Origin of the sequence: Streptomyces agglomeratus (assembly GCF_001746415.1) — a bacterium.
GTDB classification, from domain to species: domain Bacteria; phylum Actinomycetota; class Actinomycetes; order Streptomycetales; family Streptomycetaceae; genus Streptomyces; species Streptomyces agglomeratus.
In genome coordinates this window covers 6,490,776-6,721,461 of sequence record NZ_MEHJ01000001.1, presented here as the reverse complement: position 1 = coordinate 6,721,461, position 230,686 = coordinate 6,490,776, and the positions used below count along the sequence as shown (strand labels likewise).

Sequence of the window (230,686 nt, the reverse complement as noted above, 5' to 3'; positions counted from 1 at the left end):
GTGGAACAGGCGCCCGCCCTCGTCCGACAGCGTGACATCGAACCTGATCCGCTCCGGTGCCGCCGTCAGCACCTCGTCGAGGAACAACGGCCGGGCGCCGGGCGGCAGATGGTCGTAGTTGCGCGGTGTGCACTGCACGGTCGGCCCCAGCTCCACGACGTCGACGCAGCCCGGTTCGGGCCGCTGGTTCACCAGTACGTGCGGCACTCCGTCGAAGCGGGTGACCAGGAACGCGACGAGGCCGGTCCCGTGCGCGGCGATCATCGGCTGGGACCACGCGCCGACCTCCCGGCCGGCGGCCTCCACCCGTACCCCGATCACGTCGAAGAACCGGCCGCTCTCGTGGGCGATGCCGGACGGGCCGCGCTGCCAGCCCTTGAGCTCGGTGAGCGGCAGCCGCTCGGTGCGTACGTCGATCCGGCTGCGGGCGGCGGTGATCCAGCTCAGCAGGTCCTCGGTCGTGGAGGGGCCGGAGCCGCGCCGGTGCGACGAAGGCCGTACGCGCGGCTCCCCCTCGAACGGCATGCAGGCCAGCACGCTGCGCGCGTCCATGCTGACCAGGTCGTCGATCCTCAGCAGCCGGCGTATCTCGGCGAGGGTCAGCCAGGTGAAGCCGTCCGCGGCCTCGACGTCCTCGCGGACCTCCACGATCATGTTGCGGTTGCGCTTGCGCAGGAACCACGACGCCTGTTCGGACTGGCGTACGTCGGCGATCACCCGGTGCGCGGCCGTGTTCTGGAAATACTCGAGATACGGAACGGGCTTTCCCCGGTGGACGCCACTGAAATTACTGCGCGTGGCCTGTACGGTGGGGGAAAGCTGAAGCCCATTGATGTTCCCCGGCTCGGCCTTGGCCTGCATAAGGCACCGCACTACACCACCGAAGCGTTTCACCAGAATTCCGAGAATTCCTGTTTCCGGCTGATTTATTATGGGCTGGTCCCAGCTTTGGACAGCCCCCTCGGAAAGGTGCGTACGCAGCCCCTCGATGGAGAAGAACCGGCCGCTCCGGTGCGTCAGCGCGGCGGCGCCCGGGGCGCAGTCCCAGGAGTCCAGCGCGGTCAGCGGGACACGCTCCACCCGCGTGTAGATGTTCTGCCGAGCGGCCTCGAACCACCGGTGAAAAGCCGCCGGAGCGTACGGCGTATCGGCGAGAAATTCCTTCATCAGCAACTCTCGGACTAGGTGGGGACCGACGCGTCACTATCAGCAGAGACTGATTTTCGCGCAGGCCGCCACCTTTTGGCGTCTCCCAGATTGCTCACACTGTCCGCTGCCCGGTTCATCAATTGGGGAAGCGGGAAGGCCCCTCATCGGATCGCGGGAAGCCGTCGCCGAAGACGCGCGGTGGCCGCGCTCCGGCCGGGGGTCAGGCCGGCTGACCGATCAGGTGGTGGCAGTGACTGTCGTACACCCACTGCTCCCACTCCTCGGGCGTCCAGCCCCGTTCGGACACCAGCAGGTGGTACAGCTCCGGGCCGAGCAGGACGTACGAGATATCGACGGCCCGCTCCACGGCGAGCCCGTCCGGCAGGGCGTGCTTGCCCGCCAGCGACTCGACGAAGCGGCGCTGCACGATCAGCCGCTGGCGCTTGTTCGCCTCCCACAGCTCGGCGCCGTCGCCGCTCGTCGTCGCGGCGTTGCGCAGCACTTCGAGCAGCGGGCCGACGCGCTCGAAGACCAGACGGGTCAGGCGTACCTGGAGCCGCAGCTGCTCGCGGGGATTCTCCGCCGCGAGCGCCTCGACCACCTGGGGGCGTTCCAGCGTCGGTACCGGGTCCTCGTCGCCCGCGATGTGGACGTCGATCAGTTCCTTGAGGATCCGCTGCTTGCTGCCGAACGAGAAGTAGATCGTCTGCACCGCCACGCCGGCCTCGCGGGCGATGGACTCGATGGTCGTCGCACCGTAACCGTGTTCGACGAACAGCCTCATCGCGGTATCGAGCATCCGGTTGCGCGTCTGCTGCGCCTTCAGCCGGCGGGCGGGGGGCTTGTTCACCATCTGGTCCACTTCCTACTCACTGCGACACGCGTCCGAAACGCCGCTGGGCGGCGCGTCCGGAGATCCGCCGTGTCGGCGCCCTTCCCGCTCCAGCAGGCCAGGCAAGTATGACTGCCGTGCCGGGCCGCCGGGCACGGGGCCACGCTGGCCGGGCACCGTGACGGCGGTGACCACGATTCCCCGCTCGACCAGCCACCGGCCAGACAGCTCACGCGGGGCCGGTCCGCCGTCCCGCGTCGACGCGTCCGGCACGGGCGCGACGTGCGCCGTGAACTCCTGACGGTCGGGGAACCAGTCCACCCGCACCTGACCGAACCGCAACGGGAGCCCGGTGAGCGGGTACCACGCCTTGTACACGCTCTCCTTGGCGCTGAAGAGAAGCCTGCCCCAGTGCACCTCCGGTTCCCGGAGGGCCAGTTGAGCGATGCGGGCCTCCTCGGCCGGCCGGGCGACAGCGCCCAGGACTCCCTCCGGAAGAGGGTGATGGGGTTCGGCGTCGATGCCGACCGAAGCCATCCGGGAGAGGTGGACGACGGCCGCCGCCCGGTACCCGGCGCAGTGCGTGATGCTGCCGCGGACGGCCTCGGGCCACAGCGGCGCGCCCTTCGTGCCCCACAGCAGCGGCCGTGCGGGCAGGCCGAGACCGGCCAGCGCCCGGCGGGCGCAATACCTGCCGGTGGCGAACTCGCGCTGCCTGCTCCGCACGGCACGGGCGACCAGGGCCCGCTCCGCCGGAAACAGCCCGGCCCCGTCCACGTCCCCGAAGACCTCGGCCGTCGCGACGGGTTCCGGGAGTACGCGTTCGATCACGGGCCCTCACTCCCCCCGCACTCCGACGGTCCCGGTGATCTCCAGAACGCCGTCCGGCCGCCATCGCCCCAGTCTGCCGGAACGAAGTGGCGCGCCGCCTCCGTGGACCGGTGATCCCCACCGCGGGGCGGGGATGCTGTCGAAGGGCAGCGCCGGCCCGGTCGCGCAGACCTCCCCGGCCAGGCCGGTCGGCACCAGGCGGCCGTCCGGCCCGAGGATCCGTACGTGGGCTCGTGGTACGGGTCTGCCCACCGCGATGCCCGTGCCCCCGGTCCGGTGTCCCGGCGGCAGCTCCCGCGTCGCCCAGGGCACGGCTCCGCCCGCCGGGGCGAACTCGGCCCACAGCCGTGTCGTCGGCAGTACCTCGAAGTGCAGGTCGGCCAGGTCGTCCGGGCACGGGCCGCCGAGGAGCACGACCACCCGTGGCCTGGCGGGGCGTGGTGCCTGCCGTGCGGCCTCCAGGACCAGCCGGTACTCGCGCGGGCCGAACACGGCCACGGCCGAACCGAACGCACCCGCGGTGTCGGCGCCGCCCCCGGCGGGCGGTACGCGGACCGCTCCGCCGCAACGGAACGCCCACCACATGGCCGACAAGGAAGGTGCGCCGAGCGGCAGTTGGGAGGTCCGCACGGTGGACGTGACCCTGCCCACGTGATGGACCCGGGCCGCCAGCGCGAGCCCCCACGCCCGGTGGTCGACCAGTTGACCGCCGCCGACGGGGCCGTCCCCGTGGTCGACGAGCAGGTACGCGGCCCCCGTCGGCTCGGAGCGGGGCAGCGCGCGGTCCACCCGCAGCGCGCCGATCTTGCTCCATGCCTCCTCGGCGTCCAGGACCAGGCAGGCGGCCCTGCCCGCCCACACCGGCTGGGTGGAACGGCTGCACAGGGCGGTGCGCGCCCCGCTGATCCGGGCGACACGCTCCACCAGGGCGGCGTCGGTTCCGGGGGCGACCGGCACGCAGACTCCGCCGGCCTTCAGTACGGCGAGCTGTGCCAGCAGTGCCTGGGCGTGGCTCTCGCAGTGGACGATCACCGGGTCGCCGAGCTGTACCCCGCCCCGGACCAGAGCGGTCGCCAACTGCACCGCCCTGGCCTCCGCCTTGCCGTAGGTGAGGAGGTGCGGGCCCTCCTGGAGAGCGATGGCGGCCGGTTTGCGCAGAGCGGCCCGCGAGAACATCCCGTCGAGCGTGGACGTCTCCTCCACGACCGGCGGGGGACGTTCGTGCCCCGCCGCACGCGTACGGGCCCGGCCGTCGACGAGGACCTGATCAGTGAGTACCACGGCTCCCCTTGTCCTGATGAATGACAGCGAGGCGCACAGGTACGGCCTGCCTCGGTGATCGGCTGACGAACCCGGATGTTCGGCGGTCCCCCGGCGCTACGGCGTAGCCGGTACGAGGGCCACCGCCCTCACCTCACGCCCCGGGTGCGGAGGGGGTACGACGGGCCGCCGCGACCTCGGCGCGGGCCGGTGAGCGGCGTGCGGCGAGCAGCGACCGGACCACGGTGTCCGGACGGACCACCGACGCCGGCGGGGCCAGCAGGTGCTGGACGTTGAGCATGACGCGGTGTGCGGGCACCGACACATGGCTGGCCATCATGACCTGGCGCACGTACCGGTTCATGAAGTCGGTGGTGCGTCCCTTGGCCCCGGTGGTCTCGGGATACATGAAGTCGCTGCTGGTCGACATCTGCCACGGTGTGGCGATGACCTTCGACGCCGCCCGGTAGTACCGGCGGGCCATGGCCGCCGTGGCCGCGCCGTGCCGGTCCAGGGACCGGGCCAGCTCCACGGCCTCCAGGGTGGCGACCGTCATGCCCTGGCCGTACAGCGGGTTGAAGCTGCATATCGCGTCACCCAGGGCGACGTATCCCTCGGGCACCCGCGAGAGCCGTTCGAACCAGCGCCGGCGGGCGGCCGGGTACAGGAAGCGGTGGGCGTCGTCGTCGCTGACCGGCTTGGCCCGGGCCAGCAGATCGGACACGTACGGGCTGGGCAGGGCGTCGGCGAAGGCGGTGAAACCCTCCGGGTCCACCGGCGCGTGGGCGCGGTGCCATCCGCCGAGTGTGACCATCCAGCGGTTGCCCTCCACGGCGAACACCGCCGCGGCCCGCTTGTCGTGGGGCGGTACCGCCGACATCAGGTAGAGCAGGGCGCCCTCGTGCAGTTCCCCGGGCTCACGGTGCAGGACACGGGTGGTGTATCCGACGTCGATCTTCACGGTGGTGGTCTTCGGCGCCGGGCAGTCGAGCGCCTCCAGCCAGCGGTCGGTCCGTCCGCCGCTGCGCCCCGTGGCGTCGACGACGAGCGAGGCGCCGAGCCTGCGGCCGTCGTCCAGGTCGACTCCGAGGACCCGGCCCGGTACGCCGGCGAGCCCGCTGACGGCGGTCCGGTCATGGATCCGGACGTTGGGCAGTGCCCCCACCCGGCGCCGGATCGTCTGCTCCAGGAAGGCGCGGGTGAGACTGATGCCCAGCTGCCCGCTGGCGAACCGGGTGCGCAGCGCGCCCATCTGATGGAACAGCAGGTCGTATCCGGGGTCGAAGGGCACCGCGCCGCCCGCGATCAGCTCGTCGGTGAGGCCGGGGAAGAGCTTCTCCAGCTTCATCCGGCCGCTGATGAGCAGTGCGTGCGCGTGCGGGCTCTGGGGCACCCCCTTCCGGTCCTCGGCGCCCTCGGGCAGGACGTCCCTGTCGATCACGGTCACGGAGTCGAACTTCGGGGAGAGAGTGCGCGCTGCGACCAGTCCCCCGATCGAGCCTCCGATGATCACTGCGTGTCCACCGATGACGCCCACGTGCCCTCCTCAGGAAAACAGCAATTCCGGCGCGGCCCGCACCGTTGTGCCATTCTTGGGGCACCGCTCCCAAGGTGTCTTCTCCCGGGTTGCTCAACCGTGAGGGACAGCCGTCAGGACTGAAAGAGTTCCGGAAGTGCGGCGCCGATCGTGGCCCGCTCGACGTCGAACAGCTTTGTCTGCAACGGGGATTTGAGGACCAGGTCGACGAGGATCACCGAACCCGGTGCGACATAGAACGGCCCGGCGCTCCCGACCACAATGGACCGCTTTCCGGTGCCCGCGCTGCGCGAAACCGCCTGTACGTACCAGGGTCCTTCGGGAACGTAATCGATGCCCCAGATCCGGCTGCCGTGCTCCAGCCGCCTGCACCGCGACGGCCGGTCGTAACGGCCCACCGGTGGAATGGCCGCCACGAATACCGGCTCGCCGTCCTGTCCGTCGTTCCGGAAAATTCGCCCCTGGAACGATCCGTAGGCGAAGGCCGCGTCGTCCGTCGTACCGGCGGTGAAATCTATGGCCGTCTGACCGAGCTCAACGAGCCGCCGGAATCGCCCCGGCGACACACCGACGCTCTTCGTGAATCGCGTCGTGAAACTTCCGAGGCTGGAATACCCGACCTGAACCGAGATGTCGGCGATGCGGTCGGAGGTGTAAAGCAGCTTCCGTTTCGCGACCTCCTGCCTTACCGCGGCCAGGAAACGGGCGGGTGGCAAACCGGTTTCCTGCCGGAAAATCCTTGCCATGTGGAAGGGGCTCAGCCTCGCCATGTCCGCCAGCGTGCAGAGCGACAGGTCCTCGCTGTAGCGACCACGTATTCCTTCGATTACACACTCGATCTCAGGCCGCATCAGAACTCCCCCATGAGTGCCGCTGTCCAGCAGGACCGGCCCCTGTGGTTCGAGGCGGGCCCTGGCCCCTTGACTCGTGAACGTAGTGTCAGTCTAGAGTCTCACATGAGAGAGCAACTCTAGAGAGGGACCTTGGTATGAGCGTTGTCCGGATCACCCGCTTCAAGACCGACCCCGCCAACGACGAGGAGATGCTCGCCCGGCGCACCACGCTGATCGCCGCAGTCCGGGCCTCGTTCCCCGGGCTCACCGAAGCGCGGCTCGGCCGGCTCGAGGACAAGTCGTGGGTCGACCACTGGTACTGGGACTCGGCCGAGAGCATGCAGAAGGCGCTGGCAGGAGCCCCGACGATGGCCGAGGCAGGCGCGGCGTTCTCGGTCACGACCGACGTGACGGCCGAGACGGCCGAGATCGTCGACGTGGTGTAACCACCGGCCCACCCGAGCATCCCTTCACCTCTTCTGCCCGCACAGGCGACCCCGTTCCGGGGCCCCTGTCGCGGGCAGAATTTTTTTCACCCGGACATCGGCGCGAGCGGCGTCCGCACCGCCCGAGCCCTCCGAGCCGACCGCCCGCGGACCGGAGGAGTGCGATCCGGACAAGCGGACGCCGCCACCCCGCTTCAGCCGCGGCCGGCGGCACGGCCCGCCGCCACCGCGCAGCCCGGCAATGAGGACATTACGCAGAATCAACAAGAATTAACGTCCGACGAATGGTGACCGGAAGGCTCCGAATCACCACCAAATGCATCGGCCGACGACTTCTTCCGGAACCGCAAGGACGAAGAAGACAGACGCTTGTTCGATCTGTGACTATCTCCTGGGTACGGCATCCGCCGCCGCACGCCGCCTCCGCTCCGAAGACACAGCACGACATCACACGGGATGGCAGTCCAATCGCCTTCGTCCGTGAGCACGGTCGCGTGTCTACGCGCGACACATCACGTCGTACGGATTGTTCTATCAGCGATTGAGTTCACTGGGGGAGCACAATGGAACACGCGATTCAGTGTGCCGTGGAAACGATACGAGAGAGATATTCCGAACCGCTGACGCTCGACGAGCTGGCCGAGGCCGCGATGGTGAGCAAGTTTCACTTCCTGCGGACGTTCCGCCGTATCACCGGGGTTACCCCCGGCCGTTTTCTGAGCGCCATAAGGCTTCACGAGGCGAAACGCCTTCTCGTATCGACCTCGCTCAATGTGAGCGACATCGGCGCGCAGGTCGGCTACAGCAGCACGGGAAGTTTCACCCGCCGTTTCAGTGAGTCCGTGGGGTGCTCGCCGACTCAGTACCGGCACACACGTCACGGCACCCGCCGTCCGGCCGACCGGGCCATCGGACTCGTCGGACACGGCACGCAGCCGGCCGGTCAGGGCTCGATATCGGGCGTGGTGCGGTCCCCCGGCGGAACGGATTCCGGCATTTACATCGGGGTGTTCGAGAGCCCCATTCTGGAGCGGTCCCCCGCCGCCCGTGCGATTACCGCGCATTCGGGCCAGTTCCGTATGACAGGCATTCCGAACGGGACCTGGTACGTGCACGCCGTGGCGCACACCCCTCTCCCGGGCACCACCCCGGCCTCGACCCCGCAGCCCGTGCTCTCCGGGACGACGGGCCCGGTCACCGTCGGCCCCGGGGCCTGCCCGGCCGTCCGGATCACCCTGCGACCGCTCGGCTGGGCCAACCCGCCGATCCTGTTCGCGCTCCCGGTCGAGTGGTCCGCCGCCGCGTCCTGACAGGCGGGGTTCCGACACACGAGAGCTGTCCCGGTCCGCGGACCGGGACAGCTCTCGTCATGCGGCTGTCACACCTTGCCGTCGATGTGTTTGCGTACGAACGTGTAGGCTCGGTCGCCGATCTGACGGCCCATGTCCCAGGACGCCTCGATCGCCGGCATGAAGTGCACGCCGCCCCAGTACCGGGTCAGACCGCAGTCGCGCGCCCAGTCGGTCCAGTTGTCCCAGCTGAGCACCATGTCCTGGGCGGGCGTGACCCCCGGCTCCACCAGGGACGAACCCTTGCGCGCGGGGATGCGGACCTTGAGCTCGTCGCTGCCCAGCATGCGCCGCACCACCTGCGCCTGCGCCGAGCACAGGGAGGTCGAGCCGGACGGGTACTCCGGGTGGTCCACCACGGCCAGGTAGCTCTGCCACTGGTCGGCCGGGATCTTGACGGTCCCCTTGCCCGGTCCGCCCCAGGCGGTCACCGGCCGGTCCCCGTACACGTGGCGGACGGCGGTGAACGGCCGGACGGAGTCGTAGACGTGCTTGTTGTACCAGGCGGCGATCGAGGCGTCGAACGTGGCGGTGTCGGCCGCCATGTGGAGGTGGATCCATCCGTCGAGGTCCAGCCCGGCGCTCTCCGCGACCGAGCCAATGGCGGCGCCGAGACTGGTGAACTTGTCGTCGAACATCTCCGCTTTCATCTTCTGCTCGTCGGTCAGGCCCGCCGACGTCGCCAGGATGCCGTCCGCCTGGCGCTTGTACGCCTTGCGGTCGTGGTGGTCGCTGGCCGCCGGCGCGGGGAGGCGGAACTCGCTCGGATCGGCGTACGAGTACGGCCGGACCAGCCGCAGTTGCGGTGTGACGAAATGCTGGACCTGGAAGACACCATTTCCCTTCGTCACGACGTTGGGCTGCCAGCGCGAGGGATTCTTTACCCGGTAGGCCGTATTCACCGGCTCGTACCCGGTGTAGTCGGCGAACGGCTGGAGGTTGTACGTGCGGCCGCCGTGGTCGCCCAGCTGGTTCATTCCGTCGTGCATGCGGCTCTTGATGACACCCTTTGCCGCGAGATTGCCGATCCCGACCGGGGTATCGGTGTTCTCCTGATTGTCGTCCGGGTCCATGTCGACCGAGAGCATTACCTCCCGCCAGACCGTCCGGAATTGCGGGAGAAGAGCGCTGTACATGCGGTACGAGGCGTAAAGCAGCGCGATGTTCTTGTTCTTGTTGGTCTTCGCTTCGCCCGCCGGGCGCCGGCCGAGGTTCGAGTGCACCCCGACCGCGGTCGGGTGGTACGGCGCGATCGCGTCGAACCAGGCGTGCGCCACCAGGTTCGCGAATCGGATGATGAGCGAGGCGTCGCTCGGCGCGATCGTCGACCTGATCGGGTCCCCGGAGACCGGCCCGAACACGTCCAGGGCCGCGTTGCCCTTGTCGAAGTCGAAGTGGTGCCGGACGCCCCGCGCCGCCTGCGCCTTCGGCGCCGCGGGACCCAGCCAGTCGGCCGCGACGAGCCCGGCTCCCCCGGCGACGCCGAAAAGTATGGAGCGGCGTGCGACGCCGTCGCCCTGTCTGCGCGCATTCCGGTGCTCGGTCATGCCAGTCCCCCTGATGTGAGTGGCCGGCGATTTCGCCGGCGCGGCAACCATCACAGAAGGAGTCAGGCGTGTCCTCTCCTGAATTGCTCGACATGAGACGGGGCAATCCGGCATTTTTCGCACGTCGAGTCACGGCCGGAGCGACCGTCCGCACCGAACCGGCATCTGACCAGATGCTGACACTAGAGTCGTCATACAGTATGGTCGGCCTCGCCGGGCGGACGACCGTGCCCGCTGCTTGCCGGCGCGTGGTCAGGCTTGGGAAGCGGCTCCCCCCGCCTGAGGGGGCGGCTGCACGACGCCGACGAGATGGACGTAGACCACGGACGAGTTGACCCCGTCCAGCGCCAGCGTCTCGTTCACGGTGTCGTCGTAGAACCCGCCCAGCCCGACCGAGGATTTACCCAGCCACGTCGCGACGAGCGCCAGGTTCTGCGCGAGGTGACCGCTCTCCTGCAAGACCAGCCGATAGGAGCGCAGGCCGTAGTGGAGACGCTGAAAGGTCAGGTCCGCCACCGTGAAGATCCACAGCGGGCAGTCGTCGACGTGCAGATTCCCGCCGGCCTTGGGCGGGAACACCACCCGCGGGTCCGTGGCGGGCGCCATCCGCATCAGTTCGGCGCAGATGTCCCGGGCACTCAGCTGGTCGAGCGCGTGCCCCGCCGGGTCGTAGAGGTAGGTGCCCCGCGCCAGTCCGGCGACGTCGTGGCAGTAGAGCAGCGTCCGCAGCGGGTAGCGGGTGCCGCCGCTGGGGTACGGCCGGACCGGGTACGAGACGTCCGCTCCCGGCATGGTCTTCTCCGCGGTCACACCCGCGGAGAAGTACAGCAGGGTGCTCAGTTCGTCGAGCGTGACCGGGCCGCCGTAGTACCCGTAGGCGCTGCGCCGGGCGAGCAGGACCTCCTCGAACCGGGGCGCGTCCGGCCCCGGGGCCTGCGGCCTCGCCAGCTCGACGCGTGCCAGCACGGGCGGCAGCTCCTGCCGTCCCTCGCAGGTCGCGCCGGGCATGTCGGGGCGCTGGTCCATGAGCCGGGCCCCGAAGTACTTGCCGTACTCGTGCGTGCGCCGGTCCGCGGCCGCCGGGGAGTCCGCGAAGAAGGGATCACGGCGGCCCTCGGAGACCAGGTCCATCGACACCAGCCAGGCCACGTACGCCTGGTCGTGCGCGTCGAGTCCCAGCTGTTGGTGCATCAGCCGGGTCAGGGCCCGGAAGACGGTCCGCGGGGACGCGTCGAGCCGCCCGGCCTCGTGCCGCGCCGTCAGCGCCGCCCAGGTCTCGCACTGCCGGCGGTACCAGTCGCCGACCGTGGTGCCGGGTGCGGAGATCTCCGCACGCGTACGGTCGTGCCGGTGCTGCCACTCCGCCTCGTTGCGGAAGTGGTCCTCCTCCGCGCGGCCGCGCGCGTCGGCCACGTCCGCCTCCCCCGCCAGGGAGGAAGCGTGGCCGCGCAGCCACTGGACGGCGCCACCCCAGTCCGCCCCGGTGGCCGACGCCGACGCCAGCGTCAGGGCGGCGGCCGCGCGCAGGCGTTTCTCGCGCGACGGCGTCGCCCGTATCGTCTCGATCGCGAGGCGGCCGCCCGCCGCGAACTGCTCGGCGCAGACCGCGAATCCCTCGGCGCCGCCGAACCGGTCCGTGTCCGGGGCGCAGGGTGTTTCCGCCACCGCCTCTTCCAGCGCAGCGCCGTCAGGGCCACCGGAGGCGATCGCCTCGCGCAGGGCCGTCACGCTCCCGTCGTCGCCGAGGACATGGACGCGCAGCCGCGCCCCGTCCGGACCGGTCCGCTCCCAGTACCAGCTCTCGACGGCGCCGCCGGCCGTGGCCGCGGCCGCCCAGGGGCCCACCACGGTGAGCAGCAGTCGCTCCGCCCGGTCCGCGTCCCTTTCGAGCGGCACCTCCAGGGACCTCCAGACGGACTTCCCGTCTCCGGTGCCTTCGGTGCCTCCGGTCCTGAACATCGTCGTCATTCCGCCATCCGTCCTCGGTCCGCAGATACGCGCACGGAATTACTCGGCCTTGCGCAGGAATTGCCGACCATAGCCGCGGGATCGCGGGACCCACAAGACTTCCCGGTGACGGGTAAGAACAGCAATTTGGGATATTCTCGCGGGCCTTGTGCCATGTGAAACTGACCGATAAAGCACGTGAGAGCGGCCTCCCCCGAGAAAGAGACCGCCGACGAACCGTGAGCATCGGGAAAAGCCGGCGAAGCCCCGGACGGTACACCCGGATCCGACGGCTGTCCGTACGCGCGCACACGCACGGTGGCGACGAGCAACGTGGCAGAGGAAGCCTCCCGGTCCTCATCGGATCAGGGACACCAGCGCTGGGAGACTCAAACGTGAAGTCGATAAAAGTTCTCATCGCGGGCGGGGGGATAGGCGGACTGGCTCTCGCCGTCGCCCTGCGCGAGCGTGGCATCAGCGCCGAGGTGTTCGAGCGCGCGAAGAGTTTCGGCAACACCGGCTCGGGCGTGGAGCTGACGCCCAATGGCGTCAAGTCCGTCGACCGCATCAGCCCCCGGCTCGGGTCGGCAGTACGGGCCGCCGGCTGGTCCAGCGATCTTCATGCCGACGACATGCCCATCATGTCCTGGGACGGAAAGCTGCTGAAGAGCCGCGAGGTCGGCAACTTCCCGGCGAAGTGGGGAGCGCCGATGATCGGCATCCTCCGGGCCGAACTGCACCGGCTGCTCGTCGAAGCGGTGCACCGGCCGGGCCCGACCCCGGTGACGGTCCATCACCAGGCCGCCGTGGTGGCGGCTTCGACCAGTGGTGACACGGCGAGTGTCCGGCTGGCAGACGGCCGTACCGTGACCGGCGACCTGGTGGTCGGGGCCGACGGGGTGCGCTCCACGCTCCGGTCCGTGGTCACCGGCGATGTGCAGCCGCGCTACCTCGGCTTCACCTCCGTACGCGGCATATCGAAGAGACCGGCGCAGCACGGTGACGGCTTCGTTTTCGTCGGCCCGGGCGGGCACTTCTTCGCCGAGGCGTGCGACGAGTCGCGTCTCTTCTGGACGGCCACCATCAACGCTCCGGAGCACAGCTGGCCCGCGAAGCCGGCCGAGCAGGCCAGGGCCGACCTGCTGGAGCTGTGGGGCGGATGGTCGGCCCCGCTGTCCGAGACCGTCGCCTCCTGCGACCTGGAGGACCTGGTCGTCACCGACGTCCACGACTGCCCTCCGCTGAAGCGCTGGCACACCGGCAGGCTCGTGCTGCTGGGCGACGCCGCGCACCCGATCGGCCCGGTGCTGGGCCAGGGCGCCAACATGGCGCTCGAGGACGTCGCCAGCCTGGCCTGTCTGCTGGCCGAGAACGACGTACCCGCCGCGCTGCGGATGTACGGGCGGGTCCGGTCGCAGCGCGCCAACAAGATCGTCCAGCATTCCCGGCTGCTGGCCCGGCTGGGCCACACCACCAACCCCCTCGTGGGCATGGTCCGCGACGCCCTGATCAAGTCCATGAAGCGTCGTGAGGACACCTACCGGGACAAGGAACTCTTCAGCTACAGCCCTTGAGGGCCGGCTGAGACAGCGTGCCACCGACAGCCCCTTCCCACCGCAGAGGAAAACGATGACCAACCTCGCTGACTACGTCTTCCACAACGTGCCCGCCCAGCTGAGCCCCCTGGAGGAATTCCTCGACCCCTTCACCCGCGCCGAACTGGACGAGATCGCACCGGGCGCGGGCGCGCGCTACCTCGACCTGGGCGCCGGCGGCGGTTCGGTCACGAGGATGCTGTCCGAGCTGGCGGGCGAGACCGGCCAGGTCACCGCGATCGACCAGGACACGCACATGGTCGCTCCCGGTCCGAACATCGACATCCACACCCAGGACCTGAGCACCGGCGAACCGCTGGCGGCCGAGGGCCCGTTCGACCTCGTCCACGCCCGGCTGCTCACCCATCACCTGGAGAACCGGGTGGAGTTCGTGCACCGGCTGGCCGGCTCGCTGCGGCCGGGCGGCTGGCTGCTGCTGGGCGAGTTCGTCCGTTCGGCCCCGAAGGTGGTGTCGGCGCCGAGCGAGGAGCACGCGGCGGTCTTCCGGCGCGTACTGGACGGTCTGTACGACGTGATGACGGCCAAGCACACGCACGGCAGCTGGGGGCACGAGGTCCACCGGACGATGCTCGACGCCGGACTGACGTCGGTGCGCACCCGCTGGCACTTCGAGAGCTGGACCGGTGGCGGCCACGGCTGCCGGCTGTTCGAGAACAACGTCAGCCAGAAGCGCGAGGTCATGATCGAGGCCGGCATAGCCGCCGCCGACATCGACTTCTTCCTGAAGGACCTCATGCACAACCCCGACATGGTGGTGCGCAGCCATGAGTTCGTCTCCATCCGCGGCCGGCGTGACTGAAGGAGGTTCCGCCATGAGCAGCGGCAGCCGCCACATCGCGTTCTTCAACGTTCCGGCGCCCGGCCATCTGGCGCCGACGCTCGCCGTCGTGGAGGAACTGGTCCGCCGGGGTCATCGCGTCAGCTACCCGGCCACGGAAGCCTTCGCGAAGGACGTCGCGTCGGCCGGGGCGACCGTGATCCCGTACGAGTCGACCATCGACATGCAGCGGGACTTCCCGCCGGGAACGGACAACTGGCTGGCCAAGGTCCTCCTCGGCGGCGTCCGCGAGGGCATCGCCACCTCGTCGCTGTTCGACGCGCACTTCACGGAGGACCGTCCGGACGTCATCGTCTACGACGGGTTCGTACGCTGGATCGGTGAGCTGTTCGCGGCGAAGTGGGACCTCCCCGCGGTGCGGCTCTTCCCGGTGGGCTGTGTCAGCCAGCACGTCACACCGGCCGCCATCGGCGATGCCGCGTACGCCGAACTCCAGGAGGAGATGCGGCGGTACGCGGCGATGCACGGGGTCGATCCCGAGACCGCCTTCCACCAGCTGAAGGGCGATCCCGGGGCGCTCAAGCTCGTCTTCTATCCGCGCAGATTCGGTTACGTCGACGCGGAGACCGACGACAGGTTCGTCTTCGTCGGCCCCTGCTTCCGGGCGGAGGACTTCCAGGGCGAGTGGGAGCCGCCGGCGAGCGGTGACCCGGTGGCGCTGGTCTCCCTGGGGACCAGCTTCAACCAGCAGCCGGAGTTCTTCCGGATGTGCATCGAGGCGTTCGACGGCCTGCCGTGGCACGTGGTGATCGCGCTGGGCCCCGGGACCGATCCGGCCGAACTGGGACCGCTGCCGCCCAATGTCGAGACGCACGGCTGGATTCCGCTCCAGGCCGTGCTCCGGCACGCCCGTCTCACCGTCTGCTCCGGTGGGACCGGGACCGTGATGCACGCCCTGCACGCCGGCACACCGCTGGTGGTGGTGCCGCAACTGGCCGCGGCCGAGGGCCTCGCGCGCCAGCTGGCGGACTTCGGAGTGGCGCGCGTGATCGGCCGGGAGGAGGCATCGGCGAGCGGGATCCGGAGCGCGGTGCTGGACATCGAGGCCGACGAGGTCGCGTGGGCCGCGACGCGGGACATGCGGGAGCACATTCACGAGTCCGGCGGGGCGGTCAGGGCGGCCGACGAGATCCTGGCCCACCTCGAGCGGAGTGACCCGCCGGCGCGCTGACGGTGTACCGGCGGCCGGGCTGCCCCCCGGCCGGCGACGGCTCCTGACTCCGGCAGCCCCGGAGTCAGGAGCCGTCGTAGTCGTTGCCCGAGAGCTGCTGGGCGAAGTTGATCAGTTCGGTCTCGAAGAGGGCGCCGCTGTCCGTCACCGCCCACGCCATGTGGCCGAAGATCTCCATCGCGATGATGCCGTAGAGCCTCGCCCAGGCAGCGAGGAACGCGAAGATCACCGGGAGTTCGAGCCCCTCCTGGCCGCTGAGGTACTCCCGCAGGCCGGGCGCCAGCCGGTCCTCTATGAGTTCCACCGGGGGCGTCCTGAGGGCCCCGCGCCGGTCGAGTTCAGCGATCTCTCCGAGGAACGACACCCCCACGCACGCGGGCGCGTAGTCGGGTTCGTCCTGGTCCGGGCCGCCCTCGACGCCCGGTGGCGGCGGGCCGAGCATCAGCCCGAACTCCGCGCGGTGCTCCAGTCCCCAGGCCCGGAAGGCGCGTGCCATCGCCAGCAGGCGCGGCAGCGGGTCGGCGCCGGGCAGGCTGTCGCGCGCCGCCGTGGTCACCTCGCCCAGCTCCTGGAACAGGTCGCTGCGTACGCCTGCCACCAGCGCGTCCAGGCTTGGGAAGTAGCGGTAGAGCGCCGAGGGCGTCATCCCCATCTCCCGCGAGATCGCCCGCAGGGAGACGGCCGACGGGCCGCCCTTCACCAGCAGCTGTCGAGCCACGTCCTTGATCTCCGCCACGGCGGACGCACGCCGCTTCTCACGCCAGTTCGATGACATCCGCTTGCCCACTTCATCGGGTCCAACCTGCGGTCAGCATTTCACGAGAACACGCTTGACAACAGAGTACATCGCCCGCAAAGTTAACGGTGTTCTCGTTTCGGTGTGTTGTTCACTCGATGAAGGTGCAGATGTGAGTACGCAAACCAAGGCGTTAGCCGGTACGGACAGTCCGGGACCGGCCACAGCGACGCCCGCTATCGAGATCAGCGGGCTGACGAAGAAGTACGGCTCGTCGGACGTCGCGTCCGTCGACAACGTGTCCCTCTCCGTTCCCCCCGGCGCGGTCTTCGGCTTCCTCGGCCCCAACGGGGCCGGCAAGACGACGACGATCAAGATCCTCGCCGGGCTGCTGGCGGCCACCTCCGGCCGGACACTCCTCAACGGGTACGACGTGACCCGCCAGCGCTCCGCCGCGATGCAGCAGTTCGGCGCGGTGCTGGAGGGCTCCCGCAACGTCTACTGGACCCTCTCCGCCTGGCAGAACCTGCTGTACTTCGGGCGCCTCAAAGGGATGCGCGGCGCCGACGCGCGCGCCCGCGCCGAGGAGCTGCTGACCGGCCTGGGCCTGTGGGAGCGCCGCGACGAGAGCGTGGGCGGCTATTCCCGGGGCATGCAGCAGAAGGTCGCGGTGGCCGCCGCCCTCATCGCCGACCCGCCCATCGTGCTGCTGGACGAGCCGACGATCGGGCTGGACGTCGAGGCGACCCGCACCGTCATGGACTGGATCCGCACGCTGTCCCGCGACCGCGGCAAGACGGTGCTCCTGACCACCCACCAGATGAACGTCGTCGAGGAACTCTGCGACCGGGTGGCCGTGATCCGCGAGGGCCGCGTCATCGCCGACCTGCCGACCGAGCAGCTCCTCTCGCAGTTCCGGGAGCGGGACAAGTACGAGGTCCGCATCGAGGGCGAGCTGCCGGAGCTGACGATGCCGTCCGGCTTCACCGCCTCCTCGGTCGAGGGAGCGACGATCATCTCGGGGCGGGTGGCAGACCCGCAGGAGATCTACGCGCTCGTCGACCGGCTGCGCGAGCAGCGGGCCGTGGTCCAGTCACTGGCCCAGGTCCAGCCGGATCTCGAAGACGTCTTCATGGGTCTCATCAAGGGGCCGGCCCATGACTAGCCTGGCGTCCCCGGACACCGCGCGGGCGCCCGGCCGGCCGGCCTGGGCCGACTGGCGGCTGACACCGGCCACCGGGCTGCGCGTGATGAGCGCCGAGGTCCGCAAGGGCCTGCTCTCGCAGCTCGCCCACCCGATCGGTCACATCATCACGCTGGTCATCAGCACGATGCTGTACCTCGGCATGCAGTACGTGATGGGCCAGGGCTCGCTCCGCCGGGACCTGCTCCCGGAAACCCTGGTCGCCATCAGCGGCTACTGGTTCCTCCAGTACGCCAGCCTCGTCATGGTGGCGGACCTCGTCGAGGAGAAGCGCGGCGGCACCTACTCCCAGAGCCACATGTCACCCGCGCCGCCATGGGTGATCATGCTGGGACGGCTGGTCACCGCGTCGGTGATGGGCCTGCTGGTGGCCCTGGTCGCCACGCTGGTGCCGATGCTCGTGGCCGATGTGACGATCCCGCTGCGGCCCGAGGCGCTGCTGCCCTACGCGCTGGTGATCATCAACGTCCTGGCGTTCACGTTCGTACTCGCGGCCATCGCCGTCAGCTCGCCCATGGTCGGCGCCCTGCACTCCCTGTTCACCTCGCTGGTCATCCTGCTGAACGGCTCGATGATGCCGCTCGGCCTCTACCCGGACTGGCTGGCGGTGGTGGCGCGCTTCCTGCCGACCACTCTGGGCGTGGAGGCGACCACCAAGGTGCTCTTCGAGGGGCAGTCGCTCGGGGACATCTGGTCCGACGGAACGCTGCCGTGGCTGATCGCCTACACCTTCGCGCTCGTCCTCTTCGGGGGATGGCTCTTCGCCCGCAACCAACGCAGAGCCGTACGCGACGGCCGGCTCGGCCAGTACTGAAATGAGTGGGGACCGACCATGACGACGCTCACTCCGACAGCCGGCCGCACCACCGGCCCGGCAAGCACCGCGGACCGCCCGCGCGCCGCCACCTATTTCAACGGCTTCAGCAACGAGGTGCACAAGGGCCTGCTGAGCCTGGTGGCGGGGTGGCGCGAGGTCCTGGTACAGATGATCACTTTCCCGCTGTTCTACCTGCTGCTCGTCCTGTTCATGGGACGCGGACAGCTGCGGGACGACCTCCTCCTGCCGGGGCTCCTCGGCATGGTGCCGCTCACCTTCATCCACGAACAGGTGAACCGGGCCTTCTGGAGCTACCTCGGTGACATGCAGTCAGGCGTGCTGGAGCAGACGTACCTCACGCCGCTGCCGTCCTGGACGCTGGTTCTCGGCCGTCAGGTCGCCGCCATCGTCTCGGCGCTGCCGAGCGCGCTGTCCGTCCTCCTCGTGGGAGTCATCACCATCGAGGCCAGGGGCGGGGACATGCCCTGGGACGTGCAGACCCTGGTGCCGCTGGCGTCCATCGTCATCGGAACCTGCGGCCTCGCGCTGATCCTGTGCGGACTGACCCTGGTGTTCAAACGCATCGAGATCATCACCCAGTTGTCGGTGGCCGTGTGGTTCATCGCGGGCGGCACGTTCGTCCCGCTCGACAACATGCCGGACTGGACGGCCTTCATCAGCCGGCTCGTCGTCCCGATCTCGCCGAGCATCGAGGCGATGCGCGACATCCTGGTGGGCGGTCACTCCCTGACCGGCCTTCAGAGCGGCTGGGGACTGTGGTGGGTGCTCCTCCAGCCCGTCCTGATCGTCGCGGTCGGCGTGTTCCTCTTCGCCCGCCTGGAGCGGGTCGCCAAGCGCCGGGGAACCCTCGGCCGCTACTGACGGCCCGCCCGCAGACCCTCCGGGCCGTCGCGACGGCCGCGTCAGACCCCCGTCCGGGACGCCTCGCCGGTCACCCCCGTACCGGCCAGCCACCGGATGACGCGCTCGCCGACGGCCCGGAGTCCGCCGCCTGCCACGATCGAGTAGTGGTCCCCCTCAAGGATCTCGACCTCGATCCCCGGGCACACCGCCCGCCAGGCGGCGCCCGGCCCCTGGAGGGACCCCTGCTGCTTCCCCGCGACAAACAGCAGCGCCGGAACCTCACAGGGGCCGGGCCGGTAAGCACCCAGGAGCCGCAGGTTGTGCGCGTGCGCGCCCGACAGCCGCTCGAAGCCCGCCTCATCGATCTCCGAGGGGAGCAGCCCGTGCCCGACCGCAGCCGCCCTCGCGGTCCGCGTCAGCTCCTCGGGTCCCGCCTCCCGGACCGCGGCCACCAGACCGGCGGGCGGACGCCCGCCGGCCAGGTCGCCGAGGAATTCGAGGTGGGCCTCGGCCGCCGTGGCCGGCGTACGCCCTTCGGCGACCAGACTGTCGATCATGAAGACGCGGCACGCGTGGCCGTCGGCGGTCAGCTGCCGGGCCGCCTCGTAGGCCAGTACCCCGCCCATCGACCAGCCGCCGAGCAGATACGGTCCTTCGGGCGCCAGTTCCCGCAGCTCCCGGCAGTACGAGGCCGCCATCGCCTCCAGGTCCCCTTCGCCCGCCGCGTCGGCGCCCCCGACGAGCAGCCGGCTCTGGAAGGCGCGTACCGGACCGGGCCAGGTACGGGCGAGTTCGAGGTAGCTGGTGACCGAGCCGCCCACGGGGTGGAAGAGGAACAGCCCGGGTTCCGCCCCGCTGCCCGCGCCCTCCGCGAGCGTGACCGCGCACGCCGTCGGCCGGCTGCCGTCGCGGACGGCCGCCGCGAAGGCCCGCAGGGTCGGCGATTCGAAGATCAGGCCGAACTGCACGTCCGCGCCGAGTTCCGCCCGGACCCGGTTGACGAGCCGCAGCGCGAGCAGCGAGTTGCCGCCCAGGGCGAAGAAGTCGCTGTCGGGGCCGACCGAGGGGACTCCCAGCAGCTCGGCCCAGAGCTCACCGAGCCGGCGCGCCACCTTGTCGTCCGGCCCGTCCGGCCCGTCCGCGCCGCCGCCCGCGCCCTCGTCGCCCGGCGCCGCGCCGGCCGCTGCCGCCGCCGTCATGCCGGCCAGGTCGACCTTGCCGTTCGCGGTCAGCCGCAGCCGTTCGACGATCCCTATCTGCCCGGGGACCATGTACGACGGCAGCCGCTCCCGCAGGTGCCGGGTGATCTGCGCCCCGGTGACGCGGGCCCCGTCGCGCGGGACCACCACGGACACGAGCCGTTGCAGGCCGTTCGGCGCGTCCGCCGCGGACACCGCGCACTCGGCCACGGCCGGGTGGCTGCGTACCGCGGCCTCCACCTCGCCGGGCTCGACCCGGAACCCCTGGATCTTGACCTGGCGGTCCTCCCGGCCCAGGAACTCGATGGTGCCGTCCGGCCAGTAGCGGCCCAGGTCGCCCGTCCAGTAAAGGCGTTCGCCGGTCTTCGGATGCGGGACGAACCGTTCGGCCGTGCGCTCGGGGTCGTTCATGTATCCCTGGGCGACCCCGGCCCCGCCGATGTGGATACGGCCGGTGGCCCAGGGCGGCCTGACCTCCATGCGGTGGTCGAGCACGCGCATCGTCTGCCCGCTCAGCGGAGTGCCGTACGGAATACTGCGCCAGTCGGGATCGACCCGGCCGATCTCGTAACTGTTCGACCAGATCGACGCCTCGGTGGCGCCGCCGAGCGCGAGCACCCGTACCTCCGGCCACAGGCACCGCATGCGGTCGGGCAGCGAGGTGGGTATCCAGTCGCCGCTCAGCAGGAACGCGCGCAGCGGCGCCGCGGGTCCTCGCGGCCGGTCGGCGACGACCTCGACGAGCATCTCGGCGAGCGCGGGTACGGAGTTCCACACGGTCACGCCGTGCGCGAGCGCCGCCGCGGCCCAGCCCTCGGGGTCGGGGTGCCCGGCCGCCTCGGGGAGCACGAGGGCGGCCCCGGCCGACAAGGTGCCGAAGACGTCCCAGACCGACAGGTCGAAGCTGAGCGACGAGATCCCGAACACCCGGTCGTCCGGCGCGAGTCGCAGCCGCCGGTTGATGTCCGTGATCGTGTTGAGGGCCGCCCCGTGGCCGATCATGACGCCCTTGGGTTCCCCGGTCGAGCCCGAGGTGTGGATGATGTACGCCAGTTCCCCGGAGTCGCTCACCGGCGGCTCCAGGCCCGGTGCGCCCGGTTCCGCCAGGTCCACGCACAGCGCCGGGAGCGAGTGGTCCGCGCCGGGTCGGGGCATCCGGTGGGACTGGCACAGGAGCACCCGCGCCGAACAGGCGTCGAGCAGCCGGACGAGGCGCTCGGACGGCAGGGTCACGGCCATGGGGCAGTAGGCGGCGCCGGCCCGCAGCACCCCCAGTACGGCCGCCACCTGTTCCCAGCCCTTGTCCATGACGACGGGCACGACGTCGCCCCGGCCGACACCCCGCTCGCGCAGCCACCCGGCCACGGACCGCGAGAGCGCCTCCAGTTCCCCGTACGTCAGGGTGCGGCCGGCCGTGACCACCGCGGGCAGGTCCGGCCGTTCGGCCGCCACGCGCAGGAACGCGTCCTCCAGCCGTCCCGACGGGAGGGGCCCGGCGCTCGTGTTGAGCGCCTCCACGCGCTGCCGGTGGGCCGCCGTCGGCGGCTCGGGCGCGACCTCCGCGCCGCCCGGCGCGGCGAGCGATTCCAGCATGTGCCGGTACGCCTCGAACATCGCGTCCGGGAGACCGGCCGGGAAGGCTTCGTCGACGATGTCCCACACGCACTCGACACCCCCGCCGGGGGCGTCCTTGACCTGCTGGTCGATCAGGACCTGAGGGGTGCGCAGCGCGGACGTGACCGTACGGCAGACGCCCCGTCCTGCGGCCGGCTGCTCCCCCGGTCCGAGCATGCTGTTGAAGACGTAGGGCAGAGCGGCGCGCGAGGTCCAGCCCCGGCGGGCCGCGAGTTCGCGGGTGACCCGCACCGCGCTGACGTCGGAGTGCTCCAGGTCCTTCCAGAGCCGCCGCTGCAACCGGACCGCCCGTACGAAGAAGTCCTCGTCGTCGCACAGGTCCACCTCCAGCGGCAGGGTGGCGCTGAACTGCCCGACCACGCCCTGCGCTTCGGGGTGTTTCACCACCCAGTTCTGGTGCAGGACGTTGAGGCAGAAGTGCGGGGCCGCCGCCCAGGCGCCGAGCACCTCCGCGTACACGTGCAGCAGCCCGGTCGTCGGCAGGACGCGGTGCTTGCGGAAGTTGGCGCGCAGCCGCTGCCACTGCTCCCGGCTCAGCAGGCAGGAGCGCCGGGTCAGCCGGGCGGAGCGGATGCCGCCGGCCGGCCCGGCGAGCGGCAGCCGGGGGGCGTCGGGCAGCGAGTCGAGCCGCGACTCCCAGTACTGCCAGTGCTTGCGGTAGTCGTCGGTGTCCTCGTCGCGGGCGCGCGCCAGCAGGCATGCACGGAAGGTGCCGGGCACCGGAGGCAGTTCGGCTCCGGGGTCGCGGTAGAGCTGCCACCACTCGTCCTGGAGCCTGCGGGTGCTCGTCGAGTCGAGCAGCAGCAAGCTCATGGCGAAGTGCACCCGGGTGCGGTGCGGCCGCAGGCGCTGCGCGGTGATCTCGAACAGCGGCCAGCCGGTGGGCGCCGGGCCCTCGTCCCTCATCCGCTCCCGGGTCCGGCGGATCTCCGCCTCCCGGCGCTCCGCCGGCAGCCCGGTCAGGTCGGTCGTGCGCAGCCGGAACGTGGTGACCTCGCCGGGTCCGAGCACCCGCTGGCCGCCCTCCTCGGTCATCACGGTCCGCAGGTGTTCGTGCCGCGCGATCAGCAGGTCAACGGCCCGCCGCGCCGCAGCGGGGTCGAAGTCCACCATGTCGATCTCGGTGTAGAGGTTCGGCCGGAAGCCGCCGAGTTCCATGAGAGGGCTCGACCCGACCATGTAGGCCGCCTGGAGATCGGTCAGGGGGAACTCGGTGCCGGAGATCGTGGGGGTGTCGTGCGCGGTCACTGCTGCCTCCCGGTGAGTGCGGCGCCCAGCGCCGGCAGTTCGGCGGCCAGGGCCGTCAGGACCTGCTCGCGGGCTTCCTCGTGCAGATAGAAGTGACCGCCGTCGTACATCCGCACCTCGCAGCCGGCGGTCGAGTGCTCGCGCCAGGCGGCCAGTTCGCCGGGCGTCGCCAGGCTGTCGCGCGAGCCGCCGAGTACGAGGACGGGGCAGCCCAGCGGGGTGCCGGGGCTCCAGCGGTAGGTCTCGGAGACCGCGAAGTCCGCGCGCATCATGGGCAGCAGCGCCGACAGTACGGCGGGGCTGTCGAGCAGCTCGGCGGGCGTGCCGTTCAACTCGCGGAGGTGGGCGACGAGTTCGCCGGTCGGCGCGTCGTGGACCTCGCGTTGCCGCGAGGCGAGGTGCGGGGCCCGGCGGCCGGAGACGAGCAGCCGCTCCGGTTCCCGCAGCCCTCTGTCGCGCAGTGTGCGGCACACCTCGTAGCCGACGAGCGCGCCCATGCTGTGGCCGAACCACACGTGCGGCCGGTCCAGCAGCGGCTCCACGGCGTCCACCAGCGCCTCGACGAGCGTGTCGAGCCTGCGGTACGGGGTCTCCCGGAACCGGTTCTCCCGGCCGGGCAGCCGGACGGACACCACGTCGACGGCGGGGGCCAGCCGCTGGGCCCAGGCCCGGTAGAGAGCCGCGCCGCCGCCCGTGTGCGGGAGGCAGAACAGGCGCAGCGGCGCGTCCTCGGCGGATGCCCACCGTACGCACCAGCCGGAGGGCGCGGTACGCAGCGCCGAGCTGCGGCCGGCCGCCGCTACCGCGTCCACGACGCCGCCCTCTCCCCGAGCATGACGCAGGTGAGGTTGGTCGGCGCGCTCGCGATCTCCGGCATCACCGAGGCGTCCACGACGCGCAGCCCGGTCACCCCGTGTACGCCGAAGCGCTCGTCCACCACTGCCGTACGGTCCGAGGCGGGCCCCATCCGGGCGGTCCCCGCGGGATGCCAGGACGGGCAGACGAACCGTGGGACGGCGCCGCGCAGCATGGCGTCGTCCTCCATCATCCGGTCGGTCCACAGGAACACGCGCTCCACCAGGTCCGCGAAGTGGCTGCCCCGGACCACCGACCACAGCATCCGGGCGCCGGCCATCAGCCGTTCGACGTCCCGGGGGTCCGACGCCAGCCCGAGTTCGATCACGGGATCGGTGTCCGGGGCGGCGTCCCGCAGGGTGACCGAGCCGCGCGAGCGGGGCGTCAGCAGCGAGGCGTGCAGCGAGAACGCGGTGCGGCCCCGCAGGACGCCGCGCATCACGGGCACGTCGAGGTCCGAGACGTTGTTCACCAGGGTGAGGTTGAGATCCGGGGCGCCGCCGGTGCTCGACACCCGCGCCAGTACCTGGTGCATCGGTTCCCCGGGCAGGCAGCCGCCCGGGGCCGGGAGTGCCCAGAGGGCGACGATCGGGTGTTCCATGAGGTTGCGGCCCACGCCCGGCAGGTCGGCGACCGGGCGGATGCCCCACCGGAGCAGGGAGTCCGCCGGGCCGATGCCGGAGCGCAGCAGGACGGCGGGGGTTCCGACGGCTCCCGCCGACAGTGTCACGCGGTCGGCGCCGAAGCGTACGAGGCGCCCGTCGCGCACCGCCTCCACGCCCACGGCCCGGCCGTCCGCCACGAGGACGCGCGAGGCCCGGCAGGAGCCGGTGACCGTCAGGCCCGGCCGGTGCCGGGCGGGGACGAGGTAGGTCTCGGCCGTGGACATCCGCCGCCCGCCGGCCTCGTTGCGCGGGATGGGTCCCGCCCCGGTGGCGCAGCCGGGGGCGTTGAGGTCGGCCGCGGCCGGTACGCCCAGGTCGTGGCAGGCGCGCAGGAAGCCGGCGGACAGGGGGCCGAACGCGTCCTCGGACTGCCGCCGTACGGGCACGGGCCCGTCGGCGCCATGCTCGGGCCCCTTGAAGTCGGCGTCGGCTTCGAGCCGGACGAAGTGCGGCAGCACGTTCTCCCACGACCAGGCGGGGTTGCCGGCCGCGGCCCAGCCGTCGAAGTCGGCCGGCAGCCCGCGCAGCGCCAGGGCGCCGTTGACCGCGGACGATCCGCCCATCGCCCGGCCCACGGCGTAGGGGTAACGGCGGCCGTCCGCCGACTCCTTGTCGACGTACGCCGAGTAGTCCCAGTTCGCCCCGGACAGTACGGGCCGGTCGGGCGAACCGGGGCCCGTGCCGGGTCCGTCCGGCCCGGCCTCCAGCAGGAGCACCCGGCGTCCGGGGTCCTCGGACAGCCGGCCCGCCAGAGCGGCGCCCGCCGAGCCCGCTCCGACGATCACCTCGTCCCAGTGGCCCTCGTCGGCTCCCACGCGCTGTGCCCCTTCCCGGGAAGTCGTCCGCGACATGCCGTCATGACTCCGCTCGGCCGCTGAGCCCCTTGGCGAGCTCGGCGATCGTGGGGAGGTCGAAGAGCATCTCCAGGTCTTCCTCCGCGTCCTGTTCCAGCCCGACCTCCTGGCGGATCATGGTGAGGATCCGTACCGCGTGCAGCGAATCGCCGCCCAGCTCGAAGAAGTTGTCGTCGACTCCGAAGTCGTCGCGGCCCAGCACCTCGGTCCACATCCGCATCAGCCGGCTCTCCATCCCGTCGCGCGGCGCGACCTGCTCGGCCGGGGCCAGATCGGCCCAGGGGACGGGCAGGGCACCGCGGTCGACCTTGCCGTTGGCGCTGAGCGGCACCTTGTCGATGAACAGGAAGTGGTGCGGAATCATGTAGTCCGGCAGGAGTTCGCCGATGGCCGAGCGGACGGCCGCGGCACGGTCCTGCTCCGCCTGCGGGTGCCCGGAGCCCACTTCGGCCACGAGATGGGCCACGAGCTGGCGCCGGCCGGTCGCAGGGTTGGTCTCCACCCCCGCCAGGCCGTCGCCGACGCCCGGCACCGAGCGCAGGGCCGCCTCGATCTCGCCGAGTTCGATGCGGTATCCGTTGAGCTTGACCTGGAAGTCCGCGCGCCCCAGGAAGTCGATGTCGCCGCCCGGCAGGTAGCGGCCGAGGTCTCCGGTCCGGTACAGCCGCTCGCCGGTCCGCGGATGCACGACGAAGCGCTCCGCGGTCAGTTCCGGAGCCGCCCAGTAGCCCCGGGCCACTCCGGCGCCGCCGATGAAGATCTCCCCCGTGGTCCACACCGGGCACGGGTCGAGGTTCGCGTCGTAGACGTGCAGGGTCTGGTTGGCGAGGGGCTTGCCGTACGGTATGCGCGTCCACTCGGGGGGTACGTCGCCGATGGGGTGGTGCACGGACCAGATGGACGCCTCCGTCGCCCCTCCCAGGCCGACGAGTCGGGCCCGGGGGTGCCGGGCGCGGACGGCCGCCGGCAGTGACACCGGGATCCAGTCGCCGCTGAGCAGTACCAGCCGCACGCTCGACGCGCGGCCGTCCTCGCCTTCCGCCGGCGCGGTCGCGTCGGTCCACGCCTGCATCAGGGCCGGTACGGAGTTCCAGACCGTCACGCCGTGCCGCCGTACCAGTTCGTCCCAGTGCGAGGGGTCGTGGCCGTGGCCGCGCGACGGCATGACCACCGCCGCTCCCGCCGCGAGGGCGCCGAAGACGTCGTACACGGAGAGGTCGAAGCTCAGGGCCGACAGGGCGAGTATCCGGTCGGCGGGGCCCACGCCGAAGCGCTCGTTCATGTCCTGGACGGTGTTGGCCGCGGCGCCGTGGTCGATCATCACGCCCTTGGGCAGGCCGGTCGAGCCGGAGGTGAAGATGACGTAGGCCAGGTCGTCCGGCCGTACGGAGACCTCCACCGGCCCGGTGCCGGCCGCGGTCACTTCGGAGTCCGCCGGGGTGACCAGGTGCGGGCCGGCCGGCCAGTCGAGTGTGTCGCGCAGGGCCGCCGACGTCACCACGATCCGCGTCCCGCCCCGCTCCAGCAGCTGGTGCCGCCGGGCGGTCGGCCAGTCGGGGCCGATCGGCAGGTAGGCCGCCCCGGACAGGGCGATGCCGAGTACGGCGACGACCTGGTCCACTCCCTTGTCGAGTACGACGCCGACCAACGTGTCGCGGGCGGCGCCCAGTTCGACCAGCCGGTGGGCCAGCCGGCGCGCGCCGTCGAGGATCTCGCGGTAGCTGTGCTCGCCGGACTCGTCGATCACCGCGACCGCGTCCGGACACCCGAGGGCACGGGACTCGACCAGTTCGCCGAGCGTACGGACCGGGATCTCCGTGCCGGTGTCGTTGGCGGCGCGGCGCTCCGCCAGCTGCCACGGCGGCAGCGCGGCGCTCACCGCCGGCTCCGTCCACGCCACCGGGTCCACCGCGAGCCGGTCCAGCGCGCCGCGGTACGCGTCGAACATGTCGTCCAGCATCCCGGCCGGGAACAGGGCCTCCACGGCGTCCCAGTTGAACAGCAGGTCACCCCGCTCCTCGGTGACCTGGTGGTCCAGCCACACCTGGGGGGTCTGGGTGATGCCGTACATCTCGTCGCCGAAGAACCGGATGCCCTCGGACGGGTCCTCGGCGCCCGTCCCCAGTACCAGCGCGCTGGTGAAGACCACCGGCATGGCCGCTCCCGGGCCGCCGCCCTCGCGCCGGGACCGCTCGCGCAGCACCCGGACCCCGCTGAACTCGGGGTGCTCCAGGTCCCGCATGAGCTGCTGCTGGAGCGTGCGCACCCGGCCGGCGAACGGCTCATCCGGCTGCGCCGGCACCGCGAGGAGGGTCACGGACGTGAAGTCGCCGATGAGTTCGCCCATGCGCGGATGGGACTGCGGGCGGTTGAACAGGGTCAGGTCGAGCGTGAAGTCCGGCGCGCTCGACCAGGTGCGCAGTACGTCCGCGTAGGCCGTCATCAGGACGGCCGAAGGCGTCACCCCGTGCTGCCGGGCGAACTCCTTGACGGCCGTCCAGTGTTCGCGCCGCAGCCGTCCGCCGCGGTGGCTGAACTCGGGGCGGCCGATCAGGCCGGGCTGCACCGCGAGCGGCAGGGCCGGGGCCGGCGGCAGCTGCGGAAGCCGGTCGAGCCAGTACTTCTCGGCGGCGCGGTAGCGGACGCTCTCCTGGGCGGCCTCCTCGGCCAGTACGTGATCGCGGTACGAGAGGTCCAGCGGCTCGGGCGCCCAGCCGGGGTCCTCGTAGAACCGGCGCCAGTCCTGGAAGAGCAGGTACATGCTGTACCCGTCGAGGATCAGCGTGTCGAGGCTGATGTGCAGGCGCAGCCGCGTGTCGTCCAGCCGGGAGGCACGGATGTCGAACAGCGGCCAGCGGTCCGCCGGGAGCACCTGGTGGTCCATCTCGGCCCGGCTGCGCAGGATCTCCTGCTCCTGCTTGTCCGGGTCCAGTCCGCGCAGGTCCGCGACGGCGATCTCGTACGGCGGTACCTCGGCCAGGATGCGCTGCTGTCCGTCCGGCCGTACGACAGCGCGCAGCATGTCGTGGCGGGCGATGACGGCCCGCAGGCTGCTCTCCAGCCGGCCGGGGTCGAGTCCCTCACGTTCGAGCTCGAAGTAGATGTGGGTGGACACGCCGCCCAGCTCGACGGCGGAACCGCGGCCGACCCAGTAGGCGTGCTGGATGTCGGTCAGCGGGAACGGCTCGTGCCGGTCCTCGGGACGGGGCACGACGGCCGCCGGCGGCGCGGCGTCCACCGCCACGTCCTGGAGCATCGCGACCAGGGCGTCACGCCGCTCCCGCAGCGTGTCGCGCAGCTGTGCGGTCAGTGCCCCGGCGGGAGCCACCACGTCCAGCCGGCCGTCGGTCAGCCGCAGCTTGATGCCGCGCCGGTGCAGTTCGCCGAGCAGGTCCTGAATCAACTGGATCGTCCTCCTGCGTTTCCCGCGTCCGCGGTCACCGGTTCCGCCGGTCGCGGGACGGTTGGCTGTCCAGGGCGTCGGCGACGATAGCCAGCGACGCGCCGGTGAGCAGTGTGTGGTGGGTACCGGGGACGCTCACGCTGTCCACGGCGCCGGTGGTCAGCGACGACCAGCCCCAGTCGGGGGCCGTCGCGTACGGGTGGTCGGCGAACTCGCTGAGGTGCCCGTCCTGAGCGCGCAGCACGGTGATGTCGGCGGCGACGGCCGCCGCGGCGTACCGGTCGCAGCCCGCCACCACGGCGCGGAACACCGCGAAGGTGTCCGCGAGTTCCTCCCGGTCGAGACCGGTGTCGGCCAGGCCCCGCTCCCGCAGGGCGTCCAGGGCGCGGCCGAGCCGGACGGCCGCCGGCGGTCCCGCGGGGCCGGGCAACCGGTCCGCGCCGGGCAGTCCGGGACGGAAACCGATGTCGAGGTCCTCCAGGAACCAGAGCAGCAGCTGCGTCTCGTCGGCCTCGCGCCGGGGGGCGAGGGGCGCGGGCGAGTCGACCACCACCAGCCGCTCGACCTTCTCCCCGCGTTCCTCCAGCAGGCGGGTCATCTCGACGGCGACGACCGCGCCCGAGGACCAGCCGCCGAGCCGGTACGGGCCCTGCGGCCGCTCCTCCAGCAGCGCGCGGACGTAGAGGGCCGCCAGCTCCGGCACGCTGTCCACCGGCTCTTGGCCGGTGGCCGGCCCGGGGGCCTGGAACGCCAGGAACGGCCTCTCCCGCGTCTCCGCGAGCCCGCGGTAGCACAGCACGTTGCCGCCGGCCGGGTGGACGAAGAACCACGGGTCCCCGTCCCCACCGTCCGGCCGCAGCCGGACCAGGGGGCTCCAGTCGCTTTCCCGCGTGTCGAGCCACTCGGCCAGCCCGGCGACCGTACGCCGCTCCAGCAGCGTGCCCAGCGGCACCCGGTGCCCCAGCCGGCGGACGATCTGCCCGATCACCCGCAACGCGGTGAAGGACTGCCCGCCCAGATCGAAGAAGTCGTCGTGCACCCCGATCCGGCCGGTCGCCAGGACCGACTGCCAGATCTCCACCAGCGCGCGCTCGGTGGCGGTCCTGGGTTCGACGGGCCGGTGCGCGGACACCACGTCGGCCGGGGCCAGGGCCTCCAGCGCCTTGCGGTCCAGCTTTCCGTTGGAGGTCAGCGGCATCCGGTCGAGCACCGTGAGCCGGCTGGGCACCATGTAACCCGCGAGCCGCTCACCGAGAGCGGCGAGCACCGCCGAGGGCACCGGCTCGGCCGCTCCCTCCCGGGCGGTCACGAAGGCGGCGAGCTGTTTGCCCGAGTCCGTGGGGCGCGCCACCACGGCGGCCTGCCCGATCTCCGGGAGGTCCAGCAGCGCGTGCTCGACCTCGCCGGGTTCGACGCGGAAGCCCTGGATCTTGACCTGGAAGTCGAGCCTGCCGAGGAACTCGATGTCCCCGCCGGGGAGATAGCGTCCGAGGTCACCGGTCCGGTAGAGCCGCTCGCCGGTGCGCGGATGGCGTACGAACGCCGCCGCCGTCTTCCCGGGGTCTCCCAGATACCCGTCGGCGAGGCCGGCGCCGCCGACGCAGAGCTGCCCGGTGACCCACTCGGGAACGTCCCGGCCGAGCTCGTCGAGGATGTGCCAGCTCTGATGGGCGAGTGGTTTCCCGTACGGAATGCTGGTCCACGCGGGGTCGGGGTCGTCGACGGGGAAGCAGATGGACCAGATCGACGCCTCGGTGGCGCCGCCGAGGCTGATCACCCGGGCGCCGGGCGCGACCGCCCGGATCCGCTCCGGCAGGCCGACGGGTATCCAGTCACCGCTGAGCAGCACCGTGCGCAGGGCGGGGAAGCGCAGTCCGGACCCCTCGGCCTCCTCGACGAAGAGCTGCATCAGCGCAGGCACGGAGTTCCAGACCGTGACCCCCCGTTCCAGGACCGTCCGGGTCCAGGAGGCGGGGTCGGGCCGGCCCGGTTCCGGGAGGACCAGCGTGGCGCCGGCTTCCAGGGCGCCGAAGATGTCGTACACGGACAGGTCGAAGCAGAGCGAGGAGATGCCGAACAGCACGTCGTCCGAGGAGACGTCGAAGCGGCGGTTGATCTCGCTGATCGTGTTGAGCGGTCCCCGGTGGTTCAGCATCGCGCCCTTGGGGCGGCCGGTGGACCCCGAGGTGTAGATGACGTACGCGAGGTCGTCGGGCGCGCGGGACGCTCGCGGGGTTCCCGCCGGCGCGTCGCCGGCCGCGGGCGCGCCGGCTTCCGGTCCGTCGACGGCCACCACGGGCAGGTCCGTCAGGGAGGCGAGGGTGTCCCGCAGCGGTGGGGTGGTGAGTACCGCCGTGGCCCCGGTGTCCTGGAGCACGTAACGCAGCCGGTCCGCCGGCCAGTCGGGGTCCACCGGCACGTAGGCGGCGCCGCCCGTCAGCGCCGCGAGCACGGAAGCGATCTGCTCCCACCCCTGCGGCGCCGCGACGGCCACCAGGTCGCCCGGCCCGACGCCGGACTCCGCCAGCGTCCCGGCGAGGCGCCCGGCCACAGCGGCGAGTTCCGCGTAGGTGAGGGTGCGGTCCGCGGCGATCACGGCGGGGTGCGCGGGCTGCCGGGCGGCCCGCACGGGGAGGGGGTCGTGCAGCAGCCCGGCGGGCGCGGCGCCGGAGGACGCGTTGAGCCGGGCGCGCAGCTCCCGCTGCGCCTCGGGCAGCGGTTCGAACGCCCGCTGCTCCCATGCCTCGTCGCTCTCGGCGAGCCGCGCGACGATCGTGCGGTAACCGTCGAGCATGGCGTCGATGAGGCCCGGCGGGAACATGTCCTCGATGACGTCCCAGATGACCCAGAGACTGCCGTCCCGCAGATCCCAGAACTCGCAGTCGATCAGTGTCTGCGGGGTCTCCAGCAGGCTGTGCACCGGTCGCTCGGCCGCTCCGACGAACAGCGCGCTGCCCACGGCGTACGGGCAGACCGCCTTGCCCGGTGTACGCCGGTGCTGGTTGAGCGCCTGGAGCACCTTGACGCCGCTCCAGTAGACGTGTTCCACGTCGGACAGGACCTGCTTCTGGAGGCGGCGTACGCGGTCCTCGAACCCCTCCTCGTGCCGCCAGTCGACCTCCAGCGGGTAGAGCGAGGCGAAGTTGCCGAACACCTCGCTCATCTGCGGGTGCAGCGGAAGCCGGTGCGTGATCATGTTGTTCAGGAGGAAGTGCCGGGAGCCGCTCCAGAAGGAGAGCACCTCCGCGTGAACACCGCACAGGACGTTGGTCGTTGTGAGGTTGCGGGCGGCCGCCTTCTGCTTCAGGGACTCCCAGACCTCGGGTGCGAAGAGCATCTCCCGGCGCTCCAGCTTCGACCGCCGGCGCGGATCGGCGCCGCTCGCCAGCGGGATCTCCGGCGCCTCGGGCCATCCGGCGATCCGGTCGGTCCAGTACTTCATGGAGGCGCGGCCGAGGGGCGACTCCTCCAGCTCGGCCAGGGCTCGCACGCAGTCCCGGTAGCTGATCTCCAGTTCGGGCCCGGTTTCCCCGGGACGCTCGTAGCGGCGCAGGACCGCGCTGATGAACCGCAGGGTCGCCGGGGCGTCGCTGAAGAGGTTGTTGTTGTTGTAGTGGAGCTTGGCGCTGCCGCCGGGCAGGAGGGACAGCCGCATGTCCACCCAGGGCCAGCGGTCGTGCACGGGTTCCTGGCGTTTCATCGCCTCCCGGACCCGCTCCACATGGGCGTCCGCCCCGGCCGCCGGGAGATGGCGGACGTCGAACACCTCGATCCGCGCGGGCGCCGGGTCACGGACCGTCTGGAGCCGCAGGTCCTCGCGGACCACGACCAGGTTCCGCCGCTGGTACTCCAGCTCCTGGTTGAGCGCCTTCTCCAGTCGCCCGGGGTCGGCCCCGGGGAGGTCGTACTCCATGTACTGGTGCGGCCGTACGTAGTACTCGAAGCCCTCCCGGCCGCCCATGATGAACGACATCTGGAGGTCCGACGGCGCGAACGGTTCGTACAGGTTCGCGTCGTCGGGCGTGATCACCGGCAGTTCGGTCTCCGCCTCCCGGCGTGTCCGCGTGCCGTCGAGCCAGGCGACGAGTTCCGGCTTGTGCCGGCCGATCCGCTCCCGGAGACCGGCGGAGAGCCCTCCCTTGGGGGCGATCACCTCGATCCGGTCCGCTGTCACCAGCCTGAGCTTGATTCCCGCCTGCGCCAGTTCATCGAGCAGGTCCGGGACCGTACGGGGTCCGCTTTCGCTCACAGCGGTGTCTCCTTGTCCGCCAGTTGACGAGTCGCACAGAGGGGCCCGGGGCCGGGCCGAAGAGGTGGCGCCGGGACGGTCACAGGGTGAGCACTTCGGTCTCGGCTCCGTCGGCCGACACGTCGTCGTCGGTCGCCAGGACGCTCATGGTCCGCAGCTGGGCGCAGATCGACTCGGCGATCTCCAGCGCCGTACCGCCTCCGAAGAGGAAGTCCGCGGACACGTCGGCCGAGAAGTCGGCGCGCAGCCGGTTGCGCAGCCGGATCGTCGTCAGCGAGTCGAACCCGAGCTCGTTGAGGTGCTTGTGCCGGAAGGTGGGCCGCATGGCGTCCCGCTCCTTCGCGGACATCCCGAGCAGCACCGCCACCACGGCCAGCAGCTGCTCGAGCGCCGCCTCCGCGGCCTCCTGGGGCCGGGTCAGTACGAGTGCGGACAGGTCGGGCAGGCCGGGGCCGGCCGGCTCCGTGGTCTCACCGGCCGGGGAGGAGCCGAGCGGTGTGACGTCGGCGAGCAGCGTGTACGGGCGGCTGCGTGTGTGCGCGGCCGTGTACCGGCGCCAGTCGACGGCTGCCAGGGCGACATGCGGGGGACAGTCCGCCGACAGGCGGCCGAGCGCCTCCAGCGCCCCGGCCGCCGGCATGCCGTGGATGCCCGACGCGGAGAACCGCTCCAGGAGGCCGCCGTCGGCCGCCATGCCGGTCCCCGCCCAGGCGCCCCAGCCCACGCTCAGCGCGGGCAGGCCGTGGGCCCTGCGGTGAACGGCGAGCGAGTCCAGGAAGGCGTTGGCCATCAGGTACCCGGACTGGCCGTTCAGGCCGATCAGCGCTCCCAGGGCCGAGTACAGAACGAAGAAGTCGAGACCGAGGTCCGCCGTGCGGTGGTGGAGGTTCCACGCTCCCCTGACCTTCGGGTCCATCACCCGGCTGAGCAGCGGCCAGTCGGCCTGCTCCAGCACGGCGTCGGCGACCACACCGGCCGCGTGCACCACGCCGCGCAGCGGCGGCAGTTCGCGCCGCGCGTACTCCAGTACCTCGCCGACGGCGGCCGCGTCGGCCACGTCGGCCCGGCGCAGCTCGACGCGCACGCCTCGGGCGCGCAGCGCCGCCACCTCGGGCGGCTCCCCGGCGGGCAGCGTGCGGCCCACCAGCAGGAGGCATCCGGCTCCCCGGCCGGCCAGCCAGGAAGCGGTGGCCAGCCCGAGACCGCCCAGGCCGCCGGTGACGAGATAGGTGGCGTCGGCGCGTACGGGAACCTGTTCCGGCCCGGCGTCCCGCGGCGGCTCCCCGCCCGGCTCCTGGTCGTGCAGCCGGGCCTCGTACCAGTGGCCGCCCCGCAGCGCGAGGTGACCGGAGCCGTCGAGATCCGCCACCTGGCCGAGGACCTCCGCCGCCGTGGGGGCGGGCGCGGCGGGGTCGAGGTCGACCTGCACGCAGGTCAGGTCCGGGTACTCGGCCACGACCGACGTGGTGAGAGCGGTGAGTACGGACTGGGCCGGGTCCGGCGCCGCGCCGTCGCCGTCCGGCGTCGTCGCTCCCCTGGAACAGACGACGATCTCGGGGCGTTCGGCCGCGAAGGCGCGCAGGAAGCCCGCGAGCAGCGCGCTGGTGCGACGGGCGAGCCGGTACGTGTTCTCGACGACCTGGTCGCCGTACGCTCCCGCGCCGCCGGGGGGCGGCGTGTGCGCGGCGCCGCCGGGCTCGGCGGGCTCGACCTCGCCGGGTTCGGTGTGGTGAGCGTCGCCGAGTTCCGGGTGGAGGATGAGGCCGCCGACGGGCCGGCCCGTCTCGCGCACCGCTTCCAGCACCCGCTGGATGTCTTCGGGCGAGTCGGCGTCCAGGTGGAGCGTGCCGGGTCCCTTCGGTGTGACGGCGGACCCGGTGACCACGGCCACGGCGGAGGCGCCGAGCGCGGTCAGCCGGTCGCGCCAGGCTTCGGCCACGCCGGCTCCGGGCGCGCACACCACCCAGGTGCCCGGCCTGACGCCCGCCGCGGTCCCGCCCTGCGGCCGGTCGGCACGGGGCTGCCAGGTGAGCGCGTACCGGCGGGGCGGCAGGCTCGCGACCTCGGCGAGGGCGGAGCGGGGAACCGCGCGAAAGCGCAGCCCCTCGACGGTGGCCAGGACTTCGCCGGTCTCCGAGGACACCTCCAGGTCCAGCACCACGTCGCCGGAGGCCGTCTCCTCGCGCCGGTGCGCGTGGCACCGGACCCGGGCCGGCAAGGGACCGTAGACGTCCATCCGGTCGACGGCCGCGGGCACCCGCAGGGTCTCGTCGTCGGCCGTGAACGCGACGAGCATCTGGAAGCAGGCGTCGAGCACCACCGGGTGCAGCAGGTAGGCGTCCTCGTCCTGGGCGGCCTCTTCGGCCACGATCAGCGCGACCGCCCGGTCGCCGCCGCGCCGTACCTCGCGCAGGGCCCTGAAGGCCGGGCCGTAGTCGAGGCCGATCCGCTGGAAGTACGCGTACAGATCGGTGGTCGCGAGCTCCGTCATGGCCTCGGTGGCGTCCGCCGCGCCCGTCGCGGGCGGGCGCCGCCGGCCGCCCGGTCCGGCGGAGGCCACGGTGGCGTGCTCGGTCCAGAGGTCGTCGGCCCCGGCGGGCTCACCGTGGTCGGGCCGCCGGCTGAGGCAGCGCACGCGGTGGGTGCCGGTGGCCGCCTCGACCACCGCCTGCACGGTGAACGGCGGTCCGTCGTCCGTGAACGGCATGAACGCGTTGAAGGTCAGGCCCTCCAGGGTCCAGGCGGCGGGCTCCGGCCGCGTCGTCGCGCGTACGGCGGCCAGCGCCCACTCGATCATCGCGGTGCCGGGCAGCACCGGCCGTCCGGCCACCCGGTGTTCGCGGACGAACCAGGGGTGACCGGCCGAGAGTTCGTGGGCGAACCAGCGGTTCGGGGTGCCGGCGAGTTCGATGCCGCCGCCGAGCAGCGGGTGGTCCGCGGAGCCACGGCGAGGACCGGCGGGCCCGGCGGCGGCTTCCATGTCGCCGAGCCAGTGGCGGCGGCCCTGGAAGGCGTACGTGGGCAGGTCCACCTGACGCGTCGCGCCGGAGTGGCCGAAGTCGGGGCGCGCGACCGTGGTGTTCGCCGCGTGCGCTTCGCACAGGGCCAGCGCGAGGGTGCGTGCCTCGGGCCGGTCCCGGCGGAGTACGGCGGCCAGAGTGCGCTCGTGGCCGGGAGCGGCGACCGCCGCGCAGTCCTGGACGAGGCCGGTGAGCGTCGCGTCGGGGCCGAGTTCGAGGAAGGTGGTGACGCCCTCGGCGAGCAGGTGCTCCACACCGTCCATGAACCGTACGGTGCGACGGAGTTGACCGGTCCAGTAGTCGGGGGAACGCAGCTCGTCGTCGACCGCCGGCCGGCCCGTCAGGTTCGATACGACGGGGACCCGGGGCGCGCTATAGGTGACGGTCCGGGCCACGGCGTGGAAGTCGTCCAGTACGCCGTCCATCAGGGCGGAGTGGAAGGCGTGGCTCACCCGGAGCCGCGTGGTGCGGCGACCGCAGTCCTCCCAGTAGGCGGCGACCTTGCCGATGGTCGCGTCCTCGCCCGATATGACGACGGAGCGCGGGGAGTTGACTGCGGCTATGGCCACGCTGTCGTCGAAGTCGGCGACGCACAGACGCATCTCCTTCTCGCTCGCCTCGACCGCGATCATGCCGCCGCTTTCCGGTGCGGCCTGCATCAGCCGGGCCCGCGCGGCGACGAGGGCGCAGGCGTCGGCCAGGGTCATGACGCCGGCGGCGTGCGCCGCGCTTATCTCGCCGACGGAGTGTCCGATCAGGAAGTCGGGTGCGGGTCCGCGGGACGTGACGAGCCGGTAGAGGGCGGTCTCCAGGGCCAAGAGAGCGGGTTGCGCGTATCCGGTCCGGCGGAGCAGTTCCCCGTCCGCGGATTCCGGCGCGGCGAACATCAGCTCACGCAGCGGGCGGTCGAGGTGCGGGTCGAGATGGCCGCAGACCTCGTCGAGGGCTTCGGCGAAGACGGGGTAGGCGTCGTACAGCTCCCGGCCCATGCCGGGCCGCTGGGCGCCCTGACCGGAGAACAGGAACGCCGTCTTGCCCCGGCCTCCGTTGCCCTGGACGAGATTCGCAGCCTCTTCGCTCCGGGCCAGCGCTTCGAGTCCGGTGAGGAGTTCCGAACGGTCCTCACCCACCACAACCGCCCGGTGATCGAACGTCGACCGCGTCGACGCCAGCGACCAGCCCACCTCCGCCGCCGTCAACTCAGGACGCTCCTCCAAGAACACCCGAAGATTCGCCGCCTGAGCCCGCAACGCCACACCGGAAACCGCCGACAGCCCCCACGAAACCGGCAACCCGGCATCCGAAGCAGAAAGTCCAACAGCACCCGAAGCGACCGCACCACCCGAAACCGAGACCCGGGAAACACCCACCGAACCCACATCAGCCGCCGAACCCGGACCCCCCTCCAAAATCACATGCGCATTCGTCCCACTAATCCCGAACGCCGACACACCCGCACGCCGAGGCCCACCCGAACCCGGCCAATCCACCACCCCACCCGGAACCTCAACACACCCCGAACCCCAATCCACATGCTCAGACAAAACCCCCGCATACAACGAACCCGGCACCACCCCCGCCCGCATCGCCATCACCATCTTGATCACACCAGCCAAACCAGCAGCCGCCTGCGTATGACCAATATTCGACTTCAACGACCCCAACAACAAAGGCCGCCCACCCACACGCTCCCGCCCATACGTCGCCAACAACGCACCAGCCTCAATCGGATCCCCCAACGCCGTCCCCGTCCCATGCGCCTCCACCACATCCACACCCGACGCCGACACCCCCGCATCCGCCAACGCCCCCAAAATCACCCGCTCCTGCGCCACCCCACTCGGCGCAGTCAACCCATTACTCGCCCCATCCTGATTCACCGCAGAACCAGCAACCACCGCCAACACCGGATGACCCAAACTCACCGCATCACTCAACCGCTCCAACACCAACGACGCAGCACCCTCACCCCACACCGTCCCATCAGCACCCGCCGCAAACGGCTTGCACCGACCATCCGCCGCCAACCCCCGCTGACGACTGAACTCCACAAACATCCCCGGATGCGGCATCACCGTCGCACCCGCCGCCAACGCCAAATCACACTCACCCCGACGCAACGACACACACGCCTGATGCAACGCCACCAACGACGACGAACACGCCGTATCAATCGTCAACGCCGGCCCCACCAAACCCAACACATACGCCACACGACCCGACGCCACACTCGGCGTATTCCCCGTCAACAAAAAACCCTGAACCCCACCAGGAGCCGCATCCAACGACGGCCCATACCCATTATGAATAACCCCCGCAAAAACCCCCGTCCGACTCCCCCGCAACGACAACGGATCAATACGAGCCCGCTCCACCGCCTCCCACGACGTCTCCAACAACAAACGCTGCTGCGGATCCATCGCCACCGCCTCACGCGGCGAAATACCAAAAAACCCCGCATCAAACTCAGCAACACCCCGAACAAACCCACCACGCCGCACATACGACGTCCCCACATGATCCGGATCCGGATGAAACAAACCACCCACATCCCAACCACGATCAACAGGAAACCCCGAAACCGCATCCACCCCATCAACCACCAACCGCCACAACCCCTCCGGAGAAACCACACCCCCCGGAAAACGACACCCCATACCCACCACAGCCACCGGCTCATGGGCACGTTCTTCAATGGCGTGGAGGCGCTGCTCAGTCTCGTGGAGTTCGACCGTCACGCGCTTGAGGTATTCGGCGAGCTTCGCTTCGTTCGTCATGATTGACCCTTTGGTTATCCGAACCTGCCCGAGGCTTTCGGCCGAGTCGGTTGTCGATGAGTTCGAAGATCTCGTCGGGCGTCGCCGACAGAATTTCCCGCGTAAGGTCCCCGCTGGGCCGTTCGACCTTCCGCAACAGGGCCTGGAGCCTTCCGGCGACCGCATCGCGGGTGTTCTCGTCCGCCGGATCGAGCGAGCCCAGGGCGGCTTCGAGCAGGTCGAGCCGGGCCAGGGCCGAGGGGTTGTCGTCGGGAGCGGCGCCGGTGGCGAGCAGCTCCTGCAGATGAGCCGCGAGCGCTGCGGCTGTCGGGTGGTTGAAGACCACGGTCGCCGCCAGTCGCAGGCCCGTGGCCGCGCTGAGTCTGTTGCGCAGTTCGACGGCGGTCAGGGAGTCGAAGCCCAGCTCCTTGAAGGCCCGGCCGGCTTCGATGGTTCCGGGGGCGCCGCCGAGGACCGTGGCCGCGTGGCCGGTGACCAGTTCGAGGAGCAGGGCCCTCTGCTCGGGCTCGGCCAGGGCGGACAGGCGCCGTTCCCACGAGTCGCCGCCGGGCTCGGCGGCGCCGGCCGTACGCCGGGACGGGGAGCGGACCAGTCCGCGCAGCACCGCGGGAAGCGGAGCGGTGCGGGCCAGCTCGCGCAGGCGCGTGGTGGTGATGCGGGCCGGTGTCAGGACCGGCTGTCCGGAGGCGAGGGCGGCGTCGAAGAGAGCGAGCGCCTCCTCGGTGGGCAGGGCGTCGACGCCGGTACGGGCCATCCGTGCCACGTCGGCCTGCGAGAGGTGCCCCGTCATCCCGCTGGACTCGGCCCAGTACCCCCAGGCGAGGCTGGTGGCGGGCTGTCCGTGCGCGTGCCGGTGCGCGGCCAGGCCGTCGAGGAACGCGTTGGCAGCCGCGTAGTTCGCCTGCCCCGGCGTGCCGATGACGCCGGTGACCGAGGAGTACAGGACGAAGGCCGCCAGGTCCAGGTGGGCGGTGAGCCGGTGCAGGTTCCACGCGGCGTCGGCCTTGGGCCGCAGCACCGCGTGGAGCTGCTCCGGGGTGAGCGCCTCCAGCGTGGCGTCGTCGAGGACGCCGGCGGCGTGCACGACCGCGGTGAGCGGGTGGCCGGCGGGGACCGACTCCAGCGTCGCGCGCAGAGCCTCCGGGTCGGCCGCGTCACAGGCGGCGACGGTCAGCTCGGTGCCCGTCGCGGCGCATTCGGCGCGAAGCTGCTCGACACCGTCGGCGGCCGGGCCGCGGCGGCTGGTCAGCAGCAGATGGCGTACGCCGTGCGTGGCTGCCAGGTGCCGGGCGACGAGCCGGCCGAGGGTACCGGTGCCGCCGGTGATGAGGACGGTTCCCTCGGGGTCGAGGGGCCGGGCGGGCGCCTGCGGTCCGGGGATCTTCCGGGTCAGGCGTGGTACGTACAGCCGTCCCTCGCGCACCGCCAGTTGCGGTTCCCCCGCGGCCAGAGCGGCGGGCAGTGCCCGCAGCGCCGGGAGCGAGTCGTCGATGTCGACCAGGGTCAGGCGGTCCGGGTGTTCGGCCTGGGCGCTGCGGACGAGGCCCCAGACGGCGGCGCCGGACAGCTCGGTCACGTCCTCGCCCGTCCGGGCGGCGACGGCGCCGCGCGTGAGTACGACGAGCCGCGAGTCGGCGGCGTACTCGCCCGGGAGCCAGCCGCGCAGCAGGTCGAGGACCCCGGCGGTCGCCCGGTGGGCACGCTCGGCCGGGCCGTCCGGCGGGGGTGAGCCGGGTGCGGCCACGGACGCGGTGGGCGGGGCGGCCGGGGCGGTGCCGACGGCCAGTACGACGTCCGGCGCGGGGGCGCCGAGGGCGCGGGCCGCTTGCAGCGCCGCCGGGTCGGGGTAACTCCGTACGGCCACACCGGCGTTCGCCAGCTCGCGCACGAGGGCAGTGTCGTCCCCGAGCAGAGCCCACTTCCCGGGCGCGTTACCGGTGGGCCGGGGCAGCTCCGGCCAGGCGAGGTGGAAGAGCCGGCCGTCGGCCGTGCCTCGCGGGCGCCGTGTCCTGTCGTCGGCGACCGGCGCCGGGGTGAGGGTGTCGGCGACGGCGACCGGCCGCCCCGCCGGGTCGGCCAGCGTCAGCCGGTACCGGCCGGCGTCCGCCGGAGACAGGTGTACGCGTACCGCGGTGGCTCCCGTGGCGCAGAGACGCAGCCCGGTCCAGGACACCGCCTGCCGTACGACGGTGGTGTCGCTCCCGTCGCCCGGGTCGACGGCGAGCGCGCACACGGCTGCGTCCAGCAGCGCGGGGTGGATGCCGAAGCCGTCGGCCTCGGCGTGCTGTTCGTCCGCGAGCGACACCTCCGCGTACAGCTGCGAGCCGAGCCGCCACAGCGCCTGAAGCCCTTCGAACGCCGCCCCGTAGCCGTCCGTGCGCTCCTGCGTCTCCTCGCGCGCACGGGTGAGGTCGACCGGGACCGCTCCCGGCGGGGGCCAGGCGCCGTCGAGTGCGTACGCGTCCTCGTCGGCGCCGTCCGGAGCGCCGACGGGCCGGACGGTGGCGGTGGCGTGCCGCGTCCAGTCGCCGTCGTCGCCCTCGGGGCGGGAGTGCACAAGGATTTCGTGATCTCCGGAGGCGCCCACCGGCCGTACGGTGACCTGAAGTTGACAGGGGTGCCCGGCCGACAGGGTGAGCGGTGCGTCCAGCGTCAGGTGCTCCACCCAGGGGCACCCGGCATGCTCGCCGGCGTGCAGCACGAGCTCGGTGAACACGGAACCGGGCACGGTCACGGTCACGTCGTCGAGGCCCGCCCCGCCGGCCGGCCAGGGCAGGGCGTCCGGGGTCAGCCGGCCGGTGAACACCGTCTCTCCGCTGCCGGCCAGCTGGACCGCCGCGCCCAGCAGCGCGTGTTCGGCCGGCAGCAGACCGGCCGAGGTCACGTCGCCCGTCCGGGCCGGGGTGTCGAGCCAGTACCGCTCGCCCTGGAAGGCGTACGTGGGCAGCTCGACCGTCCGTACGTCCCCGAGCGTCGGCACGGCTGTCCAGTCGGCGGCCGGGCCATGGGTGTGCACCTGGGCGGCCGAGGTGAGGAAGCGCCTCCAGCCGCCTTCGTCACGGCGCAGGGTGCCCGTCACCAGCGCCTGCGCGGCGGCGCCGCCGCCGGTGGAGTCCGCGGTGTCCTGGACCGCCATCGTCAGTACGGGGTGCGGGCTGACTTCGACGAAGGTCAGGTGGCCGTCCGCGAGCAGGGTCCGGGTCGCCCGCTCGAACTCCACGGTCTGCCGCAGGTTGCGGTACCAGTACTCGGCGTCGAGCTTCCCGGTGACGACCGACGGCTCACCGGTCACCGTCGAGTAGAAGGGCAGCTCCGGGCTCCGCGGCGTGATGTCCGAGAGGAGCTCGACGATCCGGTCGTGGAGCACTTCGACGTGCGGGGAGTGAGAGGCGTAGTCGACGGCGATCCGGCGGGCCTGGATCCCCTCGTCCGCACACGCGCTCAGCAGCTCCTCCAGAGTGGCGGTGTCCGCCGAGACGGTGGTCGAGGAGGGGCCGTTGACGGTGGCGATGTGGATGCGACCGCCCCAGCGGGCCAGCCGGGGTGCGAGTTCCCGGGACGACAGGGGGATGGAGGCCATTCCGCCGTTGCCGGCCATCGCCGTGATGGCCCGGGAGCGGAGGGCGACCACACGGGCCGCGTCCTCCAGGCTGAGCGCGCCCGCCACATGAGCGGCGGCGATCTCGCCCTGCGAATGCCCGACGACCGCGTCCGGTTCGATGCCGAGGGAACGCCACACGGCCGTCAGTGACACCATCACCGCGAACAGCGCCGGCTGGACCACGTCGACGCGCTCCAGTGTGGGCGCCCCCGGCACACCGCGCAGTACGTCGAGCAGCGACCAGTCGACGTACGGGGCGAGCGCGTCCGCGCACTCGCGCACGGAGGCCGCGAACACCTCGGACGAGTCGAGGAGTTCTCCCGCCATGCCGGCCCACTGCGAGCCCTGGCCGGGGAAGACGAAGACGGTGCCGCCCGTGGCCGTCGCGGCACCGGAGACGACGTGGGCGGAAGGCTCTCCGGCAGCCAACGCTTCGAGTCCGGTGAGGAGTTCCGTACGGTCCTCACCCACCACCACAGCGCGGTGATCGAACGTCGACCGCGTCGACGCCAGCGACCACCCCACCTCCGCCGCCGTCAACTCAGGACGCTCCTCCAAGAACACCCGAAGATTCGCCGCCTGAGCCCGCAACGCCACACCAGAAACCGCCGACAGCCCCCACGAAACCGGCAACCCCGCACCCGAAACACCCACACCAGCACCAGCACCAGCACCAGCACCAGCCACCACCGGAGCACCCGAATCAGGAACCCCAACAGCACCCGAAGCGACCGCACCACCCGAAACCGAGACCCGGGAAACACCTACCGAACCCACATCAGCCGCCGAACCCGGACCCCCCTCCAAAATCACATGCGCATTCGTCCCACTAATCCCGAACGCCGACACACCCGCACGCCGAGGCCCACCCGAACCCGGCCAATCCACCACCCCACCCGGAACCTCAACACACCCCGAACCCCAATCCACATGCTCAGACAAAACCCCCGCATACAACGAACCCGGCACCACCCCCGCCCGCATCGCCATCACCATCTTGATCACACCAGCCAAACCAGCAGCCGCCTGCGTATGACCAATATTCGACTTCAACGACCCCAACAACAAAGGCCGCCCACCCACACGCTCCCGCCCATACGTCGCCAACAACGCACCAGCCTCAATCGGATCCCCCAACGCCGTCCCCGTCCCATGCGCCTCCACCACATCCACACCCGACGCCGACACCCCCGCATCCGCCAACGCCCCCAAAATCACCCGCTCCTGCGCCACCCCACTCGGCGCAGTCAACCCATTACTCGCCCCATCCTGATTCACCGCAGAACCAGCAACCACCGCCAACACCGGATGACCCAAACTCACCGCATCACTCAACCGCTCCAACACCAACGACGCAGCACCCTCACCCCACACCGTCCCATCAGCACCCGCCGCAAACGGCTTGCACCGACCATCCGCCGCCAACCCCCGCTGACGACTGAACTCCACAAACATCCCCGGATGCGGCATCACCGTCGCACCCGCCGCCAACGCCAAATCACACTCACCCCGACCAACGACACACACGCCTGATGCAACGCCACCAACGACGACGAACACGCCGTATCAATCGTCAACGCCGGCCCCACCAAACCCAACACATACGCCACACGACCCGACGCCACACTCGGCGTATTCCCCGTCAACAAAAAACCCTGAACCCCACCAGGAGCCGCATCCAACGACGGCCCATACCCATTATGAATAACCCCCGCAAAAACCCCCGTCCGACTCCCCCGCAACGACAACGGATCAATACGAGCCCGCTCCACCGCCTCCCACGACGTCTCCAACAACAAACGCTGCTGCGGATCCATCGCCACCGCCTCACGCGGCGAAATACCAAAAAACCCCGCATCAAACTCAGCAACACCCCGAACAAACCCACCACGCCGCACATACGACGTCCCCACATGATCCGGATCCGGATGAAACAAACCACCCACATCCCAACCACGATCAACAGGAAACCCCGAAACCGCATCCACCCCATCAACCACCAACCGCCACAACCCCTCCGGAGAAACCACACCCCCCGGAAAACGACACCCCATACCCACCACAGCCACCGGCTCCTCGGACTGTCCGGGGCCCGCGGGACGTCGCGACGCGGCCTCCGGTCCGGTGGTGCCCGACAGCAGCGACCACAGGTGCTCAACGACGGCGGCGGGGGTCGGGTGGTCGAAGGTGAGAGTCGCCGGCAGCCGTACGTTCAGCTCGGTCCCGAGCCGGTCCCGGAGCTCCACGGCGCCGAGCGAGTCGAGTCCCATCTCCTTGAAACTGCGCGTTGCCACGACGGTGTCGCCCGGCCCGTGTCCCAGTACGAGCGTCACCGCGTCCTGTACGGCCCGCATCAGCCGGCGGCGGTCCGGAGCCTCCCGCACGCGCGACGGCGGCGGCACATCCGCCGACGGAAGGGACGGCGTCGGTGAAATGGCCCCGGTCGCCACCGGGGAGGGCTCCGGTTCCGCCGCCTCCGGCCGCCCGTCCGGCCGGACCGTTTCCGGTACGGCGACGTCGAGCCAGTGGCGCCGGCGCCGGAACGCGTAGGTGGGCAGCGGGACCCGCCGGGCGCCCGGGAACACCGCCGGCCAGTCCACCTCGGCGCCCTGTGCGTGCGCGGTCCCCAGGGCGGCGACGGCGGACGCGGCCTCCGGCCTGCCGCGGCGCAGGGCGGGGACGACGGCCGTGCCCGGTACGCCGGAGACGACGTCGCGCGCCAGCGGCGCCAGCACCGCGTCCGGTCCCAGTTCGACGTAAGTGGTGCAGCCCAGCTCCCGGAGCGTCAGCAGCCCGTCGTGGAAGCGCACGGCCTCGCGTATCTGGCGGACCCAGTAGTCCGGGCTGTCGATCCCCTCGGCCACGCGGCCGGTCACGTTGGAGATCACCGGTATCGCGGGCGCGTGGAAGGTCAGACCGGTGGCGACCGCGCGGAACTCCTCCAGGACCGGGTCCATCCGGGCGGAGTGGAACGCGTGGCTCACCTTGAGCCGACGGGTCTTGCGGCCGCGTGCCTCCCATACGGCCGCGACGGCGACGACAGCGTCCTCGTCGCCGGAGACGACGGTCGAATCGGGGCCGTTGACGGCGGCGATCGACGCGCGTACTCCGTCCAGCAGGGGCGCGACCTCGTCGGCCGTGGCCTGCACCGCCACCATCGCGCCGCCGCCGGGCAGCCGCTCCATCAGCGCCCCGCGCGCGGCGACCAGAGCGCAGGCGTCGGGCAGCGACAGCACCCCGGCGGCGTGCGCGGCGGCGAGTTCACCGATGGAGTGGCCGATGAGATGGCCGGGGACCGTGCCCCAGTGCCCGAACAGCCTGAAGAGCGCGACGGAGAGGGCGAAGACCGCCGGCTGGGTGTACGCGGTCCGGTCGAGCAGAGCGGCCTCGGCACTGTCCGGAGCGGCCCACATCACGTCCCGCAGCGGCCTGTCGAGCAGGACGTCGAAGTGGGCGCAGATCTCGTCCAGGGCGTCCGCGAAGGCCGGGAACGCCTCGTACAGCTCACGCCCCGCGCCGGGGCGTTGCGCCCCCTGTCCGGGGAACAGGAACGCGGTGTCGGCGCCGGCGCCCGCCACCCCGGCGACGCCCCGCACCGTCCGGACCGGCGGCCGGTCCGCGGCGAGTGCGTCCAGGTCTTCGAGGAACTCGGCGCGCGTGCCGGCGACCACGACCGCCCGGTGCTCGTGTCGCGCCCGGGTGGTGGCGAGCGAGAAGCCGATGTCGGCCGCGTCCAGGCCGGGGCGGTCCGCCACGAACTCCCGCAGCCGTCCGGCCTGCCTGGCGACGTCCTGCGCCTCGCGGCCGGAGAGTACCCAGGGCAGCGGGCCGCGGGGCCGGACAGCCGGGTCCTCGCGGCGGGCCTGCGGCGCTTCCCCCAGTACGACATGGGAGTTGGTCCCGCCCATGCCGAAGGAACTGACCCCGGCGTACAGCGGCCGGTCGTGGCGCGGCCACGGGGACAGGGTGCGCACGACACCGAGCCGCAGGGTGTCCAGGGGGATACGCGGATGCGGGGTCTCGAAGTTCAGGCTGGCGGGCACCTGGCGGCGCTCGATGCTCATCGCCGCCTTCAGCAGGCCGACGATGCCCGCCGCGCCCTCGAGGTGTCCGACGTTGGTCTTGGCGGAGCCGACGAGCAGCGGCCGGCCGGCCGGTCTGGTACGGCCGAAGGCGGCGCCCAGGGCGGCCGCCTCGACCGGGTCGCCGGCCCTGGTGCCGGTGCCGTGCAGCTCGACGTACTGCACGGCGTCCGGGTCGACACCGGCCTTCTCGCAAGCCCGCCGCAGTACGTCCTCCTGGCCCGCGGGGCTCGGGACGGTCAGGCCGTCGGTCGCGCCGTCGTTGTTGACCGCGCTGCCCCGGACGACGCAGTGCACCCGGTCGCCGTCGGCCAGCGCGCGGGACAGCGGCTTGAGCAGGACCGCCCCGCCGCCTTCACCGCGCACGTAACCGTTCGCCCGGGCGTCGAAGGTGTAGCAGCGTCCGTCGGGCGAGAGCGCGCCGAACTTCTCGACGCTCGCGGTGCCGTCGGGATCGAGGACGAGATGCACCCCCGCCGCGACCGCCAGTGTCGACTCGCCCCTGCGCAGGCTTTCGCAGGCCAGGTGTACGGCGACGAGGGAGGACGACTGCCCGGTGTCGACGGACATGCTGGGGCCGCGCAGTCCGAGGGCGTACGACACCCGGTTCGAGAGGAGACCGCGCTGGGTCCCGGTGAGGGTGTGCCGGGTGAGCGGTCCCGCGCCGCGGCGGCCCGCCAGTTTCGCGAAGTCGTCGGCCATGGCGCCCACGAAGACGCCGGTACCGCTGCCTTCGAGGGCGGCGGGCGGGATTCCCGCTTCCTCGATGCACTCCCAGGCGAGTTCCAGCATCAACCGCTGTTGCGGATCCATGGCTGCGGCTTCCTTCGGGGAAATCCCGAAGAAACCCGCGTCGAATCGGTCGACGTGATCGAGGTATCCGCCGCGGGGCGTCGCGGCGGCACGTCCGCCGGGCAGCTCTTCGCGTGTCGACAACTCAGGCAGGACCCGGCCGGCGGGCATTTCCGATATGGCACTTGATCCGTCACTGAGCAGCTTCCAGAAAGCCTCGGGATCTTTCGCACCGGGAAGTCGGCAGGACCATCCGACAATGGCGATCGCATCGTCCGGAGCGCCTGTTCCTTTACCTTCCCGACCCGTTACGGGCGTGCCCGAATGGTCCGTGAACTCCGCCCGCTCACCTGTGGCACCGCGCATCACACGTACCCCCCGATTTACTGACCGAACCGCGCTGGAAACTCTCCCAGAGGCCGTGCACGCACGCACCTCCGATATTGCTCTCTGCTCGCTGCTATGCGCGGAGTTTCGTCAGTATTTCGATACTGTCTCCGCCTGCGCCCGCTCGGCGTGATCTGTCGCGGGGCGGGACAAGCGGGTTTCGCATACGGGATCAAAGCCCGATGACAGTTCTCCGGCCGCGAGTAATCGGGCGAGGGCGGCGGTCCGGTGCGCGGAGGACTCCTGCTCGGCGCACTCGGCCGCGTATATCTTCAGCAGGCTGTGGAAGCGGTACGTGTCCTCGCCGGCCTCTTCCAGCAGGTGGCTGTCGGCGAGCACGCCCAGCAGCCGCTCCGCGCGAGCGCGACCGCTCCCCATGAGCGCGGCACTGACGGGCGCGGTGATCACGTCACCGTGGTAGAGCCCGAGGAGCCGGAACAGCCGCGCCGCGTCCGCCGGCAGCGCGTGGCAGGAGACGGCGAACGCGGCCCGCAGGCTCGCCGCCACGTCGTCCTCGACGGCGAGCCGGTCGAGCCGGCCGTTCTCGGCGGCGTGCTGCTGGACGAGATCGGCCAGTGTCAGCCGGGGGTGGCCGGCCAGCCCCTCGGCGGCGATCCGCAGGGCCAGTGGCAGGTGGCTGCACATGTCGGCGAGCCGGTAGGCGGCCTCCCGTTGCCCCTCCAGCCGGTCCTTGCCGATCAGGTAGCCGAGCAGCCGCACCGATTCCCCGGGTGCCAGCGGCTTGAGCGAGATGCGGTACGCACCGTCCCTGACCACGAGGCCGCGCTGCCGGCGCCGGCTGGTGACGAGTACGCACGCCGGTCCGCCCGGGATGAGCGGTCGTACCTGCTCGGCGTTGACTGCGTCGTCCAGTACGACCAGTACCCGCTTGCCGTGCAACAGGCTGCGGTACAGCGCGCTGCGTCCGGCGAGATCGTCGGGGAGGCGTGACTCCGCCACGCCCAGACCGCTCAGCAGCTGCGCCAGGGCGTCCAGGGAGCTCAGCGGCTGGTGCCGGGAGCTGGCTCCGTACAGGTCCACGTAGAGCTGGCCGTCGGGGAAACGGTCGTACAGCTGACGCGCGGCGTGCAGCGCGAGTGTCGACTTGCCGACCCCCGAAGCCCCTTCGATCACCACCAGCGTCGGCCGCATCTCGGGCCGTACGCCCGCCTGGACGGTGAGCGTTTCGAGCTCCGCCAGCTCCTCCGAGCGGCCGACGAAACCCCGAGCGCTGTACGGCAGTTGCGCGGGACGCGGTGGGGCCTGCGGCGTGCCGGAGACCAGCGCGGCGGCTTGACGTCCCTTGTCCATGCCCGGAATGCGGGAGACGAGGTCCGGGTGACCGGCGAGGATCTGCGCGTGCAGGGACTGGAGTTCGAGACCCGGTTCGAGTCCCAGCTCGTCGTTGAACAACCGCCGGGTCTCGCGGTAGACGGCCAGGGCGTGTGCCCGGCGTCCGCAGCGGTACAGCGTCAGCATCAGGAACCAGCGCAGCCGCTCGCGCAGCGGTTCCCTGGTCACCAGGTTCGACAGCGTGGCCACGACCTCTGCGTGCCGGCCCACCAGCAGCATGTCGGCGGCCCACTCCTCGACCGCGGTCAGCCGCAGTTCGGCGAGCCGGGTACGTTCCATCTCGGCGAACGGGCCGGGTACGTTCGCGTACGCGTCCCCGCGCCACAGTCCCAGAGCGGCGTCGAATTCCCGCAGCGCTTCCCAGGGCCGGTCCTCGGCATGCAGCCGCCGCGCCTCCGCGTGGTGCCACTCGAACAGCGCGGCGTCCACTTCCTCCGGATTCAGACAGAGCGCGTAGCCCCCGCCCGAGGAGGTGAGCACACCGCCCGACTCCCGCCTCCCCCGCCCGGGTTCGAGCACCCGGCGCAGCCCGGCGACGTAGGTGTGCACGCCGTTGGCCGCGGTCTGCGGCACGGCGCTGCCCCACACCGCGTCCACGATCTCCTCGACACCGACGATCTCGTTGACCCGGCTCGCGAGCACTCCGATCACCGCGCGCTGTTTCGGTGGTCCGAGCAGCACTTCCTCGCCGTGGCACCAGGCCCTGACAGAACCCAACAGTTCCAAGCGCATGTTCCCCCCGCCTCTGACGCGGCCGACCACGTCCGGATGAGCGCTCCCGCTCTTCGGACTACCTGGTCAAGAGCCGGCACGACTGTGCCAAGCCTCTGCTTCCGGCGACACTTCGAGCTGTTCGAAGCCGAAGCGCCGAAAGGGCGGCGACGCCCAAGGATCCTCCAACTTCGAACAAAATATGCGTTTCTTCGGACAACCGTCATCGCTGAGGTTGCTCAAGGACTTGCACGCGAACGAACACGACACGACGCGCATGAGCGGCATCGTATGTCTCACCGTGAGCGACCGTGAGGTCACTGAGATCATCGTGTGCGCAGTACAGATTGAAGGAACTCGCCGGGCTGTGCAAGGAGTTGCGGAAGTGACGGCCGTCCGGGCCCGCGGGACCGTCGGCGGAATGCGCCGTACCGCTCATTGCCCGGTCACCCTGCGGGATGTCGGCCCGGGATCCGGCGCACCTCACAACAGGACGTAGTGGGCTCTACCCCTGCCGGGGGAGCCTCCGAAGCCGTTCCAGGACTTCACGGTCCGTATCCGTGGCCGCGTCCGCGCCCGCGTCGCGCCCGGCCGGTCCGGCCGCCGCGCGCAAGGTCCGCGCGGCGCGAGGGCGGCCGGCCCTCGCGCCGCGGGGCCCCTGCCGGCGGCGGGGCCGGCCGTCAGCCGATCAGTCGCACCATGGTGTCGAGGCTGCGCAGTGTCTCCGGAACCGGTGCGGTCGGCAGGGTGAAGAGCACTCTGTCGGCTCCCGACTCCATGATCGCGTCGAGCGCCTCGGGTTCGGCCGGCACCTGGTACATCGTCACGGGCAGGTACCCGCGTCCCCGTTCGGCCGCGCGCCGCCTGAAGTCGGTGACCTGGTCGGCCAGCTTTCCCTCACCCGTGACCATCGTCGGCAGCCAGATCATCCCCCAGTCGTCGCCGAACTCGAGGACCCGTTCGACGGCCGCCGGGTGGTTGCCGCCCACCATGACCGGCGGGTGCGGGGCCTGCACGGGCTTCGGCCACGAGAACACCGGGTCGAAGTCGACGAAGTCACCGTGGAACTCCGCCTTCTCCTCGGTCCAGAGCGCCTTCATGGCCAGCACCCGCTCCCGCAGCAGAGCCATCCGGGTCTTCGGGTCGGTCCCGTGGTTGCGAATCTCCTCACGGTTCCATCCGGCGCCCACGCCGACGACCGTCCGGCCACCCGACACCCGGTCCAGCGAGGCGATCTCCTTGGCCAGCACGATCGGATCGCGCTGGGTGACCTGGAAAACCCCCGCGCCCAGGAGCAGCCGCTCGGTCACCACCGCCGCCGCGGTGAGGACCACCATCGGGTCCAGGGTGCGGTACATGTCCCGCGCCAGATCCCCGCCGCCGGGCCACGGTGTCTCCCGCTTCACCGGAATGTGCGTGTGCTCGCCCACGAAGAGCGATTCGAACCCACGCTCCTCCAGCGCGCGGCCGAGTTCCACAGGACCGATTCCCTCGTCGGTCACGACGGTCGACACACCGAATTTCACGCGTACTCCCCACGCTGGAATCGCCGCACGGCCCGGCCGCTCAGGCCGCGGTGTTTTCGGGATCCGGCTCGGAGGCGCGGACAATCGGCACGGTGTCGGACACGCCTTCGGCCCGGAACACCTTCTCGTCGCGGATTACCCAGAAGTGCACGAAGCGCACGCGGAATTCCTTTCCGGTCGCCTTGAACCGACCGCTCCACCAACCGAGAGCGGTGACCCAGTCGCCGGAGGGCAGCAACTCCTCGAAGTCGAAATGCGCCTGATCGAGGTGGCCGAGCGCACCGGCGAAGTAGGCGGCGGCTCCGTCGAGTCCCTTGTACTCCCCTTCCGACCACGGCAGGGACTTCGGGGCGACGATCTCGACTTCCGGGTCGCAGGTCCCGAGGACCATGTCGATGTCAAAGCTCGAAAGGCCCTTGTAGAGCCTCTGTACGGTTTCGACGGGCTGTTCCGGCATCATTCCTCCGTATGTCCTCGGTGATCACCTGTACAGCCAGCTCGGCGCATGGCTTTCGGCCCGGTCCGGGCCGCAGGCGTACAACGCGTGCAGGTATGTGGGGTCCGCTCCGGTACGGGAAGACTCCCGGCCGCTCACGGCACCGGCACGTCCGCGCGCTGCCGGGGCGCCTGGTTCCGCGTGGGTGAGCGACGGGCGGCGCGCAGCGAGCGGGCGATGACCGCGGGCCGCATGACAGCGGACGGCGGGGCCAGCATCTGCTGCACCTCCAGCATGACGCGGTGGACCTCCACCGACGTGTGGCTGGCCAGGGCGATCTGGCCGACGTACCAGTTCATGACGTCCGTACCGGGCGCCTTGGGGCCGACCGTCTCCGGGAAGATGAAGTCACCGGCCGTCGCCATCCGCCACGGCATGTCGAGCAGCTTGCCCATCACCCGGAAGTACTTGCGGGTCATCTCGGCCGACGCGTCACCGAACCGGTCGAGACACCGTCCGAGCTCGACCGCCTCCAGGATGGCCATGGTCATGCCCTGGCCGTACAGCGGGTTGAAGCTGCACACCGCGTCGCCCAGCGCGACGTATCCGGCCGGCGGCCGCCGCAGCCGCTCGAAGTAGCGCCGGCGCGCCGTGGGGTACGTGTACCTCAGCGCGTTGCCCTCGTCCACCGGCTCGGACCGGGCCAGCAGGTCGGCCATGTGCGACGCGGGCAGATCGGCGGCGAACCGGGCGAACCCGGCCGGATCGACAGGGGCGTAGGCGCGGTGCCAGCCGCCCAGGGTGACCAGCCAGCGGTCGCCTTCGACAGCGAAGGCCGCGGCGGCCCGCTTGTCGTCCGAGGAGATCGAGGCCATCAGATACAGCAGCCCGCCCATCTCCGTCACCTGGTCGCCGGGCCGGCGGTGCAGCAGCCGGCTGGTGTATCCGACATCGATCTTGACCGTGTCGACCGGCGGAGTCGGGCAGTTCAGCTGTTGCAGCCACCGGTCCGAGCGGTCGCCGCCGCGTCCCGTCGCGTCGACGACCAGGTCGGCCGTGATCACCTCGCCACCGTCCAGCTCCACGCCGGTGATCCGGTCCTGGGAGCCGACGAGGCCGGCGACCGTCGCGCGGTCCCTCAGTTCGGTGTTGGGCAGCGCGCTCACTCGGCGCCGCAGGGAGAACTCCAGGAAGGCACGGGTCAGACTGACGCCGAGCATTCCGGTGGAGTACGGAATGCGGAAGGCGCCCATCTGGTGGAACAGGAGATCGCTCCCCGGATCCCAGGGAACGGCGCCGCCCGCGGTCAACTCGGCGGTGAGCCCGGGAAACACCTTCTCCAGCGCCAGGCGGCCACCGATGAGAAGGGCGTGCCCGTGGCGGGCCTGCGGCACACCCCGCCGGTTTCGCGCGTCGGACGGCAGTTCGTCCCGGTCGAGGACGGTCACTCTCTCGAATCTCCCGGCCAGCGCGCCGGCAGCGGTGAGGCCGCCTATGGAGCCGCCGATGACGACCGCATGCCTTCCGACCACGCTAAATCCGCCCCCTTCGCGAGCCGTGCTCGACCCGCTGTGCTGGATGATCCGCCTTGTCTCCACGTGAGTCTGCGCGGCAGCGCCCGGCGGTGTCGTCTCCGCAGTTGCTCAATCGCCGCGGGGACGGGAACGCGAGAAGCCGGAAGCGCGGGAAGCCGGGAACGGGAGGGAGAGGGGGCAGGAACGGGAGGGGCCCGAAGCGCGAGGGGCCCGAAGTGCGAGGGGCCCGAAGAAATCGCCCGGATGCTGAACGGCGCGGTCCGGTCCCGCGTACAACATCACGTAGTCAGTCGTCGAAGAGGAGTGCCGCATGACGGGATCTCAGGAGACAGGGCGGCTGTTCGGCCGCCGTACGGTCGTCACCGCGGTGGGCGCCGCCGGGATCGCCGCCGCGCTGACGGCGTGCGGTGGCTCGGAGAGCGACAGCCCGTCCGGCGCCGCCGCCGAGAAGCCCGCGGACGGCGGGGCGGGCGGCAGCGGTGGTGGCGGGGGCGACGCGGGCGCCGTACTCGCCAAGACCAGCGACATCCCCGAGGGTGGCGGCAAGGTCTTCGCCGACCAGGGCCTGGTGGTCACGCAGCCCACGGCGGGACAATTCAAGGCGTTCTCGTCGAAGTGCACCCATCAGGGCTGCGCGGTGAAGGACGTGGCGAACGGGATGATCAACTGCCCCTGCCACGGGAGCATGTTCGACGCGACGGACGGCAGTGTGAAGGGCGGCCCGGCGAAAGCGCCGCTCCCCGCCGCCGCCATCAAGGTCGAGGGTGACTCGATCACCCTCGCCTGATCCGCCGGGGGCGCTTCCAGCAGGCGAGAACGTCGTCGGTCGTGGTGATGGTGGCGACGAGAGCGAGCGTGTTGCGGATCATCGCGGGGGTGTAGTCGGAAGGCACCCCCGCGATGGCGTCCGAGGCGACGACCACCGTGAAGCCGAGGTTCACGGCGTCGAAGACGGCGTTGGGAATCGCGACATTGGCGGAGACGCCCGTGACGAGCACGGTGCGGCAGCCGAGGTTGCGCATTAGGGCGCCTGCGTCCGTACCGGAGAGCGGCGAGAGGCCGTGCAGCCGTCGTACGACGAGGTCGTCATCCGTCACTTCGATCGGTTCCGCGACGCGCACGGCGGTCGTTCCCGAGAGCTGCTGTACGGGCAGCCGTGCGGCGGCGCGGAACAGTCGTGCGTTGGTACTGGCCCCGCGCCCGTCGGGCCGCCGTTCCGCCACCGCGTGCATCACCTGTACCCCGGCCTCGTGGGCCGCGGCGACCAGACGTGCGACGCGCAGCAGGGCTCCCGAGGTCCGTGCCTCGCGGGCGAGTTCGGGAAGCGCGCTGTCCGCACCGACGACGCCCTCCTGGCACTCCACCGTGAGCAGAACAGTGGTCGCCGGATCGAGCTGCTCCACGAGCTGTTCGTACGACGGCAAGGCTCCTCCTCCGGTCGGGGCGCGCGAGGCTAACGACCATTGCGTGATGAGGGAAGAGCCCCCATGCTTTCTGACACCTGGTCAGAAACCTTGAAGGGGACGCCGATGACCGCCTCCACCCAGCGCAGAGGCCGCCGCATCATGATGACGGACGCCGAGCGGGACGCTTTCCTCGACGAACAGCGCACCTGCCGGGTGGCGACCGTCTCCGCGGACGGCAGCCCGCACGTCGGCGCCCTGTGGTTCGTCTGGGACGGGGGCTCACTGTGGCTGTACTCGATCACACGCAGCCGCCGCTGGGCACAGCTGCGCAAGGACCGCCGGCTCGCCGTCGTCGTCGACGACGGAGTGGAGTACGGCGAACTGCGCGGCATCGAACTGTCCGGCACCGCTGTCTTCACCGGTGAGGCGCCGCGCACCGGCGAGCCGTGCCCCGAACTCGACGTGCCGGAGCGTCTCTTCGCCCGCAAGTACTTCGGCATGGCGCGGATGCCGCACGACGGGCGGCACGCCTGGCTGCGGCTGACGCCGGACGCGGTGACGTCCTGGGACTTCCGCAAGCTCGGCAGCTCCTGATCCGCGCGCGGAGCCGGCATCTCCGCTCGCCGAGGGCCGAGCGGCGACTCGGGGACCCGGCCCGGCGGGCCGGTCCCATGGCCGGCGCCCCGTGGCCGGTGCCAAGCGGGCCCGTGCCAAGCGGCCGGTGCGCGGCCCTGTTCGCGGCCCTGTTCCGCGGCCCGTCCGGGTTCAGCCGGCGACGATCGCCCCCGCCGCGCACAGCGCGTCGACCGCTGCGCGGATGGACGGCCGCCGGTCCGCGTCGGCGCGCCAGACGGCGTACACATGCCGCCGCATGGCGTGCCGCACCGGTACGACGCGCACGCGGTCCGGCACCGGACCGCGCCCCAGCCGTGGCGCCACGCACACCCCGAGCCCCTCGGCGATCAGCGCGAGCTGTGTGGCGTGCTCCTCGGCGACATGCGCGATCCGGGGCTCGACTCCCTTGCCGCGCAGAGTGAACATCAGCCACTCGTGGCAGAACTCGCCCTCGGCCCAGGTGACCCAGTCGTCGTCCGCGAACTCTTCCAGATCCACGGCGGTGCGACCGGCGAGCGGATGGTCGATGTGCATCGCGACATCGGCCGGGTCGTGGAGAAGCTCCTGCTTCGCGAGCCCTTCGGGCATGGAGAGGGGCTTGTTGTACCAGTCGAGCACGACCGCGAGATCGAAGTCGCCCCGCACGACCGCGCGTACCGAGTCGTCCGGTTCCATCTCCCGCATCTGCACCCGCAGTTGCGGATGTTCCTCGCGGAGTGCCGCCAGGGCGGTCGGCAGCAGACCTCGGGCGGCGGTCGGGAACGCGGCCACGGACAGGTCGCCGACGACGCGGCCGCGCTGCGCCTCGATGTCCGACTGCGCGCGCTCGACCTGGGAAAGGATGCGCGCGGCATGGTCGGCGAGCAGCCGCCCGGCGTCGGTGAGGCGGACGCCGCGACCGTTCTTGGCGAGCAGCGGCTGACCGACTTCGCGCTCCAGCTTCGCCATCTGCTGGGAGACCGCGGAGGTCGTCACGTGCAGGCCCTCGGCCGCGCCGCTGACGGAACCGTGCCGGGCGAGGGCATCGAGCGTGCGCAGGCGCTCCAGATTCAACATGTAAGCGATACTAAGCGATGAGATCCACAAAATCTCGCTTGTGCTACGAGGTGTGGCCGGGTGAGGGTACAGACCATGAGCATCGCCTCCGCACGCCGCACCGAGCCGCCCGCCATTCCTGCCACACCGCTGTCCGCCACCCCGTCCGCCGCCGCCGTCACCACCTCCGGTGACGGCACCGGTGGCGGCACCAGTGACGGCACCCGTGAGGGCCTCCCCACGCCGGCCCGGCGCGCGACTCTGGACTGGCGCATCCGTTTCGGCGTGCTCGCGCTCATCTGGGGCTTCAGCTTCCTGCTCATCAAGGTCGGCACGGAGGCGTACGCACCCTTCCAGGTCACGCTCGGGCGGCTCCTCTTCGGAACGGCCGTGCTCGCCGCGGCGATGGCGGTGAAGCGGGAGGCTCTGCCGCGCGGCGCCCGGACCTGGGGCCACCTCACCGTCGCCGCGTTCTTCCTCAACGCGCTGCCGTTCTCGCTCTTCGCCTATTCCGAGCTGACGATCCCCTCGACGCTCGCCGGCATCTGCAACGCCACGTCGCCGCTGTGGGGCATGGCGCTCTCGTTGGTGGCGTTCTCCGAGGACCGCCCGACCCGCCGCCGCGTCGCGGGACTCGGCATCGGCTTCATCGGCGTACTGACGGTACTGGGAGCCTGGCAGGGCTTTTCCGGCCTCGACTTCGGCGGCACGGCCATGGCACTGCTGGCCTCGCTCAGCTACCCGGTGGGCTGGATCTACCTCCGCCGTACGCTCGGGGGCAGCGGCAACTCCGCCCTCTCCATGACAGGCGCGCAGCTCCTGCTCGGCACGGCGCAACTCGCCGTGGTGACCCCCCTGTTCACGACGGTGCCGACCTCGTTCCCGGTCGTGCCGCTGCTGGCTGTGGTGGCCCTGGGCGCCCTGGGCACCGGCTTCGCGATGCTGCTCCAGTACGGCCTGGTGGCCGAGATCGGTCCGACGACCGCCCAGATGGTCACGTACTTCATCCCGGTGATCGCCACCGTCGCGGGCGTCACCCTGCTCGGCGAAGACCTCAGCTGGAACACCCCCGTCGGCGCCCTGATCGTCCTGGCGGGCGCGGCCCTGACCCAGAGCCGAGCCCGCACCAGGACCGGCATCACCGCGAGGCGCACCTGACCGACCCGCACGGCACCCCGGACCGATCCGCGGCTTCCGCGCTCGCCCTGCCCCGGCTCCCGCGCCACGGGGAGCGACGACTCCCCGGTCGTGCAGCCGTTCCCGGCCCCCGCCTCGAAGCCCTCACTCCGAGGCGGCACTTCACCGTCGGGCGGCGCCGACCCGACGTCGGGTCGGCGCGGCCCGACCTGCCGACGCCATCCGTGGCCGCCCCCGCACCACGCCCCTCGCCCGCACCTCCACCACCCGCATCCCGCTCCCCGCACCCCGACGACCGGCGCCCGAGCCCCGGGTACGCCTCCCGCATGCACCGCGCGCCCCTCCACCGCGCCGCCTGACGCGTGCCGTGACTCAGCCGTAGCGCCGGTCCGCCCGCGCAGGCCCGGTCGCCGAGGCCACGGCGTCGGCGACCGGGCCGACGTCCGCGGGTGTCATCGCCGAAACGGTCAGCCGCACACCCGGCGGCGCCGCCATCCGGAACCGCGCTCCGGGCGCGACCGCCCACCCCGCGTGCAGCAGCCGCGCCACCACCCCCGTCTCGTCCGCGACCGGCACCCACACGTTCATCCCACTGCGCCCGTGGGCCTCGACACCCCGCTCGTTCAGTGCCCCCACCAGTGCGTCCCGCCGCCGACCGTACTCCCGCGAGACAGCCCGTACGTCGACCGCGCCCGCTTCCCACAGCTCGACGACCGCCCGCTGCACCAGCCGGCTGACCCAGCCGGGCCCGAGCCGCTGCCGCCCCATCACCCGGTCCACCGTGACCGGGTCGCCCGTCATCAGGGCGAGCCGCAGATCAGGCCCGTACGCCTTCGCCACCGACCGCACGAACACCCAGTGATCCGTCACCCCCGCGAGGGGGCGCACCGGCAGATCGACGATGGCGTGCCCGTGGTCGTCCTCGATGAGCAGCACCCCCGGAAAGGTCATGAGGACACCCCGCAGCTCCTGGGCCCGCGCGACGCTCACCGCCGCACCGGTGGGGTTCTGCGCCCTGTCGGTGATCACCAGTGCCCGGGCCCCGCCCCGGAGCGCCCGTTCGACCTCACCGGGCAGCGGCCCGTTGTCGTCGACTGCGACCGGCACGGCGGTAAGCCCGAGCGCGGGTATGAGGTCGAGCAGACTGCCCCACCCCGGATCCTCGACAGCCACCGCGTCACCCGGCCTCAGGTGGGCGGCGAGAACGCGCTCGATCGCGTCCAGCGACCCGGATGTGACAGCGACGGGTCCACCCGGCACCCCGTCCGCGTCGAACGAGGCCCGCGCGAGCCGCCCGAAATCCGGATCGACAGGATCCTGTCCGTACAGAACAGGGTGCTCTGCACCGCTCCGCACCGCGGCGGCAAACGCCTCGTGCAGCGGTGGCAACAAGGCGGGGTCGGGATTGCCCTGGCTCAGGTCCCGCACACCCGGCGGTACGTCGACCCTGATCGACTCCCGCGCCGTACTGGCCGGGCGGGGGCGCACCCGACTGCCTCGGCGGCCCGACGTCTCGATCACCCCCCGCTCGCGCAGCGTGCGGTACGCCGCCGCGACTGTATTCGCATTGACCCCCAACTCCCCCGCCAACTCCCGCATGGGCGGCAGCAGTTGTCCGGGCGACAGTTCCCCGGAACCCACCGCGCGCTCCACACTCGCCGCAATCTCCGATGCGCGCCGCCCGCTGATCCGATAGTCTCCTAGCACAAAAAACACTATGCACTAGTACAATGGAGAACGCAATGCCGGACACCACCACCTACGCGCCTTCCGAGCGCACCGTCCCCACCCGCTCCCGGGAACGCGCGTCGTACAACCGCGACCTGGTGCACGCGATACTGGACGAGGGTTACGTCTGCCACCTCGGCTTCGTGCGCGACGGAGCCCCCGTCGTCCTGCCGACGCTCTACGGCCGCGTCGGCGACCGCCTCTACGTACACGGCTCCACGGGCTCCCGCCCCCTGCGCATGGCCGGCCAGAGCGACCCCGGCCTCGCCGTCTGCCTGACCGTGACCCACGTCGACGGCCTCGTCCTGGCCCGCTCCGCCTTCCACCACTCCATCAACTACCGCTCCGTGGTGGTCCACGGCATCGCCCATGAGGTGGTGGACGAGGAAGAGCGCCGCACCGCACTCGACGCACTGGTCGACCATGTCGTCCCCGGCCGCTCCTCCGACTCGCGCCCGGCCAACGCCAAGGAGCTCGCGGCGACCGCCGTGATCCGGCTCGACCTGGAGGAGGTCTCCGCGAAGGTTCGTACAGGCGGCCCCAACGACGAGCCCGAGGACGCCTCACTCCCGCACTGGACGGGCGTCGTCCCCCTGACCCGCGGCTACGGCGCCCCCGTCCCGGCAGCAGACCTGGACCCGGCCGTCGCACTCCCCGACTACCTCACCACTCTCTGAGCAGGCCGTCTTGCTCATACACCCCTGGGACGCGCCGCACAGTGACCACGAGTGGCAGGAGTGGCTGGCGGTCCACGACTTCGGTCAGCTGGCGGTGAACGGACTCCCGGGCGAGGCGCCGTACGTCCAGCCGACACACTTCCTGTACGACGCCGAACGCGGCGCCCACGGCGAGGTCCTCACCCACCTGGCCCGCCCGAACCCCCTGTTCACGGCGTTGGAAGCCGATCCGCGCGTCCTGCTGAGCGTCGTGGACGACTACACGTACGTCCCCGGCCCCTGGCAGGCACCCGTGGGCGCCCCGCCCGAACACGGCGTGCCCACCAGCTTCTACGCAGCCGTACAGCTCCGCTGCACAGCCCACGTCGTGGACGACCCGGCGGAGAAGGCCGACCTGCTGAACCGCCAGGTCGCCCACTTCCAGCCGCAGGGCGGCACGGCCCGCGCGGCTGTCGGCGAAGCACCGCACGGGCGTCTGCTGTCGGGCATCAGGGGTCTGCGGCTGGAGGTGACCGAGGTCCGGGCCAAGTTCAAGTACGGCAGCCACAAGCCGCAGGACGCACAGGAGCGTACGGCGGCAGGGCTGGCCACCCGCGCACAGCCGAACGATCCCGCGGCCCACACCCACCACCACCGCCGCCGCACCCCGCCCACCACCTGACGACCGCCCGCCCCCTGCCCGCGCAGGTCCCGGCCCGGCCAATGCACTGGCCGGGCCGGGGCAGCAGCAAGGGGCCGGAGGCCGAGGCGGAGCTCGCCTCCGGGACCGTCGGACGCTCATCCGGCAGGACCACCGCGACGACGATGGCGCTCACCGGCCCGAGCAGTGGCAGCAAGACAAACAAGGCCGCATCACACGGCGCCCACGTCACCCGCCACTCACGTCACCCGGCACCCGGCACCCGGCACCCGAGCACCGAGCACCGAGCACCGAGCACCGAGCCAAAGCAAAGCCTCCGGACGCAGGCAGCCTCGCTACCGAGCCGTCCGCCCCGCCGGAAGATCCCCCTCGACCTGCCCGGCCCCCGAAGGCCCCGGCTCCACGTCCGCCCCACCAGCGGCCGCCACCCCGCCCGCGACCGGCCCGCTCGGGGCCTTGGGAGCCGACGACTGCGCGATGAACGCCCCGACCAGCACCACGACCCCGCCGATGATCTGCGGCGCGGACAGGTGCTCACGCAGCAGCACCCACGCCAGTACGGTCGCGATGACCGCCTCCAGGCAGGCCACCACACCGGCCACCTGCGGCGACAGCCGGCGCACCGACACCACACCCGTGACGTACGCGACGACAGTGGCGATCAGCACGATCCAGCCGAGCAGCAGCGCGGCCGGCACTGCCGTCCCTCCCATGTCGGCGTTCCCGGTCAGCAGCGACCACTCCATGCCCCACGGGCGCGCCACCACGGTCAGTACCACGGCGCCGACGAGCAGGCCGTACGCGATGACGCCGAGCGGATCGGGCGCGTCCTCGCCGGCGCTCCCTTGGTCGGACAGTACGAAGTACCCCACCTGGCAACAGGCGGCGGCGAGCGCGAACAGCAGCCCGAGCACGTCGATGGTCAGCCCGGCCCACACCTCGACGACGCACGCCAGGCCGCCGACCGCGAGCACCACACCGACGGCGGCGGCGCGCGTCACCGGCCGACGCTGAACGAACCGGACCCATCCCAGCACCAGCGCCGGGGCGAGATATTCGATGAGCAGGGCGACCCCGACCGGTATCCGGGACAGCGAGGCGAAGTAGAACGCCTGCACACCGGCGACCGCGAGCAGGCCGAAACCGGCGAGCAGGGCGGGTTTGCGCCGCAGCAGATCGCGGTGGCGCCAGGCGACGGGCAGCATGACGAGAGCGGCGCCCGCCACCCGCAGCCACACCACGTGCAGCGGGTCGAGCCCCGCCTCGATCAGCGGCTTGGCCGCGACACCCGAACCACCGAATGCGAACGCCGACAGCAGGGCAAGTCCCAGGCCGGCGCTCCTCCCCTGAGACGCTTGCATCGGGACATCATGCCATTCGAGGTCAGGAGCCTCATCCCCGTTACGCCTGACGAGACGCCGCACAGAGGCGCCCGGCCAGCAGGTCCGTGTCCACACCGCCGCGCCTCAGCACCTCGACCGCTCGGCACTCGGTGTCCGCCGCGAGTACGGCGAGCAGATCGAGCCCGCGGGCACGCCGGTCGCCGCGCGCCGCGGCCAGTCCCAGCGCCCTCTCCATGGCCGCGGCGGCGGCGGGCGACCAGCCCGCAAGGCCCACGGGGTCCCGCGCCCCGGTCACGTTGCCGGAATCCTCCACCGCGCCCTGCCAGCGCAGCCCGTACCCGATGCTGCGCTGCACGAGATAGCCGAGCACCCGGGCGATCTGCGGCGTACCCCCGTCGAAGGCGGCCCGGACGTCCGGGTCGGTCTCGATCAGCGAGTGGAGCAGGTGCGCGGTGTCGACCTGCCGGTCGCCGTCCCGCAGCGCCCGCCTGCGCGCGCCCGCGACGACCGACGTGAGCTCGGCGGTGAGCCTGGCTTCGCTGTCCGCACGATGTGGCGCGGTCTGCTGGGGAACCCGTGGGGTACGGCTTTGCACACTCCCACCTCATCAGCCGCCGCTCGCGGGAGCATCCCCGCCGGGGAGCATTCGCGCATCCCACCGAAGTTGGGCAACGCCGCACCCTGCCTCCTCCTTACGGATGAGACCAGGGATATCGGGACAACACGACGACCGGGACTGGGAAGACGCGAGGCCCACTCAATCTGACGGTTCATCAGCATTGAATGTTTCACGCCACCCGGCTACGTTCCGCGACACACAGCGAACGAGAGCCGGCGACGACTGCCGACGACAGCCACACCAGCCGAGGACAGCCGACGAGAAGGGGTGGTCGCATGGCCGAAGCCAGCGCGGAGGCACACATCGGGGCGCCGGCCGAGAAGATCTGGGCGCGGCTGACGGACTTCACGTCGTACGCAGAGTGGAACGCGACCCACACCAGCTTCCCCAAGGGCGGCCCGGCCACGCTGGAGGTCTCGGCGACGTACGACGAGAACATGAAGCTCATGGGCTTCCCCGCGGAGGTCACCTGGACGGTGGAGGAGCTGGAGCCGGCCCGGCTGCTCACCACCAGGGGCAAGGGGCCGATGGGCGTCAACCTCGCCATCCGCTACTCGCTCACACCGGACGGCGACGGCGCCCTCGTGCGGATCGAGGGGGAGTTCACGGGCGCGGCCGTCTCACTGATGGCGGGCAAGCTCAAGGACTCGGCGGGCGCCGCCCTGAGCGAGTCGCTGCGCAAGCTCGCCGGCCTGGTCACCTGAGACGGGACCCGCCCGGGCCGGAGACTCACTCAGGCCGAGATCTCGCCAGGAACGAGGATTCAGCCCCGGACCACAGCCCCGGACGCGAGCCGGCGCCCCGCGGATGCCCGCGGGGCGCCGTCCGCCCTTGCCGCTCCCGCTGACCTCAGTCCTCGTCGGCCAGGATCAGGTAGAGCTTCTTGCGGGACTCGTTGACGACGGCGAGAGCCTTCTTCCGCTGCTCGGCGGAGCCGGTCTTCCAGACCTGGCCGAACGCCTCCATCAGCCCGAAGCCAGCCTGACGGACCTCGTTCATCGTCTCCCAGTCGACCCCGCGCCCCGCTTCCTCCCACGGAGCCTGCGGCCCCGCCTCGACTTCGGTGCGCCCGGCGTCGGTGAGCGTGAACAGCTTCTTGCCGCCCTCGCTCTCACTGACGATGAGACCCTCGTCCTCGAGCAGCTGGAGCGTCGGGTAGACCGAGCCCGGACTGGGACGCCAGGCCCCGCCACTGCGCTCGCCGATCTCCTGGATCATCTCGTAACCGTGCATGGGCCGGTCGGCCAGCAGCGCCAGGATCGACGCGCGCACGTCGCCGCGCCGCGCCCTTCCCCTGGGGCCGCCCCTGCCGCGTCCGCCACCGCTCCACGGCCCGCCGAACGGCGGCCCGAAAGGACCGAAGGCGGCACGCCGCGCCTCGAAGTCACCCCGACCGCGATGGCCAGGCCCGCAGTCCCCATGTCCATGTGAACGCATCGCTACGCTCCTTCCATCGTTGATCTGTCGCGATACCCCAACGATATATCGGAACGATTCACCGGGCAAGCACTCCCGACACGCCAAGGACCCCCACCAAAGGGGCCAGTCATTCCGAATTGGCCTTGGCCTGCGGCTTTGCCCGACCCATACGTTCATGGCCATGCGGATTCGAATCGTCGACGCCTTCACCGACCGGCCCTTCGCCGGCAATCCAGCCGGAGTGCTTCTGCTGGACTCCGGCACGTTTCCCGACGACGCCTGGCTCCAGCAGGTGGCCGCCGAGGTGAACCTCTCCGAGACAGCCTTCGCGCACCCGCTCCCCCCGGGCGGCGACGCCGACTGGGCGCTGCGCTGGTTCACCCCGACCGCCGAGGTCGCCATGTGCGGCCACGCCACCCTGGCCACGGCCCACGTCCTGCACTCCACGGGCGCCGCCGCCGGCAAGGACGCCGTGCGTTTCTCGGCGCTCTGCGGGATCCTCACCGCCGCCGCCGGAGAAGACGGCGCCTTCACCCTGGACTTCCCGACCGCACCGCTCACAGCCGCCGCGGTCCCCGACGGCATCGGCGAGGCCCTGGGCGCGGACGTCCTCTCGGCCCACGACACCGGGCCGCACATCGGTGACCTGCTCATCGAGCTGGCCGACGAGCGCACCGTACGCGCGCTCACCCCCGACTTCGCCGGCCTCGTGGCGCACTCCGAGCGCGGCATCATCGCGACAGCCGCAGCCGAAGATCCCGCCCTCGGCTACGACTTCGTCTCGCGCTGTTTCTTCCCCCGGCTCGGGATCGACGAGGACCCGGTGACCGGCAGCGCGCACACGGCCCTCGCCCCGTTCTGGTCGGCACGCCTCGGCCGCCTCGAACTGACCGGCCTCCAGGCGTCCGCCCGCTCCGGCCGCGTCGTCACCTCGCTGCGCGACGACCGCACCCTGCTGACCGGCCGCGCCGTCACCGTCATCGACGGCGACCTGCTCACCTGACCACCCGCCGACCGGCACGCGCCGGCCCGAGACCCGAACAGGCACCGGCACCGGCACCGGCACCGGCCAAACACCGAAAAGGGGCGTACGGATCTTCCGTACGCCCCTGCTCACGCCCTTCTCACGTCTGCAAAGTCGGCAGCCACCCCACCTTGCCCACCAGCAGCGCGTACCCCACGAACGCCCCCACGTCGAGCAGCGTATGGGCCACCACCAGCGGCCCCACACGCCCCCAGCGCCGGTACAGCAGCACGAAGACGGCGCCCATCACCATGTTGCCGACGAACCCGCCGATCCCCTGGTAGAGGTGGTACGACCCGCGCAGCACGGAACTCGCCGCCAGAGAGGCTCTGGGAGACCACCCCAACTGATCGAGTCTGCGCAGCAGATATCCAACGACGATGACTTCCTCCAGTACGGAGTTCTGCATCGCGGACAGGACCAGCACAGGGAACTTCCACCACACCGGCGGCAGCGATTCCGGCACCACCGTGAGGTTGAACCCCGACTCGATGGCGACCAGGTAGAACGCGAGCCCGGCGCTGCCGATGCCCGCCGCGACCAGCGTGCCCCGCCCCAGGTCCGGCCACGGCCGCGTTCGGTCGAAGCCGATCGCGCGCAGCCCCTTCCCCTCGCGCATCAGCAGGTACGCGACCAGCACGACGGGCGCCAGCGCCGACGCGACACCGAACAACTGCCAGGCGAGGTCCAGCCATGGCCGCCCGGGCGCGGCGGACGTATTGAGTTTCGCCGCCTGGTCCTTGAGCCCGCCCGGTTCGGTGACGGCTCCGACAAACCTGATCAGGGACGACACCCCACTCGCGCCCAGTGACAGCGCGAGGACGATGAGCACTTCGATCCGCAGGATCTGTCGCGTCACCCCCTGCTCCGGAGGAAAATCAGCCACCCGCCCCGCCTCTGCCCGCACACCAGCCTCCAGTTCAGAAATCCCGCCTCATCCCCGACTACGCCCCGCCAGGGTCTCGATCGCGGGTACGAAGATCCCGCGCGACAGGCCGGGAGACGAGCGCCTTTCCAGGTGGCGAAACCCTCTCCCCTGCCGAGATCGTCGACATCGTCGAGATTCTTCGAATCGATCGAGATCCACGGTTCGAGGAGGGGCTCCACCGTCATGGGACGTCACAGCTTGCCCGACGGCGCGGCGAAGCACGGCACCAGGTCCGGTTCACCAGCTCAACGCGGCACGCTCGCCGTCGCCACCCCGTCGTCTTGAGCGCCGGCGCGGACGCGGACGCGGACGCGGCGATCACAGAGGCGGGCCGGACCTCCTGATCAGACCCGCCGGCCTCCCCCGGCGCACCTCACGCCCGCCCCGGGAAACCCACCGGCCAGGTGTGCACCGGGTCGCCCTGGTGCATCAGCTCGCTGTAGCGGCGCGTCATGGCGGCCAGCGCGGCTTCGCGTTCCAGGCCGGCCTCCAGAGCGCGGTGGTAGGTGTCCACCTGCCAGGAGGCACCGTTCACGCGCCGCCTGCACCGCTGCTCGATGACGCCGAGGTAGTAGTCCCGGTCGGCGGGCTCGATGCCCCAGGCGTCGAGCCCGGCAGCGGCCAGTGGCAGCAGTTCGTCCCGTACGAGCCTGACGGCCGGCACCCGCGTGGTCCCGCCCGCGCGGCCCGCCTTCGGCCAGATGATCTCCGCCTCGATCCCGAGACGGCAGGCGGTGTCGAAGTTCTCCTCGGCGGCCTCGAAGGGCAGCCGCTTCCACACCGGCCGCGCGTCCTCGGCGAGAGCCCGCACCAGCCCGTAGTAGAAGGCCGCGTTGGCGATCACGTCCGTCACGGTCGGCCCCGCGGGCAGCACCCTGTTCTCCACCCGCAGATGCGGTACGCCGTCGACCAGCCCGTACACGGGCCGGTTCCAGCGGTAGACCGTCCCGTTGTGCAGCACGAGCTCCTGGAGCCGCGGCACCCCGCCGTCGTCGAGCACGAGGAGCGGATCCTCGTCGTCGCAGATCGGCAGCAGGGCCGGGAAGTACCGCAGGTTCTCCTCGAACAGCTCGTACGCCGAGTCCACCCACCGCTCGCCGAACCAGGTCCGCGGCCGTACGCCCTGGGCCTGGAGCTCCGGCGGGCGCGTGTCGGTGGCCTGCTGGAAGAGGGGCGGCCGCGACTCGCGCCACAGCTCGCGGCCGAAGAGGAACGGCGAGTTGGCACCCAGTGCGATCTGCACACCGGCGACCGCCTGCGCCGCGTTCCACACATCCGCGAACCGGCCCGGCGTGACCTGGAGGTGCAACTGCACCGACGTACAGGCCGCTTCCGGCGCGATCGAGGCGAAGGTGCAGTTCAAGCGCTCGACCCCGGTGATGTCCACCGTGAAGTCCTCACCGCGCGCAGTCACTATCTGATCGTTGAGCAGCTGGTAGCGGTCGACGTCGGAGAGATTCGCGGAGACCAGGTCGTGGCGTCCGAGCGTCGGCAGAATTCCGATCATCACGATGCCCGCGTCGACCTCTTCGGCTTTCCTGTGGGCATATCCCAGGCCGGTGCGCAGCTCTTCGGCGAGCTGATCGAATACCCGGCCTCCCAGCCGGTGCGGAACGATATTTACTTCCAAATTGAACATGCCGAGTTCGGTCTGGAAATCACGGCTCGCGATCCGCTCCAGCACCTCGGCGTTCATCATCTTCGGCATACCGTCGGCCCCGGCGAGATTGAGCTCGATCTCCAGCCCCATGAAGTTCTTGGGACGGTCGAAGCGCTTCTCCGCCAGCAGTCGCCCCAGTCCCTCCAGGCACTGCTGGAGTTTCCTCCGGTACCTCTGCCGGTCCGACAGGTCGAACCCGTCTGCCACGACCTTCTCCCCCATCGAAGCATCCCTCCTCGAGTGGGCGGCTCACAGCATCGGGTACTGACGTCACGGTCGATGATGCCCACACGGGCTGATCAGTAACGCCCCGCGGCCACCAATGAACAGGTACCCTCGTTCGGGGATCTCAGCGGCACATTCACTCGGCATGCGGCAGATAGCAGATACCACCCGGTAGCCGCTGGTGAAAATAGCCGACGAGTTTCGGCCTACCGCTGCCGCCGGAACTTTCCAGGCCACGGGCCTGACCCCCCGATGAATGGGTAGATTCTCCGCAGGAAATGGTCCTGATACCGCCTTGCCCGCAATGCGGGCGACGGCTAGCAGAAACATGGCGTGAACACCGTTCGTATAAACTCCGCAGACGAGGCAGAGAGTTGTCGCCCCGGCCAGCGCCCCGCGGCCCACCTCTGACCCCGAAACGCAGACAGCGCCGTCCGCACCGCCCACGCACACCCACGCATCACCGTGTCTCCCAAGTGAGAGGCGACCCACCATGCCGCTGCTTGTCCCACCGGCTCCCGCGCCAGCCCTGCGCAGCGTCCTCGCGGCACTCGGTTCCCCCACCGCCGTCCGCGAGGCCCGTCCCCCGGCCCTCCGTGCGGCTCAGGGACCGCTCAGCCCCGAGTTCCCGCTCCCCTTCCACGTACTGGACGGAATCATCCCGTCAGGCAGGCCGCCGCGCACCCGGCTGACCGGCTGGCGGTTCCTCATCCGCAGCGGCGATCGTACGGTGGCCGCCGCCGACACCATGCTCACCGCCGACGGCTGGGCGTTCTCGCACTTCTGCGAGGGCCCGTACATCGCCTCCAGCGAACTCGCGCTGCGCCAGGCCGAGGCGATGACGAAGCGCTACCAGCCACGCCTGCTGTCCGTACCGGAGCTGTACATGCTCACTCTGTGGCTGCACGACGGTCCGGCCGCCGGCGTCGACGCCTCCGAGACCATGCCGCTGCCGACGGACCTGCTCGTACCGCTGGCGCCCGCACCGCCCGGTATCGCCTCGCACCGCCCGCACCGGGTAGCCGATCTGCTGCCGCTGCTCACCCACCGGCTCACACCACCCGCCGTCCCGCTCCTCAGCCAGCCCGCCTGACGGCGGCCGCCCGTCTCCCGGGCGCCGCCGCGCGTCCCCTGTGCCCCGTGCCCGCCCCGGCCACGGGGCACAGTGCCGCCCGGCCCCCGCCCCCTCAGCCGCCGCCCGGCCCCTGCACCCCCAGCCCGGCCCTCGCACCCCCCAATCGGACTAGCCCGTATCGGCCCCCTCGAACCACCCGAAGGGACGCCCCGGTTGAGCTGAACCGTCCGCACGAGTGACGCGTCATTAATCAGTAAGGAGAGCTGCCGTGAAATCCCTGCGGAACGACGCCCGTGGGGCAACACTGGGACCGGACCGACTGATACGGGGGGCGGCCATGAACAACGCATCGAGCCGCGGGACACTCACCACAACGCAGCGAAAGAACCCTTCCATGTGCCAGCACCAGCCAGCCTGCCCGACTGCCGACTCCGCCGACCGGGAAGCCGCTCGTCTTGTGGCGCACCACCCGGAACAGGGCTGGAGCCTGCTGTGCAACGGAGTCCTCGTCTTCGAGGACACCGGTGAGCTGCTGCCGGACGGCCAGATCATCGCTCCACACCGTCCGCTCGACGTCGTCAGGGCCGCCTGACCGGCCGGCACACGGCTTCACTACGACGAGGGGCCGGCCCGGAGGAATCCTCCGAACCGGCCCCGACCCATGGCGTACGGTCCCGCCGTACGTCCGTGTCGTACGTCAGTTGTCGTACTCGTCCAGCGGCGGGCACGAGCAGACGAGGTTGCGGTCGCCGAACGCACCGTCGATCCGGCGCACCGGCGGCCAGTACTTGTCCGCGGCCGAGACGCCGGCCGGGAAGACCGCCACCTCACGGCTGTACGCGTGCTCCCACTCGCCGCCCAGCGCGGCAGCGGTGTGCGGGGCGTTGCGCAGCGGGTTGTCGTCCGCGGGCCACTCGCCGGACCCGACCTTCTCGATCTCGGCCCTTATGGCGATCATCGTGTCGCAGAACCTGTCGATCTCCGCCAGGTCCTCGCTCTCGGTCGGCTCGATCATCAGCGTCCCGGCCACCGGGAACGACATGGTCGGCGCGTGGAAGCCGTAGTCGATCAGCCGCTTGGCGATGTCGTCCACGCTGACGCCCGTCGCCTTCGACAGCGGCCGCAGGTCGATGATCGCCTCGTGCGCCACCAGCCCGTTCGGGCCGGTGTAGAGCACCGGGTAGTGCGGCTCCAGGCGCTTGGCGATGTAGTTCGCCGCGAGCACCGCGACCTGCGTCGCCCGCTTGAGCCCCTCGCCGCCCATGAGACGGACGTACGCCCACGAGATCGGCAGAATGCCCGCCGAGCCCCACGGAGCGGCCGAAATGGGCCCCACGCCCGTTTCCGGGCCGGCCGTCGGCTGGAGGGGGTGGTTCGGCAGGTACGGCGCGAGGTGCGCCCGTACGCCGACCGGGCCGACGCCGGGGCCGCCGCCGCCGTGCGGGATGCAGAAGGTCTTGTGCAGGTTCAGGTGCGAGACGTCGCCGCCGAACTTGCCCGGCTTGGCGAGTCCGACGAGCGCGTTGAGGTTGGCGCCGTCGACGTACACCTGACCGCCGGCCTCGTGCACCGTCGCGCAGATGTCGGCGACGTGCTCCTCGAACACCCCGTGCGTGGAGGGGTAGGTGATCATCAGCACCGACAGCTCGTCGCGGTACTGCTCGATCTTGGCGTGCAGGTCCTCGACGTCGACCTCGCCGTCCTCACGGGTCTTGACGACGACGACCTTCATGCCGGCCATGACCGCGCTCGCCGCGTTGGTGCCGTGCGCGGACGACGGAATCAGGCACACCGTGCGCTGGTCGTCGCCGTTGGCCCGGTGGTACGCCCGTACCGCCAGCAGCCCCGCCAGCTCGCCCTGCGAACCGGCGTTCGGCTGGATGGACACCGCGTCGTACCCGGTGACCTCGGCGAGACGCTCCTCCAGTTCGTGGATGAGCGTCAGGTAGCCCTGCGCCTGCTCGACCGGCGCGAAGGGGTGGACCGCTCCGAACTCCGGCCAGGTGACCGGCTCCATCTCGGTGGTCGCGTTCAGCTTCATCGTGCACGAGCCGAGCGGGATCATGCCGCGGTCGAGCGCGTAGTCGCGGTCGGCGAGCCTGCGCAGGTAGCGCAGCATCGCGGTCTCCGACCGGTGCTGGTGGAAGACCGGGTGCGTCAGCACCTCGTCACTCCGCAGCAGCCCCTCGGGCAGCGCGTCGGCCACCCGGGCGTCGAGCGCCTCGATGTCCGCGTCGACCCCGAAGGCCGCCCAAACCGCGGAGATCTGCGCGCGGCCCGTCGTCTCGTCGCAGGCCATGGAGACGTGGTCGGCGTCGGCCTGGTACAGGTTGACCCCGCGCTCACGGGCCCCCGCGACGACCTCGGCCGCCTTGCCGGGAACGCGCGCGGTCAGCGTGTCGAAGTACGCGCCGTGCACGACCTCGACGCCGCCGGCGCGCAGGCCCTCGGCGAGCAGCGTCGCGTAGCGGTGCGTGCGGCGCGCGATGCCGCGCAGGCCGTCGGGGCCGTGGTAGACGGCGTACATGCCAGCCATGACGGCGAGCAGCACCTGCGCCGTGCAGATGTTGCTGGTGGCCTTCTCACGGCGGATGTGCTGCTCACGCGTCTGGAGCGCCAGCCGGTACGCCCTGTTGCCGTCGGCGTCCACGGAGACGCCGACGAGCCGCCCGGGCAGGCTGCGCGCGAACTTCTCGCGTACGGCCATGAAGCCGGCGTGCGGGCCGCCGAAGCCCATCGGCACACCGAAGCGCTGGGTGGTGCCCACCGCGATGTCCGCGCCGAGCTCGCCGGGCGAGGTCAGCAGCGTGAGCGCGAGAAGGTCGGCGGCGACGGTGACGATCGCCCCGAGCTCGTGGGCCTGCTCGATGACGGGCTTGATGTCCCGCACGGCGCCCGACGCTCCCGGGTACTGGAGCAGCACACCGAAGACACCGCGCTCGGCGACCTCGGCCGGGATACCGTCCGACAGGTCCGTGACGACGACCTCGACACCGGTCGGCTCCGCGCGCGTCTGAATGACGGCCACGGTCTGCGGCAGGGTGTCGGAGTCGATCAGGAAGACGCCGTTCTTGACCTTGCCCACGCGGCGCGCGAGCGACATGGCCTCGGCGGCGGCGGTGCCCTCGTCGAGCAGCGAGGCACCCGAGGTCGGCAGTCCGGTCAGGTCCGCGACCATGGTCTGGAAGTTGAGCAGCGCTTCGAGGCGGCCCTGCGAGATCTCCGGCTGGTAGGGCGTGTACGCCGTGTACCAGGCGGGGTTCTCCATGACGTTGCGCAGGATCACCGGCGGCGTGAAGGTGCCGTAGTAGCCCAGCCCGATCATCGGGGCGAGCACCTGGTTGCGGTCGGCGAGCGTGCGCAGCTCGGCCAGTACCTCGGCCTCGGTACGCGCGTCGGGCAGTCCGAGCGCCTCGGCGCTCTTGATGACGTCCGGCACCGCGGCCGCGGTCAGCTCGTCGAGCGAGCCGTAACCGACCTGGGCGAGCATCTTGGCCTGAGCTCCGGCATCGGGCCCGATGTGGCGCTGCTCGAAGGGGATGCCACGCTCAAGCTGTGAGAGCGGAATGCGGTTTGCGGTCATCTGCGGAAGGCCTCCTGGTCTGACGCGACCTGCGAGGGGCACCACGGCACGGGTACCCGGACGGCCCTCCCCCTCTGTCATCTCAACCTGAGAGCTTCACCGGAAGACCGTAGGTACGTCGCTGACGTCGAGGTCGTTCCGGCTTTCACCGTCGGTGAGGAAGGGATCCGTGACGGGTGCTGCGCTCTTGCCCAGCACATGCCCGTCCGATGCCCGTCCTGCTTTCCAGAGTGACCTCGTCCGTGCGGTACGGGTGCCTGAGAGATTCCGGGGAGGATTTGCTCCTTCGGCGCCTCCGGCACGTTCACCGGAGACTCTCCCGCACGGGGTCAGCAGCCATTGGCCAGCCTACCAGCGAGGTCTGTCCTGAATCCCTCGAGTGGCCGAGTCCACAGTTGTGCCCTTTCGTAGGGTCTAGGGAGCAGCCGCGATCAGTTGGAGGGACCGTGCAGACCGACATTGATCCGCGCAGCCTGATCGGCCGCAAGGCGTACGACCGCAACGGCACCAGGATCGGAACGGTGGACGAGGTGTACCTCGACGACGCCACGGGTGTGCCCGAATGGGCTGCGGTACGCACCGGTCTCTTCAGCCGGGACGCGTTCGTCCCGCTGGAGCCCAGCAAGGTCGTGGACGACTCCCTGCGGGTGCCCTACGACCGCGCCCTGATCCGGGAGGCACCCGACTTCGGCGTCGGCCGCCACCTCTCCCCCGAACAGGAACTCCAGCTCTACCACCACTACGGGCTGGAGATCTCCTCCCCCGCCCCCGACCGGGACTTCGGGCGGCTGGCCGGCGACGACTCGGCCTGATCCCCGGCGGGCGCCCGCACCAGCGGGAGCGGATCGGACGGGGTGATGTCCGGATCGTCCACCGCGAAGGTCCGCACCCGCCCCGGCGGCGACGTCGGCTCCTCGAACCGCACCGTCACCCTCCCGAGCCCGCTGCCCTGCACCCACCCCGCTCCGTACCGGGCGTGCCGCACGTCCTGCCCGGCCAGCCACCGGCGCTCCTGCGGCGGCTCGGGAGCTGCCGCCACCGGCTCCCCGGCGCCGGGCACCGTTTCCGCGGTCTCCTGCGCACCCTGCGCCTCGGCCTGCGCGCGCTCCCCCGCCGCCGCCTGTGCGAAGAGGTCCTCCTGCGTGTAGTCGGCCAGCCCGGTGACGCCCACGCCCAGCAGCCTGACGCCGCCGGTGGTGTCCACCGACTCCAGCAGCCGCCCGGCGGCCTCCCGCACCACCGCCGGATCGTCGGTGGGCCCACGCAGCGTCTCGGAGCGCGTCAGAGTCGAGAAGTCGTATCTGCGCACCTTCAGCACCACGGTCCTGCCCGAGCGCCCGGCCGCCCGCAACCGCTGCACGCACCGGTCCGACAGCCGCACCACCTCGTTCCTGACCCGGACCCGGTCGTGCAGGTCCACTTCGAAGGTGTCCTCGACCGACACGGATTTGGCGTCCCTCTCAGCCACCACGGGCCGTTCGTCGTGCCCGGCGGCCATTCGGTACAACGAGACCCCGTGCGCCCGTCCCAGCAGGCGTACAAGCTCGTCCTCGCCCGCTTCCGCGAGATGGGCGACGGTCGTCATTCCGGCCCGGCGCAGATGCTCGCCGGTGGCCGGGCCGACCCCCGGCAGGATCCGCACCGGCATGGGCCCCAGCAGCTCCCGCTCGGTCCCCAGCTCTATGAGCACGAGACCGTCCGGCTTGGCCTGCTCCGACGCGATCTTCGCGAGCATCTTGGAACCCGCGAGTCCCACGGAGCCCGTCAGCCCCGTGACAGCCTTGATGTCGGCGCGCAGCAGTTCGCCCGCCCTGCGCGCCGAGGCGGAGTCGTCGGCCACTCCGCCGGCCTCCAGATCGACGAACGCCTCGTCCAGGCTCAGCGGCTCCACCAGCGGGGAAAGCCGCCCGAGGAGCTCCATGACCTGTTCGCTGACCGACCGGTAGAGGGCGAAGCGCGGCATCAGGTAAGCGGCGTTCGGGCACAGCCGGCGCGCCTGGGCCACCGGCATCGCCGAATGCACCCCGAATCGTCTGGCCTCGTACGACGCGGTGGCGACAACCCCCCGGGTCCCGATTCCGCCGACGACCACCGGCTTTCCGCGCAGACTCGGCTTCGCCGCCTGCTCTGCTGCGGCGTAGAAGGCATCCATGTCCAGATGCAGGATGGTCGGCGCGGATCTCACACCACCGATGCTGCCGTACGGCACTGACAATCGGGCGGCGACGGCGCGGCGGGAAGACAGCCGCACCGGCCGGAGCGCCGACCGGCCCGTCCTCCGTCCGCCCCCGAGCCGCCCGTCAGCCCGCCTTGTTGCGGCGCCGCGCGAGTTCGTCCGTGGGGTTGTGCCCGACCAGCGTCTCGCCCGTGTCGACGCGCTCCCCGTGCAGCTGGGACAGCGCGCTCTCCACATCCCGCCAGACCACGCCCACGGCGATCCCGAAGACGCCCTGGCCGCCCTGGAGCAGCTCGACGACCTCGTCGGGCGACGAGCACTCGTACACCGTCGCGCCGTCGCTCATGAGCGTCATCCGCTCCAGGTCCTGGAAACCCCGGGCCCGCAGATGCTGGACGGCCGCGCGAATGTTCTGCAACGCCACACCGGTGTCCAGGAATCGCTTGACGATTTTGAGGACGACGACGTCGCGGAAGCTGTAAAGCCGCTGCGTACCCGATCCGTGGGCGGGCCGTACGCTCGGCTCCACCAGTCCCGTACGCGCCCAGTAGTCGAGCTGCCGGTAAGTGATCCCCGCCGCCGCGCAGGCGGTCGGCCCCCGGTACCCGATGCTCTCCGTGCCCTCGGCCGCCGTCGTCCCGCCCGTGGCCGACGTCATGCCCTGCCGCCCCGCCAGAGGGTCGACCGCACTGCCGTGAAGCGGATACGGCCCGCCCGCCACCGTACCGTCGCCGCTGCTTCTCACGCCGACCTCCGTCCTTGACCTGCCCTGTCGACGGTAGGCAGTCACCCGGGGTGCGTCAACGATCGCCACACTCGGCACGCCGAGTGATAATCACCCTGAGAGTGGTTTCCCGTGCCTAACTTCGGGGAAAAGCTACTTGTTTGCGGGAAAACACCCCGGCGCGCGGCGCACTGGCCGACGGCTCACTGACTGTTCGTCCCGAAGTCCTCGGGGGAGATCTGGTCGAGGAACTCGCGGAACTTCTCCACCTCGTCCTCCTGCTCGTCAGGAATCGCGATACCCGCGTCGTCCAGCACCCCGTCACTGCCGTAGATCGGCGTACCGGTGCGCAGGGCCAGCGCTATGGCGTCGGACGGCCTCGCGCTCACTTCGACTCCGCTGGCGAAGACCAGCTCGGCGTAGAAGACCCCTTCCCGCAGGTCGGTGATGCGGACTTCAGTGAGCTCCTGGCCGACCGCTTCGAGTACGTCCTTGAAGAGGTCATGGGTCAGAGGCCTGGCAGGGGCCATCCCCTGCTGGGCAAAGGCGATCGCAGTCGCCTCCCCCGGCCCGATCCAGATGGGGAGGTACCGATCGCCTCCCACTTCGCGCAGGAGCACGATCGGTTGGTTCGAGGGCATTTCTACCCGGACACCTACGACGTCGAGCTCGTTCACACAGCAACCCTAGGACGTGCTTGGCAGGTTTGGGTAGTCGGGATCCCCCAAGCTCAGTGCAGCCGCACGCCGAGGGCTGCCTGGATGAGGGCCGAATGGAGCTTGACGGACAACTCGGCGAGTTCTTTGGCCGTAGCCTCCGCATGGGCTCTGGTCTGCGGATTCCGGTGCCGGCGCAGGGGCGCGACGACCTGTTCCACGAGGTCGGCCTCGCGATCCGCCGCCGCCTTCACCGCGCGCAAATGCCGTGGCTCAAGGCCGAACCGGCCAAATTCGGCCACAAGCTTGGCCACTGTGACGACTTCGGCGTCGTAGCCACCGCCCGGCAGGGGGGAGATCAGACCGTACGACTCCCAGACGTCCAGCTCTTCCTCACCGACCTCTGCGGCCGCCAGCAGCTCGTCGCGTCCGATCCGGGCCGCCGTCGGGCGGTCCGTCCCTGGGCCCGCGGCCCCGTCGGACTCCTCGTCCGCCCCGCCGGCGGCCGGAAGCCGCACCTGTTCACCACGCTCCAGCGCGTCGAGGTGCTCACGGATGACCTTGAGCGGCAGGTAATGATCACGCTGCATGCGCAGCACCTGGGCCAGCCGCTCGACATGGTCGGAACTGAATTTGCGGTAACCGGAGGCGGTCCGCTGCGGTTCGACGAGTCCCTCGGTCTCCAGGAAACGGATCTTGGAGATGGTGACCTCGGGAAACTCGTCACGCAGCAGGTTCAGCACGGTGCCAATACTCACCAGCCGGTCGCCCGCGGTGGCGGTGCCGTTTCCGGCACCGCCCGTCGGTGTTCGCTGCATGGACCTTCCCGTACGGGTCAGATGGCCCGCTGGCTCGCGTAGAAGACCAGCCGGTACTTACCGATCTGCACCTCGTCGCCGTTCGACAGCGGGACCGAGTCGATCCGCTCCCGGTTGACGTAGGTGCCGTTGAGACTGCCGACGTCCGAGACGGTGAAGCCACCGTCGGCGCCCCGGCGGAACTCCACATGGCGACGCGAAACCGTCACGTCGTCGAGGAAGATGTCGCTCTGCGGGTGCCTGCCGGCCGTGGTCAGATCGCCGTCCAGGAGGAAGCGGCTGCCCGAATTCGGACCGCGCCGCACCACGAGCAGCGCCGCACCGAGCGGAAGGGCGTCGACGGCCGCCTGCGCCTCCGGAGAGAGCGAAGGAGCGGCGGTCTGCCCCGTCGCCTCCGCCTCGTACGCCTCGAGCCCGGAAATGGAGATCGTCGACGTCGTCTCCGACGGACGCTCGGCGCTCACCCCGGACCGCAACGGCGCTCCGCAGTTGGAACAGAAACGACTGGCCTCGGCATTGCGGTGCCCGCACCTCGTACAAACCGGCAAGGCCGACATGGACGGATCCTCCTGCCGCGGCTGCCCCTGCGGGGCATGGGATGCGTACGGATCGGCGGCAAACCCTCCACCCGTACTTGAGGCTGATTCTCCGAAACCTATGCGGCCGGGACCAGCGGGGTCAACAGACGACGCGCCCGGTCCACCCGAAATGTCGCCGCCCGGACCGGCGACCTCGTCCCGGAAGAGCGGACGCTCACCGCCCTGCTCATCGACTTCTCCACCACGCGTCGCACGGTGACGGGCAGTGCTGTTCGCACCGTCCTCGCGTGCGCTCTTGCCGAACAACTTCGCAAACAACTTCACGGGCGATTCCCCTTGACTGAAACAGACCCGCCCGTGGGGCAGGACGAACCCTGAATGAACACACCTGCCGAACCGGACATCTTCACAACGTCCGTATCCACCAAACAGTTTCCACCACGCACCACGCCTTCGGTGCGCCGACCCCCCGCAACCTCATGCCCTTGTCCCGGTGCCCCCATGCGCCCCAACCTCACCGCGGTGACGACTGAGCGTAGTCAGGCTGCTTCGCCGGTCGCAAGGCGTCCACGACGATCTTCCCGGAGCGGGTGACCGTAGCCACGGCCCGCTCCTCCTCGAGCGTCTGGACAACGCCGCCGGGGATGTTGAGCGCGGGCTCCAGGTCCTGCGGCTTGCCGATCACCTTGAACCGGTACGGGGCGCCGACCTTCTTCCCGTCCACCTCGACACCGCCCCCACTGTTCACCAGATACGTGTCCGCGACGACCCTGACGTCATTGACCTGAATCGCTTCCGCACCCGCCGCCCGCAGTTCCTGGATCGCGTCCAGCAGCATGTCGGCCTCGACCGTCGAGTGCGGATCAGTGATGGTCAACGTGATGCCGGGCCCCTGGGCCGCCACCGTGCCCGCCAGCACACCGAGCTGACGTTCTTTCTCCAGCGTCTGCTTGCGGGCCTCTTCGGCCTGGTCCGAGCTGTTCTCCAACTCGGTCCTCTGATCGTCGAGTTTCTGCTTCTCGTCCTCGAGCCGCTGCGTACGGTCGTCCAGCTCGTCGAGGATGCGCACCAGGTCCTCCTGGCGCGCCCCGCGCAGCGCGCTGTCGTCGCTGTTCGACCTGACCTGGATGGCGAGTCCGAGCCCGAGCACGAACAGCAGCAGCGCCACGATCAGCTGCGCCCGCGTGACCCGCGGCGGCCAGAGCCCGGCCATCAGCCGCTGACGCCCCGTCGTGGGCTGCTGCGCAGGCCACTCCTGTGGCTGCGGTACTTCTTCGTCGCGCTGAGGGTTGTCTTCTGTACTCATCTGCCTCACGCCCGGAACACGTGACGACGGATCGCCGCCGCGTTGGAGAAGATCCGGATACCGAACACCACGACCACACCCGTGGACAGCTGCGCGCCGACGCCCAACTTGTCGCCGAGGAACACGATCAGGGCCGCCACCACAACATTGGACAGGAAGGACACGACGAAGACCTTGTCGACGAAGATCCCGTCGAGCATGGCCCGCAGACCGCCGAACACCGCGTCGAGCGCCGCGACGACGGCAATCGGCAGATACGGCTCGACCACCGCCGGCACCTCGGGCCGGACCAACAGTCCGACCACGACTCCCACGACGAGGCCCAGTACGGCGATCACGATGTGCCCTTCCCTGTGTTGGCCGGGGCCCGCCCGGCGCCCGCGACCAGCGGCTCTGCTGTACGTACGATCAGGCTGGGCGCGGCGGGAAGCCGGACCTGCTCCTGAGCGGAAATGTTGGTCCTGATGCCGTAGCTCTCCTGGAGGACATGCAGATACCGACCGTCGGCACTGTCCTGGAAAGCGGCGCTCAGCCGCTGCCCGTCCCCCACCGCCAGCACCGTGTACGGCGGCACCAGCGGCCTGTTGTCGACCAGTATGGCGTCGCCGGCCGCGCGGATCGCGGACAGGGACGTCAGCCGCTGTCCGTTGATGGCCACTGCCTCGGCGCCCGAGGACCACAGACCGTTGACGATCCGCTGCATGTCCCGGTCCCGCAGCCGGCCGGTGTCCGAGAAGCTCGTACTCTCCCGCGGCCCGCCGCCGCCCTCGTCCGCGTCCTTGGCATCGTCGACGACGAGTTTCACTCCGCGGCCCTGCACGGCTGTCGCACCGGACAGCAACGCCACCAGCCCGCCCTGGTCACCGCCGTGCTGCTGAAGCGCCTTGCGCTGGCGCTCGCCCACGTCGGCCCGGAGCTTCTCGACGTTCCGCTCGAGCTCGTCCGCCGCGGAGGTCTCCGTCTCCACCCGGTCGATGAGCTCCTCGCGCTCCTTGGCGATCACCGGCGCCTCTATCCGCGCCTGGGCGGCACCCACGGTGACGACCAGGGCGGCCAGCACCAGCCCGGCCGCCAGTCCCAGCTTCGCGCGCAGCGAGCGCGGCATGCCCGCGGTCCCGTCGGCCTGCCTGCGGGCAGTCGCCTCGGCATACCCGTCGTCGAGGCTGTGGTCCATCACATTGGTCAGCAGCGACATGGACGCGTCGGGGCGCCGGGGTGGCGGAGACGTGCTCCGATCAGGGGACTGCTGCGACATGCCGCACATCGTCGCACGTCGCGGCAGCTACCGCCGAATGGCCCCACCGGTGCGCCGGGCGGCGCGGTCCCTCTCCGCCCGGCACCACCGGTGATACCTCAGTGACCTGCGCTGTCCACGACGGCGGACCACTCGTCGAGCAGCGCCTGGGCCGAATCGTCGTCCGGCCCCTCGGCCCACAAATGGGTGACGGCCTCGGCGGGATCGGGCAGCACCATCACCCACCGCCCGTCGGCCTCCACGACCCGCACACCGTCGGTCGTGTCCACGAACCTGTCTCCGGCGGCCTCGACGACACGACGCATCACGAGACCCTTCACCGCCCACGGCGTGGCCAGATCACGTCGCAGCACATGGGCTCGCGGTATCCGCGCGTCGATCTGGCTCAGCGTGAGCTGCGTCCTGGCCACCAGTCCGATCAGCCGCACGAAGGCGGCGGCGCCGTCGAAGACGCTGCTGAACTCGGGAATGATGAAGCCACCGCGTCCGTCGCCACCGAAGATGGTGGACTCCTCACGGCCGACCCGGGTCAGGTCGTCCGGTGAGGTGGTCGTCCACTCCACCTGCGTTCCGTGGTACGCCGCGACCTGCTCGGCGATCCTGGTGGTCGTCACCGGCAGCGCGACCCGGCCACTGCGCCGCTCGGCCGCGACCAGGTCCAGCATCACCAGCAGCGCGCGGTCGTCCTCGATGATCCGTCCGCGCTCGTCCACCAGCGACAGCCGCTCACCGACCGGGTCGAACCGCACACCGAAGGCCGCCCGGGCAGAAGCGACGATCTCACCGAGCCGCACCAAACCGGAACGGCGCGAATCGCTCGTCTCCGTGGGCCTGGACTCGTCGAGTCCCGGATTGATGGTCAGCGCGTCGACCCCGAGCCGACCGAGAAGGCTGGGCAGTACGAGGCCGGCGCTTCCGTTGGACGCGTCGACGACGACCTTGAGACCCGAGTCCGCGATGCCGGTGACGTCGAGGTTGCGCAGGAGCGAGCCCGTGTAGGAGTCGAAGACACTCGCCGGGAAGTGCAGGTCACCGATCTCACCGGGGAAGGCCCGCCGGTACTCCTGCCGCGCGAACACGCGGTCCAGCTTGCGCTGGCCGCCCTGCGAAAGATCCGCGCCCCGTTCGTCGAAGAACATGATGTCGACGGAGTCCGGCACCCCGGGGGTCGTACGGATCATGATCCCGCCGGCGCTGCCCCGCGCCGTCTGCTGCCGTGCCACGGGCAGCGGTACGTTCTCCAGGTCGCGTACGTCGATGGCGCTGGTCTGGAGCGCGGAGATGACCGCCCGCTTCAGCGCGCGCGCACCACGCGAGTGGTCACGTGCGGTGGTGACCGTCGCGCCCTTCTTGAGTGTGGTGGCGTAGGCACCGGCGAGACGTACCGCCAGCTCGGGTGTGATCTCCACGTTGAGGATCCCGGAGACACCACGCGCTCCGAAGAGATGCGCCTGCCCCCGCGACTCCCAGATCACCGAGGTGTTGACGAAGGCGCCGGCCTCGATGGTCTTGAACGGGTAGACCCGCACATTGCCCTGAACAATCGATTCCTCACCGACGAGGCACTCGTCACCGATGACGGCGCCGTCCTCGATGCGCGCGGCCCGCATGATGTCGGTGTTCTTGCCGATCACGCAGCCGCGCAGGTTGCTGTGCTGGCCGATGTAGACGTTGTCGTGCACGACGGCCCGGTGCAGGAACGCACCGCTCTTGACGACGACGTTCGACCCCACGACGGTGTGCTCGCGGAGCTCCACGCCGGCCTCGATCTTGGCGTAGTCACCGATGTAGAGCGGGCCGCGCAACACCGCGTCCGGATGCACCTCGGCACCCTCGGCCACCCACACACCGGGAGAGATCTCGAAACCGTCGAGATCGACGTCGACCTTGCCCTCGAGAACGTCGGCCTGGGCCTTGACGTAGCTCTCGTGGGTACCGACGTCCTCCCAGTAGCCCTCGGCGATGTAGCCGTAGATCGGCTTGCCTTCCTTCATCAGCTGAGGAAAGACGTCGCCGGACCAGTCGACAGAGACATCGGCTTCCACATAGTCGAACACCTCGGGCTCCATGACATAGATGCCCGTATTCACGGTGTCCGAGAAGACCTGCCCCCACGTGGGCTTCTCCAGGAACCGCTCGACCTTCCCCGCCTCGTCCACAATCGTGATGCCGAACTCCAGGGGGTTCGGCACGCGGGTCAGGCACACCGTGACCAGCGCGCCCTTTTCCTTGTGGAATCTGATCAGGTCGGTGAGGTCGAAGTCGGTGAGGGCATCGCCGGAGATGACGAGGAAAGCGTCGTCCTTCAGCGCTTCCTCGGCATTCTTCACACTGCCTGCGGTGCCGAGTGGCTTCTCCTCATTGGCATAGGTCAGCTCCATTCCGAGCTCTTCGCCGTCACCAAAGTAGTTCTTGACGAGCGAGGCCAGAAACTGCACGGTTACGACGGTTTCACTGAGCCCATGCCGCTTGAGCAGCCGCAGCACATGCTCCATGATCGGTCGATTGGCAACCGGCAGGAGCGGCTTGGGCATGCTCGAGGTCATGGGGCGAAGGCGGGTGCCCTCACCACCAGCCATCACGACGGCCTTCATGTCGGGAAAGTCCTCCTCGAAGAGACGACGGTCTAGCCGACTTCACCCGTGCGGGACTGCCGCGAGAGGCATCGTGCGCAGGCAATCCGGCGCTGACAGCGCCGCAATCGACAGGCTCAATCGGCCGCGGTCTCCGCCTGCACCAGCCGGCGGACCTGGACCACGTAAAGGATTCCTGCCCACCAATACAGAGTTGTACCCCATCCGGCGAACGCCCATCCGAAAATAGCAGCCAGTGACGGCAGCCACCCGCTTCCGTCACTGAGAAGCAGCAACGGGAAGGCGTACATCAGGTTGAAGGTCGCGGCCTTCCCGAGGAAGTTCACCTGCGGCGGCGGATAGCCGTGCTTGCGGAGGATGCCCACCATCACCAGAAGCATCAGCTCCCGCGCCAAAAGGGCAGCGGTGAGCCACAGCGGCAGGATCTCGCGCCAGGTGAGGCCGAGCAGGGTGGAAAGGATGTAGAGCCGGTCTGCGGCGGGATCGAGCAGCCGCCCGAGCTTGCTGATCTGGTTCCAGCGACGGGCAAGCTTTCCGTCGAGATAGTCGCTGATGCCACTGAGCATCAGCACCAGCAATGCCCAGCCGTCAGCCTTGGGCCCACCGAACACAGGCAGGAGAATCAGCCACAGAAACAGAGGGACGCCGGCGAGACGGGCCATGCTGAGGATGTTCGGGATGGTGAACACCCGGTCCGTCTGAACGCGGGTCTCCTGGACCTCCACCCGGGGGCCTCCTGTGCGAACGTGCCAATGATGCCCCTGACCCTACCCTCAGCCACAACCGCCGGGCACACAGGGGTGGGGAACGGGCCTTGAACGCAGAAAAGCCCCGCACCATAAGGTGCGGGGCTTTCCCACAATAATTGTTCGGCGGCGTCCTACTCTCCCACAGGGTCCCCCCTGCAGTACCATCGGCGCTGAAAGGCTTAGCTTCCGGGTTCGGAATGTAACCGGGCGTTTCCCTAACGCTATGACCACCGAAACTCTATGAAGTTGAACAAACCGGAAACGGCACAGTTCGTTACTTCAGAACTAACACAGTGGACGCGAGCAACTGAGGACAAGCCCTCGGCCTATTAGTACCAGTCAGCTCCACCCGTTACCGGGCTTCCACATCTGGCCTATCAACCCAGTCGTCTACTGGGAGCCTTAACCCCTCAAAGGGGGTGGGAATACTCATCTCGAAGCAGGCTTCCCGCTTAGATGCTTTCAGCGGTTATCCTTTCCGAACGTAGCCAACCAGCCATGCCCTTGGCAGGACAACTGGCACACCAGAGGTTCGTCCGTCCCGGTCCTCTCGTACTAGGGACAGCCCTTCTCAATATTCCTACGCGCGCAGAGGATAGGGACCGAACTGTCTCACGACGTTCTAAACCCAGCTCGCGTACCGCTTTAATGGGCGAACAGCCCAACCCTTGGGACCGACTCCAGCCCCAGGATGCGACGAGCCGACATCGAGGTGCCAAACCATCCCGTCGATATGGACTCTTGGGGAAGATCAGCCTGTTATCCCCGGGGTACCTTTTATCCGTTGAGCGACAGCGCTTCCACAAGCCACTGCCGGATCACTAGTCCCGACTTTCGTCCCTGCTCGACCCGTCGGTCTCACAGTCAAGCTCCCTTGTGCACTTACACTCAACACCTGATTGCCAACCAGGCTGAGGGAACCTTTGGGCGCCTCCGTTACTCTTTAGGAGGCAACCGCCCCAGTTAAACTACCCATCAGACACTGTCCCTGATCCGGATCACGGACCGAGGTTAGACATCCAGCACGACCAGAGTGGTATTTCAAGATTGACTCCACACACACTGGCGTGCATGCTTCAAAGTCTCCCACCTATCCTACACAAGCCGAACCGAACACCAATATCAAACTGTAGTAAAGGTCCCGGGGTCTTTCCGTCCTTCTGCGCGAAACGAGCATCTTTACTCGTAGTGCAATTTCACCGGGCCTATGGTTGAGACAGTCGAGAAGTCGTTACGCCATTCGTGCAGGTCGGAACTTACCCGACAAGGAATTTCGCTACCTTAGGATGGTTATAGTTACCACCGCCGTTTACTGGCGCTTAAGTTCTCAGCTTCGCACGCCCGAAAGCGCACTAACCGGTCCCCTTAACGTTCCAGCACCGGGCAGGCGTCAGTCCGTATACATCGCCTTACGGCTTCGCACGGACCTGTGTTTTTAGTAAACAGTCGCTTCTCGCTGGTCTCTGCGGCCACCCCCAGCTCACGGAGTAAATCCGATCACCAGTGATGGCCCCCCTTCTCCCGAAGTTACGGGGGCATTTTGCCGAGTTCCTTAACCATAGTTCACCCGAACGCCTCGGTATTCTCTACCTGACCACCTGAGTCGGTTTAGGGTACGGGCCGCCATGAAACTCGCTAGAGGCTTTTCTCGACAGCATAGGATCATCCACTTCACCACAATCGGCTCGGCATCAGGTCTCAGCCTTAACGAGGGACGGATTTACCTACCCCTCGGCCTACACCCTTACCCCGGGACAACCACCGCCCGGGCTGGACTACCTTCCTGCGTCACCCCATCGCTTACCTACTACCACCTTGGACCGGCGGCTCCACCACTTCCCTTTGCCCGAAGGCTCCAGGACGGCTTCACGGCCTTAGCATCAATGGATTCGATACTGGGCGTTTCAAAGCGGGTACCGGAATATCAACCGGTTGTCCATCGACTACGCCTGTCGGCCTCGCCTTAGGTCCCGACTTACCCTGGGCAGATCAGCTTGACCCAGGAACCCTTAGTCAATCGGCGCACACGTTTCTCACGTGTGTATCGCTACTCATGCCTGCATTCTCACTCGTGAACCGTCCACAACTCGCTTCCGCGGCTGCTTCACCCGGCACACGACGCTCCCCTACCCATCCCACGGGCGTTGGCCCTTAATGCTGGAATGACACGACTTCGGCGGTACGCTTGAGCCCCGCTACATTGTCGGCGCGGAATCACTTGACCAGTGAGCTATTACGCACTCTTTCAAGGGTGGCTGCTTCTAAGCCAACCTCCTGGTTGTCTCTGCGACTCCACATCCTTTCCCACTTAGCGTACGCTTAGGGGCCTTAGTCGATGCTCTGGGCTGTTTCCCTCTCGACCATGGAGCTTATCCCCCACAGTCTCACTGCCGTGCTCTCACTTACCGGCATTCGGAGTTTGGCTAAGGTCAGTAACCCGGTAGGGCCCATCGCCTATCCAGTGCTCTACCTCCGGCAAGAAACACACGACGCTGCACCTAAATGCATTTCGGGGAGAACCAGCTATCACGGAGTTTGATTGGCCTTTCACCCCTAACCACAGGTCATCCCCCAGGTTTTCAACCCTGGTGGGTTCGGTCCTCCACGAAGTCTTACCTCCGCTTCAACCTGCCCATGGCTAGATCACTCCGCTTCGGGTCTAGAGCGTGCAACTCAATCGCCCTATTCGGACTCGCTTTCGCTACGGCTTCCCCACACGGGTTAACCTCGCTACACACCGCTAACTCGCAGGCTCATTCTTCAAAAGGCACGCAGTCACGACTGCATGTGCAAGCACATACAGCGACGCTCCCACGGCTTGTAGGCACACGGTTTCAGGTACTATTTCACTCCGCTCCCGCGGTACTTTTCACCATTCCCTCACGGTACTATCCGCTATCGGTCACCAGGGAATATTTAGGCTTAACGGGTGGTCCCGCCAGATTCACACGGGATTTCTCGGGCCCCGTGCTACTTGGGTGTTGCACAAGCAAGCCGTTGATGTTTCAGCTACGGGGGTCTTACCCTCTACGCCGGACCTTTCGCATGTCCTTCGCCTACACCAACGGTTTCTGACTTGCCCAACAGCCGGCAGACTGTTGAAGTGCAATCCCACAACCCCGTATGCGCAACCCCTGCCGGGTATCACACGCATACGGTTTGGCCTCATCCGGTTTCGCTCGCCACTACTCCCGGAATCACGGTTGTTTTCTCTTCCTGCGGGTACTGAGATGTTTCACTTCCCCGCGTTCCCTCCACATACCCTATGTGTTCAGGTATGGGTGACAGCCCATGACGACTGCCGGGTTTCCCCATTCGGAAACCCCCGGATCAAAGCCTGGTTGACGGCTCCCCGGGGACTATCGTGGCCTCCCACGTCCTTCATCGGTTCCTGGTGCCAAGGCATCCACCGTGCGCCCTTAAAAACTTGGCCACAGATGCTCGCGTCCACTGTGCAGTTCTCAAGCAACGACCAGCCACCCATCACCCCGCCCTTACGGACGAGTGCACTGGGGCCGGCATCGCGAAGATATAAACCAAATGGTCCGTACCCTCAGATACCCAACAGCGTGCCCGACCCGGTCAATCCGAACTGTTTTCCACGCCGAAGCAGTACTAACAGTTCCAACCAACCGTGCCGAGTAGTCAACGTTCCACCCATGAGCAACCAGCACCGGACGTTCGCCGATGAACTGGCCTCTGACCAACCGTGGTTGGTAAGAAGTGCTCCTTAGAAAGGAGGTGATCCAGCCGCACCTTCCGGTACGGCTACCTTGTTACGACTTCGTCCCAATCGCCAGTCCCACCTTCGACAGCTCCCTCCCACAAGGGGTTGGGCCACCGGCTTCGGGTGTTACCGACTTTCGTGACGTGACGGGCGGTGTGTACAAGGCCCGGGAACGTATTCACCGCAGCAATGCTGATCTGCGATTACTAGCAACTCCGACTTCATGGGGTCGAGTTGCAGACCCCAATCCGAACTGAGACCGGCTTTTTGAGATTCGCTCCGCCTCGCGGCATCGCAGCTCATTGTACCGGCCATTGTAGCACGTGTGCAGCCCAAGACATAAGGGGCATGATGACTTGACGTCGTCCCCACCTTCCTCCGAGTTGACCCCGGCGGTCTCCTGTGAGTCCCCATCACCCCGAAGGGCATGCTGGCAACACAGGACAAGGGTTGCGCTCGTTGCGGGACTTAACCCAACATCTCACGACACGAGCTGACGACAGCCATGCACCACCTGTATACCGACCACAAGGGGGCACCTATCTCTAGGTGTTTCCGGTATATGTCAAGCCTTGGTAAGGTTCTTCGCGTTGCGTCGAATTAAGCCACATGCTCCGCTGCTTGTGCGGGCCCCCGTCAATTCCTTTGAGTTTTAGCCTTGCGGCCGTACTCCCCAGGCGGGGAACTTAATGCGTTAGCTGCGGCACCGACGACGTGGAATGTCGCCAACACCTAGTTCCCAACGTTTACGGCGTGGACTACCAGGGTATCTAATCCTGTTCGCTCCCCACGCTTTCGCTCCTCAGCGTCAGTAATGGCCCAGAGATCCGCCTTCGCCACCGGTGTTCCTCCTGATATCTGCGCATTTCACCGCTACACCAGGAATTCCGATCTCCCCTACCACACTCTAGCCTGCCCGTATCGAATGCAGACCCGGGGTTAAGCCCCGGGCTTTCACATCCGACGCGACAAGCCGCCTACGAGCTCTTTACGCCCAATAATTCCGGACAACGCTTGCGCCCTACGTATTACCGCGGCTGCTGGCACGTAGTTAGCCGGCGCTTCTTCTGCAGGTACCGTCACTTTCGCTTCTTCCCTGCTGAAAGAGGTTTACAACCCGAAGGCCGTCATCCCTCACGCGGCGTCGCTGCATCAGGCTTTCGCCCATTGTGCAATATTCCCCACTGCTGCCTCCCGTAGGAGTCTGGGCCGTGTCTCAGTCCCAGTGTGGCCGGTCGCCCTCTCAGGCCGGCTACCCGTCGTCGCCTTGGTAGGCCATTACCCCACCAACAAGCTGATAGGCCGCGGGCTCATCCTTCACCGCCGGAGCTTTTAACCTCTTCAGATGCCTGAAGAAGTGTTATCCGGTATTAGACCCCGTTTCCAGGGCTTGTCCCAGAGTGAAGGGCAGATTGCCCACGTGTTACTCACCCGTTCGCCACTAATCCACCCCGAAGGGCTTCATCGTTCGACTTGCATGTGTTAAGCACGCCGCCAGCGTTCGTCCTGAGCCAGGATCAAACTCTCCATGAATGTTTTCCCGTAATCGGGATCACACACACGAAAGAGCGGAACAGATCGGGCCGGAATATGGCCCGCTGTTCTCAGCGTCCTCGCTGTGTTCGCCTGGACTGTCACAAGGACAGCCAGGACTTTTCAAAGGAACCACCAACCCACCGAAGTGGGCCGGGGTATCAACATATCTGGCGTTGACTTTTGGCACGCTGTTGAGTTCTCAAGGAACGGACGCTTCCTTTGTACTCACCCTCTCGGGCTTTCCTCCGGGCTTTCGTTCGGTATTTCGTGTTTCCGACTCTATCAGACTCTTTCGTGTCCGACTTCCTCGGTGCTTTCCAGTTCTTCGCTTTCGCGTTTCCCTTTCCGGCGGATCCGACTCTATCAGTCGTTTTCCGTTTCCCTGACCAGCGCACTGCGGGCATGCCGAGGCTCAGATTAGAGATATGGTTTAGACCAGTCGGAGGCTGCCGACCCACGACCCACAACGGAGTGCGTGCTGGTGTCAGGCAGGACTTACGAGAGTACATCGCTCCAGTAGACGAGGCAAACCGTTGCCGGTGCACCCCTAGGTCCGCCAAGTGTCAGCTCTCGGGCGGAACCGGGACTTCTCGTGACTTACCCTTCTGAAAAGTTCGCCGTCCTGGACAGGTAGTGACGGCGGCACACGAACTCTCCACCCCTGGGAGGCCCCCATGACCAGCGTGACGTCCCCTCTTGCTGGACGCGCCATCGGACTCGCCGCAGTCCCCGACCCGGTGTTCTCCGGTGCGATGGTCGGACCCGGCACCGCCATCGATCCCGTGCGCGAGCCGTCGGAGGCTGTCGCCCCCGTTGACGGTGTCATCGTCTCCCTGCACCCGCACGCGTTCGTCGTCGTCGACGCCGACGGGCACGGAGTTCTGACGCACCTGGGCATCGACACCGTGCAGCTCAATGGTGAAGGCTTCGAGCTGCTCGTGAACAAGGGAGACACGGTGACGCGCGGTCAGGCGATTGTGCGATGGAACCCCGCGGCCGTCGAGGAGGCCGGCAAGTCGGCGGTGTGCCCCGTCGTGGCTCTCGAAGCCACGGCCGACTCCCTCTCCGGCCTCGTCGAGGGCGGAGATCTGAAGGCCGGGGACGCGCTCTTCAGCTGGCAGTGACGCCGCGCCGTAATGGCGGCCACGGGTACGACATCCATCGTGGGGGGACTGGACAGGGTCCTCGCCGCAACTATCGGAGACGGTGAAATGGAGACAACGCTGCGAGGCGTCGGCGTGAGCCACGGTGTGGCGATCGGCGAGGTTCGGCACATGGGCACGGCGGTTCTGGAGCCGCCGGCCAAGCAGATTCCCGCGGAAGAGGCGGAGCGCGAACAGGGGCGCGCCCGTCAGGCCGTGGAGGCTGTTGCGGCGGACCTCATTGCGCGGGGCAACCTGGCGGGCGGCGAAGCACAGCATGTGCTCGAGGCGCAGGCCATGATGGCGCAGGATCCTGAGCTCATGGCCGATGTGGACCGGCGCATCGCCGTGGGGAGCACGGCGGAGCGCGGGGTGTACGACGCCTTTGCCGCATACCGTGCACTGCTGGCCAACGCCGGTGAGTACCTGGCAGGCCGCGTCGCGGACCTGGACGACGTGCGGAACCGTATCGTCGCCCGTCTGCTGGGCGTGCCGATGCCCGGGGTGCCGGACAGTGACGAGCCGTACGTACTGATCGCGCGGGATCTCGCTCCTGCCGACACGGCGCTGCTCGACCCGACGCTCGTGCTCGGCTTCGTGACCGAGGAAGGCGGGCCGACCAGCCACAGCGCGATCCTGGCGCGGGCGCTGGGGGTGCCCGCCGTCGTGGCTCTGCCCGGCGCCGGCGAGCTGGCCGAGGGCACGGTCGTCGCGGTGGACGGCAGCACGGGCGAGATCTTCGTCGAGCCCACGGCCGAGAAGCGTGCCGAACTCGAGGCCGCTGCCGCCGCGCGGCGGGCAGCGCTCTCGGCCTCGACGGGCCCTGGCGCAACGTCCGACGGCCACAAGGTGCCGCTGCTCGCCAACATCGGCGGTCCCGGCGATGTGCCGGCCGCGGTCGAGGCCGGCGCCGAGGGTGTGGGGCTGTTCCGTACGGAGTTCCTCTTCCTTGACGACAGCAAGCAGGCGCCGTCGGAGGAGAAGCAGGTCGAGGCGTACCGCACGGTTCTCGAGGCGTTCCCCGAGGGTCGTGTGGTCGTGCGCGTGCTGGACGCGGGCGCGGACAAGCCGCTGGAATTCCTGACGCCGGCCGAGGAGCCGAACCCGGCGCTGGGTGTGCGGGGGCTGCGGTCGCTGCTCGAGCACCCGGACGTGCTGCGTACGCAGCTCACCGCGCTGGCGAAGGCCGTGGAGGGCCTCCCGGTGTACCTCGAGGTCATGGCGCCGATGGTGGCGGACCGTACGGACGCCAAGGCCTTCGCCGATGCGTGCCGCGCGGCCGGGCTCCAGGCGAAGTTCGGCGCGATGGTCGAGATTCCGTCCGCCGCGCTGCGGGCGCGCTCGATTCTCCAGGAGGTCGAGTTCCTTTCACTGGGGACGAACGACCTTGCCCAGTACACGTTCGCCGCCGACCGGCAGGTCGGTGCGGTGTCGCGGCTCCAGGACCCGTGGCAGCCCGCGCTGCTCGACCTGGTCGCTGCCTCGGCCGAGGCAGCGAAGGCCGAGGGCAAGAGCTGTGGCGTCTGTGGGGAGGCTGCGGCTGATCCGCTGCTCGCCTGTGTGCTGACGGGCCTGGGTGTCACCTCTCTGTCGATGGGGGCGAAGGCCATTCCTTATGTCCGCGCGACGCTGGCGAAGCACACGCTCGCCCAGTGCGAGCGGGCCGCCGCGGCGGCTCGTGCCACGGACACGGCCGACGAGGCGCGGGCGGCCGCGCAGGCGGTGCTGTCCGGCGAGTGACCGCCGGTTGTCGCAGGTTTCCGAGGGGCTTCCGGCCATGTGGCCGGGAGCCCCTCGGGCCGTTCAGCCGTGGATGTCGGGTGCGTCGATCTCGAAGCCCGGGCAGTACTCGACGCCCGGCTCCGGGGAGACCGGGTCGCCGGTGTCCGCATCCGTGCAGTAGGCGCTGAAGACTTCACCCGCGGTGAGTGCGACCAGGCGCCCCCGGTGGAGCCTCCAGCCGTGGAGCCGGTCCGGAGTCCCGGGCTCGGTCGTCCTCAGTACCACTCCCCCGGTGCTTTCCACGGCGATACCGGCCGCCAGCACCGTCACGAACTCGGCGCCTTCGGCCTGGGTCAGGAGCACCGGCTCGTTACCGGTCCGTTCCGCGTGGAGCACGGCGAGGAGCTGTTCCTCCTCGGCCGGGACACTGCACACCAGGTGGTAGCTTCCGGGGCCGGCCAGCTCGAGCAGGCGTGTGACCATGCGCGACGCACGGGTGAGGGCTTCGCGGCCGATGTCCTCGCCACATTCGGCGCAGTCGCCCAGCCGGGCCAGGAGGAGGGTCGCGTACTCCCAGGTGGCGCGGCGGACCGCTTCGTTGATCAGGAGGGGTACGAGGCTGTCGATGGGCTGGCCGGTGTAGGGCAGGGAGGCGCCGCAGGCGGCGACCTCCGCGGTGAAGCGGGTCCTGCTCTCCACCGCGTCGGGTTCGATTCCCGAGGCCTCGCAGAACTCCAGGAAGTCCTCGGGGTCGAAGAGCGCCACCGTCGTGTGGACACCCTGGGCGGCCAGGGACCGCAGCAGTCCCTCGACCTCCTGGAGGTAGGCCGCGTGGTCGTCGAAGGCTAAGGTGCCGTACCCGGTCATGGCCGCGAAGTCCTGCTCGTCGGCCAGGAGGCCCACGGTGCTGGGTGATTCGCGGCGGAGCATACGGCGCATGGCCTTGGTCTTGTAGTACCGGGTGGACTTGATGCGCGCCATGATTCCCCCTGAGCGCAGTCGGTCATTTGCTCACTCACCGTAACCGACCGCACTGACAACGTACTCTCCGTGAGCCCGGGCGCGATCTCCGCGGTGGCGGTGATCGCGCCCGCGAGGCGGCGGCCGCTCGTCAGCGGCGAGTGCGGGCCAGGGCCTCGTAGAAGTGCAGGAGTTGCAGGTTGTCGACCGAGCCGGGGTTGACCGCCTTGGCGAGCGGCGTGCCCTGGAGCAGCCGCTTCACTGGTACTTCGATGCGCTTGCCGGTGAGGGTGTGGGGGACGCCGGGCACTTCGATGATCTCGTCGGGGACGTGACGGGGGGAGAGCTCGGTGCGGATGGCCTGCTTGATGCGGGTCCGCAGGGCGTCGTCCAGGGAAGCGCCCTGTGCGAGGTGGACGAAGAGCGGCATCCAGTAACCGCCGTCGGGCTCTTCGAGCCCGATGACGAGGGATTCCCTGATTTCGGGAAGGCGCTCGACCACCTCATAGATGTCGGCCGAGCCCATACGGACGCCCTGGCGGTTGAGCGTGGAGTCGGAGCGGCCGTGGATGACCACCGAGCCGTGGTCGGTGATGGTGATCCAGTCGCCGTGTCGCCAGACGCCGGGATACGTGTCGAAGTAGCTGTCGTGGTACCGGCTGCCGTCGGGGTCGTTCCAGAAGTGGACCGGCATGGAGGGCATGGGGTTGGTGACCACCAGTTCGCCGACTTCGCCGGTGAGCGGCTTGCCCTGCGGGTCCCAGGCCTGGAGGTCGGTGCCCAGGCAGGCGGCCTGGAGTTCCCCGATGTGGACGGGGAGGGTGGGGACCGCGCCGGCGAAGCAGCTGCAAACGTCCGTGCCGCCGCTGACGGACGCGATCCAGAGATCGGACGCGACTTCGTCGTGGAGCCATCGGAAACCGTCGGGCGGGAGCGGTGATCCGGTGGTGGCCACGCACGTGATGCGGGAGAGGTCGTAGTCACGTGCGGGGTGGACCTCGGCCTTGGCGCAGGCCATGACGTACGCGGCCGAGGTGCCGAAGAGGGTGGCGCCGGTGAGCTCGGCGACGCGCCACTGGGCGCCCGTACCCGGGTAGCCCGGGCTTCCGTCGTACAGGACGACCGTGGTGCCCGTGAGGAGACCGGAGACGAGGAAGTTCCACATCATCCAGCCGGTGGAGGTGTACCAGAAGAAGCGGTCGCCGGGCCCGAGGTCGCAGTGCAGGCCGATCTGCTTGAAGTGCTCCAGGAGGATGCCGCCCTGGGACTGCACGATGGCCTTCGGGAGACCGGTCGTGCCGGAGGAGTACAGGACCCACAGGGGGTGCTCGAAGGGGACCTGCTCGAAGACCGGTTCCGTGTCGGCGGAGGTGAGTGCGGACCAGTCGACGGCGCCTTCGGGGGCTTCGGTGCCGAGCAGCGGAATGTGGACGACGGCGCGCAGGGTGGGCAGCTCGCGGCGGAGCTCCTCGACGGTGGCCGTACGGTCGTGTTCCTTGCCGCCGTAACGGTAGCCGTCGACGGCGAACAGGACGACGGGCTCGACCTGCTGGAAGCGGTCGAGGACGCTGCGGGCACCGAAATCGGGGGCGCAGGAGGTCCACACCCCGCCGACGGCGGCCGTGGCGAGCAGGGCGACGGTGGCCTGGGGGATGTTGGGGAGGTAGCCGCTGACGCGGTCGCCGGGACGTACGCCGAGGGTGCGCAGTTCGGCGGCGAGTGAACCCACCTGACGGCGCAGCTCGGACCAGCTCACCGGGGTCGGTTCGTGGGTCTCGTCGACGTACAGGAGGGCGGGGTCGTCCGCGCGGGAAGGGTCTTCGGCCGTTCTCAGGGCGTGTTCCGCGTAGTTGAGGGTGGCTCCCGGGAACCACCGGGCGCCCGGCATGGAGCGGTCCGCGAGGACCGTTTCGTACGGGCTGGAGAAGCGCACGTCGAACCAGTCGGCGACGGCCTTCCAGAAGGTGTCGAGCTCGTCGACGGACCAGCGGTGCAGCGCCGCGTACCCGCCGTCGGCGGGTGCTCCGTACCGCTCGGCCGCCCAGCTCTGGAAGCGGGTGACGGCGGCGGCTGCGATGCGGTCCGCGTCCGGCTGCCAGAGGGGCGCGGTGTTCGCTGCTGAGGACATGGGGCGGCTCCCGGGCTGTACGCGTGGTGTGCGTGTGTCGCGCGCACGTGCGAAGGGTGTGCGCACGATGCGGCTGAAAGGGACGATGCCATGTGATCGTCCCCGGCACCAGGGCGGGCCGCCCACACTCGGGTTTCGAGTCATGTGGGCACACCACGGGTGAACGGCAGTTGAACGCCGCCCGTGTGCGTTCGGACGGGTGGCAGGGTGAGCCGCATGGACGGTCGTGACCTGGTGCGCTCGATAAGACTGATCGGCACGGTGCGGTGGCCGCGCTTCGCGCGGTCCGCTGTGCGGCGGAGTCGTACGGATGCCCGGGGGCCGGTGCGGCGGGGGGCCGAGCGGGCGAGGGTGCCCGGAGAGCTGGCGGGCGCGGAGCCGCAGCCGGGTGGCGGAGTGATGCGTTTCGCCCGTTCCGAGCTGCGGGTGATGGTCGCGGCGGGCGGGGCGGTGTTCTGGGGCTGGGACGGCGCGGGTCCTGAGCCGTCGTACGCGCTCGCCGGTGCGTGCCCCGGGCCGGACACCAGGGCGGAGCTGGAGCCCGACAAGGACGGCGGCTGGCAGGTCGTGTCGGAGCGGCTCACGGTCGCCGTCTCCCGGCACGGCGCCGTCGAGGTCCGCACGCCGGGTGGTGCGGTGCTCCGCAGGGACCTGCCGCCGCGCTGGTGGGAGCCGATCGGGGGCGGGACCGGGCGCTGGCTCCAGCGCAGCGAGGTGCCCGCCGACGCGAGGTTCTTCGGGCTGGGCGGGCGGTCTTCGGGGCTCCGGCTGCGGGATGGCACGTACCCCTTGGGGCATTCCGGTCCCGGCGGGAGGCTGGAGCCGGGTGACGGCTCCGGCCCCGTCGCCATGCCCGTGCGGCTGGTGGTGTCCGACGCCGGGACGCACCTCGTCTTCCACGACAGCGCGTGGGAGGGCAGGGTGACGCTTCGGGAGGGCGTGGAGGGCGACGGGTCGGGCCACGACCGGCCGGGCATCAGTGAGCTGCGGATGGACGGGGGGCCGCTGCGCTGCTGGGTGGTCGCCGGGACGCCGGCGCGCGTGCTGCGGGGCTGGACCGCGCTCACGGGTGCGCCGGCGTTGCCGCCGTCGTGGGCGCTGGGTCCGCAGCATGTGTGGCGGGGGGACTGCGGTGAACAGGAGGTGCGGCGGATCGTCGACGGTTACGGGGAGCGCGGGCTGCCGCTGTCCGTACTGCACGTGGACGGCTGTGAGGGTCTTCCTGGGCTGCCGCGGCTCGCCGGGGAGCTCAGGGAGGCGGGGGTGCGGCTGGTCTCGGTTGTCCGGCCCGGTGTGGGGGTCGTGCCCGGGAACGCGTTGTACGAGAGCGGAAAGACCGTGGGGGCGTTCCTGCGCGACGTGCGGGGAAACGAGGTGCGCGGTGCTCTCGGGTCCGGGGCATGCGTGTATCCCGATTTCACCGCTCCACGCGCGCGTGCCTGGTGGGGATCGCTGTACGAGGAGCGCCTCGCCCAGGGGTTCTCCGGCGTATGGCACGAGATGAATGAACCGGTCTCCCGTGCGATCGGTGGGCCGGCGCTTTCGCGCGCCGCCCGGCTCGATCTGGAGGGCCGAGGTGGCGATCACCGGGAGGCGCGCAACGTCTACGGGCTTGGGATGGCTCGCGCCGGTTACGAGGCCCTGCGAAACGGCCGTTCCCGGGAACGGCCGTTTCTTGTCTCCCGCTCCGGATGGGCCGGCATACAGATGTACGGCGGTGTCTGTGCCGGGGAGGTGCCCACGGGCTGGCCCGGGCTGCGTGCCGCGCTCTCCCTGGTGCTCGGTCTCGGGTTGTGCGGGGTGCCGTACGCGGGAACCGATGTGCCGGGGGCCGGTGAGACGTCTTCCGCCGAGCTGTATCTGCGGTGGTTCCAGCTGGGCTCACACCTGCCCTTGTTCCGTACGGGGGCGGCGGTCGCCTCGGGGCACGGGGAGCCGTGGGCGTTCGGTCCGCAGGTGCTCGGACACGTGAAGGCGACGCTCGCCGCACGGGAACGGCTGCTGCCGTACTTCGTCACGCTGTCCCATCTCGCCCGCCTCACCGGCGCGCCTTATGTGCGCCCCGTGTGGTGGGGTGCCCCCGAGGAGCGGGCGTTGCGGGACTGCGAGGACGCCTTTCTGCTCGGGGACTGCCTGCTGGTCGCTCCCGTGCTGGAAAGCGGGGCGGACCGCAGAGCGGTGCGTCTGCCGCGCGGCCGGTGGTACGACACGGCCACCGGCAAGGCGTACGACGGCCCCGGCCGGGTGCTTCTTGAGGCACCGCTGTCGCGCATCCCCGTGCTGGCCAGGGCCGGCGCCGTGATTCCCGTGCGTGGTGAAGACGGTGGATTGGCGCTCGAGGTGTGGACGCCTGTTGCCGGGCGTACCGGGGGCGGGCTTCTCGTAAAGGACCCAGGGGACGGCTGGGAGCGCGCGGAAGTCGAGCGGTTCACGACGCGGACCACTGGTAGTGGCCGGGTGGTGGTGGAGCGGAAGGGTGGTGGGGACGTGGGGCTGCCTGTGCTCGTGCGGGGCGGCTGAGCGTGCGGTGCGCATGGGCGGGGCCGATGGTGGGACGCGTGCCTGTCCGGCGATGCGGTCGGCCTCCGTCCGGGGCGACTGGTGGGTGCGTTCACGGGCGGTGATGCCGTCGGCGCCGGTGCGGGGCGACTGGTGGGTGCGCTTCGGGCAGTGCTGCTGTCTGCGCGCGTCCTGGGCGGCGTACCCAGGAACGCTTTGTTCGACGTCTCAGGTCGAAGTGTCCGGGTCGACGTCTCCCGGTTGACGTACTGGGCTGGCGTACTGGGGAACGGTCAGTCCGAGTGGCGGTAGCTGCCCGCGAACCAGCGGCGTACCGCTTCGGTGTGCAGGGGGAAGGCCAGCTCGGCTGGTTCGCGCAGGAGGTGCCAGCCGGTCGTCTCGGCGGTGGGAGCGGAAGGGGGCAGGCCGGCGGCTGCGCGTTCGGGGAGCAGTCCGAAGAGGAGCAGGTGGCCGGCCGGAGAGCTCAGCGCGTCGGCGAGGCGTACCTGTCCTGCCGCCGCCTCGATGCCCGTCTCCTCGCCGAGTTCGCGTACGACCGCGTGACGCCAGTCCTCGCCGTGGTCGATGAAACCGCCGGGCAGCGCGGTTCCCCCGAACCGGGGCTCGATGGCGCGGGTGACGACGATCAGTCCCGTGTCCTGTCCATCACGTACGGGCAGGAGGGCTACAGCGACAGGCAGCGGGTTGCGATAGGCGGTGTCGCCGCAGCCGGCGCAGGTGCGGGGCCAGCCATCGGCCGACCGGTACGGCGCTCCGCAGCTGGAGCAGTGGGAGTCCCTGACGGGCTTCTTCGTGGGTACGGACACGCGCGGACTGTATCCGATGGCCCTTTCCCCGGGGGCCGTTGACCTGATAGACGGAGGTGCCATGACACGACTTGCCTCCGCTCTGCGTGCCCTGGCCACCGCCGCCACGCTGCTCGCCGTGACCGCGGCCTCCCCGGCGGCGCACGCGAGGCCCGAACCGAAGGCCCCTAGGGAGTTCGCGTCCCTGCGGTCCGTTGATCCGACGATCATGCAGGAGATGCGCTACACCACCGCGCACAATTTCGTGGGCGCTCCCGTCGACGGCTACCGGCAGCCTGTCTGCATACTCACCAGGCCGGCGGCCAACGCTCTGCACGAGGCACAGAGGAAGCTGCTGCGCCGTGGCTATTCGCTCAAGGTGTACGACTGCTACCGGCCGCAGCGGGCCGTGGACCACTTCGTGCGGTGGGCGAAGGATCTCGACGACGAGGAGATGAAGGCGGAGTTCTATCCGCATGTCGCCAAATCGCGTCTGTTCGCGGACGGGTACATCGCGGAGAAGTCGGGTCACAGCCGGGGCAGCACTGTCGACCTGACGCTGGTGAGGCTTCCCGCGAAGGCCACGAGGCGGTACGTCCCCGGCGAGCGGCTCGTACCGTGCTATGCGCCCAAGGATGAACGGTTCCCGGACAACTCAGTCGACATGGGGACCGGTTACGACTGCTTCGACACGCTGTCCCACACGGACGACCCGCGCATCCAGGGCATTCAACGCGCCAATCGGCACCTGCTGAAGGGGGTGCTCGGTGAGCTGGGCTTCGTGAATCTCCCCGAGGAGTGGTGGCACTTCACTTACAAGCCCGAGCCGTTCCCCGACACGTTCTTCGACTTCCCCGTAGCCCGCCGGTCGGTGGCCGGGCACTGACGCGGTCCTGGCCCCCGGGGAGGGACGGGCGGCGCGGGGCCACCCCCGTGGGTCCCGTCCGCCCGTCCCTTTCTCCCTCTCGGACGCGACAGGGCCGTATCCGGTTCTCCGCCCAGCCATTACCGTGCGCCTATGCAGCAGCGGACTTTCGATTCGTACGAGGAATTCTGGCCCTACTACGTGGCGATGCACTCCAGGGCAGCGACCCGGTGGGTGCATCTCACCGGCACCCTCACCGGCCTCGCCGTCACCGTGTACGGCCTGACGCGTGGCCGGAAGCGGTACGCCGCCGCCCTGCCGCTCATCGGGTACGGCGCGGCCTGGCCGGCTCACTTCCTGATCGAGAAGAACAATCCGGCCACCTTCGGGCACCCCGTCTGGTCGCTGCGCGGTGACGTACAGATGATCCGGATGATGCTGGCGGGCCGTGACAGGGAACTCGCCGAGACCGCCGCCAAGTGGCTCGCGGAGAACGACTGAACGGGATCGGCTGCCCCCGCCCTTCCGCCGGTGGTTGACGTCCACCACCTTGACGCTCCCTCACCACCGGTGAAGACTTTCCCGTTGTCAGTCGGCGTCGCCGTTACGACGGCTCCCGGGAGCGCCGGAAGTCTGTTCCCGGGTCTCCCCCTTCTGCGGTTCAGGGGCCTCTCCCCACGGGCGATCGCGCCGGCTCGGCATGCTCGTACCGGACGCCGGGCGGGGAACGCGATCCCCTGCCTCCGGCTCAGCAGCCATGGAAAACGCACCCTGCACTTCAGAGCCGGGGCCCCGCCCCGGGCGAGGGCCTAGGAGCCGCCATGAGCAACGGGGACATCTTCATTGGTGAGGTCATCGGCACCGCCATCCTGATCCTGTTCGGCGCCGGTGTGTGCGCCGCGGTCACGCTCAACCATTCCAAGGCGAAGGCCTCGGGTTGGATCGTCATCTCCTTCGGATGGGGCATGGCCGTGCTGGCCGGGGCGTACACCGCCGCTCCGCTGTCAGGCGGGCATCTTAATCCCGCGGTGACCGTGGGCATCGCCGTCGACACCGGCGAATGGGGCAAGGTCTGGGTCTACGTGCTCGGGCAGATGGCGGGCGCGATGCTCGGGGCCGTACTCGCGTATCTCGTGTACTACGCCCAGTTCGCCGCCAACCGGGACGAGGAAAAGGCTCTGCCGACTCTGGGGATCTTCTCCACCATTCCGGAGATCCGCAGCCCTGCGGCCAACCTGGTCACCGAGATCATCGCGACGGTGGGACTGGTGCTGCCCGTCCTGGCGTTCGGGCTCACCGAGGGGCTCGGCGAGTCGGGCACACAGGTGCTGATCGTGGCCCTCCTGGTCGTCGGCATCGGTCTCTCGCTCGGCGGCCCCACGGGGTACGCGATCAATCCGGCCCGCGACCTGGGGCCGCGCATCGTCCACGCCGCACTGCCGATCCCGAACAAGGGGACGTCCGACTGGGGTTACGCCTGGGTGCCCGTGGCGGGCCCGCTGATCGGCGGCGCCCTGTCGGGTCTGATCTACAACGCGGCCTTCTGAGAACGTCCTTCGGGGCAACGCCACCGGAGAGCCGCCTCCGGAATGCCATTTCGAGCCATGAGCAACAAGCCCTGAACAGTGACCGCTGGTTCTGGGCAGTGAGCGCTTCAGCCGAGTTCGGACGAGGGGACCTCATGACGGAACGAGTCGGGCAGACCGAGAAGTACGTCGCCGCCATCGACCAGGGCACCACCTCCAGCCGTTGCATCATTTTCGATCACAGTGGCGCGATCGTCGCCATGGACCAGCGGGAGCACCGCCAGATCTTCCCCAAGCCGGGCTGGGTGGAGCACGACGCGACGGAGATCTGGTCCAAGGTGCAGGCCGTGGTCGCGGGCGCGCTGGCGAAGGCCGGCCTGCGTGCCGGGCAGCTCAGCGCTCTGGGCATCACCAATCAGCGTGAGACGACGGTGCTGTGGGACCGGGCGACGGGCAAGCCGGTCCACAACGCGATCGTGTGGCAGGACACGCGTACCGCCGCGCTCTGCAACGAGCTGGGCGGCACGGACGGGCCGGACCGCTTCAGGGAGGCGACCGGTCTGCCGCTCGCGAGTTACTTCTCCGGACCCAAGGCGGCCTGGCTGCTCGACAACGTTCCCGGGCTGCGCACCCGCGCGGAGCGGGGCGAGATCGCTTTCGGCACCATCGACTCGTGGCTGATCTGGAATCTCACCGGCGGTACGGACGGCGGCGTACACGTCACGGATGTGACCAACGCCGGGCGCACCATGCTGATGGACCTGCGCACGCTCCAGTGGGATCCGGCGATCCTCTCCGCCATGAACGTTCCCGAGGCCGTACTGCCGGAGATCAGGTCGTCGGCGGAGGTGTACGGGACGGCTGTGGGGCAGCTCTCGGGTGTGCCGGTGGCCTCGGCGCTCGGTGATCAGCAGGCGGCCGTGTTCGGGCAGGCGTGTTACGACGTGGGTACGGCGAAGAACACGTACGGGACGGGCAGCTTCCTGCTCCTCAACACGGGCGGCCGTCCGGTTCCTTCGAAGAACGGGCTGCTCACCACCATGGGCTACAAGATCGGCGGGGAGGCCCCGGTCTACTGCCTGGAGGGGGCGATCGCGATCACTGGTGCGCTGGTCCAGTGGTTCAGGGACCAGCTCGGGATCATCCGCTCCGCCGACGAGATCGAGACGCTCGCGGGAAGCGTCGACGACAACGGCGGGGCGTACATCGTGCCGGCGTTCTCGGGTCTGTACGCGCCCTACTGGCGTTCCGACGCGCGGGGTGTCGTCACCGGTCTCACTCGGTACGTCACGAAGGCCCATCTGGCGCGGGCCGTCCTCGAGGCCACCAGCTGGCAGACCCGGGAGGTCGTCGACGCGATGTACCAGGACTCGGGGGTGGCCATCACCACGCTGAAGGTGGACGGCGGCATGACGAAGAACAACCTGCTGATGCAGCACCAGGCCGACGTCCTGGACGTTCCTGTCATACGGCCGAAGGTCTCCGAGACCACGTGCCTGGGCGCGGCGTACGCCGCCGGCCTGGCGACCGGGGTGTGGTCGGGCCTGGACGAGCTGAAGTCGCACTGGCAGCGGGACGTCGAGTGGACGCCTCGGATGGAGGCGCAGGAGCGCGACCGGGAGTACCACAACTGGCGCAAGGCCGTGGAGCGCAGCTTCGGCTGGGAGGAGGAAGACGGCCAGGGCTGAGCGCACCGGCTCCTGGCTTCCCGGCCGTGGCCCGTACCCCTGTCGGCGGGGGTACGGGCCGCCCGCTCAGGTGGCCGCTGTCTGGCGCCGGTCCGCCGAGCGGGCCAGTGCGTGCTCGACCACCGCGATCAGCACTCCCTTGACGGTCTCGCGGTCCCGCGCGTCGCAGAGCAGCAGGGGCACGCCCTCGTCGAGGTCGAGCGCGGCGCGCACCGTCTCCGCCGGATAGCGTTCGGCGCCCTCGAAACAGTTGACGGCGACGGCGAAGGGTATGCCCCTGCGCTCGAAGTAGTCGATGCCGGCGAAGCAGTCCTCCAGGCGGCGGGTGTCGGCGAGCACCACCGCGCCGAGGGCCCCCTGTGCCAGTTCGTCCCAGAGGAACCAGAACCGGTCCTGGCCGGGCGTACCGAAGAGGTACAGCACCAAGTCCTCGCGGAGCGTGATGCGTCCGAAGTCCATCGCCACCGTGGTGGTGCTCTTGTTCTCGACGCCTTCGATGTCGTCGACGGGGCGGCCCGCCTCGGTGAGAGCCTCCTCGGTGCGCAGCGGTCTGATCTCGCTGACGGCGCCCACCAGGGTGGTCTTGCCCACCCCGAAGCCTCCCGCGACGAGGATTTTGAGTGCTACTGGTTCCACCAGTCGCTTCTTGCGGCTAGAGCGCCCGAAGACCATTGATTACCTCGCGAAGGATGCTCTCGTCCGGCAGCTCGGCCGGAGGGACGGGTCGTGTCACGTGCACCAGCTCGTCTTCGACGAGGTCGCCGACGAGCACTCTGACCACCCCTACCGGGAGGTCGAGACCCGCCGCGAGCTCGGCGATCGACTGCGGCGCCTCACTGCACAGTTCGACGATCTCGACGTGCTCGGGAGCGAGCGTCTGGTCCCGCCCGGGGTCGTCGGCGGCCGGTTCGGGGACGACCAGGGCGATCAGGTCGAGCCGGTGCCGGCTCGCACTGCTCGTGCGGCCCCTCGTCATCGCGTACGGGCGTACGACGGGGCCCGCTTCGTCGTCGAACCAGTGCGCCGATCCCTGGTGGCCTGCTGCGCTCATCTCAGCCCACTCACCCTCCGGCGGGCAGACCGGAGCGTGGCGCGGTCGTCAGGTGGACACCGACCCGCTTGACCATCAGCGTCATCTCGTACGCCACCTGTCCGACATCGGAGTCGGAGTCGGACAGCACCGCGAGGCAGCTGCCGTCGCCGGCGGCGGTGACGAACAGGAACGCGTCGTCCAGTTCCACGACGGTCTGCCGGACCCGGCCGGCGTCGAAGTGCCGGCCGACGCCCTTGGCGAGGCTGTGGAAGCCGGAGGCGACGGCGGCGAGGTGTTCGCCGTCTTCGCGCGTCAGGTCCCTGGAGGTGCCGGTGGGAAGCCCGTCGCTGGAGAGCACCAGGGCCTTGCGGATACTGCCGACGCGGTCGACCAGCTCGTCGAGGAGCCAGTTGAGCTCTCCCGAGCCGCGGCCTGTGGTCCCTGTGCTCCCCGTGGTGTCGTGTGCGGCTGTGGCGTTCGGTGCGGTCATCGACCGTCCCTCTCTGGTCTGGTTCCTGGTGCTGTCCCGCCGGGGCCCGGCTCGTCCTCGGCGTTCTGCCGACGGCCGCGCTGCCATCCGCGTTGGAGTGAAGCCATACGGCTGCGCACTTCCTCCGCCTCGCGCTGGGCCTCCTGCGCAGTGGCCGGTGCGTCGTTCGCGGGTTCGGTGCGGCCCGTGGTGGCCTCGCGCAGCTGCGGGGCGAGACTGGCCTGGCGGACACGGCGCGGCAGTCCGCCCAGCGGGAGGCCGTGGGCCTCGTCCGTGGGAGCGGATTCCCGTGCGGGTGGTGAGTGGGGTGTGGTGCGTGCCGGATCCGTGGGTGCGGCGGGGGTGCGTCCGCGGCCGCCGACGCGGCGGCCGTTGTCGGCCACCAGTGTCGGGGCGTTGCGGCGGGGCAAGGGGATGGGCCCCTCGGGACGTACGCTCTCGCCGTTCTCGGGAACGTAGTCGGACGCCTGCTGGTGTTGCTCACCGGCGGCTTCACGGGAACGCTCGCGGGAACGGTCCCATGAGCGGTCGCGGGACCGTTCTGGGGAACGGTCACGGGGACGTTCCGGGGAACGGTCGCGGGATCGTTCACGGGAACGGTCGCGGGCCTGGAACAGTCCGCCCCGCTCGCTCTCCGTGTCCTCGATGTCGGCCACGTCGGACACCTCGGCCAAGCCGCCGCGCGACGCTTCCTCAAGGCCCAGGGCTCCCAGGGGCGGTTCGAGTTCGACGGGGCCGTCCAGAACCGCCTGGGCGGCCAGCTCGGCGGGCAGACGCGAGAGCGTCGTCAGTGGCTTGCGACGGCCGCCCGGCCCCGGCTCTCCGGTGTCCCGTTCCCCGGCGGCGTGCTTGCGGTCGAGCCGGAAGCCGGTTCCGTTCGTCTCGGGAGCGTCCGTGAGCAGGGCGGCCGGGATGAAGACGACCGCGGTGGTTCCGCCGTACGGCGACTGCTGGAGCGAGACCCGGACGTTCTGGCGCTGGGCGAGCCGGCTGACCACGAACAGCCCGAGCCGGTCGGTGTCCGACAGCTCGAACTCGGGGGTCTCGGCGAGCCGCAGATTGGCGTCGAGGAGGGCCTCGGGCGTCATACCGAGGCCGCGGTCGTGGATCTCGAGGGTGAAGCCGTTGGCGACGCGCTCGCCGTGCACCTGGACCGCTGTGTGCGGGGGTGAGAACACGGTGGCGTTCTCCAGGAGTTCGGCGATCAGGTGGGTGACGTCGGCGACCGCGGGCCCCCCGACGCCGATGCGCGGCAGGCGGCGTACTTCGATGCGCTCGTAGTCCTCCACCTCGGCGACGGCCGCGCGTACGACGTCCATGAGCTGCACGGGCTTGCGCCACTGCCGGGACGGGGCCGCGCCCGAGAGGATGACCAGGCCCTCCGCGTGGCGCCGCATACGCGTGGTCAGGTGGTCGAGGCGGAAGAGGTCGGCGAGCTCGTCGGTGTCCTCGGTACGGCGTTCCATGGTGTCGAGGAGCGTGAGCTGGCGGTGGAGCAGGACCTGGTTGCGGCGGGCGAGGTTGACGAACACCTCGGAGACGCCGCGCCGCATGTCGGCCTGCTTGACGGCCGATTCGACGGCGGCGCGCTGAAGGGTGTTCAGGGCCTTGCCGACCTGGCCGATCTCGTTCTTGTCGTATTCCAGACGGGGCGCCTCTGTCTCCACGTCGACCTCCTCGCCCGCTGCCAGCCTGCGCATGACGCTGGGCAGCCGGACGCCGGACACCTCGTGGGCCTCCTTGCGCAGCCGGGACAGGTCACGGATGAGGCTGCGGCCGATGCGTACCGACAGGAAGAGGGAGACGATCAGCGCGAGGAAACCGAGTACGCCGGCGGCGGCCGCCTTGACGAGGACGCCGAAGGCGATGGGCTCGACCTTGTCCTGGTAGCGGTCGCCCGCCTCCTTGCCCTCGCGGGCGAGGTGGTCGAGTACGCCGGTCGCGCCTTCGTTCCAGCTCTTGGCGGTGACGGCGCGCGGGCTCTGGGTGGCGCCCGCGGTGACGAGGCGTTCCTCGGCGGTGCGCAGCGGTTCGGTGGCCGGGCTGTCCCAGTAGTCCGCGAACGCCTCGCGCTCGGTGGTGGGGAGGAATTCGAGATTGATGTCGTACAGGAGCTTGCGGTTCGCGACGAGGCCCGAGATCTCGCGGATCTCGGGTGCGTCGAACTGGCCGGCGACGAGACCGGACGCGATGAGCGCGTCTTCGCGGGAGAGCATCTCCCGTGCCCGGGTGAGGCCGACCAGGGCCCGCCCCTGCTTGTCCATCTCCACGTCCTCGAGGGCGTGGAGGGTGGTGAGGAAGGAGTAGCAGGGGTCGATGAGCCGGTTGTAGCGGTCGAGTGCCTGACGCCGGGTGACGGTGCTGTTCTCGACCGCGCCGCGAAGTGTTTCGATGCCGTCGAAGGCTTCGAGGAGCGAGGCCAACCGTTTCGCCGCCCGGGGGCGCAGGTCTTCGCGTACGCCGGGGTCCTGTGCGCGTGCCTTGATTCTGGCGACGGATTCGTCGGTGGCCGCGCGGGCGCGGCGGAGGGTGGCGAGCGCGTCGGAGGCGCGGGGGTCCGCCAGGTAGATGAGTGTCTGCCGACGCTCCCGCTGGATGACCTCGACCGTTTCGTCGAGGGGATAACCCACCTGCTCGACGATGTGGGCCACGTCCAGCAGTTGGCCGGCCTCGCGGCCGGTGATGACGGTGGCGAATCCCCAGAGTGAGGTGAGGGACACGAGCGGCACCAGCAGCAACGCCACGATCTTCCGGCGGATGGACTTCCCGCGAAAGCGCATGGCCTCCCCCTGCTCGGCCCCCGCGAGACGGGGGTTGGTGTTCCGTCAATAAACGGCGTGAGCCTACTACTGTCCCTCGCGCAACTCGAAGGCATGTCCGGACGATTTTCAGCCGTACTCGGGTGCGTTGATCATGAGTTGTCATGGAATTCCATGAGTTGACGGACGCGGCTGCGACAAGGCACACCTGCGTATACGCCCGTCGCCCCATAGGGGCAGATGGCTGGAATTCTTCGTTTCGCGGGAATCTTCACGGCCGGCCATTCGTCCTGCTGTACGGGGGAAACGAACCCGTTGAGGCCGTACGCGTCACATTCGCCTCGCGGGGGGCGGCGTAAAAGGGCGCAATGCGGGCAGCCACTCGTGAAGGCAGATGTTCCGCGCCCGAGTTGAGGGGCACGCCAGGCGGCGGTGGGGAGAAGGTTCGATGGATACGGAAGAGCGCCGTACGACGACATCGTCAGCGGCGTACGCGGCGGACGAGGGCGTCGGCGATCACCGGGGGGTCGAGACGGCCGGTGCTCCGCGGCAGTTGTGGGTGGAGGAACCCGCCGTGCGTCCCCGACTGCCGGATCCGGTACGTACGGCGGCCGTACGCGCCGTCATCATCACGTCCCTGACGATAATGCAGGCGCTGGTGGCCTACCTGTGCACGCTGGCGGGGTCCTGGCTGGCCTTCCCGATTGTGCTGAGCAGCGTGGCCAGCACGGTGGTCGCCACCTGGGGCGTGCTGGACGTCTGGGTCACCCGCCAGGTGTGGAACCAGCGCCACGGCGTGGTGTCCGTCCCGAGCAGTACGGCGCGCCAACTGCGGCGCGAGCGGCGGAAGGCGCGCCGGACGGCCCGCAGGGCTGCCCGGTCCGGGCACCGCGAAGAGCGGAGCCACAGGGGCACGGGCCGGCTCTCCCAGGCGTGAGAGAGCCGGGCCGGGGCCGCGTATCAGGGCAGGCCGCCGGTTACTCGGCCGACGCCGGCGTTCGCTTGAACATCCGCGTCGCCGTGATCTCGCCGTGCACCGTCTCGCCGTCGGGGTCCTGCTGCGGCAGCCCCGGCCTCAGGTGCTCCTCCACGCTGATGTACTTGAGCCCCGCCCGGAGGTCGGCGTCATTGCGCAGCCGGATGACCAGGGGGAACTCGGCGAGAGCCGTCGTGTCGAACAGCCCTGTCGTGTACAGCAGCTGCACGCCGAGGGCGTCGGACACCGCCCGCTGGAGCTCCAGCAGATACGTTGCGTTGGCTCGGCCGATGGGGTTGTCGAGGAACAGCGTGCCCGCGTGCCGGTGCTTGTCGCGTCCCCGGTCGTTGCTGCGCAGCGCGGCCATCGTGCAGTAGAGCGCGATCGCGGCCGTGAGCAGCTGGCCGCCCGAGAACACGTCGCCCATCTGACCGACCGGCACCCGCTCGGCGCGCAGTACGGCGTCCGGCTTGAGGATCTCCACCGAGATGCCCTTCGGCTGGAGCGCGGCCTGAACACCCCTCAGCAGCAGTGACATTCCATCCCTGCGGAGGTCGGAGTTCTTCTTGACGGCTGCGCTGGTCGCCTCGTCGATGACCTCGCCGAGGCGCTCGACGAGCGTCGCCTGGTCCGGCTCCTCGAACCGGATCCGCAGGAACTCCTGCCCGGACCACTCCCCGAGGCCCTCCGGCAGCTGGGAGAGCCGCTGGGCCGAGCGGAGCGTCGCCAGAGCGGACTCGACGAGCCCGCGGAGCCGGTCGACGATGCTGTCCCGGTTGCGCTCCAGCTGCGCCAGCTCGTCGGTCAGTACGCGCAGCCGGGGCTCGAACGCCGCGGCCCACGCCGCAGCGTGTTCGGGCAGCGCGGCCGCCGGCAGTTCCCGGATCTGCTGGCGCGCTGGGGTGCGTACCTGCTCGTACCGCGTGGAGTTGGCATGCCGCACGAGTACGTCGCTCGCCTCGCGCACCGCGCCCTCCGCGGCGGACAGCTCGGCCGCGCACCCGCGCAGCAGACGGCGGGACTCGGCCGCGGACTGCCGTGCCTCCTCCAGGCTGCCCGGATACGGATCGGGCTCCTGGGCCCCCTCGTCCTCCTGGTGGTGGTCCCGGAGCAGGTCGCGCAGCAGCGCCGCAGTCTCGTCGAAGCCGCCCGCCGCGTCCTCGGCCGCGCGGTGGGCCCGGAGCAGCTCGGCGTGGGCGGCGCGGGCGGAGTCGAGCGCGTCGGTACGGGCGGCAAGTTCGGCGGTGGCGGTGCGCAGCAGCGCCTGGGCGTGCTCCGCGTCGGCGGGCACGAGGCCGTCGGGCAGCTCGGTGTGCTCCGTGCCGTCCTCGGGGGCGAGGCGCTCGGCCTCGCCGCGCAGCCGGCCGAGCTGCTCGCTCGCGGTGGACGCCCGCGACTCCAGCATCTGTACGAGCGACTCGGCGCGGGCGACGGCGGCCTGGCGGGACGGGCCGTCGGCGCCGTCCGTGCCTTCCAGCATGAGGGCGGCACGGGTGCGGACCTTGTTGCTGAGGCGGTTGAGCTCTGCGAGTGCGGCGCTCTCGTCGCTCTCCGCCCTGGCCTGCTCGGCGCGCAGGTCGGCGCCGACGCCGACCTTCTCGTACAACTGGGAGGCGGCGCGGTACGCCTCGCGCAACGCGGGCAGCGCGACGCGCGGCGCGTCGTCGTCCGGCTCCGGCAGTGTCTCGGGCGCGCCGGCGATCTCGGCACGCTCGGCGCGCAGGGTGCGCGCCGTCCGGTGGGCGTCGTCGGCGGCGCGCTGGGCGGCGCGGCGGTCCTCGTCGGCCCCCTTGGCGCGCTCCAGGCAGACCGTGGCCCTCGCCTCCAGCTCCGCTGCCTCTTCGGTCAGTTCACGTACCTTGACCAGCCAGCCGGCGCGTTCGCGCAGGCGGTGCGCGAGACCCGCGAGGGCGTCGGCGACGCGGCGGGCGCGCTGGGCGGCGTCCTGTCGCTCGTCCCTGATGCGGGCGGCGTCGGCGGCGGCCTCGTCGGCCTCGGCGCGTACCGTGCGGGCCTCGGCGAGCGCGGCTTCGGCCGCCTCCGCCGTCTCGCCCGCCGTCCTGGCCGCCTCCGCCAGTTCGGTGAGCATGCCGGGCGGGCAGTCGGCGCGCCAGGAACCGAGGCGGGCCGCGAGCGTACGGTCGCCGGCAAGCCGGGCCGCGAGCCTGCGGATCTCCTCGTCGCGGGCGGTGGCCCTGGCGCGCAGCGCCTGCCGCTCCTCGTCGGCCGCGTGCTCGTCGTGCATCGCCGGGTTCGGCGGTACGAGGAAGACGTCGGTGCGGTCGGAGGGTGAGTCGCCCGGCGCGGGTACGGGCGCCAGGAGCGCGGCGGCGGTGCCGACCGCGACGGCCGAGCGGGGCAGCAGCGCGGCGCCGGCGAGGGCTTCGCGGGCGCGGACGTGGGCGTCGGGGTCGGTGATGACGACGCCGTCGACCAGCTCGGGCCGGGCGGCGAGCACCGCGGCGTGGTCGGCGGGGGCGACGGCCTGCGCGAGGTAGCGCCAGCCCGGCAGGGCCGGGATGCCGTGCTCGCCGAGGAACTCGACGGTGGCCAGGACGTCGGGGCCGGGGGGCAGCAGCCCGCCGTCGCCGAGGGCGCCGAGGATGCGGGCATCGTCGGCGGCGGCGGTACGCAGCTCGAAGAGCTGGCGCTCGGCGGAGGTGATGCCCTGGTCGAGGAGGGCGAGGAGGTCCTCGGCGTTGCGGTCCAGCTCCTCCACGGTGAGCGGCCCCTCGGCGGTACGCCGGGGGGTGCGGGGGCCGGGCGCGGATACGGTGATGCGGCCGAAGGCGCCGGTGCGGTCGGCGGTGTCCCGCCGGCCGGTGACGTCGTTCTCCTCGTCTCCGGCGCCGGGGCTCGTGTCCGTACCCGCGTGTGCGTCCGGGCCGGCGCTCTGCCCCGGGACGCCGGGGTGGGTGCCGTCCGCGGCGCCACGGTCGCCGGTGGCGCTCGTGCCCGGCGATCCGTCCCGCCGGAGGCTGCCTTCGGGCTGCCCCTCGTCGGCGCCTGTCGCCGGGTCTCCGACTGCTGTGTGCGCTCCTTGGCGCGTCGGCCGTCCGTCGGCTCCGACGGCTCGCGCGGCGGACGTGCCGTCCGTCGCGGCGGCTCCCCGGCGCGGCTGCGGTACGGAAGCGGCCGTGGCCGCGGGCGCCGACGGCAGGCTGAGCAGCTCCGCCAGCCGCTCCTCCGCCGCCAGCGACTGCGCCGCCCGGCGCTCCGCCTCGTACGCGTGCTCCGCGCCCTGGGCGGCGTCCGCCGCGCGGGCAGCCGCGAGTTCGGCGCGGGCTTCCTCACCGGCCGCTTCCTTCGCCCGGTCCGCTGTCGCGCGGGCGGCTTCACGGGCCGTGTCCCAGGCGGCGACCGCCGTCTTCTCGGCGTCGGACGCGGCCAGCGCGGCGCGCGCCGGGTCGGCGTCCGGGGCCGTGTCGTCGAGCCAGCCGGCGCGCACGGCCTCCGCCGTTTCCTGTTCGACCTCGGAGAGCCGCTGGCGGAGGTGACCGGCCTCGCTCCGGGCGCGCTGTGCCTGGGTCGCGGCCGTGGTGGCGTCGCGGTGCGCCGCCTCGCCGGACTCCTGGAGGACGGCGGAGCGCTCTTCCTCCTCGGCCGCGACGCGCTCGCCCTCCTCGGCCGCCGCGTGCAGTGCCCGTACGAGCTCACCCGCGGCCGTGGCACGGGCGGCCAGTGCGGGGGCCGCGTCGCGCTCGGCCTCACGGATGGCTACGGCGACCCGTGCGGCACGGTCCGCGGCGGCGCGGTGGCGCAGCACGGCCTCGGCGGCCTGCCAGGCGGCGTGCAGGGTGCGGGCGTCGGCGAGCTCCCGGCGCTGAGCCGCCGCGGCCTTCTCGGCGGCGGCGAGGGCCAGCGAGGCGTGCCGGTAGGCGAGTTCGCTGGCGATCAGGGAGCTGCGGCCGCGTGCCTGCTCGGCCTCCGTGACGGTGTGCGCCGTGACGGTGACCTGCTGGGCGAGCTCGGCCGTGCGGCCGCGCTCCTCGCCGGCGCGCGCGGAGAGCCGGCGGGCGAGTGTACGGGTCCTGCGCTCGGCGCCCGCGTGGACGTCACGGGCCCGGACGCGGGTCTCGGCGGCGTCGACGATGCGGCCGAGCAGGTCGACGGAGCCCGCGGTGAAGTCCCGCTCGGCGGTGAGTTCGGCGCGGCGGCCGAGCTTGTTGCCGAAGCCGTGCACGAGGTCGGCGAGACCGTCGGTGTCCCTGGTGTCGGTGACGGCGCGCAGCAGCAGGTCGGTGAAGTCGGAGTCCTTCTTGACGGCGAAGAGTCCGGCCGCCTCGCCTTCGTCGGCGTTCATCTCCCGCTGGTAGCGGAAGAGCTCCGGGTCGAGTCCGAGGTCGCCGAGGTGTTCGTTCCAGCGGTCGTGGATCTCTTCCCAGTGGACGTCGAGGTGCGGGTACGCCTTGCCGGCCTCGGTGACCGCGTCACGGAAGCCCTTCATGGTGCGGCGGCGCCCCTGCGCGCCCGAAACGCCCTCGCCGTACGGGCGGACGGCGGTGGACTCGGCGACCGGCAGCGAGTCCAGGCTGAGCCCGGGGCCGGGGCGGAAGGAGTACCAGGCTTCCGCGAACTTCCGGGGGTCGTTGGACACCTGGCGCCCGCGCCACTCGCTCACCTTGCCGACGACCACGCACTCGCCGGTGAGCGTGTGCTGCCATTCGAGCGCGACATGACCGCAGTCGTCGGCGAGCAGGAACTTGCGCAGTACGCCGGAACTGGCGCCGCCGAGTGTGTTCCGGTGGCCCGGCAGCATCACCGAGAAGATCAGCTTGAGCAGGACGGACTTGCCGCCGCCGTTCTCCAGGAACAGCACGCCGGCGGGTGCGGGCCGGCGCGGCGGGCCGACCGGCTCGTCCTGGAAGAACTCCGCCTGGGTGGGTGCGGGGTTGGGCACGGGCTCGCCGACTCCGCGCAGGTCAAGCACGGTGTCGGCGTAACGCGCACCGGCGGGCCCGATGGAGTAGAGGCGGACCCGGGACAACTCGTACATGGCGGCGGACTCTCGTCGTAAGTCGTGAAGCGGCAGGTGTGCGGCAGGTGCTCGGCGGCCGCGTCGGCGGCCGATCCGGCCGGGCGTGTCGACTTGCTGTCGACGCCGGCCCGGCCTGGGTCAGGCGTGGAAGGGCAGGCCGGCCTCGGCGGTCAGTTCGAGGTCGTCGGCGTCCGACGGCGGCACGAGCGTCGGGCTGCCGTCGGTCACCGGGACCACTCCCAGTTCCAGCAGCTCGGCCATGGCGGCGCTGCCCGCCATGTCGCGGACCTGCAACTGGTAGCGGGCGGTGGTGCGGTACGCCCCTCCGGCGTCGTCGCCCGTGCGGTGCAGGAAGCCGGAGTCGGTGAGGAAGGCCACGGCCTTGCCGACGATGCCGGTGGTGGAGCCGGCCAGCCGTCGGGCGTCCTTGGTGGCGCCGGTCGAGCTGCGGCGGGCGTAGATCCGCCAGGCGGCCTCCAGGCCGGGGGCCTCGGTGGCCGGGTCGGTGTTCTCGCCCTGCTCGTCGGCGCGCTCCTCCAGGCGGCGGCATGCCTGGCGTACGAACGCGTCGACACCGTTGACCGTTATGCGTCCGATGTACCCGTCGTCGGCGAGGTCTTCGGGGCGTGGGAAGGCGAGCGCGGCGACGGCGAGATGCGCCAGTCCGTGCAGGAACCGGTCGGCGGAGTCGGCCGAGGCCCGCCGGGCGTAGTCGCCCATGCGTACGGCGAAGACCGAGTCCTCACCGGCGCTGACGGCCATGCCGGCACGCGGGGACACTTCGAGGACGACGAGCCCGAGCCCGGTCGCGACGGCGTCGGCGAGCCGGGCGAAGGCGGGCTCCTCGCGGTATCTGCGCAGGAGGTCGGCGTACTCCACGTCGCGGGCGGGCAGCAGCTTGGGCTGGAGCCCGAACGAGACGAGCCGGGCGGCGTCGGCCGCGTCGGCGGGCGTGACCGCGCCGTGCGCGGTGGGAGGAGCGGCGGACGCGTACGCCTCGGCCGGCTCGGCCGCGGAAGCCGCGTGCGCCCCGGCGTCGTCGACGGCTCGCTCGCTCCACGCGTCGGCGTGCTCTGCGCGGTGGTCGCTCACGGCTGGTACTCCTCGGTACGGGTGTTCTCGTTGTGGGGTACGGACACGATGGCGCGGCCGCGCGACGCGTGGCCGTACGCCTCCCGCGTGTACGGCGCGGGCCCGCACGCGGCCCGCGCGCACAGCGCGCGTCCGGCCTGCGCCGACCGGGGCAGGGCGTGCCCGGCGTGGTGTGCGCCCGTCATGCCGCCTCCGTCCGGTCCGCGGCCATGCCGGCGGCGTCCAGCAGCGCCATGCCGACTATCAGGTCGGCGCCGCCGAACTCCGGATCGTCGAGTTCGACGCCGTCGTCCACGGCGAACAGCAGCCGCTTCTCACCCTGCCGGTAGGCGGTGCCGACCGGCGGGCTCGCCGCGTGCACGGCGAGCAGCGCCACGAGGTACGGAAGATCCGGGTCGCGGCGCCGCGCGTCGGCCAGCAGTCCGGAGAGCCTGCGGGGGGCGTCGTGCGGCAGGTCGAGCAGTTCCATGGCGTTCGCCAGCTGCTCCTCGCTGAACCGGCTGTCGTCGGGGGTGGCGATCAGGTCGGGCTCCGGCATCTCGGCGCCCAGGTGCTCCCGCTCCACCGGAGGGGTCAGCAGTATGTCGACCAGGTCCCCGACGCGTACGGCGACGGGCGTGCGCAGCCCCGTGCCGTGCGCGAAGAAGGCGTCGGTGACCCGGATGGCCTGCTCGACGGGCAGGGGCAGCAGTGGCGCGACGAGCTGGCCGTACAGGTCGAGTCCCGCCCGCGCCGTGGGCGTCGCGAACGCCTGGCGGTCCTGTTCGGCGCGGAACAGCGGCCCGGCGTCCAGCAGCCTCGACTGGAGCTGGGTGTGCCTGCGGATGCAGTCCTTGACGATGTCGACGAGCTCGGCGGCGCGTCGCTTGTGCTCCGGCTCCTCGGCCTCGTCGCGCGCCTTGCGGATGTTGGTGAGGATGGCGTTCTCGTGGCGGTAGCGGTCGGCGACGTGGTCGAGCGCCTCGGCGATCATGTCGGGCACCGCGTTGAGCCAGTCGACGGCCCGTACGTTGCGCCGGGTCGCCTCCAAGGTCCTGCGGAGCGTCTCGGCGTACTGCACGGTCCGGTAGCGGGCCTGCTCGGCGGCGAGCTGGGCGTCGGCGAGCCTGCCCCTGCTGATCAGGACCTCGAGCTTGACCTCGGCGGCGATCTGCGCGCTGGTGACGTCCGTGTCGAGGGCGCCGACGAGGACGTTGACGGCCTCGTCGGTGGTCCGCAGATAGACACTGCCGCCGTATCCGGGGACCTCCTCGATGAGCTTGAAGTCGTAATCCCTGCGCACATACGCGCCGTCGGGGCCGAAAGTGCCGTAAACCGCGCGAAAGCCTCGGTCCACGCTGCCGACGTTGATCAGGTTTTCCAGGACCCAGCGCGCGACGCGCTCGTGTTCGGCGAGCGGGCGGTGCGGGGCCTGGGCGGCGACGCGAGGGAGCAGCCTGGCCACTATCTGCTCATGGTCGGCGCCGGTGTCGAAGTCCATGTTGAGGGTGACGAGGTCGATGGCGGCGAGCGCGACCTCCGCCATCGCGTAGACCGAGTACTCGCCCGCGAGGTTCGCCTTGCGTACGTCCAGATCGTGCAGCGGCGCCGTGCAGGCGAGCGCGCGGAGCCGCCGCGCGAGCCCCTCGTCGGCGGCCGGACCCTGTGCGGGCCGCGGCCCCGCGCTGAGCTGGGGCGGAACGAATTCCGTCGATGCAGGCGAAGTCACGTGGACAGATTAGGTCCTCGCACTGACAACGGTCGAAACGGCGCAGAAGCGACCCGGTCCGAGAGCCGGGTCAGCGGGACCGCACGGCCCTCACGTCGCCCAGTTCCCGGTCTCGATGTGGCCCGCGTACACCTCGACGAGCTGGGTGCGGGAGTCGTCGAGATAGGCGGCGAGGAGCCGTTCACCAGCCGCGCTGTCCCCCTCGCGCAGGCATTCCAGAATCTGCCGGTTACGTACGAGATAGGGCGCGTGCAGCCGGCGGGGGTCGGCCACCACGTGGAAGGCGAGGCGCAGTTCGGCCAGGATTCCGCGCATCAGCTCGTCGGTGCGGGGGCTGTCGGCGAGGGCGGCGAGTTCGCGGTGGAAGTGGATATTGGCGGTCGCCACCCCCTTCCACTCCCGCCGGTCGGCCGCCCGCTCTCCGTCGCCGACGGCCCTGTCGAGGCCGCCGAGCGGGAAGGGCGGTGCGCCGAGGCCGCGGACGACGGCGCACTCGATCAGCCGCCTGATGCGGTAAATGTCCTCTACGTCCTCCACGGCGAGCACCCGGACGAACACTCCGCGGTTGAGCTGGTGGACGAGCAGCCGCTCGTGGGTCAGCAGCCGGAACGCCTCGCGCAGCGTGTTGCGCGAGACACCGAGCGCCTTGCCGATGCTGTCCTCCGAAAGGCGCTCTCCCGGCTGGAAGTACCCGTCGGCGATGCGGGTGCGGAGGATGTCGGCGACCCGCTCCGCCGTGCTGGTGCGGCCCAGCAGGGGGCGGTCGTCGGCCAGCCCGCCACCCTCGGGCTCCGTCGTCCTCACAGCGCGTGTCTCCCTAGGCTCCCGCACCGGCCATTCTCGCCCGGCGCGCGGTGTCCATCGTAGAAGCAGGAACGAGCCGACATGACTCTTGTCGGATCGTTCAACAATCCTCTACGTTGGCGGCACCGCACGGACTCCAGCGCCCTCCTCCCCCCTCCGCGAGGTGCAGATGAGTACCACCCAGACACAGTCGAAGCAGGACGAACTGCCCGACGGTGACGGCGCGTTCGCCTGGTTACGCGCCCTCGGACCGCGCGGCCGCCGCGCTTTCGGCGGGGCCTTCGGCGGATACGCCCTCGACTCCTACGACTTCTTCACGCTGCCGCTGAGCATGGTGGCGATCGCGGCGTACTTCGGCCTCAGCACGGGTCAGACCGGTCTGCTCACGACGGTCACCCTGGTGGTCTCCGCGATCGGCGGCGCGATCGCCGGCATCGCCGCGGACCGCATAGGCCGGGTGAAGGCGCTGATGATCACGGTCATCACGTACGCGCTGTTCACCGTTCTGTGCGGATTCGCCCCCAACTACGAGACGCTGCTCGTCTTCCGCGCCCTCCAGGGCCTCGGCTTCGGCGGCGAGTGGGCGGTCGGCGCGATCCTGGTCGCGGAATACGCCTCCGCCAGGCATCGCGGCCGGACGCTCGGCGCGATCCAGAGTGCGTGGGCGGTCGGCTGGGCGCTCGCGGTCATCGTCTGCACGGTGGTCTTCCAGTACCTGGACCCGGACACGGCCTGGCGCGTGATGTTCTGGACCGGCGCCCTGCCCGCGCTCCTGGTGATCTACGTACGCCGCCATGTCAGCGACGCCCCACAAGCCGCACAGCGGCGCCTCGCGAGCAGCGACAAGGGTTCGTTCACGGCGATCTTCAAGAAGGACCTGCTGCGCACCACACTCTTCGGGGTGCTGCTCTCCACCGGTGTGCAGGGCGGCTACTACACGCTCGCCACCTGGGTGCCCACCTACCTGAAGACGGAGCGGGGCCTCACCGTCGTCGGTACCGGCGGATACCTGGCGTTCCTCATCTCGGGCGCCTTCATCGGCTACCTCACGGGCGGATATCTCACCGACAGGCTGGGCCGCAAGAAGAACATCGCGCTGTTCGCGTTCCTCTCCGCCGCCTGCGTCGTCGCCTACACCAACATCCCGTCGGGAGCGAACCAACTGGTGCTCGTCCTCGGCTTTCCGCTGGGGTTCTGCATGTCGGCCATCTTCAGCGGCTTCGGCTCGTTCCTCAGTGAGCTCTACCCGACGGCCGTGCGCGGGACCGGTCAGGGCTTCACGTACAACACGGGGCGTGCCGTGGGCGCGATCTTCCCGACCCTGGTCGGCTTCCTCGCCGGAAGCTGGGGCGTCGGTGGCGCTCTGATCTTCGGAGCGGTCGGTTACGGGCTCGCCGTGGTGGCGCTGTTCGGCCTTCCCGAGACACGCGGAAAAGAGCTCCGGTGAACGGCGTGAACGGCCCGGCGGCGCGCGCGACGAGCGGCTTCGCAATGCCTGAAGAAGCGCTCGCAGGAACGCTCCGAGGAACGCCCGAAGAAGCGCCTGAAGAACGGAAAGGGATCCGTACATGACCTCCGCCTCCATCGATCTCAACGCCGACCTCGGGGAGGGCTTCGGGCGCTGGCGGCTGACCGACGACGAACAGCTGTTGTCCGTCGTCACCAGTGCCAACGTCGCCTGCGGCTTCCACGCCGGTGACGCGGTGACCATGCGCCGTGTCTGCGACCTCGCGGCCGAGCGGGGGGTACGGATCGGCGCCCAGGTCTCGTACCGCGACCTGGCCGGCTTCGGGCGGCGCTCCATGGACGTCCCCCCGGACGAACTCGCCGCCGAAGTCGCGTATCAGATAGGCGCGCTGGAAGTGTTCGCGCGAGCGGCCGGTTCGCGGGTCTCGTACGTCAAGCCCCACGGCGCGCTCTACAACCGTGTGGTGCGCGACGAGGAACAGGCCGCCGCCGTGGTCGACGGTGTGCTGCTCGCCGGTGGTGGGCGGCCGGTCCTGGGACTGCCCGGCTCGCGGTTCCTCGACATCGCGGCGAAGGCAGGACTCCCGGCCGTCGCCGAGGCGTTCGCGGACCGCGCCTACACCGCGGAAGGGACGCTCGTTCCGCGCGCACAGGAGAACGCCGTCGTCACGGACCCGGGAACGGTCGTCGAACGCTCCGTCTCCATGGCCCGGTCGGGTGTCGTCACCTCGCGCTGCGGCCGCCCGGTCGCCGTACGAGCCCGGTCACTGTGCCTGCACGGGGACACCCCTGGCGCCGTCGGGCTGGCCCGCCGTGTACGGGAACGTCTGGAGTCGGCGGGCGTGCGTGTGGAGGCCTTCGTATGAGCACGCCGAGGGCGCTGCCGGTCGGCGACCACGCGCTGCTGGTCGAACTCGGCACCGGCGAGGAGACCGAGGCGTTCCATGCCGAGCTGCTGCGGCGCCGCGCGGAAGGCACGCTCCCCGGAGTCCGGGAGATCGTGCCGGCGGCGCGCACCGTGCTGCTCGACGGCCTCGACGATCCCGGGCACTTCGCCGAGCACCTGGCCGGCTGGGAGATCCCGCCGCTCACGCCCGGTGTCCGGAGCGCGGTCGAACTTCCGGTGCGTTACGACGGCCCCGATCTCGCGGTGGTGGCCGAGCTGTGGGGCGTGCACCCGGATGACGTGGGGCGGATCCACTCGGCGGCGGTGTTCCGTGTCGCGTTCTGCGGGTTCGCGCCCGGGTTCGGTTACCTGACGGGGCTCGGGGAGCGGTACGCCGTACCGCGCAGGGAAACGCCGCGCACAGCGGTGCCGGCAGGCGCCGTGGCGCTGGCCGGCGCGTACACCGGGGTGTATCCGCGCTCCTCGCCCGGTGGCTGGCAGCTCATCGGTTCGACGGACGCCGTTCTGTGGGACCACGCGCGCGTGCCCGCCGCGCTGCTCACCCCCGGCACGCGGGTGCGGTTCGTACCGGAGGGGCTGTGACGGACCGGGCTTTCGCGGTGGTGCGGGCCGGTGCGCTGACGTCCGTTCAGGATCTGGGGCGGTCCGGTCACGCCCATCTCGGCGTGCCGCGCTCGGGTGCGCTGGACCGGCCCGCGAGCGATCTCGCGAACCGGCTGGTGGGCAACCCCCCGGGGGCGGCCGTTCTGGAGACGACGGTGAACGGCTGTGCCGTACGGCCGCGCTGTCCGGTCACCGTGGCGGTCACCGGTGCGCCGTGCGGCGTCACCGTGGACGGGCGTCCGGTGGCCTGGGGCGCGCCGGTGCGCGTGGCGGCGGGAAAGGTACTGGAAGTGGGGCGGGCGGCGAGCGGCGTACGGAGCTACCTCGCGTTCGCCGGCGGCGTCGCCTGCGAACCCGTGCTGGGCAGCCGCTCGACCGATCTGCTGTCGGGGCTGGGTCCAGCGGCCCTGGCCGACGGCGCTGTGCTGCCGCTGGGCGGCGATCCGGGGCCACCGGTGTACGCCGATGCCGTGCCCTGGCAGAGCCCCCCGCGCGAACTCGTCCTGCGGGCCCTCCCCGGACCGCGTGCGGACTGGTTCACGCCGCGGGCGCTGCGCACCCTGTCCACGGCCGTCTACCGGGTGTCCGCCGCGAGCAACCGCATCGGGCTGCGCACGGACGGCCCGCCTCTGGAGCGCGCCGTGCACGGCGAACTGCCCAGCGAGGGCATGGTTCTCGGCGCGGTGCAGGTACCGCCCGACGGGCGCCCTGTGGTGTTCCTCGCCGACCATCCCACCACGGGGGGATATCCGGTGCTCGCGGTCGTGCGGGAGCCGGATCTCGCCGCGGCGGCGCAGGCCGCACCCGGTACACCGGTCCGGTTCGTCGTCACGACGGGGCGCAGGGACCGCTGAGGGCCCCTCAGCGGCCCGCCACAGCCCTTGCGGGCGTTTCGGCACGGGGTGGGGCGTCTGGGGCGGAGCCAGGGGCCTTCAGGGCGCTCAGGGGCCGCCGGGGCGCCCGTATCCGCCTCCTCCTGGGGTGCGGATCTCCAGGACGTCCCCGGGGCCGGCGTCGGCCGTGTCGCAGCCCTTCAGCCGCATGAGCGTGCCGTCGGCGCGCTCGAGGCGGTTGCTGCCCGTCGCTCCCGGCCCGCCGCCGGCCATGCCGTACGGCGGGACGCGGCGGTGGCCGGAGAGCAGCGCCACCGTCATCGGTTCCAGGAACCGGATCCTGCGCACGGCTCCGCAGCCGCCCCGCCACCGGCCCTCTCCCCCACTGCCCTCGCGTACGGAGAAACTTTCCAGGCGCACCGGGCAACGCCACTCCAGGATCTCGGGGTCGGTGAGGCGCGAGTTGGTCATGTGGGTCTGCACGGCGTCGGCCCCGTCGAATCCGTCGCCCGCCCCCGAGCCGCTCGCCACGGTCTCGTAGTACTGCACGCGGTCGTTGCCGAACGTGAGGTTGTTCATGGTTCCGGAGCCTTCGGCCTGGACACCGAGGGCGGCGTACAGAGCTCCGGTCACGGCCTGCGAGGTCTCGACGTTGCCTGCCACGGTCGCCGCGGGATAGACGGGCGCGAGCATCGAACCCTCGGGGACCCGCACTTCCAGTGGTTTCAGGCAGCCGCTGTTGAGGGGGATGTCGTCGGCGACGAGTGTCCTGAAGACGTACAGGACGGCGGCCATGACCACCGACTTGGGCGCGTTGAAGTTCCCCGGCTGCTGGGGCGCCGTGCCGGCGAAGTCCAGCACCGCGCCGCGTGCCTCCCGGTCCACTCTCAGTGCGACCCGGATCACGGCTCCGCTGTCGGTCTCGTAGCGGTACTCGCCGTCCCGCAGCCCGGCGACGATGCGGCGGACCGACTCCTCCGCGTTGTCCTGGACGTGCCGCATGTACGCCTGCACCACGTCGAGGCCGAACTGGTCGACCGTGCGGCGCAGTTCGGCGATGCCCTTCTCGTTCGCGGCGATCTGTGCGCGCAGGTCGGCCAGGTTGGTGTCCGGGTCTCGGGAGGGATACGCGGCGGTGGCGAGCAGTTCGCGCGTCTCCTCCTCGCGCAGCCTGCCGTCCCTCACGAGAAGCCAGTTGTCGAAAAGGACGCCCTCCTCGTGCACCGTACGGCTGAAGGCCGGCATGGAGCCGGGGGTGAGGCCGCCGATCTCCGCGTGGTGTCCGCGCGAGGCCACCAGAAAGCGCGCCGGCCCGCCCTCGGCGTCGAACACGGGCGTCACGACCGTGATGTCGGGCAGGTGCGTACCCCCGTGGTAGGGGTCGTTGACGGCGTACACGTCGCCGGGGCGCATGGAGCCCTCGTTGCGCCGCAGCACCTCCTTGATCGACTCGCCCATCGAACCGAGGTGCACGGGAATGTGCGGCGCGTTCGCGATCAGATTCCCGTGCGCGTCGAAAAGCGCGCAGGAGAAGTCCAGCCGCTCCTTGATGTTGACGGAGTGGGCGGTGTTCTCGAGGCGTACGCCCATCTGCTCGGCGATGGCCATGAAGAGGTTGTTGAACACCTCCAGCATCACCGGGTCCACCGCCGTGCCGACCGCCGTCCGGCCGGGGCGCGGACGCACGCGCGTGAGCAGCAGATGGCCTCGCTCTCCGGCGGCCGCCCGCCAGCCCGGATCGACCACCGTGGTCGCGTCGTCCTCGGCGATGACGGCGGGGCCTTCGACCGCGTCGGCGGGCATCAGGTCGTCGCGCCGGTACAGCGGGGTGTCGTGTCTCCGTCCCCCGGTGAACATCCGTACCGTCGCACGGGAACTCGGCGTTCCCGTGTGCGTGCGCCTTCGGGCGACGTTCCCGGGAACGTCCGGTCCCGCCGTTCCCACGGCCTCGACCGAGACGGCTTCGACGACCAGCGGCTTGTCCATGGTGAAGGCGTACCGCGCGCGGTGGTCCGCTTCGAAGGCCGCGGTCATGTCCAGGACGCCGCCCAGCGCGACCGGCAGGCTCGCGTCCGTACCGGCGTAGCGGATCAGTACGCGCGCGTGCGTGCTGATCGCCTCGTCCTTGAGGCCGTCGGCGCGCAGCTCTTGGCGCGTACGTCCGGCCAGCCGGTCGCACAGTTCGCGTACGCCCCCGAGCATCCCCTCACCGAGTTCCGCCTCGACGGACTGCTCGCGCATGGCGGTGGCGTCGGCAAGGCCGATGCCGTAGGCCGAGAGCACACCGGCCAGCGGCGGCACGATCACCGTGTCGACGCCCAGCGCGTCGGCCACGGCGCACGCGTGCTGTCCGCCGGCGCCGCCGAAGCTGGTGAGCGCGTAGCGGGTGATGTCGTGACCGCGCTGTACGGAGATCTTCTTGACGGCGTTGGCCATGTTGAGCACGGCGATGTCGAGGAAGCCCGCGGCGACCTCCTCGGGGCTGCGCCGTGCACCGGTGGCTTCGGCCACGTCGTCGGCGAGCTTCACGAACCCGCGGCGTACCGCCTCGGCATCCAAGGGCTGGTCGCCACGGGGTCCGAAGACGGCGGGGAAGTGGTCCGGCTGGACGCGCCCGAGCATCACATTGGCGTCGGTGACCGTGAGGGGACCACCGCGTCGGTAGCAGGCGGGCCCGGGAACGGCGCCCGCCGAGTCGGGTCCGACGCGGTAGCGCTGCCCGTCGAAGTGCAGCACCGAGCCGCCGCCCGCCGCGACGGTGTGGATGTTCATCATCGGCGCACGCATGCGTACGCCCGCGACGTGCGTGCCGAGGTCTCTTTCGAACGCGCCGGCGTAGTGCGACACGTCGGTGGACGTGCCGCCCATGTCGAAGCCGATGACGCGCTCGAAACCGGCCTGTTCCGAGGTACGGGCCATGCCCACGACACCGCCCGCCGGACCCGAGAGCACGGCGTCCTTGCCGCGGAAGTGCGCCGCCTCCCGCAGTCCGCCGTTGGACTGCATGAACATCAGGCGCACGCCGCGCAGTTCCCCGGCGATCTCGTCGACGTACCGGCGGAGGATCGGTGAGAGGTACGCGTCCACGACGGTCGTGTCCCCGCGCGGCACCAGCTTGATCAGGGGGCTCACCTCGTGCGAACAGCTCACCTGCGTGAAGCCGAGTGCGCGCGCGGCGGCGGCGACGGCGGACTCGTGCGCGGGGTGACGGTAGCCGTGCATCAGGACGACAGCGGCGCTGCGGAAACCCTCGTCGCGCGCGGCGCGCAGTTTCTCCGTGACGGCCGCGAGATCCAGCGGCCGTACGGTCGCTCCGCCCGCGTCGATCCGCTCGGGGACTTCGACGACGCGCTCGTACACCGCCTCGGGCAGGACGATGTGGCGGTCGAAGAGCCGGGGACGGTTCTGGTACGCGATACGCAGTGCGTCCCGGAAGCCTTCGGTGATGACCAGTACGGTCGGCTCGCCGCGCCGTTCGAGCAGCGCGTTCGTGGCGACCGTCGTCCCCATTTTGACGGCGGCGATCCGGTCGGCCGGGACCGGTTCGCCGGGACCGAGCCCGAGCATCAGCCGGATTCCGGCGACGGCCGCGTCCCGGTAGCGCTCCGGGTCGTGCGAGAGCAGTTTGCGGGTGACGAGCCGGCCGTCGGGCCGTCGGCCCACCACGTCGGTGAAGGTACCGCCACGGTCGATCCAGAATTCCCAGCGCCCGCTCATTCCCCCATTCTGGCAAGGGGCGGGGCCGAAACGGCGGCGAGCGCGGCCGACAGCGCCTGTGAGGCGCGCAGATCGAGCCGCGCGCTGGTGCCGCGTGCCCCGTGCCGTACTTCGGCGGCCGCCAGGCCCAGGAGCTGCGGCAGGAGGTCGGTGGAACGGCGGGCCAGCCATCCCGTACCCGCCGTCAGCAGCCATACGAGATTGGCCGCACGGGCGGGCGGCGGCTGCTCGGGTGCGTAGCCGGGCGGCTCGCGGCCGCGAGCCCCCGGGCGACCAACAGGGCGTGGAAGCGTGCGGCGATCAGCCGGTGCCCGCGCTCGCCCGGGTGCAGCCTGTCCGCGCTCCACAGGCCGCGGTCGGCAACCCAGGGGCCCTCGGCGACGTGCAGGTGTACGGCGGCGTAGCGCGCGGACAGGACGTGCACCACGGCGTTGACGGCGCGCTGTCTGCGTGCCAGCGGGCGAGCGGGGCGGGCAGGCCGAGCATGGTCCCGGGATCGGGCAGACAGGCCGTCAGCAGTACGGCCCCGCCCTCGGTCAGGGCGGCGCAGACCGCGTCGAACCGTACGGTGAAGTCGTGGATGTCGAAGGTACGGCGCAGGGTGTCGTTGACGCCGACGAGGACGGAGGCGATGTCGGGGGCCAAGGCCAGCGCCTGAGGTACCTGCCGCTCGGCGACATCGCGGGTGAGGGCGCCGCTGACGGCGAAGTTCCGGAACCGCGCCGCCTCCCCGCTCGCCGCGAGCCCCCCGGCGAGCAGGGCGGCCCAGCCACGCAGTCCGCCGTCCACCGGATCGCTGACACCCGACGTGAGCGAGTCCCCCAGCGCGGCGAACCGCACCGGTTGGCCGGTACGGGCCACGCGGGTCATCCGGTCACCTCCGGCGCCCGCGCCGGGGCGCTCGTGTCGTGCGCGGCCGGGGCGCTCGTGTCGTGCGCGGTCAGGGCACACGTGTCGTGCGCGGCCAGGAACGCGTCCACCGCCGCGGGCCATCCGAAGAGTTCCGCCCGCGCCCTGGCGGCCGTGCGGCGCGCCTCTTCCGGGCGGTCGAGCAGCTGTCGTACGGCGTCGGCGAACGCCTCACCGGAGTCGGCGGCCGCCAGGCCCGCGTCGCCGATCACCTCCGGCAGCGCGGCGGACGCACTGGCGACGACCGGCGTGCCGCAGGCCAGCGCCTCCAGTGCGGACAGTCCGAAGGTCTCGGCGGGGCCCGGAGCCAGGCAGAGGTCCGCCGACGCCTGGAGGTCCGCCAGTTCACGGCGCTCCGCCACATGTCCCAGGAACGCGACCGGCAGCCGCTCCGCACGCGCCCTTCGCACCATCTGGTCGCGCGACGGCCCGTCCCCCGCGACCACCAGGGCCGCCCGTACGCCGTTCCCGCGAAGCGTCGCGAGGGCGTCAAGGGCCGTTCCCGGGTGCTTCTCGACCGACAGGCGCGAGCACAGCAGGAGGAGTACGTCGTTCCCGTGAGCGAGCCGGGCACGCAGCGCCGTACTGCGCCGTTCCGGACGGAAGGCGCGCAGATCGACGCCCAGGGGAGCGCGCACCACATTGCGCGCGCCGATGCGCACGAACTCGCGCTCCGCCCACTCCGTGGTGCAGACGATCCGCGAGTACGCCCAGGCGCTGCGCGCGTTCAGCCGGTCCGCCGTTCGGCCGGCGACCGTCCGCGGCACCCCCCACGTCCGCAGCACCCCGTCCGCCGTCTCGTGCGAAACCATCACCGACGGCACCCTGTTGCGCCGCGCCCACTCCCCCGTCCAGCGCAGCGACGTACGGTCGGAGACTTCCAGCCGGTCCGGCGACAGCGTCTCCAGGAGCCCGCGCAGCCTCCGGCGGCCGACGAGTACCCGGTAGCCGCCGGTGCCGGGCAGCTCCACACCCGGCAGGGTGATCACCCGGCCCTGTGCGGTGAGTTCGTCGCTCTCCCGCTCGCCCGGAACGACCAGCACCGGCTCGTGCCCGGCGGCCAGGTAACCGCGCCCCAGCTCCCCCAGGGCGGTGCGCAGCCCGCCCGACGACGGGGTGACGAAATTGGCCAGCCGTACGATCCGCAGAGGCCCGCCGTTCCCCCGGCCGCTCATGCCGCCACCGCCGTGCGGCCGCTCAGTACGTCCGCGTAGTGACCGAGCAGCTGATCGCCGACGACGGCCCACGTTCTGCTCTCGACGGCGGCGCGGCCCGCGCGCCCGTAGGCGGTGCGCAGCCCCGCGTCTTCGACGAGCGCGGAAACGGCCGTCCGTACGGCGGCCGCGTCGTGCGGCTCGACGAGCAGACCGGTGCTCCCGTGACGGACGAGGTCGAGCGGCCCGCCCGCCGCCGGAGCGATCACGGGAACGCCGCTCGCCATGGCCTCCTGCACGGTCTGACAGAACGTCTCGTACGGTCCGGTGTGCGCGAAGACGTCCAGCGAGGCGAAGATCGTGGCGAGTTCGTCGCCCGTCCTGCGGCCCAGGAAGACGGCGCCGGGCAGTGCGGCCCGCAGGGAGGGCTCGCTCGGCCCGTCCCCGACGACCACGACCCGTACGCCCGGCAGGCCGCACACGCCCGCGAGCAGCCCCAGCCGTTTCTCGGGCGCCAGCCGCCCGACGTATCCGACGAGCAGTTCCCCGCCGGGTGCCAGAGCGCGCCGCAGTGCCTCGTCGCGAAGGGACGGCCTGAACCGCTCCGTGTCCACCCCGCGCGCCCACAGCCGGACCCGGGGCACTCCGTGTTCCTCCAGGTCGCGCAGAGCCGCCGTGGAGGGTGCGAGAGTGCGGTCGGCCGCGCTGTGCACGGCCCGTATGCGCCGCCAGGCGGTCCCCTCCCCGGCACCCATGTACGTACGGGCGTAGCCGGCCAGATCGGTCTGGTAGACGGCGACGGCCGGGATGCCCAGCCGTGCCGCGGCCGCCATTCCGCGCACCCCGAGCACGAAGGGGCTCGCCAGGTGGACGATGTCGGCCCGGTGGGCGGTGAGCGCGGCGGCCACTCGCCGGCTGGGCAGGGCCACCCGCACCTGCGGATACCCGGGCAGCGGAAGCGAGGGCACGCGCACCACGGGATACGGTGTCGCGGCGTCGGAGCCGGAGCCCTGACCGGTGGTGACCTCGGCGGCCGCGGCCGGCGCTATGACGAGCGGATCATGACCGCGGGCGGCCAGGTGCCGGGCGGTCTGAAGGGCGCAATGGGCAACGCCGTTGATGTCGGGCGGAAAGGACTCGGTGACGATGGCGACACGCAAACGCATTCGCATAACCGTGTTGTCGTCGCGCCACGCATGTCCCGGCCGACTTGGATCTTTCCGGGCGAGGAACGTCCTATGAGCGTTTGCCCTCCGGCTCCCGGGACCCCGTCGGCGCCCCCGCGCGCCGACCGTCCCCGTTGCCCGACGGTCCCGGGCTTTGTTGCCCGACGGTTCCGGGCCCCCGTGCCCGGCGCGCCGCTCAGGCAGCGGGCGCGTCGGGCCCGATCCTGCTCCGTACCGCGGTCTGGACCTCGGCCTCCTCGGCCGGATCGGCGGCGAGCCGCCGCAGCCGCTCCGCCACGCGCGCGTCGCCGGTCTCGGCGTGCAGCGCGGCCACTTCCCTGGTGGTCTCCTCGCAGTCCCACAGGCACTCGACGGCGAAGCCGGTGGCGAACGAGGTATCGGTGGCGGCCAGGGCGCGTGCCGCGCGGCCGCGCAGGTGCGAGGAGGCCGTCTCGCGGTAGACGTGGCGCAGTACGGGCGCCGCGGCGCAGATGCCGAGCCGTCCTGCCCCGTCCACGAGGGCCCACAGGAGCGGCGCGTCGGGCCCGTCGGCCCGTACGGTCTCCCGCAGCGCTCCGAGCACGAGCGGAACGTCCTGCGCCCCGCCCCGGCAGGCCAGCACCCCTGCCGCGGAGGCCCCGAGGGCGTCCGGACGGTGCACCCAGCCGCGCGCCCGGTCCACCGCGTCCTCGCCGCACATCCGCTCGAAGGAGGCGACAGCGGCGTCCGCGACGGTACGGGAGGGGCTCTGGGCCGCCGTCTCGATGAGGTCGAGCACGACGGGGTCGCGTGATTCGGCGAGGTAGTGGAGCGCGGTGCAGCGGGCGCCGTCCTGGCCGTCGCGCGCGGCCTCGACGATCGCGGGGCGGTCCCCGGGGCCGGCGACGGCGGTCAGGCACCTGGCGGCCGGCACATGGAGCGGCGTACCGCGGTCGAGGCCCTGCTGGGCCCAGTCGAACACCGCCTGGACGCTCCAGCCGGGGCGCGGCCCCGTCGGCCGCATCTGCCGCTGCCACCGGCTGAACGAGCCGCGCTCTCCCGCCGCCCGCACCCGGCCGCCGACGCTGTCGCGCGGGTCCTCTGCCCACAGCCGCCACGGCCGGGGCTCGAAGGCGTCCCGTACGGCGGCGGCCAGCCCGGCCTCGCCCTCCGGGGTGCCGGGGAACCGGGCGAGTACGGGCGCGGCGAGCCCGCGCAGCCCGGCGTCGTCGTCGCGCAGGGCGAGCTCGTCGAGGGCCCACGCCCAGTTGGCGCCGGTCCTGGCGTACCGCCGCAGCAGTACGAGAGCGTCGTCCCTGCCGTACGAGGCGAGGTGGCCCAGCACGGCGAGCGCGAGGCCGGTCCTGCTCTCGTCGTCGTCGACGAGGTCTTCCGGGTCGAAGAGGTGCTGCTCGATCGCTTCAAGCCCGCCGTCGAGATCCAGGTAGAGGCGCGCGTAGTAGAGGGAGCGGTTCTCGACCTGCCAGTCGTGGCGGGGGTCGTCGAGAACGCAGTGGTTCAGGGCCGCGAGCGCTTCGGGGCGGGGCGCGGCGAGCGCGTGCAGCGTGCCGTCGCCGCGGCCCCTCTGCAGGAGGCCGAGCAAGGTGCCGCTCGGCGCTATGACTGGATCGAACATGGAAAAAGCCTCACATCAAGCTGTCGACGCAACCGGGATACGTGCCTGTCTAGGCCGCGCGACAACATGTCCGGCCGGCGTCCGCCGTCATCTCTTGCTCGCTGTAGACCATCTTCCTCTGCCTCTCGTCGGTGGGCCCGGAGCGGGCCCGCTCACACTCCCCGTGGTCCGGCAACTTCTGCCCGTCCCGCGTGCATGTGAATCCGACGTCATGATGACCCACTCATTTCACCGACGCGACCACATTTACGGCGCCCCGGCCGCTCCGCGTCAACTCCCCTGTCACCGCGCCCCGAAGAGCTCCAGCAGGTCTTTCTTGTCGAACATGCGCGCCGTGTCCACCGCTGACGGGGTTCCGGCGGCCGGGTCGGCGCCGCCCTCGACCAGTGCGCGCACGACGGCTTCCTCGCCCTTGAAGACGGCGCCCGCGAGCGGTGTCTGCCCCCGGTCGTTGGCGCGGTCCGGGTCGGCGCCACGGCTCAGCAGGGCCTTCACGGCGCCTGCGTGGCCGTGATAGGCGGCGAGCATCACGAGGGTGTCGCCCCGGTCGTTGGTGAGGTTCGCGGGCACGCCGGCGTCGACGTACGCGGCGAGCGCCTCGGTCTCTCCCTGACGCGCCAGGTCGAAGACCTTGCCGGCCAGTTCGACCACCTCGGGATCCGGGGTTTCACTCATCGAAAGGGACCGCCTTCCACTGCCGTTTCACTGCTGTGACCTGTACGTACGGCACCAGCGCCGTACGAGTGAATCGACAGGGTACTGCCCGTCCGGTCACATGACGCGGCCCGGCAGCGGCAAAGATCAGGGCGAACCGGACGACGGCCCGCGCGCACCGGCCGCCCCCTCAGCCACGCCACCGGCCACCCCCTCAGCCACTCAGGTGAAAAAGCTGAAAAGTAACCCATTTGCACCTTTTGCCGTATAGATACATGCTGTGAGCCTGGAAGAACTCATGGTGACTGTCCCCTCAACCAGGAGAACCTCATGATCCTGTCCATCTCGGGCGTCGTGCTTCTCGGCATCATCGTCTTCCTCTTCTTCCGGAAAGACGGCCTCAAGGCGTCCCACGCCCTCGTCTGCGCTCTGTTCGGCTTCTACCTCGCGGGCACAGCGATCGCACCGAGCATCAAGGCCGGGGGCGCGAGCCTCGCCGGTCTTCTGGGCGGGATCAAGTTCTGACCTGCCGTAACCGCTTCAACACCACCAGGAGACCGAAGTGGCCCGGCTTCCACTCCCCCGCATTCTGAGCAGCGGCAGTGCGCCGATCACCCGCAGCCGCGAGATCGCGCGTACGGCGGCCGACAGCGCCACCGACGTTCTCCATCCGCTGATCACGCTCACGCGCGGTCTGCGGCAGCTGGCCGCCGCCGGAAGGCGCAAGTGGACCGACACGCCCAAGGACCGGCGTGGTTCCGCGCTGCTCCTGGTGGCGGCCACGGTCCTGGTGGTCGCGCTCATCCCGTACGGGCCGCTCCTGGCCCTGATCACGGTGATGGCCGCGGCCGCCTGGAAGGGCCGGGACCGCACCCCGGCGCGTAGCGGCCCCGACGAGGCCGAGACGGACCGGCTCCGTGCCCTGTACGAGGCGCTGGTGCCGTACTTCTCGGTGGCCGAGGACCCCAGTCCGCTGTTCGCCCACGGCGGCGAGTGGGACAAGGCGTTTCCCGAGTTCGAGTTCGAGGACGGCCGGCTCGTCCGCCTCCTGGTGCGCTACCCGGCGTACTTCACCGACGGCGAGGCCGCCTCCCGGGCCCGCGTCGAGCAGCTCCTGCACGCCAAGTCGGGCCGCGGCCGCGAGTACCACTTCGAATGGGACGAAGAGGGCAACCAGCTCGTCATGACGGTGCTTCCCCCGCTGTTCACGTCCATCGCCGCCCAGCGCTTCGTCACCGCGCCCGGCGAGACCGTGCTGGGCTTCACCGACGCCGACGCGGTCCAGCGGACCGTGCCCGTGACGGAGGGCGACAGGACGTACGACGCCCCTCCGGTGATCTGGCGGACGGGGACACGCTCCACGGAACCGCACCTGCTCGCCCTAGGGCAGCCCGGAAGCGGCACGAGCAGCCTGCTGCGCTCGATCGCCCTCCAGGCGCTCCAGCACGGCGACGTGGTGATCGTCGAAGGCAGCGGCACGGGTGAGTACGCGTGCCTCACGGGACGCGCCGGCGTACTGGCCGTCGAATGCGGCCTCCCGGGAGCGCTCGCGAGCCTGGAATGGGCCGCTCACGAGACCGAGCGGCGGCTGATCGCCGCGAACCGCGCCCGCCAGGCCGGGCACCCCACCCCGGAGGACACGAAACGCCCGCTGTGGATCCTGCTGGACCGGCCGACCGTGTTCGGTCATCTGGCCGCCGCCGAAGGGCGCACCGATCCCCAGCAGCTGCTCCAGGTCCCCCTGCGGCACGGCAGGGCGGCGAACGTGACAGTCGTGGTGGCGGAGCAGTTCGACGCCATGGAAGCACTCAGCGACACGGTACGGACCCACACACGCGCGCGCGTGGTGCTCGGTCCGTCCGTTCCCGGGCACGTCGAATCCGTGCTGGGGGAACGCCCGCACACGACGCCCCCGCGCGACACCCCTCCCGGACGCGGTTACGCGCGGCTCGGCACCGGACCTGTCCTGCGGCTCCAGGTTCCGGCGACGCCCGACCCGTACGACGACGCGACGAGTGAGGCGCACCGGCAGGCCGTCGTCGAGCTGCTTCCCGAGCGCGTGCTGCCTCCGGAGCCGGAGCCCGCCCCCCAGGCCCGGATCATCCAGCCCCCGGCGCAGGAACCGGAACCGGTGCCGGCCGAGGGCTGAGCCCGGTCCGTCAGGCGACGAAGGTACGCGGCGTCTCCGAGCCGGACGTCGCCCCGCTCTCCACCAGCCTCGCGGCCGCGGCCAGCCGCACCGCCGCCTCGTCCGCCACCGGACCGCCGACGGTGAACGGCAGCCGCACGTATCCCTCGAAGGCCCCGTCGACCCCGAAACGCGGCCCCGAGGGGACGCGGACCCCGACGCGCTCGCCCATCTCGGCGAGCCGCGAGCCCGACAGCCCCCCGGTGCGGACCCACAGCGTCAGCCCGCCGTTCGGGACGTCGAACTCCCAGTCGGGCAGCTCCCTGCGGACCGCCGCCACCAGGGCGTCACGGTTGTCGCGCGCCTGGGTGCGGCGGATCTCCACGGCCTCTTCCCAGCCGCCGGTGCTCATCAGCCAGGTGACGGCGAGCTGTTCGAGGACGGGCGTGCCGAGGTCGGCGTACGCGCGGGCCGCCACCAGGCTTCGGATCACGTCGGGCGCCGCCCGCACCCAGCCGATGCGCATGCCAGCCCAGAACGCCTTGCTCGCGGAGCCCACGGTCAGGACCGTGCTGCCGGACGGGTCGAAGGCGCAGACCGGGCGCGGCATGTCCACGTCCGCGTCCAGGAACAGCTCCGTCATGGTCTCGTCCACGACGAGAACGGTCCCGGCCGAGCGCGCCGCGTCGACGAGCTGGCGCCGCTGGCTCTCGTCGGCCAGGGCGCCGGTCGGGTTGTGGAAGTCGGCGACGACGTAGGCGAGCCGGGGCGCGGCGTCGCGCAGGACCTGGCGCCAACGCGGGAGGTCCCAGCCCGTGAGCCCCTCGGCCATCGCGACGGGCACCAGCCGGGCACCCGCCTCACGCATGAGCTGAAGGATGTTGGCGTACGACGGCGACTCGACGGCGATGCGTTCGCCGCGTCCCGCGAACAGGTGGCAGATGGCGTCGATCGCGCCCATGGCACCGGTCGTGACCATGATCTGCTCGGGCATGGTCGGGATGCCGCGCGCGGTGTAGCGGTCGGCGAGCATCTGGCGCAGCGCGGGCAGACCCGCCGGGTAGTCGCCGTGGGTGTGCGCGTACGGCGGCAGTTCCTCCAGCGCGCCCTGTACGGCGCGGGTGAGCCACGGTTCGGGCGCCGGCAGCGAGGCGCAGCCGAGGTCGATCACGGAGCCGAGGGACTCGGGCGGCAGGGGCTCCAGGCCGCGCGCGGGCAGCGGGTTTCCGGCGGGAACGGCAGTCCAGCTGCCGGCTCCCCTGCGCGACTCCAGGAAGCCCTCGGCGCGCAGGGCCTCGTACGCCGCCGCCACGGTGGTACGGCTGACCGCCAGGGCCACCGCCAGCTCGCGCTCGGCGGGCAGCCGGGCGGCGACGGGAACGCGCCCTTCGAGGACCAGCAGCCTTATCCCGTCGGCGAGCGCGCGGTAGGCCGGGGGCTTGCGCGTACCGGGGCCCTGCGGCCGGGCCTGCTGGGCGTTGAGCTGCCTGGCGAGCTGGGCCGCACCGACCGCCGAAGTCCACTGCGCCATGATTTCCAGTCCACCTAACTCGAATTGGCCATGGATGGCATCTCCTGCCAAGCCACAGAGTGTCATGCGGCGGTCCACCGTCGCCACTACCTCTGTCCAGCTCAATCCAGGGAGCCTCACTTGTCCAGGGAACTCACCCGTCGGCTCGTGCAGCTGTACGCAGGTCTCGCGCTGTACGGGGTGAGCTCCGCGGCCCTGGTGCGCGCGGGCCTCGGCCTCGAACCCTGGGGAGTGCTGCACCAGGGTCTCGCCGAGAAGACAGGGCTCACGATCGGTGTGGTCTCGATCGTCGTCGGAGCCGCCGTCCTGCTGCTCTGGATCCCGATCAGGCAGCGCCCGGGGCTCGGCACCGTCTCGAACGTGGTGGTGATCGGTGTCGCCATGGACGGGACCCTCGCCCTCATGCCCGACGTGCACGGCCTCGCGGCCCAGATCCCCCTGATGCTCGCCGGCATCGTGCTCAACGGCGCGGCGACCGGCCTCTACATCGCCGCCCGGTTCGGACCCGGCCCGCGCGACGGGCTGATGACCGGGCTGCACCGCGTCACCGGGCGCTCCGTCCGGCTCGTGCGCACCGCGATCGAAGTGGCCGTGGTCGCCACCGGCTTCGCCCTGGGCGGCTCGCTCGGCGCCGGAACCGTCGTCTACGCCCTGGCCATCGGACCGCTCGTCCAGCTCTTCCTGCGCGTCTTCGCCGTCCCCGCGCCGGCCGCCGGCAGCACCGTCGTCGCCGCCGGTACACCGGAACGGGCGATAATCCCCCGGTGACCCGAGTACGCCACCCCTATCTGGACCACCCCGCGCCGCTCGCCTTCGCCCATCGCGGCGGGGCCGCCGACGGACTGGAGAACACCGCGGCGGCGTTCCGGCGCGCCGACAAGGCCGGGTACCGGTACTTCGAGACGGATGTGCACGCCACGTCGGACGGCCGCCTTGTCGCCTTCCACGACACGACACTCGACCGGGTGACGGACGGGCGGGGCAGTATCGCGGCGCTTCCCTGGAACGTCGTGAGCCGTGCGCGGGTGGCGGGCAGGGAGCCGTTGCCCCTCTTCGAGGACCTGCTGGAAGAGTTTCCGGACGCGCGCTGGAACGTCGACATCAAGGCCGAGCGCGCTCTCGCGCCGCTGGTCGGCCTGATCCGCAGGACCGGGGCCTGGGACCGGGTCTGCGTCGGGTCGTTCAACGAGAACCGGGTGTCCCGGGCGCAGCGCCTGGCGGGCCCCCGTCTCGCCACTTCGTTCGGCACGACGGGCGTGCTGGGGCTGTGGCTGCGGGCGCGCTCTCTGCCGGCCGCGGTGCGGCGCAGCGCGGTGTGCACCCAGGTGCCGGAGACGCAGAACGGCATCAGGGTCGTCGATCACCGCTTCGTGCGCACCGCACACGCGCTCGGCCTCCAGGTCCACGTCTGGACGGTCAACGACCGGGCCCGGATGGCAGCGCTTTTGGACCTCGGCGTGGATGGCATCATGACGGATCACATCGACACGTTGCGCACGGTGCTGACCGAGCGGGGAGCCTGGGCCTGAGCCCACGGAACGCCCGCCCCGTGGTCCGGTCCGCGACGGCACGGGGACGAGCGAGGGGGCACCCGGTGAGCGCTGGCACCGTGGACCGTACGGACGGCACGCAGGAGGGGGACGGCCCCGGCGGAGCGGCCGTCCGCAGGCGCGAACAGCGCGGCTGGTACTTCTACGACTTCGCGTGCTCCGTCTACTCCACGAGTGTGCTCACCGTCTTCCTCGGCCCCTACCTCACGACGGTCGCGAAGGCGGCGGCGGACGCGGACGGCTTCGTCCACCCCCTGGGCATCCCGGTACGGGCGGGCTCGGTGTTCGCGTACGCCGTCTCGGTGTCCGTCGTGGTGGCCGTCCTCGTCATGCCGCTGGTGGGCGCGGTCGCCGACCGTACGGGCCGCAAGAAGCCCCTGCTGGCCGCCGCCGCGTACACCGGGGCGGGTGCCACGGCGGGCATGTTCTTCCTGGACGGCGACCGCTACCTGCTGGGCGCGCTCCTGCTGATCGTCGCCAACGCGGCGCAGTCCGTTTCGATGGTGCTCTACAACGCGTACCTCCCCCAGATCGCGGAGCCGCACGAGCGCGACCGGGTCTCCTCGCGGGGCTGGGCCTTCGGCTACACGTCGGGCGCGTTCGTGCTCGTCCTCAACCTCGTCCTCTACTCCGGTCACGAGAGCTTCGGGATATCGGAGTCCACCGCCGTACGGATCTGCCTGGCCTCGGCCGGGCTGTGGTGGGGCGCGTTCACGCTCGTACCGCTGCGCCGGCTGCGCGACCGGAGGGTGGGGGCGCGCGGCGGGGAGGGTGCGGGCAGGGTCGGTGCCGGATGGCGTCATCTGATCGCGACCGTCAAGGACATGCGCCGCCACCCCCTGACGCTGTCCTTCCTGCTGGCCTATCTGGTCTACAACGACGGCGTGCAGACGGTGATCTCCCAGGCATCCGTCTACGGGTCCGAGGAGCTCGGCCTCGACCAGACGACCCTCATCACGGCGATCCTGCTGGTCCAGGTGCTCGCGGTGGCCGGGGCGCTCGGCATGGGCCGGCTGGCCCAGCGGTTCGGCGCCAAGCGCACCATCCTGGGCTCGCTGGCCGCCTGGACCCTGACGATCGGCGCCGGATACTTCCTGCCGGCCGGTGAGCCCGTCTGGTTCTACGCCCTGGCGGCGGCGATCGGCCTGGTCCTCGGCGGCAGCCAGGCCCTCTCGCGGTCCCTCTTCTCACACCTGGTGCCGCGCGGCAAGGAGGCGGAGTACTTCTCGGTCTACGAGATGAGCGACCGGGGCATGAGCTGGCTGGGCCCGCTGGTCTTCGGGCTCGCCTACCAGCTGACCGGCAGCTACCGGGACGCGATCATCTCGCTCGTGGCCTTCTTCGCGGTGGGGTTCGCGCTGCTCGTACGGGTACCCGTACGGCGGGCCGTGGAGGCGGCGGGAAACCCCGTGCCGGAGCGAATTTAGACACGTGAAGTGAAAGGCCGGTAGTGTACGCCTTTGGCCTGCCAGGCGGACCGTTACTGCGCGGTCGGATATCGACAACGCTGGGTGACACCTGCTGCCAGAAGTGACAAACCGGGCACTGGTGGGTACCCAACTTTTTGGGAAAAGCAGCGGCACGACGGGCGACGCATGACCCGCAACGGGAATCTTTACCGCCGACCGGACGTTGACCGGATGACGACGACAGCGACACCTGTCCTGTGGGCGACAAGCCCGGGAGGCACGATTCATGAGTGAGCGAGCTCTCCGCGGCACGCGACTCGTGGTTACAAGCTACGAGACCGACCGCGGCATCGATCTGGCCCCGCGCCAGGCGGTGGAGTACGCATGCCCGAACGGACATCGATTTGAGATGCCGTTCTCGGTAGAGGCAGAAATCCCGCCGGAGTGGGAGTGCAAGGCGTGCGGCGCCACGGCACTCCTGGTGGACGGCGACGGGCCTGAGGAGAAGAAGGGCAAGCCCGCGCGTACGCACTGGGACATGCTCATGGAACGGCGCACCCGCGAGGAGCTCGAAGAGGTCCTGGCCGAAAGGCTTGCGGTACTGCGATCCGGCGCCATGAACATCGCGGTGCATCCGCGGGACAGCCGCAAGTCCGCGTAACGCCCCGGCGTTGCGCCTGACGGCAGTCAGCACCACAACAAGAGCCGCGGGGGTGTGACACAGCGAGTCTGTGTCACACCCCCGCGGCTCTTTCATGCCCCGGGGCCGGCTCGCGCACCGCTGACCGGACCCGGCTCAGAGGGTCAGTGGCGGACGGGGCTCAGGGGGTCAGTGGCGGACGCGGGCCGTCGTCGTCGCGCCGGGGCGCGGGCGCCCCGTCCTGCCTGATGACCTCACCCTGTACGACCTTGCCGTCCGGCCGGTGAATACGAGCCTGCTGGAAGGCGTCGCCCAAGCCGCCGGCGCGGGCGGCGCTGATCCGGCGTTCCAGGGAACGCTCGGCGCGCCTTCCAAGGAACGACCGCACGGGCGGTACGAGCAGCAGCAGCCCCGCCACGTCGGAGACCATCCCAGGCAGCATCAGCAGCAGGCCGCCCAGCATCAGGAAGCCGTTGCCGCTGCTCCCCCGGCGCTGGTCGGGCGTCTCGCCCGCCTGCTGGCGCCGGAGCGTCTCGGTGAGGTTCTGGAACGCGCGCCGGCCCGCACGCTTGGTGACCACGGCGCCGAGCACGACGCCCGCGAGCAGCAGCAGGAAGACAGTGAAGCCTCCGGCGGCTCCGGCCACCACGTTCAGCAGCCAGATCTCGAGCACCAGCCAGGCGACGACGCCGAGCGGTACGAGAGTGCGGGCGCGCGAGCGCTTGGGAACTGTCGGGGGCGGTGCGCCGGTCGTCATGCCCCCAGTGTGCCTGTACGGGCGCCTGGACGGCGTAAAGGGGTGGTCAGGAGGGCTTGCGCCCCAGCAGCTTGTTCGCCCGGGAGCCGACGCCCCAGGCCGTCACGCGCCACAGCGCCTCGACGACGATGTCCCGGCTCATCTTGCTGTCGCCCAGCTCCCGCTCGACGAAGGTGATGGGTACCTCGACGACGTTGTACCCGGCCTCGACCGCGCGGCGGGCCAGGTCGACCTGGAAGCAGTACCCCTGGGAGGCGACGTCTTCGAGGCCCAGCCCTTCGAGCGTCTGCGCCCGGAAGGCCCGGAAGCCGCCCGTGACGTCGCGGATCGGCACCCCGAGCAGCACCCGCGAGTACGTGCTGCCGCCGCGCGAGAGCACCTCGCGGTGCTTGGGCCAGTTGACGACGCGTCCGCCCGGCACCCAGCGCGAGCCGAGCACCAGGTCGGCGCCCTTAAGCGCGGTGAGCAGGCGGGGCAGCTCCTCGGGCTGGTGCGAGCCGTCGGCGTCCATTTCCACGAGTACGCCGTAGTCGTGCTCGATGCCCCAGCGGAAGCCGGCCAGGTAGGCCGCGCCCAGCCCTTCCTTGCCCTTGCGGTGCAGGACGTGGACCTGGTCGTCCACGGCCGCGATCTCGTCGGCGATCTTGCCCGTGCCGTCGGGGCTGTTGTCGTCGGCGACCAGGACGTGCGCGTCGGGCACGGCGGCACGCACCCGGGAGACGATCGGCTTGATGTTCTCGGCCTCGTTGTAGGTGGGAATGATCACCAAGGCTCTGCCGAGCGGGCCGTAACGCCTCTGACCGCCGTCGTTCACTGCTTCCCCTTAATGTCCGTACACCGTTGCCCCACCATAGCGAGCGTGGTCGGCGGGCCTGCACGGATGTCGCCGGGAGAAAACGGACGTCGTTCTGCGGGTCGGGGCCCGGTGTCCTTCGGGCCGGCCCCGGGCCCGCCGGCTGCGGGTCGGCCGAGAGCCGTTGTCTACTGAACGTCCGGGCCCCACCCGGGTCCCACCTGCCGGTCGGCTGAACCCTTTCCTCGCCCCCGAGGCGCGGGCGCTGAACCTGGCTCCGAGTACTGGTGCGCCGGTGCGGCACACCACCCCATGACCCAGCGGCGTTCGACGACTGCGTGGAGGTTTGCCGGCCGGACGTCCTGCGGTGGACTCGGCCGAACCTACCCGCCGGTGGGCGCTTTCTGTCAACAGTCGGTCGACCTGGGGTGTTTGTTCAAATCAGCAGGTCAGTGCGGAGGGTGCCCAGGCGACACCGGACCCCCCGGGAACACCGATCGGCGGTACGCGGCCCGCGCACATCACTCGTTCGGCCTCACATACACCGTTTGTCCCCGGACCACGGTGCGCAGGCAGACGGGGAGTCCGGCGCCGGGCGTGAGGTCCGGCAGACCGGGCGTACCCGAGCGGGGGTCGGTCGACCAGCGGGCGACGCGGTCGTCCGGCGCCTGCACCACCAGCTCGTCGGCCCGCCAGACCGCGTAGTCGGCGGGGGCGCCCGGGACCAGGGTGCCCGCGTCGTCGCGTCCGACGGCGCGCCAGCCCCCGCGCGTGTGGGCGGTGAAGGCGGCGCGTACGGAGATGCGGTGCCCGGGGGTGCGGTGGAAGGCGGCGGCGCGGACCGTGCCCCACGGGTCGAGCGGGGTGACGGGGCTGTCGGAGCCGAAGGCCAGCGGCACCCCGGCACGGAGCATCGCGGCGTACGGGTTGAGCGTACGGGCCCGCTCGGCGCCCAGGCGCCGGGCGTACATCCCCTCCTCGCCGCCCCACGCGGCGTCGAAGGCGGGCTGTACGGAGGCAGTGAGGCCGAGCTCGGCGAAGGCGGCGACGGTGTCCGGGGTGAGCATCTCGGCGTGCTCGACGCGGTGGCGGGCGGCGCGGATCCGGGCGAGGCCGACCTTCCCGGCCGCGGCGCGCACCCCGTCGACGACGGAGGTGAGTGCGGCGTCGCCGATGGCGTGGAAGCCCGCCTGGAGCCCGGCCTCGGTGCAGGCGGCGACGTGGGCGGCGACGGCGGCCGTGTCGAGGTACGCGGTGCCGGTGTGCGGGGCGTCGGCGTAGGGAGCGTGCAGGCAGGCGGTGTGCGAGCCGAGGGACCCGTCGACGAAGAGGTCGCCGGCGGCGCCGACCGCACCGAGTTCGCGCACGCGTTCGGCGTCCTTCGCACCTGTGACCTGCTCGGCCCAGTAGCCGAAGACGCGCGGGCCGGGTTCCCCGGCAGCCAGCTTCAGCAGGCCGGTGAAGTCGTCCTCGTCGGAGATGTCCGGGCCCGCGCACTCGTGGACCGTCCCGATGCCGAGGGAGGCCGCGTGGGCGAGCGCCGCGCGCTGCGCCTCGGCGCGCTGCCGCGGTGTGACCGCGCCGTGCGCCGCCGCGCGTACGGCGTGATGGGCGGCGGCGGTCAGGGGGGCGTCCCGGTGGTAACCCGTCAGGCCGGTGACGCCGGGGACCAGGTCGAGGAGGGCGGTGGTGACGACGGCCGAGTGGACGTCGATCCGGGGCAGGTACAGCGGCCGGCCGCCGGCCGCCTCGTCGAGTTCGGCGCGGGTCGGGGGCCGCTGCTCGGGCCAGCGGGTGGCGTCCCAGCCGTGGCCGAGGAGGATCCGGCCCGCCGGGGCCGCCGCGGCGTGCGCCCGGACGAGGTCCAGGGCGGCGGCGAGGCTGCTCGCGGCGGAGAGGTCCAGGCCGGTGAGCGCGAGGCCGGTGGACGTGGTGTGCACGTGTGCGTCCGTGAACGCGGGGGTGACCAGAGCTCCTTCGAGGTCGATCACCTCGTCGACGCCCTGCGCGAAGGCGTCGGCCGCCCCTTCGGAGCCCACCCAGGCCACATGTCCGCGCTCGACGACCATCGCGGTGGCGAAGGGGTCGGCGGGGCTGTGGACCTCCCCGCCGCGCAGCAGCACGGTGCGGTGGTCGGCCTGGGGGGCGGCAGTGTTGTGCTCGGTCATGGTGAACAGTCTCGCCCCTCGCGCGGGACGCGCCGTGCGCGGGGGCGGTGGCCGGGAGGGTCAGACCTGCGGCGGCCTGGCTTCGTACGGGGTCGACAGGACCACGGTGGTACGTGTGGACACGCCGGCCAGGGAACGGATCCGGGTCAGCAGATGCTCCAGTTCCAGCGGGGTGGCGACGCGCACCTTGAGGATGTAGTTCTCGTCGCCCGCCACGCTGTGGCACGCCTCGATCTCGGGCACGCCCGAGAGCCGTTCCGAGATGTCGTCGGGGGCGCTGGGGTCGAACGGTTTCACCGAGATGAACGCGGTGAGCGGCAGCCCGACGGCCTCGGGGTCGACAACGGCGGCGTACCCGCGGATGACCCCCCGCTGCTCCAGCCTGCGCACGCGCTGGTGCACGGCCGAGGTGGACAGGCCAGTGGCCTTGCCCAGGTCGGTGTAGCTCATCCGCCCGTCCTTGACGAGCAAATCCACGATCTGACGATCCAGCTCCTCCATAGCCGGTCAACCTATTGCCCCGGAGCCCCTCAGGCACAGCCGGGAGGCCCCTTGAGGGGCATCTGCGGCGGGCATGTGACGAACGCCATAGGTCTGCGGCCGTGTCCGTCGGGCAGGCGCGATTACCGCGCGTGCGCGAGGGGAAGTGCTTGCTGTGGTCGAGGCCGCAGCGCCTTGTCGGCCCACCCGAGGGGGAGTGTCTCCATGCAGAATCTGAAGCGCACCGGACGTACCGAACCGGAGCCTGTTGAACCCGTCGACGACGAGATCGACGATTTCGACGCGTACGACACCTTTGAAATGTTCCGGGTCATCTGCCCGGACTGCGCCCAGCCGATCGCGCTGCTCGCGGACGAGAACGTCCTGCCCGAGCACGCGAAGTGCCCCACTCCGTGGAACCCGTTCGGGCTCACGGCGTGCGCCGGCACCGGACGCCCGGCCGCCGACGCCAAGCCCGCCGACGAGACGCTGGAGGTCCAGGAGCAGGAAACGGCGCTGCTGTTGACGCTCCCCCAGGGACTCGACTGGCGGACGCAGCCGTTCTCGCACGTCGGCGGTCCCGGCTCGCGTCCGCTCAAGGTCTCGCAGCTGCGGCGCGCCGCCTAGCGCGGGGCCGCCTTCAGGGCACCTCCCAGTACGTCCCGTTCACCATCGCCTCCAGCGACGCCCGGTGCAGGATCATGGTGTCCGGGTCCTCAGGGACCCGGACCTCGCCGAAGTGCACCTGCCGGTAGGCGATGCGCAGCATCACGACGGCGTGCCGCAGGGCGGCGTACAGCGTGTGGAACTCCATGTCCCGCGGTGTGTGGCCGGTGAGTTCGGCGTACCGCCGCTCGACGGCGTCGCGCCGCAGGAAATCCGGCAGGCCGCTCTGGCCGAATCCCACCGTGAGGTCCTGGAAGAAGCGGTGCAGGTACACCGTCCAGGCCAGGTCGAGTTCGCGCGGCCCGCAGGACGCCATCTCCCAGTCGAGTACGGCGGCGGGCTCGAAGCCGTCGTAGACGATGTTGCCGATCCGGGCGTCGCCCCAGCTCAGCACGGACGGACCGGTGTCGTCGGGCCAGTGCGCCTCCAGCCAGTCGAAGGCGGACTCGATGAGCGGGGAGCGGGCGACGCCGTCCACCACCCAGTCGTAGTACGCCCGTTGGGCCTCGACGTGGCGGCGCAGCGGGCTGCCGGGGCCCGGCGCCATCAGGAACTCCGCATCCTTCGCCGGGAACTGGTCGTGCAGGCGCGCGAGGACGCGCAGCGTCGCGTCCTGGAGCCGCGCGCGTTCGGCGTCGGATGCGGCGTGCAGCCAATTGCCCTCGTACGTATAGGGCATGACGTCGGGCGGGACGCGGCCCTCGGCGCGCTCCATGACGAAGAAGGGTGCTCCGAGCGGCCCCGGGTCCTCCTCCAGCCACAGCACGCGCGGCACCGGCACATCGGTGTGCGCGGCGACCAGGCTCATGACGCGGTGCTGGCGGGCCATGTCGTAGACGGGGAACACGCTGTACGCGGCGGGGTCCGCGGCCAGTCTCAGGGCGCAGGCGGACACCGGCGCGGCCGGGTGGTAAAGGTCGAACAGCAGCGTCTCGCTGGACATGCCGTTGGAGGCGGGCGCGTCGACGCCGGCGACGCGCGCGCCGGGCAGCCGGGCGCCGAGCCAGGCGGTGAGGCGCCGGGCCAGATCCTTGGGGTCGCGGGTGGTCGTGCGGGGGCGGGGTGCGGTTGCCATGCCGTACTCCTGTCGGGAAGGCGACGCTCGGGTGGCGCCCTCAGGGCGCGACGGACGCGTAGCCGGTGAAGCCGCTCGGGTCGTGGCGGCCGAACGTGCCGTGCTCGAAGATGCCGTGACCGGTCTGCCCGTCGAGGGTGAAGCGGGCGGCGTGGTCGGTGACTCCGTACGCCGCCATGGGGTGGGCGGCGGGATCGGAGAGGTCGTACGTACGCCGGTCCGTCCAGCCCCGGCCCTGCCAGCTGCCGTGCTGCCAGTCGGCCGCGGGCGGGTAGCCTGCGCCGACGGCCAGCGGTGAGGAGCTGAGGATCTCGACGCCGAGCTCCAGCGGTTCGCGGCCGGGGCCCGTGAGATGGATGAGGGCGCGTTCGGGGTGGCGGGTGCCCGGGCGGTAGGTGATGTCGGCGTGCGGCCAGCCGAGCTGGACGTCGCGCTCGCCCTCGCGCACCAGCAGCGCCTCGTTCAGGGTGCGGTGGCCGTCGGCGTCCTCCTGGGCGATCACCATCAGGAAGCGGTCGTCGAAGACCGCCGGGACCCAGAGCCAGTGGAAGCCCTCGGGCCGGTGCTCCTCGGCGGCCCGGCCGCCGTCCTCGCCGGGAATCGGCCGTACGCCCCAGCTCCGGTCGCGGGTGCCGGTCCACTCCCCCGCGGCGAGCCGTATCTCCTGTCCCCCGGCGCGGATCACGCCCGTACAGCCGCCCGCCTGGACGAAGCGGCGGCCTTCGAGCATCAGGCGGTCGCCGCGCCGCTGGACGTGGTGCGGCTCCCAGACGGCGGGGAAGGCGGCCGTCCAGGTGATCTCGTACGCGAGGGAGTCCGGGTCGGCCGGGTCGGGGTCGCAGCGGAGCGTGAAGCGGCGCAGCGGCTCGTCGACGGTGATCCGCAGCGGCCCGACGGCGAGGTTCATCCGGTCGTCGGTGAGGGCGTCGGAGGCGCGTACGGCGTGCAGCAGGTCGCCGGTGCGCAGGGTCGCGTAGGCGTCGATCACTCCGGTGTTCGGATAGACGCCCAGTCCGGCGATGAGCAGGGCGCGGCCGGTGTGGTCGACGACGTGGAAGATGCAGCGGTCATAGGTGTTGCGGTCCCCCGTGGCGACGTGCTTCATCGACAGCGGGGCCTGGTGGATCGGGTACTCGTCGAGCGCGATGGGGCGGTCCTCGGCCACGGCGGTCCTCCTGGGCGCGGACGTAGCGGGAGCGGGATACGGCGTACGCGTCGCCCGGTGGCGCGGTCCCCGGCGGCGGATTTGACGGTACGTCAGAAAGCGCGTCCAGGGCCATACGCGCGTCGTCGCCCGGGGTGCCGGGGTTCACCGCGCGAACGGACGCCCGAATGACGCGGGCGATAACCCGGGCGGCCTTGCGGCTGTTGGCCCGATATGACCCTGCGATACACCCAGGTCGGCGACGGACGCCGGCGTCTCGTTCCCCCGCCCTCCGCTACCGCAGAATCGGTTCCGCATCCCTCGGACCCGCCCCTCTACCGGGCCCTCCTGCGCCAGTGGCACCACCACGGCCGCACCCTGCCGGGACGCCGCGACCCGGAGTGGACCCGGCTCGTGGCGTCCCCGGCATGGCCGGAGGCGGGGCGGTTCAGCGCGTCTCGGGACCCAGGAGACGGCGGGCGATGACCATGCGCTGAATCTGGTTCGTACCCTCGACGATCTGGAGCACCTTCGCCTCGCGCATGTAGCGCTCGACGGGGAAGTCCAGTGTGTAGCCGTAGCCGCCGAGCACCTGGACGGCGTCGGTCGTCACGCGCATCGCCGCGTCCGTGCAGAAGAGCTTCGCCATCGCGGCTTCCCGCGAGAACGGCCGCCCGGCGTCCCGCAGGCGCGCCGCCGCCAGGTACAGCGACCGGCCGGCCTCGATCTGGGTGGCCATGTCGGCGAGCATGAAGCGCAGGCCCTGGAAATCGGCGATCGGACGGCCGAACTGCTGCCGCCCGGTGGCGTACGAGGCGGCCTCCTCCAGGGCCGCCTGGGCGACGCCGATCGCGCAGGCCGCGATCCCGAGGCGGCCGGAGTCGAGCGCGGACAGCGCGATCGCGAAGCCCTGCCCTTCCTCGCCGACGCGGCGGGAGTCCGGGACCCGTACGCCGTCGAAGTTGAGCTGGGCCGTGGGCGAGCCCTTCATGCCCATCTTCTTCTCGGGCGCCGCGGCGTTCAGCCCCTCCGCGTCTCCGGGCACCAGGAAGGCCGTGATGCCCCGGGCGCCCTCACCGCCCGTACGGGCGAGGACGGTGTAGAAGTCGGCGACGCCGCCGTGGGTGATCCAAGCCTTGGTACCGGTGATCACCCAGTCGTCGCCGTCGCGCACGGCCTTGGTGCGCAGCGAGGCCGCGTCGGACCCGGAGGCGGGCTCCGAGAGGCAGTAGGCGCCGAGGAGGCCGCCGCCGAGCATCGCGGGCAGATGCGCGGCCTGCTGCTCCTTGGTGCCGTAGCCCGCCAGGGCGTGGCAGGCGAGGCTGTGGACGCTGACGCCGAGGCCGACCGTGAGGCGGGCGGCGGCGAGCTCTTCGAGTACCTGGAGGTAGACCTCGTACGGCTGGTCTCCGCCGCCGTACTCGGCGTCGTACGGCAGACCGAGCAGACCGGATTCGGAGAGCAGCGCGAAGATCTCGCGCGGGAAGTGCCCGGCGTCCTCCTCGGCTGCGGCCCGGGGGGCTATCTCCCGCTGGATCATGTCGCGCACGAGCGCGAGCAGATCCCGGGACTCCTCGGTGGGCAGCTGACGTTCCACCGGCTGCGGGGCGCGGTCGGGCATGGGGGCGCTCTCCTCCCTGTCGGGCGCTGCGGCGGTCGCGCGCGCAGGGTGTGGCGGCGCCGCCGGTCTCTCTGCCTGTCCGCCGGCACCCCTCCGGATCACGGAAGTCGCTGGCCAGCGGCTGTGGCGCGTTGAGTATGCCCGATGGATCGGCTTCCGTCACGGGGTGCCGGACGGCGCGGGGCAGCTCGGCTCCAGTTCCTCGATCGTACGGAGCGTCGCACGCAGCAGCCTGGTGAGCAGCTCGCGCACGGCGTCGCGGTCGGGCTCCTGGTGACCCAGCCATTCCAGCGTCACCCCTTCGACGCCGGCCATCCAGCCGACCAGGGCCAACCGGGCGGTCGGCGGGATGTCGCGGCGGCCGTACGCGCCCTCCGCGATGGTGGCGATCAGCTCCTCGCGGACCGCGTCCCGGACGGCCTGCACCTCGGTGTCGAAGCCGACGCCGCCGGTGACGATCGTGCGGTACGCGGCCTGGTGGTGCTGGGCGTAGCGCAGGTATCCGTCGATGGTGCGCCTCAGGCGCTCGGCGGCCGGCAGGTCCCGCTCGCCGGCCGGCCGTGCGACGAGTCCGGCGAGCGAGTCCTCGACGATGGCGAGGTAGTAGCCGCGTTTGCTCTTGAAGTAGTAGTAGATCAAGCCCTTGGCCACGCCCGCGTGCCGCGCGATGTCGTCCATCGACAGCGCGTCGTACGACGTGTCGGCGAACAACTTGCGCCCGGTCGCGATGAGTTCGGCGCGGCGCACCTGCGATCGCTCGCTGGAACCACGCTGTTGACTAATATTCAATACCGGCCCTAGTCTCCAACTGCCACAGCATGTCCGCAGTATGGCAGACCTGCGCGAACTCCCTTTTGGCTGCGGCCTGTCGGCGGATTTTCCACGCACACGCACGCACACGCACGCACGCGCACGGCACCTCCACGCACCTCCACGCACTTCCCCCGCGCACCACGACGACGTTCGGGAGGAACAAGTGAGCGCAGCGAAGCAGCCGCCTGCCGAGGGCAGGACGGCATGGAAGAAGACAGCGGTCGTCGCGACGCCGGCGGTCCTCGCCGTCGGCGTGATGGCGTCGCTGATGGGCCAGGGAGCACTGGCCGCGTCGTTCGCCGTGTCGGGGACGAGTTTCCAGGTGGCCTCGGGAAAGCTGACGAGCCAGGGGCTGTCCAGTTACGTACAGACGGACCGCTCGGCGGACGGCAAGGGCCATCCGGTCGCCCTCCTCGGCATCGGAGACGCGAGGCTCAGCGACATCTGTCAGGCCGCCGAAGTCGCGACCCCGGTCGGCAAGGTCGTCTTCAAGCTCACGGCGGGCGGTGAGGCCGGTGAGGTGACGGCCAGCAGCCTCGTCATCGACGCCGAGGACCTGGTCGGCGACGCCCGCTTCGGCACGGCGCAGATCGGCCGGGACGCCTCGACCCTGGACCAGGTGCCCGGGATCAAGGGCGGGGCCGGGAAGTTCGGGCTCCAGGCCGGGGACATCGAGGTCGCGGGCGTCAGGTCGCACGCCTGGTCGGCGACCGGCGGGAACTTCCGGCTGAAGGGGCTCAGCATCGACGTGAGCCTGGACGGCGAGAAGTGTTTCTGACCCGCCGCTCGGACCGGGAGCGGCCGGCGGAGCGGCTGCCCGGCCCGGACCTGCGGCGCAGGCTGCGGGCCTGGCGGCGGACCCGCCCGTTCTGGGGCGGGCTGCTGCTGATGCTCGGCGGCACCGAACTGCTGCTGGTGCCCCTGTCCCCGCTGACCGTCCTGGTCAGCCTCGGGCTCGGCGGGCTCGCGGCCATCGGCATCGGGCTCGCGCTGATCGCGGCGGGCCTGTTCCTGTGGTTCCTGCCGCACACCCGCCACTACGTGAGCGTCCACGCGCTGCTGCTGTCCGTCCTGTCCTTCGCCGCGACCAATCTCGGCGGCTTCGTCGTCGGGACGGTGCTGGGCATCGCGGGCAGCGCGATGGGCTTCGGCTGGACGCCCGTACAGCAGGAGCGGCGGGAGGATCCGGACACGCCCTCGCCGTTGCGCGACGGTCAGGGGCCTCGGACGCTCGCGGCCGCGCTGCCGGTCGTACTGCTGGCGGCGCTCGCCCAGAGCCCGGTGCAGAAGGCGCCCGGGCCGGGGCCCGTCGTCGCGGCGCGTACGCCGCCGACCGTGACCACCACGCTGTTCGCGCCGCACGGGTTCCTGATCGCCGGTGTACGGGAGGTGCCGACCGCCGACGGGCCCGTGAAGGCGATGGTGCTCAGGATGCGGTCGGCCTCCCTCACCGACTACCGGCTCAGGACCCGCGACGGCCGGGACGAACTGGCCCTGCGGGCCGACACCCTCGACCTGCGCGGTGATGTGACGCTCTACCTCACCAAGTTCAGCGGCTGTCTGGAGGGCATCCTCTGTCTCACCTTCACCCCGGACGGCCTGCCGGTGCCGCCGGTGGTGCCGCCGTTCGTCTTCATGACCGATGTCAGCGCCGAACAGGCGCTGGTCACCTCGGACGTGATCGTCACGGACGGGCTGACCCTGGAGGCGTCGTGACCCGGAACGCGCTACATGAGCCCGGCCCGGGTGACGAACATGGCCAGGACCACGACGAGGGTCCAGCCCATGAGGTGCTCCAGCAGGCGGGGTCCGTCCTCGTCGGGGCCGCCGGTGCGGTCCCTGGTTCCGGCGGCGGCGAGGCCGGCGCGGGTGATGGCGGCGGTGGTCGCGGTCATGGAATCCACAGTGCCTCCGGGACCACGCCCAGGGGTAGATGACGTTCGTCACGCCCCCAGGCGGTCCGACGGTCAGCGGACGCCGACGGCCGCGAGAGCCCGCTCCTGGGCGGCCGTGGGGCGGGCGGGCCAGTAGAGGTAGCAGACACCACCTGTGCCGGACACCACTTTCCCGCTCGCGTTGTAGCGCTTCGTACGGAGCCAGATATTTTCCCACTCGCGGCGCCTGTAGACGCGGCGTACGGCTTCGTTGTCGGGCGAGGCGGGGTCGTTCGCGATCACGTCTCCGTCGGGTGTGAAGCCGATGACGGTCATCAGGTGGCCCGCCGTCCCGTACCCCGCGCCCGTCAGCTCCTCCTTGAGGAAGGACTGCGACGTTATGGCGGGGATGCCCGCGCGGATCAGGGTCTCCAGCTCGGTGAGCGAGTGGAGGCGGGTGACGACCGCGCTCATGTCCTTGTACGTCGCGGCATAAGCGGCGTTGAAGGGCCAGTTGCCGCAGCCGGAGTACTGGTGGTCGAAGGTGAAGCGCGCCGCGTGGCAGACCTGTGGGTCCGCGAACTGCGGATCGACCCAGGCCAGGTCCTCGGCGGTGGGCCCGCGCCCCCAGTACTCGATGATCATCTGCGAGGAGGTGGGGCTGCACCACGCCTCACCGCCGTTGTCGTACTCCGGGTACTGGCCGATGTGGGTGTTTTGCGAGTAGCGCGGGACCACGAGCTCACGGGCGACGCGGGGCTGGGAGGCGGGGACGGTGAAGCGGTCCGGGATGTCGGACGCCATCGCTCCCAGGCGCCACACCGTCGGCGTCAGGTCGGTGCCCGGCTTGCGGTGCAGCGTCAGTCTGAGGCGGTACGAAGCCAGCCGCAGGGCGCCGGCCGAGCTGTTCATGGCGAACGTGTCGGTCCAGACGGTGCTGCGGCCGTCGGTCTGGTCGTCCACCGAGGTGCGCTTGATGTCGGCGTCGCCCGCCGCCCAGCGGCCCATGACGTACCAGGGCGTCGTGGTGCCGTCCGAGTAGGTGCCGCGCAGTTCGACCGCGAGCCAGGTGCCGGGTGGGGTGCGGGCGTTCCAGGAGGCGATGACCTCGGTCGCGGGGACGCCGCAGCGGTGGACCGGGGACGTCCAGGTGGCGCTCTCCCAGGTGGAGGTGGTGCCGGTGTGCGGGTCGGTGTAGTCGGTGCGGCCCGACGGCGTCCCGATGACCAGTCCCGGTCTGCGGCCCGCGAGCATCCTGGTGCCGGCCGCCGCGCCGGAGCGCCAGTCCGCGGCGGAGTACCAGAAGCGGTTGTCGACGAGGCGTGAGGTGGCAGCGCCGGTGGCGACGGCGGCGGCCGGGGCCGTGGACGCCGCGGCGGCGCCGAGTGCCGCGGCGATCGCCGCGGTCAGGACGGTGCGGCGGGAGGTGGGTCCGGTCATGGTCATGGCCCCCGAGTCGGATGCGGATGCGCGGGCAGGTGCACGACAGTGGGCCCACTATGGCCGTGGGGGCGGGCTTCTGCCAGCACTTCGGACCGCGTCGCCGCACCAATATTGGTGTGGACCGGTGGAGTGTGCGCCGGGTGCGCTCCGGGCGGCGGGCGGGCCCGTCCGGCGCGCTCGGCGGCCTTCCGGAGGGCGGCCGGGCGGAAGAACCGGAATCCGGCGCGCCGCCTAGGGTGGAGGCGTGGAACGCCTCGATCAGCTCGCCCGGTCCCTGCTCGCGCTGCCGCCCTCCTGCGGTCCTGTACGGCTGATCGCCGTCGACGGGCACGCCGGCTCCGGCAAGAGCACCTTCGCGGGGCGGCTCGCGGCCGCGCTGGGCGGGGCGCCCGTACTGCATCTCGACGATCTGGCGACCCACGACGAGCTCTTCGAGTGGACCGGACGGCTGCGGGAGCAGGTGACGGGTCCGCTCTCGCGCGGCGAGTGCGCGCGGTACGCGCCGTACGACTGGACGCTGCGGCGCTTCGGCCCCGCCCGCCCGCTGGAGCCGGCGCCCGTCGTGCTGATCGAGGGGGTCGGGGCCGGGCGGGCCGCCGTACGGCCTGATCTCGCGCGGCTGCTCTGGATGGACCTCGGAGCCCGGGAGTCGTGGGCGCGCGGGCGGCATCGGGACGGGCCGGCCCAGGCCGGCTTCTGGGACGGATGGACGGCGGCGGAGACGCGCCACTTCGCCACGGACCCCTCACGGCCGTACGCCGATCTACTGGTGCGGCAGTGCCTGAAGGGGTACGAGTGGCGCGAAGGAACTTCCGCGACAGCGTTGCCGAACCACTCCGTCACGGTGAGTGACCACCAGGCCCCACCCCCGGGAACGGCCTGAAAACCTCCCCCGAGAGTGCCTCAACTCCGCTTGACCCGGGGGCCGTACAGGTCTTACGTTCTCAATGTGCGGCTTTCCGAAGCCGCCGCAGACGCGAAGCCCCCGGTTGTTCCCCCGTGATCGGGGGCTTCGTTCTGCCCACAACGCCCTCCACGGGCGTCGGACGACGCGGTTCGCTCACCCTGGGTCACCGTCACCGCCGGGCCTGGCGGCACCCTTAAGTACGGGCCGCCCACCCGGGTACGATGCCCTTCAGTGCGGTCAATTCCCGTCCGCGACACGGCGGTTCTGAGGGCAGTCGGCGGGCGCGGACCCGGCGGCACATCACAGGGGGCACGGTCTGTGGGGGATGTGACGGATTTCGGCACGCAGGGTGTGAACGCCCCGGCCGACCTCGCCTGGCTGCGTGGTGTCGACGCGTACACGATGGGCGCGTACCCGCAGGCCGAAGACGAATTCAGAGCTGCCGTACGGATGGATCCCGGCATGGCCGACGGCTGGCTCGGCCTGCACGCGCTGCGCGTCGACACCACCACCGCGCTGCTGCGCATGTACCGCCACCGCGAGCGCTTCGGCGAGCAGCGCGCCCGCCACCGGCGGACCCTCAACTCCTGGTACTGGCTCGGCTGGTGGGTCCAGCCCGTCCTGGAGAAGCCGCGCGACCTGCTGCTCGCGCACGCGTCCCACTGGCTCGACGGCCGCCATGTGCCCGAGCTGGACCGGGCGCTGGCGGGGCTGCCGCCGGTGGACGCCGATCCGCAGGTGCGGTTCCTGCACGCCTGCCGCGCGTATCTGGTCAAGGACTGGGAACAGCTCGTACGCCACACCGATCCGCTCGTCGACGACCCGCTGCTCGGCATCGAGACGGGACTCTTCGGCGGTATGGCGCGGGTGCGTCTGGAGATGTACGGGCAGGCCGAGCCCATGCTGTCGGCGGCGCTGATGCGCTGCCGCAGCGAGCAGCCGCAGCGCAAGGAACTGCGCTATTGGCTGGCCCGCGCGCACGAGGGCACCGGGCGCAGCGCGGCGGCGCTGCCCCTCTACCGGGCCGTGCACCGGGTGGACCCGGCCTTCATGGACACCTCGGCCCGGCTCGCGGCCATCGCCGAGGGGGACGGCTACGAGGACTCCGCCGGGTTCGCCGCCGTGTCGCTGGCCGGGATCGGCCAGGACGCGGCGGACGCGGCGGGTGACACGGAGAGTCTCACGGGGCCCGAGGTTCCCGAGGGCGGCCGCGACCTGCTGCTGGGCGGCATGGTCCAGCCGCCGCCGGTCGGCCCGGCGCCGGCCGCCGGCGCCGCCACGGACAGCGGCGTACGGGACAAGGCGGGCGTAGCGCCGAGGCCGGGGGCGGGCGCGGCGCAGGCTTTCCCGGCCGGTCCCTCCGACCCCGCGCTGCTCGCCGAGGCCCTGGCGGAGCTGGAGCGCATGGTCGGCCTCGAACCGGTGAAACGCCAGGTCAAGGCGCTCTCCGCGCAGCTGAACATGGCCCGGCTGCGCGCCGGGCAGGGCCTTCCCGTCCAGCCCCCGAAGCGGCACTTCGTCTTCTCCGGGCCGTCCGGCACCGGCAAGACCACCGTCGCCCGGATCCTCGGCAGGGTGTTCTACGCGCTCGGGCTGCTCGGCGGAGACCATCTGGTCGAGGCCCAACGAGCCGATCTGGTGGGTGAGTTCCTGGGCCAGACCGCCGTCAAGGCGAACGAGCTCATCGATTCGGCCATCGGCGGGGTGCTCTTCGTCGATGAGGCGTACTCCCTCTCCAATTCCGGTTACAGCAAGGGCGACGCGTACGGCGACGAGGCCCTCCAGGTGCTCCTCAAGCGCGCCGAGGACAACCGGGACCACCTCGTCGTGATCCTCGCCGGCTACCCGGAGGGCATGGACCGCCTGCTCGCGGTCAACCCCGGCCTCTCGTCCCGCTTCACGACCCGCGTCGACTTCCCCAGCTACCGGCCCCTGGAACTGACGGCCATCGGCGAGGTGCTGGCCGCCGAGAACGGCGACAGGTGGGACGAGGAGGTGCTGGACGAGCTGCGCAGCATCAGCGGGCACGTCGTCGACCAGGGCTGGATCGATGAGCTGGGCAACGGCCGCTTCCTGCGCACGCTGTACGAGAAGAGCTGCGCGTACCGGGACCTCCGGCTCTCCGGTTACGCCGCCACGCCCACCCGCGACGACCTGGCGACCCTGCGCCTGCCCGACCTGATGCAGGCGTACGGCGAGGTCCTGTCGGGGCGCGGCCCGGCGAACCGGGGGCGGCAGGAGCCGCCCGCGCTCTGAACGCGCGGGCGGCCCACCACGGCGGCGGCTCGTCGGTCACCCGACCAGGGCCGCCGGTTCGTCCGCCGTCGTCGCCGTGTCCTGCGGCGGCCGGGGCGCCGTGACCCGGTGGGCCGGGTCACGCACCTCGCCCACCAGCATCTCCAGTACGTCCTCCAGGGCGACCAGCCCGAGCACCCGCCCCGACCCGTCCGCGACCTGCGCCAGATGCGTCGCCGCGCGGCGCATCACGGACAGGGCGTCGTCCAGGGGCAGTTCGGCGCTCAGCGTCGCCATCGGGCGCCAGACCCGCTGCGGCACCGCCCGCTCCCGCTCCTCCAGGTCGAGTACGTCCTTGACGTGGACGTACCCCATGAAGGCGCCGCCGCCGACGCACACCGGGAAGCGCGAGTAGCCGGTCCGTACAGTCAGCTCCTCGATCTCGCGCGGGGTGACCGAGGGCTTCACTGTGACCAGCGAGGCCCGGTCGAGCAGCACGTCGGTGACCGGCAGGCTGCCCAGCTCCAGGGCGTCCTCCAGGCGCTCCTGCTCGCCGGGCTCCAGGAGCCCCGCCTGGCCCGAGTCCTCGACGAGGCGGTTGAGCTGCTCACTGGTGAACACCGCCTCGACCTCGTCCCTGGCCTCGACCCCGAACAGCCGCAGCACCACCCGCGCGCACGCGCCGAGCGCCGCCGTCACCGGACGGCACAGCCGGGCGAAGCCGACGAGCCCCGGGCTCAGCCACAGAGCGGTCTTCTCGGGCGCCGCCATGGCGAGGTTCTTGGGGACCATCTCGCCGATGACCAGGTGCAGGAAGACGACCACGGCGAGCGCGATCACGTATCCGAGGGGGTGGATCAGCCCCGGCGGCAGGTGCACCGCGTGGAAGACCGGCTCCAGCAGGTGCGCCACGGTCGGCTCCGCGACCGCGCCGAGGGTCAGCGAGCACACGGTGATCCCGAACTGCGCCGCCGCCATCATCTGCGGCAGGTTCTCCAGCCCTTGCATGACCTGCCGGGCGCGTGCCGAGCCCCCGGCGGCCAGTGGCTCGATCTGGCTGCGGCGTACGGAGACGAGCGCGAACTCGGCGCCGACGAAGAAGCCGTTGGCCAGCACCAGGAGGCCCGCGAACAGCAGGTGGAGAACGCTCATCGCACGGCCTCCGTGACGACCGGGGCGGTACGGACGAACCGCACCCGCTCGGCGCGGTAGCGGTCCACCTGGCGCACGCAGATGCGCCACCCGGGCAGTTCGGCGCGGTCGCCGGGGGCCGGGATGCGTCCCAGCAGACCGGCGACCAGGCCGGCCACGGTCTCGTACGGCCCCTCCGGCACTTCGAGACCTATGCGCCGCAGAGTGAGGACCCGGCAGCTGCCGGCGGCCTCCCAGGCCGGACGGCCGTCCTCGGCGGGCGCCGCGGCCAGTTCCGGCCGCTCGGCACCCTCGTCGTCGTGCTCGTCCCTGACCTCGCCCACGAGTTCCTCGACGATGTCCTCCAGGGTGACGACCCCGGCCGTACCGCCGTACTCGTCGACGACGACGGCGATCGGCTGCTCGCTGCGCAGCCGCTCCAGGAGCTGCTGCACGGGGAGCGTCTCGGGCACCATCAGCGGCGGTACGGCGACTCGGGCCACCGGGGTCCGCAGGCGTGCGTGCGGGGGCACGGCGAGTGCGTCCTTGAGCTGGACCATGCCCACGACCTCGTCGATGCGCTCCCGGTAGACGGGGAAGCGCGAGAGGCCGGTGGCGCGGGTGAGGTTGAGTACGTCGGCCGCGGTGGCGGAGGACTGGAGGGCGATCACCTTCACTCGCGGCGTCATGAGGTGCTGCGCGGTGAGTCCGCCGAGCGAGAGGCTGCGTACGAACAGATCGGCGGTGTCCTGTTCGAGGGCGCCGGCCCGCGCCGAGTGACGGGCCAGTGAGACGAGTTCGCCGGGTGTGCGGGCGGAGGCCAGCTCGTCGGTGGGCTCGACGCCCAGCATGCGGACGAGCCGGTTGGCGACCGCGTTCAGCAGGGAGATCACGGGCCGGAACACCGTCGAGAAGATGTGCTGCGGTCCGGCGACGAAGCGCGCGACCTGCAACGGCCGGGACACGGCCCAGTTCTTGGGGACCAGCTCGCCGATCACCATCTGCACGGCGGAGGCGAGCAGCATGCCGACCACGACGGCGACGCCGGAGACGGCTCCCGCGGGTATCCCGGCCGCCCCGAAGGGACCGGCCAGCAGTTCGGCGAGCGCGGGCTGGGCGAGCATGCCGACCACCAGCGAGGTGATGGTGATGCCGAGCTGGGTTCCCGAGAGCTGGAAGGACAGCTCTCGCAGCGCCGCGACGACGGTACGGGCGCGCCGGTCGCCTTCGGCCGCCGCCCGCTCGGCGTCCTGCTTCTCGACGGTGACCAGGCCGAATTCGGCGGCCACGAAGAAGCCGTTGGCGAGGATCAGGAGGAATGCCGCGGCGAGCAGCAGAAGGGGGATGGTCATACCGCCGCCTCGGAGGGTTCACACAAGAGGGCGGCGCGGGTACTGCCGGACGATCCGTCCATTGCTGGAGGGAGTCACTCCTCGGGTCGCAGGTGGCTCCGCGGGCCCGGACGGGACCCCTGAACGCGGAGCGGGGCGCACTCGGCGCCGCCTCCCACAGAGTAAACGGGACGGAGGCGGCGCGGGCAGGGGCTCAGCCGGTGTGTGTGCCGGTGCCGCGCGACTCGGCGAGGGCGCGCAGGGCAGCGGCGTCGCGGATGGCCTGCTGCTTGGCGACTCCGGGCTGGATGCCGAGGGCGGGCAGGCTGGTGCCGTCACTGAGGTCGAGGAAGACCCAGGCGTCACCGGGTCGCAGGTTGACCCGTACGATCTCGGCCCACTCCAGCCGGCGCCTGGTGGTCAGGTTGACGACCGTGACGCCGGCCTCGTCCGCGACGACCTTGGGGCGGCTCAGCAGCAGCAGTACACCGAAGAGCAGCAGCGCGGTGAAGACGAACGACACCCGCTCGCCGGCGCTGAGCGTTTCGAGGAGCAGGGCGATGGCGGTGATGACGGCGAACATCGCCACCCCGACGGTCAGCAGGACGGCCCGGGTACGGGTCGGCCGGAAAGTGACCGGCAGGGTGGGGAGCTCGGGCTGAGACACGGCGGTCGCGTTCCTTACAGGGAGGTGCAGGGAGGTGCGGAGGGGTGCGGGGAGACCGCGGGCAGGTGCCGGCGGCTGTCCGGCGGTCAGAGGCGGCAGGCGTGGATGGCCGTGGTGAGGATGGCGCGCGCGCCGAGCTCGTACAGGTCGTCCATGACGCGCTGGGACTCCTTGGCCGGGACCATGGAACGGACGGCGACCCAGCCCTCGTTGTGCAGCGGCGAGATGGTCGGCGACTCCAGGCCCGGGGTGAGCGCGACGGCCGCTTCGAGGTGCTCGGCGCGGCAGTCGTAATCCATCATCACGTAACTGCGGGCGACCAGGACGCCCTGGAGGCGGCGCAGGAACTGGGCCACCTTCGGGTCGACGGCCTCCTCGGCGGAGACGCCGGTCCGGCGGATCACGACGGCCTCGGACTTCATGATCGGCTCGCCGATCACTTCGAGGCCGGCGTTGCGCAGGCTGGTGCCGGTCTCGACGACGTCGGCGATGACCTGGGCGACGCCCAGCTCGATGGCCGTCTCGACCGCTCCGTCCAGGTGGACGACGGCGGCGTCGATGCCCTCGTCGGCGAGGTGCTTGGCGACGATGCCCTCGTACGAGGTCGCCACCGTCATGCCGCCGAAGTCCTTGACGCCGGTCGCGGTGCCGGGCTTGGTGGCGTAACGGAAGGTCGAGCGGGCGAAGCCGAGCTGGAGGATCTCCTCGGCGTTGGCGCCGGAGTCCAGCAGCAGGTCGCGGCCGGTGATGCCGATGTCGAGGCGGCCGGAGCTCACGTAGATCGCGATGTCGCGGGGCCGCAGGTAGAAGAACTCCACCTCGTTCTCGGGGTCGACGAGGCGCAGCTCCTTCGACTCCTTGCGCTGCTGGTAACCGGCCTCATGGAGCATCTCCGACGCAGGTCCGGAGAGGGAGCCCTTGTTGGGAATGGCGATGCGCAGCATGAGGTCAGGTTCCTTCTGTGCGGTGGGAGTCGTAGGTGGTGTCGTACGTACGCGGGGCGTGCGGCTCAGAGGTGGGCGTAGACGTCGTCGAGCGAGATCCCGCGGGCGACCATCATCACCTGGACGTGGTACAGCAGCTGCGAGATCTCCTCGGCGGCGGCTTCCTTGCCCTCGTACTCGGCGGCCATCCAGACCTCGGCGGCCTCTTCGACGACCTTCTTGCCGATGGCGTGCACGCCCTTGCCCACCAGCTCGGCGGTGCGGGAGGTGGAGGGGTCGCCGGTGGCGGCCTTGTGCTGGAGCTCGGTGAAGAGCTCTTCGAAGCTCTTGGCGGGTTTGTTGGCCATGATGGTCCTAAGAGTACGGGGTGGCCCGGTGCCACTCAGCGCCAGGGTTCGGCGACCGTGCGCAGCGTGGTCGCGGTCGCGACGGCGGCGGTGACGGCCTCGTGGCCCTTGTCCTCGTTCGAGCCCTCGATGCCGGCCCGGTCGAGCGCCTGCTCCTCGGTGTCGCAGGTCAGTACGCCGAAACCGATCGGGACGCCGGTGTCGACGGAGACCTGCGTGAGGCCGTTCGTCACGCCCTGGCACACGTACTCGAAGTGGGGGGTTCCGCCGCGGATGACGACGCCCAGGGCGACGATCGCGTCGTAACCACGGCTTGCGAGGACCTTCGCGACGACCGGGAGCTCGAAGCTGCCGGGGACCCGCAGCACGGTCGGCTCGTCGATGCCCAGCTCGTGCAGGGCGCGCAGCGCGCCGTCGACGAGGCCGTCCATGACCTTCTCGTGCCACTGGGCCGCGATCACCGCCACCCGGAGGTCGCCGCAGTTCTTCACACTCAGTTCGGGTGCGCCCTTGCCGCTCACGCGTTGTCTCCTTCGAGGTTGGTACGGGTTACTGGTTGCCGCAGGTGGAGGCGGAGGCGCCGTCCAGCCACGGAAGGTCGTGCCCCATCCGGTCCCGCTTGGTCCGCAGGTACCGCAGGTTGTGTTCGCCCGCCGTGACGGGCATGGGCTCGCGTCCGATGACGGTCAGCCCGTGCCGGACGAGCGCGGCCGTCTTCTCGGGGTTGTTCGTCATCAGCCTGAGGCTCCGCACGCCGAGGTCTTCCAGGATCTGCGCCCCGGCGGCGTAGTCACGGGCGTCGGCGGGAAGGCCCAGCTCCAGATTGGCGTCGAGGGTGTCCCGCCCGAGCTCCTGGAGCTCGTACGCCCGCAGCTTGGACAGCAGCCCGATGCCGCGCCCCTCGTGGCCGCGCAGGTAGACGACGACGCCGCGCCCGGTCTCGGTGATGCGCTGCATGGACGTTTCCAGCTGGGGGCCGCAGTCGCAGCGCTGCGAGTGGAAGATGTCACCGGTCAGGCACTCGGAGTGGATCCGCACCAGGACGTCGTCGCCGTCGCCGATCTCCCCGTGCACGAGCGCGACGTGCTCGACGCCGTCGACGGTCGAGCGGTAGCCGTACGCCGTGAAGTCCCCGAAGGACGTCGGGAGCTGGACGGTGGCCTCGCGGCGGACCTTGGGGTCGGAGGTGCGGCGGTAGGCGATCAGGTCCTCGATGGAGATGATCGTCAGGCCGTGCTTGCGGGCGAACGGGATCAGCTCGGGCAGCCGCAGCATCACCCCGTCCTCGCCGGCGATCTCGACGATCGCGCCGGCCGGGCGCAGGCCGGCGAGCCGGGCGAGGTCCACGGCCGCCTCGGTGTGGCCGTTGCGGACGAGTACGCCGCCGGGCTTGGCCCGCAGCGGGAAGATGTGGCCGGGGCGGACGAAGTCGCCCGCGGTGGAGCGGCCGCTCGCCAGGAGCCGCAGGGTCGCGGCGCGGTCGGCGGCCGAGATGCCGGTGGTGACGCCGTGCGCGGCGGAGGCGTCGACGGAGACGGTGAACGCCGTACTCATCGACTCGGTGTTGTTCTCGACCATCTGCGGGAGTTCGAGCCGCTCCAGCTCGTCGCCCTCCATGGGCGCGCAGATCAGGCCGCGGCACTCGCTCATCATGAACGCGACGATCTCGGGCGTCGCCATCTCGGCGGCGATGACTAGGTCTCCCTCGTTCTCGCGGTTCTCGTCGTCGACGACGACCACGGGGCGGCCGGCGGCGATGTCGCGGATGGCCTGCTCGACGGGGTCGAGGGCGAGGTCCTCGGCGTTGTCGGTGCTGTACCAGGTGGGCGGGGATTCCGGGGCGCGAAGGTCCTCGGGCAGGGCGGTGGCGGGTGACGGGCGGGCGCTCATGCTGCTGCTCCTTCCATGGCGGGCTTCACGCTCGCGCGCGAACGCTGCCACCAGTCGCGCATGCCCCACAGGACGAGCGCGCCGTAGACGATGTAGATGAGGCCGGAGAAGGCGAGACCGCCCGCGAAGTTGAGCGGTACGCCGACGAGGTCGACGAGCAGCCAGGCGAACCAGAATTCGACCATGCCGCGGGCCTGGGCGATCATCGCGACCAGTGTGCCGACGAAGATGTAGGCGTCCGCCCACGGGCTCCACGAGAGCTTCGGGAAGACGGTGAACAGGGCGCCGACCGCGAGGGTGCCGAACAGTGCGCCGCCGGCGAGGTATCCGCGCTCGCGCCAGGTGGCGAAGCGGACCGCGAGGGAGCCGTCCTGGGCCCTCTGCCGGCCGCGGGTCCACTGCTGCCAGCCCCAGACGGCGACGGCGATGACGATCATCTGCTTGCCGACGCCGCCCGCCTGCTGGACCGAGACATTGGCCGCGACCAGCACCACGCCCGACAGGAGTTGGGCGGGCCAGGTCCATATCGAGCGGCGCCAGCCGAGGGCGAGGGCGATCAGGCCGATGGTGTTGCCGATCATGTCCGACCAGATGATCTTCTGGTCGAGGAGCGTGAAGGCCTCACTGTTCAGCCAGGACACGGCGTTCACTTGGCGCTCTCCTTCCGGTCGGCGCCCAGCAGCCGCTCGACGTACTTCGCGAGTACGTCCACTTCCAGGTTGACCGGGTCCCCGGCCTGCTTGATGCCGAGGGTGGTGAGGTCGAGGGTGGTGGGGATGAGGCTGATGGTGAAGTAGTCGTCCCCGGCCTCGACGACGGTGAGGCTCACGCCGTCGACGGTGATGGACCCCTTCTCGACGACGTACCGGGCGAGGTCCTGGGGGAGCGAGACCTTGACGATCTCCCAGTGTTCGGACGGCTCGCGGCCGGTGATCGTGCCGGTGCCGTCGACGTGTCCCTGGACGAGGTGTCCGCCGAGGCGGCCGCCGAGCGCCATGGGGCGCTCCAGGTTCACGCGGGAGCCGGTGGTGAGGGCGCCGAGGCTGGAGCGCTTCAGGGTCTCGGCCATGACGTCGGCGGTGAACTCACCGTCCCCGCACTCCACGACGGTGAGGCAGACGCCGTTGACGGCGATCGAGTCGCCGTGCTTCGCGTCCTCGGTGACGAGCGGGCCGCGCAGGCGGAAGCGGGAGGCGTCACCGAGGTTCTCGACGGCGGTGACCTCACCCAGCTCTTCGACGATTCCGGTGAACACTCAGTGCTCCTTCGATACGGGAGTGGCGGGAACGGCGGTGATGCGCAGATCGGGGCCGATGCGCGCGGTCTCGGTGACGTCGAGCCGCAACGCTTCGGTGAGGGTGGTGATTCCGGCGTCGCCGAGGGCTGCCGGGCCGGCTCCGAGCAGGACGGGGGCCAGGTAGCCGGTGACGGCGTCGACGGCGCCCGCGGCGACGAACGCCCCGGCGAGCGTGGGGCCGCCCTCGAGGAGTACGGAACGCACGCCCCGGGTGTGCAGGGCGGCGAGCAGCGCGTGGACGTCCAGGCCGCCGGCGGCGCGGGGCAGCCGGACGACCTCCGCCCCCGTCCCGTCCAGGTGCGCGGCGTCGGCGTCCTGGGCGACCGCGATCAGCGTGGGTGCGGCGTCGTCGAGGACGCGGGCGCCGGGCTTGACGGCGGTGGCGTTGGTGTCGACGACGACGCGCAGGGGCTGGGTGACGCCCTCGGTGGTCCCTGCGCCGCGTACGGCGAGGTGGGGGTCGTCGGCGCGCATCGTCCCGGAGCCGACGATCACGGCGTCCGCCTCGGCCCGCAGCCGGTGGACGTCGGCGCGGGACTCGGCGGAGCTGATCCAGCGGCTGGTGGAGTCGGCGGCGGCGATACGGCCGTCGAGCGTCGCGGCGTACTTCCAGCGGACGTACGGGCGGCCGAGGCGTACGGACGTGAGCCAGGCGATGTTGCCCGCCTCCGCCTCGTCCGCGAGCAGGCCCCGCTCCGCCTGGACGCCGGCCGCGCGCAGGGTGTCGGCGCCACCGGTGGCCTGCGGGTTCGGGTCGGCCACGGCGTAGACGACGCGGGCGATCCCGGCGGCGACGAGGGCCTGGGCGCAGGGGCCGGTGCGACCGGTGTGGTTGCAGGGTTCGAGCGTGACGTACGCCGTACCGCCGCGCGCCCGCTCCCCCGCTTCGCGCAGGGCGTGCACCTCGGCGTGCGGGCCGCCGGCGCGCCGGTGGAATCCGGCTCCGGCGGGCTGTCCGGCGGCGTCGAGGACGACGCATCCGACGACCGGGTTGGGGCTGGTGGAGCCGAGTCCGCGCGCGGCCAGCGTGATGGCCCGGCGCATGGCGTTCGCGTCGGTCGTGGCTTCGGCTGCGGTGGCCACCGGGTCCTCCTGCCTCTTCGGGCACGGACTCCGGGGCTGTCGATGACGACAGAGAGCGGGAAAACGCCAACGGGTACGACGGGACGCCGTAGCCGGAAAAGAGGGAGCGCCCCCGCAGGAACGAACCGAACCGCCGACAGCGGCGTACCCAAGACCTGTGACGGCCCGCCGCGCACTGCCTCCCATCCGGACTTTCACCGTCGGTACAGGAATTTCACCTGTTCAACCGGTCACTGGAGGTGACCGGGTCGCGGACTGTAACCGCCGGTTCGGAATTACACCGACCCCGGAGTGCGCTGCTGCTGGTACAGGGTCAGTGTGCCACGCCGGCCTGGTGCCACGCATCGGATTTCCTGTGGCCCGGCTCACAGAAGATTGGTCCATACCTATTGACGCTCTGGTCTAGTCCTCTTAACGTCTGCGCCACAAGACGATCACCCGTCGTTCGCTGTGCCAGGCCGACCCTCCCCAGGAGGAACAGACCGTGCTGTCCCCCACCCGAGCGAGAACCTCCCTGCTCGCCGCCGGCGCAACCGTCGCCGCTCTCCTGCTCAGTTCGCTCACCGGAGGCGTCTCGCACGCCGCCGACCACGAGTCCTGTCGCCCCGACGGGCTGTACAAGACCCCGGGCGTTGACGTCCCGTACTGCTCCGTCTACGACACCGAGGGCCGCGAGAAGATGGGCGCCGACCACAAGCGCCGCGTCATCGGCTACTTCACCGGCTGGCGTACGGGCAAGAACGGCGAGCCCGCGTACCTGGCCTCCGACATCCCGTGGGACAAGGTCACCCACCTCAACTACGCCTTCGCGCACATCAGGAGCGACCACAGGATCTCGGTCGGCTCCGACGGCGAGAAGAACGCCGCGACCGGGATGACCTGGCCGGGCGTGGCCGGTGCGGAGATGGACCCGGCGTACGGCTACAAGGGCCACTTCAACCTGCTGAGCAAGTTCAAGAAGCAGCACCCGGACGTGAAGACCCTGGTGTCGGTGGGCGGCTGGGCCGAAACCGGCGGGTACTTCGCGGACAACGGCGACCGGGTGAACTCCGGCGGCTTCTACTCGATGGCGACCCACGCGGACGGCTCGGTCAACCAGGCGGGCATCGACACGTTCGCGGACTCGACGGTCGCGTTCATCAAGAAGTACGGCTTCAACGGCGTCGACATCGACTACGAGTACCCGACGACGATGAAGGACGCGGGCAATCCGCTGGACTTCTCGTACTCCAACGGTCGCCGGGCCGGGCTGGTCAAGGGCTACGCGGCGCTGATGAAGTCGCTGCGCGAGAAGCTCGACCGGGCGGGCGCCGCGGACGGGAAGCACTACCTGCTGACGGTGGCCGCGCCCTCGTCGGGCTATCTGCTGCGCGGCATGGAGACGTTCCAGGTCCAGAAGTACCTGGACTACGTCAACATCATGTCGTACGACCTGCACGGCGCGTGGAACGAGTACGTCGGCCCGAACGCCTCGCTCTTCGACGACGGCAAGGACGCCGAACTGGCGGCCGCGGGCGTGTACTCGACCGCGCAGTACGGCGGGGTCGGTTACCTGAACACCGACTGGGCGTACCACTACTTCCGCGGCTCGATGCCGGCCGGCCGCATCAACATCGGCCTGCCGTACTACACCCGCGGGCACAAGAACGTGCAGGGCGGTACCGACGGGCTGTGGGGCAAGGCACCCTCGACGAACTGCCCGGCCGGCGCGGGCCTGACCAAGTGCGGTGACGGGGCCTCCGGCATCGACAACCTGTGGCACGACAAGGACACGGCGGGCAAGGAGTCCCCGGCCGGGTCCAACCCGATGTGGCACGCGAAGAACCTGGAGAAGGGCGTCGTCGGGGACTACGTCACGAAGTACGGCTTCCCCTCCGACACGAAGCTGACCGGCACGTACGCCCGCAAGTACGACGCGACGCTCGTCGCGCCCTGGCTGTGGAACGCGGAGAAGAAGGTCTTCCTGTCGACCGAGGACGAGCAGTCCGTCAAGGCGAAGGCCGACTACGTGGTCGACAAGGGCATCGGCGGCACGATGGTCTGGGAGCTCGCGGGCGACTACGACTGGAACGCGGCGAAGGGCCAGTACGAGATCGGCGACTCGCTGACGACGGCGATGTACGAGAAGTTCAAGTCGGCCTCGCCGTACGGCGCGAAGCGCTCCACCGTGGAGCTGCCGGTGAAGGCGCTCGACATCGGTGTGGACTTCGGGCAGTTCCCGCTCGGTGACTCCAACTACCCGATCAGCCCCAAGCTGAAGATCACGAACAACACGAAGGCGACGCTGCCCGGCGGCACGGAGTTCCAGTTCGACTACGCGACCTCCGCGCCCGCCAACGCCAAGGACCAGTCCGGGTTCAACACGAGGATCGTGCGCAGCGACCACACGGCCGCCAACAACATCGGGGGTCTGAAGGGCGACTACAACCGCGTCTCGCTGAAGCTGCCGGCCTGGCAGACGCTCGCGCCGGGCGCGTCGGTCGAGCTGGACTTCGTCTACTACCTGCCGACCTCCACCCCGTCCAACTGGACGGTGACCTTCGGCGGCCAGTCCTACGCCCTGGCGGGCGACCTGGCGCGCGGTACGACGCTGGTGGACCCGGGAACGGGCCCCGGACCGGGGCCGGACCCGAGCCCCACGCCGAGCCCGGGCGGACCGTGCGCGGCGCCCGCGTGGAGCGCCACGTCCGAGTACGGCGGCGGTACGACCGTCGCCCACAAGTCGCACCAGTGGAAGTCCAAGTGGTGGACCAAGGGGGAAGAGCCGGGTACTACCGGTGAGTGGGGTGTCTGGCAGGACCTCGGAGCCTGCTGACCTGACCCCCGCACGAACGCCCGGCGGCGGTGACCGGCCCTTCCCGCCGCCGGGTCTCACTTCTCGGCCCCGGGGCTGTTCTGCGGCTTTGGGGCTCGGCTCGGGCTCTGTCTCAGCCCTGGGGGCCGAAGACGTCGTCCTGGGCGGCGTCCCGTGCCACGAGCAGCGCGCCCTGGAGCACCGCCCCGTCGCCGAGTGCCCCCACCCGCACCTCGGTGCTCAGCGGGGACATCGCGGCCAGCTTTCCGGCGACGCGGGCGGCGAGGGCGGCACCGCCCGTGTGGCCGGTCTCCCCGCCCAGCAGGACGCAGCCGGGGTCGAGGACGGCGGTGACGGCCGCGGCGCCGACGGCCAGGTGCGTGGCGAGGACGTCCAGGAAGGGCTCACCCGCGGGCCCCGCCGCGAGGGCCGCCCGTACGCCGGCGGCGGCGGAGGTGTCCCCGGCGGTCACGAGGCCGTGCCGGGCGGCGAGTTCGCGGATCGCGGCGCCGCCGACCAGCGTATGGAATCCGCCTCCGCAGTCCGTGGCCGAGGGCAGGCCCACGGCGCCCGGTACCGGCAGGAAGCCGACCTCGCCGGCCCCGCCCGACGCGCCCCGGCGCAGCTTGCCGTCGAGTACGAGCGCCGCGCCGACGCCGTGGCCGAGCCAGAGCAGTACGAAGGTGTCGCGGTCGCGGGCCGCGCCGAGCCGCTGCTCCGCGACGGCGGCGAGGTTGGTCTCGTTCTCGACGAGCACGGTGGCGGGGAGCCGCTCTTGGAGGGCGGCGACCAGCCTGCGGTGCCAGGCGGGGAGCCCGGTGGTGTCGCGCAGCTCCCCGGTCGCCGGGTCGATGAGCCCGGGTGCGCCGATGCCGACGCTGTGCAGGCGCCCCGCTCCGGCCTCCCGGGCGGTGCGTTCGAGGAGCCCCACGGCCTGCTCGACGGCGGGCCCGGTGCCGGTCGCGTCGCCGTCGATGGGCAGCGTCGCCTCCGCGAGGGTCCTGCCGAGCAGGTCGGCCACGACGACGGAGACCCCCTGGGTCCGTACGTCGAGCGCGGCGAGGTGCGCGCGGTCGGCGACGATCCCGTACAGCCGGGCATTGGGGCCGCGGCGCTGCGCGCCGGTCTCCCCCACCACGGTGATCAGGCCCGCACCCCGGAGCCGTTCGACCAGGTCGGCGACGGAGGGGCGGGAGAGTCCGGTCAGCGTTCTGAGCTGCGTCGCCGTCAACGGGCCCTCGTCCTGGAGGAGCTTGAGGGCGAACCGGTCGTTGATGGCCCGGGCGGTGCTCGGTGATGCGGGCATGCCCCGGATCCTCCCAGACGGCGCCTTCTATTTATCAGGCAGGGTCCCTGATAGTTTACTGCGGCACGCTGGAAGCCCGGCGGCGAGCGACGGGGAGGACACGGCGTATGACGGAGGAAGCGGTCTTCGGCCGGGAGCGGTTGAAGCGGGCGCGGTATGCCGTGGCCGCCGTGTTTTGTGTGCACGGTGCGGTCACCAGCAGCTTCGCCACCCGTATCCCCTGGATCGCGGACCACTCGGGCGTCGGTGCGGGTCAGCTCGGCCTCGCACTGGCCTTCCCCGCGATCGGCGCCTCGGTGGCGATGCCGCTGGCCGGCGCGATCAGCCACCGGTTCGGGGCACGGACCTCGCTGCGGGGGCTCCTGGTGCTGTGGACGCTGTCGCTGACCCTGCCCGCCCTGGCGCCGAATCTGCTGACGCTGTGCGCCGCGCTGTTCGTGTTCGGCGCGACGGCGGGCATGTCGGACGTGGCGATGAACGCGCTCGGTGTCGAGGTCGAGAACCGGCTCGACAAGTCGATCATGTCCGGCCTGCACGGCATGTGGAGCGCGGGTGCGCTGATCGGCTCGGCGGCGGGAACGGTCGCCGCGCACCTCGGCAGCGACGCGCGGCTGCACCACGCGCTGGCCGCCGTTGCCCTGACCGTGCTGGGGCTGATCGCCTGCCAGGGAGTGATCGACCTGCGGAGCGCGCCGGGCGCCCAGGCTCCGCCGCGCTTCGCGCTGCCGCCGAAGTCGGCGCTGGTGATCGGTGCGATCGGGTTCTGCGCGGTCTTCGCGGAGGGGGCGAGCCTGGACTGGTCGGCGGTCTACCTGCGGGACGTGCTGGGCTCGTCGCCGGGTGTCGCGGCCGCTTCGACGACCGCGTTCGCGCTGACGATGGCGGTGGCGCGGCTGGCCGGGGACCGGGTGGTGGACCGGTTCGGGCCGGTACGCACGGTCCGGGTGGGCGGCGTCGCGGCGACCGCCGGCGGCGCTCTGGTGGTGGCCGCGCCCCATCCGGCGCTCGCCATGGCCGGCTTCGCGCTGATCGGGCTCGGTGTCGCGGTGGTCGTACCGCTGGCCTTCGCGGCGGCGGGGCGCAGCGGGCCGAACACGAGCCAGGCGATCGCGGGCGTGGCCACGATCACGTACACGTCGGGGCTGATCGCACCGTCGGCGATCGGCGCGGTCGCGGACGCGACGTCGCTGGTGGTGTCGTTCGGGGTGGTGACCGCGCTGGCGTTCGGCCTGGTGGTGGGCGCGGGGGTGCTGCGCGACGCGGGGCGGGTCTCGGCCGGCGCCCGGAGCGAGGCGCAGGCCCCGGCGGTGGCGAAGGACTAGTAGGGCTTGGTCAGGTTGGGGTGGGTGTGGGTATGCCGCGGTGACAGGTTGGGCAGACGCCGGCCCAGGTGGCGAGGAGGGTCTGTAGCTCGCGGACGATCCGGTAGAGGCTCAGGCCGGCGCCGTGTCTTTTGGGGCTCTGGCCAGTCGTTGCAGGGTGCAGAAGGCGTGTGCGACGGAGACGAGGGTGACGTGGTGGTGCCAGCCGCTCCAGGTACGGCCCTCGAAGTGGGCCAGGCCCAGGGCCTGTTTCATCTCGCGGTAGTCGTGCTCGATGCGCCAGCGGAGCTTGGCCAGGCGGACCAGGGTGGTCAGCGGGGTGTCGGCGGGCAGGTCGGACAGCCAGAACTGGACGGGTTCGGCCTGGTCGGCGGGCCACTCGGCGATGAGCCAGCACTCGGGCAGTTCCGGGCGGTCAACGGCTTGGCGGACCTCGCGTCCGGCGGGCCGGATCCGCAACGTCACGAACCGCGAGTACATCCGTTTGAAGCCGCTGCGGCCGGTGCCGGGCCGGGAGCCCTCACGCCATTGCACCGGCTTTGCTGCCTTCCGGCCCGCCGCGATGACCAGCTGTTTCACCGACTGCGGCTTGTCCGGGTACTTCGCCGCCGGCCGGCGTCCGGTTCCAGAGTACGGCTCGGTCACGGGCACGGCTTCGCCGGGCTGAGCCGACAAGGTCGTGGAGATCCCCACGACGTAGTTCAGGCCGCGGGCTTGGAGGCCGTGCCGGAAGGCCGCCGCGTCGCCGTATCCGGCGTCCGCGACGGCCACCGGCACCTCGATGCCCCACGAGCGGGTCTCATCGAGCATGTCGAGTGCGAGCTGCCACTTCTCCACATGCCCCATGTCCTCGGGAATGCCGCAGGCGGTGCGGCGGGCGACCTTGGCAGGATCGGCCTTCGCGGACCCGGGCGCCCAGGTCTCGGGCAGGAACAGCCGCCAGTTGACCGCCGCCGACGCGTGGTCGGACGCCAGGTGCAGGGATACACCGACCTGGCAGTTGGTGACCTTGCCGGCGGTGCCGGTGTACTGCCGCGACACACACGCCGAGGCATTGCCGTCTTTGAGGAACCCGGTGTCGTCGAAGACCAGCACGGTGGGCCGGACCGCCTTTTCCATCCTCCACGCCAGCCGGGCCCGCACATGCGCGGGGTCCCACGGGCTGGTGGTGATGAAGTGGGCCAGGGCCTGCCGGTTCCCGTCCTCCCCGAGCCGGGCGGCCATCGGCTCGACCGACTTGCGCTGCCCGTCCGTGAGCAGGCCCCGGAGATAGACCTGCCCCCACCGACGCTGGTCGTTCCTCGCGAACGGCTCGAAAACCTCCGCCGCGAAATCCTCCAACTCACCACGCACAGCAGCAATCTCGTCCGGAGTCACACCCTCTCAACGCAACGCCGGTCCCGAAGGACACGCTCAACCACAACCAACCTGACCAAGCCCTACTAGGTCCCCCGCATGCGTCGGGGGCCGTTTCACCGAGCCGCTGTCGCCGGCTCGGCCGTATCGTCGTCCGGTCCGGTCGGTCCGTCCGGCCCGTCCGGTCCGTCCGGCGCATGAGGGCCGGGGCCGGAGCAGAGATCCTGCTCCCCCATCCCGGCTCCCTCCTCTCGGCCGGGACCAGCCATTTTCGGCCTTAGCATTGCTGGGATCATTTCTGACCGAATTTGTTTGTACGGGAGCCGCAATGAACCTCGGGGTGCGCTGGACCCTGCACGGCGACGGGCGGACCCCCGCCCCCGGCGCCGTCGTACGCCCCGACGAGCGCCTCTCCTGGCCCCGTACCGCCGGGCTCGGCGCCCAGCACGTGGTGGCCATGTTCGGTGCGTCGTTCGTCGCCCCGGTCCTGATGGGGCTCGACCCCAACCTGGCCATCATGATGTCCGGCGTCGCGACGGTCATCTTCCTGCTCGCGACGCGCGGCCGCGTTCCGAGCTACCTCGGCTGCTCGCTCTCCTTCGTCGGCGTGGCCGCTACCATTCGCGCCTCCGGAGGCGACAGCGCCACTGTCACCGGCGCGGTCCTCGTCGTCGGCGCCACGCTCTTCCTCGCGGGACTCGCCGTACAGAAATTCGGCGCCCGGATCATCCACGCCGCGATGCCGCCGGTCGTCACGGGCGCCGTCGTCATGCTGATCGGGTTCAATCTGGCCCCCGTCACGGCGTCGACGTACTGGCCGCAGGACCAGTGGACAGCCCTGCTGGTCATGCTCTTCACCGGGCTGGCCGTGGTCTGCCTGCGCGGTTTCTTCTCCCGCGTCGCGATCTTCCTCGGCCTGATCTTCGGCTACGCGATCTCCTGGCTCTTCGACCGGATCTTCGGCAGGATCCACTCCCCCGTGGGGGGCCCGGAGGCCGTCGACCACTGGCGGCTCGACCTGTCGGCGGTCGGCCGGGCCGACTGGATCGGCCTGCCCTCCTTCCACGCGCCGAGCTTCGAGTGGTCCGCGATCCTCGTCGCGCTGCCCGTCGTCATCGCACTGATCGCAGAGAACGCCGGGCACGTCAAGGCCGTGGGCGAGATGACCGGCGACTCCCTGGACGACAGGCTGGGCACCGCCATCGCCGCCGACGGCGCCGCGTCCATGCTGTCCACCGCCGTGGGCGGGCCGCCGAACACCACGTACTCCGAGAACATCGGCGTCATGGCGGCCACCCGCGTCTACTCCACCGCCGCCTACTGGGCCGCCGCCGGTTTCGCCCTGCTCTTCGGACTCTGCCCCAAGTTCGGCGCGGTCGTCGCGGCCATCCCCGGCGGTGTGCTCGGCGGCATCACCGTCATCCTGTACGGCATGATCGGCCTGCTCGGCGCCCAGATCTGGCTCAACGCCCGCGTGGACCTGCGCAATCCGCTCAATCTCGTGCCGGCCGCCGCGGGCATCATCATCGGAGTCGGCGGCGTGAGCCTGAAGATCACCGACAACTTCGAGCTGAGCGGCATCGCGCTGGGCACCATCGTCGTCATCACCGGCTACCACGCGCTCCGCGCCCTGGCCCCCGCCCATCTCAAGGAGCAGGAGCCCCTGCTGGACGCGGGCACCTCGACGTACGACACCGTCAAGGACTAGGCGCCGGCGAGTTCCAGTTCCGCGTTGGCGCGGGCCGTCAGGACGGTCAGCAGGCGGCCCGCGACCGCCATCTCTTCCGGCTCGAAACCCTCGTACAGCCGTGCCGTGATCTCCCCGACCGCCGTACGGATCGAACGGTTCAGCTCCTGGCCCGCGTCCGTGAGCCGGATGCGGCACTCGTCCCCGGGCACCGCCTCGGCGAGCGCCGACCCGGTGAGCCGGGCCACGGTCGCCAGTGCCGTCGCGTCGTCGATCTTCAGGGTCGCCGTCATCCGGCCGACGAGGTGGCCGCGGTCGACGCCCGCGCCGCTGTCCGCGAGCACATTGAGCGCCACGGACTCGTGGAAGGTGGTGCCGGTACGGGCCAGCTGCCGCTCCAGCACGGCGCGCGTGGCGTAGTGGGCCTGGCCGATGACCTGGCCGTTGACGTTCGGGGTTGCGGACATGGCTACTCCTCGGTCGGTGGTGTGAGTGGTACGTCGGACGGCGCGTCCAGTGGTGCGTCGATCAGGGCCGTCAACTCGCGGACCAGTACCTCCGTACGCCATCCCTCCAGGCCGCCGAGCGGCGCTAGGAGCCGGTCGACGAGCTGCTGTACGACGGTGACCGCGCGGCCGGCGGCCTCACGGCCCCGGTCGGTGAGCGCGAGCCGCACCGCGCGGGTGTCGGCGGCGTCCCGGGTGCGCTCGACGAGGCCGGCGGTCTCCAGCGCACGGGCCAGCTTCGAGACGTACAGCGCCTCCAGGCCGGTGTGGTCGGCGAGCTGCCGCTGACTCGGTCGCTGCCCGGCGCGCTCCAGGCCGAGCAGTGACGCCAGCAGCGAGTACTGCGCGTGCGTCAGGCCCAGCGGCGCGAGGGCCCGGTCCACGGCCACGCGCCATTTCATCGACAGTCGCCAGACCAGGAAGCCGGGCGTAGGGCCCTCGGAAGCCGCACTCATGAGAGATACCGTACATAGCTACTATGTACATGGCTAGTGTTTTTTTCCGGTGGGCCGAGCCGTCTCAGGTGCCCCGAGCCAGTTGGTAGGCGTAGTCCGGTGTGAACGTACCCGCCGCCCCCTTGCAGCCGTCGGACTCCCCCGGCAGCTTGACCCACAGATACGCGTCGACCTTCGCCTCGCCGGTCCTGGTCGTCGGCGCCCGGCCGAGGGCCCGGCCCGCCGGGTCGCACCACTGGCCCCCGGCCGGCGGCCCGTTGCCGTTGCGGCTGGTGTCGATGACCGCGCCGAGACCCGGCGGGCCGCCGAGCGCGGCGAGCACACGCCGCGCGTAGGCGGCCTCGTCGGCGGTGTGGTGGAAGTTGGAGACGTTGGTGAAGACGCCGTCGCTGTGCGACCGGGCGCCCGCCGCGCGCAGTGCGGCGGCCTGCTTCTCGGCGGAGTGCCAGCCGGAGTGGCCCGCGTCGAAATAGACCTTCGCCCGGGGGTTCGCCGCGTGCAGGGTGCGGCCCGCGCGCGCCAGCGAGGCGAAACGCGCCCGCCGCTCCCCCGCGGAAAGGCAGTCGGAGAGGGCGATCGAGTCGGGCTCCAGCACGACGATGACCTCACCGCCGCCGAGGCCGGCCGCGAACGCCCCGATCCAGCGGTCGTACGACCCGAGGTCCGGCGCTCCGCCCTGGGACGCGCCCCCGCAGTCCCGGCCGGGGATCGCGTACGGCACGAGGACCGGGACCCTTCCCGCCCTCTCGGCGGCCGACGTCACGGACCTGACCCGCGCGGTGACGGCCCCCGGGTCGTACGCCGCGAACCAGACGGCGGCCGGCCGGTCCGCGATCCTGGACTTGATGAGCGGGTGCCTCGGATCGTCACGGTTCGCCCTGACCCAGTCGAGGACCTGGGACTCGGGGTGCCGGTAGAGGCCGTCGCCGACAGGCGCGGCCCGCGACGGCCCGGAGGACTGCCGCGTGGGCCTCGCCGCCGAAGGTGACGCGGGCGAATCCCGCGATTCCCGCGCGCGGGACGACGGGGACGCGGGCGGGGGCGAGGGCGAGGGTGATGCCGGGCGCGGCGCCGAGGTCTGCGCCGAAGGCGTCCGCGAGGCGGTGGGCCGCGCGGGCAGCGGCCCTTGGACCGGCGTTTCGCCCGTCTCGGGCCGCGCGGTGTTCCGGTGATCGACGTCGGCCGTCACCGCGGACACCACACCCGTCACCGCACCGACGGCCACGACCACCGAAGCCGCGGCGGCCATCGCGTTGCGGCGTCTGGCGCGCCGTCGCTCGGCGCGCTCGATCCGGCGCTGCGCACGTAAGCCCGACACTCTGCCTCTCCCCCGGACGGCCGATTCCCCGGCGCCGCGCGACACGGTTCGTTCCCCCGTTCTGGGGAAGCCCGGGCCTACGGCACCCGGTCAAAAGCCTAGGGCTGCGACGCTGCCCGTATGGCGCAGATCGAGCACTTCCCAGCTCAGACGGACCGCTCCCGCACCTCAGTCGACACGGTGGTGGCGCGGATGCGTTCCCTCCGCCGCGAATGGCAGCCCTCGGACGGTCTCGCGGTGTTCAACAGGGTCTATCTGGCCGTCACCGAGGAGATCGACCGGCGAATCGACGTGGGCCTGTTCCCGGACGCCCGCACCGCCGCCACCCTCGACGTGCTCTTCGCCGAGCGCTACCTGACCGCCGTCGCCGCCCCGCCGGCCGGACGGCGTGGGCCCGCCTGCTGGCGGCCGTTGCTCCAGTACCGGCGTCATCCGGGCGTACGCCCGCTCCAGTTCGCGCTCGCCGGGATCAACGCGCACATCGGGCACGACCTGGTGCTGGCCGTGGTCGACACCTGCCACGCTCTCGGCTGCCGCCCGGCGGACCTGGAGGGTGATTTCGACCGGGTGGGCGACACGCTCGTGGCGCTGGAGGAGCGGATCCGGGAGGAGCTGATGCCGGGGCCCGACCTGCTGGAGATCGCCGATCCGCTGACCCATCTGCTCGGCTCGTGGAGCCTGGAACGTGCCCGCGACGCCGCCTGGTCCGCCGCCCGGCTGCTGTGGCGGCTGCGCGAACTGCCGGACCTGGCGGAGGACTTCACGGAGCGGCTGGACTCGGGGGTGGGGCTCGTGTGCCGGATGCTGCTGACCCCGCTGCCGCGCTGCGACTGACGCGGGGCTCCCGGCGCGCCGCCCGGTGAATCCCCGGTGAACAGCGTCCATCGGACCGCTCGAGGCCGCGCTTCCTCCCCGCGCCCCGCCCTACCCTGACCCGCACAAGCGCGCGAACAGGCGTGCGCCGGCCGGCTGGGCGAGGACACACGCGTGAAGTGGTTGAACCCCGAGAACGTGGTGGCGCTGCTGTCCGCCCTGGTGGGTGTGGCGGCCGCGATCGGCCCCTTCTGGTACGAGCGCCGGGTCCCCCGCCGCAAGCGGATCGGCTATCGCGTGCAGATGGACACCCCCATCGGCGGCGACGCGAGCAACGGTCACGACACCGTGCGGCTCGGCCTGTTCGACGACTCACCCGACATGTCCAATGCCACCCTGGTCCTCCTGCGGATCGAGAACGACGGCGCGCAGGGCATATCGGCCACCGACTACACCGGGCCCGACACCCACGGCCTCACCGTCCACTTCACCGACCGCGCGGTACGCGGTGTCGCGGTCACCCAGCCCAACCCCGAACACGCCCATCTGATGGCGCACTTCACCCCGGCCGGCGGGATGCGGCACCACCTGAACCGGGTCCACCTGCCTAAGGTGCCGCTCAACCGGGGCCAGCACTACAAGCTGCTCGTGCTGCTCGGCGGAGGCGGTGTCGGCAGTCCGGTCCGGGTGACCGGCGGCATCCAGGACGGCGACGTGGCGCCCAACAAGAGCACCACCCCGGACGACAAGCCGCCGCTCTTCAGCAGACCGGCCCGCGCGCTCACCCTCGCGCTCGCCGTCTGCGTCATCGCGCTGGCCACCCTCACCGTCGTGGGCGAGGACCCTGACCCGCCGCCTATGGGGTGCGCCACCGGCGAGCTGACCGTCACCGGCTCCACCGCCTTCACCCCGGTCGCCCGGGAACTGGCCGAGAAGTACGAGCAGGAGTGCCCCGGTTCGAAGGTCACCGTCGACACCCACGGCAGTACGGCAGGGATCCGTACGCTCGACGAGGCGGGCGCCGCCGCCGAGGACGGTTCCCCTCCGGTGATCGCCCTGTCCGACGGTCCCAAGCCCAACGGGTACCCCCGGCTGCGCGAGAGCCGGGTCGCGGTGTCCGCGTTCGCCCTCGTGGCCAACGACCGGGTGACCCTCAAGGGGCTGACGACCGCGCAGGTACGGAGGCTGTACTCCGGAGCCGTCCGCAACTGGAAGGAGCTCGACGGGCCGGATCTGCCGGTCCGCCTGGTCAGCCGGGACGCCAACTCCGGGACCCGGCAGGTGTTCCAGCGACGGGTGCTGGGAACGGGCGAGCCCGCCAACTCCTCACAGGACTGCACGGCCCGCGACGACGCACGGCCCGGCGTCATCCGCTGCGAGCTCGACTCGACCGAGCAGGTGCTGGCGAAGGTCGCCGCGGTGCCCGGCGCCGTCGGCTACAGCGAACTGCGTTCGGGCACCGGCCCCAAGGGCCTCCACCGCCTGCGCCTGGACGGCCGGGAGCCGAGCATCGACTCCATCGGGGCCGGCGGCTACCCGTACCACGAGATCGAGTACGCCTACACGTACGGCAGCCCGCCCGCCGACTCCCTGGTCTCCAGCTTCCTCGTCTATCTGACGCGCGGCAGCGGCCAGGACATCATCCGCACCCACGGCCACCTGCCGTGCGTCGCCCCGGAAGCGGCGAAGCCCTGCGCCGAGGAGTAGCACAGGGCTGTTGATGGCCGCTCGGGCCGGCCGGATCGCGGCCGGCCCGAGCGGCACGTTTCTGGGTGGCCAGGACGTGCCCGGAGGTGTTCCGGGTCAGTCCTCCGGCAGCTCGACCGGGGCGATCTCGTCGTAGAGGTCGCCGGGGCCCGGGTTCGTCGGGTCGGTCGTACCGCCGAAGTGGTGCATGACGCCCCACACGGCGTTGAGCGCGGTCTGCACGGCGCCCTCGGCCCAGCCGGCCGTCCACGAGATGTCGTCACCGGCGAGGAAGATGCCGCGCTTGTCCTCGGGGAGGCTGTCCTGCATGAAGTGGGTGAACAGGCGCCGCTGGTAGCGGTAGTGGCCGGGCAGGTTCGCCTTGAACGCGCCCATGAAGTACGGCTCGTTCTCCCACGACACGGTCACCGGGTTGCCGATGATGTGACGGCGGATGTCGACCTTGGGGTAGATCTCGCCCAGCGACTTCAGCATGACCTCCATCCGCTCGTTCGCGGACAGCGGCAGCCACTTGAGGCTGTCGTCGCACCAGGTGTACGAGAGGCAGATGGTGGCGGGCTTGTCCGGGCCGTCGTCCAGCAGGTACGTGCCGCGCGTCATGCGGTCGGTGAGCGTCATCGACATGACGTCACGGCCGGTCTCCTCGTCCTTGTCCAGCCAGAACGGCCGGTCGACCGGGACGAAGAGCTTGGAGCTCTCCATGTAGTGGGTGCGCTCCATCGCCGTCCAGTGGTCGATGGGGAACAGCGAGTCGTCGCACGTGATCTTGGAGAGCAGCATCCAGGACTGCGCGGTGAAGATCGCCGCCTGGTACGTGCGGATGTCGCCGGAGGCGTCGGTGACGGTGATCCGGTTGCCGGCCGTACGGTGCAGGCGCGTGACGGCGGGCTTCGGCTCGCCCTCGTGGAGGGACTTCAGCGAGGTGCCGAGCGGCCAGTGCACGAGCTTGGCCGGCTCGCGCTCCCACAGCCGGACGGGGAGCTGCTGGCTGCCGCCGACGATGCCGCGGTGGTGGTCGTCCGCCTCGGTGTAGACGACGCGCAGGATCTCCAGGATGGAGTTCGGGAAGTCGGTGTCCCAGCCGCCGGTGCCGAAGCCGACCTGGCCGAAGATCTCGCGGTGCCGGAAGGACTTGAACGACTCGGACTCGCAGAGGAAGCCGTAGAAGGTCTGGTTGTCGAGCTTCTCGACGAGCTTGGCCCAGATCTCACGGATGCGCGGTACGTCGCGCTCCCGCATGGCCTGGTTCATGTCGGAGAAGTCGGCGCCCTCTTCGAGGCAGGCGTTCCACGCGTTCATGACGTCGCGGTAGACCTGCGGCAGGTCGTCGACGGTGACGGCGTAGTGCGACTCGCCCTTGAGGTCGACGACGGTCGACGGGGTCTCGGGGGCCAGCGGGTTGGGGAACGCCTTCGTCTCCAGGCCCACCAGGTCGATGTAGTGCTGGAGCGCCGTGGAGGACGGCGGGAAGCGCATGGCGCCCATCTCGGCGGTCAGCGACTCGTCGCAGCCCTCGAAGCCGACGGTGCGCAGCCGGCCGCCGATCTGGTCGGCCTCGTACACGACGGGCTTGAGGCCCATCTTCATCAGCTCGTACGCCGCGATGATGCCGGACAGGCCGCCGCCGATGACCGCGACCTCGGTGCCGTGCTCGGTCGCCGGTATCTGGCCGAGGCCCGCCGGGTGCGCGAGGAAGTCGTCGTACGCGTAGGGGAAGTCCGGACCGAACATGGTGATCGGCGGCTGCGCGTCGGTGTGCTGGACGGCTGTGGGCACCGTGGACGTCATGGGGTCGGGCTCCTTGCGAAAACGAAAAGAAAGAGGCGAGGCGGGGGCGGCGTCAGGCCAGCGACGTGTACAGACCGGGGCGGCGGTCGCGCAGGTACGGGTTGTTCTCGCGCGACGCCCGCAGGAACTCGGGGTCGGCGTCGCCGAACACCAGCTCCTCGCCGCGCCCGGCGCGGGCCCGGGAGGCCCCGTCGGGACCGGCCAGGCAGCTCAGCCCGACGAACTCGAACTCGCCCTCGGGGCCGGTCCGGTTCACGTAGGCGACGTACATCTGGTTCTCGAAGGCCCGCACCGGGATCACGGACTCGGCGACGAACTGGAACGGGTGCATCTGTGCGGTCGGCACCAGCAGCAGGTCGGTGCCCGCGAGCGCGTGGGCGCGGACGTTCTCCGGGAACTCGACGTCGTAGCAGATCATGAGGCCGACGGTCAGGCCGCCGAGCTCCGCCTGGACGACCGTGTCGTCGCCGGGCGTGAACCACTCCTGCTCGAAACAGCCGAAGAGGTGCGTCTTGCGGTAGTTCGCGAGGCGCGCGCCGTCGGGGCCGATGAGCTGCGCGGAGTTGTAGACGGCGTCCCCGTCGCGCTCCGGGTACCCGTAGTGGATGGCCAGTCCGTGCCGTACGGCGATGTCGGCGACGGCGTCGGCGGCCTCCCCGTCGGCGGGCTCGGCCAGCCGGTGCACGTCCGCACCGATGGCATAGCCGGTCAGGAACATCTCCGGGCACACCAGCAGACCGGCGCCCGCCGCCGCGGCACGGCCCGCGGCCTCGTCGAGCACCTTGAGGTTCGCGTCGACGGAGCCGGGACGGCCGGAGCTCTGGAGCAGTGCGGTGCGCAACGGCGGCATGGCTGACCTCGGCAGAAGGGGAAGGTGTGCGGGGAGACGTAATGACGGTACGTTCCGCGCTCGCACCGGGACAAGGCGCGAGCGTTGCGGACCGACCGTCGATCCGTTGCGCAATCAGTGCGGTGGGCGGCGATTCGTTGCGCGTACGCCGGTGGGTCTGAGGTTGTGCGGTCCCTGCGCCCGCCGCACGAAGATCGCCGCGCTCGGCGCCGCACTGCCGCGTTCACCTTCCACGCGCACCTGGCGGCTGAGGACACCATGGACCCGCAGAAGCAGAGCCTGCCGAAACGCGTGAGCTCGGCGCCATTCGAGGAGACGAGGGCGGCTCGGGCGACTGCGAGGTGCTGCCGTGGCAGCCGGACCTGCGGGCCCGGCGGAGGGCTAGGCGGGCGAGCCCGACGAGAAACGCCTCAGGAGCGGGGAGAGCACGAGCACCGACTTGGTGCGCTCGACGAACGGCTCTCCCGCGATCCGCTCCAGCACGCGCTCGAAGTGGCGCATGTCGGAGGCGAAGATCTGGACGACGGCGTCCGCGTCACCGGTGACGGTCGACGCGGACACCACCTCCGGGTAGCGCGACAGGCCACGACGGATGTCCTCGGGGGACGTGTTGTGGCGGCAGTACATCTCGATGAAGCCCTCCGTCTCCCAGCCGAGAGCGGCGGGGTCGACGCGGACGGTGAAGCCGGTGATGGCACCTTCCGCCCGCAGCCTGTCCACGCGCCGCTTCACAGCGGGCGCGGACAGGCCGACCTCGGAGCCGATGTCCGCGTAACTGCGGCGGGCATCCTCGGCAAGGGCGTGGACGATGCGTTCGTCGAGATCGTTCAGTCGCACTACGGGTGGATCACTTCTCTGCGGTGGCCAGACTGGAGCGGCGCAAGCCGTAGAAGAAGTAGATCACGAGCCCGGCCACCATCCAGCCACCGAAGTAGACCCAGGTCTTGCCGGGCAGGCTGAACATCATGTACGCGCAGAAGGCGAAGCCGAAGATCGGCGTCACCGGGAACAGTGCCACCCGGAACGTGCGCGGCATCTCGGGGCGCTTGTACCGCAGGATGACGACGGCGACGTTCACCAGGGCGAAGGCGAAGAGCGTGCCGATGCTGGTGGCGTTGGCCAGCTCGCCCAGCGGGATGAAGGCCGCGAGGACGCCGCAGAACAGCGACACGATCACGACGTTGGCCTTCGGCGTGCCGGTGCGCTCGTTGACCCTGGCGAACACCTTGGGGACCAGGCCGTCGCGGGACATCGCGAAGAGGATGCGGGTCTGGCCGTACAGGACGGCGAAGACGACGCTGGCGATGGCCACGACCGCGCCGGCGGCCAGGACGACGCCCCAGAAGCTGTGACCGGTGACGTCCTTCATGATCTGCGCGAGGGCCGCCTCGGTGCCCTCGAAGTCCTGCCACGGCATGGCGCCGACGGCGACCAGTGCGACGAGGCAGTACAGCACGGTGACGATCAGCAGCGACAGCATGATCGCGCGCGGCAGGTCCTTCTTCGGGTTCTTGGCTTCCTCTCCGGCGGTGGAGGCGGCGTCGAAGCCGATGTACGAGAAGAACAGCGTCGCCGCGGCAGCGCTGATCCCGGTCACGCCGAGCGGGGCGAGGGGGGCGTAGTTGCCCGCCTTGATGCCCATGAAGCCGATCGCGCAGAAGAGCACCAGCGTGGCGATCTTGATAACGACCATGATCGTGTTGACCCGGGCGCTCTCCTTGGCTCCACCCATCAGGAAGACCATGGCGAGCAGGATGACGACGAGCGCCGGCAGGTTGATGAAGCCGCCTTCGCCGAGCGGGGCAGAGACCGCCTCGGGGATGGTGACGCCGATCGTGCCGTCGAGCAGCTCGTTCAGGTACTCGCCCCAGCCGACGGCGACGGCCGCGACGGAGACGCCGTACTCGAGCACCAGACACCAGCCGCAGATCCAGGCGATGACTTCGCCCATGGTCGCGTAGGAGTAGGAGTACGAGGATCCGGACACCGGTATGGAACCCGCGAGCTCCGCGTAGGAGAGCGCTGAGAAGAGTGCGGTGAGTCCGGCGATGACGAACGAGATCGCCACGGCGGGCCCGGCCAGGGGGGTGGCCTCGCCGAGTACGACGAAGATGCCGGTACCGAGCGTCGCACCGATGCTGATCATGGTCAGCTGCCACATGGTGAGCGAGCGCTTGAGCGCGCCGCCTTCACCCTGGCCGCCTTCCGCGACAAGCTGCTCGACGGGCTTGCGCCGCATCAGCCGGTTGCCGAGATGCGGACGCTCGGATTCCGGTTTGGGGGTGACGGGTGGCGCTGCGTCCAACACTGGGGTGGCTCCTTATCGCTGCCTATCGGGACGGCGGCGACCGCAGCGGTCCGCTCGGGGCGACAGAATCAGCCCGGAGCTCGGGAACCGCCGAGCAGGCGGTCCCCGCCACTCCACGTACAGCGCGAAGCCTACGAGGTGCGCGTTCCCGTGCGTAATGCAGCAACCTTGCGTACCGACGGCCGATCATTGCGCACAACCACGACACATGACTCTTTGTTGCGCCTCACATTTCGATATCCGTTTTGTCCGTTACGGCGTGCCGCTGTGCGCGCCGTACCGGCACCCCACCCCGGAGGCGGGATCAGGCATGACGACGACGGACCGGGCAAGCAGTGATGTCATGACCAATCCGTCGGGCTGGCTGGACCCCGCCCCCTTCCTCCGCGGCGTCGCCTGGCGCGACGGCGGTCGCGCCGTGCGCGCCGACCCCGGCGATCTGGACCGGCTGCCGTGGGACACCGCCGAGCGCGCCGCCGTCCCCGTCGGCGTACGGCTGGAGTTCACGGCGCGCGGCGCCACCGCGCTCGACATCCGCTACCGCGCCGCCCTGCCCGGCGCCGCCGACGCCCTGCGCGACCTCGCGCACACCTTCGCACTGTGGCACGAGGGCGCCCTCGTGACGGAGGTGACCGAGGCCCCGGAGGAAGAAACGGTCGTACGGATCGGGCTGCCGGACCGGCCGGGGCGGTTCACCGTCCATCCGCCGGAAAGCCTGTGCCCCGAGATCCTCGGCCTGCGTCCGGTCGGCGGGACCGTCGCCCCCGCCCCGGCGCAGCCCCGCTGGCTGGTGCACGGCGACTCGATCACCGAGGGCTGGTGGTCCACCCGCCCCGCCCACGCCTGGCCCGCGGCGGCCGGCCGGGCGCTGGGCCTGGACGCCGTGAACCTCGGCCACGCCGGGGCGGGCCGCGGCGAACTGGCCGTCGCGCAGCAGATCGCGGGCCTTCCCGCCGCCGTGCTGACACTCGCCTTCGGCACCAACTGCTGGTCGCGCACCCCGTTCTCGGCGCCGCTGATGCGCGAGACGGTGCGCGCCTTCGTCTCTCTCGTACGCCAGGGGCATCCGGAGACCCCGCTGCTCGTCCTCTCCCCCGTCCTGCGCCCCGAGGCGGAGCGGACCCCCAACGCCCTGGGCGCGACCCTCGCGGACCTCCGCGCGGCCCTGGAGGAGGCCGTCCTCGCCTGTTGCGACGCCGGGGACGACCGGCTGGCGCTGCTGCCCGGCAGGGACATCCTCGGCCCGGCGCACCTGGCGGACGGGCTGCATCCGAACGACGCCGGCCACGCCTCGATGGCGGAGGCGGTCGCCGGGGCCCTGCGGACCTCGGGTCTTGTTCCGCCCCGGGAGGTCCGGCCGGGGATCTAGAGGCTCCGTTTTGTTCGCCCACGGCATGAGTACGAGCGGGTCCAGAGGGTCATAGGACGGCTGTCGGCGGGTATGTGAGGCGTGATGGACTGAGGAGCCGCCCATGGTTGTCCTGGACTCACCCCTGCAAGACACGGCGACGGCGCGCGACGCCGCCGCCGACTACGTGGCCGACCACTGCCCGTGGGCCGACCTGGACTCGGTGCTGCTCGTGGTCAGCGAGCTGGTGACCAACGCCGTGCGGCACACCTCCGGCTGGTGGCGGCTGACCCTCCGGGCGGATGCCAAGGAGCTGGTGGTGGAGATCGACGACGCCAGCTACGAGCCGCCGGTGGCGCGTGAACCGGACTTCGGGGGCGGCGGCGGGTTCGGCTGGCACATGGTGCAGAGGCTCGCGGGGCGGGTCGAGGTGCGCCCGCTTCCGGAGGGCAAGCGAGTACGGGCGATCTGGCCGTGCCCGGCCGAGGCCCGCTAGAGCGCCCAGCGCACCGGCCGGTCCCCGCGGAAGCGGGAACCGGCCGGCAGTGGGTACGGGCGCGGGTGTGCCGGCACGGCGGCAGCGGGTGCCGTCGGCGCAGCGGGAAGGGTCAGCTCCAGCTGGCGTGCAGCGGCTTGCCCTCGGCGTAACCGGCGGCGCTCTGGACACCGACGATCGCCTTCTCGGCGAACTCCTCCAGCGAGGCGGCACCGGCGTACGTGCACGAGGAGCGGACACCCGCGATGATCGAGTCGATCAGGTCCTCGACGCCCGGACGGGTCGGGTCGAGGAACATGCGCGAGGTGGAGATGCCCTCCTCGAACAGCGCCTTGCGGGCGCGGTCGTACGCCGACTCCTCGCTCGTGCGGTTGCGCACGGCGCGGGCGGAGGCCATGCCGAACGACTCCTTGTACGCCCGGCCGTCGGCCGAGTGCTGGAGGTCGCCGGGCGACTCGAACGTACCGGCGAACCAGGAGCCGACCATGACGTTGGACGCGCCGGCGGCGAGCGCCATCGCGACGTCGCGCGGGTGACGGATGCCGCCGTCGGCCCAGACGTGCTTGCCGAACTTCTTCGCCTCGGCGGCGCACTCCATGACGGCGGAAAACTGCGGCCGGCCCACGCCGGTCATCATGCGGGTGGTGCACATGGCGCCGGGGCCGACACCGACCTTGATGATGTCCGCGCCGGCCTCGACGAGGTCGCGCACACCCTCGGCGGCGACGATGTTGCCCGCGACGATCGGGACCTGCGGGTCGAGCGCGCGCACGGCCTTGACCGCGGCGATCATCGACTCCTGGTGCCCGTGCGCGGTGTCCACGACGAGCGTGTCCACACCGGCGTCGAGCAGCTGCTTGGCCTTGCCCGCGACGTCGCCGTTGATCCCGACGGCGGCCGCGATGCGCAGCTTGCCGGCGCCGTCGGTGGCGGGCGTGTAGAGCGTCGCGCGCAGGGCGCCCTTGCGGGTCAGGACACCGGCCAGGCGGCCGTCCTTGTCGACGGCGGGCGCGTACTTGCGGTTGGCGTGGTCGAGCCGGTTGAAGGCCTCGCGCGGGTCGATGCCGGCGTCCAGCAGGACCAGGTCCCGGGACATGACCTCGGACAGCTGCGTGAAGCGGTCGACGCCGGTCAGGTCGTGGTCCGTGACGACACCGACGGGACGGCGCTCGGCGTCCACGACGACACCCGCTCCGTGGGCCCGCTTGGGCAGCAGCGACAGCGCGTCGGCGACGGTCTGCGAGGGGGCCAGGACGATCGGGGTGTCGAGCACCAGGTGGCGCGACTTCACCCAGGAGACGACCTCGGTGACGACGTCGATCGGGATGTCCTGCGGAATGACGACGAGCCCGCCGCGACGCGCCACGGTCTCGGCCATCCGGCGGCCGGCGATCGCGGTCATGTTCGCCACGACCAGGGGGATGGTGGTGCCGGTGCCGTCGGGCGACGCGAGGTCCACGCCCTGGCGGGAGCCGACGGCCGACCGGCTCGGCACCATGAATACGTCGTCGTACGTGAGGTCGTACGGCGGCTTCAGATCGTTGAGGAAACGCACGTGCTGAACATCCCAGTCGTTCGGAGTTGGCCCCCGGGCATTTCAGCCGGGGAAAAACGCACGTACTTCAGTGTCCCATGAGCGTGCCCGCAGACCCTCCGGGCCGAACATCCAGGCCGCGGCGGGTGCACTCGTCGGATCCTCCGAACGTACGCTCCCCGGACCGAAGGAAGGGCTCCTCCGAACGGAAAGCGACGCTCAGTCGTCGGGGTCCGCCCGGTCCAGCGCGGGCCGTGGCGCCGTACCCGTCTCGCTCAGCAGGTAGTCGGCCGCCGCGGTGTCGGTGACCAGACTGGTCACCAGACCGGATCTGAGTACGGCGTCGATGGCGGCCGCCTTGCGCAGACCGCCCGCGATGGCCACCACCTCGGGGATCCGCCGCAGCCGGTCCGCCTCGACGGTGATGCACCGCTCCCCCAGGTCGCGCCCGACCCGGCGGCCCTGCGCGTCGAAGAGGTGCGCGGACATCTCGGCCGCGACGCCTAGCGAGGCGTAGTGCGCGCGTTCCTCGTCGGAGAGCATGTCGTGGACGGTGGAGATGCCCGTCTCCCACGAGCCGATGGACACGGCGGCGACGGTTACCTTGTCGAAGTACTCGAAGGCCCGCGCGATACCCGTCTGGCTGCGCAGCGCCGCCGCGGTCGCCGGGTCGGGCAGCAGCATCGGGGCGTAGATCGGGTGCGCCTCGCCGCCGGAGACCTGCGCCGCGCGGCGCACCGCCTCCACCGAGCCGCGCTCCGCCGTGCCCGCGTCGTACACGCCGGTCAGCTGGACGACCGTGCACGGCGGCAGCTGGTGCAGCGCCGCCGCCATGTGGATGGTGGAGCGGCCCCAGGCCAGGCCCAGTACGTCGCCCTCGTTCACCAGCTCGCCGAGCAGGTCGGCCGCGACCTCGCCGAGGTTCTCCGGGTCGGTGGGCGCGCTGCCGGCGAAGCCGGGAGATCCGGGGAGGGCGTCCTCGGTGGCGTCGGCCGGGGACTCGACGACGACCGCGTGCCGCAGGCCGTAGCGGGCGCGCAGCGCGTCGGAGCGCTCCGCGTCCAGCTCGGCGGGCACCCTGATCTCGATCCGTACGAGATCGCGCTCCAGGGCGGTCTCCAGGACCCGGGCCACCTTGAAGCGGCTGACGCCGAACTCCTCGGCGATCTGGATCTTGGACTTGCCCTCCAGGTAGAAGCGGCGGGCCATGGCCGCCGCCTGGACCAGCTCTGCGGGTCCCATCCGCAGGGCTGACCGGCCCGCCGACATTGCAGACACCGCGATCTCCTCACTGCTGTTCACACTCTGGGCTCGCTGTTCATCCTGTCAGATCAGCGAGACCTTGATCAGCCCCGAAGGGCGGCGTTCACCGAGCCTTGGCTCAGTGGCCGCATGCCCAGCCGGCCGTGGCCGTGGTCTCGGTCGCCTGGTTGCGCAGCATGCGCACGGCGGCGGCCGGGTCGTCCGTCCCGTACACGGCGGAACCGGCGACGAAGACGTCCGCGCCGGCCTCCGCGCACCGCTCGATCGTCGACGCCGATACGCCGCCGTCCACCTGGAGCCACAGCTCCAGGCCGTGCTTGGAGATCAGCTCACGGGTACGGCGGATCTTCGGCAGCATGATGTCGAGGAACGCCTGGCCGCCGAAGCCCGGTTCCACGGTCATGATCAGCAGCATGTCGAGCTCGGGGAGCAGGTCCTCGTACGGCTCGATGGGCGTGGCCGGCTTGAGCGCCATGGACGCGCGGGCGCCCTTGGCACGGATCTCGCGGGCCGTGCGGACGGGGGCGGCGCACGCCTCGGCGTGGAAGGTGACCGATCTGGCGCCCGCCTCGACGTACTGCGGGGCCCAGCGATCGGCGTCCTCGATCATCAGGTGGCAGTCCAGCGGGATGTCCGTCGCGCGACTGAGGGACTCCACGATCGGGACGCCCAGCGTGAGGTTGGGGACGAAGTGGTTGTCCATCACGTCGACATGGAGCCAGTCGGCGCCCTCGACGGCCTTCGCCTCCTCCGCCAGGCGGGAGAAGTCTGCGGAGAGGATACTGGGATTGATCTGAACAGCCATGGGCCAAGCCTGCCACGTTCCGGGGCGCTTCCTCTCCTCGGTGGGCTCCTCGGTACGGACCAGAGGCGCCCGGGATCAGCACAGTCCTCGCAATCCTGGCGATTCGGCCCACGACCAAGGGTCTTTGGGGGCGCCATGCCGCACTCTCACGAGCTTCCGCCGCCGCGGAAAGGTATCGCGCACCTGGTCTGCGGGCGGCGCAGCAAATGGGTCGTGGTGGTGCTGTGGCTGGTGGTGATCATGCTGGCCTTCCCGCTCGCGTCGAAACTCACCGACGCCCAGGACAACGAAGCCTCCTCCTGGCTCCCCGGAAAGGCCGAGTCGACCCAAGTCCTCCAGGAGGCGGAGGAGTTCCGGCCCGAGGTCATCCCGGCGGTCGTGGTGTACGCGCGCGAGAGCGGCCTCACGGGCGCCGACCGGGCACGCATCGCCGAGGACGTCGCCGCGTTCAAGGAGCTGCGGGAGCACGGGGTGCGCGGCGCCGAGACGCAGGGCCCCGTCCTGGACCGGCCGGTCGATCCGCGGGCCGCCCAGGTCTACGTACCGATCACGATGGACGAGAAGGGCTGGGACCGGCTGGCGCCCGCCGTCGATTCCATTCGCGCGGAGACGGGCACCGGCGAAGCCGGGCTCGCGGTGCACGTCACGGGGCCGGGCGGCACGAACGCCGACTTCTCCGAGGCTTTCGAGGGCATCGACTCGACGCTGCTGCTCGCGGCGCTCGGTGTGGTCGTCGTGATGCTGCTGATCACCTACCGCAGTCCGACGCTGCTGCTCGTACCGGTGGTCGCGGTGATCGGCGCGCTGTCCGCCGCGCAGGCGCTCATCTACCTGTTGGCGGAACACGCCGACCTGACGGTCAACGGCCAGAGCGCCGGCATCCTCACGGTCCTCGTCTTCGGCGCGGGGACGGACTACGCCCTGCTGCTGATCGCCCGGTACCGCGAGGAGCTGCGCCGCCACGAGGACCGGCACGAAGCCATGGCGCTGGCCCTGCACCGGGCCGGACCGGCGGTACTGGCCAGTGGCGCGACCGTCGTGCTCGGCATGCTCGTGCTGATGGTCGCGGAGATGAACTCCACCAGCGGACTCGGCCCGGTCGCCGCGATCGGTGTCGCCGTCGCCCTGCTGGCCATGCTGACGCTGTTCCCCGCGCTCCTGGTGATCTTCGGCCGCTGGATCTTCTGGCCCGTGATCCCGCACCTCGGCTCGCCCGAGCCCACCGAGCACGGTGTCTGGGCGCGTACGGGCGCGGGCATCGCCCGGCGTCCGAGGGCCGTCTGGGCCGTCACGGTCCTGGTGCTCGCCGTCTTCTCCCTGGGGCTGACGCAACTGCGGGCCGAGGGTGTCAACAACGCCGACGCGTTCACGGGCAAGCCCGATTCGATCACCGGACAGGAGGTCCAGGCCAGGTACTTCCCGGCGGGCAGCGGCACTCCGCTGGTGATCATCACCAACGCCGAGGAGGCCAGGCAGGTCGGCGAGACGGTGGCCCGGACGAACGGGGTGGTGCCGGAGTCGATCGCCGTACCTCCGGGCACGAAGCCCGAGCACGACGGCCGGGTGCTGATCGAGGCGACGATGACGGAGCGCGGCGACAGCGCGGCCGCGAAGGACACGGTGGAGCGCGTACGGGACGCGGTGCACGCCGTTCCGGACGCCGATGCCCAGGTGGGCGGCGGCACCGCCGCCCTGGTCGACATGGACCGGGCCACCGCGCACGACAACGTGCTGATCATCCCGCTCATCCTGGCCGTGGTGCTGCTGGTGCTCGTCCTGCTGCTGCGCTCGCTCGTCGCGCCACTGCTCCTGATCGCGACGGTCGTGCTGTCGTTCGCGGCGGCCCTGGGCCTGAGCGCGTTCGCCTTCCGCCACATCTTCGACTACGCGGGCGAGACGACGGACTTCCCGCTGTTCGTCTTCGTGTTCCTGGTGGCGCTCGGCATCGACTACAACATCTTCCTGTCCACCCGCATCCGCGAGGAGGCCCACCGCCAGGGCACCAGGGCGGGTGTGGTGACCGGGCTGGCGACCACCGGCGCGGTCATCACGTCGGCCGGCCTCGTCCTGGCGGGCACGTTCGCCGCCCTGGGCACCCTGCCGCTGGTGGCCTTCGCGGAGATCGGCTTCGCGGTCGCGCTGGGCGTACTGCTCGACACGCTCGTCGTACGGTCCGTACTGGTACCGGCACTGTTCCTGGACGCCGGTCCGAAGGTGTGGTGGCCGCACCGCCTGGCCCGCGACGACAGGTAGCGGCGGGCCCCTCCCTCACCAGTGGTCACGCACTCACCAACTGGCCCCTCACTCACCACTCGATCTCGTCGCCGGAAACCGTCTCGGCGTGCATGTTGCGGCGCATCATCTCCAGCGCCGCTTCGGCCAGCGGCCGGTGGATGTGCGCCACGGCGTCCCGGGGCACGGTCACCCGCAGGTGCCTGATGTGCGCGTCGAGCGCCGAGTACAGCACGCACTGCTCGGTGACCTGGCCGCACAGCACCACATGGTCGATGCCCAGCGAGTTCAGCAGGTAGCCGAGCGGTGTCTCGAAAGAAGATCGAGTGGCGGGCCTTGACCACGAAGAGCGAGTCGTCGTCGGGCTCCAGCGGCCGCACCAGCTCGGCGTGCGGCCCGGCCAGCGCGGTAGCGAGGATCTCGCCGTGGTGCGAGCGCCATTCGCCGAAGTTGTCGTTGACGTAGACGACCGGAACGCCGCTCTCCCTGGCGCGCTTCAGCAGCCGGACGATCGCCGGTACGGCCTCGCGCGCCGAGGGAAGCAGCAGGTCGGCGTCGTCATAATCATAGGTGTTGATCATGTCGATGACGATGAGAGCGGTCTTTCCCATACGCCCCAGGGTTCCCGAAAACCTGCGCTCGCCCCACTCGGCACGCTGCCGTCAGGCGGTACGCCGCAGCAGCGCCAGGTACATCGCGTCCGTGCCGTGCATGTGCGGCCACAGCTGTACGTCGGGCCCGTCGCCCAGCGCCGGAACGCCCGACATCAGCGGCCTGGCGTCGATCCACTCGGCCTCCACCGGGTCGTGCCCGCCGCGCCCCTTGAGGCCGCGCCCCTTGAGTACGTCGTCGACGACGATCCGGGTCTCCGCGAGGTGCGGGGAGCACGTCGCGTATCCAACGACGCCCCCCACACGGACCGCGTTCAGCGCCTCGCGCAGCAGCCCGCGCTGGAGCGGCGCGAAGCCCTCCAGGTCATCGGCGCGGCGCCGCCAGCGCGCCTCGGGGCGGCGGCGCAGCGCGCCGAGCCCGGAGCACGGCACGTCCATCAGGACCCGGTCGAACGAACCGGGGAGCCACGGCGGGTTCAGCCCGTCGGCGGCGACGACCTGGTACGGGCCCGGGTTGCCGGCGAGCGCCCGCTCCACGAGGCGGGCGCGGTGCGGCTGCTTCTCGGCGGCCAGCAGGGCCGCGCCGCGCTGCGAGGCGAGCCCGGCCAGCATGGCCGCCTTGCCGCCCGGACCGGCGCAGCCGTCCAGCCAGCGTTCGTCCCGCCCTTCGACGGGCGCGTTCGCGAGCGCCAGGGCGACGAGCTGGCTGCCCTCGTCCTGAACGCCGGCCCGACCCTCGCGGACGGCGTCGATGGCCCCCGGCTCGCCGCCCTCGGCCAGCCGTACGGCGTACGGCGACCAGCGGCCCGGCAGCCCGGCCTCCTCGCCCAGTACGTCCATCAGCTCGTCGGCAGTGGAGCGGCCGGGGCGGGCGACCAGCGTCACCTCGGGCCGCTCGTTGTCGGCCTCCAGCAGGTCCTCGATGCCGGCGCGGCCGCCGCCCAGGGCGTCCCAGAGCGCGGAGACGATCCAGCGCGGGTGGGAGTGGACGACGGACAGGTGCGCCTCGGCGTCGTCGTCGTACGGCGGGGCGACCTGCTTCACCCACGCGTCGAGGTCCTGCGCGGAGATCTTCCGCAGCACCGCGTTGACGAACTTCGCGCGCCCCTCGCCGAGCACCACACGTGCCAGCTCCACGCTCGCCGAGACGGCGGCGTGCGTCGGGATGCGGGTACCGAGCAGCTGGTGCGCGCCGAGGGCCAGCACGTCGAGGACCGGGGGGTCCACCTCGCGCAGCGGCCGGTCGATGCAGGCCCTGATGACCGCGTCGTACGTGCCCTGGCGGCGCAGCGTCCCGTACACGAGCTCGGTCGCGAGGGCCGCGTCACGCTCGTCGAAGTTGCCCTTGGCGCGGGCCTTCTTGAGGAGCGGCGGCAGGACGAGGTTGGCGTACGCGTCGCGCTCGTCGACGGCGCGCAGCGCCTCGAAGGCGAGGAAGCGGACCGGGTCCTTCTGGGGACGCCGGTGCGGCTTGGCGGGACGCTTGGCGGCCCGCTTGGCGGGACTGCTGCTTGGCTGGTCACTCACGAAAAAGGTGCTCCGCTGGAGAGGGGGACGAACCCTCTCAGCGTACGTCCGCCGCGCCCAGGTGTTCGCCCGGGGCGATCCGCACGCCGCGCGCCCAGTCGGCCGCGAGCATCGGCTTCTTGCCCTGCGGCTGCACCCAAAGGAGTTCGACCGGGTGAGATCCGGTTCCCGCGTACACGTACTTCTTCCCGGCCGCCAGCTCGCCGGGCTCCAGGTCCGCCTCGGTCCGCTCCGGCAGCGGCCTGACCGCGACCAGCTTGAGCCGCTCGCCGCGGAACACCGTCCAGGCGCCGGGCGCGGGCGTGCAGCCGCGCACCACACGGTCGACGCGCAGCGCGGGCGCCTTCCAGTCGATGTGTGCGTCCTCGACGCTGATCTTGGGGGCGAGCGTGATGCCCTCGGCCGGCTGCGGCACGGCGTGCAGAGTGCCGTCCTCGATGCCGTCCATGGTGGCGGCGAGCAAACCGGACCCGGCGAAGGCGAGGCGGGTGAGCAGGTCGCCGCTGGTGTCGGTGGGGCGTACGTCCTCGGTCACCACGCCGTACACCGGACCGGAGTCGAGCCCTTCCTCGATGAGGAACGTCGAGGCGCCCGTGACCTCGTCACCCGCGAGGATGGCGTGCTGCACGGGAGCGGCGCCGCGCCAGGCCGGCAGCAGCGAGAAGTGCAGGTTGACCCAGCCCCTGGCGGGGATGTCGAGGGCGGCCCTGGGCAGCAGCGCGCCGTAGGCGACCACGGGGCAGCAGTCCGGCGCGATCTCGCGCAGCCGCGCGAGGAAGTCCTCGTCGCGCGGGTGGGCCGGCTTGAGCACCTCGATCCCGGCCTCTTCCGCACGCGCGGCGACGGGGCTTGCGACCAGCCTGCGGCCGCGTCCCGCCGGGGCGTCGGGCCGGGTGACGACGGCGGCGACCTCGTGCCGGTCGGAGGCGATCAGGGCGTCCAGGGCGGGTACGGCGACCTCGGGGGTGCCTGCGAAGACGAGCTTCATCGGTGGCGCGGGCCTCTCGGGCAGGAAGGGCGGAACGGATGCGGCGTCAGGAGGCACACCAGTCTATGGGCCTCTGCGGGGCCTGGCCTCAGGGGGCGTACGAAGATCCGCGCGCCCCGCGCGGATGCGCATACGCCCCGGCAGCGTGACCCCGGTGCCGGGTGACGCGTTGGTCAAGAGAGATTGACCGACACGGCCCGCACGCGCGGCCCCGACTCCCCTTTCCGCTTCGGACTCCTTCCTTCTTCCGCCCTTCTTTCACGCCGGTTCGAGAGGCTTGTTCATGGCCGACCACGCAACCCACGACGCCCAAGCACGGGCCAGCCTGCATCTGTTGGTACGGGACATCGAGCGGGTGCGCCGGCAGGTGGACGCACTGCGCACCCTCACCGCCCAGCTCGGCAACGTCTACCGCCCGCGTCGCTCCGGCCCTTCCACGGGCTTCGTCGTCTACGGCCGGGCCCCGGCGCCGACGGTCCGCCTCGCGCAGGAGCTGCGGGACAGCGTCGAGACGCTGGTGACCGCCGCCGTGGACTTCGACCGTTCGCTCGGCTTCTCCTGGGACGCGGTCGGCTCGGCGCTCGGCGTGACGAAGCAGGCCGTGCACCGCCGTTACGGGGCGCGGCGGGCCGCGGCGCAGACGGGTGCGCCGGCCGAGACCGAGCTGGCCGCCGAGACGACGACCGCCACCCGTACGCTGCCCGCCCCGGCGGCCCTGCCGTCCGTACCGGCGGCCCGTTCCATGCCCCCGCAGCCGACGGCCGCGACCCAGTCGCTGCGCGACGAACTGCGCCCGACCGCCTTCCCGGGCCCCCGCAACGGCTGACCCGGCGGGGGGCTGGCTCCCGCGGCCCCGGGGCCTGCCGACCCGGGGCCCGGGGCAAAGGGCCAGGGGCTGCGGGCGGACTAGCCAATGTCCGGCGGGTCGATCCTGATCCGCACCGGATCGCCGCCCCCGCGAGCCAGCCGCGCCGCCTGCGCCGCCTTCAGCGACGCGGCGAGCGCCGCCCCGCTGCCCGGCGGCACTCTCAGCAGCGCCCGCTCCCACACCTCGCCCACCGGCGGGTCGCCCGGCCTGCGGGGACGGCCGGGCTCCGTGACGCGCAGCGGCACCGGGCCCAGGACCTCGGCGTCGCCCGGCAGTTCGGCCGCCGCCAGGAACGCGGCGATCGCCTCGGGCCGGCCGCTCACCGCCGCCATCCGCGACACCGGCGGGAAGCCCAGCTCCGCCCGCTCCGCCAGCTCGCGCTGCGCGTGGCCCACCGGGTCCCACCGCACCAGCGCCTGCACCGGCCGCAACGACGGCTCGGCGACCACGACCACCGTGCCGCCCTCCCCCTGCCCCCTGACCAGCGCCGAGGCGCTGGTCCAGCGCCGCAGCGCCTCCTCCCCCGCACGCAGATCCGGCCGCCCGAGCATCGCCCAGCCGTCGAGCAGCAGCGCCGCCGCGTAACCGCCCTCGGCCACCGGCTCCGCACCCGGCGTACTGACCACGAGCGCGGGCACCCCCGGCACACTCTCCAGCACATGGTCGCGCCCGGACGTGCGCACCGGCACGGCCGGGAACGCCCGCCCCAGCTCCTCCGCCGTGCGCCGCGCCCCGACCACCTGCGCCCGCAGCCGTACGCTCCCGCACTCGCCGCACCGCCACCCGGCCGCGTCCCGGCCGCACCACCCGCAGTGCAGTTCCCGCTGGTCGGCGGCTTCGAGCGGCCCCGCGCAGTGGCGGCACCTCGCGGGCGTACGGCACCGCTCGCAGGCCAGGCTCGGTACGTACCCGCGCCGGGGCACCTGCACCAGCACCGGCCCGGTCCTGAGCCCGTCCCGCACGGTCTGCCACGCCAGGCTCGGCAGCCGCGCCGCCCGCGCGGCCCCGTCCCGCGCCACCTCCTCGTCGCCCACGGTACGAATCAGCGGAGCCGCGGCCCGGACCTGGTCGCGCGCGGCCCGCAGCGGGACGGCCCACTTGCTCTCGACGAGCTGAGCCGCCTCGACCGTGCAGCTGACGGCCCCCAGCAGAAAGCCGCATCTGCTGTGCTGCGCCCGCAGCTCCAGCACCTCCCGCACGTGCGGGAACGGCGCGTGGTCGTCGCTGTGGCTCGAATCCCCGTCGTCCCACACCGCGACCAGCCCCAGGTCCGTCACCGGGGCGAACATCGCGGCCCGCGTCCCTATGACGGCCCGCACCGAGCCCCGCCGCGCGGCCAGCCACTGCCGGTAGCGCTTCTGGGGCCCGGCGTCGGCGGTCAGCAGCGTGTGATGCCCCTTGCCCACCAGCGCGGTGAGCGCGGCGTCCACCCGGGCCGCGCTCCGCCCGTCCGGCAGCACGACGAGCGCGCCCCGCCCGGAGGCCAGCGTCGCCGCCACCGCCCGCGCCAGCTCGTCGGGCCAGTGCGGGCCGGGCAGCGCGTTCCACACGGCCCGTGGCGCCCCGCCCGCCGCCAGCTCCCGCAGGAACGCGGGACCGTACGCGTACCGCTCCCATGTCCCGGCCGCCGGAGCATCCGGCGGCGGCAGCGGCTCGGGTGAGGGCTTGGCCTCGGCGGGCCCGTTGCGCGGCGGAACGGCGAGCTGGAGGACGTCCGCGAGGCTCCCCGCGTACCGGTCGGCGATCGCCCGCGAGAGAGCGAGCAGCTCGGGGCTCAGTACGGGCTCCGGGGACACCACATAGGCGAGCGCGGCCAGCGGCCCGGCGTAGTCCGACTCGGCCCGCCGCTCGATGAGGAAGCCGTCGATCATCCCCCCGCCCTCGCGACGCCCTTCGCGCACGTTGTGCGCCCCGGCCCCGAACCGCACCCGGACGCGCACCCCCGGCTGCGCGACGGCGTCCAGCTCCTCGGTCACGGCGTAGTCGAAGTACTGGTCGAGGTGCAGGACCCCCTTGTTGACCATGACCCGGGCGACGGGCAGCTCCTTCGCCAGCGGCGCCCCCCGCCAGGTCCGCGGCTTGGCCTTCGGAACGTTGGCCTTGCGGACCGTCTCCCGGATGAGCGCAAGCTGCTCCGGCGCGCCGCCCCCGGGCTCTTCGGACCGCTCGTCGTTCCTGCTCACAGCCAAATTCCTACCAGACGTCACTGACAACGCGGCAAGCGCGAAGGCCCCGGACCGATACGGTCCGGGGCCTTCGCGGCCGAGCGGTGAAGCGGAGCGGACCGGTCAGAGACCGGCCGCCGTGCGCAGTGCCTCGACGCGGTCCGTGCGCTCCCAGGTGAAGTCGGGAAGCTCGCGGCCGAAGTGGCCGTACGCCGCCGTCTGGGCGTAGATCGGGCGCAGCAGATCGAGGTCGCGGATGATCGCGGCCGGACGGAGGTCGAAGACCTCGGCGATGGCGTTCTCGATCTTCTCGGTGGCAAGCGTGGCGGTGCCGAAGGTTTCGACGAACAGACCCACCGGCTCGGCCTTGCCGATCGCGTACGCGACCTGGACCTCGCACCGGGCGGCGAGGCCCGCGGCGACGACGTTCTTGGCGACCCAGCGCATCGCGTACGCCGCGGAGCGGTCGACCTTGGACGGGTCCTTGCCGGAGAACGCGCCGCCGCCGTGCCGGGCCATGCCGCCGTACGTGTCAATGATGATCTTGCGGCCGGTGAGGCCGGCGTCGCCCATCGGGCCGCCGATCTCGAAGCGCCCGGTCGGGTTGACCAGCAGGCGGTAGCCCTCGGTGTCCAGCTTGATGCCGTCCTCGAGGAGCCCGGTCAGGACGTGCTCGACGACGAACTCTCGGATGTCGGGAGCGAGCAGCGAGTCGAGGTCGATGTCCGACGCGTGCTGCGAGGAGACGACGACCGTGTCGAGGCGGACGGCCTTGTCGCCGTCGTACTCGATGGTGACCTGGGTCTTGCCGTCGGGGCGCAGGTACGGGATCGTCCCGTTCTTGCGGACCTCGGAGAGCCGGCGCGAGAGCTGGTGCGCGAGGTGGATCGGCAGCGGCATCAGCTCGGGCGTCTCGTCGCACGCGTAACCGAACATCAGGCCCTGGTCGCCCGCGCCCTGCTTGTCGAGCTCGTCGTCATCGCCCTCGACGCGCGTCTCGTACGCCGTGTCGACACCCTGCGCGATGTCCGGGGACTGGGCGCCGATGGACACCGAGACGCCGCACGAGGCGCCGTCGAAGCCCTTCTTCGAGGAGTCGTACCCGATGTCGAGGATCTTGTTGCGTACGAGCGTGGGGATGTCGGCGTAAGCCTTGGTCGTCACTTCGCCGGCGACGTGCACCAGGCCGGTGGTGATCAAGGTCTCCACGGCGACCCGGGAAGCCGGGTCCTCCCGCAGGAGCGCGTCGAGGATCGTGTCGCTGATCTGGTCAGCGATCTTGTCGGGGTGGCCCTCGGTCACGGACTCCGAGGTGAACAGGCGGCGGGACACATCGCTCCCTGGGGTTGCAGCGGCTGCTGGCTGAGCATTGATGGAACGAGCCGGGAGCTGCGCCCGGCGTCGGTCCGGGACCAGTTTATCGGTCGCATCCGGTCGGCGGACCACGCGTCTCGCTTGTTGGAGGCCCTGTGACCAGCGGCACTGCATTGTGCAGCACGGTCAACGCCCCGCACCAGAGGGCGAAACGCCGGATTTGCAAGGACTTCGGGCCTCGGGCGAAGCACCCCAGGATTTAATCGAGCCGTCGTGTCACCAGATCCCAGACCGTGTCGGCCAGCGCCTCCTTGGGTCCGTACGGCACCGGGGTCTCGCCCCCGTCGGCGTCGAGCACGACGGCTTCGTTCTCCTCGGAGCCGAACGTCTTGCGCTCCCCCACCTCATTGACGACCAGCAGGTCACAGCCCTTGCGGCGCAGTTTGTCCCGGCCGTTGGCGAGGACGTTGTCGGTCTCGGCGGCGAAGCCGACGACCACCTGTCCGGGCCGTCCGCGCCGCTCGGCGGAGATCTCGGCGAGGATGTCCGGGTTACGGACCAGCTCGACGGCGGCCGGCTCCTGGCCGTCCTTCTTCTTGATCTTTCCCTCGGCGTACACCGCCGGGCGGAAATCGGCCACCGCTGCGGCCATCACCACGACGTCCGCGTCCGCCGCCGCCTTCAGGACCGCCTCGCGCAGCTGTACCGCCGTCCCGGCACGGACGACATCGGCGCCCGCCGGGTCCGGCAGACCGGTGTTCGCCTCGATCAGCGTGACCCGCGCGCCCCGCGCGACGGCCGTACGGGCGAGGGCGTACCCCTGCTTGCCGGAGGAACGATTCCCCAGGTAGCGGACGGGGTCGAGCGGCTCACGCGTACCGCCCGCGCTGATCACGACGTGCCTCCCCGCGAGGTCCGGACGCGTCACGCCCCGCGCGAGCACGCGGCGGCAGACCTCGAAGATCTCGTCCGGGTCGGGCAGCCGGCCCTTGCCGGTGTCGACGCCGGTCAGCCGCCCCACGGCGGGCTCGACGACAACGGCGCCGCGGCGGCGCAGGGTGGCGACGTTCTCCTGGGTGGCGGGGTGCTCCCACATCTCGGTGTGCATCGCGGGCGCGAAGATCACCGGACATCGCGCGGTGAGCAGGGTGTTCGTCAGGAGGTCGTCGGCCAGTCCGTGGGCCGCCCTGGCCAGCATGTCCGCCGTGGCGGGGGCGACGACGACCAGGTCGGCGGCCTGTCCGATCCGCACGTGCGGCACCTCGTGCACCGACTCCCAGACCTCCGCCGAAACAGGGTTGCCGGACAGCGCCGACCAGGTGGCGGCGCCGACGAAGTGGAGCGACGCCTCGGTCGGCACGACCCGCACATCATGGCCGGATTCCGTCAGTCGGCGCAGCAGCTCGCACGCCTTGTAGGCGGCGATGCCTCCGCTGACCCCCAGCACGACCTTGGGCTTGTCCACTGCGTCTCCCCGCTTCGTACGACGGTTACGTCCCCTATGACACACCTATGACACACCACAGGCCCGGCAGTCTGACTGCCGGGCCTGTGGTGAAAAGATTCCTGCGCCTGCTGACTACTGAGCCGGGCCCTCGATGGCCTCGGAGGTCAGCAGACCCGCGTTGATCTCGCGCAGGGCGATCGAGAGCGGCTTCTCGTGGACGTGGGTGTCCACCAGAGGGCCGACGTACTCGAGCAGACCCTCACCGAGCTGCGAGTAGTACGCGTTGATCTGACGCGCACGCTTCGCCGCGTAGATCACGAGGCTGTACTTCGAGTCCGTAGCCTCGAGCAGCTCGTCGATCGGCGGGTTGATGATGCCCTCGGGCGTGGAAATGGAAGAGGACACGCTCTACCTTCCGATAAGTGAACAGAGATCAAGCAACTTCCATCAAGGCTAGCAGCTCGCGCGCCACGTCCTCGACGGAGGTGTTGACCAGGGTGGTGTCGAACTCCGCCTCAGCGGCGAGTTCGATCTTCGCGGCCTCCAGGCGGCGCTCGATGACATCGGGCGCCTCCGTACCGCGACCGGTCAGCCTGCGGACCAGCTCGTCCCAGCTGGGCGGGGCCAGGAAGACCAGTTGAGCCTCCGGCATCGACTCACGGACGAGCCGTGCGCCCTGGAGATCGATCTCCAGGAGCACGGGCTCACCCGCTTCGAGCCGGTCGGCCACGGCACGCCGGGGCGTGCCGTAACGGTTGCCGGCGAACTCGGCCCACTCCAGCAGCTCACCGTTGGCGACGAGCTTGTCGAACTCCTCGTCGCTCACGAAGAAGTACTGGACGCCGTGGCGCTCGCCGGGTCGCGGCTTGCGTGTGGTGGCCGACACCGAGAGCCATACCTCGGGGTGGACCTTGCGCATATGGGCGACGACCGTGCTCTTACCGACGCCCGAGGGGCCGGAGAGCACGGTCAGCCGCGGACGTACGTCCGGGGGTACGGGGGTCGTCCCCCGGGATGTTGCAGCCATGGATGCGATTATCCAGGTTCTCGGGGGTGCCCGAGAACGTCAGGCGGCTCCGCCGCCGAACTCGCGCTCCAAAGAGGCGATCTGGTTGGAGCCGAGACCGCGCACACGACGGCTCTCGGAGATGCCGAGCCGCTCCATGATCTGCTTGGCACGGACCTTGCCGACGCCCGGCAGAGATTCGAGCAGGGCGGAGACCTTCATCTTGCCGACGACGTCATTCTCCTGTCCCTGCTTGATGACCTCGTGGAGCGAGGCGCCGGAGTGCTTGAGTCGATTCTTGACCTCGGCCCGCTCCCGGCGAGCCGCGGCGGCCTTTTCGAGCGCGGCTGCGCGCTGTTCAGGGGTAAGGGGCGGAAGAGCCACGCCTACGTCACCTCGGATGTCGAACTGTCGGATACGGACCGGTGAGGAAGCTGGTCGCCCCACACCAGGCGAGCAACGAACAGCGAGCTGCGAACAACGAGCTGCGCGTTTCTCTCGACGGAGACTAGCGGCCAGGACCGCTCCAGTCAGCGAGAAGCAGCGAAAAGTCCTGGTCAGCCTCTGTCGACCCAGGCATATCAGACATAACACCCCGGTTTTCGGTCAGGATTCCGTCAACCTGAATCGCCGACCCGTCGTCACCTCCCCGAGACGGCCGCCCTGACCTCGTCGGCGAAGCGAGAAGCGGACTCGCGCAGTCCGGTCACATCGGGCCCGAAGCGGAGCACACCGCGGCTCACACTCGGCACGACATTGCCGACCGCGGCCCCGAAGACCTTCGGCAGATCGGCCGGCGTCGCACCCTGCGCGCCGATGCCCGGCGCCAGCAGCGGACCGTTGATCGCCAGATCGACACCCGCGTCGCCGAGCGTCGCGCCGACCACCGCGCCGACCGACCCGAGCGGCTCGGCGCCCTCGTTCTCGGCCGCCATGTGGTCGAGCATCAGCTGCGCGAGCGACCGGCCGGAGGCGGCGGTGGCCCGCTGGACCTCGGCGCCCTCCGGGTTGGACGTCAGCGCGAGTACGAACACACCGCAGCCGTTGATCACGGCCGCGTCCAGTGCCGGACGCAGCGAGCCGAAACCGAGGTACGGCGAGACGGTCACCGCATCCGAGAAGAGCGGCGAGTCCTTGTGGAGGTACGTCTGGGCGTACGCGCCCATCGTGGAGCCGATGTCGCCGCGCTTGGCGTCCATAAGCACCAGCGCGCCGGCCGCCCTCGCCTCCTCGACCGCCTTCTCCAGTACGGCGATGCCGCGCGAGCCGAAGCGCTCGAAGAACGCCGACTGCGGCTTCAGTACGGCGACCCGGTCGGCCAGTGCCTCGACGACCGTGCGCGTGAAGGTCTCCAGCCCCTTGACGTCGTCACCCAGACCCCACGCGCTCAGCAGCGAGGCGTGCGGGTCGATGCCGACGCAGAGCGGGCCGCGGGTGTCCATGGAGCGGCGCAGGCGCGCGCCGAAGGTCTCGACGGTCGCTCCGGTCACTTGGCACTCTCCCGGGTCTCGGCGCCGACGGCGTCGGCGAGCGTGGCGTACGGGCTGTTCGCGAGACGCTCGGCGAGGCCCTGGTGGATCGAGCGGGCCCAGAAGGGTCCCTCGTAGATGAAGGCGCTGTAGCCCTGGACGAGCGTGGCGCCCGCCAGGATGCGCTGCCAGGCGTCGTCGGCGTTCTCGACGCCCCCGACCCCGATCAGGGTGATCCGGTCGCCCACGCGGGCGTACAGGCGGCGCAGGACCTCCAGGGAGCGCGCCTTGACGGGCGCTCCGGACAGTCCGCCGGTCTCGTTGACCAGGGCCGGGTCGGACTTCAGGCCGAGGCCCTCGCGCGCGATGGTGGTGTTGGTGGCGATGATGCCGTCCAGTCCGAGCTCCAGCGCGAGGTCGGCGACGGCGTCGACGTCCTCGTCGGCCAGGTCGGGCGCGATCTTCACGAGCAGCGGGACGCGGCGGCCGGTGACCGTACGGTCGGCCGCCTCGCGCACCGCCGTCAGCAGCGGGCGCAGCGACTCGGTGGCCTGGAGGTTGCGCAGGCCCGGGGTGTTCGGGGACGAGACGTTGACGACGAGGTAGTCGGCGTGGGCGGCGAGCCGCTCGGTGGAGGCGACGTAGTCGGCGACGGCCTCCTCCTCCGGAACGATCTTGGTCTTGCCGATGTTGACGCCGACGACCGTCTTGAAGACGGGGTTACGGGCCGCCAGGCGGGCCGCCACGGCCTCGGAGCCTTCGTTGTTGAACCCCATGCGGTTGATGAGCGCGCGGTCCTTCACGAGGCGGAAGAGGCGCGTCTTGGGGTTGCCGGGCTGCGGCTGGGCGGTGACCGTACCGATTTCGATGTGATCGAAGCCGAGCATCGACATCCCGTCGATGGCGACCGCGTTCTTGTCGAAGCCGGCGGCGAGACCGAACGGGCCGTGCATGCGCAGGCCCAGTGCCTCGGTGCGCAGCGAGGTGTGCCGCGGCGCCAGGACCGCGGCGACGAAGGTGCGCAGGACGGGGACGCGGGCCGCGAGGCGGATCCAGCGGAAGGCCGTGTAGTGGGCCTGCTCGGGGTCCATGCGCTTGAAGACGAGGTCGAAGAAGAGTTTGTACATCGGCTGGGTGCTTTCCTCAGGAGGCTCGGGCGGCGGGCTGGGCTCATGAAGAGGGGGACACCGCATCCGGTGTCCCCCTCCTGTGCCGCTAGACCTCGCGGGCCGCGGTCAGGTGTTCCGCGTGTTCCTGGAGGGAACGCACGCCCACGTCGCCGTGGGTGAGCGCGTCGATGCCCTGGACGGCGGCCGCGAGGGCCTGGACCGTCGTGAGGCAGGGAACGCTGCGGGCCACGGCGGCGGTACGGATCTCGTAGCCGTCGAGCCGGCCGCCGGTGCCGTACGGCGTGTTGACGATGAGGTCGACCTCGCCGTCGTGGATGAGCTGGACGATCGTCCGCTCGCCCTGCGGGCCCTGGCCCTCGCTCTGCTTGCGCACGACGGTGGCGTTGATGCCGTTGCGCTTGAGGACCTCGGCCGTGCCGGAGGTGGCGAGCAGCTCGAAGCCGTGAGCGACCAGCTCGCGCGCCGGGAAGATCATCGAGCGCTTGTCCCGGTTGGCGACCGAGATGAACGCCCGGCCCTTCGTCGGCAGCGGACCGTACGCGCCCGCCTGCGACTTGGCGTACGCCGTGCCGAAGACCGAGTCGATGCCCATGACCTCACCGGTCGAGCGCATCTCCGGGCCGAGGACGGTGTCCACGCCGCGGCCCTGGATGTCGCGGAAGCGGCTCCACGGCATCACGGCCTCCTTGACGGAGATCGGCGCGTCGAGCGGCAGCGTGCCGCCGTCGCCGGTCTTCGGCAGCATGCCCTCCGCGCGCAGCTCGGCGACGGTCGCGCCCAGCGAGATGCGGGCGGCGGCCTTCGCGAGCGGCACCGCGGTCGCCTTGGAGGTGAAGGGGACGGTGCGCGAGGCGCGCGGGTTGGCTTCGAGGACGTACAGGATGTCCCCGGCCATGGCGAACTGGATGTTGATCAGTCCGCGCACGCCGACACCCTTGGCGATGGCCTCGGTGGAGATCCGCAGCCGCTTGATGTCGAAGCCGCCGAGGGTGATCGGGGGCAGCGCGCAGGCGGAGTCGCCGGAGTGGATGCCGGCTTCCTCGATGTGCTCCATGACGCCGCCGAGGTACAGCTCGGTGCCGTCGTAGAGCGCGTCGACGTCGATCTCGATCGCGTCGTCGAGGAAGCGGTCGACGAGGACCGGCCGGGTGGGGCTGATCTCGGTGGACTCCGCGATGTACGAGGACAGGCGCGTCTCGTCGTACACGATCTCCATGCCGCGCCCGCCGAGCACGTACGACGGGCGTACGAGGACCGGGTAGCCGATCTCGTCGGCGATGGCCTTGGCCTCGTCGAAGGTCGTCGCGGTGCCGTGCTTGGGGGCCGGGAGGCCGGCCTCCGCGAGGACGCGGCCGAACGCGCCGCGGTCCTCGGCGGCGTGGATGGCCTCCGGCGGGGTGCCGACGACCGGGACGCCGTTGTCCTTGAGCGCCTGCGCGAGACCCAGCGGGGTCTGGCCGCCGAGCTGGACGATGACGCCCGCGATCGGGCCCGCGAGGGTCTCGGCGTGGACGATCTCCAGCACGTCCTCGAGCGTCAGCGGCTCGAAGTACAGGCGGTCGGAGGTGTCGTAGTCCGTGGAGACGGTCTCTGGGTTGCAGTTGACCATCACGGTCTCGTAGCCGGCGTCGCTGAGCGCGAAGGAGGCGTGGACGCAGGAGTAGTCGAACTCGATGCCCTGGCCGATGCGGTTCGGGCCGGAGCCCAGGATGATCACGGCGGGCTTCTCGCGCGGCGCGACCTCGGACTCCTCGTCGTACGAGGAGTAGAAGTACGGCGTCTTCGCGGCGAACTCGGCGGCGCAGGTGTCGACCGTCTTGTAGACCGGGCGGACCCCGAGCGCGTGCCGGACCTCGCGTACGACGTCCTCGCGCAGGCCGCGGATGTCACCGATCTGGGCGTCGGAGAAGCCGTGGCGCTTCGCTTCCGCGAGCAGGTCCGGGTCGAGCTTCTCAGCGGCGGCGAGGGCGTCCGCGTGCTCCTTGATGAGGAACATCTGGTCGACGAACCACGGGTCGATCTTCGTGGCGTCGAAGACCTCCTCGGGGGTGGCGCCGGCCCGGATCGCCTGCATGACGGTGTTGATGCGGCCGTCCGTGGGGACCTTGGCGATCTCCAGGAGGTCGACCTTGTCGCCCGGGTCGCCGGTGAAGGCGAACTGGCTGCCCTTCTTCTCCAGCGAGCGCAGCGCCTTCTGGAGGGCCTCGGTGAAGTTGCGGCCGATGGCCATGGCCTCGCCCACCGACTTCATGGTGGTGGTGAGGGTGGCGTCGGCGAGCGGGAACTTCTCGAACGCGAAGCGGGGCACCTTGACGACGACGTAGTCGAGCGTGGGCTCGAAGGACGCCGGGGTCTTCTCGGTGATGTCGTTCGGGATCTCGTCGAGCGTGTAGCCGACGGCGAGACGTGCGGCGATCTTGGCGATCGGGAAGCCGGTCGCCTTGGAGGCCAGCGCGGACGAACGCGACACACGCGGGTTCATCTCAATGACGATGATGCGGCCGTCGTCGGGGTTGATCGCGAACTGGATGTTGCAGCCGCCGGTGTCGACGCCGACCTCGCGGATGATCGCGATGCCGACGTCGCGCAGCCGCTGGTACTCGCGGTCGGTCAGCGTCATGGCGGGCGCGACGGTGATCGAGTCGCCGGTGTGCACGCCCATCGGGTCGAAGTTCTCGATGGAGCAGACGACCACGACGTTGTCGTTCTTGTCGCGCATCAGCTCCAGCTCGTACTCCTTCCAGCCGAGGATGGACTCCTCCAGGAGCACCTCGGTGGTCGGCGAGAGCGTGAGGCCCTGTCCGGCGATGCGGCGCAGCTCGTCCTCGTTGTGCGCGAAGCCGGAGCCGGCGCCGCCCATGGTGAAGGAGGGGCGTACGACGACGGGGTAGCCGCCGAGGGTGTCGACGCCGGCGAGGACGTCGTCCATGGAGTGGCAGATGACCGAGCGGGCGGACTCGCCGTAACCGATCTTGGCCTTGACGGCCTCGACGACGCCCTTGAAGAGGTCGCGGTCCTCGCCCTTGTTGATGGCCTCGACGTTGGCGCCGATGAGCTCGACGCCGTACTTCTCCAGCACACCCTGCTCGTGCATGGAGATCGCGGTGTTGAGCGCGGTCTGGCCGCCGAGGGTCGGCAGCAGCGCGTCGGGGCGCTCCTTGGCGATGATCTTCTCGACGAACTCCGGGGTGATCGGCTCGACGTACGTGGCGTCGGCGATCTCCGGGTCGGTCATGATCGTCGCCGGGTTGGAGTTGACCAGGATGACGCGCAGGCCCTCGGCCTTGAGGACGCGGCAGGCCTGCGTGCCGGAGTAGTCGAACTCCGCGGCCTGGCCGATGACGATCGGACCGGAGCCGATGACCAGGACGGACTGGATATCGGTGCGCTTAGGCACGCTGGCCCTCCATGAGCTGTACGAAGCGGTCGAACAGGTACGCGGCGTCGTGCGGGCCCGCTGCTGCTTCGGGGTGGTACTGGACGCTGAACGCGGGCTGGTCGAGGAGCTGGAGGCCCTCGACCACGTCGTCGTTCAGGCAGACGTGGGACACCTCGGCGCGCCCGTACGGGGTCTCGGAGACCTTGTCGAGCGGGGCGTCGACGGCGAAGCCGTGGTTGTGCGCGGTGACCTCGACCTTGCCGGTCGTGCGGTCCTGCACGGGCTGGTTGATGCCGCGGTGGCCGTACTTCAGCTTGTACGTGCCGAAGCCGAGCGCCCGGCCGAGGATCTGGTTGCCGAAGCAGATGCCGAAGAGCGGCGTCTTGCGGTCCAGGACGGCCTTGATGACGGTGAGGTCGACGGTGGACGGGTCGCCGGGGCCGTTGGAGAGGAACACTCCGTCGGGGGCGACGGCGTACACCTGCTCGGCCGTGGTGGTGGCCGGCAGGACGTGCACCTCTATGCCGCGCTCGGCCATCAGGTGCGGGGTCATGCCCTTGATGCCGAGGTCGATGGCGGCGACGGTGAACTTTTTCTCACCGATCGCGGGAACGACGTACGGCTCGTCGGTGGAGACCTCGGCGGCGAGCGAGGCGCCCACCATCTGGGGGGCCTGCTTCACCCGGGCGAGCAGCGTCTGCTCGTCGGCCAGGGCCTCGCCGGAGAAGATGCCGACGCGCATCGCGCCGCGCTCGCGCAGGTGGCGGGTGAGGGCGCGGGTGTCGATGCCGCTGATGCCCACGACGCCCTGGGCGACGAGCTGCTCGTCGAGGGAGCGGGTGGAGCGCCAGTTGGACGGGACGCGGGCGGGGTCGCGTACGACGTATCCGGCGACCCAGATCTTCTTCGACTCGTCGTCCTCGTCGTTCACACCGGTGTTGCCGACGTGCGGGGCCGTCATGACGACGACCTGGCGGTGGTAGGACGGGTCGGTGAGGGTCTCCTGGTAGCCGGTCATGCCGGTGTTGAACACCGCCTCGCCGAAGGTCTCCCCCACGGCCCCATAGGCACGGCCGCGGAAGCTGCGGCCGTCCTCCAGGACGAGTACGGCGGGAGCCTTGGCGGCGGCTCCCCGGGTGGAGATCGTCATCGTGCGGTGCCTTCCGTAGAAATGCTTGAACTGCTTGTCATGGAGTTGATCGCCTCGACCCAGGCCGTGTGCTCGGCCGCGCGGTCGGAGCGGAAGCCGGAGTCGATCAGCTTGTCGCCGTGCTGCCAGGTGACGACCAGCAGGCCGCCCTCGGCGAGGACCTTGCCCGCGATGCCCTTGTCGAGCCGCGCCTCGCGGAGCTGCCCGGCCGGTACGAAGAAGTCGGCCGCCCCGGGGCGTACGACGTCCAGCCCCGCGTCGGTCAGGGTCAGCTCGGCGCGGCTGCGCGTCCCCAGCCCGTGGGCCACGATCCGGTCCAGCCACTGCCCGGCGGTCGTGGAGCCGTGGTACCGGCCGCTCATGCTCAGCTTCGCCTCACCCGGCGCGTCCGGCGCGGCGGGGAGCTCCGGCAGGTCGGACTGGAGGACGGCGCGCCACTTCCAGCCCTGGCGCATCAGCCAGTACACGAGCGCGATGAAGAGCAGCAGCCCGACGACCCAGCCGATGCGGGCGGCCCAGTCGGTCACTTCGGCCGACTTGCGCTCCGCGGCGGCGGCGCCTGCGGCCAGATGGATGAAAGGTGTCACGCCAGATTCCCGTCGACGACCGTTGCGCGGCCCCGCAGCCAGGTGTGGGTGACGCGTCCCGGCAGCTCACGGCCCTCGTAGGGGGTGTTGCGGCTGCGGGAGGCGAAGCCCGAGGGGTCCACGGCTCCACGGTAAGCCGGATCGACCAGCGTGAGGTTGGCGGGCTCGCCTGCCGAGACGGGACGGCCGTGGCCCTCCAGGCGTCCGATGGCCGCCGGGCGGAACGACATGCGGTCCGCGACGCCCGCCCAGTCGAGGAGGCCGCTGTCGACCATCGTCTGCTGGACGACGGACAGGGCGGTCTCCAGACCGACCATGCCCATGGCGGCCGCGGCCCACTCGCAGTCCTTGTCCTCGTGCGGGTGCGGGGCGTGGTCGGTGGCGACGCAGTCGATGGTGCCGTCGGCGAGCGCCTCGCGCAGGGCCATGACGTCGGCCTCGGTGCGCAGCGGCGGGTTCACCTTGTAGACCGGGTTGTACGTGCGGACCAGCTCGTCCGTGAGCAGGAGGTGGTGCGGGGTGACCTCGGCGGTGACGTTCCAGCCCTTGGACTTGGCCCAGCGGACGATCTCCACGGAGCCGGCCGTCGACAGGTGGCAGATGTGGACGCGCGAGCCGACGTGGGCGGCGAGGAGGACGTCGCGGGCGATGATCGACTCCTCGGCGACGGCCGGCCAGCCGCCGAGACCCAGCTCGGAGGAGACGACGCCCTCGTTCATCTGGGCGCCCTCGGTGAGGCGGGGCTCCTGGGCGTGCTGGGCGACGACGCCGTCGAATGCTTTCACGTACTCCAGCGCGCGGCGCATGATCACGGCGTCGTCGACGCACTTGCCGTCGTCGGAGAAGACCTTCACCCCGGCGGCCGAGTCGTGCATGGCGCCGAGCTCGGCGAGCTTCTTGCCCTCCAGGCCGACGGTGACGGCGCCGACGGGCTGCACGTCGCAGTAGCCGGACTCCTTGCCGAGGCGCCAGACCTGCTCGACGACGCCGGCGGTGTCGGCGACCGGGAAGGTGTTGGCCATGGCGTGGACGGCGGTGAAGCCGCCGACGGCGGCGGCCTTCGTGCCGGTCAGGACGGTCTCGGAGTCCTCGCGGCCCGGCTCGCGCAGGTGGGTGTGCAGGTCGACGAGGCCGGGCAGCAGGATCTTGCCCTCGGCCTCGACGACGGTCGCGCCCTCGGCGCTCAGTCCGGTGCCGACCTCGGCGATGGTCTCGCCGTCGATCAGCACGTCCTGCGGCTCGCCGCCCAGTACCTTCGCCCCACGGATCAGGATCTTGCTCATGGCTACTTGTTCTCCTCGGTACGTGCGGGGGTGGGGCTGATGGCGGACTCGTTGCCGCCGAGAAGCAGGTACAGCACGGCCATCCGGGTGGAGACGCCGTTGGCGACCTGCTCGACGGCCGTGCAGCGGTCGGAGTCCGCGACCTGCGCCGTGATCTCCATGCCGCGGTTCATCGGGCCGGGGTGCATGACGATGGCGTGCTCGGGCATCCGGGCCATCCGGTCGCCGTCCAGGCCGTAGCGCCGCGAGTACTCGCGCTCGGTCGGGAAGAAGGCGGCGGTCATCCGCTCTCGCTGCACACGCAGCATCATCACCGCGTCGGACTTCGGCAGCACCTCGTCGAGGTTGTACGAGACCTGGCACGGCCAGTGCTCGACGCCGATCGGGACCAGCGTGGGCGGCGCCACCAGGGTCACTTCGGCGCCGAGGGTGTGCAGCAGGTGGACGTTGGAGCGCGCCACGCGGCTGTGCAGTACGTCGCCGACGATCGTGATCCGGCGTCCGTCCAGGTCACGCCCTATTCCGGCGTCGGGACCGACGAGCCGGCGGCGCATGGTGAAGGCGTCGAGCAGCGCCTGGGTGGGGTGCTCGTGCGTGCCGTCGCCCGCGTTGACGACCGCGCCGTCGATCCAGCCGGAGGTCGCGAGGCGGTAGGGGGCCCCGGAGGCGTGGTGGCGGATGACGACGGCGTCGGCGCCCATCGCCTCCAGGGTCAGCGCGGTGTCCTTCAGCGACTCGCCCTTGGAGACGGACGAGCCCTTCGCGGAGAAGTTGATGACGTCGGCGGAGAGGCGCTTGGCGGCGGCCTCGAAGGAGATGCGGGTGCGGGTCGAGTCCTCGAAGAAGAGGTTGACGACCGTACGGCCGCGCAGGGTCGGCAGCTTCTTGATCGGCCGGTCCGCGACGCGGGCCATCTCCTCGGCGGTGTCGAGGATCAGCACGGCGTCGTCGCGGGTGAGGTCGGCGGCCGAGATGAGGTGACGCTTCATCTGGTGCTCCGTGGTTCGTGAGGGGCGCGTGTGGGGAGGCGGGCAGGAGGGCAGACCGGTGCGCGGGCCCGGGGTGTCCGGGTCCGTACGGGAATGCGCTACTGCTCGCCGGCCGGAGCGGTCTGCTGGAGGCCGAGCAGCACGGCGTCGCGGCCGTCCTCCTCGGAGAGCTGGACCTTGACCGTCTCCCGCAGCGACGTGGGGAGGTTCTTGCCGACGTAGTCGGCGCGGATCGGCAGTTCGCGGTGGCCCCGGTCGACGAGGACCGCGAGCTGCACGGCGCGCGGGCGGCCGATGTCGCCGAGCGCGTCGAGCGCGGCGCGGATCGTACGGCCGGAGAACAGCACGTCGTCCACGAGCACGACGAGCCGGTCCTCGATGCCGTCACCGGGGATGTCCGTACGGGCGAGGGCACGCGCGGGACGCATCCGCAGGTCGTCGCGGTACATCGTGATGTCGAGGGAGCCGACCGGCACCGTGCGGCCGGTGATCTGTTCGAGCCTGGCGGCCAGCCGGCGGGCCAGGAAGACGCCGCGGGTGGGAATGCCGAGGAGCACCACGTCGTCGGCGCCCTTGGCGCGCTCGACGATCTCGTGAGCGATGCGGGTCAGTACCCGCTCGATGTCAGGGCCCTCGAGTACCGGGCGCGGAGCATCGGAATTAACCGTGTCCATTGGAAACGGACCTCCTTCTCCGCCTCACGGGACGGACCTTAAAGGACGTCGGAATTGCGTCAACCACGGTACCAGCTGGATTCGAGAGCCCTTGCGGGACCCCCCTCGTAGGTGGTCTGGACCCATTCGGCTTGACGCACCCAAGTAACGCTGCGTAACCTCACAGTGAGTTACCAGCCGCGCGGCGGAGCCGCACGTCGTCAAAGCGTCCGGGGAGCCATATGTCCAGCGAATACGCAAAACAGCTCGGGGCCAAGCTCCGCGCCATCCGCACCCAGCAGGGCCTTTCTCTTCACGGTGTCGAGGAGAAGTCCCAGGGCCGCTGGAAGGCCGTCGTGGTCGGCTCGTACGAGCGCGGCGACCGCGCCGTGACCGTACAGCGCCTCGCCGAGCTGGCGGACTTCTACGGCGTCCCGGTGCAGGAGCTCCTGCCGGGTACGACCCCCGGCGGCGCCGCCGAGCCGCCGCCGAAGCTCCGTCTGGACCTGGAGCGTCTTGCCCACGTCCCGGCCGAGAAGGCCGGCCCGCTCCAGCGTTACGCCGCCACGATCCAGTCGCAGCGCGGCGACTACAACGGCAAGGTCCTGTCGATCCGCCAGGACGACCTGCGCACGCTGGCCGTGATCTACGACCAGTCGCCCTCGGTCCTGACCGAGCAGCTCATCAGCTGGGGTGTGCTCGACGCGGACGCGCGCCGCGCCGTCGCCCACGAGGACATCTAGTCCGGACAGTCCGGGCAACGCCAGCAGAAACGTAACGCCGGGGCCGGCGGAAGATTTCACACTTCCGCCGGCCCCGGCGTTTTTCCGTGGGTTCACGGCGTTCCCCCGCGATTTCCCGCGCTTTTCATCGCTTTCCGGCCGCCGGACCTCCCCGGCTCCGCCCCCGGACGTGACGAAAGGGCCCGCAGTGCGCCGTGAAGCGCGCTGTGGGCCCTTTCAGCCGTCCATCGGCCGAACCGGCGCTATTCGCGCCGCAGATTCGGCTTGAGGTCCTTGAAACGGCCCAGGAGGCCGTTCACGAAGGACGGTGAGTCGTCGGTGGAGAACTCCTTGGCGAGTTGCACCGCCTCGTCGATCACCACCGCGTCGGGCGTCTCGTCCATCCACACCAGCTCGTACGTGCCGAGCCGCAGGATGTTCCGGTCGACGACCGGCATCCTGTCGATCTCCCAGTCGACCGCGTACGTGGCCATGAGGTCCTCGATGCGGTCCGCGTACTGCGCGTACCCCTCGACGAGCTGCATCGTGTACTCGCTGACCGGCGGCTGACGGGTGTCGGTCCTGGCGTGCCGCATCCAGTCCGCGAGGACCGTCTGCACGGACTCACCGCGCTGGTCGGCCTCGAAGAGGATCTGGAAGGCGCGCTTGCGCGCCGTGTTCCGGGCAGCCACGGTTAGCTGTTCACCCGGCCGAGGTAATCGCTCGTGCGGGTGTCGACCTTGATCTTCTCACCGGTGGTGATGAAGAGCGGGACCTGGATCTCGTGGCCGGTCTCCAGCGTGGCGGGCTTGGTGCCGCCGGTGGAGCGGTCGCCCTGGACGCCCGGGTCCGTGTGCTGGACGGTCAGCTCGACGGCGGCCGGGAGCTCGACGTAGAGCACCTCGCCCTCGTGCTGGGCGACGGAGGCGGTAAAGCCCTCGATCAGGAAGTTGGCGGCGTCGCCGACGGACTTGCGGTCGACCATGAGCTGGTCGTACGTGTCCATGTCCATGAAGACGAAGTACTCGCCGTCCATGTACGAGAACTGCATGTCGCGTCGGTCAATGGTGGCCGTCTCGACCTTCACGCCGGCGTTGAAGGTCTTGTCGACGACCTTGCCGGAGAGCACGTTCTTGAGCTTGGTGCGCACGAAGGCAGGGCCCTTGCCGGGCTTGACGTGCTGGAACTCGACGACGGACCAGAGCTGGCCCCCGTCGAGCTTGAGCACCATGCCGTTCTTGAGGTCGTTCGTGGAAGCCACGGTTGCGGAATCTCCTGGACTGAAGGCTGGTGGGACCCAGGGTGCTGGCTGCGGCTCAGGTGCTACAGCGCGAGCAGCTCCTTGGTCGTGATGGTGAGTAGCTCGGGTCCGCCGTCCGCCTCGGGGCGCACGACGAGCGTGTCATCGATCCGGACACCGCCCCGGCCCGGGAGGTGGACCCCCGGTCCGACGGTGACCGGCACACAAGCGTCCAGTTTACCCATGGCCGCAGGTGCCAGCTGCGGGTCCTCCTCGATTTCGAGCCCGACCCCGTGCCCGGTCCGCGGCGCGAGCGCCTCTCCGTGGCCCGCGGCGGCCAGCGGGTGGCGTGCCGCGCGGTCGACGTCACGGCACTCCGCTCCCGGTGCGAGCGCCTCCCGGCCCGCCCTCTGAGCGGCGAATACGACGTCGTACAGCTCGATCTGCCAGTCGGCGGGCGTCGTCCCGATGACGAATGTACGGCCGATCTCACAGCGGTAACCGCGGTAGTTCGCGCCGAGGCAGACCGAGAGAAAATCACCCTCCTCGACCCGCCGGTCCGACGGCCGGTGCCGCCCCAGACCCGCGTTGGGCCCCGTGGCGACCGAGGTGGCGAAAGCGGCGCCGTCGGCGCCGTGGTCGACCAGGCGGCGCTCCAGTTCCAGCGCCAGGTGCCGCTCGGTGCGGCCGACCAGGATCGATTCGAGCAGTTCACCGAGGGCCTGGTCGGTGATCTCGGCCGCGATCCGCAGCGAGGCGATCTCTTCCTCGTCCTTGACGATGCGCAGCTGTTCGACGGCGCCCGCGAGGTCGCCCAGGCGCAGCCCCGGTGCGACCGAGCCGAGCGCCCGGTGCCGGGCGACGGTCAGGTGGTTCTCCTCGACGGCGAGCGACTCCGCGCCGGACGCCGCGGCCGTGCCCGCCGCCGCGACGACGGCGTCGCCGCCGGGCGCCGGCAGGACGGTGATCCGCAGCTGTTCGTCGGGACGGCCGTCGGCGGGGTCGACGGCCGTCGTGCCGGGGCAGATCAGTACGTCCTCGTCAGGACCGAGCAGGAGCACGGCCCCGGGCGGCGCCCCGCCCGCGAGATAGCGGACGTTGGCGGGACGGGAGACCAGTGCGGCGGCGCTGCCGGCGGCGGCGCACCGGTCGCGCAGCCGTCCACGGCGGACCGCATACAGCTCTGACATGTCTTGAGCGTACGAGTGTGTCCGCCGTCCGGCCGGTTCAGCGCGTCCGACCGTGGGGGCGGCCCGACCGTGGGGGCGGCCCGGCCATGGGAGAGCGGCCCGGCCATGGGGCGGCGTCCGTCCGGTCCGCCCGGTGGCCCGGCCGTGCGGCGCGCTACCAGGCGGGCGGGCTGGCTATGGAGCGGGCCAGCACCTCGTCCAGCACCCGGGCCGTGGTCGGCACGTCGTACTGCGAGTTGTCGATGATGGGCAGCCCCGAGCCGTACCAGCCCGCCATCCGGCCGTGGATCCGCGCCACTTCCTCGTCCGACAGCCGCCGGTTGCCGCTGCGCTGGGCGTTGCGCTCCAGGACGATCTCCAGCCCGGGAAGGATCACCACCGGCAGCAGGCCCGGTCCCACATGACGCTTCCAGCCGCCGAGCCCGACGACGGGGCGGTCCGGGAAGACCGCGTCGTCGACGATGCAGGAGATCCCGTTGGCCAGGAAGTTGCGGGCGGCGAAGCCGCAGGTGCGGCGGGCCAGGCGGTACTGGGCCTCGGACTGCTCGTTCCAGCCGGACTGCGGGTCGGCGAACCCCGAGCACACCCATTCGCGTACGTCGTCGAGGCTGATGTGCGCCGTCGGCACCCGGCGGTGCCGCGCCCAGTGCTTCGCGACGGTGGTCTTGCCCGCGCCCGCGGGGCCGATGAGCAGCACCGCCAGCGTCGTACTCCCGGTGTCCGTGGGCGCGGCCGCCGGCGGCGGCGCGGGAACGGGGACCGGGCCGCCGGGCGGCAGCTGGATGTGCCCGGTGGTCTCGCGGGACGGCGGCCGCTGGGCGTGCTGCGGGGCTGTCCGCTCCAGCCGGGCGCCTGCGCGTGCCCGGAGGCGGCGCCGGGGCCTGCGGCGGGTGCGGGGGGCCCTGCGGCGCGGGGGCCCGGCCGGCGGCCCGGCGTGCGGTCCGGCGGGATGGGAGGAGGGGTGCGGGGCGCCGTGCGTCCACCCCGCGGCGGGCCTCTGAGGTGGTGGCAGCGGAGCCCCCACTGCGTGCTGCATCCGGTGCCACTCCGTCTCGTACAGGCGACTCTTGCTCGGCCAGGACGGCCCGGGCCTACCGAAAGGTACCTGCCCCCGCCGTTCTACTGTGAACGGCGGGGGCAGGTCCAGAGTGCCCGGTCAGCCGTCGAGTTCCTCGGCGAGGGCGCGCAGGGCGAGCCGGTAGGAGCCGATGCCGAAGCCCGCGACCGTACCGCTGGCCACGGCGGCGACCACCGAGGTGTGCCGGAACTCCTCGCGGGTGTACGGGTTCGAGATGTGCACCTCGATGAGCGGCGCGGTGCGCTGGGCCGCCGCGTCCCTCATTCCGTACGAGTAATGCGTGAACGCGCCGGGGTTGAGAACGACCGGAATTGACCCGTCCGCGGCCTCGTGGAGCCAGCGGATCAGCTCGCCCTCGTCGTTGGTCTCGCGTACGTCGACATCGAAGCCGAGCTCCTTGCCGAGCCGTCCGCACTCCTCCACGAGCCCCGCGTACGAGGTCGCGCCGTACACATCGGGCTCGCGCGAGCCGAGCCGGCCGAGGTTGGGCCCGTTCAGGACGAGCACCCGCCGCGTCACCCGCGTCACTTGGAGACCTCGCCGTACGCGGCGAGCAGTACCGCCGGGTCCGGGCCTTCGAGCACGGTGGGCTTGGCGAGCCCGTCGAGGACGATGAAGCGCAGCAGATTGCCGCGCGATTTCTTGTCGACCTTCATGGTCTCCAGCAGCTTGGGCCACTGGTCGCCCCGGTAGGTCAGCGGCAGCCCGACCGACTCCAGCACCGTGCGGTGCCGGTCGGCGGTCGCGTCGTCGAGACGGCCCGCGAGACGGCCGAGTTCGGCGGCGAAGACCATGCCGATGGAGACGGCCGCGCCGTGGCGCCAGTTGTAGCGCTCGTTCTTCTCGATGGCGTGCGCGAGCGTGTGACCGTAGTTCAGGATCTCGCGCAGACCGGATTCCTTCAGGTCGTTCGACACGACGTCGGCCTTGACCCGGATGGCGCGCTCGATCAGCTCGGCGGTGCGCGGCCCCTCGGGCGTACGGGCCGCCGCCGGGTCCTCCTCGATCAGGTCGAGGATCACCGGGTCGGCGATGAAGCCCGCCTTGATGATCTCGGCGAGGCCGCTGATGTAGTCGTTGACCGGCAGCGAGTCCAGCGCCGCCAGGTCGCAGAGCACGCCGGCGGGCGGGTGGAAGGCGCCGACGAGGTTCTTGCCCTCGGCGGTGTTGATGCCCGTCTTGCCGCCGACGGCCGCGTCGACCATGCCGAGCACGGTCGTCGGTACGGCGATCCAGCGCACCCCGCGCAGCCAGGTGGCCGCGACGAAACCGGCCACGTCGGTGGTGGCGCCGCCTCCGACCCCGACGATCACGTCCGTCCGCGTGAAGTTGGTCTGCCCGAGCGCCTTCCAGCAGTACGCCGCGACCTCGACGGTCTTGGACTCCTCGGCGTTCGGCAGCTGGATCGCGATGACCTCGTAGCCCTGACCGGCGAGGTCCTCGCGAATGGCCTCACCGGTACCGGCGAGTGCCTCCGGGTGCAGGACGGCGACGCGCTGGGCCCGGTCGCCGATCAGCCCGGGGAGTTCACCGAGCAGTTGCCGGCCGACCAGCACGTCGTAGGGCGCCGTGCCCTCGCTGCCGCCGATCCGGATACGGGTGACTGCCTGCTCCGTCATGCTTCCTTCAATTCGAGTGCGTCGAGGATCGCCTGGGCGACCTCTTCGGGGGTGCGGTTGTCCGTCTCGACCACCGCGTCGGCCACTTCGGCGTACAGATGACGGCGTGATTCCATCAGCTGCTTCCACTGCTGGCGCGGATTGACGGCCAGCAGCGGGCGCGCGGTGTTCAGGCCGACCCGCTTGATCGCCTCGGTCACGTTCATGGACAGGTAGACGACGGGCACCGGCGCCAGGGCCGCCCGGGTGCCGTCGTCGAGGATCGCGCCGCCGCCGAGGGCGAGCACGCCCGTGTGCTCGGCGAGCGCGGCCTGCACGGCCTGCCGCTCCAGCCCCCGGAAATGGGCCTCGCCGTCGTCGACGAAGATCTCGGCGACGGGGCGGCCCTCGGCCTCGACGATGTCGGCGTCCGTGTCCCGGTACGCCACCCCCAGCCGCTCCGCGAGGAGCGCGCCGACGGTGGACTTGCCGACCCCCATGGGGCCGACGAGTACGACGACAGGGCCGCCCGTCGCGCTCACCGGACGACCAGGTTGTCGAGGTAGCTCTGTACGTTGCGCCGGGTCTCGCCCACGCTGTCGCCGCCGAACTTCTCCGCGACGGCGTCCGCGAGGACCAGCGCGACCATGGCCTCGGCCACGATCCCGGCGGCCGGGACGGCGCACACGTCGGAGCGCTGGTGGTGGGCCGCGGCGACCTCACCGGTGGCGGTGTCGATGGTGGCGAGCGCGCGCGGCACGGTGGCGATGGGCTTCATCGCGGCCCGTACGCGCAGCAGCTCACCGGTGGACATGCCGCCCTCGGTGCCGCCGGCGCGGCCGGTGGTGCGGCGTACGCCGTCGGGGGTCGGCACGATCTCGTCGTGCGCCTTGGAACCGGGCACCCGGGCGAGGTCGAAGCCGTCGCCGACCTCGACGCCCTTGATGGCCTGAATGCCCATCAGCGCGGCGGCGAGCCGGGCGTCGAGCCGGCGGTCCCAGTGCACGAACGACCCGAGTCCGACGGGCACCCCGTACGCGAGCACCTCGACCACACCGCCCAGGGTGTCGCCGTCCTTGTGGGCCTGGTCGATCTCGGCGACCATCGCCTTCGACGCGTCGGCGTCCAGGCAGCGCACCGGGTCCTCGTCGAGCCGCGCCTCGTCGGCGGGCACGGGCAGGACGCCGTACGGCGCCTTGGCCGCGGCCAGTTCCACGACGTGGGACACGATCTCGACGCCGGTGGTCTGCTTCAGGTAGGACCGGGCGACGGTGCCCAGCGCGACGCGGGCCGCGGTCTCGCGGGCGCTCGCGCGCTCCAGGACCGGCCGGGCCTCGTCCAGCGCGTACTTCTGCATGCCCGCGAGGTCGGCGTGGCCGGGGCGCGGGCGGGTCAGCGGCGCGTTGCGCGCCAGCTTGGCCAGCTCCTCGGTGTCCACGGGGTCGGCCGACATGACCTGCTCCCACTTGGGCCACTCGGTGTTGCCCACCATGATCGCGACGGGGCCGCCCATGGTCAGGCCGTGCCGTACGCCGCCGAGGAAGGTGACCTCGTCCTGCTCGAACTTCATGCGTGCGCCGCGCCCATAGCCGAGCCGCCGCCGGGCGAGCGCGTCCGCCACCATCTCCGTGGTGACGGGGACACCGGAGGGAAGGCCCTCCAGCGTCGCGACGAGTGCGGGACCGTGGGATTCCCCCGCGGTCAGCCAGCGCAACCTGCTCAACGGTGCTCCTCATGCTCGCGCCTGGAACTGCGACGGCGCGACCGGGTGCGCGGCCCTGGCCCGCCACCCCGATCCTCCCACGACCGGGCGCCCGACCAAGCCGCAGGTCCATCAGACGGACGGCGCGCTCACTCCGCGGGACGCTCCGACCGGATCCGGCGCCCGGTCACCAGGCGCCTCAGCCTGCGTACGCCGTCCCACAGGAGCAGGCCGAGCACGAGCGCTCCGAGGGTGATCCGCAACCACTCCGGCAGGAGGTACAGCGCCAGTTTGAGCACGTCGGGCGCTGCCAGGTGCTGCTCTGCCACCGTGTTCATGATCGCGCTCTCCTCGCCCTGTGACCTGCGGTTCTCCGCGGATCCTACGGGCCGGCGAGGGCGCTCTCACCGGCGGCCCGCATGACGGCGAGCGGCGCGGCGGCGCAGCCCGTCATCCGCTCCACCTGGAGTGCGGCCTGGTGCACCAGCAGGTCGAGGCCGCCGACGACCGAGCCGCCGCGCGCGGACCAGGCGGCGGCGAGCGCGGTGGGCCACGGGTCGTACAGCACGTCGAACAGCGTTCCGGGGCGTTCCGGCACCGCTTGGGCGAGGGCGTCCGTGGTGCCGGCCGGGGTGGTGGCGACGACGAGCGGCGCGTCGAACGCCCGCTCCGCCGCCGCCCAGTGGGCCACGCGTACGTCGACTCCGAGCCGTTCGCCCCACTGCTTCATCTCGTCGGCGCGGGCGGAGCTGCGGACGTACGCGGTGACCGGGCCCGTACACAAGCGGGAGAGCGCGGCGAGCGCGGAGGAGGCGGTCGCTCCGGCGCCGAGGATCGCGGCGGAGTCGACTCTCTCGATGCCGCGCTCGTGCAGGGCGGCGATCATTCCGGGGATGTCGGTGTTGTCGCCGACGCGGCGGCCGTCCTCGGTGAAGACGACGGTGTTGACCGCCTCGACGGAGGCCGCCGTGTCGCTGATCTCGTCGAGCAGCGGGATGACGGCCCGCTTGAGCGGCATGGTCAGCGACAGACCGGCCCAGGACGGGTCGAGCTCCGCGAAGAAGGGCGGGAGCCCGGCCTCGTCCACTTCGAAGCGGTCGTACGACCAGCTGTCGAGCCCGAGTGCCTCGTACGCGGCGCGGTGGAGCACCGGTGAGAGGGAGTGCGCGATGGGCGAGCCGAGGACGGCCGCGCGTCGGGTTGTGCTCACTGTCCTGAGTTCTCCAGCTCGTCCTCGTACTGCTGCCGGTTCTTCTCATGCTCGGCGTTGGTCACCGCGAAGAGAGTCTTGTCCGCCGTGACCGATACGAAGTAGTACCAGGGACCGGGCTTCGGGTTGATCGCTGAATTCAGCGCCTCAGCGCCCGGGTTGCTGATGGCGCCCGGCGGCAGGCCCTTGATGTCGTACGTGTTGTACGGGTCCCTGAGCTGCCGCAGATCGTCGACGGCCCCGATGTCGAGCCTGCTCTCGGCCTTGATGTAGTTGATCGTAGAGTCGAACTCGAGCCGCCCCACCGTCTCGGTGTTGTTGGGCTTGAGCCGGTTGTAGACGACCCTGGAGACCTTGTCGAAGTCGTGCTTGTACTTGCCTTCGACCTGGACGAGGCTCGCCACCGTGATCAGATCCATCGGCGAATTGAGCCCAAGCCTCGTGGCCTCGGCCTCGACATTTGCCGCCTCGTATTTCGCCGCAGCCCGAGTGACCATTTCCTTCAGCATCGACTTGGGCGTCGACTTTCCGCCGATGTCGTAACGCGACGGGTAGAGGAAGCCTTCCAGCGGGTCCTTGATGTCGGGGTCGTCGTTGGCCCATTCGGGCAGACCGAGGTCCTTGAACTCCTTCTCGGCCACGTCCTCCGTGGTACCGGCGTCGAGCTTCAGCTTCTTGTCGATCTCCTCGTAGATCGCGACATTCCGTTGGCCCTCCCTGATAATGAGGGCGTTCAGGTTCGACGGGTTGATCATCAGATCGACGGCCGCCTTGCCCGACATCTCCTTCTTCATCGGGTAGACGCCGGGCTGAATTCCCTGGCTCTTCGGGTTCGCCGTCGCCGCCGAGACGAAGGCGCCCGAGCTCTTGACCACTCCCTTGCGGGCGAGGATGCTGCCGATCTGCCCCAGCCCCGCGCCCTTGGGGACCTCGACCTCGACGGAACCGGTGCCGCTGCCCGTAAAGTCCTCCGGGGCGCCGAACTGGTCCTGGTAGAACTGGTATCCGAAGTAGCCGACGCCGCCGATGCCGCCGACCAGGACCACGGTGACGAAGAGGCACGCCGTACCGTTGCGGCTTTTCTTCTTCTTCGTCTTCCCGCCGCGGCGGTCTCCGCCACGACCGCCCCGGCCGCCCCGCGACTCGCGCGGATCGTCGTCGTAGGCGTCGTCGTCGTGGTCGTCGGCGCCCGTGAAGAAGGGGTGCTGCTCCTCGGCCTCGGTCTCGGGCTCCCATTCGGGGGCCCGGTCCGGCTCGGGGGCGGCGCGGCGCTGGTTCGGGGGCTGCGGCGGGGGTACGCCTCGGGGGCGGCGTAGTAGTCGGGGCCTTCGCCGCCGTAGGCGGGCTGCTGAGCGGCGTACGGGTCGGCCCCCGGGCTCATGCCGTACGGCACGGGCTCCTGCTGCTGGTGAGCGCCCGTGTCCCAGCCGCCGTTGTGCCCCTGACCGTACTGCTGCTGGTCGTTGTAGGGCTGCGGCCGGCCCGGGTGCCCGGGCTGCTGCGGTTGCTGCGGTTGCTGCGGTTGCTGCGGTTGCTGCGGTTGCTGCGGTTGCTGATGCTGCCCGCCGTCGTAGTACGGCTGCTGCGGCTGCGAGTGCTGCGGCTCCTGCTGGTAGTGCTGCGGCTGGCCTCCGTACGGACCCTGGCCCTGTACGGCCTGCTGCCCTGCCCATCCCTGGTCCCCGTACAACGGGTCTTCGGGATGCCACGGTTCGCGGCCTGCGCCCCGGCCATACTCAGTCATGAAACCCCATAGTGTGCCGCGAGGCGGTGGCTGCGTCGCGCGTGGGGGCACGGCATCCGGTCCGCCTCTTCTTTGTGCGGCAGCTGTTCGAACACCGCCGCATCGCGCGGAACGTTACCGTATCGCGATCAGACAACCACTTCGACGCCCTCGCCCGGGGGACGGCCGGAGACCCGTTCGGCCTCCAGAGCGTTCTGAAGGATGACAATTGCCGCCGCCTGGTCGATCACAGATCTGCCCTTCTTGGACTTCACGCCCGAAGCGCGAAGTCCCTGAGTGGCCGTCACTGTGGTCATCCTCTCGTCCACGAGCCGCACCGGGACGGGCGCGATGCCCCCGGCGAGCTCCTGGGCGAACGCCCGCACCTTGACGGCCGCCGGCCCCTCGCCCCCGCTGAGGGAGCGAGGGAGGCCGACCACGACCTCGATCGGTTCGTACTCCTCGACGAGCTGCCTCAGCCGCCGGTGGGCGGCCGGGACATCGCGTCCCGGCACGGTCTCCACCGGCGTCGCCAGCACCCCGTCGGGGTCGCACGAGGCGACCCCGATCCGGGCGTCCCCGACGTCGATCGCGAGACGGCGGCCGCGTCGCATCAGGCGCTCTCGCCGACCGCGCGCTCGACGGCGGCCACGGCGTCGCCGATGGCCTCCGGGTTCTGGCCGCCGCCCTGGGCGACGTCCGGCTTGCCGCCACCGCCGCCGCCGAGGGTCTTGGCGGCCGTACGGACCAGGTCGCCGGCCTTGAGACCGCGCTCGCGGGCGGCCTCGTTGGTGGCGATGACGGTCAGCGGGCGGCCGTTGGCAGTGGTGAAGAGCGCCACCACGGCCGGGCGGTCGGACGGAATGCGGCCGCGCACGTCCAGGACGAGCCGGCGCAGGTCGTCGGCCGAGGTGCCGTCCGGCACCTGACCCGTGACGACCGCGACACCGCGCACGTCCTTGGCGCCCGCGGCGAGACCGGCGGCGGCCTGGAGGACCTTCTCCGCGCGGAACTTCTCGATCTCCTTCTCGGCGTCCTTGAGCTTGGCGAGCATCCCGGAGATCTTCTCCGGCAGCTCCTCCGGACGGCCCTTGACCAGCTCCTGGAGCTGGGCGACGACCGTGTGCTCACGGGCCAGGAAGTTGTACGCGTCGACGCCCACCAGGGCCTCGATGCGCCGCACGCCCGAACCGATCGACGACTCGCCGAGCAGCTTCACCAGACCCAGCTGGGCGGTGTTGTGGACGTGCGTACCGCCGCACAGCTCCTTGGAGAAGTCGCCGATGGTCACGACGCGCACGCGCTCGCCGTACTTCTCGCCGAACTCGGCGATGGCGCCCTGCTTCTTGGCCTCGTCGATCGACATGACCTCGGCCTGGACGTCGAGTTCACGGGCGAGCACTTCGTTGATCTTGTGCTCGACGTCGGTCAGGACGGTGCCCGGCACGGCGTTGGGCGAGCCGAAGTCGAAGCGGAAACGGCCCGGCGCGTTCTCCGAACCGGCCTGGGCGGCGGTCGGGCCGAGCGCGTCGCGCAGCGCCTGGTGCGTGAGGTGCGTGGCGCTGTGGGCGCGGGCGATGGCCCGGCGGCGCTTGAGGTCGATGGCGGCGTAGGCGGAGGCGCCCACGGTCACCTCGCCGACCTGGACCGACCCCTTGTGGACGGAGACGCCCGGGACCGGCTGCTGTACGTCGCGGACCGTGATGACGGCGCCCGTGTCCAGCTTGATCCGGCCGGTGTCGGCCTGCTGGCCGCCGCCCTCGGCGTAGAACGGCGTGCGGTCGAGGATGACCTCGACCTCGTCGCCCTCGGTGGCGGCCGGGGAGGGCAGCCCGTCGACGAGCAGGCCGACGACGGTCGACTCGCCCTCGGTGCGGGTGTAACCGGTGAACTCGGTGGTGCCGGAGCTGTCGGCGACCTCGCGGTAGGCGGAGACGTCGGCGTGGCCGGTCTTCTTGGCCCGGGCGTCGGCCTTGGCCATGTCCCGCTGCTTCTTCATCAGGCTGCGGAAGCCGTCCTCGTCCACGGACAGGCCCTGCTCGGCGGCCATCTCCAGGGTGAGGTCGATGGGGAAGCCCCAGGTGTCGTGGAGCAGGAACGCCTTGTCACCGGAGAGGACCTTGCCACCGGCGGCCTTGGTCTCCGTCACGGCGGTGTCGAGGATGTTCGTGCCGCCCTTGAGGGCCTTGAGGAACGCGGCCTCCTCGGCGACGGCGACGGTCTCGATGCGCCCCCGCTCCGTCAGCAGTTCGGGGTACTGCTGGCCCATGGTCGTGATGACCACGTCGGCCAGCTCGGCCACGACGGGCTGGGTGGCACCCATGAGCCGCATGTTGCGGATGGCGCGGCGCATGATGCGGCGCAGCACGTAGCCGCGGCCCTCGTTGCCGGGGGTGACGCCGTCCCCGATGAGCATCACGGACGTACGGATGTGGTCGGCGACGACGCGCAGGGAGACGTCGGAGCCGTGGTCGGCGCCGTAGCGGACGCCGGTGAGCTCGGTGGCCTTGTCCATGACGACGCGCAGGGTGTCGGTCTCGTACATGTTCTGTACGCCCTGAAGGATCATGGCGAGACGTTCCAGGCCCAGACCCGTGTCGATGTTCTTCGACGGCAGGTCGCCGAGGATCGGGAAGTCGTCCTTGCCCTCGCCGGCGCCGCGCTCGTACTGCATGAAGACCAGGTTCCAGATCTCCACGTAGCGCTCGTCGTTGACCGCCGGGCCGCCCTCTTCGCCGAACTCCGGGCCGCGGTCGTAGTTGATCTCGGAGCACGGGCCGCAGGGTCCGGGTACACCCATCGACCAGAAGTTCGGGCCCATGCCCAGACGCTGGATCCGCTCGGCCGGTACGCCGATGACGTCGCGCCAGATCTGCTCGGCCTCGTCGTCCTCCTTGTAGACCGTGATCCACAGCCGCTCGGGGTCGAGACCGTAGCCACCGTCCGCGACGGAGCTGGTCAGCAGCTCCCACGCGTACTTGATGGCGCCTTCCTTGAAGTAGTCGCCGAACGAGAAGTTGCCGCACATCTGGAAGAACGTGCCGTGGCGGGTCGTCTTGCCGACCTCTTCGATGTCCGGCGTACGCACGCACTTCTGCACGCTGGTGACGCGCGGGGCGGGCGGCTTGACCTCGCCGAGGAAGTACGGCTTGAAGGGCACCATGCCCGCGGGGACCAGCAGCAGGGTCGGGTCGTCCGCGATGAGCGACGCCGAAGGCACGACGTTGTGTCCGCGCTCCTCGAAGAAGCGCAGCCAGCGGCGGCGGATTTCAGCCGACTCCATCAGTGGTCCTCATTCCGGTTGTACGAATGCTTGTTGTGGTCGAGAGCGGCGACGCGTCGGTGCTCGATGACGTGGGGGTCGTTCCGCTCTTCGAGACCGAGGGCTTCGCCGAGTTCGGCTTCGCGCTGCGCCATTCCCGCCCTGACGTCGAGCGCGAACTCCTTGAGCCGGTGACCTGCTTCGACCGCCTTGTCGGCGGCCTGCGCGGCGAGGCTCTCGGGCGTCAGCTGCTTGATCTTGCGGTTGACCTTGGTGGTGGCCCACACACCGGCTGCGGCGCCGGCGGTGAACCAGAAAGTACGGCGGAACATTGCGGCTTCAGCCCTTCCGCTTCCGGCGTCGGGCGGACGGCACGGTCCGGCCGACGATCACAGTGCGACGCGACGGCTGCTCGGACGGAGCGTCCTTGCCGCGTCCCATCGCCCGGCGGACGCCGTACCCGAAGGCCGCGACCTTGACGAGCGGGCCGCCGAAGGTCGATGCGACGGTCGTCGAGAGCGCGGACGCGTTGGAGGTGACTTCCTGGACGTCCGTCGCGATGGCGTCGACCCGGTCGAGCTGGGTCTGCGCCGACCGTACGGTCGCGGACGCGTCCGCCAGCAGCGGGACGGCCTGTTCGGTCACGTCCGCGACGAGCTTGGTCGTCGCCCTGAGCGTCTGGGCCAGCCTCACCAGCACCACGGCGAGGAAAGAGACCAGGATCGCCCAGAAGACGGCCACCAGGATGCCGGCCACCTCTCCACCGGACACTTTGCACCGCTCCCTGCCGTTGAGAAATCTCGTTCTGCGAGCCTATCGCGCCGGGGCTCAGGGTCCGTACCGCATTAGGGGCGCGGGGGGCGGGAGGTGCGCGGGCCGATTGTACGCAGTGCGTACGGATCGGTACGCTCCGTGTTCCATGCGACGCACTCCCCCTCCGGTGTCCCATTCCCCCGCTCACGGCGGTCTCCCGGCCGAGCTGAACCCGTTCGTCGGCCGCCGCGCCGAACTGGCGGAGCTGGGCCGCCTGCTGGAGGACGCCCGGCTGGTCACCGTGACCGGGGTCGGCGGCGTGGGCAAGACGCGGTTCGCCCTGCGCGCCGCCTGCGAACTGAAGGAACGGTACTGCGACGGGGTCCGGCTCACCGAGCTGTCCGCCCTCACGGACCCCGGCCTGCTGGAGCACGCGGTTGTCGAGGCGCTGGGGCTGACGGACCACTCCGGCAAGCCGCCGCGCACGGTGCTGGTGGAGCATCTCGCGGAGCGCCGGCTGCTGCTCGTACTCGACGGCTTCGAGCATCTCGTCGACGCCGTGGCCGGGCTGGTCCGGGAGCTGCTGCGGCGCGCTCCGGAACTGACCGTGCTGGCCACGGGCCGGCTGCCGCTGAGCATCGACGGCGAACAGACCTTTCCCCTGCCGCCGATGCCGGATTCGGAAGCGGTACGGCTCTTCACCGACCGGGCGGCCGCCGGGCAGCCCGGCTTCCGGCTGACGGACGCCAACCGATCCGCCGTGCACGAGCTGTGCCGACGCCTCGACGGGATTCCGCTGGCGCTGGAACTGGCCGCCGGCCGGCTGAGGGCGCTGTCCGTCGAGCAGGTGCTGGAGCGGCTCGACCACCGCTTCCGGCTGCTGACCGGTTCCACCCGGGGCGCTCTGCCCCGCCACCAAACCCTGCGTACCGCGATCGGCTGGAGCCATGAGCTGTGCACTCCGGAGCAACGGCTGCTGTGGGCGCGGCTCTCGGTGTTCGCGGGACAGTTCGACCTGGAGGCGGCCGAGTACGTCTGCGGCGGCCCGGAGCTGCTGGACGACAGGGTGCTCGGCGTCCTCGACGTGCTCACGGATCTGATCGCGCAGTCCGTGGTGATCCGCGAGGACTCCCCGGCCGGGGTCCGGTACCGGATGCTCGACACGGTCAGGGAGTACGGCGCCGACTGGCTGGCGGCCATGGGCGACGCGGAGCGCGTCCGGCGCACGCACCGCGACTGGTACCTCGGGCTGGCGACCTGGTGCGAGCTGGACTGGTTCAGCCCCCGGCAGGCCGAGGTGGCGGCGCGCGTGGACAGTGAACTGCCCAACCTGCGCCGGGCGATGGAGTACTCGCTGGAGCACCCGCGGGACGTACATCTGGGCCAGTACCTGGCGGGCACGCTGTGGTTCTACTGGGTCGGCTGCGGGCACCTGTCGGAGGGCCGGCACTGGCTCGACCACGCGCTGGAGCCGGAGGGCGAGCACGAGGCGCACCGGCTGAAGGCGCTGTGGGTGCTCGGTTACGTGGCCGTTCTCCAGGGCGACGCGATCGGGGCGCTGGCCGCCCTCCAGGAGTGCCGGGAGGGCGCCGAGCTGAGCGGGAACGCCCTCGCGGCGGCTTACGCCGTTCACCGGTCGGGCTGCCTGGCGCTGGTGTCCGACGACATGCCGCGCGCCGAGGAACTGCTGCGGGAGGCGCTCGCCCGCTACGAGGAGATCGGCGAGCTGAACAGCAATGTGCTGATGGCGCGGATCGAGCTGGCGATGGCGGTGGCCTTCCGCGGCGACCTGGCGCACGCCGTGGCCATCTGCGAGGAGGTCACCGAGGTGTGCGAGGACCACGGCGAGCGCTGGGCCCTCGCGTACGCCTTGTACGTCCGGGCCTATGCGGCGTGTACGGACGGCCGGCCGGACCGGGCGCGGGAGCTGCTGGTGGAGTGCCTCGCGATCGACCACGCCTTCAACGACCTGCTTGGCGCGGTGCTGGCTCTGGAACTGCTGGCGCTGGTCACCCTCGACGCCGGTGATCCGGCGGAGGCGGCGGTCCTCCAGGGGGCCGCCGAGCGGATCTGGCCGTCGGTGGGGCTGCCGCTGTTCGGTTCGGCGTACTACAACGCACCGCACTCGCTGTGCGAGGAGCGGGCGCGCGAGCGCCTGGGCGACGGGCGTTACGAGGCGCTCCGGCACGAGGGCGCCGCGCTCGGCCTGGACGCGGCGGTGGCCAGGGCGCTCGAAGGCCCGCGCCGCCCGGCGCCCGGCGCGCCGAAGCCGCGTGCGGCATCGGCGCCGGCCGCGCGCGACAGTGCCCCGCACACGCGCGAGCCCGCCGCCTCCCGTTCCGTACGGAACGAGGAGACGACGGGCTGAGGCGATTGCCCGACTACAGCCGCTGGATCAGCGGGCGTAGTACTCGACGACGAGCTGCTCGTCGCAGATGACCGGGATTTCCTTGCGGTTCGGGTCGCGGTCCAGGCGGAAGGCCAGGGCCTTCAGGTTCACCTGGAGGTAGCGCGGCGTCTCACCGTCGGTGTCGTAGCCACCCTCGCGAGCGACCTGGAAGGGGTGCTTCTCGCGGCTGCGCTCGCGGACCATCACGACGTCGTCGGGACGGACACGGAACGACGGCTTGTCGACCTTGCCGCCGTTGACCTCGATGTGGCCGTGGACGACCATCTGACGGGCCTGGTAGATCGTGCGGGCGATGCCCGAACGAAGGATGAGGGCGTCGAGGCGGCGCTCGAGCTCGATGACCAGGGCCTCGCCGGTCTTGCCTTCGGCCTTCTTGGCGCGGTCGTAGGCGCGGGCCATCTGCTTCTCGCTGATGTCGTACTGGGCACGCAGACGCTGCTTCTCGAGCAGACGGACCTTGTAGTCCGAGTTCTGCTTGCGTCCACGGCCGTGCTCGCCCGGCGGGTAGGGGCGGGCCTCGAAGTACTTGACAGCCTTCGGCGTCAGCGCAATGCCGAGCGCACGGGACTTCTTGACCTTGGGACGCGACTGGTTAGGCACGTTCTCCAGACCTCCGTTGTAGGTTAGGTTAGGCTCACCTTACTCAAGGAGATCGCATGTCTCGCCCGGGGAACACCAGTCACGTCACGGACAACACAAAGAAGGCCGACATCAAGAGTGTCGACGCGACGGAGGTCCGATCAGATCGTGGTCAGCCGCGTCCCAGCGGACTTGAAATCGCGCGGATGCCGTCAGCAGCCGAGCGCACACGAACTCTCGTACAGAGTACCTCGTCCGCGGTACTGCTTCTTCCGGGCCCTTGGCTCGCCAGGCCCGAGCAGCTGATGCCCGAGGAGCGGAGCGTGGGGCCCGACGGTGAGGTGCTGCTGGTGTACCCGGTGGATTCACCGGCGGTACGGGCCGCCACGCACGCGCACGACGACGAACTGCCCGTGGTGCTGGAGATCACGGACGTCGCGCCGGTGTCCGTACCCAACCGTATCCGGGGCCGCGCCTGGGTCTCCGGCTGGCTCACCTCGGTGCGCGGGGTGGCGGAGCCGGGGCGCATGCTGCTGCGGCTGGAGGTCGGCGAGGCGCGCGTGGACGACCTGTGGGGCACCGGGATGGTCGATGCCGAGGGCTTCGTGGCGGCCTCCCCCGACCCCCTCGTCGAGCACGAGGTGGAGCTGCTCCAGCATCTGCACTCGGCGCACGGCGACCAGGTGCGGCAGCTGTGCGGTCTGGCGGGCGACCGGGCCGCCGGGACCAAAGCGGTACCCCTGGCGCTGGACCGGTTCGGGCTGCGCGTGCGCTTCAGTGGCGGCGCGGACGGGCGGGTCTTCGACGCGCGGTTCGACTTCCGCGAACCGGTGCGCGACGTCGTCGGACTGCGCCGCGCCATGCACGAGCTCTTCGAGGCGGCCGCGCACTGAGACGGCCGGCCACGCTCGCCGGCCCCCCGGTCAGGAGCGGGGCTCGGACGCGCCGTCGCCGCGCAGCCGCTCGCGCACCTTCTCCACCACGTCGGCGTAACGGGCTTCCGCTCCGTAGCGCGTGGGCTCGTAGTAATGGCGGCCCTGCACGGCGTCGGGGGCGTACTGCTGGGCGGCGATCGCGCCGGGAACGTCGTGCGGATACACATAGCCCTGCGCGTGGCCGAGCTTGGCGGCGCCCTTGTAGTGGCCGTCGCGCAGGTGCGCCGGGACCGGCCCGGCCATGCCCTTGCGTACGTCGGCCTGCGCGGCGAAGATCGCGTTCGTCGCGGCGTTCGACTTGGGCGCGAGGGCCAGCGCGATCGTCGCGTGGCTGAGCGTGAGGGCGGCCTCCGGGAAGCCGATCATGGCGACGGCCTGGGCGGCCGCGACGGCCGTTGGCAGCGCGGTCGGGTCGGCGAGGCCGATGTCCTCACTGGCCGAGATCATCAGGCGCCGGGCGATGAACCGCGGGTCCTCGCCCGCCTCGATCATGCGCGCCAGATAGTGCAGGGCGGCGTCCACGTCGCTGCCGCGGATGGACTTGATGAGGGCGCTCGCCACGTCGTAGTGCTGGTCGCCGTCCCGGTCGTACTTCACCGCGGCGCGGTCGACCGTCTCCTCGACCGTTTCGAGGGTGATCTCCTCCTCGCCCTTGGAGAGGGCGGCGCCAGCCGCCGCTTCGAGCGCGGTGAGCGCGCGCCGGGCGTCGCCGCCCGCGATGCGCAGCAGATGGGCCTCGGCGTCGCCGGCGAGCGTGACCGCGCCGCCGAGCCCGCGCTCCTCGGTGAGGGCCCGGTGCACCAGGGACCGCAGATCGTCGTCGGTCAGTGATTCCAGCGTGAGCAGGAGAGAGCGGGAGAGCAGCGGGGAGATGATCGAGAAGTACGGATTCTCGGTCGTCGCCGCGATGAGCGTGACCCAGCGGTTCTCGACGGCGGGCAGCAGCGAGTCCTGCTGGGCCTTGCTGAAGCGGTGGATCTCGTCGAGGAAGAGGACGGTCTCCTTGCCGTAGCCGCCGGAGGCGCGGCGGGCGCCGTCGATGACGGCCCGCACTTCCTTCACTCCGGCGGTGATCGCGGAGAGTTCGACGAAGCGCTTCTGGGTGGCGAGGCTGACGACGTACGCCAGAGTCGTCTTCCCGATGCCGGGCGGGCCCCAGAGAATCACCGACGACGGTCCGGCCGGTCCGCCGCTGCCCTCGCCGACCAGCCGGCGCAGCGGGGCGCCGGGCTTCAGCAGGTGCTGCTGGCCGACGACCTCGTCGAGGGTGCGCGGGCGCATCCGTACGGCGAGGGGGCTGCTGGACGGATCCTTGAGCTGGCGGTCTTCCGCGGCTGCGGTGAACAGGTCTGGCTCCACGCATGAAGCCTATGTCAGCCCACTGACAACGCCGTCGGCTCCGGTGGCGCTCAGTTCGAGCCGGTCCAGAAGTCCCACCAGCGGGTCAGGATCAGCATGCCGATGATCCCGATCCACAGGACCGGGGGCACCCAGTGGAACTCCAGCAGGGCGCGGCGAAGGCCGTCGGGGGCCGGGAGGATCCGGTGCTTGATGTTGTGCGTGGTGACGTAGCAGAACATCACGATCGTGGCGACCCAGGCGAGACAGCACCACAGGCACAGCGAACCGATGTTGTAGAGCGACTGGTACTGGAGCCAGGTGCAGAATCCGACGCCGAAGAGGGTGCCCGCGTTCAGTCCGAGCCAGAACCAGCGGCGGTAGCGCGCGCCGGCCAGCAGGCCCACGCCGAGGGAGACGACCATCGCGTAAGTGACCAGTCCGAGCATCGGGTTGGGGAACCCGAAGGCCGACGCCTGCTCGCTCTTCATGATGTTGCCGCACGCGACCACGGGGTTGAGGCTGCATCCCGGTTCGAAGCCCGGGTCCTCCAGCAGCTTGAACTTGTCGATCGTGATGACCCAGGAGGCCAGCAGCCCGGCCAGACCCGTGATCACCAGCAGCAGGGCGAAGGGACGGCCACTGCCGATCGTGCCCTTCGGGCCCTCCTGCGCGCCGTTGGAGGTGCGGTCGTCTACCGCTGCTGTCGTCATATCGCCGTTCCGTCGCTGAGTGGGCTGCCGGACAGGTTCATTCTGCCGCACCGGTACCAGGGCCCACCGTTGGCCGGACATGGGCGGGTACGGCCGGCCGGCCCGCCGGTTTCGCCGCGGCAGCGCCGTGACCGGCGCGAAGCGGCGATTCCGGGCGCCGGACCGCCCCACGGGGAGGCGTACCGGACTGACCGGAACCGCCCTGGTCCGGCAGGACGAATCCGCACCACGGAGTTGACCGGTCGGGCAACCGTACGAGTGCCGGGCCGGATCCGCCCCCACGCCGGTCCATGCGGCAGGGGCCCGGCCGGTCCGTCGGGACCGGCCGGGCCCCTGCGCGTGCGGCCCCTGTGCGTGCGGACCCTGGGTACGGGCCCTGTGGGTACGGGTGCTCAGGCCAGGCGGCGCTGGATCTCGGCGGTGACCGTGTCCAGTGCGACCGCCACCTGCTCGCCCGTCTCCATGTCCTTCAGCTGCACCTGGCCGTCGGCCAGATCGCGCTCGCCGGCGACGATCGTGTAACGGGCCCCCGACCGGTTGGCGTTCTTCATGGCGCCCTTGAGGCCCTTGCCGCCGTACGCGAAGTCGGCCGCGACACCCGCCCTGCGCAGCTCGGTGACCGTACCGAACAGGACGCGGCGCGCCTCCTCGCCGAGCGGCACCGCGTACACGCTGGTGGTGGCCGGCAGGTCGAGCCCGACGCCCTCCGCCTCCAGCGCCAGCACCGTGCGGTCCACGCCGAGCGCCCATCCGACGGACGGCAGCGCGGGGCCGCCGATCATCTCGGACAGGCCGTCGTAGCGGCCACCGCCGCCCACCGCGGACTGCGAGCCGAGGCCGTCGTGGACGAACTCGAAGGTGGTGCGGGTGTAGTAGTCGAGGCCGCGCACCAGCTTCTCGTCGTCCTCGTATGCGACGCCCGCCGCGTTCAGCAGCTCGCGGACCTGCTCGTGGTACGCCTTGCACGCGTCGCACAGGTAGTCGCGCAGCATGGGCGCGCCCACGAGTTGCTTCTGGACCTCGGCGCGCTTGTCGTCGAGGACCCGCAGCGGGTTGATCTCGATGCGGCGGCGGGTGTCCTCGTCCAGGTCGAGGTCGCGCAGGAAGCCCTGGAGGGCCTCCCGGTAGACGGGGCGGCACTCCTTGTCGCCCAGCGAGTTCAGCAGGATGCGGAACTGCGACAGGCCCAGCGAGCGGTACGCCTGGTCGGCCAGGATGATCAGCTCGGCGTCCAGGGCCGGGTCCTCGGCGCCGATCGCCTCGGCGCCGACCTGCGAGAAGTGGCGGTAGCGGCCCTTCTGCGGGCGCTCGTAGCGGTAGTACGAGCCGGAGTACCAGAGCTTGACCGGCAGGTTGCCGCTCTTGTGCAGGTTGGCTTCGAGGGCCGCGCGCAGCACGGAGGCGGTGCCCTCGGGGCGCAGCGCCAGCTTGTCGCCGCCCTTGGTCTCGAAGGCGTACATCTCCTTGGAGACGATGTCGGTGGACTCGCCGACACCGCGCGAGAAGAGCGCCACGTCCTCGAAGCCGGGCGTCTCGATGTAGCCGTAGCCGGAGTTCCGCAGCGGCGCGGAAATGGCCTCGCGGACCGCCAGGAACTTCGCGGAGTCCGGCGGGATGAGGTCGTACGTGCCCTTGGGGGCCTTGAAGGTGCTCACAGGAAGTCTCGTCACATTCCTCGTCGGGGAGCGGCGGCCAGACCGTTGAGATACGGGTTGGTGGCGCGCTCGCGGCCGATGGTCGTCTGGGAGCCGTGGCCGGACAGCACCACGGTCGAGTCGTCGAGCGGCAGGCACACGCGGGCCAGCGATTCGAGCAACTCGGCGTGGTCGCCGCCGGGCAGGTCGGTGCGTCCGACGGAGCCGGCGAACAGCAGGTCGCCCGAGAAGAAGACCGACGGGATGTCGGCCTGTTCGGGCAGCCTGAAGGTCACCGACCCCTTGGTATGGCCGGGCGCGTGCGAGACGGTGAGGTCGAGACCCGCCAGCTTCAGCTCCGCGCCGTCGGTCAGCTCCTTGACGTCGTCGGGCTCGCCCACGGTCAGCTCGCCCATCAGCGGCATGCCGATCGAGCGGCCGAGCGCCTTCTCGGGGTCGCTCATCATGTACCGGTCGGCGGGGTGGATCCACGCGGGTACGTCGTGCGCTCCGCACACCGGGACGACCGAGGCGACGTGGTCGAGGTGGCCATGGGTGAGGACGACCGCGACGGGCTTGAGGCGGTGCTTCGCGAGCGCTTCCTCGACGCCCGCGGCGGCCTGGTGGCCCGGGTCGATGATCACGCACTCCTCGCCCGCGGCGGGGGCGACCAGGTAACAGTTGGTCCCCCAGGCCCCGGCGGGGAACCCGGCAATAAGCACGATCGTCCTCAATATGTCGTCCGGCGGGAGATGCCGCTGTCGATTGCAGCAGATCAGAGCCTACCGGCGCCGCTCATCGCACAGCGAACCCATATACGGTACGGGCAAGCTCGGCTCGGCCGGACAGCAGTGCGGACAGCAGTGACAGACGAGACGTACGAGGAGAACACCGGTGGTCAGCAGCGATCAGCGGCGGCGCCAGCTCGCCCGGGAGAAGTTCGAACGCCAGCAGCAGCGCCGCGCCGAGAACCGGCGCAGGGCGCGCCGCCGCAACGCCGTGATCGCCTCGGCGCTCGCCGTGGTGCTCGCCGCGGGGGCGACGGCGTTCGCGACGGGCGCGCTGGGCGGCGACGACAAGGACGACACCGTCACCGACGCGGCGGCCTCCACGCCGTCGAAGGCGCCGGACCCCTGCGAGAAGCCCGCCCCCGGGTCGGTCAAGAAGCTGTCGTACAAGAAGGAGCCGGCGCTCACCGTCGACAAGTCGGCCTCGTACACGATGAAGCTCGACACCACGTGTGGCGACATCACGCTCGCGCTGGACGCGGCGAAGGCGCCGCGCACGGTGAACTCCTTCAACTTCCTGGCGGGCAAGGGCTACTTCGACCACACGAAGTGCCACCGGCTGACGACGAGCGGCATCTACGTCCTCCAGTGCGGCGACCCGACGGCGCAGGGCTCCGGCACGCCCGGCTACAAGCTGCCGGACGAGAACCTGAAGGACCCGAAGCTCAAGGGCGGGGTCTATCCGGCGGGCACGGTCGCGATGGCGAACGCGGGTCCGGGGACCGGCGGCAGC

The 230,686-nt window shown here is 71.0% G+C and carries 178 protein-coding genes, 3 rRNA genes, 5 pseudogenes and 2 riboswitches (2 of these 188 only partly in view); of the genes and pseudogenes, 54 read left to right on the top strand and 132 right to left on the bottom strand.

What is annotated here, in order from left to right; translation table 11 throughout:
* From AS594_RS29375 to AS594_RS29350, 6 genes are all read right to left on the bottom strand, one after another.
* Positions 1-1,167, bottom strand: the 5' portion of a protein-coding gene (locus AS594_RS29375) for an NDP-hexose 2,3-dehydratase family protein (protein WP_107364793.1). The gene continues 204 nt to the left of window position 1, outside the view; 1,167 of the gene's 1,371 nt are visible here — the first part of the coding sequence; its start codon is at positions 1,165-1,167; its stop codon lies beyond the left edge, outside the window.
* A gap of 202 nt (positions 1,168-1,369) precedes the next feature.
* Positions 1,370-2,002 carry a TetR/AcrR family transcriptional regulator gene (locus AS594_RS29370; protein ID WP_069929839.1) on the bottom strand — a complete coding sequence of 211 codons (633 nt, stop codon included), beginning with the start codon at positions 2,000-2,002 and terminating at the stop codon, positions 1,370-1,372.
* 12 nt (positions 2,003-2,014) lie between these two features.
* Positions 2,015-2,812 carry a 4'-phosphopantetheinyl transferase family protein gene (locus AS594_RS29365; RefSeq protein ID WP_069929838.1) on the bottom strand — a complete coding sequence of 266 codons (798 nt, stop codon included), beginning with the start codon at positions 2,810-2,812 and terminating at the stop codon, positions 2,015-2,017.
* Between the two features lie 6 nt (positions 2,813-2,818).
* Positions 2,819-4,093: an AMP-binding protein gene (locus tag AS594_RS29360; protein WP_069935489.1), complete on the bottom strand. Its 1,275-nt coding sequence runs from the start codon at positions 4,091-4,093 to the stop codon at positions 2,819-2,821.
* Positions 4,094-4,226: 133 nt separating this feature from the next.
* The gene (locus AS594_RS29355) at positions 4,227-5,609 is read right to left on the bottom strand and encodes an FAD-dependent oxidoreductase (RefSeq protein ID WP_069929836.1); all 1,383 of its coding nucleotides are present in this window, start codon (positions 5,607-5,609) and stop codon (positions 4,227-4,229) included.
* A gap of 113 nt (positions 5,610-5,722) precedes the next feature.
* A complete protein-coding gene (locus AS594_RS29350; protein ID WP_070343903.1) occupies positions 5,723-6,460 on the bottom strand; it encodes a helix-turn-helix domain-containing protein in 738 nt (245 codons plus the stop codon).
* A 137-nt stretch (positions 6,461-6,597) separates the two neighbouring features.
* On the opposite strand from AS594_RS29350, the gene AS594_RS29345 reads away from it, so the two are divergent.
* Together AS594_RS29345 and AS594_RS29340 are read left to right on the top strand one after the other, a co-directional pair.
* Entirely contained in the window at positions 6,598-6,888 is a 291-nt protein-coding gene (locus AS594_RS29345; RefSeq protein ID WP_069929834.1) for an antibiotic biosynthesis monooxygenase, read from the top strand.
* A 587-nt stretch (positions 6,889-7,475) separates the two neighbouring features.
* Positions 7,476-8,198, top strand: coding sequence for a helix-turn-helix domain-containing protein (locus AS594_RS29340; RefSeq protein WP_167368053.1), 723 nt, complete (start codon positions 7,476-7,478; stop codon positions 8,196-8,198).
* A 68-nt stretch (positions 8,199-8,266) separates the two neighbouring features.
* Here the strand turns inward: AS594_RS29340 and AS594_RS29335 are convergent, their stop codons facing one another.
* A complete protein-coding gene (locus AS594_RS29335) occupies positions 8,267-9,784 on the bottom strand; it encodes a vanadium-dependent haloperoxidase (protein WP_069935488.1) in 1,518 nt (505 codons plus the stop codon).
* Positions 9,785-10,036: 252 nt separating this feature from the next.
* A complete protein-coding gene (locus AS594_RS29330; RefSeq protein ID WP_069929831.1) occupies positions 10,037-11,752 on the bottom strand; it encodes a thiopeptide-type bacteriocin biosynthesis protein in 1,716 nt (571 codons plus the stop codon).
* A gap of 374 nt (positions 11,753-12,126) precedes the next feature.
* Here AS594_RS29330 and AS594_RS29325 point away from each other — a divergent pair, with 374 nt between their 5' ends.
* Genes AS594_RS29325 through AS594_RS29315 form a run of 3 tightly spaced genes read left to right on the top strand, consistent with a single transcriptional unit; the run spans position 12,127 to position 15,356 of the window.
* Positions 12,127-13,305 (top strand): FAD-dependent oxidoreductase, encoded by a 1,179-nt coding sequence (locus tag AS594_RS29325; protein ID WP_069929830.1) that lies wholly within the window; start codon positions 12,127-12,129, stop codon positions 13,303-13,305.
* A gap of 55 nt (positions 13,306-13,360) precedes the next feature.
* Complete coding sequence (locus tag AS594_RS29320) at positions 13,361-14,146, top strand: class I SAM-dependent methyltransferase (RefSeq protein WP_069929829.1); 786 nt, start codon at positions 13,361-13,363, stop codon at positions 14,144-14,146.
* Positions 14,147-14,159: 13 nt separating this feature from the next.
* Positions 14,160-15,356, top strand: a complete 1,197-nt coding sequence (locus AS594_RS29315; protein ID WP_069929828.1) for a macrolide family glycosyltransferase — start codon at positions 14,160-14,162, stop codon at positions 15,354-15,356.
* A gap of 64 nt (positions 15,357-15,420) precedes the next feature.
* On the opposite strand, the gene AS594_RS29310 is transcribed toward AS594_RS29315, so the two are convergent.
* Positions 15,421-16,131 (bottom strand): TetR/AcrR family transcriptional regulator, encoded by a 711-nt coding sequence (locus tag AS594_RS29310; protein ID WP_069929827.1) that lies wholly within the window; start codon positions 16,129-16,131, stop codon positions 15,421-15,423.
* A 133-nt stretch (positions 16,132-16,264) separates the two neighbouring features.
* On the opposite strand from AS594_RS29310, the gene AS594_RS29305 reads away from it, so the two are divergent.
* The 3 genes from AS594_RS29305 to AS594_RS29295 are packed head-to-tail and all read left to right on the top strand — an operon-like array spanning position 16,265 to position 18,995.
* Positions 16,265-17,257, top strand: coding sequence for an ABC transporter ATP-binding protein (locus AS594_RS29305; protein WP_079144349.1), 993 nt, complete (start codon positions 16,265-16,267; stop codon positions 17,255-17,257).
* Positions 17,250-18,110 carry an ABC transporter permease gene (locus tag AS594_RS29300; RefSeq protein ID WP_079144350.1) on the top strand — a complete coding sequence of 287 codons (861 nt, stop codon included), beginning with the start codon at positions 17,250-17,252 and terminating at the stop codon, positions 18,108-18,110. Before AS594_RS29305 ends, AS594_RS29300 begins: the two co-directional genes overlap by 8 nt.
* Before the next feature lie 18 nt (positions 18,111-18,128).
* Positions 18,129-18,995, top strand: a complete 867-nt coding sequence (locus tag AS594_RS29295; protein ID WP_079144351.1) for an ABC transporter permease — start codon at positions 18,129-18,131, stop codon at positions 18,993-18,995.
* Between the two features lie 41 nt (positions 18,996-19,036).
* Here AS594_RS29295 and AS594_RS29290 read toward each other — a convergent pair whose 3' ends face one another.
* From AS594_RS29290 to AS594_RS29235, 13 genes and pseudogenes are all read right to left on the bottom strand, one after another.
* Positions 19,037-23,059, bottom strand: coding sequence for a non-ribosomal peptide synthetase (locus tag AS594_RS29290; protein ID WP_069929826.1), 4,023 nt, complete (start codon positions 23,057-23,059; stop codon positions 19,037-19,039).
* Positions 23,056-23,871, bottom strand: a complete 816-nt coding sequence (locus AS594_RS29285; RefSeq protein WP_240509102.1) for a thioesterase II family protein — start codon at positions 23,869-23,871, stop codon at positions 23,056-23,058. The genes AS594_RS29290 and AS594_RS29285 overlap by 4 nt, the downstream gene beginning before the upstream one ends.
* On the bottom strand, positions 23,859-25,394 hold the full coding sequence (locus AS594_RS29280; RefSeq protein ID WP_167368052.1) for a GMC family oxidoreductase: 1,536 nt from the start codon (positions 25,392-25,394) through the stop codon (positions 23,859-23,861). Before AS594_RS29280 ends, AS594_RS29285 begins: the two co-directional genes overlap by 13 nt.
* A 40-nt stretch (positions 25,395-25,434) precedes the next feature.
* Entirely contained in the window at positions 25,435-28,836 is a 3,402-nt protein-coding gene (locus tag AS594_RS29275) for a non-ribosomal peptide synthetase (protein WP_069929824.1), read from the bottom strand.
* A gap of 34 nt (positions 28,837-28,870) precedes the next feature.
* The gene (locus AS594_RS29270) at positions 28,871-33,085 is read right to left on the bottom strand and encodes a non-ribosomal peptide synthetase (protein WP_069929823.1); all 4,215 of its coding nucleotides are present in this window, start codon (positions 33,083-33,085) and stop codon (positions 28,871-28,873) included.
* A 79-nt stretch (positions 33,086-33,164) separates the two neighbouring features.
* Positions 33,165-38,885 carry an SDR family NAD(P)-dependent oxidoreductase gene (locus AS594_RS29265; protein ID WP_420877905.1) on the bottom strand — a complete coding sequence of 1,907 codons (5,721 nt, stop codon included), beginning with the start codon at positions 38,883-38,885 and terminating at the stop codon, positions 33,165-33,167.
* A pseudogene (locus AS594_RS48395) lies at positions 38,818-43,074 on the bottom strand (type I polyketide synthase); the annotation flags it as partial. The pseudogene AS594_RS48395 and the gene AS594_RS29265, both read right to left, overlap by 68 nt.
* 423 nt (positions 43,075-43,497) lie before the next feature.
* Positions 43,498-43,938 (bottom strand): annotated as a pseudogene (locus AS594_RS48390) (beta-ketoacyl synthase N-terminal-like domain-containing protein); the annotation flags it as partial.
* A gap of 14 nt (positions 43,939-43,952) precedes the next feature.
* Positions 43,953-47,624: a type I polyketide synthase gene (locus AS594_RS48385; protein WP_478078926.1), complete on the bottom strand. Its 3,672-nt coding sequence runs from the start codon at positions 47,622-47,624 to the stop codon at positions 43,953-43,955.
* 210 nt (positions 47,625-47,834) lie between these two features.
* Positions 47,835-49,829 (bottom strand): AfsR/SARP family transcriptional regulator, encoded by a 1,995-nt coding sequence (locus AS594_RS29250; RefSeq protein ID WP_107357876.1) that lies wholly within the window; start codon positions 49,827-49,829, stop codon positions 47,835-47,837.
* A 659-nt stretch (positions 49,830-50,488) separates the two neighbouring features.
* The gene (locus AS594_RS29245; protein WP_069929818.1) at positions 50,489-51,334 is read right to left on the bottom strand and encodes an LLM class F420-dependent oxidoreductase; all 846 of its coding nucleotides are present in this window, start codon (positions 51,332-51,334) and stop codon (positions 50,489-50,491) included.
* A 40-nt stretch (positions 51,335-51,374) separates the two neighbouring features.
* A complete protein-coding gene (locus tag AS594_RS29240) occupies positions 51,375-51,791 on the bottom strand; it encodes a nuclear transport factor 2 family protein (protein WP_167368051.1) in 417 nt (138 codons plus the stop codon).
* Between the two features lie 134 nt (positions 51,792-51,925).
* On the bottom strand, positions 51,926-53,302 hold the full coding sequence (locus AS594_RS29235; RefSeq protein WP_069929816.1) for an FAD-dependent oxidoreductase: 1,377 nt from the start codon (positions 53,300-53,302) through the stop codon (positions 51,926-51,928).
* Positions 53,303-53,615: 313 nt separating this feature from the next.
* Here AS594_RS29235 and AS594_RS29230 point away from each other — a divergent pair, with 313 nt between their 5' ends.
* Positions 53,616-54,092 (top strand): Rieske (2Fe-2S) protein, encoded by a 477-nt coding sequence (locus tag AS594_RS29230; protein WP_069929815.1) that lies wholly within the window; start codon positions 53,616-53,618, stop codon positions 54,090-54,092.
* Here the strand turns inward: AS594_RS29230 and AS594_RS29225 are convergent.
* The gene (locus tag AS594_RS29225; RefSeq protein WP_069929814.1) at positions 54,079-54,729 is read right to left on the bottom strand and encodes a cysteine hydrolase family protein; all 651 of its coding nucleotides are present in this window, start codon (positions 54,727-54,729) and stop codon (positions 54,079-54,081) included. The two genes, AS594_RS29230 and AS594_RS29225, sit on opposite strands and share 14 nt — an antisense overlap.
* 105 nt (positions 54,730-54,834) lie before the next feature.
* On the opposite strand from AS594_RS29225, the gene AS594_RS29220 reads away from it, so the two are divergent.
* The gene (locus AS594_RS29220; RefSeq protein WP_069929813.1) at positions 54,835-55,305 is read left to right on the top strand and encodes a pyridoxamine 5'-phosphate oxidase family protein; all 471 of its coding nucleotides are present in this window, start codon (positions 54,835-54,837) and stop codon (positions 55,303-55,305) included.
* Between the two features lie 171 nt (positions 55,306-55,476).
* Here AS594_RS29220 and AS594_RS29215 read toward each other — a convergent pair whose 3' ends face one another.
* On the bottom strand, positions 55,477-56,382 hold the full coding sequence (locus AS594_RS29215; RefSeq protein WP_069929812.1) for a LysR family transcriptional regulator: 906 nt from the start codon (positions 56,380-56,382) through the stop codon (positions 55,477-55,479).
* Between the two features lie 75 nt (positions 56,383-56,457).
* Here AS594_RS29215 and AS594_RS29210 point away from each other — a divergent pair, with 75 nt between their 5' ends.
* The gene (locus AS594_RS29210; protein ID WP_079144806.1) at positions 56,458-57,519 is read left to right on the top strand and encodes a DMT family transporter; all 1,062 of its coding nucleotides are present in this window, start codon (positions 56,458-56,460) and stop codon (positions 57,517-57,519) included.
* A gap of 351 nt (positions 57,520-57,870) precedes the next feature.
* Here the strand turns inward: AS594_RS29210 and AS594_RS29205 are convergent, their stop codons facing one another.
* Positions 57,871-59,205 (bottom strand): aminotransferase class I/II-fold pyridoxal phosphate-dependent enzyme, encoded by a 1,335-nt coding sequence (locus AS594_RS29205; RefSeq protein WP_069933794.1) that lies wholly within the window; start codon positions 59,203-59,205, stop codon positions 57,871-57,873.
* A 35-nt stretch (positions 59,206-59,240) separates the two neighbouring features.
* On the opposite strand from AS594_RS29205, the gene AS594_RS29200 reads away from it, so the two are divergent.
* Together AS594_RS29200 and AS594_RS29195 are read left to right on the top strand one after the other, a co-directional pair.
* Positions 59,241-59,903, top strand: a complete 663-nt coding sequence (locus AS594_RS29200; protein ID WP_240509101.1) for a pyridoxamine 5'-phosphate oxidase family protein — start codon at positions 59,241-59,243, stop codon at positions 59,901-59,903.
* Positions 59,904-59,913: 10 nt separating this feature from the next.
* The gene (locus tag AS594_RS29195) at positions 59,914-60,564 is read left to right on the top strand and encodes an FMN-binding negative transcriptional regulator (RefSeq protein WP_069929810.1); all 651 of its coding nucleotides are present in this window, start codon (positions 59,914-59,916) and stop codon (positions 60,562-60,564) included.
* 314 nt (positions 60,565-60,878) lie between these two features.
* Here the strand turns inward: AS594_RS29195 and AS594_RS29190 are convergent, their stop codons facing one another.
* Together AS594_RS29190 and AS594_RS29185 are read right to left on the bottom strand one after the other, a co-directional pair.
* On the bottom strand, positions 60,879-61,904 hold the full coding sequence (locus tag AS594_RS29190) for an EamA family transporter (RefSeq protein WP_069929809.1): 1,026 nt from the start codon (positions 61,902-61,904) through the stop codon (positions 60,879-60,881).
* Between the two features lie 40 nt (positions 61,905-61,944).
* Positions 61,945-62,481 (bottom strand): peptidase, encoded by a 537-nt coding sequence (locus tag AS594_RS29185; protein WP_069935486.1) that lies wholly within the window; start codon positions 62,479-62,481, stop codon positions 61,945-61,947.
* Between the two features lie 299 nt (positions 62,482-62,780).
* Between AS594_RS29185 and AS594_RS29180 the strand changes: the two genes are divergently transcribed.
* Positions 62,781-63,209, top strand: a complete 429-nt coding sequence (locus AS594_RS29180; RefSeq protein ID WP_069935485.1) for a type II toxin-antitoxin system Rv0910 family toxin — start codon at positions 62,781-62,783, stop codon at positions 63,207-63,209.
* Between the two features lie 145 nt (positions 63,210-63,354).
* Here the strand turns inward: AS594_RS29180 and AS594_RS29175 are convergent, their stop codons facing one another.
* Positions 63,355-63,942 carry a PadR family transcriptional regulator gene (locus AS594_RS29175; protein ID WP_079144353.1) on the bottom strand — a complete coding sequence of 196 codons (588 nt, stop codon included), beginning with the start codon at positions 63,940-63,942 and terminating at the stop codon, positions 63,355-63,357.
* A gap of 163 nt (positions 63,943-64,105) precedes the next feature.
* Between AS594_RS29175 and AS594_RS29170 the strand changes: the two genes are divergently transcribed.
* Entirely contained in the window at positions 64,106-64,927 is an 822-nt protein-coding gene (locus AS594_RS29170; RefSeq protein WP_069935995.1) for a PhzF family phenazine biosynthesis protein, read from the top strand.
* A 121-nt stretch (positions 64,928-65,048) separates the two neighbouring features.
* Here AS594_RS29170 and AS594_RS29165 read toward each other — a convergent pair whose 3' ends face one another.
* Positions 65,049-65,855: a CPBP family intramembrane glutamic endopeptidase gene (locus AS594_RS29165; RefSeq protein WP_069935484.1), complete on the bottom strand. Its 807-nt coding sequence runs from the start codon at positions 65,853-65,855 to the stop codon at positions 65,049-65,051.
* 394 nt (positions 65,856-66,249) lie between these two features.
* Positions 66,250-67,758, bottom strand: coding sequence for a glutamate-cysteine ligase family protein (locus AS594_RS29160; protein WP_069935483.1), 1,509 nt, complete (start codon positions 67,756-67,758; stop codon positions 66,250-66,252).
* Positions 67,759-68,254: 496 nt separating this feature from the next.
* On the opposite strand from AS594_RS29160, the gene AS594_RS29155 reads away from it, so the two are divergent.
* Both AS594_RS29155 and AS594_RS29150 read left to right on the top strand, forming a co-directional pair.
* Complete coding sequence (locus AS594_RS29155; protein WP_069929803.1) at positions 68,255-68,854, top strand: hypothetical protein; 600 nt, start codon at positions 68,255-68,257, stop codon at positions 68,852-68,854.
* A gap of 376 nt (positions 68,855-69,230) precedes the next feature.
* Positions 69,231-69,428 (top strand): DUF5999 family protein, encoded by a 198-nt coding sequence (locus AS594_RS29150; protein ID WP_069929802.1) that lies wholly within the window; start codon positions 69,231-69,233, stop codon positions 69,426-69,428.
* Between the two features lie 105 nt (positions 69,429-69,533).
* Here AS594_RS29150 and gcvP read toward each other — a convergent pair whose 3' ends face one another.
* Entirely contained in the window at positions 69,534-72,419 is a 2,886-nt protein-coding gene (gene gcvP / locus AS594_RS29145; RefSeq protein ID WP_069929801.1) for an aminomethyl-transferring glycine dehydrogenase, read from the bottom strand.
* 235 nt (positions 72,420-72,654) lie between these two features.
* Positions 72,655-72,751, bottom strand: a riboswitch (glycine riboswitch).
* 114 nt (positions 72,752-72,865) lie between these two features.
* On the opposite strand from gcvP, the gene AS594_RS29140 reads away from it, so the two are divergent.
* Positions 72,866-73,231: a PRC-barrel domain-containing protein gene (locus AS594_RS29140; RefSeq protein ID WP_069929800.1), complete on the top strand. Its 366-nt coding sequence runs from the start codon at positions 72,866-72,868 to the stop codon at positions 73,229-73,231.
* Here the strand turns inward: AS594_RS29140 and AS594_RS29135 are convergent.
* The 13 genes from AS594_RS29135 to AS594_RS29075 form a co-directional block, all read right to left on the bottom strand.
* Complete coding sequence (locus tag AS594_RS29135; RefSeq protein ID WP_069935994.1) at positions 73,159-74,604, bottom strand: DNA polymerase IV; 1,446 nt, start codon at positions 74,602-74,604, stop codon at positions 73,159-73,161. The genes AS594_RS29140 and AS594_RS29135 overlap by 73 nt on opposite strands.
* Before the next feature lie 115 nt (positions 74,605-74,719).
* The gene (locus AS594_RS29130; protein WP_069929799.1) at positions 74,720-75,340 is read right to left on the bottom strand and encodes a MerR family transcriptional regulator; all 621 of its coding nucleotides are present in this window, start codon (positions 75,338-75,340) and stop codon (positions 74,720-74,722) included.
* A 182-nt stretch (positions 75,341-75,522) separates the two neighbouring features.
* The gene (locus AS594_RS29125) at positions 75,523-75,996 is read right to left on the bottom strand and encodes a bifunctional nuclease family protein (RefSeq protein WP_006123076.1); all 474 of its coding nucleotides are present in this window, start codon (positions 75,994-75,996) and stop codon (positions 75,523-75,525) included.
* A 53-nt stretch (positions 75,997-76,049) separates the two neighbouring features.
* Positions 76,050-76,793 (bottom strand): transcriptional regulator FtsR, encoded by a 744-nt coding sequence (gene ftsR / locus AS594_RS29120; protein ID WP_069929798.1) that lies wholly within the window; start codon positions 76,791-76,793, stop codon positions 76,050-76,052.
* 17 nt (positions 76,794-76,810) lie between these two features.
* Positions 76,811-77,764, bottom strand: a complete 954-nt coding sequence (locus AS594_RS41350) for an FHA domain-containing protein (RefSeq protein ID WP_079144356.1) — start codon at positions 77,762-77,764, stop codon at positions 76,811-76,813.
* Positions 77,765-77,846: 82 nt separating this feature from the next.
* Entirely contained in the window at positions 77,847-78,545 is a 699-nt protein-coding gene (locus AS594_RS29110) for a DUF881 domain-containing protein (RefSeq protein ID WP_240509294.1), read from the bottom strand.
* Between the two features lie 98 nt (positions 78,546-78,643).
* Entirely contained in the window at positions 78,644-78,976 is a 333-nt protein-coding gene (locus tag AS594_RS29105; RefSeq protein ID WP_023543062.1) for a small basic family protein, read from the bottom strand.
* Positions 78,973-79,893: a DUF881 domain-containing protein gene (locus tag AS594_RS29100; RefSeq protein WP_069929796.1), complete on the bottom strand. Its 921-nt coding sequence runs from the start codon at positions 79,891-79,893 to the stop codon at positions 78,973-78,975. The genes AS594_RS29105 and AS594_RS29100 overlap by 4 nt, the downstream gene beginning before the upstream one ends.
* A 98-nt stretch (positions 79,894-79,991) precedes the next feature.
* Positions 79,992-82,487 carry a mannose-1-phosphate guanyltransferase gene (locus AS594_RS29095; protein WP_069929795.1) on the bottom strand — a complete coding sequence of 832 codons (2,496 nt, stop codon included), beginning with the start codon at positions 82,485-82,487 and terminating at the stop codon, positions 79,992-79,994.
* 116 nt (positions 82,488-82,603) lie between these two features.
* Positions 82,604-83,212 carry a cardiolipin synthase ClsA gene (clsA, locus tag AS594_RS29090; protein WP_069929794.1) on the bottom strand — a complete coding sequence of 203 codons (609 nt, stop codon included), beginning with the start codon at positions 83,210-83,212 and terminating at the stop codon, positions 82,604-82,606.
* Positions 83,213-83,354: 142 nt separating this feature from the next.
* Positions 83,355-83,471, bottom strand: a 5S ribosomal RNA gene (gene rrf / locus AS594_RS29085).
* A gap of 74 nt (positions 83,472-83,545) precedes the next feature.
* Positions 83,546-86,669, bottom strand: a 23S ribosomal RNA gene (locus tag AS594_RS29080).
* A gap of 301 nt (positions 86,670-86,970) precedes the next feature.
* Positions 86,971-88,496: ribosomal RNA gene (locus AS594_RS29075) — 16S ribosomal RNA — on the bottom strand.
* The 16S, 23S and 5S rRNA genes sit together here, the layout of an rRNA operon.
* A 677-nt stretch (positions 88,497-89,173) precedes the next feature.
* Between AS594_RS29075 and AS594_RS29065 the strand changes: the two genes are divergently transcribed.
* Positions 89,174-89,623, top strand: a complete 450-nt coding sequence (locus AS594_RS29065) for a PTS sugar transporter subunit IIA (protein ID WP_069929793.1) — start codon at positions 89,174-89,176, stop codon at positions 89,621-89,623.
* Positions 89,624-89,710: 87 nt separating this feature from the next.
* Entirely contained in the window at positions 89,711-91,381 is a 1,671-nt protein-coding gene (ptsP, locus tag AS594_RS29060) for a phosphoenolpyruvate--protein phosphotransferase (RefSeq protein ID WP_069929792.1), read from the top strand.
* Between the two features lie 63 nt (positions 91,382-91,444).
* Here the strand turns inward: ptsP and AS594_RS29055 are convergent, their stop codons facing one another.
* On the bottom strand, positions 91,445-92,344 hold the full coding sequence (locus AS594_RS29055) for a hypothetical protein (protein WP_069929791.1): 900 nt from the start codon (positions 92,342-92,344) through the stop codon (positions 91,445-91,447).
* Between the two features lie 130 nt (positions 92,345-92,474).
* The gene (locus tag AS594_RS29050; RefSeq protein ID WP_069929790.1) at positions 92,475-94,451 is read right to left on the bottom strand and encodes an acetoacetate--CoA ligase; all 1,977 of its coding nucleotides are present in this window, start codon (positions 94,449-94,451) and stop codon (positions 92,475-92,477) included.
* Between the two features lie 216 nt (positions 94,452-94,667).
* Here AS594_RS29050 and AS594_RS29045 point away from each other — a divergent pair, with 216 nt between their 5' ends.
* Positions 94,668-96,971 carry a glycoside hydrolase family 31 protein gene (locus AS594_RS29045; protein WP_069935482.1) on the top strand — a complete coding sequence of 768 codons (2,304 nt, stop codon included), beginning with the start codon at positions 94,668-94,670 and terminating at the stop codon, positions 96,969-96,971.
* A 272-nt stretch (positions 96,972-97,243) separates the two neighbouring features.
* Here AS594_RS29045 and AS594_RS29040 read toward each other — a convergent pair whose 3' ends face one another.
* Positions 97,244-97,840: an NUDIX domain-containing protein gene (locus AS594_RS29040; protein WP_079148762.1), complete on the bottom strand. Its 597-nt coding sequence runs from the start codon at positions 97,838-97,840 to the stop codon at positions 97,244-97,246.
* On the opposite strand from AS594_RS29040, the gene AS594_RS29035 reads away from it, so the two are divergent.
* From AS594_RS29035 to glpK, 4 genes are all read left to right on the top strand, one after another.
* Positions 97,839-98,642 carry a M15 family metallopeptidase gene (locus tag AS594_RS29035; protein ID WP_079144358.1) on the top strand — a complete coding sequence of 268 codons (804 nt, stop codon included), beginning with the start codon at positions 97,839-97,841 and terminating at the stop codon, positions 98,640-98,642. The two genes, AS594_RS29040 and AS594_RS29035, sit on opposite strands and share 2 nt — an antisense overlap.
* A 132-nt stretch (positions 98,643-98,774) precedes the next feature.
* Positions 98,775-99,122: an Mpo1-like protein gene (locus tag AS594_RS29030; protein WP_069929788.1), complete on the top strand. Its 348-nt coding sequence runs from the start codon at positions 98,775-98,777 to the stop codon at positions 99,120-99,122.
* 320 nt (positions 99,123-99,442) lie between these two features.
* Complete coding sequence (locus AS594_RS29025) at positions 99,443-100,168, top strand: MIP/aquaporin family protein (protein ID WP_069929787.1); 726 nt, start codon at positions 99,443-99,445, stop codon at positions 100,166-100,168.
* A 134-nt stretch (positions 100,169-100,302) separates the two neighbouring features.
* Entirely contained in the window at positions 100,303-101,835 is a 1,533-nt protein-coding gene (gene glpK / locus AS594_RS29020; protein ID WP_069929786.1) for a glycerol kinase GlpK, read from the top strand.
* A gap of 66 nt (positions 101,836-101,901) precedes the next feature.
* On the opposite strand, the gene AS594_RS29015 is transcribed toward glpK, so the two are convergent.
* The 4 genes from AS594_RS29015 to AS594_RS29000 are packed head-to-tail and all read right to left on the bottom strand — an operon-like array spanning position 101,902 to position 106,138.
* Complete coding sequence (locus AS594_RS29015) at positions 101,902-102,507, bottom strand: GTP-binding protein (RefSeq protein WP_069929785.1); 606 nt, start codon at positions 102,505-102,507, stop codon at positions 101,902-101,904.
* Positions 102,488-102,886 carry a DUF742 domain-containing protein gene (locus AS594_RS29010; RefSeq protein WP_069929784.1) on the bottom strand — a complete coding sequence of 133 codons (399 nt, stop codon included), beginning with the start codon at positions 102,884-102,886 and terminating at the stop codon, positions 102,488-102,490. Before AS594_RS29010 ends, AS594_RS29015 begins: the two co-directional genes overlap by 20 nt.
* A gap of 10 nt (positions 102,887-102,896) precedes the next feature.
* The gene (locus AS594_RS29005; protein ID WP_069929783.1) at positions 102,897-103,358 is read right to left on the bottom strand and encodes a roadblock/LC7 domain-containing protein; all 462 of its coding nucleotides are present in this window, start codon (positions 103,356-103,358) and stop codon (positions 102,897-102,899) included.
* Positions 103,355-106,138 carry a sensor histidine kinase gene (locus AS594_RS29000; RefSeq protein WP_069932133.1) on the bottom strand — a complete coding sequence of 928 codons (2,784 nt, stop codon included), beginning with the start codon at positions 106,136-106,138 and terminating at the stop codon, positions 103,355-103,357. The genes AS594_RS29005 and AS594_RS29000 overlap by 4 nt, the downstream gene beginning before the upstream one ends.
* Positions 106,139-106,565: 427 nt before the next feature.
* On the opposite strand from AS594_RS29000, the gene AS594_RS28995 reads away from it, so the two are divergent.
* Positions 106,566-107,054, top strand: a complete 489-nt coding sequence (locus tag AS594_RS28995) for a hypothetical protein (RefSeq protein WP_240509100.1) — start codon at positions 106,566-106,568, stop codon at positions 107,052-107,054.
* A 40-nt stretch (positions 107,055-107,094) separates the two neighbouring features.
* Here AS594_RS28995 and AS594_RS28990 read toward each other — a convergent pair whose 3' ends face one another.
* The 5 genes from AS594_RS28990 to AS594_RS28970 form a co-directional block, all read right to left on the bottom strand.
* The gene (locus AS594_RS28990) at positions 107,095-112,089 is read right to left on the bottom strand and encodes a hypothetical protein (RefSeq protein ID WP_069929781.1); all 4,995 of its coding nucleotides are present in this window, start codon (positions 112,087-112,089) and stop codon (positions 107,095-107,097) included.
* Between the two features lie 120 nt (positions 112,090-112,209).
* Entirely contained in the window at positions 112,210-113,163 is a 954-nt protein-coding gene (locus AS594_RS28985; protein WP_069929780.1) for a hypothetical protein, read from the bottom strand.
* Positions 113,160-113,348 carry a hypothetical protein gene (locus AS594_RS28980; protein WP_069929779.1) on the bottom strand — a complete coding sequence of 63 codons (189 nt, stop codon included), beginning with the start codon at positions 113,346-113,348 and terminating at the stop codon, positions 113,160-113,162. Before AS594_RS28980 ends, AS594_RS28985 begins: the two co-directional genes overlap by 4 nt.
* Positions 113,345-114,871, bottom strand: a complete 1,527-nt coding sequence (locus AS594_RS28975; RefSeq protein ID WP_069929778.1) for a hypothetical protein — start codon at positions 114,869-114,871, stop codon at positions 113,345-113,347. The genes AS594_RS28980 and AS594_RS28975 overlap by 4 nt, the downstream gene beginning before the upstream one ends.
* A 90-nt stretch (positions 114,872-114,961) precedes the next feature.
* Positions 114,962-115,675: a GntR family transcriptional regulator gene (locus AS594_RS28970; protein WP_069929777.1), complete on the bottom strand. Its 714-nt coding sequence runs from the start codon at positions 115,673-115,675 to the stop codon at positions 114,962-114,964.
* A 169-nt stretch (positions 115,676-115,844) separates the two neighbouring features.
* Here AS594_RS28970 and AS594_RS28965 point away from each other — a divergent pair, with 169 nt between their 5' ends.
* From AS594_RS28965 to AS594_RS28950, 4 genes are all read left to right on the top strand, one after another.
* On the top strand, positions 115,845-117,122 hold the full coding sequence (locus AS594_RS28965) for an MFS transporter (protein WP_069929776.1): 1,278 nt from the start codon (positions 115,845-115,847) through the stop codon (positions 117,120-117,122).
* 121 nt (positions 117,123-117,243) lie between these two features.
* Complete coding sequence (locus tag AS594_RS28960) at positions 117,244-118,008, top strand: LamB/YcsF family protein (RefSeq protein ID WP_069929775.1); 765 nt, start codon at positions 117,244-117,246, stop codon at positions 118,006-118,008.
* Positions 118,005-118,631 (top strand): 5-oxoprolinase subunit B family protein, encoded by a 627-nt coding sequence (locus AS594_RS28955; RefSeq protein ID WP_069929774.1) that lies wholly within the window; start codon positions 118,005-118,007, stop codon positions 118,629-118,631. The genes AS594_RS28960 and AS594_RS28955 overlap by 4 nt, the downstream gene beginning before the upstream one ends.
* A complete protein-coding gene (locus AS594_RS28950) occupies positions 118,628-119,506 on the top strand; it encodes a 5-oxoprolinase subunit C family protein (RefSeq protein WP_069929773.1) in 879 nt (292 codons plus the stop codon). Before AS594_RS28955 ends, AS594_RS28950 begins: the two co-directional genes overlap by 4 nt.
* 87 nt (positions 119,507-119,593) lie before the next feature.
* On the opposite strand, the gene AS594_RS28945 is transcribed toward AS594_RS28950, so the two are convergent.
* The 6 genes and pseudogenes from AS594_RS28945 to AS594_RS28920 all read right to left on the bottom strand — a co-directional run bounded on the left by AS594_RS28945 (position 119,594) and on the right by AS594_RS28920 (position 128,721).
* The gene (locus tag AS594_RS28945; RefSeq protein ID WP_069929772.1) at positions 119,594-123,202 is read right to left on the bottom strand and encodes a hydantoinase B/oxoprolinase family protein; all 3,609 of its coding nucleotides are present in this window, start codon (positions 123,200-123,202) and stop codon (positions 119,594-119,596) included.
* Positions 123,199-124,072: pseudogene (locus AS594_RS28940) on the bottom strand (SGNH/GDSL hydrolase family protein). Before AS594_RS28940 ends, AS594_RS28945 begins: the two are co-directional and overlap by 4 nt.
* Positions 124,069-125,286, bottom strand: coding sequence for a glycosyltransferase (locus AS594_RS28935; RefSeq protein WP_069932134.1), 1,218 nt, complete (start codon positions 125,284-125,286; stop codon positions 124,069-124,071). The pseudogene AS594_RS28940 and the gene AS594_RS28935 overlap by 4 nt, the downstream one beginning before the upstream one ends.
* On the bottom strand, positions 125,283-126,425 hold the full coding sequence (locus AS594_RS28930; protein ID WP_069933795.1) for a glycosyltransferase family 4 protein: 1,143 nt from the start codon (positions 126,423-126,425) through the stop codon (positions 125,283-125,285). The genes AS594_RS28935 and AS594_RS28930 overlap by 4 nt, the downstream gene beginning before the upstream one ends.
* 202 nt (positions 126,426-126,627) lie before the next feature.
* Positions 126,628-128,046 carry a HEAT repeat domain-containing protein gene (locus tag AS594_RS28925; RefSeq protein WP_069929770.1) on the bottom strand — a complete coding sequence of 473 codons (1,419 nt, stop codon included), beginning with the start codon at positions 128,044-128,046 and terminating at the stop codon, positions 126,628-126,630.
* A 282-nt stretch (positions 128,047-128,328) separates the two neighbouring features.
* Positions 128,329-128,721 (bottom strand): ankyrin repeat domain-containing protein, encoded by a 393-nt coding sequence (locus AS594_RS28920; RefSeq protein ID WP_069929769.1) that lies wholly within the window; start codon positions 128,719-128,721, stop codon positions 128,329-128,331.
* A gap of 309 nt (positions 128,722-129,030) precedes the next feature.
* Here AS594_RS28920 and AS594_RS28915 point away from each other — a divergent pair, with 309 nt between their 5' ends.
* Both AS594_RS28915 and AS594_RS28910 read left to right on the top strand, forming a co-directional pair.
* Positions 129,031-129,225, top strand: a complete 195-nt coding sequence (locus tag AS594_RS28915) for a hypothetical protein (RefSeq protein WP_028814016.1) — start codon at positions 129,031-129,033, stop codon at positions 129,223-129,225.
* Between the two features lie 37 nt (positions 129,226-129,262).
* The gene (locus tag AS594_RS28910) at positions 129,263-130,849 is read left to right on the top strand and encodes a hypothetical protein (RefSeq protein WP_069929768.1); all 1,587 of its coding nucleotides are present in this window, start codon (positions 129,263-129,265) and stop codon (positions 130,847-130,849) included.
* A 10-nt stretch (positions 130,850-130,859) separates the two neighbouring features.
* Here the strand turns inward: AS594_RS28910 and AS594_RS28905 are convergent, their stop codons facing one another.
* The gene (locus AS594_RS28905) at positions 130,860-132,359 is read right to left on the bottom strand and encodes an SCO1417 family PLP biosynthesis transcription factor (protein WP_069929767.1); all 1,500 of its coding nucleotides are present in this window, start codon (positions 132,357-132,359) and stop codon (positions 130,860-130,862) included.
* A 120-nt stretch (positions 132,360-132,479) separates the two neighbouring features.
* Here AS594_RS28905 and yczE point away from each other — a divergent pair, with 120 nt between their 5' ends.
* The 4 genes from yczE (at position 132,480) to AS594_RS28885 (ending at position 135,979) form a co-directional block, all read left to right on the top strand.
* A complete protein-coding gene (gene yczE / locus AS594_RS28900; RefSeq protein ID WP_069929766.1) occupies positions 132,480-133,127 on the top strand; it encodes a membrane protein YczE in 648 nt (215 codons plus the stop codon).
* Complete coding sequence (locus AS594_RS28895) at positions 133,124-133,888, top strand: glycerophosphodiester phosphodiesterase family protein (RefSeq protein ID WP_069935480.1); 765 nt, start codon at positions 133,124-133,126, stop codon at positions 133,886-133,888. The genes yczE and AS594_RS28895 overlap by 4 nt, the downstream gene beginning before the upstream one ends.
* A gap of 65 nt (positions 133,889-133,953) precedes the next feature.
* Positions 133,954-135,336 carry an MFS transporter gene (locus AS594_RS28890; RefSeq protein ID WP_069929764.1) on the top strand — a complete coding sequence of 461 codons (1,383 nt, stop codon included), beginning with the start codon at positions 133,954-133,956 and terminating at the stop codon, positions 135,334-135,336.
* Between the two features lie 268 nt (positions 135,337-135,604).
* Complete coding sequence (locus tag AS594_RS28885; protein WP_014044757.1) at positions 135,605-135,979, top strand: RNA polymerase-binding protein RbpA; 375 nt, start codon at positions 135,605-135,607, stop codon at positions 135,977-135,979.
* Positions 135,980-136,139: 160 nt separating this feature from the next.
* Here the strand turns inward: AS594_RS28885 and fxsA are convergent, their stop codons facing one another.
* From fxsA to AS594_RS28865, 4 genes are all read right to left on the bottom strand, one after another.
* On the bottom strand, positions 136,140-136,715 hold the full coding sequence (fxsA, locus tag AS594_RS28880) for an FxsA family membrane protein (RefSeq protein ID WP_069929763.1): 576 nt from the start codon (positions 136,713-136,715) through the stop codon (positions 136,140-136,142).
* 46 nt (positions 136,716-136,761) lie between these two features.
* Positions 136,762-137,529 (bottom strand): polyprenol monophosphomannose synthase, encoded by a 768-nt coding sequence (locus tag AS594_RS28875; RefSeq protein ID WP_069929762.1) that lies wholly within the window; start codon positions 137,527-137,529, stop codon positions 136,762-136,764.
* Positions 137,530-138,029: 500 nt separating this feature from the next.
* The gene (locus tag AS594_RS28870; protein ID WP_069929761.1) at positions 138,030-139,676 is read right to left on the bottom strand and encodes an amidohydrolase; all 1,647 of its coding nucleotides are present in this window, start codon (positions 139,674-139,676) and stop codon (positions 138,030-138,032) included.
* Positions 139,677-139,736: 60 nt separating this feature from the next.
* Complete coding sequence (locus AS594_RS28865; RefSeq protein ID WP_069929760.1) at positions 139,737-140,177, bottom strand: Lrp/AsnC family transcriptional regulator; 441 nt, start codon at positions 140,175-140,177, stop codon at positions 139,737-139,739.
* Positions 140,178-140,381: 204 nt separating this feature from the next.
* On the opposite strand from AS594_RS28865, the gene AS594_RS28860 reads away from it, so the two are divergent.
* On the top strand, positions 140,382-140,783 hold the full coding sequence (locus tag AS594_RS28860) for a hypothetical protein (protein WP_069929759.1): 402 nt from the start codon (positions 140,382-140,384) through the stop codon (positions 140,781-140,783).
* Positions 140,784-140,796: 13 nt separating this feature from the next.
* Here AS594_RS28860 and AS594_RS28855 read toward each other — a convergent pair whose 3' ends face one another.
* The 4 genes from AS594_RS28855 to AS594_RS28840 form a co-directional block, all read right to left on the bottom strand.
* Positions 140,797-141,897, bottom strand: a complete 1,101-nt coding sequence (locus AS594_RS28855) for a phosphotransferase family protein (protein WP_069929758.1) — start codon at positions 141,895-141,897, stop codon at positions 140,797-140,799.
* Positions 141,898-141,937: 40 nt separating this feature from the next.
* Positions 141,938-143,062 (bottom strand): Rv3169 family protein, encoded by a 1,125-nt coding sequence (locus tag AS594_RS28850; protein WP_069929757.1) that lies wholly within the window; start codon positions 143,060-143,062, stop codon positions 141,938-141,940.
* A 427-nt stretch (positions 143,063-143,489) separates the two neighbouring features.
* Positions 143,490-144,662, bottom strand: a complete 1,173-nt coding sequence (locus tag AS594_RS28845) for an acyl-CoA dehydrogenase family protein (protein WP_069929756.1) — start codon at positions 144,660-144,662, stop codon at positions 143,490-143,492.
* Between the two features lie 159 nt (positions 144,663-144,821).
* Positions 144,822-145,451, bottom strand: a complete 630-nt coding sequence (locus AS594_RS28840; protein ID WP_069929755.1) for a TetR/AcrR family transcriptional regulator — start codon at positions 145,449-145,451, stop codon at positions 144,822-144,824.
* A 280-nt stretch (positions 145,452-145,731) separates the two neighbouring features.
* Between AS594_RS28840 and AS594_RS28835 the strand changes: the two genes are divergently transcribed.
* Entirely contained in the window at positions 145,732-146,253 is a 522-nt protein-coding gene (locus AS594_RS28835; RefSeq protein ID WP_420877904.1) for a DUF6230 family protein, read from the top strand.
* Complete coding sequence (locus AS594_RS28830) at positions 146,250-147,191, top strand: DUF6114 domain-containing protein (RefSeq protein WP_176733188.1); 942 nt, start codon at positions 146,250-146,252, stop codon at positions 147,189-147,191. The genes AS594_RS28835 and AS594_RS28830 overlap by 4 nt, the downstream gene beginning before the upstream one ends.
* 11 nt (positions 147,192-147,202) lie before the next feature.
* Here AS594_RS28830 and AS594_RS43095 read toward each other — a convergent pair whose 3' ends face one another.
* Positions 147,203-147,370: an SCO1431 family membrane protein gene (locus AS594_RS43095; protein ID WP_107357877.1), complete on the bottom strand. Its 168-nt coding sequence runs from the start codon at positions 147,368-147,370 to the stop codon at positions 147,203-147,205.
* 72 nt (positions 147,371-147,442) lie between these two features.
* Entirely contained in the window at positions 147,443-148,789 is a 1,347-nt protein-coding gene (locus tag AS594_RS28825) for a peptidase C39 family protein (RefSeq protein WP_069930846.1), read from the bottom strand.
* 247 nt (positions 148,790-149,036) lie between these two features.
* Between AS594_RS28825 and AS594_RS28820 the strand changes: the two genes are divergently transcribed.
* Positions 149,037-149,675 (top strand): uridine kinase family protein, encoded by a 639-nt coding sequence (locus AS594_RS28820; protein WP_069929753.1) that lies wholly within the window; start codon positions 149,037-149,039, stop codon positions 149,673-149,675.
* Between the two features lie 342 nt (positions 149,676-150,017).
* Positions 150,018-151,955: an AAA family ATPase gene (locus AS594_RS28815; RefSeq protein WP_079144360.1), complete on the top strand. Its 1,938-nt coding sequence runs from the start codon at positions 150,018-150,020 to the stop codon at positions 151,953-151,955.
* A 36-nt stretch (positions 151,956-151,991) separates the two neighbouring features.
* Here AS594_RS28815 and AS594_RS28810 read toward each other — a convergent pair whose 3' ends face one another.
* From AS594_RS28810 to ribD, 10 genes are all read right to left on the bottom strand, one after another.
* The gene (locus AS594_RS28810) at positions 151,992-153,086 is read right to left on the bottom strand and encodes a hemolysin family protein (protein ID WP_069929751.1); all 1,095 of its coding nucleotides are present in this window, start codon (positions 153,084-153,086) and stop codon (positions 151,992-151,994) included.
* Entirely contained in the window at positions 153,083-154,417 is a 1,335-nt protein-coding gene (locus AS594_RS28805; RefSeq protein WP_069929750.1) for a hemolysin family protein, read from the bottom strand. Before AS594_RS28805 ends, AS594_RS28810 begins: the two co-directional genes overlap by 4 nt.
* A 193-nt stretch (positions 154,418-154,610) precedes the next feature.
* On the bottom strand, positions 154,611-155,063 hold the full coding sequence (locus AS594_RS28800; protein WP_069929749.1) for a PH domain-containing protein: 453 nt from the start codon (positions 155,061-155,063) through the stop codon (positions 154,611-154,613).
* An 86-nt stretch (positions 155,064-155,149) separates the two neighbouring features.
* Positions 155,150-156,007 carry an ATP phosphoribosyltransferase gene (gene hisG, locus AS594_RS28795; protein ID WP_069929748.1) on the bottom strand — a complete coding sequence of 286 codons (858 nt, stop codon included), beginning with the start codon at positions 156,005-156,007 and terminating at the stop codon, positions 155,150-155,152.
* 65 nt (positions 156,008-156,072) lie between these two features.
* Positions 156,073-156,354, bottom strand: coding sequence for a phosphoribosyl-ATP diphosphatase (locus AS594_RS28790; RefSeq protein ID WP_069929747.1), 282 nt, complete (start codon positions 156,352-156,354; stop codon positions 156,073-156,075).
* Positions 156,355-156,389: 35 nt separating this feature from the next.
* Positions 156,390-156,875 (bottom strand): 6,7-dimethyl-8-ribityllumazine synthase, encoded by a 486-nt coding sequence (gene ribH, locus AS594_RS28785; protein WP_069929746.1) that lies wholly within the window; start codon positions 156,873-156,875, stop codon positions 156,390-156,392.
* Between the two features lie 28 nt (positions 156,876-156,903).
* Positions 156,904-158,244 (bottom strand): bifunctional 3,4-dihydroxy-2-butanone-4-phosphate synthase/GTP cyclohydrolase II, encoded by a 1,341-nt coding sequence (locus AS594_RS28780; protein ID WP_069929745.1) that lies wholly within the window; start codon positions 158,242-158,244, stop codon positions 156,904-156,906.
* Entirely contained in the window at positions 158,241-158,894 is a 654-nt protein-coding gene (locus AS594_RS28775; RefSeq protein WP_069935479.1) for a nicotinamide mononucleotide transporter family protein, read from the bottom strand. Before AS594_RS28775 ends, AS594_RS28780 begins: the two co-directional genes overlap by 4 nt.
* A complete protein-coding gene (locus AS594_RS28770; protein WP_069929743.1) occupies positions 158,891-159,499 on the bottom strand; it encodes a riboflavin synthase in 609 nt (202 codons plus the stop codon). Before AS594_RS28770 ends, AS594_RS28775 begins: the two co-directional genes overlap by 4 nt.
* Positions 159,500-160,624 (bottom strand): bifunctional diaminohydroxyphosphoribosylaminopyrimidine deaminase/5-amino-6-(5-phosphoribosylamino)uracil reductase RibD, encoded by a 1,125-nt coding sequence (gene ribD / locus AS594_RS28765; protein ID WP_069929742.1) that lies wholly within the window; start codon positions 160,622-160,624, stop codon positions 159,500-159,502. It abuts the gene before it with no gap.
* Between the two features lie 168 nt (positions 160,625-160,792).
* Positions 160,793-160,923, bottom strand: a riboswitch (FMN riboswitch).
* A 185-nt stretch (positions 160,924-161,108) separates the two neighbouring features.
* On the opposite strand from ribD, the gene AS594_RS28760 reads away from it, so the two are divergent.
* Positions 161,109-163,439, top strand: coding sequence for a chitinase C-terminal domain-containing protein (locus AS594_RS28760; RefSeq protein ID WP_069929741.1), 2,331 nt, complete (start codon positions 161,109-161,111; stop codon positions 163,437-163,439).
* 112 nt (positions 163,440-163,551) lie between these two features.
* Here AS594_RS28760 and AS594_RS28755 read toward each other — a convergent pair whose 3' ends face one another.
* Positions 163,552-164,724 carry an ROK family transcriptional regulator gene (locus tag AS594_RS28755; RefSeq protein ID WP_069929740.1) on the bottom strand — a complete coding sequence of 391 codons (1,173 nt, stop codon included), beginning with the start codon at positions 164,722-164,724 and terminating at the stop codon, positions 163,552-163,554.
* A gap of 107 nt (positions 164,725-164,831) precedes the next feature.
* Between AS594_RS28755 and AS594_RS28750 the strand changes: the two genes are divergently transcribed.
* Positions 164,832-166,046 carry an MFS transporter gene (locus AS594_RS28750; RefSeq protein ID WP_069935478.1) on the top strand — a complete coding sequence of 405 codons (1,215 nt, stop codon included), beginning with the start codon at positions 164,832-164,834 and terminating at the stop codon, positions 166,044-166,046.
* A 111-nt stretch (positions 166,047-166,157) separates the two neighbouring features.
* Here AS594_RS28750 and AS594_RS28745 read toward each other — a convergent pair whose 3' ends face one another.
* Positions 166,158-167,423: an IS701 family transposase gene (locus AS594_RS28745; protein ID WP_069935477.1), complete on the bottom strand. Its 1,266-nt coding sequence runs from the start codon at positions 167,421-167,423 to the stop codon at positions 166,158-166,160.
* 307 nt (positions 167,424-167,730) lie between these two features.
* Here AS594_RS28745 and AS594_RS28740 point away from each other — a divergent pair, with 307 nt between their 5' ends.
* The gene (locus AS594_RS28740; RefSeq protein WP_069929738.1) at positions 167,731-169,110 is read left to right on the top strand and encodes a uracil-xanthine permease family protein; all 1,380 of its coding nucleotides are present in this window, start codon (positions 167,731-167,733) and stop codon (positions 169,108-169,110) included.
* On the opposite strand, the gene AS594_RS28735 is transcribed toward AS594_RS28740, so the two are convergent.
* The 3 genes from AS594_RS28735 to AS594_RS28725 all read right to left on the bottom strand — a co-directional run bounded on the left by AS594_RS28735 (position 169,107) and on the right by AS594_RS28725 (position 171,368).
* On the bottom strand, positions 169,107-169,556 hold the full coding sequence (locus AS594_RS28735) for a helix-turn-helix domain-containing protein (RefSeq protein WP_069929737.1): 450 nt from the start codon (positions 169,554-169,556) through the stop codon (positions 169,107-169,109). The genes AS594_RS28740 and AS594_RS28735 overlap by 4 nt on opposite strands.
* Positions 169,557-169,558: 2 nt before the next feature.
* On the bottom strand, positions 169,559-170,050 hold the full coding sequence (locus tag AS594_RS28730; RefSeq protein ID WP_069929736.1) for a MarR family winged helix-turn-helix transcriptional regulator: 492 nt from the start codon (positions 170,048-170,050) through the stop codon (positions 169,559-169,561).
* A 64-nt stretch (positions 170,051-170,114) separates the two neighbouring features.
* The gene (locus AS594_RS28725) at positions 170,115-171,368 is read right to left on the bottom strand and encodes a glycoside hydrolase family 6 protein (protein ID WP_420877854.1); all 1,254 of its coding nucleotides are present in this window, start codon (positions 171,366-171,368) and stop codon (positions 170,115-170,117) included.
* A 120-nt stretch (positions 171,369-171,488) separates the two neighbouring features.
* Here AS594_RS28725 and AS594_RS28720 point away from each other — a divergent pair, with 120 nt between their 5' ends.
* Both AS594_RS28720 and AS594_RS28715 read left to right on the top strand, forming a co-directional pair.
* Positions 171,489-172,202: a DUF5995 family protein gene (locus AS594_RS28720; RefSeq protein ID WP_069929734.1), complete on the top strand. Its 714-nt coding sequence runs from the start codon at positions 171,489-171,491 to the stop codon at positions 172,200-172,202.
* Between the two features lie 153 nt (positions 172,203-172,355).
* Complete coding sequence (locus AS594_RS28715) at positions 172,356-173,888, top strand: PstS family phosphate ABC transporter substrate-binding protein (protein ID WP_069929733.1); 1,533 nt, start codon at positions 172,356-172,358, stop codon at positions 173,886-173,888.
* A gap of 96 nt (positions 173,889-173,984) precedes the next feature.
* On the opposite strand, the gene AS594_RS28710 is transcribed toward AS594_RS28715, so the two are convergent.
* The 4 genes from AS594_RS28710 to AS594_RS28695 all read right to left on the bottom strand — a co-directional run bounded on the left by AS594_RS28710 (position 173,985) and on the right by AS594_RS28695 (position 178,765).
* A complete protein-coding gene (locus AS594_RS28710) occupies positions 173,985-175,676 on the bottom strand; it encodes a flavin monoamine oxidase family protein (RefSeq protein WP_069929732.1) in 1,692 nt (563 codons plus the stop codon).
* A 52-nt stretch (positions 175,677-175,728) separates the two neighbouring features.
* Positions 175,729-176,526 (bottom strand): carbon-nitrogen hydrolase family protein, encoded by a 798-nt coding sequence (locus tag AS594_RS28705; RefSeq protein WP_069929731.1) that lies wholly within the window; start codon positions 176,524-176,526, stop codon positions 175,729-175,731.
* A 381-nt stretch (positions 176,527-176,907) separates the two neighbouring features.
* Positions 176,908-177,363: an Lrp/AsnC family transcriptional regulator gene (locus AS594_RS28700; RefSeq protein WP_069929730.1), complete on the bottom strand. Its 456-nt coding sequence runs from the start codon at positions 177,361-177,363 to the stop codon at positions 176,908-176,910.
* 10 nt (positions 177,364-177,373) lie between these two features.
* The gene (locus AS594_RS28695; RefSeq protein ID WP_420877903.1) at positions 177,374-178,765 is read right to left on the bottom strand and encodes an amino acid permease; all 1,392 of its coding nucleotides are present in this window, start codon (positions 178,763-178,765) and stop codon (positions 177,374-177,376) included.
* Between the two features lie 379 nt (positions 178,766-179,144).
* Between AS594_RS28695 and AS594_RS28690 the strand changes: the two genes are divergently transcribed.
* Both AS594_RS28690 and AS594_RS28685 read left to right on the top strand, forming a co-directional pair.
* Entirely contained in the window at positions 179,145-180,203 is a 1,059-nt protein-coding gene (locus AS594_RS28690) for a GDSL-type esterase/lipase family protein (protein ID WP_240509099.1), read from the top strand.
* Positions 180,204-180,306: 103 nt separating this feature from the next.
* Positions 180,307-180,678, top strand: coding sequence for an ATP-binding protein (locus AS594_RS28685; RefSeq protein ID WP_069929727.1), 372 nt, complete (start codon positions 180,307-180,309; stop codon positions 180,676-180,678).
* Between the two features lie 112 nt (positions 180,679-180,790).
* On the opposite strand, the gene AS594_RS28680 is transcribed toward AS594_RS28685, so the two are convergent.
* The 3 genes from AS594_RS28680 to rpe all read right to left on the bottom strand — a co-directional run bounded on the left by AS594_RS28680 (position 180,791) and on the right by rpe (position 184,280).
* Positions 180,791-182,233 (bottom strand): GuaB1 family IMP dehydrogenase-related protein, encoded by a 1,443-nt coding sequence (locus AS594_RS28680; protein ID WP_069929726.1) that lies wholly within the window; start codon positions 182,231-182,233, stop codon positions 180,791-180,793.
* 198 nt (positions 182,234-182,431) lie between these two features.
* On the bottom strand, positions 182,432-183,514 hold the full coding sequence (locus AS594_RS28675) for a sugar-binding transcriptional regulator (protein WP_079144361.1): 1,083 nt from the start codon (positions 183,512-183,514) through the stop codon (positions 182,432-182,434).
* A 79-nt stretch (positions 183,515-183,593) separates the two neighbouring features.
* On the bottom strand, positions 183,594-184,280 hold the full coding sequence (gene rpe, locus AS594_RS28670; RefSeq protein WP_069929724.1) for a ribulose-phosphate 3-epimerase: 687 nt from the start codon (positions 184,278-184,280) through the stop codon (positions 183,594-183,596).
* 135 nt (positions 184,281-184,415) lie between these two features.
* On the opposite strand from rpe, the gene AS594_RS28665 reads away from it, so the two are divergent.
* On the top strand, positions 184,416-186,533 hold the full coding sequence (locus AS594_RS28665; protein ID WP_069929723.1) for an MMPL family transporter: 2,118 nt from the start codon (positions 184,416-184,418) through the stop codon (positions 186,531-186,533).
* Positions 186,534-186,585: 52 nt separating this feature from the next.
* Here the strand turns inward: AS594_RS28665 and AS594_RS28660 are convergent.
* From AS594_RS28660 to fmt, 3 genes and pseudogenes are all read right to left on the bottom strand, one after another.
* Positions 186,586-187,123 (bottom strand): annotated as a pseudogene (locus AS594_RS28660) (cysteine hydrolase family protein).
* 51 nt (positions 187,124-187,174) lie between these two features.
* Positions 187,175-188,650 carry an RsmB/NOP family class I SAM-dependent RNA methyltransferase gene (locus tag AS594_RS28655; RefSeq protein ID WP_069929722.1) on the bottom strand — a complete coding sequence of 492 codons (1,476 nt, stop codon included), beginning with the start codon at positions 188,648-188,650 and terminating at the stop codon, positions 187,175-187,177.
* Between the two features lie 37 nt (positions 188,651-188,687).
* Positions 188,688-189,638 carry a methionyl-tRNA formyltransferase gene (gene fmt / locus AS594_RS28650; protein ID WP_069929721.1) on the bottom strand — a complete coding sequence of 317 codons (951 nt, stop codon included), beginning with the start codon at positions 189,636-189,638 and terminating at the stop codon, positions 188,688-188,690.
* A gap of 283 nt (positions 189,639-189,921) precedes the next feature.
* Here fmt and AS594_RS28645 point away from each other — a divergent pair, with 283 nt between their 5' ends.
* Complete coding sequence (locus AS594_RS28645) at positions 189,922-190,464, top strand: hypothetical protein (protein WP_069929720.1); 543 nt, start codon at positions 189,922-189,924, stop codon at positions 190,462-190,464.
* An 80-nt stretch (positions 190,465-190,544) separates the two neighbouring features.
* On the opposite strand, the gene AS594_RS28640 is transcribed toward AS594_RS28645, so the two are convergent.
* From AS594_RS28640 to pyrR, 14 genes are all read right to left on the bottom strand, one after another.
* Positions 190,545-192,689, bottom strand: coding sequence for a primosomal protein N' (locus tag AS594_RS28640; protein WP_069935475.1), 2,145 nt, complete (start codon positions 192,687-192,689; stop codon positions 190,545-190,547).
* A gap of 105 nt (positions 192,690-192,794) precedes the next feature.
* Entirely contained in the window at positions 192,795-194,003 is a 1,209-nt protein-coding gene (gene metK, locus AS594_RS28635) for a methionine adenosyltransferase (protein ID WP_069929718.1), read from the bottom strand.
* A 241-nt stretch (positions 194,004-194,244) separates the two neighbouring features.
* Positions 194,245-195,450, bottom strand: coding sequence for a bifunctional phosphopantothenoylcysteine decarboxylase/phosphopantothenate--cysteine ligase CoaBC (gene coaBC / locus AS594_RS28630; protein ID WP_069929717.1), 1,206 nt, complete (start codon positions 195,448-195,450; stop codon positions 194,245-194,247).
* A 114-nt stretch (positions 195,451-195,564) separates the two neighbouring features.
* Positions 195,565-195,837: a DNA-directed RNA polymerase subunit omega gene (rpoZ, locus tag AS594_RS28625; RefSeq protein WP_028814064.1), complete on the bottom strand. Its 273-nt coding sequence runs from the start codon at positions 195,835-195,837 to the stop codon at positions 195,565-195,567.
* Between the two features lie 28 nt (positions 195,838-195,865).
* Entirely contained in the window at positions 195,866-196,459 is a 594-nt protein-coding gene (gene gmk, locus AS594_RS28620; protein WP_069929716.1) for a guanylate kinase, read from the bottom strand.
* Between the two features lie 39 nt (positions 196,460-196,498).
* Entirely contained in the window at positions 196,499-196,822 is a 324-nt protein-coding gene (locus AS594_RS28615) for an integration host factor (protein ID WP_028814066.1), read from the bottom strand.
* 257 nt (positions 196,823-197,079) lie between these two features.
* Entirely contained in the window at positions 197,080-197,928 is an 849-nt protein-coding gene (pyrF, locus tag AS594_RS28610; protein ID WP_167368050.1) for an orotidine-5'-phosphate decarboxylase, read from the bottom strand.
* On the bottom strand, positions 197,925-199,034 hold the full coding sequence (locus AS594_RS28605; protein WP_069929715.1) for a quinone-dependent dihydroorotate dehydrogenase: 1,110 nt from the start codon (positions 199,032-199,034) through the stop codon (positions 197,925-197,927). Before AS594_RS28605 ends, pyrF begins: the two co-directional genes overlap by 4 nt.
* A gap of 88 nt (positions 199,035-199,122) precedes the next feature.
* Positions 199,123-202,434, bottom strand: coding sequence for a carbamoyl-phosphate synthase large subunit (carB, locus tag AS594_RS28600; protein WP_069929714.1), 3,312 nt, complete (start codon positions 202,432-202,434; stop codon positions 199,123-199,125).
* The gene (gene carA / locus AS594_RS28595) at positions 202,427-203,566 is read right to left on the bottom strand and encodes a glutamine-hydrolyzing carbamoyl-phosphate synthase small subunit (protein WP_069929713.1); all 1,140 of its coding nucleotides are present in this window, start codon (positions 203,564-203,566) and stop codon (positions 202,427-202,429) included. The genes carB and carA overlap by 8 nt, the downstream gene beginning before the upstream one ends.
* Positions 203,563-204,153 carry a PH-like domain-containing protein gene (locus AS594_RS28590; RefSeq protein ID WP_069929712.1) on the bottom strand — a complete coding sequence of 197 codons (591 nt, stop codon included), beginning with the start codon at positions 204,151-204,153 and terminating at the stop codon, positions 203,563-203,565. The genes carA and AS594_RS28590 overlap by 4 nt, the downstream gene beginning before the upstream one ends.
* Positions 204,150-205,436, bottom strand: coding sequence for a dihydroorotase (locus AS594_RS28585; RefSeq protein ID WP_069929711.1), 1,287 nt, complete (start codon positions 205,434-205,436; stop codon positions 204,150-204,152). Before AS594_RS28585 ends, AS594_RS28590 begins: the two co-directional genes overlap by 4 nt.
* A gap of 2 nt (positions 205,437-205,438) precedes the next feature.
* Positions 205,439-206,425 carry an aspartate carbamoyltransferase catalytic subunit gene (locus tag AS594_RS28580; protein WP_069929710.1) on the bottom strand — a complete coding sequence of 329 codons (987 nt, stop codon included), beginning with the start codon at positions 206,423-206,425 and terminating at the stop codon, positions 205,439-205,441.
* 98 nt (positions 206,426-206,523) lie between these two features.
* Complete coding sequence (pyrR, locus tag AS594_RS28575; protein ID WP_069929709.1) at positions 206,524-207,099, bottom strand: bifunctional pyr operon transcriptional regulator/uracil phosphoribosyltransferase PyrR; 576 nt, start codon at positions 207,097-207,099, stop codon at positions 206,524-206,526.
* 221 nt (positions 207,100-207,320) lie between these two features.
* On the opposite strand from pyrR, the gene bldD reads away from it, so the two are divergent.
* On the top strand, positions 207,321-207,821 hold the full coding sequence (gene bldD, locus AS594_RS28570; RefSeq protein WP_069929708.1) for a transcriptional regulator BldD: 501 nt from the start codon (positions 207,321-207,323) through the stop codon (positions 207,819-207,821).
* A 242-nt stretch (positions 207,822-208,063) separates the two neighbouring features.
* Here bldD and nusB read toward each other — a convergent pair whose 3' ends face one another.
* The 15 genes and pseudogenes from nusB to AS594_RS28495 all read right to left on the bottom strand — a co-directional run bounded on the left by nusB (position 208,064) and on the right by AS594_RS28495 (position 221,574).
* The gene (gene nusB, locus AS594_RS28565; protein WP_069929707.1) at positions 208,064-208,492 is read right to left on the bottom strand and encodes a transcription antitermination factor NusB; all 429 of its coding nucleotides are present in this window, start codon (positions 208,490-208,492) and stop codon (positions 208,064-208,066) included.
* Between the two features lie 2 nt (positions 208,493-208,494).
* Positions 208,495-209,061 carry an elongation factor P gene (gene efp / locus AS594_RS28560; RefSeq protein WP_069929706.1) on the bottom strand — a complete coding sequence of 189 codons (567 nt, stop codon included), beginning with the start codon at positions 209,059-209,061 and terminating at the stop codon, positions 208,495-208,497.
* A gap of 62 nt (positions 209,062-209,123) precedes the next feature.
* Positions 209,124-210,230: an aminopeptidase P family protein gene (locus AS594_RS28555; protein WP_069929705.1), complete on the bottom strand. Its 1,107-nt coding sequence runs from the start codon at positions 210,228-210,230 to the stop codon at positions 209,124-209,126.
* A 154-nt stretch (positions 210,231-210,384) separates the two neighbouring features.
* A complete protein-coding gene (locus AS594_RS28550) occupies positions 210,385-211,266 on the bottom strand; it encodes a Pro-rich N-terminal domain-containing protein (RefSeq protein WP_069935474.1) in 882 nt (293 codons plus the stop codon).
* A 120-nt stretch (positions 211,267-211,386) separates the two neighbouring features.
* The gene (locus tag AS594_RS28545) at positions 211,387-211,827 is read right to left on the bottom strand and encodes a type II 3-dehydroquinate dehydratase (RefSeq protein WP_069930843.1); all 441 of its coding nucleotides are present in this window, start codon (positions 211,825-211,827) and stop codon (positions 211,387-211,389) included.
* Positions 211,828-211,832: 5 nt separating this feature from the next.
* Positions 211,833-212,927 (bottom strand): 3-dehydroquinate synthase, encoded by a 1,095-nt coding sequence (gene aroB / locus AS594_RS28540; protein ID WP_069929703.1) that lies wholly within the window; start codon positions 212,925-212,927, stop codon positions 211,833-211,835.
* Positions 212,924-213,406, bottom strand: coding sequence for a shikimate kinase (locus AS594_RS28535; protein ID WP_069930844.1), 483 nt, complete (start codon positions 213,404-213,406; stop codon positions 212,924-212,926). The genes aroB and AS594_RS28535 overlap by 4 nt, the downstream gene beginning before the upstream one ends.
* A 38-nt stretch (positions 213,407-213,444) precedes the next feature.
* The gene (aroC, locus tag AS594_RS28530) at positions 213,445-214,629 is read right to left on the bottom strand and encodes a chorismate synthase (protein WP_069929702.1); all 1,185 of its coding nucleotides are present in this window, start codon (positions 214,627-214,629) and stop codon (positions 213,445-213,447) included.
* A gap of 128 nt (positions 214,630-214,757) precedes the next feature.
* Positions 214,758-214,946, bottom strand: coding sequence for a hypothetical protein (locus AS594_RS28525; protein WP_069929701.1), 189 nt, complete (start codon positions 214,944-214,946; stop codon positions 214,758-214,760).
* A 44-nt stretch (positions 214,947-214,990) separates the two neighbouring features.
* The gene (locus AS594_RS28520) at positions 214,991-215,818 is read right to left on the bottom strand and encodes a shikimate dehydrogenase (protein ID WP_069929700.1); all 828 of its coding nucleotides are present in this window, start codon (positions 215,816-215,818) and stop codon (positions 214,991-214,993) included.
* Positions 215,815-217,562 (bottom strand): annotated as a pseudogene (gene mltG / locus AS594_RS28515) (endolytic transglycosylase MltG). The gene AS594_RS28520 and the pseudogene mltG overlap by 4 nt, the downstream one beginning before the upstream one ends.
* Positions 217,563-217,690: 128 nt before the next feature.
* On the bottom strand, positions 217,691-218,155 hold the full coding sequence (gene ruvX / locus AS594_RS28510; protein WP_069929698.1) for a Holliday junction resolvase RuvX: 465 nt from the start codon (positions 218,153-218,155) through the stop codon (positions 217,691-217,693).
* Positions 218,155-220,824 (bottom strand): alanine--tRNA ligase, encoded by a 2,670-nt coding sequence (gene alaS, locus AS594_RS28505; RefSeq protein ID WP_069929697.1) that lies wholly within the window; start codon positions 220,822-220,824, stop codon positions 218,155-218,157. Before alaS ends, ruvX begins: the two co-directional genes overlap by 1 nt.
* Positions 220,824-221,135: a DUF6167 family protein gene (locus AS594_RS28500; protein WP_069929696.1), complete on the bottom strand. Its 312-nt coding sequence runs from the start codon at positions 221,133-221,135 to the stop codon at positions 220,824-220,826. The genes alaS and AS594_RS28500 overlap by 1 nt, the downstream gene beginning before the upstream one ends.
* Positions 221,136-221,142: 7 nt before the next feature.
* The gene (locus AS594_RS28495; protein ID WP_069932141.1) at positions 221,143-221,574 is read right to left on the bottom strand and encodes a DUF948 domain-containing protein; all 432 of its coding nucleotides are present in this window, start codon (positions 221,572-221,574) and stop codon (positions 221,143-221,145) included.
* A 148-nt stretch (positions 221,575-221,722) separates the two neighbouring features.
* On the opposite strand from AS594_RS28495, the gene AS594_RS28490 reads away from it, so the two are divergent.
* Entirely contained in the window at positions 221,723-223,924 is a 2,202-nt protein-coding gene (locus tag AS594_RS28490) for an ATP-binding protein (protein WP_069929694.1), read from the top strand.
* 27 nt (positions 223,925-223,951) lie between these two features.
* Here AS594_RS28490 and rpsD read toward each other — a convergent pair whose 3' ends face one another.
* Positions 223,952-224,566, bottom strand: coding sequence for a 30S ribosomal protein S4 (rpsD, locus tag AS594_RS28485; RefSeq protein WP_028814090.1), 615 nt, complete (start codon positions 224,564-224,566; stop codon positions 223,952-223,954).
* A gap of 185 nt (positions 224,567-224,751) precedes the next feature.
* Here rpsD and AS594_RS28480 point away from each other — a divergent pair, with 185 nt between their 5' ends.
* Positions 224,752-225,438, top strand: a complete 687-nt coding sequence (locus tag AS594_RS28480; protein ID WP_069929693.1) for a DUF2470 domain-containing protein — start codon at positions 224,752-224,754, stop codon at positions 225,436-225,438.
* Positions 225,439-225,468: 30 nt separating this feature from the next.
* Here the strand turns inward: AS594_RS28480 and AS594_RS28475 are convergent, their stop codons facing one another.
* From AS594_RS28475 to AS594_RS28460, 4 genes are all read right to left on the bottom strand, one after another.
* Complete coding sequence (locus AS594_RS28475) at positions 225,469-226,839, bottom strand: replication-associated recombination protein A (protein WP_069929692.1); 1,371 nt, start codon at positions 226,837-226,839, stop codon at positions 225,469-225,471.
* Positions 226,840-226,889: 50 nt separating this feature from the next.
* Positions 226,890-227,531 carry a vitamin K epoxide reductase family protein gene (locus AS594_RS28470; RefSeq protein WP_069929691.1) on the bottom strand — a complete coding sequence of 214 codons (642 nt, stop codon included), beginning with the start codon at positions 227,529-227,531 and terminating at the stop codon, positions 226,890-226,892.
* Between the two features lie 392 nt (positions 227,532-227,923).
* Positions 227,924-229,186: a histidine--tRNA ligase gene (gene hisS / locus AS594_RS28465; protein WP_069929690.1), complete on the bottom strand. Its 1,263-nt coding sequence runs from the start codon at positions 229,184-229,186 to the stop codon at positions 227,924-227,926.
* Positions 229,187-229,197: 11 nt separating this feature from the next.
* Positions 229,198-229,887: an MBL fold metallo-hydrolase gene (locus AS594_RS28460; protein ID WP_069929689.1), complete on the bottom strand. Its 690-nt coding sequence runs from the start codon at positions 229,885-229,887 to the stop codon at positions 229,198-229,200.
* Positions 229,888-230,059: 172 nt separating this feature from the next.
* Between AS594_RS28460 and AS594_RS28455 the strand changes: the two genes are divergently transcribed.
* Positions 230,060-230,686: the 5' portion of a peptidylprolyl isomerase gene (locus tag AS594_RS28455; RefSeq protein WP_069929688.1), read on the top strand. The gene runs 177 nt beyond the window's last position; 627 of the gene's 804 nt are visible here — the first part of the coding sequence; its start codon is at positions 230,060-230,062; the stop codon falls past the right edge of the window.

Excerpts from the sequence above, each read along its gene's own strand:
- AS594_RS29370 (WP_069929839.1), bottom strand. The coding sequence starts at position 2,002 with ATGGTGAACAAGCCCCCCGCCCGCCGGCTGAAGGCGCAGCAGACGCGC.
- AS594_RS29350 (WP_070343903.1), bottom strand. The coding sequence starts at position 6,460 with ATGCGGCCTGAGATCGAGTGTGTAATCGAAGGAATACGTGGTCGCTAC.
- AS594_RS29345 (WP_069929834.1), top strand. The coding sequence starts at position 6,598 with ATGAGCGTTGTCCGGATCACCCGCTTCAAGACCGACCCCGCCAACGAC.
- AS594_RS29335 (WP_069935488.1), bottom strand. The coding sequence starts at position 9,784 with ATGACCGAGCACCGGAATGCGCGCAGACAGGGCGACGGCGTCGCACGC.
- AS594_RS29330 (WP_069929831.1), bottom strand. The coding sequence starts at position 11,752 with ATGACGACGATGTTCAGGACCGGAGGCACCGAAGGCACCGGAGACGGG.
- AS594_RS29320 (WP_069929829.1), top strand. The coding sequence starts at position 13,361 with ATGACCAACCTCGCTGACTACGTCTTCCACAACGTGCCCGCCCAGCTG.
- AS594_RS29315 (WP_069929828.1), top strand. The coding sequence starts at position 14,160 with ATGAGCAGCGGCAGCCGCCACATCGCGTTCTTCAACGTTCCGGCGCCC.
- AS594_RS29310 (WP_069929827.1), bottom strand. The coding sequence starts at position 16,131 with ATGTCATCGAACTGGCGTGAGAAGCGGCGTGCGTCCGCCGTGGCGGAG.
- AS594_RS29300 (WP_079144350.1), top strand. The coding sequence starts at position 17,250 with ATGACTAGCCTGGCGTCCCCGGACACCGCGCGGGCGCCCGGCCGGCCG.
- AS594_RS29295 (WP_079144351.1), top strand. The coding sequence starts at position 18,129 with ATGACGACGCTCACTCCGACAGCCGGCCGCACCACCGGCCCGGCAAGC.
- AS594_RS29250 (WP_107357876.1), bottom strand. The coding sequence starts at position 49,829 with ATGCGCTTGGAACTGTTGGGTTCTGTCAGGGCCTGGTGCCACGGCGAG.
- AS594_RS29240 (WP_167368051.1), bottom strand. The coding sequence starts at position 51,791 with ATGCCGGAACAGCCCGTCGAAACCGTACAGAGGCTCTACAAGGGCCTT.
- AS594_RS29230 (WP_069929815.1), top strand. The coding sequence starts at position 53,616 with ATGACGGGATCTCAGGAGACAGGGCGGCTGTTCGGCCGCCGTACGGTC.
- AS594_RS29220 (WP_069929813.1), top strand. The coding sequence starts at position 54,835 with ATGACCGCCTCCACCCAGCGCAGAGGCCGCCGCATCATGATGACGGAC.
- AS594_RS29215 (WP_069929812.1), bottom strand. The coding sequence starts at position 56,382 with ATGTTGAATCTGGAGCGCCTGCGCACGCTCGATGCCCTCGCCCGGCAC.
- AS594_RS29210 (WP_079144806.1), top strand. The coding sequence starts at position 56,458 with ATGAGCATCGCCTCCGCACGCCGCACCGAGCCGCCCGCCATTCCTGCC.
- AS594_RS29200 (WP_240509101.1), top strand. The coding sequence starts at position 59,241 with ATGCCGGACACCACCACCTACGCGCCTTCCGAGCGCACCGTCCCCACC.
- AS594_RS29190 (WP_069929809.1), bottom strand. The coding sequence starts at position 61,904 with ATGCAAGCGTCTCAGGGGAGGAGCGCCGGCCTGGGACTTGCCCTGCTG.
- AS594_RS29180 (WP_069935485.1), top strand. The coding sequence starts at position 62,781 with ATGGCCGAAGCCAGCGCGGAGGCACACATCGGGGCGCCGGCCGAGAAG.
- AS594_RS29175 (WP_079144353.1), bottom strand. The coding sequence starts at position 63,942 with ATGCGTTCACATGGACATGGGGACTGCGGGCCTGGCCATCGCGGTCGG.
- AS594_RS29170 (WP_069935995.1), top strand. The coding sequence starts at position 64,106 with ATGCGGATTCGAATCGTCGACGCCTTCACCGACCGGCCCTTCGCCGGC.
- AS594_RS29160 (WP_069935483.1), bottom strand. The coding sequence starts at position 67,758 with ATGGGGGAGAAGGTCGTGGCAGACGGGTTCGACCTGTCGGACCGGCAG.
- AS594_RS29155 (WP_069929803.1), top strand. The coding sequence starts at position 68,255 with ATGCCGCTGCTTGTCCCACCGGCTCCCGCGCCAGCCCTGCGCAGCGTC.
- AS594_RS29150 (WP_069929802.1), top strand. The coding sequence starts at position 69,231 with ATGTGCCAGCACCAGCCAGCCTGCCCGACTGCCGACTCCGCCGACCGG.
- gcvP (WP_069929801.1), bottom strand. The coding sequence starts at position 72,419 with ATGACCGCAAACCGCATTCCGCTCTCACAGCTTGAGCGTGGCATCCCC.
- ftsR (WP_069929798.1), bottom strand. The coding sequence starts at position 76,793 with ATGCAGCGAACACCGACGGGCGGTGCCGGAAACGGCACCGCCACCGCG.
- AS594_RS29110 (WP_240509294.1), bottom strand. The coding sequence starts at position 78,545 with ATGGCCGGGCTCTGGCCGCCGCGGGTCACGCGGGCGCAGCTGATCGTG.
- AS594_RS29100 (WP_069929796.1), bottom strand. The coding sequence starts at position 79,893 with ATGTCGCAGCAGTCCCCTGATCGGAGCACGTCTCCGCCACCCCGGCGC.
- AS594_RS29095 (WP_069929795.1), bottom strand. The coding sequence starts at position 82,487 with ATGAAGGCCGTCGTGATGGCTGGTGGTGAGGGCACCCGCCTTCGCCCC.
- AS594_RS29065 (WP_069929793.1), top strand. The coding sequence starts at position 89,174 with ATGACCAGCGTGACGTCCCCTCTTGCTGGACGCGCCATCGGACTCGCC.
- ptsP (WP_069929792.1), top strand. The coding sequence starts at position 89,711 with ATGGAGACAACGCTGCGAGGCGTCGGCGTGAGCCACGGTGTGGCGATC.
- AS594_RS29055 (WP_069929791.1), bottom strand. The coding sequence starts at position 92,344 with ATGGCGCGCATCAAGTCCACCCGGTACTACAAGACCAAGGCCATGCGC.
- AS594_RS29050 (WP_069929790.1), bottom strand. The coding sequence starts at position 94,451 with ATGTCCTCAGCAGCGAACACCGCGCCCCTCTGGCAGCCGGACGCGGAC.
- AS594_RS29045 (WP_069935482.1), top strand. The coding sequence starts at position 94,668 with ATGGACGGTCGTGACCTGGTGCGCTCGATAAGACTGATCGGCACGGTG.
- AS594_RS29035 (WP_079144358.1), top strand. The coding sequence starts at position 97,839 with ATGACACGACTTGCCTCCGCTCTGCGTGCCCTGGCCACCGCCGCCACG.
- AS594_RS29040 (WP_079148762.1), bottom strand. The coding sequence starts at position 97,840 with ATGGCACCTCCGTCTATCAGGTCAACGGCCCCCGGGGAAAGGGCCATC.
- AS594_RS29030 (WP_069929788.1), top strand. The coding sequence starts at position 98,775 with ATGCAGCAGCGGACTTTCGATTCGTACGAGGAATTCTGGCCCTACTAC.
- AS594_RS29025 (WP_069929787.1), top strand. The coding sequence starts at position 99,443 with ATGAGCAACGGGGACATCTTCATTGGTGAGGTCATCGGCACCGCCATC.
- glpK (WP_069929786.1), top strand. The coding sequence starts at position 100,303 with ATGACGGAACGAGTCGGGCAGACCGAGAAGTACGTCGCCGCCATCGAC.
- AS594_RS29015 (WP_069929785.1), bottom strand. The coding sequence starts at position 102,507 with ATGGTCTTCGGGCGCTCTAGCCGCAAGAAGCGACTGGTGGAACCAGTA.
- AS594_RS29010 (WP_069929784.1), bottom strand. The coding sequence starts at position 102,886 with ATGAGCGCAGCAGGCCACCAGGGATCGGCGCACTGGTTCGACGACGAA.
- AS594_RS29005 (WP_069929783.1), bottom strand. The coding sequence starts at position 103,358 with ATGACCGCACCGAACGCCACAGCCGCACACGACACCACGGGGAGCACA.
- AS594_RS29000 (WP_069932133.1), bottom strand. The coding sequence starts at position 106,138 with ATGCGCTTTCGCGGGAAGTCCATCCGCCGGAAGATCGTGGCGTTGCTG.
- AS594_RS28995 (WP_240509100.1), top strand. The coding sequence starts at position 106,566 with ATGGATACGGAAGAGCGCCGTACGACGACATCGTCAGCGGCGTACGCG.
- AS594_RS28990 (WP_069929781.1), bottom strand. The coding sequence starts at position 112,089 with ATGTACGAGTTGTCCCGGGTCCGCCTCTACTCCATCGGGCCCGCCGGT.
- AS594_RS28980 (WP_069929779.1), bottom strand. The coding sequence starts at position 113,348 with ATGACGGGCGCACACCACGCCGGGCACGCCCTGCCCCGGTCGGCGCAG.
- AS594_RS28965 (WP_069929776.1), top strand. The coding sequence starts at position 115,845 with ATGAGTACCACCCAGACACAGTCGAAGCAGGACGAACTGCCCGACGGT.
- AS594_RS28960 (WP_069929775.1), top strand. The coding sequence starts at position 117,244 with ATGACCTCCGCCTCCATCGATCTCAACGCCGACCTCGGGGAGGGCTTC.
- AS594_RS28955 (WP_069929774.1), top strand. The coding sequence starts at position 118,005 with ATGAGCACGCCGAGGGCGCTGCCGGTCGGCGACCACGCGCTGCTGGTC.
- AS594_RS28945 (WP_069929772.1), bottom strand. The coding sequence starts at position 123,202 with ATGAGCGGGCGCTGGGAATTCTGGATCGACCGTGGCGGTACCTTCACC.
- AS594_RS28935 (WP_069932134.1), bottom strand. The coding sequence starts at position 125,286 with ATGAGCGGCCGGGGGAACGGCGGGCCTCTGCGGATCGTACGGCTGGCC.
- AS594_RS28925 (WP_069929770.1), bottom strand. The coding sequence starts at position 128,046 with ATGTTCGATCCAGTCATAGCGCCGAGCGGCACCTTGCTCGGCCTCCTG.
- AS594_RS28920 (WP_069929769.1), bottom strand. The coding sequence starts at position 128,721 with ATGAGTGAAACCCCGGATCCCGAGGTGGTCGAACTGGCCGGCAAGGTC.
- AS594_RS28915 (WP_028814016.1), top strand. The coding sequence starts at position 129,031 with ATGATCCTGTCCATCTCGGGCGTCGTGCTTCTCGGCATCATCGTCTTC.
- AS594_RS28905 (WP_069929767.1), bottom strand. The coding sequence starts at position 132,359 with ATGGCGCAGTGGACTTCGGCGGTCGGTGCGGCCCAGCTCGCCAGGCAG.
- AS594_RS28885 (WP_014044757.1), top strand. The coding sequence starts at position 135,605 with ATGAGTGAGCGAGCTCTCCGCGGCACGCGACTCGTGGTTACAAGCTAC.
- fxsA (WP_069929763.1), bottom strand. The coding sequence starts at position 136,715 with ATGACGACCGGCGCACCGCCCCCGACAGTTCCCAAGCGCTCGCGCGCC.
- AS594_RS28870 (WP_069929761.1), bottom strand. The coding sequence starts at position 139,676 with ATGACCGAGCACAACACTGCCGCCCCCCAGGCCGACCACCGCACCGTG.
- AS594_RS28865 (WP_069929760.1), bottom strand. The coding sequence starts at position 140,177 with ATGGAGGAGCTGGATCGTCAGATCGTGGATTTGCTCGTCAAGGACGGG.
- AS594_RS28860 (WP_069929759.1), top strand. The coding sequence starts at position 140,382 with ATGCAGAATCTGAAGCGCACCGGACGTACCGAACCGGAGCCTGTTGAA.
- AS594_RS28855 (WP_069929758.1), bottom strand. The coding sequence starts at position 141,897 with ATGGCAACCGCACCCCGCCCCCGCACGACCACCCGCGACCCCAAGGAT.
- AS594_RS28845 (WP_069929756.1), bottom strand. The coding sequence starts at position 144,662 with ATGCCCGACCGCGCCCCGCAGCCGGTGGAACGTCAGCTGCCCACCGAG.
- AS594_RS28835 (WP_420877904.1), top strand. The coding sequence starts at position 145,732 with ATGGCGTCGCTGATGGGCCAGGGAGCACTGGCCGCGTCGTTCGCCGTG.
- AS594_RS43095 (WP_107357877.1), bottom strand. The coding sequence starts at position 147,370 with ATGACCGCGACCACCGCCGCCATCACCCGCGCCGGCCTCGCCGCCGCC.
- AS594_RS28825 (WP_069930846.1), bottom strand. The coding sequence starts at position 148,789 with ATGACCGGACCCACCTCCCGCCGCACCGTCCTGACCGCGGCGATCGCC.
- AS594_RS28810 (WP_069929751.1), bottom strand. The coding sequence starts at position 153,086 with ATGAGCGTTCTCCACCTGCTGTTCGCGGGCCTCCTGGTGCTGGCCAAC.
- AS594_RS28805 (WP_069929750.1), bottom strand. The coding sequence starts at position 154,417 with ATGACCATCCCCCTTCTGCTGCTCGCCGCGGCATTCCTCCTGATCCTC.
- hisG (WP_069929748.1), bottom strand. The coding sequence starts at position 156,007 with ATGCTGCGCATCGCCATTCCCAACAAGGGCTCCCTCTCCGGACCTGCG.
- AS594_RS28790 (WP_069929747.1), bottom strand. The coding sequence starts at position 156,354 with ATGGCCAACAAACCCGCCAAGAGCTTCGAAGAGCTCTTCACCGAGCTC.
- AS594_RS28780 (WP_069929745.1), bottom strand. The coding sequence starts at position 158,244 with ATGAGCGCCCGCCCGTCACCCGCCACCGCCCTGCCCGAGGACCTTCGC.
- AS594_RS28755 (WP_069929740.1), bottom strand. The coding sequence starts at position 164,724 with ATGCCCGCATCACCGAGCACCGCCCGGGCCATCAACGACCGGTTCGCC.
- AS594_RS28750 (WP_069935478.1), top strand. The coding sequence starts at position 164,832 with ATGACGGAGGAAGCGGTCTTCGGCCGGGAGCGGTTGAAGCGGGCGCGG.
- AS594_RS28740 (WP_069929738.1), top strand. The coding sequence starts at position 167,731 with ATGAACCTCGGGGTGCGCTGGACCCTGCACGGCGACGGGCGGACCCCC.
- AS594_RS28735 (WP_069929737.1), bottom strand. The coding sequence starts at position 169,556 with ATGTCCGCAACCCCGAACGTCAACGGCCAGGTCATCGGCCAGGCCCAC.
- AS594_RS28730 (WP_069929736.1), bottom strand. The coding sequence starts at position 170,050 with ATGAGTGCGGCTTCCGAGGGCCCTACGCCCGGCTTCCTGGTCTGGCGA.
- AS594_RS28720 (WP_069929734.1), top strand. The coding sequence starts at position 171,489 with ATGGCGCAGATCGAGCACTTCCCAGCTCAGACGGACCGCTCCCGCACC.
- AS594_RS28710 (WP_069929732.1), bottom strand. The coding sequence starts at position 175,676 with ATGACGTCCACGGTGCCCACAGCCGTCCAGCACACCGACGCGCAGCCG.
- AS594_RS28705 (WP_069929731.1), bottom strand. The coding sequence starts at position 176,526 with ATGCCGCCGTTGCGCACCGCACTGCTCCAGAGCTCCGGCCGTCCCGGC.
- AS594_RS28695 (WP_420877903.1), bottom strand. The coding sequence starts at position 178,765 with ATGCGGCGCAAGCCCGTCGAGCAGCTTGTCGCGGAAGGCGGCCAGGGT.
- AS594_RS28690 (WP_240509099.1), top strand. The coding sequence starts at position 179,145 with ATGACGACGACGGACCGGGCAAGCAGTGATGTCATGACCAATCCGTCG.
- AS594_RS28685 (WP_069929727.1), top strand. The coding sequence starts at position 180,307 with ATGGTTGTCCTGGACTCACCCCTGCAAGACACGGCGACGGCGCGCGAC.
- rpe (WP_069929724.1), bottom strand. The coding sequence starts at position 184,280 with ATGGCTGTTCAGATCAATCCCAGTATCCTCTCCGCAGACTTCTCCCGC.
- AS594_RS28665 (WP_069929723.1), top strand. The coding sequence starts at position 184,416 with ATGCCGCACTCTCACGAGCTTCCGCCGCCGCGGAAAGGTATCGCGCAC.
- fmt (WP_069929721.1), bottom strand. The coding sequence starts at position 189,638 with ATGAAGCTCGTCTTCGCAGGCACCCCCGAGGTCGCCGTACCCGCCCTG.
- AS594_RS28645 (WP_069929720.1), top strand. The coding sequence starts at position 189,922 with ATGGCCGACCACGCAACCCACGACGCCCAAGCACGGGCCAGCCTGCAT.
- gmk (WP_069929716.1), bottom strand. The coding sequence starts at position 196,459 with ATGGCTGCAACATCCCGGGGGACGACCCCCGTACCCCCGGACGTACGT.
- AS594_RS28605 (WP_069929715.1), bottom strand. The coding sequence starts at position 199,034 with ATGTACAAACTCTTCTTCGACCTCGTCTTCAAGCGCATGGACCCCGAG.
- carA (WP_069929713.1), bottom strand. The coding sequence starts at position 203,566 with ATGACGATCTCCACCCGGGGAGCCGCCGCCAAGGCTCCCGCCGTACTC.
- AS594_RS28585 (WP_069929711.1), bottom strand. The coding sequence starts at position 205,436 with ATGAGCAAGATCCTGATCCGTGGGGCGAAGGTACTGGGCGGCGAGCCG.
- AS594_RS28580 (WP_069929710.1), bottom strand. The coding sequence starts at position 206,425 with ATGAAGCGTCACCTCATCTCGGCCGCCGACCTCACCCGCGACGACGCC.
- pyrR (WP_069929709.1), bottom strand. The coding sequence starts at position 207,099 with ATGGACACGGTTAATTCCGATGCTCCGCGCCCGGTACTCGAGGGCCCT.
- bldD (WP_069929708.1), top strand. The coding sequence starts at position 207,321 with ATGTCCAGCGAATACGCAAAACAGCTCGGGGCCAAGCTCCGCGCCATC.
- AS594_RS28555 (WP_069929705.1), bottom strand. The coding sequence starts at position 210,230 with ATGTCAGAGCTGTATGCGGTCCGCCGTGGACGGCTGCGCGACCGGTGC.
- AS594_RS28550 (WP_069935474.1), bottom strand. The coding sequence starts at position 211,266 with ATGCAGCACGCAGTGGGGGCTCCGCTGCCACCACCTCAGAGGCCCGCC.
- aroB (WP_069929703.1), bottom strand. The coding sequence starts at position 212,927 with ATGACGGAGCAGGCAGTCACCCGTATCCGGATCGGCGGCAGCGAGGGC.
- AS594_RS28535 (WP_069930844.1), bottom strand. The coding sequence starts at position 213,406 with ATGGGGGTCGGCAAGTCCACCGTCGGCGCGCTCCTCGCGGAGCGGCTG.
- AS594_RS28525 (WP_069929701.1), bottom strand. The coding sequence starts at position 214,946 with ATGAACACGGTGGCAGAGCAGCACCTGGCAGCGCCCGACGTGCTCAAA.
- ruvX (WP_069929698.1), bottom strand. The coding sequence starts at position 218,155 with ATGCGACGCGGCCGCCGTCTCGCGATCGACGTCGGGGACGCCCGGATC.
- alaS (WP_069929697.1), bottom strand. The coding sequence starts at position 220,824 with ATGGAGTCGGCTGAAATCCGCCGCCGCTGGCTGCGCTTCTTCGAGGAG.
- AS594_RS28500 (WP_069929696.1), bottom strand. The coding sequence starts at position 221,135 with ATGTTCCGCCGTACTTTCTGGTTCACCGCCGGCGCCGCAGCCGGTGTG.
- AS594_RS28490 (WP_069929694.1), top strand. The coding sequence starts at position 221,723 with ATGCGACGCACTCCCCCTCCGGTGTCCCATTCCCCCGCTCACGGCGGT.
- AS594_RS28480 (WP_069929693.1), top strand. The coding sequence starts at position 224,752 with ATGCCGTCAGCAGCCGAGCGCACACGAACTCTCGTACAGAGTACCTCG.
- AS594_RS28470 (WP_069929691.1), bottom strand. The coding sequence starts at position 227,531 with ATGACGACAGCAGCGGTAGACGACCGCACCTCCAACGGCGCGCAGGAG.